At 39.1% G+C, this 230686-nt stretch carries 217 protein-coding genes, 11 tRNA genes, 2 pseudogenes and 1 riboswitch (1 of these 231 running past the window's edge); of the genes and pseudogenes, 110 read left to right on the forward strand and 120 right to left on the reverse strand.

The annotated features are described in order from the left end of the window. The 3 genes from guaB to guaA form a co-directional block, all read left to right on the forward strand. Window positions 1-632, forward strand: the end of a protein-coding gene (gene guaB, locus C3V42_RS02670) for an IMP dehydrogenase (protein ID WP_106013552.1). 835 nt of this gene lie to the left of the window's left edge; the window shows 632 of its 1467 coding nt (coding positions 836-1467); the start codon falls outside the window, past its left edge; the stop codon is at window positions 630-632. 68 nt (window positions 633-700) lie between these two features. Beyond that, the gene (locus tag C3V42_RS02675) at window positions 701-1030 is read left to right on the forward strand and encodes a hypothetical protein (RefSeq protein ID WP_005646998.1); all 330 of its coding nucleotides are present in this window, start codon (window positions 701-703) and stop codon (window positions 1028-1030) included. A gap of 13 nt (window positions 1031-1043) precedes the next feature. Beyond that, window positions 1044-2615: a glutamine-hydrolyzing GMP synthase gene (guaA, locus tag C3V42_RS02680; protein WP_106013553.1), complete on the forward strand. Its 1572-nt coding sequence runs from the start codon at window positions 1044-1046 to the stop codon at window positions 2613-2615. A 41-nt stretch (window positions 2616-2656) separates the two neighbouring features. Here guaA and udp read toward each other — a convergent pair whose 3' ends face one another. Further along, window positions 2657-3415 carry a uridine phosphorylase gene (gene udp / locus C3V42_RS02685; RefSeq protein ID WP_106013554.1) on the reverse strand — a complete coding sequence of 253 codons (759 nt, stop codon included), beginning with the start codon at window positions 3413-3415 and terminating at the stop codon, window positions 2657-2659. 48 nt (window positions 3416-3463) lie between these two features. Continuing rightward, window positions 3464-4030, reverse strand: coding sequence for a DUF5358 domain-containing protein (locus C3V42_RS02690; RefSeq protein ID WP_083071931.1), 567 nt, complete (start codon window positions 4028-4030; stop codon window positions 3464-3466). A 145-nt stretch (window positions 4031-4175) separates the two neighbouring features. Between C3V42_RS02690 and menB the strand changes: the two genes are divergently transcribed. The 11 genes from menB (at window position 4176) to fis (ending at window position 13988) form a co-directional block, all read left to right on the forward strand. After that, entirely contained in the window at window positions 4176-5033 is an 858-nt protein-coding gene (gene menB / locus C3V42_RS02700) for a 1,4-dihydroxy-2-naphthoyl-CoA synthase (RefSeq protein WP_005630980.1), read from the forward strand. Between the two features lie 68 nt (window positions 5034-5101). Next, window positions 5102-6091 (forward strand): o-succinylbenzoate synthase, encoded by a 990-nt coding sequence (gene menC / locus C3V42_RS02705; protein ID WP_164994213.1) that lies wholly within the window; start codon window positions 5102-5104, stop codon window positions 6089-6091. A 56-nt stretch (window positions 6092-6147) separates the two neighbouring features. Then, window positions 6148-6597, forward strand: a complete 450-nt coding sequence (gene aroQ / locus C3V42_RS02710) for a type II 3-dehydroquinate dehydratase (protein WP_065265633.1) — start codon at window positions 6148-6150, stop codon at window positions 6595-6597. 152 nt (window positions 6598-6749) lie between these two features. Beyond that, a complete protein-coding gene (gene accB, locus C3V42_RS02715; protein ID WP_065265632.1) occupies window positions 6750-7217 on the forward strand; it encodes an acetyl-CoA carboxylase biotin carboxyl carrier protein in 468 nt (155 codons plus the stop codon). A gap of 176 nt (window positions 7218-7393) precedes the next feature. Beyond that, the gene (accC, locus tag C3V42_RS02720) at window positions 7394-8740 is read left to right on the forward strand and encodes an acetyl-CoA carboxylase biotin carboxylase subunit (protein WP_065265631.1); all 1347 of its coding nucleotides are present in this window, start codon (window positions 7394-7396) and stop codon (window positions 8738-8740) included. Window positions 8741-8944: 204 nt separating this feature from the next. Further along, window positions 8945-9202, forward strand: coding sequence for a DUF997 family protein (locus C3V42_RS02725; RefSeq protein WP_005634512.1), 258 nt, complete (start codon window positions 8945-8947; stop codon window positions 9200-9202). Then, window positions 9199-10653 carry a sodium/pantothenate symporter gene (panF, locus tag C3V42_RS02730; RefSeq protein WP_065265630.1) on the forward strand — a complete coding sequence of 485 codons (1455 nt, stop codon included), beginning with the start codon at window positions 9199-9201 and terminating at the stop codon, window positions 10651-10653. Before C3V42_RS02725 ends, panF begins: the two co-directional genes overlap by 4 nt. 119 nt (window positions 10654-10772) lie before the next feature. Next, window positions 10773-11645, forward strand: a complete 873-nt coding sequence (locus C3V42_RS02735) for an EamA family transporter (RefSeq protein WP_065265629.1) — start codon at window positions 10773-10775, stop codon at window positions 11643-11645. A gap of 35 nt (window positions 11646-11680) precedes the next feature. Then, window positions 11681-12568, forward strand: coding sequence for a 50S ribosomal protein L11 methyltransferase (prmA, locus tag C3V42_RS02740; RefSeq protein ID WP_106013556.1), 888 nt, complete (start codon window positions 11681-11683; stop codon window positions 12566-12568). Window positions 12569-12714: 146 nt separating this feature from the next. Continuing rightward, window positions 12715-13695 (forward strand): tRNA dihydrouridine synthase DusB, encoded by a 981-nt coding sequence (dusB, locus tag C3V42_RS02745; RefSeq protein WP_065265627.1) that lies wholly within the window; start codon window positions 12715-12717, stop codon window positions 13693-13695. Continuing rightward, a complete protein-coding gene (fis, locus tag C3V42_RS02750) occupies window positions 13689-13988 on the forward strand; it encodes a DNA-binding transcriptional regulator Fis (RefSeq protein WP_009500196.1) in 300 nt (99 codons plus the stop codon). The genes dusB and fis overlap by 7 nt, the downstream gene beginning before the upstream one ends. A 118-nt stretch (window positions 13989-14106) precedes the next feature. Here the strand turns inward: fis and glmS are convergent, their stop codons facing one another. The 13 genes from glmS to C3V42_RS02815 all read right to left on the reverse strand — a co-directional run bounded on the left by glmS (window position 14107) and on the right by C3V42_RS02815 (window position 24790). After that, a complete protein-coding gene (gene glmS / locus C3V42_RS02755) occupies window positions 14107-15939 on the reverse strand; it encodes a glutamine--fructose-6-phosphate transaminase (isomerizing) (protein ID WP_106013557.1) in 1833 nt (610 codons plus the stop codon). 54 nt (window positions 15940-15993) lie between these two features. Further along, entirely contained in the window at window positions 15994-16767 is a 774-nt protein-coding gene (locus C3V42_RS02760; RefSeq protein WP_106013558.1) for a DeoR family transcriptional regulator, read from the reverse strand. Window positions 16768-16893: 126 nt separating this feature from the next. Beyond that, the gene (locus tag C3V42_RS02765) at window positions 16894-17166 is read right to left on the reverse strand and encodes an HU family DNA-binding protein (protein WP_048952927.1); all 273 of its coding nucleotides are present in this window, start codon (window positions 17164-17166) and stop codon (window positions 16894-16896) included. Window positions 17167-17305: 139 nt separating this feature from the next. Further along, a complete protein-coding gene (locus C3V42_RS02770) occupies window positions 17306-17896 on the reverse strand; it encodes a DUF416 family protein (protein WP_106013559.1) in 591 nt (196 codons plus the stop codon). 9 nt (window positions 17897-17905) lie between these two features. After that, window positions 17906-18970, reverse strand: coding sequence for a uroporphyrinogen decarboxylase (gene hemE, locus C3V42_RS02775; protein WP_106013560.1), 1065 nt, complete (start codon window positions 18968-18970; stop codon window positions 17906-17908). After that, window positions 18971-19771, reverse strand: coding sequence for an NAD(+) diphosphatase (gene nudC / locus C3V42_RS02780; RefSeq protein WP_106013561.1), 801 nt, complete (start codon window positions 19769-19771; stop codon window positions 18971-18973). It abuts the gene before it with no gap. 68 nt (window positions 19772-19839) lie between these two features. Beyond that, window positions 19840-20436 carry a Fe-S biogenesis protein NfuA gene (gene nfuA / locus C3V42_RS02785; protein WP_005634545.1) on the reverse strand — a complete coding sequence of 199 codons (597 nt, stop codon included), beginning with the start codon at window positions 20434-20436 and terminating at the stop codon, window positions 19840-19842. Between the two features lie 75 nt (window positions 20437-20511). Next, complete coding sequence (locus C3V42_RS02790) at window positions 20512-21198, reverse strand: ComF family protein (protein ID WP_164994244.1); 687 nt, start codon at window positions 21196-21198, stop codon at window positions 20512-20514. A gap of 12 nt (window positions 21199-21210) precedes the next feature. Next, window positions 21211-22548 (reverse strand): type IV pilus secretin PilQ family protein, encoded by a 1338-nt coding sequence (locus C3V42_RS02795; RefSeq protein WP_065265620.1) that lies wholly within the window; start codon window positions 22546-22548, stop codon window positions 21211-21213. Window positions 22549-22557: 9 nt separating this feature from the next. Continuing rightward, window positions 22558-22971, reverse strand: coding sequence for a pilus assembly protein PilP (locus C3V42_RS02800; RefSeq protein ID WP_048952933.1), 414 nt, complete (start codon window positions 22969-22971; stop codon window positions 22558-22560). Beyond that, window positions 22968-23489, reverse strand: a complete 522-nt coding sequence (gene comC / locus C3V42_RS02805) for a competence protein ComC (protein ID WP_065265619.1) — start codon at window positions 23487-23489, stop codon at window positions 22968-22970. Before comC ends, C3V42_RS02800 begins: the two co-directional genes overlap by 4 nt. After that, the gene (locus C3V42_RS02810) at window positions 23486-23992 is read right to left on the reverse strand and encodes a competence protein B (RefSeq protein WP_065265618.1); all 507 of its coding nucleotides are present in this window, start codon (window positions 23990-23992) and stop codon (window positions 23486-23488) included. The genes comC and C3V42_RS02810 overlap by 4 nt, the downstream gene beginning before the upstream one ends. After that, the gene (locus C3V42_RS02815; protein WP_106013563.1) at window positions 23993-24790 is read right to left on the reverse strand and encodes a competence protein ComA; all 798 of its coding nucleotides are present in this window, start codon (window positions 24788-24790) and stop codon (window positions 23993-23995) included. It abuts the gene before it with no gap. A 98-nt stretch (window positions 24791-24888) separates the two neighbouring features. On the opposite strand from C3V42_RS02815, the gene C3V42_RS02820 reads away from it, so the two are divergent. After that, window positions 24889-27492, forward strand: coding sequence for a penicillin-binding protein 1A (locus C3V42_RS02820; protein ID WP_106013564.1), 2604 nt, complete (start codon window positions 24889-24891; stop codon window positions 27490-27492). Between the two features lie 72 nt (window positions 27493-27564). Then, window positions 27565-28410 carry a 23S rRNA (adenine(2030)-N(6))-methyltransferase RlmJ gene (locus tag C3V42_RS02825; protein ID WP_106013565.1) on the forward strand — a complete coding sequence of 282 codons (846 nt, stop codon included), beginning with the start codon at window positions 27565-27567 and terminating at the stop codon, window positions 28408-28410. Between the two features lie 66 nt (window positions 28411-28476). On the opposite strand, the gene C3V42_RS02830 is transcribed toward C3V42_RS02825, so the two are convergent. Next, window positions 28477-28818: a carboxymuconolactone decarboxylase family protein gene (locus C3V42_RS02830; RefSeq protein WP_005627672.1), complete on the reverse strand. Its 342-nt coding sequence runs from the start codon at window positions 28816-28818 to the stop codon at window positions 28477-28479. A gap of 111 nt (window positions 28819-28929) precedes the next feature. On the opposite strand from C3V42_RS02830, the gene C3V42_RS02835 reads away from it, so the two are divergent. The 3 genes from C3V42_RS02835 (at window position 28930) to C3V42_RS02845 (ending at window position 32921) form a co-directional block, all read left to right on the forward strand. Continuing rightward, window positions 28930-29826, forward strand: a complete 897-nt coding sequence (locus tag C3V42_RS02835) for an AraC family transcriptional regulator (protein WP_106013566.1) — start codon at window positions 28930-28932, stop codon at window positions 29824-29826. A 79-nt stretch (window positions 29827-29905) separates the two neighbouring features. Further along, entirely contained in the window at window positions 29906-31750 is a 1845-nt protein-coding gene (locus C3V42_RS02840) for an ABC transporter ATP-binding protein (RefSeq protein ID WP_106013567.1), read from the forward strand. Window positions 31751-31796: 46 nt separating this feature from the next. Continuing rightward, window positions 31797-32921 (forward strand): cytochrome c peroxidase, encoded by a 1125-nt coding sequence (locus C3V42_RS02845; protein WP_106013568.1) that lies wholly within the window; start codon window positions 31797-31799, stop codon window positions 32919-32921. A 131-nt stretch (window positions 32922-33052) separates the two neighbouring features. Here the strand turns inward: C3V42_RS02845 and serA are convergent, their stop codons facing one another. The 4 genes from serA to lon all read right to left on the reverse strand — a co-directional run bounded on the left by serA (window position 33053) and on the right by lon (window position 38777). Further along, window positions 33053-34285 carry a phosphoglycerate dehydrogenase gene (serA, locus tag C3V42_RS02850; protein WP_106013569.1) on the reverse strand — a complete coding sequence of 411 codons (1233 nt, stop codon included), beginning with the start codon at window positions 34283-34285 and terminating at the stop codon, window positions 33053-33055. A 29-nt stretch (window positions 34286-34314) separates the two neighbouring features. Next, complete coding sequence (rpiA, locus tag C3V42_RS02855; protein ID WP_048952943.1) at window positions 34315-34974, reverse strand: ribose-5-phosphate isomerase RpiA; 660 nt, start codon at window positions 34972-34974, stop codon at window positions 34315-34317. Window positions 34975-35076: 102 nt separating this feature from the next. Next, window positions 35077-36228 (reverse strand): radical SAM family heme chaperone HemW, encoded by a 1152-nt coding sequence (gene hemW / locus C3V42_RS02860; protein WP_106013570.1) that lies wholly within the window; start codon window positions 36226-36228, stop codon window positions 35077-35079. Window positions 36229-36362: 134 nt separating this feature from the next. Further along, window positions 36363-38777, reverse strand: coding sequence for an endopeptidase La (lon, locus tag C3V42_RS02865; protein WP_106013571.1), 2415 nt, complete (start codon window positions 38775-38777; stop codon window positions 36363-36365). A 189-nt stretch (window positions 38778-38966) separates the two neighbouring features. Here lon and C3V42_RS02870 point away from each other — a divergent pair, with 189 nt between their 5' ends. Next, complete coding sequence (locus C3V42_RS02870) at window positions 38967-39842, forward strand: VirK/YbjX family protein (RefSeq protein WP_106013572.1); 876 nt, start codon at window positions 38967-38969, stop codon at window positions 39840-39842. Between the two features lie 48 nt (window positions 39843-39890). On the opposite strand, the gene mazG is transcribed toward C3V42_RS02870, so the two are convergent. Next, window positions 39891-40682, reverse strand: a complete 792-nt coding sequence (mazG, locus tag C3V42_RS02875) for a nucleoside triphosphate pyrophosphohydrolase (RefSeq protein WP_106013573.1) — start codon at window positions 40680-40682, stop codon at window positions 39891-39893. Window positions 40683-40821: 139 nt separating this feature from the next. Here mazG and pyrR point away from each other — a divergent pair, with 139 nt between their 5' ends. The 12 genes from pyrR (at window position 40822) to C3V42_RS02935 (ending at window position 52693) form a co-directional block, all read left to right on the forward strand. Beyond that, window positions 40822-41361 carry a bifunctional pyr operon transcriptional regulator/uracil phosphoribosyltransferase PyrR gene (gene pyrR / locus C3V42_RS02880; protein WP_048952948.1) on the forward strand — a complete coding sequence of 180 codons (540 nt, stop codon included), beginning with the start codon at window positions 40822-40824 and terminating at the stop codon, window positions 41359-41361. A 74-nt stretch (window positions 41362-41435) separates the two neighbouring features. Continuing rightward, a complete protein-coding gene (locus C3V42_RS02885; protein ID WP_106014303.1) occupies window positions 41436-42425 on the forward strand; it encodes a peptidylprolyl isomerase in 990 nt (329 codons plus the stop codon). A 69-nt stretch (window positions 42426-42494) separates the two neighbouring features. After that, window positions 42495-43538, forward strand: a complete 1044-nt coding sequence (gene mltG, locus C3V42_RS02890) for an endolytic transglycosylase MltG (protein ID WP_106013574.1) — start codon at window positions 42495-42497, stop codon at window positions 43536-43538. 16 nt (window positions 43539-43554) lie between these two features. Continuing rightward, on the forward strand, window positions 43555-44187 hold the full coding sequence (tmk, locus tag C3V42_RS02895) for a dTMP kinase (protein WP_164994214.1): 633 nt from the start codon (window positions 43555-43557) through the stop codon (window positions 44185-44187). Further along, window positions 44184-45167, forward strand: a complete 984-nt coding sequence (locus C3V42_RS02900; protein WP_106013576.1) for a DNA polymerase III subunit delta' — start codon at window positions 44184-44186, stop codon at window positions 45165-45167. Before tmk ends, C3V42_RS02900 begins: the two co-directional genes overlap by 4 nt. 54 nt (window positions 45168-45221) lie before the next feature. Then, window positions 45222-46004: a YchF/TatD family DNA exonuclease gene (locus C3V42_RS02905; protein WP_106013577.1), complete on the forward strand. Its 783-nt coding sequence runs from the start codon at window positions 45222-45224 to the stop codon at window positions 46002-46004. A 26-nt stretch (window positions 46005-46030) separates the two neighbouring features. Continuing rightward, window positions 46031-46555, forward strand: coding sequence for a DUF1523 family protein (locus tag C3V42_RS02910; RefSeq protein WP_005626131.1), 525 nt, complete (start codon window positions 46031-46033; stop codon window positions 46553-46555). A gap of 50 nt (window positions 46556-46605) precedes the next feature. After that, a complete protein-coding gene (locus C3V42_RS02915; RefSeq protein WP_005635716.1) occupies window positions 46606-47904 on the forward strand; it encodes a hemolysin family protein in 1299 nt (432 codons plus the stop codon). Window positions 47905-47976: 72 nt separating this feature from the next. After that, complete coding sequence (locus C3V42_RS02920) at window positions 47977-48507, forward strand: hypothetical protein (protein WP_164994215.1); 531 nt, start codon at window positions 47977-47979, stop codon at window positions 48505-48507. A gap of 71 nt (window positions 48508-48578) precedes the next feature. After that, on the forward strand, window positions 48579-50078 hold the full coding sequence (gene fruB, locus C3V42_RS02925) for a fused PTS fructose transporter subunit IIA/HPr protein (protein ID WP_106013579.1): 1500 nt from the start codon (window positions 48579-48581) through the stop codon (window positions 50076-50078). Window position 50079: 1 nt separating this feature from the next. Next, the gene (fruK, locus tag C3V42_RS02930) at window positions 50080-51021 is read left to right on the forward strand and encodes a 1-phosphofructokinase (RefSeq protein WP_106013580.1); all 942 of its coding nucleotides are present in this window, start codon (window positions 50080-50082) and stop codon (window positions 51019-51021) included. Between the two features lies 1 nt (window position 51022). Then, window positions 51023-52693 (forward strand): fructose-specific PTS transporter subunit EIIC, encoded by a 1671-nt coding sequence (locus C3V42_RS02935; protein ID WP_106013581.1) that lies wholly within the window; start codon window positions 51023-51025, stop codon window positions 52691-52693. A gap of 61 nt (window positions 52694-52754) precedes the next feature. On the opposite strand, the gene C3V42_RS02940 is transcribed toward C3V42_RS02935, so the two are convergent. Together C3V42_RS02940 and nadR are read right to left on the reverse strand one after the other, a co-directional pair. Then, window positions 52755-53435: a metallophosphoesterase gene (locus C3V42_RS02940; RefSeq protein WP_046950480.1), complete on the reverse strand. Its 681-nt coding sequence runs from the start codon at window positions 53433-53435 to the stop codon at window positions 52755-52757. After that, complete coding sequence (nadR, locus tag C3V42_RS02945; protein ID WP_106013582.1) at window positions 53432-54655, reverse strand: multifunctional transcriptional regulator/nicotinamide-nucleotide adenylyltransferase/ribosylnicotinamide kinase NadR; 1224 nt, start codon at window positions 54653-54655, stop codon at window positions 53432-53434. The genes C3V42_RS02940 and nadR overlap by 4 nt, the downstream gene beginning before the upstream one ends. Further along, a riboswitch (FMN riboswitch) is annotated at window positions 54650-54827 on the forward strand. It overlaps the preceding gene by 6 nt. Before the next feature lie 88 nt (window positions 54828-54915). On the opposite strand from nadR, the gene ribB reads away from it, so the two are divergent. The 3 genes from ribB to tehA all read left to right on the forward strand — a co-directional run bounded on the left by ribB (window position 54916) and on the right by tehA (window position 57489). Beyond that, a complete protein-coding gene (ribB, locus tag C3V42_RS02950) occupies window positions 54916-55563 on the forward strand; it encodes a 3,4-dihydroxy-2-butanone-4-phosphate synthase (RefSeq protein WP_106013583.1) in 648 nt (215 codons plus the stop codon). Between the two features lie 26 nt (window positions 55564-55589). Then, on the forward strand, window positions 55590-56441 hold the full coding sequence (locus tag C3V42_RS02955) for a glycosyltransferase family 25 protein (RefSeq protein WP_106014304.1): 852 nt from the start codon (window positions 55590-55592) through the stop codon (window positions 56439-56441). 103 nt (window positions 56442-56544) lie between these two features. After that, window positions 56545-57489: a dicarboxylate transporter/tellurite-resistance protein TehA gene (gene tehA / locus C3V42_RS02960; protein ID WP_106013584.1), complete on the forward strand. Its 945-nt coding sequence runs from the start codon at window positions 56545-56547 to the stop codon at window positions 57487-57489. A gap of 62 nt (window positions 57490-57551) precedes the next feature. On the opposite strand, the gene srmB is transcribed toward tehA, so the two are convergent. Next, window positions 57552-58877: an ATP-dependent RNA helicase SrmB gene (srmB, locus tag C3V42_RS02965; protein ID WP_106013585.1), complete on the reverse strand. Its 1326-nt coding sequence runs from the start codon at window positions 58875-58877 to the stop codon at window positions 57552-57554. Between the two features lie 80 nt (window positions 58878-58957). On the opposite strand from srmB, the gene C3V42_RS02970 reads away from it, so the two are divergent. Next, entirely contained in the window at window positions 58958-59656 is a 699-nt protein-coding gene (locus tag C3V42_RS02970) for a tRNA1(Val) (adenine(37)-N6)-methyltransferase (RefSeq protein ID WP_164994216.1), read from the forward strand. Between the two features lie 31 nt (window positions 59657-59687). Here the strand turns inward: C3V42_RS02970 and C3V42_RS02975 are convergent, their stop codons facing one another. Beyond that, complete coding sequence (locus C3V42_RS02975; protein ID WP_106013587.1) at window positions 59688-60743, reverse strand: tRNA/rRNA methyltransferase; 1056 nt, start codon at window positions 60741-60743, stop codon at window positions 59688-59690. Between the two features lie 146 nt (window positions 60744-60889). Between C3V42_RS02975 and pssA the strand changes: the two genes are divergently transcribed. Then, a complete protein-coding gene (gene pssA / locus C3V42_RS02980) occupies window positions 60890-62257 on the forward strand; it encodes a CDP-diacylglycerol--serine O-phosphatidyltransferase (RefSeq protein WP_106013588.1) in 1368 nt (455 codons plus the stop codon). A 99-nt stretch (window positions 62258-62356) separates the two neighbouring features. Here the strand turns inward: pssA and aspA are convergent, their stop codons facing one another. The 6 genes from aspA to plsY form a co-directional block, all read right to left on the reverse strand. Continuing rightward, window positions 62357-63775 (reverse strand): aspartate ammonia-lyase, encoded by a 1419-nt coding sequence (gene aspA / locus C3V42_RS02985; protein ID WP_106013589.1) that lies wholly within the window; start codon window positions 63773-63775, stop codon window positions 62357-62359. Window positions 63776-63930: 155 nt separating this feature from the next. Continuing rightward, window positions 63931-64743 carry an urease accessory protein UreD gene (locus C3V42_RS02990; protein WP_106013590.1) on the reverse strand — a complete coding sequence of 271 codons (813 nt, stop codon included), beginning with the start codon at window positions 64741-64743 and terminating at the stop codon, window positions 63931-63933. A gap of 53 nt (window positions 64744-64796) precedes the next feature. Then, entirely contained in the window at window positions 64797-65432 is a 636-nt protein-coding gene (gene ureG, locus C3V42_RS02995; RefSeq protein WP_106013591.1) for an urease accessory protein UreG, read from the reverse strand. A gap of 47 nt (window positions 65433-65479) precedes the next feature. After that, entirely contained in the window at window positions 65480-66505 is a 1026-nt protein-coding gene (gene murB / locus C3V42_RS03000; protein WP_106013592.1) for a UDP-N-acetylmuramate dehydrogenase, read from the reverse strand. Between the two features lie 87 nt (window positions 66506-66592). Continuing rightward, on the reverse strand, window positions 66593-68296 hold the full coding sequence (gene narQ / locus C3V42_RS03005; protein ID WP_106013593.1) for a nitrate/nitrite two-component system sensor histidine kinase NarQ: 1704 nt from the start codon (window positions 68294-68296) through the stop codon (window positions 66593-66595). Between the two features lie 52 nt (window positions 68297-68348). After that, complete coding sequence (gene plsY / locus C3V42_RS03010; protein ID WP_106013594.1) at window positions 68349-68948, reverse strand: glycerol-3-phosphate 1-O-acyltransferase PlsY; 600 nt, start codon at window positions 68946-68948, stop codon at window positions 68349-68351. 82 nt (window positions 68949-69030) lie between these two features. On the opposite strand from plsY, the gene folB reads away from it, so the two are divergent. Then, window positions 69031-69387, forward strand: coding sequence for a dihydroneopterin aldolase (gene folB, locus C3V42_RS03015; protein WP_065246561.1), 357 nt, complete (start codon window positions 69031-69033; stop codon window positions 69385-69387). Window positions 69388-69474: 87 nt separating this feature from the next. Then, on the forward strand, window positions 69475-70047 hold the full coding sequence (gene sodC, locus C3V42_RS03020) for a superoxide dismutase family protein (RefSeq protein WP_005626862.1): 573 nt from the start codon (window positions 69475-69477) through the stop codon (window positions 70045-70047). A gap of 65 nt (window positions 70048-70112) precedes the next feature. Here sodC and C3V42_RS03025 read toward each other — a convergent pair whose 3' ends face one another. From C3V42_RS03025 to C3V42_RS03035, 3 genes are read right to left on the reverse strand one after another with little or no spacing between them, the layout of a single operon-like run. Continuing rightward, entirely contained in the window at window positions 70113-70391 is a 279-nt protein-coding gene (locus C3V42_RS03025) for a heavy-metal-associated domain-containing protein (protein WP_106013595.1), read from the reverse strand. 8 nt (window positions 70392-70399) lie between these two features. Beyond that, the gene (locus tag C3V42_RS03030) at window positions 70400-70762 is read right to left on the reverse strand and encodes a hypothetical protein (RefSeq protein ID WP_164994217.1); all 363 of its coding nucleotides are present in this window, start codon (window positions 70760-70762) and stop codon (window positions 70400-70402) included. Beyond that, window positions 70737-71846, reverse strand: coding sequence for a transglutaminase family protein (locus tag C3V42_RS03035; protein ID WP_106013596.1), 1110 nt, complete (start codon window positions 71844-71846; stop codon window positions 70737-70739). The genes C3V42_RS03030 and C3V42_RS03035 overlap by 26 nt, the downstream gene beginning before the upstream one ends. A 230-nt stretch (window positions 71847-72076) precedes the next feature. On the opposite strand from C3V42_RS03035, the gene metH reads away from it, so the two are divergent. Together metH and C3V42_RS03045 are read left to right on the forward strand one after the other, a co-directional pair. Beyond that, a complete protein-coding gene (metH, locus tag C3V42_RS03040; protein ID WP_106013597.1) occupies window positions 72077-75769 on the forward strand; it encodes a methionine synthase in 3693 nt (1230 codons plus the stop codon). 119 nt (window positions 75770-75888) lie between these two features. Further along, window positions 75889-76590 carry a DUF4145 domain-containing protein gene (locus C3V42_RS03045; protein WP_106013598.1) on the forward strand — a complete coding sequence of 234 codons (702 nt, stop codon included), beginning with the start codon at window positions 75889-75891 and terminating at the stop codon, window positions 76588-76590. Between the two features lie 249 nt (window positions 76591-76839). On the opposite strand, the gene C3V42_RS03050 is transcribed toward C3V42_RS03045, so the two are convergent. Beyond that, window positions 76840-77568, reverse strand: a complete 729-nt coding sequence (locus tag C3V42_RS03050) for a hypothetical protein (RefSeq protein WP_106013599.1) — start codon at window positions 77566-77568, stop codon at window positions 76840-76842. A gap of 152 nt (window positions 77569-77720) precedes the next feature. Further along, a complete protein-coding gene (locus tag C3V42_RS03055) occupies window positions 77721-78923 on the reverse strand; it encodes an ATP-binding protein (protein WP_106013600.1) in 1203 nt (400 codons plus the stop codon). Window positions 78924-79114: 191 nt separating this feature from the next. Between C3V42_RS03055 and C3V42_RS03060 the strand changes: the two genes are divergently transcribed. Beyond that, window positions 79115-79582, forward strand: a complete 468-nt coding sequence (locus C3V42_RS03060; protein ID WP_106013601.1) for a hypothetical protein — start codon at window positions 79115-79117, stop codon at window positions 79580-79582. 47 nt (window positions 79583-79629) lie between these two features. Here the strand turns inward: C3V42_RS03060 and C3V42_RS03065 are convergent, their stop codons facing one another. The 4 genes from C3V42_RS03065 to C3V42_RS03080 form a co-directional block, all read right to left on the reverse strand. Further along, window positions 79630-80367: an ABC transporter ATP-binding protein gene (locus tag C3V42_RS03065; protein WP_106013602.1), complete on the reverse strand. Its 738-nt coding sequence runs from the start codon at window positions 80365-80367 to the stop codon at window positions 79630-79632. Next, window positions 80367-81344: an iron ABC transporter permease gene (locus tag C3V42_RS03070; protein ID WP_106013603.1), complete on the reverse strand. Its 978-nt coding sequence runs from the start codon at window positions 81342-81344 to the stop codon at window positions 80367-80369. Before C3V42_RS03070 ends, C3V42_RS03065 begins: the two co-directional genes overlap by 1 nt. A 27-nt stretch (window positions 81345-81371) precedes the next feature. Then, window positions 81372-82157, reverse strand: coding sequence for a helical backbone metal receptor (locus tag C3V42_RS03075; RefSeq protein WP_106013604.1), 786 nt, complete (start codon window positions 82155-82157; stop codon window positions 81372-81374). 73 nt (window positions 82158-82230) lie between these two features. Further along, window positions 82231-84153, reverse strand: a complete 1923-nt coding sequence (locus tag C3V42_RS03080; RefSeq protein WP_106013605.1) for a TonB-dependent receptor — start codon at window positions 84151-84153, stop codon at window positions 82231-82233. Window positions 84154-84351: 198 nt separating this feature from the next. On the opposite strand from C3V42_RS03080, the gene glyQ reads away from it, so the two are divergent. The 9 genes from glyQ (at window position 84352) to C3V42_RS03125 (ending at window position 90858) form a co-directional block, all read left to right on the forward strand. Then, window positions 84352-85260: a glycine--tRNA ligase subunit alpha gene (gene glyQ / locus C3V42_RS03085; RefSeq protein WP_106013606.1), complete on the forward strand. Its 909-nt coding sequence runs from the start codon at window positions 84352-84354 to the stop codon at window positions 85258-85260. 57 nt (window positions 85261-85317) lie between these two features. After that, window positions 85318-85578, forward strand: a complete 261-nt coding sequence (locus C3V42_RS03090) for a hypothetical protein (protein ID WP_009500831.1) — start codon at window positions 85318-85320, stop codon at window positions 85576-85578. Window positions 85579-85614: 36 nt separating this feature from the next. After that, window positions 85615-85959: a hypothetical protein gene (locus C3V42_RS03095; RefSeq protein WP_106013607.1), complete on the forward strand. Its 345-nt coding sequence runs from the start codon at window positions 85615-85617 to the stop codon at window positions 85957-85959. After that, window positions 85959-86405 (forward strand): hypothetical protein, encoded by a 447-nt coding sequence (locus tag C3V42_RS03100; protein ID WP_046939701.1) that lies wholly within the window; start codon window positions 85959-85961, stop codon window positions 86403-86405. Before C3V42_RS03095 ends, C3V42_RS03100 begins: the two co-directional genes overlap by 1 nt. A gap of 9 nt (window positions 86406-86414) precedes the next feature. Next, window positions 86415-87680, forward strand: a complete 1266-nt coding sequence (locus C3V42_RS03105; RefSeq protein ID WP_106013608.1) for a histidine-type phosphatase — start codon at window positions 86415-86417, stop codon at window positions 87678-87680. A 5-nt stretch (window positions 87681-87685) separates the two neighbouring features. Continuing rightward, entirely contained in the window at window positions 87686-88051 is a 366-nt protein-coding gene (locus C3V42_RS03110; RefSeq protein ID WP_005709776.1) for an endonuclease domain-containing protein, read from the forward strand. 214 nt (window positions 88052-88265) lie between these two features. Then, window positions 88266-88607 carry a hypothetical protein gene (locus C3V42_RS03115; RefSeq protein WP_106013609.1) on the forward strand — a complete coding sequence of 114 codons (342 nt, stop codon included), beginning with the start codon at window positions 88266-88268 and terminating at the stop codon, window positions 88605-88607. Between the two features lie 21 nt (window positions 88608-88628). Then, window positions 88629-90695, forward strand: a complete 2067-nt coding sequence (glyS, locus tag C3V42_RS03120; protein ID WP_106013610.1) for a glycine--tRNA ligase subunit beta — start codon at window positions 88629-88631, stop codon at window positions 90693-90695. Window positions 90696-90781: 86 nt separating this feature from the next. Then, a tRNA-Ile gene (locus C3V42_RS03125) sits at window positions 90782-90858 on the forward strand. A gap of 372 nt (window positions 90859-91230) precedes the next feature. On the opposite strand, the gene C3V42_RS08690 is transcribed toward C3V42_RS03125, so the two are convergent. The 8 genes and pseudogenes from C3V42_RS08690 to C3V42_RS03160 form a co-directional block, all read right to left on the reverse strand. Beyond that, window positions 91231-91653 (reverse strand): integrase arm-type DNA-binding domain-containing protein, encoded by a 423-nt coding sequence (locus C3V42_RS08690; RefSeq protein WP_252346422.1) that lies wholly within the window; start codon window positions 91651-91653, stop codon window positions 91231-91233. 65 nt (window positions 91654-91718) lie between these two features. Next, window positions 91719-91835 (reverse strand): annotated as a pseudogene (locus C3V42_RS08735) (preprotein translocase); the annotation flags it as partial. Between the two features lie 182 nt (window positions 91836-92017). Beyond that, window positions 92018-92103: transfer RNA gene (locus C3V42_RS03135), tRNA-Leu, on the reverse strand. A gap of 24 nt (window positions 92104-92127) precedes the next feature. Then, window positions 92128-92469, reverse strand: coding sequence for a preprotein translocase subunit SecG (secG, locus tag C3V42_RS03140; protein ID WP_021034373.1), 342 nt, complete (start codon window positions 92467-92469; stop codon window positions 92128-92130). 108 nt (window positions 92470-92577) lie between these two features. Further along, the gene (locus tag C3V42_RS03145; protein ID WP_106013611.1) at window positions 92578-94533 is read right to left on the reverse strand and encodes a DNA topoisomerase III; all 1956 of its coding nucleotides are present in this window, start codon (window positions 94531-94533) and stop codon (window positions 92578-92580) included. Window positions 94534-94548: 15 nt separating this feature from the next. Then, entirely contained in the window at window positions 94549-95151 is a 603-nt protein-coding gene (recR, locus tag C3V42_RS03150) for a recombination mediator RecR (protein ID WP_048952644.1), read from the reverse strand. Window positions 95152-95213: 62 nt separating this feature from the next. Next, complete coding sequence (locus C3V42_RS03155; RefSeq protein WP_005629464.1) at window positions 95214-95543, reverse strand: YbaB/EbfC family nucleoid-associated protein; 330 nt, start codon at window positions 95541-95543, stop codon at window positions 95214-95216. A 274-nt stretch (window positions 95544-95817) separates the two neighbouring features. Next, window positions 95818-97317: a helicase HerA-like C-terminal domain-containing protein gene (locus tag C3V42_RS03160; RefSeq protein WP_048952645.1), complete on the reverse strand. Its 1500-nt coding sequence runs from the start codon at window positions 97315-97317 to the stop codon at window positions 95818-95820. A gap of 129 nt (window positions 97318-97446) precedes the next feature. Here C3V42_RS03160 and C3V42_RS03165 point away from each other — a divergent pair, with 129 nt between their 5' ends. Continuing rightward, entirely contained in the window at window positions 97447-97926 is a 480-nt protein-coding gene (locus C3V42_RS03165) for a YchJ family protein (RefSeq protein ID WP_106013612.1), read from the forward strand. Further along, window positions 97923-98720 (forward strand): virulence factor BrkB family protein, encoded by a 798-nt coding sequence (locus C3V42_RS03170; protein WP_005644271.1) that lies wholly within the window; start codon window positions 97923-97925, stop codon window positions 98718-98720. The genes C3V42_RS03165 and C3V42_RS03170 overlap by 4 nt, the downstream gene beginning before the upstream one ends. Window positions 98721-98760: 40 nt before the next feature. Here C3V42_RS03170 and lpt6 read toward each other — a convergent pair whose 3' ends face one another. The 5 genes from lpt6 to C3V42_RS03195 all read right to left on the reverse strand — a co-directional run bounded on the left by lpt6 (window position 98761) and on the right by C3V42_RS03195 (window position 100994). Further along, window positions 98761-100416, reverse strand: a complete 1656-nt coding sequence (gene lpt6, locus C3V42_RS03175; protein WP_106013613.1) for a phosphoethanolamine transferase Lpt6 — start codon at window positions 100414-100416, stop codon at window positions 98761-98763. Between the two features lie 121 nt (window positions 100417-100537). Beyond that, a tRNA-Val gene (locus C3V42_RS03180) sits at window positions 100538-100613 on the reverse strand. 52 nt (window positions 100614-100665) lie between these two features. Beyond that, a tRNA-Val gene (locus C3V42_RS03185) sits at window positions 100666-100741 on the reverse strand. 58 nt (window positions 100742-100799) lie between these two features. Continuing rightward, window positions 100800-100875: transfer RNA gene (locus tag C3V42_RS03190), tRNA-Val, on the reverse strand. Window positions 100876-100918: 43 nt separating this feature from the next. Then, window positions 100919-100994, reverse strand: a tRNA-Val gene (locus tag C3V42_RS03195). A 170-nt stretch (window positions 100995-101164) separates the two neighbouring features. Here C3V42_RS03195 and gltX point away from each other — a divergent pair. After that, complete coding sequence (gene gltX / locus C3V42_RS03200; RefSeq protein WP_106013614.1) at window positions 101165-102607, forward strand: glutamate--tRNA ligase; 1443 nt, start codon at window positions 101165-101167, stop codon at window positions 102605-102607. 80 nt (window positions 102608-102687) lie between these two features. Next, a tRNA-Ala gene (locus C3V42_RS03205) sits at window positions 102688-102763 on the forward strand. Window positions 102764-102874: 111 nt separating this feature from the next. Here the strand turns inward: C3V42_RS03205 and suhB are convergent. Beyond that, window positions 102875-103678 carry an inositol-1-monophosphatase gene (suhB, locus tag C3V42_RS03210; RefSeq protein ID WP_106013615.1) on the reverse strand — a complete coding sequence of 268 codons (804 nt, stop codon included), beginning with the start codon at window positions 103676-103678 and terminating at the stop codon, window positions 102875-102877. Window positions 103679-103877: 199 nt separating this feature from the next. Here suhB and C3V42_RS03215 point away from each other — a divergent pair, with 199 nt between their 5' ends. The 8 genes from C3V42_RS03215 to degS all read left to right on the forward strand — a co-directional run bounded on the left by C3V42_RS03215 (window position 103878) and on the right by degS (window position 112147). Beyond that, window positions 103878-104396: a type II secretion system protein gene (locus C3V42_RS03215; protein WP_106013616.1), complete on the forward strand. Its 519-nt coding sequence runs from the start codon at window positions 103878-103880 to the stop codon at window positions 104394-104396. Continuing rightward, window positions 104390-105106, forward strand: a complete 717-nt coding sequence (locus tag C3V42_RS03220; RefSeq protein ID WP_106014306.1) for a type II secretion system protein J — start codon at window positions 104390-104392, stop codon at window positions 105104-105106. Before C3V42_RS03215 ends, C3V42_RS03220 begins: the two co-directional genes overlap by 7 nt. Continuing rightward, complete coding sequence (locus tag C3V42_RS03225; RefSeq protein WP_106013617.1) at window positions 105106-105789, forward strand: DUF2572 family protein; 684 nt, start codon at window positions 105106-105108, stop codon at window positions 105787-105789. The genes C3V42_RS03220 and C3V42_RS03225 overlap by 1 nt, the downstream gene beginning before the upstream one ends. Next, complete coding sequence (locus tag C3V42_RS03230) at window positions 105782-106069, forward strand: DUF5374 domain-containing protein (protein WP_164994245.1); 288 nt, start codon at window positions 105782-105784, stop codon at window positions 106067-106069. The genes C3V42_RS03225 and C3V42_RS03230 overlap by 8 nt, the downstream gene beginning before the upstream one ends. 47 nt (window positions 106070-106116) lie before the next feature. Next, window positions 106117-109491 carry an exodeoxyribonuclease V subunit gamma gene (gene recC / locus C3V42_RS03235; RefSeq protein WP_106013619.1) on the forward strand — a complete coding sequence of 1125 codons (3375 nt, stop codon included), beginning with the start codon at window positions 106117-106119 and terminating at the stop codon, window positions 109489-109491. Window positions 109492-109553: 62 nt separating this feature from the next. Beyond that, entirely contained in the window at window positions 109554-110003 is a 450-nt protein-coding gene (nrdR, locus tag C3V42_RS03240) for a transcriptional regulator NrdR (RefSeq protein WP_005627362.1), read from the forward strand. Window positions 110004-110005: 2 nt separating this feature from the next. Further along, the gene (gene ribD / locus C3V42_RS03245) at window positions 110006-111124 is read left to right on the forward strand and encodes a bifunctional diaminohydroxyphosphoribosylaminopyrimidine deaminase/5-amino-6-(5-phosphoribosylamino)uracil reductase RibD (protein ID WP_065265562.1); all 1119 of its coding nucleotides are present in this window, start codon (window positions 110006-110008) and stop codon (window positions 111122-111124) included. Further along, window positions 111125-112147 carry an outer membrane-stress sensor serine endopeptidase DegS gene (gene degS, locus C3V42_RS03250; RefSeq protein WP_065265561.1) on the forward strand — a complete coding sequence of 341 codons (1023 nt, stop codon included), beginning with the start codon at window positions 111125-111127 and terminating at the stop codon, window positions 112145-112147. It abuts the gene before it with no gap. A gap of 58 nt (window positions 112148-112205) precedes the next feature. On the opposite strand, the gene C3V42_RS03255 is transcribed toward degS, so the two are convergent. After that, entirely contained in the window at window positions 112206-113456 is a 1251-nt protein-coding gene (locus C3V42_RS03255) for an O-antigen ligase (RefSeq protein ID WP_106013620.1), read from the reverse strand. 143 nt (window positions 113457-113599) lie between these two features. On the opposite strand from C3V42_RS03255, the gene pepB reads away from it, so the two are divergent. Both pepB and ndk read left to right on the forward strand, forming a co-directional pair. Next, window positions 113600-114904 (forward strand): aminopeptidase PepB, encoded by a 1305-nt coding sequence (pepB, locus tag C3V42_RS03260; protein WP_106013621.1) that lies wholly within the window; start codon window positions 113600-113602, stop codon window positions 114902-114904. Window positions 114905-114914: 10 nt separating this feature from the next. Continuing rightward, window positions 114915-115337 carry a nucleoside-diphosphate kinase gene (ndk, locus tag C3V42_RS03265; protein ID WP_106013622.1) on the forward strand — a complete coding sequence of 141 codons (423 nt, stop codon included), beginning with the start codon at window positions 114915-114917 and terminating at the stop codon, window positions 115335-115337. Between the two features lie 111 nt (window positions 115338-115448). Here ndk and C3V42_RS03270 read toward each other — a convergent pair whose 3' ends face one another. Both C3V42_RS03270 and C3V42_RS03275 read right to left on the reverse strand, forming a co-directional pair. Further along, window positions 115449-115853 carry a DoxX family protein gene (locus tag C3V42_RS03270; protein WP_106013623.1) on the reverse strand — a complete coding sequence of 135 codons (405 nt, stop codon included), beginning with the start codon at window positions 115851-115853 and terminating at the stop codon, window positions 115449-115451. A 111-nt stretch (window positions 115854-115964) separates the two neighbouring features. Then, complete coding sequence (locus C3V42_RS03275) at window positions 115965-117701, reverse strand: protein-disulfide reductase DsbD (RefSeq protein ID WP_106013624.1); 1737 nt, start codon at window positions 117699-117701, stop codon at window positions 115965-115967. Window positions 117702-117893: 192 nt separating this feature from the next. Between C3V42_RS03275 and arcA the strand changes: the two genes are divergently transcribed. Further along, on the forward strand, window positions 117894-118604 hold the full coding sequence (gene arcA, locus C3V42_RS03280) for a two-component system response regulator ArcA (protein WP_048953492.1): 711 nt from the start codon (window positions 117894-117896) through the stop codon (window positions 118602-118604). A gap of 42 nt (window positions 118605-118646) precedes the next feature. Here arcA and ruvX read toward each other — a convergent pair whose 3' ends face one another. The 4 genes from ruvX to fadR all read right to left on the reverse strand — a co-directional run bounded on the left by ruvX (window position 118647) and on the right by fadR (window position 121185). After that, window positions 118647-119069, reverse strand: coding sequence for a Holliday junction resolvase RuvX (ruvX, locus tag C3V42_RS03285; protein ID WP_106013625.1), 423 nt, complete (start codon window positions 119067-119069; stop codon window positions 118647-118649). After that, window positions 119069-119629: a YqgE/AlgH family protein gene (locus C3V42_RS03290; RefSeq protein WP_106013626.1), complete on the reverse strand. Its 561-nt coding sequence runs from the start codon at window positions 119627-119629 to the stop codon at window positions 119069-119071. Before C3V42_RS03290 ends, ruvX begins: the two co-directional genes overlap by 1 nt. Then, complete coding sequence (rsmE, locus tag C3V42_RS03295) at window positions 119626-120363, reverse strand: 16S rRNA (uracil(1498)-N(3))-methyltransferase (RefSeq protein WP_106013627.1); 738 nt, start codon at window positions 120361-120363, stop codon at window positions 119626-119628. The genes C3V42_RS03290 and rsmE overlap by 4 nt, the downstream gene beginning before the upstream one ends. Before the next feature lie 96 nt (window positions 120364-120459). Then, window positions 120460-121185 (reverse strand): fatty acid metabolism transcriptional regulator FadR, encoded by a 726-nt coding sequence (gene fadR / locus C3V42_RS03300; protein WP_106013628.1) that lies wholly within the window; start codon window positions 121183-121185, stop codon window positions 120460-120462. 124 nt (window positions 121186-121309) lie between these two features. Here fadR and nhaB point away from each other — a divergent pair, with 124 nt between their 5' ends. From nhaB to yegQ, 14 genes are all read left to right on the forward strand, one after another. Next, window positions 121310-122854: a Na(+)/H(+) antiporter NhaB gene (gene nhaB / locus C3V42_RS03305; RefSeq protein ID WP_106013629.1), complete on the forward strand. Its 1545-nt coding sequence runs from the start codon at window positions 121310-121312 to the stop codon at window positions 122852-122854. A gap of 9 nt (window positions 122855-122863) precedes the next feature. Continuing rightward, window positions 122864-123397: a disulfide bond formation protein DsbB gene (gene dsbB / locus C3V42_RS03310; protein WP_106013630.1), complete on the forward strand. Its 534-nt coding sequence runs from the start codon at window positions 122864-122866 to the stop codon at window positions 123395-123397. A gap of 147 nt (window positions 123398-123544) precedes the next feature. Further along, window positions 123545-125143, forward strand: coding sequence for a bifunctional phosphoribosylaminoimidazolecarboxamide formyltransferase/IMP cyclohydrolase (purH, locus tag C3V42_RS03315; protein ID WP_106013631.1), 1599 nt, complete (start codon window positions 123545-123547; stop codon window positions 125141-125143). A gap of 105 nt (window positions 125144-125248) precedes the next feature. Further along, the gene (purD, locus tag C3V42_RS03320) at window positions 125249-126538 is read left to right on the forward strand and encodes a phosphoribosylamine--glycine ligase (RefSeq protein ID WP_106013632.1); all 1290 of its coding nucleotides are present in this window, start codon (window positions 125249-125251) and stop codon (window positions 126536-126538) included. Between the two features lie 115 nt (window positions 126539-126653). Continuing rightward, the gene (locus C3V42_RS03325; RefSeq protein ID WP_106013633.1) at window positions 126654-128225 is read left to right on the forward strand and encodes a sulfatase-like hydrolase/transferase; all 1572 of its coding nucleotides are present in this window, start codon (window positions 126654-126656) and stop codon (window positions 128223-128225) included. Window positions 128226-128350: 125 nt separating this feature from the next. Beyond that, window positions 128351-129616 carry a serine hydroxymethyltransferase gene (glyA, locus tag C3V42_RS03330; RefSeq protein WP_106013634.1) on the forward strand — a complete coding sequence of 422 codons (1266 nt, stop codon included), beginning with the start codon at window positions 128351-128353 and terminating at the stop codon, window positions 129614-129616. After that, a complete protein-coding gene (locus C3V42_RS03335) occupies window positions 129613-129909 on the forward strand; it encodes a DUF1294 domain-containing protein (protein ID WP_106013635.1) in 297 nt (98 codons plus the stop codon). The genes glyA and C3V42_RS03335 overlap by 4 nt, the downstream gene beginning before the upstream one ends. Before the next feature lie 107 nt (window positions 129910-130016). After that, window positions 130017-130637 (forward strand): dephospho-CoA kinase, encoded by a 621-nt coding sequence (gene coaE, locus C3V42_RS03340; RefSeq protein WP_106014307.1) that lies wholly within the window; start codon window positions 130017-130019, stop codon window positions 130635-130637. Then, on the forward strand, window positions 130630-130836 hold the full coding sequence (yacG, locus tag C3V42_RS03345) for a DNA gyrase inhibitor YacG (protein WP_106013636.1): 207 nt from the start codon (window positions 130630-130632) through the stop codon (window positions 130834-130836). The genes coaE and yacG overlap by 8 nt, the downstream gene beginning before the upstream one ends. A 116-nt stretch (window positions 130837-130952) precedes the next feature. Then, window positions 130953-132200 (forward strand): ATP-dependent RNA helicase RhlB, encoded by a 1248-nt coding sequence (gene rhlB / locus C3V42_RS03350; RefSeq protein WP_164994218.1) that lies wholly within the window; start codon window positions 130953-130955, stop codon window positions 132198-132200. A gap of 42 nt (window positions 132201-132242) precedes the next feature. Beyond that, window positions 132243-133259: a UDP-glucose 4-epimerase GalE gene (gene galE / locus C3V42_RS03355; protein ID WP_106013638.1), complete on the forward strand. Its 1017-nt coding sequence runs from the start codon at window positions 132243-132245 to the stop codon at window positions 133257-133259. Window positions 133260-133440: 181 nt separating this feature from the next. Beyond that, a complete protein-coding gene (locus tag C3V42_RS03360; RefSeq protein ID WP_164994246.1) occupies window positions 133441-134679 on the forward strand; it encodes an MFS transporter in 1239 nt (412 codons plus the stop codon). A gap of 84 nt (window positions 134680-134763) precedes the next feature. Next, a complete protein-coding gene (adk, locus tag C3V42_RS03365) occupies window positions 134764-135408 on the forward strand; it encodes an adenylate kinase (protein ID WP_048953463.1) in 645 nt (214 codons plus the stop codon). Window positions 135409-135535: 127 nt separating this feature from the next. Beyond that, complete coding sequence (gene yegQ, locus C3V42_RS03370) at window positions 135536-136915, forward strand: tRNA 5-hydroxyuridine modification protein YegQ (RefSeq protein ID WP_106013640.1); 1380 nt, start codon at window positions 135536-135538, stop codon at window positions 136913-136915. 154 nt (window positions 136916-137069) lie between these two features. Here yegQ and C3V42_RS03375 read toward each other — a convergent pair whose 3' ends face one another. Then, entirely contained in the window at window positions 137070-138110 is a 1041-nt protein-coding gene (locus C3V42_RS03375; protein ID WP_106013641.1) for a glycosyltransferase family 9 protein, read from the reverse strand. A gap of 77 nt (window positions 138111-138187) precedes the next feature. Here C3V42_RS03375 and C3V42_RS03380 point away from each other — a divergent pair, with 77 nt between their 5' ends. Both C3V42_RS03380 and rdgB read left to right on the forward strand, forming a co-directional pair. Beyond that, entirely contained in the window at window positions 138188-138922 is a 735-nt protein-coding gene (locus C3V42_RS03380) for a 3-deoxy-D-manno-octulosonic acid kinase (RefSeq protein ID WP_106013642.1), read from the forward strand. 10 nt (window positions 138923-138932) lie between these two features. Further along, on the forward strand, window positions 138933-139526 hold the full coding sequence (gene rdgB / locus C3V42_RS03385; RefSeq protein ID WP_106013643.1) for an RdgB/HAM1 family non-canonical purine NTP pyrophosphatase: 594 nt from the start codon (window positions 138933-138935) through the stop codon (window positions 139524-139526). 66 nt (window positions 139527-139592) lie between these two features. Here rdgB and argH read toward each other — a convergent pair whose 3' ends face one another. The 13 genes from argH to C3V42_RS03450 all read right to left on the reverse strand — a co-directional run bounded on the left by argH (window position 139593) and on the right by C3V42_RS03450 (window position 156426). After that, window positions 139593-140966 carry an argininosuccinate lyase gene (gene argH, locus C3V42_RS03390; protein WP_106013644.1) on the reverse strand — a complete coding sequence of 458 codons (1374 nt, stop codon included), beginning with the start codon at window positions 140964-140966 and terminating at the stop codon, window positions 139593-139595. A 134-nt stretch (window positions 140967-141100) separates the two neighbouring features. Further along, entirely contained in the window at window positions 141101-141988 is an 888-nt protein-coding gene (gene galU / locus C3V42_RS03395; protein WP_106013645.1) for a UTP--glucose-1-phosphate uridylyltransferase GalU, read from the reverse strand. A 23-nt stretch (window positions 141989-142011) separates the two neighbouring features. Beyond that, window positions 142012-142203, reverse strand: coding sequence for a carbon storage regulator CsrA (csrA, locus tag C3V42_RS03400; RefSeq protein WP_005625841.1), 192 nt, complete (start codon window positions 142201-142203; stop codon window positions 142012-142014). A gap of 77 nt (window positions 142204-142280) precedes the next feature. After that, window positions 142281-144905 (reverse strand): alanine--tRNA ligase, encoded by a 2625-nt coding sequence (gene alaS, locus C3V42_RS03405; protein WP_106013646.1) that lies wholly within the window; start codon window positions 144903-144905, stop codon window positions 142281-142283. A 187-nt stretch (window positions 144906-145092) separates the two neighbouring features. Next, the gene (gene uspA, locus C3V42_RS03410) at window positions 145093-145518 is read right to left on the reverse strand and encodes a universal stress protein UspA (protein ID WP_005629483.1); all 426 of its coding nucleotides are present in this window, start codon (window positions 145516-145518) and stop codon (window positions 145093-145095) included. Window positions 145519-145616: 98 nt separating this feature from the next. Then, complete coding sequence (gene pepP, locus C3V42_RS03415) at window positions 145617-146912, reverse strand: Xaa-Pro aminopeptidase (RefSeq protein ID WP_106013647.1); 1296 nt, start codon at window positions 146910-146912, stop codon at window positions 145617-145619. 11 nt (window positions 146913-146923) lie between these two features. Beyond that, complete coding sequence (locus tag C3V42_RS03420) at window positions 146924-147472, reverse strand: YecA family protein (protein WP_106013648.1); 549 nt, start codon at window positions 147470-147472, stop codon at window positions 146924-146926. Window positions 147473-147581: 109 nt separating this feature from the next. Further along, window positions 147582-149225, reverse strand: coding sequence for a chaperonin GroEL (gene groL / locus C3V42_RS03425; RefSeq protein ID WP_106013649.1), 1644 nt, complete (start codon window positions 149223-149225; stop codon window positions 147582-147584). A gap of 22 nt (window positions 149226-149247) precedes the next feature. Continuing rightward, a complete protein-coding gene (locus C3V42_RS03430; protein ID WP_005629492.1) occupies window positions 149248-149538 on the reverse strand; it encodes a co-chaperone GroES in 291 nt (96 codons plus the stop codon). A 132-nt stretch (window positions 149539-149670) separates the two neighbouring features. After that, window positions 149671-150900 carry an MFS transporter gene (locus C3V42_RS03435; protein WP_106013650.1) on the reverse strand — a complete coding sequence of 410 codons (1230 nt, stop codon included), beginning with the start codon at window positions 150898-150900 and terminating at the stop codon, window positions 149671-149673. Beyond that, window positions 150857-152629, reverse strand: a complete 1773-nt coding sequence (locus tag C3V42_RS03440) for an ABC transporter ATP-binding protein (RefSeq protein ID WP_106013651.1) — start codon at window positions 152627-152629, stop codon at window positions 150857-150859. The genes C3V42_RS03435 and C3V42_RS03440 overlap by 44 nt, the downstream gene beginning before the upstream one ends. Before the next feature lie 8 nt (window positions 152630-152637). Next, window positions 152638-154359, reverse strand: coding sequence for an ABC transporter ATP-binding protein (locus C3V42_RS03445; RefSeq protein WP_106013652.1), 1722 nt, complete (start codon window positions 154357-154359; stop codon window positions 152638-152640). Between the two features lie 3 nt (window positions 154360-154362). Further along, entirely contained in the window at window positions 154363-156426 is a 2064-nt protein-coding gene (locus tag C3V42_RS03450) for a TonB-dependent siderophore receptor (protein WP_106013653.1), read from the reverse strand. 170 nt (window positions 156427-156596) lie between these two features. Between C3V42_RS03450 and C3V42_RS03455 the strand changes: the two genes are divergently transcribed. From C3V42_RS03455 to rpoH, 9 genes are all read left to right on the forward strand, one after another. After that, entirely contained in the window at window positions 156597-157175 is a 579-nt protein-coding gene (locus C3V42_RS03455; protein WP_106013654.1) for a TetR/AcrR family transcriptional regulator, read from the forward strand. A gap of 140 nt (window positions 157176-157315) precedes the next feature. After that, window positions 157316-157618, forward strand: coding sequence for an urease subunit gamma (gene ureA, locus C3V42_RS03460; protein ID WP_106013655.1), 303 nt, complete (start codon window positions 157316-157318; stop codon window positions 157616-157618). 22 nt (window positions 157619-157640) lie between these two features. Further along, window positions 157641-157946: an urease subunit beta gene (gene ureB, locus C3V42_RS03465; protein ID WP_106013656.1), complete on the forward strand. Its 306-nt coding sequence runs from the start codon at window positions 157641-157643 to the stop codon at window positions 157944-157946. An 11-nt stretch (window positions 157947-157957) separates the two neighbouring features. Further along, window positions 157958-159676, forward strand: a complete 1719-nt coding sequence (gene ureC, locus C3V42_RS03470; RefSeq protein ID WP_106013657.1) for an urease subunit alpha — start codon at window positions 157958-157960, stop codon at window positions 159674-159676. Between the two features lie 37 nt (window positions 159677-159713). Next, the gene (locus C3V42_RS03475; RefSeq protein WP_106013658.1) at window positions 159714-160334 is read left to right on the forward strand and encodes a glutathione S-transferase; all 621 of its coding nucleotides are present in this window, start codon (window positions 159714-159716) and stop codon (window positions 160332-160334) included. A 248-nt stretch (window positions 160335-160582) separates the two neighbouring features. After that, window positions 160583-161140, forward strand: a complete 558-nt coding sequence (ureE, locus tag C3V42_RS03480; protein ID WP_106013659.1) for an urease accessory protein UreE — start codon at window positions 160583-160585, stop codon at window positions 161138-161140. Beyond that, window positions 161125-161832, forward strand: a complete 708-nt coding sequence (locus tag C3V42_RS03485; protein ID WP_106013660.1) for an urease accessory protein UreF — start codon at window positions 161125-161127, stop codon at window positions 161830-161832. The genes ureE and C3V42_RS03485 overlap by 16 nt, the downstream gene beginning before the upstream one ends. A gap of 30 nt (window positions 161833-161862) precedes the next feature. Next, window positions 161863-162174 (forward strand): DUF2322 family protein, encoded by a 312-nt coding sequence (locus C3V42_RS03490; protein WP_048953432.1) that lies wholly within the window; start codon window positions 161863-161865, stop codon window positions 162172-162174. Window positions 162175-162311: 137 nt separating this feature from the next. Further along, a complete protein-coding gene (gene rpoH / locus C3V42_RS03495; protein ID WP_005626842.1) occupies window positions 162312-163157 on the forward strand; it encodes an RNA polymerase sigma factor RpoH in 846 nt (281 codons plus the stop codon). Window positions 163158-163196: 39 nt separating this feature from the next. Here the strand turns inward: rpoH and dusC are convergent, their stop codons facing one another. The 5 genes from dusC to dauA all read right to left on the reverse strand — a co-directional run bounded on the left by dusC (window position 163197) and on the right by dauA (window position 168268). Then, a complete protein-coding gene (gene dusC, locus C3V42_RS03500) occupies window positions 163197-164129 on the reverse strand; it encodes a tRNA dihydrouridine(16) synthase DusC (protein WP_106013661.1) in 933 nt (310 codons plus the stop codon). After that, window positions 164129-164995, reverse strand: coding sequence for a co-chaperone DjlA (gene djlA, locus C3V42_RS03505; RefSeq protein ID WP_005636320.1), 867 nt, complete (start codon window positions 164993-164995; stop codon window positions 164129-164131). Before djlA ends, dusC begins: the two co-directional genes overlap by 1 nt. A 78-nt stretch (window positions 164996-165073) precedes the next feature. Continuing rightward, complete coding sequence (gene pyrE, locus C3V42_RS03510) at window positions 165074-165715, reverse strand: orotate phosphoribosyltransferase (RefSeq protein ID WP_005644452.1); 642 nt, start codon at window positions 165713-165715, stop codon at window positions 165074-165076. Window positions 165716-165738: 23 nt separating this feature from the next. Further along, on the reverse strand, window positions 165739-166455 hold the full coding sequence (rph, locus tag C3V42_RS03515; protein WP_106013662.1) for a ribonuclease PH: 717 nt from the start codon (window positions 166453-166455) through the stop codon (window positions 165739-165741). 70 nt (window positions 166456-166525) lie between these two features. After that, a complete protein-coding gene (dauA, locus tag C3V42_RS03520; protein ID WP_106013663.1) occupies window positions 166526-168268 on the reverse strand; it encodes a C4-dicarboxylic acid transporter DauA in 1743 nt (580 codons plus the stop codon). Between the two features lie 124 nt (window positions 168269-168392). Between dauA and C3V42_RS03525 the strand changes: the two genes are divergently transcribed. Further along, window positions 168393-168482 (forward strand) — tRNA-Ser (locus C3V42_RS03525). 176 nt (window positions 168483-168658) lie between these two features. Then, on the forward strand, window positions 168659-169882 hold the full coding sequence (locus tag C3V42_RS03530; RefSeq protein ID WP_048953423.1) for an MFS transporter: 1224 nt from the start codon (window positions 168659-168661) through the stop codon (window positions 169880-169882). Window positions 169883-169925: 43 nt separating this feature from the next. Here the strand turns inward: C3V42_RS03530 and rfaC are convergent, their stop codons facing one another. From rfaC to C3V42_RS03555, 5 genes are all read right to left on the reverse strand, one after another. Then, the gene (gene rfaC / locus C3V42_RS03535; RefSeq protein WP_048953421.1) at window positions 169926-170882 is read right to left on the reverse strand and encodes a lipopolysaccharide heptosyltransferase RfaC; all 957 of its coding nucleotides are present in this window, start codon (window positions 170880-170882) and stop codon (window positions 169926-169928) included. After that, window positions 170879-171784, reverse strand: coding sequence for a DMT family transporter (locus tag C3V42_RS03540; protein ID WP_048953420.1), 906 nt, complete (start codon window positions 171782-171784; stop codon window positions 170879-170881). The genes rfaC and C3V42_RS03540 overlap by 4 nt, the downstream gene beginning before the upstream one ends. Continuing rightward, a complete protein-coding gene (gene waaF / locus C3V42_RS03545; RefSeq protein ID WP_048953419.1) occupies window positions 171781-172821 on the reverse strand; it encodes a lipopolysaccharide heptosyltransferase II in 1041 nt (346 codons plus the stop codon). The genes C3V42_RS03540 and waaF overlap by 4 nt, the downstream gene beginning before the upstream one ends. Before the next feature lie 85 nt (window positions 172822-172906). After that, window positions 172907-173833, reverse strand: a complete 927-nt coding sequence (gene rfaD, locus C3V42_RS03550; RefSeq protein ID WP_005626818.1) for an ADP-glyceromanno-heptose 6-epimerase — start codon at window positions 173831-173833, stop codon at window positions 172907-172909. A gap of 52 nt (window positions 173834-173885) precedes the next feature. Then, window positions 173886-174389: a protein disulfide oxidoreductase gene (locus C3V42_RS03555; protein ID WP_048953418.1), complete on the reverse strand. Its 504-nt coding sequence runs from the start codon at window positions 174387-174389 to the stop codon at window positions 173886-173888. A 110-nt stretch (window positions 174390-174499) separates the two neighbouring features. Between C3V42_RS03555 and deoC the strand changes: the two genes are divergently transcribed. Further along, on the forward strand, window positions 174500-175171 hold the full coding sequence (gene deoC / locus C3V42_RS03560; protein WP_048953412.1) for a deoxyribose-phosphate aldolase: 672 nt from the start codon (window positions 174500-174502) through the stop codon (window positions 175169-175171). Window positions 175172-175204: 33 nt separating this feature from the next. Here the strand turns inward: deoC and C3V42_RS03565 are convergent, their stop codons facing one another. The 3 genes from C3V42_RS03565 to gpt all read right to left on the reverse strand — a co-directional run bounded on the left by C3V42_RS03565 (window position 175205) and on the right by gpt (window position 178074). Then, window positions 175205-176734 (reverse strand): YifB family Mg chelatase-like AAA ATPase, encoded by a 1530-nt coding sequence (locus C3V42_RS03565; protein WP_106013664.1) that lies wholly within the window; start codon window positions 176732-176734, stop codon window positions 175205-175207. A 114-nt stretch (window positions 176735-176848) separates the two neighbouring features. Further along, window positions 176849-177466: a ribosome biogenesis GTP-binding protein YihA/YsxC gene (gene yihA / locus C3V42_RS03570; RefSeq protein ID WP_106013665.1), complete on the reverse strand. Its 618-nt coding sequence runs from the start codon at window positions 177464-177466 to the stop codon at window positions 176849-176851. A 140-nt stretch (window positions 177467-177606) separates the two neighbouring features. After that, on the reverse strand, window positions 177607-178074 hold the full coding sequence (gpt, locus tag C3V42_RS03575) for a xanthine phosphoribosyltransferase (RefSeq protein WP_106013666.1): 468 nt from the start codon (window positions 178072-178074) through the stop codon (window positions 177607-177609). A 106-nt stretch (window positions 178075-178180) separates the two neighbouring features. Between gpt and pepD the strand changes: the two genes are divergently transcribed. Further along, on the forward strand, window positions 178181-179638 hold the full coding sequence (gene pepD, locus C3V42_RS03580; protein WP_106013667.1) for a beta-Ala-His dipeptidase: 1458 nt from the start codon (window positions 178181-178183) through the stop codon (window positions 179636-179638). A gap of 131 nt (window positions 179639-179769) precedes the next feature. On the opposite strand, the gene gnd is transcribed toward pepD, so the two are convergent. The 9 genes from gnd to C3V42_RS03625 all read right to left on the reverse strand — a co-directional run bounded on the left by gnd (window position 179770) and on the right by C3V42_RS03625 (window position 188174). Continuing rightward, entirely contained in the window at window positions 179770-181224 is a 1455-nt protein-coding gene (gene gnd, locus C3V42_RS03585) for a decarboxylating NADP(+)-dependent phosphogluconate dehydrogenase (RefSeq protein ID WP_106013668.1), read from the reverse strand. 98 nt (window positions 181225-181322) lie between these two features. Further along, entirely contained in the window at window positions 181323-181655 is a 333-nt protein-coding gene (locus tag C3V42_RS03590) for a n-acetylglutamate synthase (protein WP_106013670.1), read from the reverse strand. 31 nt (window positions 181656-181686) lie between these two features. Further along, window positions 181687-182103 carry a hypothetical protein gene (locus C3V42_RS03595; protein WP_032828078.1) on the reverse strand — a complete coding sequence of 139 codons (417 nt, stop codon included), beginning with the start codon at window positions 182101-182103 and terminating at the stop codon, window positions 181687-181689. Window positions 182104-182129: 26 nt separating this feature from the next. Next, window positions 182130-182522 (reverse strand): GNAT family N-acetyltransferase, encoded by a 393-nt coding sequence (locus C3V42_RS03600; RefSeq protein ID WP_106013672.1) that lies wholly within the window; start codon window positions 182520-182522, stop codon window positions 182130-182132. Window positions 182523-182555: 33 nt separating this feature from the next. Then, complete coding sequence (pgl, locus tag C3V42_RS03605) at window positions 182556-183254, reverse strand: 6-phosphogluconolactonase (protein WP_106013673.1); 699 nt, start codon at window positions 183252-183254, stop codon at window positions 182556-182558. Between the two features lie 88 nt (window positions 183255-183342). Continuing rightward, on the reverse strand, window positions 183343-184827 hold the full coding sequence (gene zwf, locus C3V42_RS03610) for a glucose-6-phosphate dehydrogenase (protein ID WP_106013675.1): 1485 nt from the start codon (window positions 184825-184827) through the stop codon (window positions 183343-183345). A gap of 75 nt (window positions 184828-184902) precedes the next feature. Further along, window positions 184903-185712 carry a 3'(2'),5'-bisphosphate nucleotidase CysQ gene (cysQ, locus tag C3V42_RS03615; RefSeq protein WP_106013677.1) on the reverse strand — a complete coding sequence of 270 codons (810 nt, stop codon included), beginning with the start codon at window positions 185710-185712 and terminating at the stop codon, window positions 184903-184905. 4 nt (window positions 185713-185716) lie between these two features. Continuing rightward, on the reverse strand, window positions 185717-186133 hold the full coding sequence (locus C3V42_RS03620; protein ID WP_106013678.1) for a hypothetical protein: 417 nt from the start codon (window positions 186131-186133) through the stop codon (window positions 185717-185719). A gap of 52 nt (window positions 186134-186185) precedes the next feature. Further along, complete coding sequence (locus C3V42_RS03625) at window positions 186186-188174, reverse strand: oligopeptide transporter, OPT family (protein ID WP_106013680.1); 1989 nt, start codon at window positions 188172-188174, stop codon at window positions 186186-186188. Between the two features lie 206 nt (window positions 188175-188380). On the opposite strand from C3V42_RS03625, the gene hslR reads away from it, so the two are divergent. Beyond that, window positions 188381-188779: a ribosome-associated heat shock protein Hsp15 gene (gene hslR / locus C3V42_RS03630; RefSeq protein ID WP_106013682.1), complete on the forward strand. Its 399-nt coding sequence runs from the start codon at window positions 188381-188383 to the stop codon at window positions 188777-188779. A gap of 55 nt (window positions 188780-188834) precedes the next feature. Here the strand turns inward: hslR and gyrB are convergent, their stop codons facing one another. Next, window positions 188835-191255, reverse strand: a complete 2421-nt coding sequence (gene gyrB / locus C3V42_RS03635; protein ID WP_106013684.1) for a DNA topoisomerase (ATP-hydrolyzing) subunit B — start codon at window positions 191253-191255, stop codon at window positions 188835-188837. Window positions 191256-191379: 124 nt separating this feature from the next. After that, on the reverse strand, window positions 191380-193692 hold the full coding sequence (locus C3V42_RS03640; RefSeq protein ID WP_065265529.1) for a Tex family protein: 2313 nt from the start codon (window positions 193690-193692) through the stop codon (window positions 191380-191382). 107 nt (window positions 193693-193799) lie between these two features. Between C3V42_RS03640 and greB the strand changes: the two genes are divergently transcribed. Together greB and C3V42_RS03650 are read left to right on the forward strand one after the other, a co-directional pair. After that, window positions 193800-194276, forward strand: coding sequence for a transcription elongation factor GreB (gene greB / locus C3V42_RS03645; RefSeq protein ID WP_048953387.1), 477 nt, complete (start codon window positions 193800-193802; stop codon window positions 194274-194276). Window positions 194277-194279: 3 nt separating this feature from the next. Next, on the forward strand, window positions 194280-194969 hold the full coding sequence (locus tag C3V42_RS03650) for an rRNA large subunit pseudouridine synthase E (protein WP_065265527.1): 690 nt from the start codon (window positions 194280-194282) through the stop codon (window positions 194967-194969). A 128-nt stretch (window positions 194970-195097) separates the two neighbouring features. Here C3V42_RS03650 and tuf read toward each other — a convergent pair whose 3' ends face one another. The 4 genes from tuf to rpsL form a co-directional block, all read right to left on the reverse strand. Continuing rightward, window positions 195098-196282 (reverse strand): elongation factor Tu, encoded by a 1185-nt coding sequence (tuf, locus tag C3V42_RS03655; RefSeq protein WP_065265526.1) that lies wholly within the window; start codon window positions 196280-196282, stop codon window positions 195098-195100. 64 nt (window positions 196283-196346) lie between these two features. Continuing rightward, window positions 196347-198449, reverse strand: a complete 2103-nt coding sequence (gene fusA, locus C3V42_RS03660) for an elongation factor G (RefSeq protein WP_009501123.1) — start codon at window positions 198447-198449, stop codon at window positions 196347-196349. A gap of 82 nt (window positions 198450-198531) precedes the next feature. Next, window positions 198532-199002 (reverse strand): 30S ribosomal protein S7, encoded by a 471-nt coding sequence (gene rpsG, locus C3V42_RS03665; protein ID WP_005626581.1) that lies wholly within the window; start codon window positions 199000-199002, stop codon window positions 198532-198534. 157 nt (window positions 199003-199159) lie between these two features. Next, window positions 199160-199534, reverse strand: a complete 375-nt coding sequence (gene rpsL / locus C3V42_RS03670; RefSeq protein WP_005543325.1) for a 30S ribosomal protein S12 — start codon at window positions 199532-199534, stop codon at window positions 199160-199162. Between the two features lie 267 nt (window positions 199535-199801). On the opposite strand from rpsL, the gene C3V42_RS03675 reads away from it, so the two are divergent. Together C3V42_RS03675 and dusA are read left to right on the forward strand one after the other, a co-directional pair. Next, a complete protein-coding gene (locus tag C3V42_RS03675) occupies window positions 199802-201187 on the forward strand; it encodes a chloride channel protein (RefSeq protein WP_106013686.1) in 1386 nt (461 codons plus the stop codon). Window positions 201188-201189: 2 nt separating this feature from the next. Next, window positions 201190-202173 (forward strand): tRNA dihydrouridine(20/20a) synthase DusA, encoded by a 984-nt coding sequence (gene dusA / locus C3V42_RS03680; protein WP_106013687.1) that lies wholly within the window; start codon window positions 201190-201192, stop codon window positions 202171-202173. 53 nt (window positions 202174-202226) lie between these two features. On the opposite strand, the gene C3V42_RS03685 is transcribed toward dusA, so the two are convergent. Together C3V42_RS03685 and trpS are read right to left on the reverse strand one after the other, a co-directional pair. Next, complete coding sequence (locus C3V42_RS03685; protein ID WP_005636074.1) at window positions 202227-202517, reverse strand: YfcZ/YiiS family protein; 291 nt, start codon at window positions 202515-202517, stop codon at window positions 202227-202229. A gap of 22 nt (window positions 202518-202539) precedes the next feature. Then, window positions 202540-203544, reverse strand: coding sequence for a tryptophan--tRNA ligase (gene trpS / locus C3V42_RS03690; RefSeq protein ID WP_106013689.1), 1005 nt, complete (start codon window positions 203542-203544; stop codon window positions 202540-202542). Window positions 203545-203672: 128 nt separating this feature from the next. On the opposite strand from trpS, the gene hflD reads away from it, so the two are divergent. The 5 genes from hflD to glmU all read left to right on the forward strand — a co-directional run bounded on the left by hflD (window position 203673) and on the right by glmU (window position 208401). After that, window positions 203673-204290, forward strand: a complete 618-nt coding sequence (hflD, locus tag C3V42_RS03695; RefSeq protein ID WP_106013690.1) for a high frequency lysogenization protein HflD — start codon at window positions 203673-203675, stop codon at window positions 204288-204290. 22 nt (window positions 204291-204312) lie between these two features. Further along, entirely contained in the window at window positions 204313-205683 is a 1371-nt protein-coding gene (gene purB, locus C3V42_RS03700) for an adenylosuccinate lyase (RefSeq protein WP_106013692.1), read from the forward strand. 271 nt (window positions 205684-205954) lie between these two features. Beyond that, window positions 205955-206446, forward strand: coding sequence for a 50S ribosomal protein L10 (gene rplJ, locus C3V42_RS03705; protein WP_077414192.1), 492 nt, complete (start codon window positions 205955-205957; stop codon window positions 206444-206446). A 54-nt stretch (window positions 206447-206500) separates the two neighbouring features. Next, complete coding sequence (gene rplL, locus C3V42_RS03710; RefSeq protein WP_005626607.1) at window positions 206501-206872, forward strand: 50S ribosomal protein L7/L12; 372 nt, start codon at window positions 206501-206503, stop codon at window positions 206870-206872. A gap of 158 nt (window positions 206873-207030) precedes the next feature. Beyond that, on the forward strand, window positions 207031-208401 hold the full coding sequence (glmU, locus tag C3V42_RS03715; RefSeq protein ID WP_106013694.1) for a bifunctional UDP-N-acetylglucosamine diphosphorylase/glucosamine-1-phosphate N-acetyltransferase GlmU: 1371 nt from the start codon (window positions 207031-207033) through the stop codon (window positions 208399-208401). A gap of 40 nt (window positions 208402-208441) precedes the next feature. Here the strand turns inward: glmU and C3V42_RS03720 are convergent, their stop codons facing one another. The 9 genes from C3V42_RS03720 to C3V42_RS03760 all read right to left on the reverse strand — a co-directional run bounded on the left by C3V42_RS03720 (window position 208442) and on the right by C3V42_RS03760 (window position 216263). Then, the gene (locus C3V42_RS03720; RefSeq protein WP_106013696.1) at window positions 208442-208753 is read right to left on the reverse strand and encodes a DUF5389 family protein; all 312 of its coding nucleotides are present in this window, start codon (window positions 208751-208753) and stop codon (window positions 208442-208444) included. Window positions 208754-208850: 97 nt separating this feature from the next. Next, window positions 208851-208927 (reverse strand) — tRNA-Arg (locus tag C3V42_RS03725). A 56-nt stretch (window positions 208928-208983) separates the two neighbouring features. After that, window positions 208984-209060, reverse strand: a tRNA-Arg gene (locus tag C3V42_RS03730). Between the two features lie 20 nt (window positions 209061-209080). After that, window positions 209081-209175, reverse strand: a tRNA-Ser gene (locus C3V42_RS03735). A gap of 284 nt (window positions 209176-209459) precedes the next feature. Then, window positions 209460-211937 carry a trimethylamine-N-oxide reductase TorA gene (torA, locus tag C3V42_RS03740; RefSeq protein WP_106013698.1) on the reverse strand — a complete coding sequence of 826 codons (2478 nt, stop codon included), beginning with the start codon at window positions 211935-211937 and terminating at the stop codon, window positions 209460-209462. Window positions 211938-211964: 27 nt separating this feature from the next. Further along, entirely contained in the window at window positions 211965-213065 is a 1101-nt protein-coding gene (locus C3V42_RS03745; protein WP_106013700.1) for a NapC/NirT family cytochrome c, read from the reverse strand. A gap of 180 nt (window positions 213066-213245) precedes the next feature. Then, window positions 213246-214187 (reverse strand): alpha/beta hydrolase, encoded by a 942-nt coding sequence (locus C3V42_RS03750; RefSeq protein WP_106013702.1) that lies wholly within the window; start codon window positions 214185-214187, stop codon window positions 213246-213248. 78 nt (window positions 214188-214265) lie between these two features. Then, entirely contained in the window at window positions 214266-215381 is a 1116-nt protein-coding gene (gene asd / locus C3V42_RS03755) for an aspartate-semialdehyde dehydrogenase (RefSeq protein ID WP_106013704.1), read from the reverse strand. 165 nt (window positions 215382-215546) lie between these two features. Next, on the reverse strand, window positions 215547-216263 hold the full coding sequence (locus C3V42_RS03760) for an MgtC/SapB family protein (protein WP_048953346.1): 717 nt from the start codon (window positions 216261-216263) through the stop codon (window positions 215547-215549). Between the two features lie 151 nt (window positions 216264-216414). On the opposite strand from C3V42_RS03760, the gene rimO reads away from it, so the two are divergent. The 3 genes and pseudogenes from rimO to C3V42_RS03775 form a co-directional block, all read left to right on the forward strand. After that, window positions 216415-217752, forward strand: a complete 1338-nt coding sequence (gene rimO, locus C3V42_RS03765; protein ID WP_106013706.1) for a 30S ribosomal protein S12 methylthiotransferase RimO — start codon at window positions 216415-216417, stop codon at window positions 217750-217752. A 240-nt stretch (window positions 217753-217992) separates the two neighbouring features. Continuing rightward, window positions 217993-222036 (forward strand): helix-turn-helix domain-containing protein, encoded by a 4044-nt coding sequence (locus tag C3V42_RS03770; protein WP_050540714.1) that lies wholly within the window; start codon window positions 217993-217995, stop codon window positions 222034-222036. A gap of 231 nt (window positions 222037-222267) precedes the next feature. After that, window positions 222268-222771, forward strand: a pseudogene (locus C3V42_RS03775) (integrase core domain-containing protein); the annotation flags it as partial. Window positions 222772-223077: 306 nt separating this feature from the next. Here C3V42_RS03775 and tnpA read toward each other — a convergent pair. Next, complete coding sequence (tnpA, locus tag C3V42_RS03780) at window positions 223078-223542, reverse strand: IS200/IS605 family transposase (RefSeq protein WP_106013708.1); 465 nt, start codon at window positions 223540-223542, stop codon at window positions 223078-223080. Between the two features lie 195 nt (window positions 223543-223737). Further along, window positions 223738-224316 (reverse strand): NAD(P)H-dependent oxidoreductase, encoded by a 579-nt coding sequence (locus tag C3V42_RS03785; RefSeq protein ID WP_106013709.1) that lies wholly within the window; start codon window positions 224314-224316, stop codon window positions 223738-223740. Window positions 224317-225039: 723 nt separating this feature from the next. Here C3V42_RS03785 and C3V42_RS03795 point away from each other — a divergent pair. Then, the gene (locus tag C3V42_RS03795) at window positions 225040-225921 is read left to right on the forward strand and encodes a pirin family protein (protein WP_106013711.1); all 882 of its coding nucleotides are present in this window, start codon (window positions 225040-225042) and stop codon (window positions 225919-225921) included. A 266-nt stretch (window positions 225922-226187) separates the two neighbouring features. Further along, a complete protein-coding gene (locus C3V42_RS03800; protein WP_276308128.1) occupies window positions 226188-226547 on the forward strand; it encodes a LysR family transcriptional regulator in 360 nt (119 codons plus the stop codon). A gap of 101 nt (window positions 226548-226648) precedes the next feature. On the opposite strand, the gene rep is transcribed toward C3V42_RS03800, so the two are convergent. Genes rep through waaA form a run of 4 tightly spaced genes read right to left on the reverse strand, consistent with a single transcriptional unit; the run spans window position 226649 to window position 230629 of the window. Then, entirely contained in the window at window positions 226649-228748 is a 2100-nt protein-coding gene (rep, locus tag C3V42_RS03805) for a DNA helicase Rep (RefSeq protein ID WP_240610364.1), read from the reverse strand. Beyond that, window positions 228670-228882 (reverse strand): YceK/YidQ family lipoprotein, encoded by a 213-nt coding sequence (locus tag C3V42_RS03810; protein ID WP_005629976.1) that lies wholly within the window; start codon window positions 228880-228882, stop codon window positions 228670-228672. Before C3V42_RS03810 ends, rep begins: the two co-directional genes overlap by 79 nt. After that, entirely contained in the window at window positions 228879-229349 is a 471-nt protein-coding gene (gene coaD / locus C3V42_RS03815; protein ID WP_106013715.1) for a pantetheine-phosphate adenylyltransferase, read from the reverse strand. Before coaD ends, C3V42_RS03810 begins: the two co-directional genes overlap by 4 nt. Continuing rightward, entirely contained in the window at window positions 229346-230629 is a 1284-nt protein-coding gene (gene waaA / locus C3V42_RS03820) for a lipid IV(A) 3-deoxy-D-manno-octulosonic acid transferase (RefSeq protein ID WP_106013717.1), read from the reverse strand. Before waaA ends, coaD begins: the two co-directional genes overlap by 4 nt. Window positions 230630-230686: the final 57 nt, after the last annotated feature.

Below are 230686 nucleotides of genomic sequence, written 5' to 3' on the forward strand. Positions count from 1 at the left end.
TAGCGACTGCTGAAGGTGCTATCGCACTTGCAGACGCAGGCGCAAACGCAGTGAAAGTAGGTATCGGCCCTGGTTCAATTTGTACTACTCGTATCGTAACCGGGGTGGGTGTTCCACAAATCACTGCTATAGCAGATGCAGCAGCAGCATTAAAAGATCGTGGTATTCCAGTTATCGCGGACGGTGGTATCCGTTTCTCAGGTGATATTGCAAAAGCTATCGCTGCAGGCGCAAGCTGTGTAATGGTTGGTTCTATGTTCGCAGGTACAGAAGAGGCTCCAGGTGAAATCGAACTTTACCAAGGTCGTGCATTTAAATCTTATCGTGGTATGGGCTCATTAGGTGCCATGGCGAAAGGCTCTTCAGACCGTTACTTCCAATCGGATAACGCTGCAGACAAACTCGTACCAGAAGGTATCGAAGGCCGTATTCCATACAAAGGTTACTTAAAAGAAATCATCCACCAACAAATGGGTGGCTTACGTTCTTGCATGGGCTTAACTGGCTGCGCGACCATAGAAGAATTACGTACGAAAGCAGAATTCGTTCGCATCAGTGGCGCAGGTATTAAAGAAAGCCATGTTCATGACGTAACCATTACTAAAGAAGCGCCAAACTATCGTATGGGCTAACAATGAATAAAAGAGCGGTTAAATTTGCCCGCTCTTTTGAACTGTTTCAGGCAATAAAAGGAACTATAATGAAGAAATTTATATTACTGATTCCATTTATTCTATCGGCCTGCACATTACTCGGTCCAACTTATACTGGGGAAACAACCGCAGACGATTTACTAAAATATGATACGGCAAGTAACATTAACCTATTTTTTAGAGCAATCCATAATTGTACGCCAAAACAAATTCACACTCAGATAGATGATGTAAAACTAAACAACAAAACTTCCACTGTAGACTTAGTGAATGAAACTTGGACGGTAAAAGGCTGTAATAAGACTGAAACATTTCACATCAAATATATCAGCGATGGACATGGTGGAACTTACATCAATATGACAAAACAAAATTAACATAAGGCAAAAAATGACAAATATTCACAATCACAAAATCCTAATCCTCGACTTTGGTTCACAATATACTCAACTAATTGCTCGTCGTGTACGTGAAATTGGTGTGTACTGCGAACTTTGGGCGTGGGATGTGACTGAAGAACAAATCCGTGAATTTAATCCAGACGGTATCATTCTTTCTGGTGGTCCAGAAAGTACCACTGAAGAAAATAGTCCACGCGCACCTGAATATGTATTTAATGCTGGAGTCCCGATATTAGGCGTTTGCTATGGAATGCAAACTATGGCAATGCAACTTGGAGGCTTAACCGAAACGTCAGAGCACAGAGAGTTCGGCTATGCTTCAGTTTCTCTTAAAAATTCCACCGCACTTTTTGCAAATCTTAATGATAACTTGATAGCAAATGAGCCGACTTTAGATGTTTGGATGAGCCATGGTGATAAGGTCACTCGTTTACCTCAAAACTTCCAAGTTACTGGGACTACTCCAACCTGTCCAATTGCAGCAATGTCTGATGAAAGCCGTCGTTTCTACGGAGTACAATTCCACCCAGAAGTAACCCACACCAAAAAAGGTTTAGAATTATTAACTAATTTTGTCGTGAATATCTGTGGTTGCGAAACCAAATGGACAGCAGAAAACATTATCGAAGATGCCGTTGCTCGTATTAAAGAGCAAGTAGGCGATGACGAAGTTATTTTAGGCTTATCTGGTGGTGTTGATTCCTCTGTTGTTGCACTGTTATTACATAAAGCGATCGGTAAAAAACTACACTGCGTATTCGTGGATAACGGTTTACTCCGCTTACACGAAGGCGATCAAGTAATAGAAATGTTTGGCGATAAATTCGGTTTGAACATCACCCGTGTGGATGCGGAAAGCAGTTTCCTAGGCGAACTTGCAGGCGTATCCGATCCTGAAGCGAAACGTAAAATTATCGGTAAAGTATTCGTTGATGTCTTCGATGATGAATCGAAAAAACTCACTAACGTTAAATGGTTGGCACAAGGTACGATCTACCCTGATGTAATTGAATCTGCAGCAAGCAAAACTGGTAAAGCACATGTGATTAAATCACACCACAACGTAGGTGGTTTACCAGACTATATGAAACTTGGCTTAGTTGAACCATTACGTGAATTGTTTAAAGATGAAGTACGTAAAATCGGTTTAGCATTAGGCTTACCAGCTGAAATGATCAACCGCCACCCATTCCCGGGCCCGGGTTTAGGCGTGCGTGTATTAGGCGAAGTGAAAAAAGAATACTGCGATTTATTACGCCGTGCAGATGCAATCTTTATCGAAGAATTACGCAACAGCGGTTGGTATGAAAAAACCAGCCAGGCCTTCAGCGTATTCTTACCAGTGAAATCTGTAGGTGTAATGGGCGATGGCCGTAAATACGATTGGGTTATCTCCCTACGTGCGGTAGAAACCATCGATTTTATGACCGCACATTGGGCTCATTTGCCTTATGATTTATTAGGCAAAGTGTCTAACCGTATCATCAACGAAGTGAATGGCATTTCTCGCGTGGTGTACGACATCAGCGGAAAACCACCAGCAACGATCGAGTGGGAATAGAACCAGAATAAATAACGCCTTGTAAAACAAGGCGTTATTTTTTAATTTAACAATATTTTCGCTGCATCTATTACCACTGAAACGGCTTTCTCTTCAGTCTCTTTCATTGTCGCTTCATTTGGAATTTCTTGTTGAGTGCGGTTTACAATCACGCCTGCAACCATTCCTGCTCGTAACCCCAATGCGCTACACATGGTAAACAATGTTGACGATTCCATTTCATAGTTCATAACATTCAAATCTTGCCACTGTTTAAGTAGTCCTTGGTAATCACGATATACTTTACCACTATAGGTATCATAACGTTCTTGACCTGGATAGAATGTATCAGATGATGCAGTCACACCTACATAAGGTTCAATCCCTTTTGCTTTCGCTGCATTATAAAGTGCAGTTGTACATTCAAAGTTTGACACAGCCGGATATTCTAACGGTGCAAAATGGCGGCTTGCACCATCTAAGCGAACAGAAGCCGTTGTAATAAGAACATCACCCACATTAATATGTGGTTGAATTGCCCCCGTTGTACCAATCCGTAAGAAAGTGCGAATGCCAAGTTGAGCCAGTTCTTCCACACAAATTGAGGTTGATGGCCCACCAATACCGGTAGAGCATACAACAACAGGTTGCCCATTAAGATAACCTAACCATGAAGTAAATTCACGCGTGCTAGCAAGAAACTCTGGATTATCAAGTTGTTTAGCAATACGCTCACTACGCGCAGGATCGCCGGGGACAATAGCGAGTGTTGCGCCTTTAAGTTGAGATTTTGTAAGATTAAGATGGAATACATCTGACATAGTCGCCTCCTTATTATTTTTATATTGTATGTTTACATGCCAAAAAAATTAAAGCAATAGCATTGAACCCCATTTGATAATATCAAAGAAGAATTTATTTTCATTCGTCGCGATACCATCAGGATTTTTCGGTGTGCCATCTTCATTTTTCTGCACTTCCACCATGCCATTTTTATATTGACCTTTCACGACAGCCAAATCATCGCGCGCTTCATTACGTAATTTTAAACACGCCTGTTCAGTTAAAGGCTCAACATTACCTACTTCAGTACGGAATTTTTTAAACTGATAGCTTGCATAATTCATCGACTTCTCATCACCTTGAATAATCTTCACATATTGCTCGCCAATAATTTTTTCCAATGGATAGAAAAAGACATATTGTGAATGAATATAGCTATCTTCTTTAGAAAAATGCTGTTGCAAAATTCGAGTTAAATTTGGGTAAACGCATTGTTCTGCTTGCTTACTTGCAATCGCCCACTGTTTTGCATCTTGATCGGAAAGTTGGTAATCCGCCCCCGCAAATTCACCTGGGATTGCGGATTGTGAGCTACCAAATATTGAGCAGCCAGACAGCAATGCTGCCATACCTAAGGTTGCAATTAATTTCACATTTGATCCTTATAAAAGTGAGAATGCGCAAAATTCTAGCAATATCTTCACAACAGATAAAGCAGCAAATGAATTTAGTTTTCCTGATCCGAAAAACTTCCGCTATAATGACCACACTTTTTTACGTTAATTAAAAGGAATTCTCATGCAAAATCCAAAAGATGATGTGTTATATGCGCCTGTTGAGTGGGTTGATCACAGCGAAGGCTACAGCGACATTCGCTATCATAAATCTACTGACGGTATTGCCAAAATCACAATTAACCGCCCAGAAGTTCGTAATGCGTTCCGTCCACAAACAGTGAAAGAAATGATCACTGCATTTTCTGATGCACGTTTCGATGAAAACATTGGTGTCATTGTATTAACTGGCGAAGGCGAAAAAGCATTTTGTTCTGGTGGTGACCAAAAAGTGCGTGGAGACTACGGCGGTTACAAAGATGACAGCGGCGTACATCACTTAAATGTATTAGATTTCCAACGCGATATTCGTTCTTGTCCAAAACCGGTCGTGGCAATGGTGGCAGGTTATGCAATTGGTGGCGGCCATGTATTACATATGCTTTGTGACTTAACAATTGCTGCTGAAAATGCCATTTTCGGGCAAACAGGGCCAAAAGTTGGTTCATTCGATGGTGGTTGGGGCGCAAGCTATATGGCTCGTTTAGTGGGTCAGAAAAAAGCGCGTGAAATTTGGTTCTTATGCCGTCAATATAATGCACAAGAAGCATTAGACATGGGCTTAGTCAATACTGTTGTGCCTTACGCTGATCTTGAAAAAGAAACCGTGCGCTGGTGTCGTGAAATGTTACGCAATAGCCCAATCGCGATTCGTTGTTTGAAAGCAGCATTAAATGCGGATTGTGATGGCCAAGCTGGTCTTCAAGAATTGGCGGGTAATGCAACGATGTTGTTCTACATGACTGAAGAAGGTCAAGAAGGTCGCAATGCGTTTAACGAAAAACGCGCCCCAGACTTCAGCAAATTCAGACGTAACCCTTAATTTATCGTTCTAAAGTGCGGTTAAAAATCTTCGTGAATTTTGACCGCACTTTTGTATTGGGAGCAAACATGGCTGAAAAATCATTTAATCTTTACCGTTATTCCATCCCCGTTGATAGCCAACTTATTCTACGTGATCGTTTTTTAAAACGCCGTGAAGGCTTAATCGTAAGAGTGAGTTGCAGCCGAGACGGTTGGGGAGAAATCGCCCCGCTACCTGGTTTTAGCGAAGAAACCTTAGACCAAGCTCAAGAACAAGCAATTGAATGGCTAACGATATGGTGCAATGCAAGCTGCGATGCACCTCGCGTACCATTAGATGGCACCTATTCCTCCGTTGCTTTTGGTATCAGTTGCGCAATGGATGAAATGAAAGGTTATTTACAAGCTGAAGGCAATTATCATACGGCACCACTTTGTTATGGCGATCCAGATGAACTGTACGCTAAACTTGCGAGCATGGAAGGCGAAAAAGTGGCAAAAATGAAAGTGGGCATATACGAAGCCAATCGCGATGGATTAATTGCCGATATGTTTTTAGAGGCCATTCCTGATTTACAATTACGACTAGATGCAAACCGCCATTGGTCATTAGAAAAAGCGTTGCAATTTGCCGCTAAGGTCAAACCTCAACATAGAAAACGTATTCAATTTTTAGAAGAGCCTTGTAAAACACAAGAACTCAGCCGTGAATTTGCAGCGCAAACCGATATTGCGATTGCATGGGATGAATCCGTGCGAGAGCCTAATTTCTGCATAGAAAAAGAACCGCACTTATCGGCTGTCGTAATCAAACCCACTTTAATTGGTTCAATTCAACGTTGTGCTGAACTCATTAACCAAGCACATTCGTTAGGCCTAAAAGCGGTTATTAGTTCAAGTATCGAAAGCAGTTTAGGGCTCTCTCAGCTAGCGCGAATCGCACAACAATACACCCCGAATGTAACGCCAGGCTTAGACACGTTAGATTTGATGGAATATCAAGTGCTACGCGCTTGGCCTGGTTCTAATTTACCTATTGTGGATTTAGAATCTGAATTTATCACTAAAATTATCTGATTCGACCACCCAAAATCGAAAAATCAGTATAATGCGCCACACAAAAAGGATTAAAAATGTCGCAAATACACAGAATTTTGCTGTTAAATGGCCCGAACTTAAATATGTTAGGGGCTCGCGAGCCAAAACATTATGGCAGTATTTCTCTAGCATCCATTGAAGAGAAAATACAAACATTAGCCACTCAGCACAATGTAAAAGTGGAATGTTTTCAAGCCAATAGTGAAGAAAAATTAATTAATAAGATCCACGAAAGTTTTCAGCAAGTCGATTTTATTTTAATTAATCCTGCTGCTTACACCCATACCAGTGTAGCATTGCGCGATGCACTTTTAGCTGTTTCAATTCCTTTTGTGGAGATTCATTTATCCAACGTACATAAACGTGAACCATTTCGTCATCATTCTTATTTTAGCGATGTGGCTGAAGGCGTTATTTGCGGTTTAGGCGCAAAAGGTTACGAGTTTGCCTTTTTATTTGCTATCGATTACCTTGCTAAAAAATAAGAAAATCGAGCATTTTTGGCGAAATTCACAGAATTTTATCGCAAATTTGCAAAATTTAAGGTAATCTTTACAACGCAAAAATAAGTTTATTCATAACCGCACTTTTTCATTTAAAAGTGCGGTTAAAATTTCAATCTTTTTAGGAAGAACGTATGGACATTCGTAAAATCAAAAAATTAATCGAATTAGTAGAAGAATCTGGCATTACTGAATTAGAAGTGCAGGAAGAAGAAGGTACAGTACGTATTAGCCGTGCAGCGCCAGCAGTTACTCCAGCAGCAGTTCAATACGCTGCAGCACCAGTAGTAGCACCAACTCCAGCTGCTACGCCAGCTCAAGCCCCAGCAGCTGCGACACCAGCACCAGCTGCATCTAATGAAGTATCAGGCCATCTTGTACGTTCACCAATGGTAGGAACGTTCTATCGCAGTCCAAGCCCAGAAGCAAAAGCATTCGTTGAAGTGGGTCAATCTGTGAAAGTTGGCGACGCGCTTTGTATCGTTGAAGCAATGAAAATGATGAACCGCATTGAAGCGGACAAAGCTGGTGTAGTAAAAGCAATTCTTATCAACGACGGTGACGCTGTTGAATTCGACGAACCATTAATCGTTATTGAATAATTTCCAATATTTTCGTCGGGCGGACTTTAGTCCGCCTATTTCATATACAAACAATTAGAGCGAATTTATCGTAGGCAATATAAATTGAAATCTGTGCACACCAAATTTTATAGGGAGAACAATATTTCAATAACCTACATAAAAATTCACGTCTATATGACTAAACGGACTCTTTTATGTTAGAAAAAGTTGTGATTGCTAACCGCGGTGAAATTGCACTACGCATTTTACGTGCTTGTAAAGAATTAGGTATTAAAACTGTGGCGGTTCACTCCACTGCCGATCGTGATTTAAAACACGTTTTACTTGCTGATGAAACCGTTTGTATCGGTCCAGCACCTTCCGCAAAAAGTTATTTAAATATTCCAGCTATCATTGCTGCCGCTGAAGTAACAGGCGCAGATGCAATTCATCCAGGATACGGTTTTTTATCTGAAAATGCTGATTTTGCTGAACAAGTTGAACGCTCAGGTTTCACTTTCATCGGCCCAACTGCGGATGTCATCCGTTTAATGGGCGATAAAGTTTCAGCTATTAAAGCGATGAAAAAAGCAGGCGTGCCTTGTGTACCTGGTTCGGATGGCCCTGTAGGTAACGACATTGCTAAAAATAAAGAAATTGCTAAACGTATTGGCTATCCAATCATCATCAAAGCATCCGGCGGTGGTGGCGGCCGAGGAATGCGTGTCGTTCGTGGCGAAGACGCATTAGAAGAATCTATCGCGATGACCAAAGCCGAAGCGAAAGCCGCATTCAACAATGATATGGTCTATATGGAAAAATACTTAGAAAATCCACGTCACGTGGAAATTCAAGTATTAGCAGACACGCATGGCAATGCAGTTTATTTAGCTGAACGTGACTGCTCAATGCAGCGTCGTCACCAAAAAGTTGTAGAAGAAGCGCCAGCTCCAGGTATCACAGAAGAAGTTCGCCGCGATATCGGCTCTCGCTGTGCAAAAGCTTGTGTAGAAATCGGCTATCGCGGAGCAGGTACGTTTGAATTCTTATATGAAAATGGGGAATTCTATTTCATTGAAATGAATACTCGTATTCAAGTGGAACACCCTGTAACTGAAATGATTACAGGTGTAGATTTAGTGAAAGAGCAATTACGCATTGCAGCAGGCTTGCCGATCTCCTTTAAACAAGAGGACATCAAAGTTAAAGGCCATGCAATAGAATGCCGTATTAACGCAGAAGATCCAAAAACATTCTTACCATCTCCAGGCAAAGTAAATCACTTACATTCGCCTGGCGGGTTGGGCGTTCGTTGGGATTCTCATGTTTATGGTGGCTATACAGTACCTCCACATTATGATTCTATGATCGCAAAACTTATCACTTATGGTGATACGCGTGAAGTTGCAATCCGTCGTATGCAAAATGCATTATCTGAAACAATTATTGATGGTATCAAGACCAACATCCCACTTCATGAATTAATTCTTGAAGATGAAAATTTCCAAAAAGGCGGAACCAACATCCACTATTTGGAGAAAAAATTAGGTATGCATGAATAATTAAATTTTAAATGGCTAACAAGTGTTAGCCATTTTCGCATATCCCTAAAACTTATTTAATGATAATAAATACTAGAATCAGCAAAACATTTTGAATTATTCAAAAAAGTTGTAAGATTAGCAAACATAAGGGGCGTATAAAATATATGCCCCTTATACCATTCAAAAATATACTTTCACTTATAAAAATTTTAAGGAAGAAACATGACATTAAAACAACGTTACCAACAAGCGGCCAAGGAAGCTAGTTGGGCATTAGGTCTATCTATTTTATATGTGATAGGTTGGTGCTTATGTGCTTATTTGCCTAAAGAAACTCAAGGGCCGATTGGTTTCCCCCTCTGGTTCGAACTCTCTTGTATTTATTTGCCTATTCTGTTTATTGTAATTGGCCATTGGATTATCAAAATTATTTATCAAGATATCTCTCTTGAAATCAAGGATGAGGAGAATCAAAAATGAATTTAGGTATTATTCTCCCTTTAATTATTTATCTTGCATTTATATTTGGTGCTGCGATTTTCGCTTATGTAAAACGAACCAAAGGCGATTTCCTAACGGAATATTATGTAGGTAATCGCTCGATGACTGGTTTTGTTCTTGCAATGACAACCGCGTCAACTTATGCCAGTGCAAGTTCTTTTGTAGGCGGCCCTGGAGCAGCTTATAAATATGGATTAGGCTGGGTATTACTTGCGATGATTCAAGTCCCAGCAGTGTGGCTTGCATTAGGCGCATTAGGTAAAAAATTCGCGCTATTATCAAGAGAAACCAATGCGTTAACGATTAACGATCTTTTCCTTTATCGTTATAAAAACAAATATTTAGTCTGGCTATCAAGCCTTGCCCTTCTTCTCGCATTTTTTGCGGCCATGACCGTGCAATTTATTGGTGGTGCGCGTTTATTAGAAACAACCATAGGTATTTCTTATACTCAAGCATTGCTCTTATTTGCTTTAACGGTAGGTATCTATACATTTATCGGGGGGTTTCGTGCCGTCGTACTCACGGATACCATTCAAGGTACTGTCATGATTTTAGGTACTATTATTCTCCTTGTAGGAACCATTTATGCGCTCGGTGGGATAGAAAGTGCGGTTAATAAATTAACAGAAATCGATCCTGCGTTAGTCACGCCTTACGGGCCAAATGGAATGTTAGATTTTCAATTTATGGCTTCATTCTGGGTACTCGTCTGTTTCGGGGTCGTTGGTCTTCCACATACTGCTGTTCGATGCATGGCATTTAAAGACAGTAAAGCCTTACATAGAGGGATGCTAATTGGAACAATTGTTCTTTCCATCATTATGTTCGGTATGCACTTAGCCGGTGCGCTTGGTCGTGCAGTTATTCCAAATTTAACGGTATCGGATCAAGTGATTCCAACTTTAATGCTAAAAGTATTACCACCTATTATTGCTGGTATTTTCTTAGCCGCACCGATGTCAGCAATTATGTCCACAATTGATGCGCAACTTATTCAATCTTCTTCTATTTTTGTAAAAGATTTATATCTTTCTACGAAACCTGAAGCGGCAAAAAATGAGAAAAAAGTTAGTTATTTTTCATCTATTATCACGCTGATTTTGACCGCACTTTTAATCTTTGCCGCCCTCAACCCACCAGATATGATTATTTGGTTAAACCTATTTGCCTTTGGTGGACTCGAAGCCGCATTTTTATGGGTGATTGTGCTGGGTATTTACTGGGATAAAGCAAATGCTTATGGTGCGTTAAGCTCAATGATTATCGGCTTGGGAAGTTATATCTTGCTCACTCAACTTGGCATAAAATTATTTAACTTCCATCAAATCGTACCGTCATTAGTATTTGGATTAATTGCATTTTTAGTAGGTAATAAATTGGGCGAACGTCGTATCGAAAAAACTCAATTAAAAGTTACCGCACTTTAAGCATTAATCAATATGATGTCACCTTCTTCTAAATTAGAGGAAGGTGATATTTAATTTTCTCACTTTCAGAAAGTTCTACGCTAAAACACAGAATTGGAACAATTCACAAGGATACATCAATGCTCTATCAAATTCTTGCGCTACTTATTTGGAGCAGTTCATTAATCGTCGGTAAACTCACTTATTCGATGATGGATCCTGTGCTTGTTGTGCAAGTGCGGTTAATTATTGCAATAATTATTGTCATGCCACTTTTTTTACGTCGTTGGAAAAAAATTGATAAACCCATGCGTAAACAGCTTTGGTGGTTGGCATTCTTTAACTATACCGCCGTATTTTTATTGCAATTCATCGGACTAAAATATACATCCGCATCCAGTGCAGTCACCATGATTGGGTTAGAACCGCTGCTCGTTGTATTTGTTGGACATTTCTTCTTTAAAGACAAAGCAAAATGGTTTCACTGGCTATTCGGCGCAATGGCATTTATTGGCGTGGCAATTTTAATCAATGGTGGAAAAAATAATGAAGGCATTGATAACATCAGTTTATTTGGCTGTTTATTAGTGCTAAGTGCTGGGATCATTTTCGCAGCCGTGTTACGTTGGACACAGCGAGTTGTGGCCAAAGTCTCAACGCAAGCTTATACCTCTGTCAGCATTGTACTTGGGACCATCACAACGTTGCCATTTACGCTATTGCTCACAGAAAACTGGCAAATATCATTAAATTCCACAGGTATTGCAGGTTTATTATATCTTGCCATTGGCTGTAGTTGGCTTGCCTATTGGTTATGGAATAAAGGCCTTAATAGTGTGGATGCCAATATCTCCGGTATTTTAGTTGCACTTGAGCCGTTATTCGGCATCTTATTTGCCGTATCATTACTTGGCGAAACGCTATCATTTTCAGCCGCACTTGGTATAACAATCATCATGCTCGCCACACTTGGCTCGACTTTACTGCCGAAAATTTTGAAAAAATCGGTATAATACGCCCCATTTTATGAAATCAAAGGAAAAAACAAATGGCTTGGATTCAAATTCGCCTCAATAGCACCAATGAAAAAGCAGAACAAATGAGTGATTTTTTAGAAGAAATCGGCTCCGTTTCTGTGACTTTTATGGATAGTCAAGATACTCCGATTTTTGAGCCTTTGCCTGGTGAAACTCGTTTATGGGGCAACACCGATGTTATTGCGTTATTTGATGCAGAAACAGATATGGCAGAAATCGTCCGATTATTAAAAGAAGCAAAATACTTAGATAACAATACGGCATACAAAATTGAACAAATAGAAGACAAAGACTGGGAGCGCGAGTGGATGGATAACTTTCACCCAATGCAATTTGGTAAGCGTTTATGGATTTGTCCCAGTTGGCGTGATGTGCCTGATGAAAGCGCCGTCAATGTGATGCTTGACCCAGGCTTAGCGTTTGGTACAGGTACTCATCCTACAACCGCGCTATGTTTAGAATGGCTAGATGGCCTAGATTTAAAAGATAAAACCGTCATTGATTTTGGTTGTGGTTCAGGTATTTTAGCCATTGCTGCATTAAAACTTGGTGCGAAAAGTGCAGTGGGAATTGATATCGATCCACAAGCGATTCTAGCTAGTCGTAATAATGCCGAGCAGAATGGCGTAGCTGATCGCCTACAACTGTTCTTATCTGATGAAAAACCCGCTGATTTAAAAGCAGATGTCATGGTGGCAAATATTCTTGCTGGCCCGCTCAAAGAACTTTACCCAATCATTAGTCAACTTGTTAAACCTAATGGCGATCTTGGTTTATCAGGCATTTTAGAAACTCAAGCTCAATCGGTATGCGATGCCTATGCACAAACATTTGCGTTAGAGCCAGTCGCAGTCAGAGAAGAATGGTGCCGAATTACGGGTAAACTAAAAACGCTTTAATTTCTTTTTGTCAATCAAAAAAAGTGTATTTTTTAAACAAATTTCACTTTGCAAAGTAAGGCAAAATGCGTATTATAGCCAGCCTTGTCGGTCGTCGACCAGTTCGACACTAATTAGATTTAGGCTTGCTAGGAAGGTAACGTAAAATGCGAATCGGTTCATACCAATTAAAAAATCGTGTTTTACTTGCACCAATGGCTGGCATTACCGACCAGCCTTTCCGTCGCCTTTGTGCATATTATGGTGCTGGACTCACATTTTCAGAAATGATGTCCACAAATCCGCAAGTTTGGCATACCGAAAAATCCAAATTGCGCTTGGCACATAGCGAAGATTTAGGTCTCAATGCTGTGCAAATTGCAGGTAGTGACCCACTCGAGATGGCACAAGCCGCTGCCGTCAACGTGGAATATGGCGCTCAAATCATTGACATTAATATGGGGTGCCCCGCCAAAAAAGTAAATCGCAAACTCGCAGGCTCTGCATTGTTGCAATTTCCAGATTTGGTGGAAAAAATCTTGCGGGAAGTAGTGTCCGCCGTCAATGTGCCAGTGACCTTAAAAATTCGTACTGGCTGGGATAAATCTAATCGAAACTGCGTTCAAATCGGCAAAATTGCAGAACAATGTGGCATACAAGCATTAACGGTGCATGGTCGTACACGCGCTTGTCTTTTTGAAGGTGAAGCAGAATATGACAACATCAAAGCCGTTAAACAAGCAATTGCCATACCGGTCATAGCCAATGGTGATATTGATTCTGCTCGGAAAGCAAAATTCGTTCTCGATTATACTGGAGCGGATGCCATTATGATCGGTCGTGCTGCGCTAGGTAACCCTTGGCTATTTCAAGCTGTGGAAAACCTAATTGAGCATGACTCGATAAGCCAAATGCCAAGTTTAAACGAAAAGTGCGGTCAAATTTTGCGTCATATTCAAGAATTACATCAATTCTATGGCGAACAAAAAGGCTATCGCATTGCGCGTAAACACGTGGCTTGGTATTTACAGGGAATTCAACCTGATTCCGTTTTTAAACAGACTTTTAATGCAATTAGTGATCCAAAAGAGCAACTCATTGTATTGGAAGATTTTTTCAATTTAATTTTGGATAAAGAAAAATGTTAGAACAACAACGTAATCCTGCTGAAGCCTTAACGGTATCAGTATTAAATGCGCAATCACAAGTAACCAACAAACCATTACGCGATTCAGTAAAACAAGCATTGCGTAATTATTTAGCGCAATTAGATGGTCAAGATGTGAATGATCTTTACGAATTAGTATTAGCGGAAGTTGAACACCCGATGTTAGATATGATTATGCAATATACTCGTGGTAATCAAACCCGTGCAGCAAATATGCTTGGTATCAACCGTGGTACATTACGTAAAAAACTAAAAAAATACGGTATGGGCTAAGTTATACGTTTTTTTAGATAGGAAAGGGCGAACATTTTTATGTTCGCCCTTTTCATTCAATCAGATAAAGCACAAGCTATAACCTGTGCTTTAAATTTATCTTAAAATCAACCGCACTTTATTCTACGGTGACGGATTTCGCTAAGTTACGAGGTTGATCTACGTCAGTACCTTTAATTAAAGCCACATGATAAGAAAGCAACTGCATTGGGATGGTATAAAAAATCGGTGCAACGATATCATTGACTTTTGGCATCGTGATGATTTTCATTCCTTCACTTGGTGTAAAGCCCGCTTCTTTATCGGCAAATACGTATAATTGACCGCCACGAGCACGAACCTCTTCAATGTTCGATTTTACTTTCTCTAATAATTCATTATTTGGTGCCACAACAATTACTGGCATATCCGCATCAATCAACGCTAATGGACCATGTTTCAATTCTCCAGCCGCATACGCTTCAGCGTGAATATAAGAAATCTCTTTCAATTTCAAAGAGGCCTCTACGGCAATTGGATAAAATGCACCACGACCTAAGAAAAGCGCATGATGTTTTTCAGCAAAATCCTCAGCTAATGCTTCAATTTCTGTATCAAAAGCCAACGCTTTTTCAATTTCAGCAGGTAAAGATTGCATTGCTTTAATAATCTCATGCTCTTTTTCTGCAGAAATATGACCTTTAACTTTACCAAGTGCCGTCACCAACATTAATAACGCAGCGAGCTGTGTCGTAAATGCTTTTGTTGATGCCACTCCAACCTCAACACCGGCACGCGTCATAAATGCAAGATCTGATTCGCGTACTAACGAAGAGCCTGCCACATTACAAATTGTTAATGCCGCCATATAGCCCTTTTCTTTCGCTAAACGAAGTGCAGCTAAAGTATCTGCTGTTTCGCCAGATTGAGAAAGTGTAATCAATAAGCTATTTGGACGTGTAACAAATTTGCGATAACGAAACTCTGATGCAATTTCAACATCACAGCTCACGCCAGCCAAAGATTCAAACCAATAACGTGCCACCATACCTGCATTATAAGATGTACCACAAGCAACAATTTGAATATGCTCAACTTTTTCTAAAATGTCTTTTGCACCATTACCGATTGAATCGACAATCACATTTTCATGATTGAGACGCCCTTCCATTGTATTGATAAGTGCGGTTGGCTGTTCGTAAATTTCTTTCTGCATAAAATGACGGAATTTACCTTTCTCTGCCGCATCATTTTCAAGATTAGATTCGTGAATTTCACGCTCAACTTTATTGCCGTAAGTATCATAAATATCAACTGTACGACGTGTAATTTCTGCAATATCCCCTTCTTCTAAAAAGATAAAACGGCGGGTAACACTTAAAAGTGCAAGTTGATCTGAAGCTAAGAAATTTTCACCAAGGCCTAAACCAATCACTAGCGGACTACCAGAACGGGCCGCAACTAAATGTTCAGGATGGCGACTATCCATTACTACCATACCATATGCGCCCGTGAGTTGTTTTACTGCTTTTTTCACAGCTTCTAAAAGTGAATCCGTGCTACGCATTTCCCATTCGACGAGATGAGCAATCACTTCAGTATCTGTTTGTGATAAAAATATATAACCACGAGATTTTAGTAACTCTCGAAGTTCTTCATGATTTTCAATAATACCATTATGTACTACGGCGAAGGTACCTGACACATGTGGATGAGCATTGGTTTCCGATGGCTCACCATGCGTTGCCCAACGAGTATGCGCAATCCCTGTACCACCAATCAATGGTTTCTCCGATACAGTATCGTCTAAGGCTTTAACTTTACCTAAGCAGCGCACGCGTTGTAATTCATGATTTTCATTTACCACTGCTACGCCTGCAGAATCATAACCACGATATTCTAAACGATGTAAACCATTAATTAAGATTTCCGCTACATCTCGTTGCGCTACCGCGCCGACAATACCACACATAAGCTTTCCTTATTGTTCATTAAATAAAAAATACGTCTAATTTTTAACCGCACTTTATACACAAATTACTTCTACGCCATGAGCTAAAATGGCTTGTTTATCTTGTTCTGATAATCCCGTATCAGTAATAAGCACATCAATTTGTTGCCAAGTTAATTCTAAATTTGGCATTTTCCGACCAATTTTCTGAGATTCCACCATCACAACAACTTCGCGAGAAACTTCCGCCATCACCTGACTTAATCCTACAAGTTCATTAAAAGTCGTAGAACCTCGAGCTAAATCAATGCCATCAGCACCAATAAAAAGTTGGTCAAAATCGTAAGAACGCAGCACCTGTTCAGCTACTTTTCCTTGAAACGATTCCGAACGAGTATCCCAAGTTCCACCAGTCATCAGCAATGTTGGCTCATTTTCTAATGCTCTCAATTCCGTTGCCACGGAAAGAGAATTCGTCATTACAACTAAGCCTTGTTTTAAATTAAGTTGTTTAATCAGAGTCGCCGTAGTACTACCGCTATCTACTATAATGCGGTTGTGATCTCGAATACGTTCAGCGGCAGCTTTCGCTATGACAAACTTTCGCTTCGTAAGTTCATCATTTTCGTTTTCATCCATAATTTCTTTTGGCATTAAAATTGCGCCACCATATTTACGCAATAAAAAACCACTTGTTTCTAGCGCACTTAAGTCTTTCCGAATCGTCACTTCAGATATATCAAAAAGCTGCACTAGTTGATCCACACTCACCTCACCTTGCTCTTGTAAAAGTTGCATAATGGTATGGCGACGTTGTTTAGTATTACGAGGCTGGCTATTTTTTTTCATTAAGCTATCTTTAGACACAAAAGTTTCGGTTCGAAAGTTTATATAAACAATATTGTTTTGTAAAGTAAATTTTTGTCAACAAAAAACCCTGCTCATTGGCAGGGTTTAAAATCATTCAAATATTAATTATTTAATTGCGTCTTTTAATGCTTTACCAGATACGAATGCTGGTACTTTAGATGCGGCGATTTTAATTTCAGCACCAGTTTGTGGGTTACGACCAGTACGCGCTGCGCGTTTATTTACTTTGAATGTACCGAAACCGATTAATTGTACAGGCTCTTCCTTTTTAAGACTTGCTGTGATTGCATCTAAAGTAGCTTCTAATGCAGCCTTAGCTTGTTTTTTATTTAATTCTGCTGCGCTTGCAATCGCATCAATTAGATCTGTTTTGTTCATAAATTTGTACCTTCTGTTAAAAGAAAAATTCTACTATTTAAATACGCCAGCGGGCTTTTACCGCAATAGCTTTGCAAAGGATAATCTAACTTTCAAAGAAATAAAAGAAAGATTTTCATTTTTTGTGACAAATATCACATTATTGATGGAATTCTATACCAATATTAGACATACCTTCAGCTCTAATTTCATTCTTTAAGCCTAAAATTAAAGCAATATCTCGCTTTTCACACTCTTTAAGCAAACGATAAACTTGCCATTGTATATCTAATTCACCTTGGATATCTTCACTTTCTTTCAATTCATGTTCAGTCCAATCTCGTCCTGTTTCAGTTTCTAGCAAACTCGTGATTGTACCTAAAGAAATTTGACTAATTTCAACCGCTCTTTCTAAGGTTTCGCCCGCTATGATGCCGTGTAATATCTCTGAAAGAGATTGACACGCATCTAATGCTGGAATAACCCCAAAACTATTATAATCATTTACATCAGGAATAATTTCTTCTAATTTTTCAAGCTGACTCTCAAAATTGATTTTCGCATCTTTTACGATTAAATATTCCCATACTAGATTAAGTATGTTTTGATAAACCTTTACTTCCATTTCAAGATTATTCATCTGACAGAATAAATTGAAATTAGGTGCCATACGTTCACATAATGCAGCCATAAAAGTAAGATGTTGCCAACTTTCTAAATTCTCCAAACGTTTATGAATTGGATTTCGCATGATATTCTCTTATTTATGATAGATTCTAGAATAATGGTGCACGGCATCTACAAAAACTTTAGGCGCATTTTCTGGTACATCTTGATGAATTCCATGCCCAAGATTAAATACATGACCACTTCCAGTACCAAAATCAGCTAAGATTGACTGAACTTCTTGTTCGATACGCTCTGATGATGCATACAACACGCTTGGATCCATATTACCCTGCAATGCAACTTTATGCCCTACACGTGCTTTAGCATCAGCAAGATTCACTGTCCAATCTAATCCAATCGCATCACATCCGGTATTAGCTATGGCTTCTAACCATAAACCACCACCTTTGGTGAACAATGTGACAGGTACTCGACGACCATCATTCTCACGAATCAATCCATCTACAATTTTATGCATATACTGAAGAGAGAAATCTAAATATTCTCTATGTCCCAACACTCCGCCCCAAGTATCAAAGATCATCACAGCTTGAGCGCCAGCCTTAATTTGAGCATTCAAATAAAGCGTGATGGAATCAGCTAATTTATCGAGTAATAAATGAAGTGTTTTCGAATCAGAATACATCATTTTTTTGATTTTTCCGAAAGTCTTACTTGAGCCACCTTCTACCATATAAGTAGCTAATGTCCAAGGACTACCAGAGAAACCAATAAGAGGGACCTCTCCTTTTAGCTCACCACGAATTGTGCGTACAGCATTCATAACATATTGAAGTTCTTCCTCAGGATCTGGAATAGGTAAATTTTCTACCGCGCTTTTACACTCAATTGGTCGGGCAAATTTAGGACCTTCCCCCGCACCAAAACTTAAACCTAGCCCCATAGCATCTGGAATAGTCAAAATATCAGAAAATAAAATCGCAGCATCTAAATCATAACGACGAAGCGGTTGGAGCGTCACCTCACAAGCTAAGTCAGCATTGCGACAAAGTGACATAAAATCTCCTGCTTGGGCACGCGTCACTTTATATTCAGGCAAATAACGTCCAGCTTGACGCATCATCCAAACAGGGGTGTAATCCACTGATTCACGTAATAAAGCTTTTAAATAACGATCATTTTTTAATACTGACATTTAGATTTCCTTCTGATTATCCTCTGCTCGGCAAAGCTCAAGCGTTGTATGTATAAGTTTATGTGCGATAGTACCTGTTGGCGGTAATTCTGGCAAGGGTTGATCATAAGAAAACCACTGTGCATCATGAATTTCACTTTCCTGCAAAGTAATTTCACCACTCTCATAATCAGCAAGAAAACCGACCATTTGAGAATTCGGAAATGCCCAAGGCTGGCTACCAAAATAACGAATGTTTTTTATCGAAATCCCTGTTTCTTCAAAAACCTCTCTCCGCACTGCTTGTTCAAATGTTTCACCGACCTCTACAAAACCGGCAAGGGTGGTATATATTCCCCCGTTCGGGTGATAATGACGCTTGTGATTAGCAAGCAATATTTCTTTGCCACGTCGAACCGCAACGATAATGGATGGGCAAATCACAGGATAAGTTCGATACCCGCAGTGAGTGCATTGCAGGGCAAGTTCATCTTGAGTTTGTTGTGTTTTATGACCGCACTTTCCACAGAATTTATGGGTTTTCAGAAAATGATTAATTTCCACACCTCGGCTTAATACATGGAATTCATCCTCTGGCAGAGAAAGTAATCCACGCAAACTTACATATTCTCGTTCATCACTTTCTTGCTCAGCCACAAGCCGTAACGGATGATTTTTCCATTCCCCGATTTGCATTGCCTGCAATCCTTCCATTCCAAGGGTTTTAGCCGTACCACAAGGCAACTCATTATTCAGCAAATAAAGATTCGCCCCCTGAGTAAACAACCAATAACCAAAATCATCCGGATTAAGTGTTTTCATTTTTTACTCCATAAAAATAACCGCACTTTCAAAAGTGCGGTTATTATAAATCTTATTTTTACCACTCACTAATAATAAGAGTGCTCTCCACGCTGATGTTCGGTTACGTCTTTTGCACCTTTTAATTCATTCGGGAATAAGCTAATAAGTTGTTTTTCTACGCCATCTTTTAAGGTAACATCCACCATTGAGCAACCATTACAGCCACCACCAAATTGTAAAATTGCGTAACCATCTTCAGTAATTTCAATTAAGGTTATGCGTCCACCATGACTTGCAAGCTGTGGATTAATTTGAGTTTGAATCACGTATTCTACGCGTTCAATTAATGGCGCATCATCCGCCACCTTACGCATTTTGGCATTCGGTGCTTTTAAGGTAAGTTGTGCACCAAGCTCTTCAGTAACATAATCAATTTCTGCTTCTTCTAAGAAAGGCAAGCTCACTTCATCAATAAATGCAGAAAAAGTGTCGTATTTCATTTCAAAATCACTTTCTTCCACGGCATTCGGTGGGCAATAAGATACGCCACATTCCGCGTTAGGGGTACCAGGATTAACGACGAAAATACGAATATTCGTTCCTTCTTCTTGCGTGTCTAAAAGTTTTCTAAAATGCGCTTGTGCGGCATCAGAAATAGCGATTTGCTGGGTTGCTTGTTCCATAATAATGTCCTAAATACTTGAGAGAAAGTATCAGGAATAATACGCCCATCGCGCTTTTTTTTCCAGTGCTTTATATTAAGCACGCGCCAGCCCCCACACTTGGATCTCCTCCACGCCCAATTTTCGCAACAATTTTGAGATTTCATTGAGTGTAGAACCAGTAGTAATTACATCATCCACCAACGCAACACGACGATAAGGAAATTCATTTTTCGAAACAGCAAGAGAAAAGGCATTTTTTAAATTCTGACGACGATCTTTTGCACTCAAACCACGTTGAGTATGGGTGTGTCTCACACGCTTTACGATATTGTTCAAATTAGGAATATCCAGCCAACGACTTAATTGCTGAGATAATAAATCCGCCTGATTATAACCCCGTCGCCACTGACGAAAATGATATAAAGGCACTGGAATGATCGCTTCTGGCAATTTAAGTTGATGTGTTCGTTTAGCATCACGCACCGCAAGATATAAAAGCCGAGCCAAAGTGCGGTCAATCCAAAATTGATTTTGAAATTTAAAACGGTGAATCAATACAGAAAGTGGTTCAACATAATGTCCAATAATGACTATCTTATCCCAACTAGGTTCTTGTTTAAGACAATTACCACAATGTAGCGCATAATATTGCAATTCCGAACCACAATGACCGCAATAAGGAAAAGATTTAATTTGTTTTTGGCAACCTGAACATAGCCCATTTTTTGCAATATGAAGATAGCCACGACAGTGGATACAGCGAAAATTAAAAAAATTCATCATCTAAAAAAGTTATTTTTTACCCGCACTTTTTTGCTTCAAAGCATCTAACGTTTCTCCTGCTTTTAAAATATGCGGCGTCACGAAAATCACTAGCTCACGTTTTTGATGTCGTTCACTTTCTTTACTAAACAATCGTTTAATCCCTGGTATATCGCCAAGTACTGGCACTTTATCTTCGCTTTTTGTGATCGTATCGTGGAACACGCCGCCAAGCACAATGGTTTCCCCATCTTTGGCAAAAACTTGAGTATTAATTTCTTGCTTATCAATAGAAACCACCTCGTTTTGTCCATAAGCGACACGAGAACCTGGGGAATTTTGGCTCACCAATAAATCAAGCAAAATATTGTTATCTTTAGAAATATGTGGTGTCACTTCCAAACCTAGCACTGCCTCACGAAATTCCACAGATTGCGTATCGTTACGAGTATTGCTCACAACATAAGGAATTTCTGTTCCCTGTTTAATACTCGCACTTTTCTTATTCGTGGTTAGTAAGCGAGGACTAGCGATAATTTCTACATTATTTTCACGCTCCAACGCACTCAATTCTAAATCAAGCAATCGCCCATTAATTTTCGCGACTTGTAATGCTATCGAGCCAGCAGGTGTCGTCGTTGTCGCAAAATTTACATTAAGATTATCCGCAATATTTTCAAAGCCATTACCGGCTAAGCTGCCGGCTACACGCGCAGCATTTTCCGTTGGATTAAAAATCCCCCACCGAACGCCAAGTTCTTTCAAACTCTCATCCGTAATTGTCACAATACGAGCTTCAATAGCGATCTGCTCAATAGGTTTATCCATTTCAGAAATTAATTTTTTAATATTTTGCACAGAACGAGGTTCATCCTGAATAACCAGTAAATTACTACGATCATCAAAGGTAATGCTCCCTGCAGGCGAAAGCAACGATCCACTTCCTGTTGTTAAGGATTTCATTAATTCAGAGGCTTTAGCAAAATGGAGTTTTACCGTATGGCTCACTAAGTGCAGTTCATTTGTAGCAAGATTTCCTGCAACTTGACCTTTGCCTGATAGCCCTCCATTCAGATAATAAATACCCTCATCTTTATTCAAAGTAAGCTTCTTACTTTTAGCGATTATTTGTAGCAAACGTGGCATGTCAATATTATCTAATTTCAAAGAAATATTGCCTTCTAGCGTCTCATCCATCACTAAATTGACGTCATGTTGGAAAGCTAATTGCTCCAGAGTTTGAGCTAAAGGCGCTTGCGACAAACGAATAAAAAAACGTTCGTTATCAGTTTTGGGGTTAGCAAAAACGATTAATGGCAACCAAAAATACATTAAAAAACAACCGCACTTTAAAAGATATTTCTTCATAATCTTCCTTTAAAAACTTAATTCTTTCTGTTCAGTGCTATCACATTGCTCACCGAGCTTACGCATAAATTGCACTTTATTTTGATGAATTTTTTCCACTAGATAGCCCTCTTTAGCCACATCAACGCCCTCTAAAACACTGTAAATTTGCAAATCCTGATCCTGCAATAACGCAAAGGCTTTATCTTTAGAAATCACTACGCCTACCAATTTTAAAGCGTTCAAAGGAATTTCAACTGCTTGGCGATTTTCATCCGCTCCACATAGATTATTAGGTACATCTGAGGAAATTATTTCTGTCTGTTCCATTACTGTTTGTGCGTTATCAAACTGAGAACTGTTACGCTGTGTTTTATCGAAAGGATCTTGTCCCCAACTACAATTCATAAAAAATAATATAATCAGGAAAAACCAATGTTTCATTTTGTCTCCTTATCTAGCTGAAAAATAATCTCGGTTTGCAATGGGCTGTCTTCGGGTTTCATAAATTGCAGCCGACTTACAGAAAGCTGTGACGTATTAGCTAAAAGTGCGGTTAAAAATGTCTTCGTTTTTTCAAAATGCCCTGTAAGCTGTAAATGCAAAATGGGCTGTTGCCCCATTTCCCAACGTAAATTCTGAGATAAACCGTTACGCGCAGCTAAACGTTGAATTTGTTTATTCAACGGCATAATTTGTGCAGCCTGTTCTGAAGAAAGTTTTCGGCTTTCCGATTGCTGCTGTAAAGAGGTTAAGATTTTCTGTTGATGCAACAATTCTGATCTTTTCCCTGCTAATTCACTTTCGATTTCATGGAAACGCGAGATCCCCTCAATATAATCTAAAACGGGGCGAAAAATCACCGCACTTAATAACAATAAAAAAGTTAAACCGTGCACACAAAAAGGCTGACTTAGCCATTTTCCAAAAGGTGTAAAAGGATCGTTAAAAAAGGCTTTCACTTTTCCTCTCCTTGTTCCATATCAAAGCGAAAAAACAATGTATGTTGTTCAGGCTGAACTTGACTTAATTTCACATTGGGGAAATGTTGCTTTAAAAATTGATGTACCGACTCAAATTCCATTTGATCTTGCGCTCGACCTTCCAAAATTAAGTTATGGCCATCTTGTTTAAATCGGTTTAATTCGCCTTTCTGAAGAGGCAATTCACTTAATCGTTGCAAACTATTTTGAACTTGCCCATTTGTGAGAGAGTGCAAAACTTCACCAACTTTCACCGCACTACGTAACAGATCAATTTGAGTGGTAGTTTTGTGAAGTTGCTGATTAAGTTGCTCAAAATACTTTTGCTGTGTCTGCAAATTTTGTTTCTGTTGTTCAATCAAATTGCTAAAAGCCAACATTAAATTAATAGCAAGTAAGATAAATAAGGCAACATAAAAAGCTAAACGACGTAAACGCTTTTGATATTGATAAATACGCCAAGGCAATAAATTCATCGACATTTAGCTACTCACTTTTTGTTGATGTAAATCTTTTTGCCACAGCGCATTGCCGAGCGCGATAAAGGGTAAATCTGTTTCTACTCTATGCCAGTGTTCTGGTAATGGTGTATGACTTGAAGGAATTTGATACACAAAAACTTGTTCAAGTTTTCCCTCAAAACGTTCCGTAAATTGCTCATAAAGTACAGTGAGATTTTCATGAGATTGTAAAATTTGCGATTGCTGCGCTCTTTCACAAATCGCCAAACAATAGTCATCTTCTTGAAATAAAAATAAGGTATTTTCTGACCGCACTTGTTCATTCAACAAATATTGAAATGCACGCAAGATGCTATGAGGAACAATATCTAATACATTAATTTTAAATGGCTGAAAATCTTGCAAATAAGTTTGCGCACTTGCTTCTCGAATTGCCGTAATCTCTAAACGAAAACCTTGCTTTAACGGAGTAGAAATATAATCAAACCACAATTCCTCTAAAGGAATAGGCAACTCTTTCTCAATCACAAATTTACATTGTTGATGACATTCTTGTGAATTTAATAGTTGCGGTAACATTAATACTTTCGACCAAGTCAAGTGAGCAGAAATACTTGCCACAAACTGCAAAGGAAAAGTTTTCCCTTGAAATTGTGTTTTTAAATGTCGCAAAAAACGATTTTTTAAATCACTATCATTGATAGAGGCTTGATAACATTGTGGCTGTTCAAGTTCATCAAACCATACAAAATCAAAATTACCTTGTTTACGGTGAATACCAATTTGTAAAGTGCGGTGATTTTTCGAGGAGAATTGCATATTCTTTCCTATTCTTTAAAGTCTGAATCTTTTATACTTAGCAACCAAATCATAGGTCTCTTGACAAGAATATTCATTAACGAAGCGAGAATTTTACGATGCGGATCGCAAAATTAATATTTAGTACCCTATTAACTTTATGTATTTTAGGTTTAGTCGCAGGCGGAATGCTGTATTTCCACCTAAAATCAGAATTGCCCTCAGTAGAAGCATTAAAAACCGTTGAATTACAACAGCCAATGCAGATTTATACGGCCGACGGTAAATTAATTGGTGAAGTGGGTGAGCAACGACGTATTCCAGTGAAATTAGCAGATGTGCCACAACGCTTAATTGATGCATTTTTAGCGACGGAAGATAGCCGCTTTTACGATCATCACGGATTAGACCCTATCGGCATTGCCCGAGCATTGTTTGTTGCAGTGAATAATGGTGGCGCATCACAAGGTGCAAGTACGATCACCCAACAATTAGCACGTAACTTTTTCTTAACCCCAGAAAAAACCATTATTCGTAAAGCTCGTGAAGCCGTGCTTGCCGTAGAAATTGAAAATACCCTCACCAAACAAGAAATCTTAGAACTTTATTTAAACAAAATCTTTTTAGGCTATCGTTCTTATGGTGTTGCAGCTGCTGCACAAACCTATTTCGGTAAATCATTAAATGAATTGACGTTATCGGAAATGGCTATTATCGCAGGCTTACCAAAAGCGCCTTCAACCATGAACCCGCTTTATTCTTTAAAACGTTCAGAAGAACGCCGCAATGTGGTGTTAAGCCGAATGTTGGATGAAAAATACATCAGCAAAGAAGAATATGATGCTGCATTAAAAGAGCCAATCGTCGCGAGTTATCATGGTGCAAAATTTGAATTTCGTGCTGATTATGTCACTGAAATGGTACGCCAAGAAATGGTTCGCCGTTTTGGTGAAGAAAATGCCTACACCAGTGGTTATAAAGTATTTACCACTGTACTTTCAAAAGACCAAGCTGAAGCACAAAAAGCCGTACGTAACAACTTAATTGATTACGATATGCGTCGTGGGTATCGTGGTGGTGCGCCTTTATGGCAAAAAAATGAAGCTACTTGGGATAATGAACGTATTCTAGCGTTTTTACGTAAATTACCAGATTCTAACCCATTTATTCCAGCTGCCGTGGTTGGAATGGCAAAAGGTGGTGCGGATCTATTATTAGCATCAGGTGAAAAAATGACGCTATCCACTAATGGAATGCGTTGGACTGGCAGAAGTAATCCTGTAAAAGTAGGTGAGCAAATTTGGATTCGTCAACGCACTAATGGTGAATGGCAATTAGGGCAAATTCCAGCAGCAAACTCTGCGTTAGTATCTCTTAACTCAGATAATGGCGCGATTGAAGCCATTGTTGGTGGCTTTAGCTATGAACAAAGTAAGTTCAACCGTGCAACACAATCCTTAGTTCAAGTGGGTTCTTCTATTAAACCATTTATTTACGCAGCGGCATTAGAAAAAGGTTTAACACTTTCTAGCGTATTACAAGACAGCCCAATTTCTATTCAAAAACCTGGACAAAAATTGTGGCAACCCAAAAACTCACCTGATCGTTACGATGGCCCAATGCGTTTACGCGTAGGATTAGGTCAATCCAAAAATATGATTGCTATTCGTGCGATCCAAACGGCAGGTATTGATTTTACAGCAGAATTTTTACAGCGTTTTGGCTTTAAACGTGATCAATATTTTGCAAGTGAAGCCTTAGCACTTGGCGCAGCCTCTTTCACACCATTAGAAATGGCTAGAGCTTATGCGGTGTTTGATAATGGCGGTTTCCTCATTGAACCTTATATCATTGAAAAAATTCAAGATAACACGGGTAATGACTTATTTGTTGCAAACCCTAAAATTGCTTGTATTGAATGTAATGATCTCCCTGTGGTTTATGGTGAAACGAAAGATAAAATCAACGGCTTTGCGAATATTCCTTTAGGCGAGAATGCCTTAAAACCATCAGATGACAGTACAAACGGTGAAGAAGTTGATCAACAACCTGAAACTGTGCCTGAATTGCCAGAATTACAGTCAAATGTTACCGCACTTAAGGAAGATGCAATTGATTTAATGGCAGCAGCAAAAAATGCCTCCTCGAAAACAGAATATGCGCCACGTGTCATTAGTGGCGAACTTGCCTTTCTCATTCGTAGTGCCTTAAATACTGCGATTTATGGCGAACAAGGTTTAAGCTGGAAAGGAACCAGCTGGCGTATCGCACAAACCATTAAACGTAACGATATAGGCGGTAAAACAGGTACCACCAATAGTGCAAAAGTGGCTTGGTATGCGGGATTTGGTGCAAACTTAGTCACCACAACTTATGTTGGGTTTGATGACAATAAACGCGAATTAGGTAAAGGTGAAGCGGGTGCGAAAACTGCAATGCCAGCTTGGGTCGCTTATATGAAAACAGCATTGAGCGACAAACCTGAACGTAAATTACCATTACCACCAAAAATTATGGAAAAAAGTATTGATACGATGACTGGTTTGCTCTCTCCATCCGGTGGACGAAAAGAATACTTTATTGTAGGAACTGAACCAACCCGTACATACGTTTCCGAAATGCAAGAGCGTGGTTACTATGTTCCACCAGAATTACAACAACGCTTAAATGGTACTGGAGGAAAAGCGCCAGTGCCAGTTAGCCAGCCAGAAGAACTCTTCTAAAAATGACCGCACTTTAGTGCATAATCAGGCGAGTCAATTGGCTCGCCTTCGTTATTAAACAAAGGATATATTATGCTGAGTTATCGTCACTCATTCCATGCGGGCAATCATGCTGATGTCTTGAAACATATCGTCTTAATGCTCATTTTGGAAAATCTTAAACTCAAAGAAAAAGGCTTTTTTTATTTGGATACGCACTCAGGTGTAGGTCGTTATCGTTTATCCTCAAACGAATCAGAAAAAACGGGGGAATATAAAGAAGGCATTGGACGCTTGTGGGATCAAACAGACTTACCCGAAGATGTTGCTCGTTATGTAAAAATGATCAAAAAACTCAATTATGGTGGCAAAGAACTACGTTATTACGCTGGCTCACCGTTAATTGCCGCGGAATTGTTGCGCCCACAAGATCGCGCACTATTGACAGAGCTTCATCCTAGCGATTATCCAATTCTTCGCAATAATTTTAGTGACTACAAAAATGTCACCGTAAAATGTGACGATGGCTTTCAACAAGTCAAAGCAACGCTACCTCCAAAAGAACGCCGTGGCTTGGTGCTAATCGATCCGCCTTATGAATTAAAAGAAGATTATGATCTTATCGTCAAAGCCATTGAAGAGGGCTATAAACGTTTTGCCACTGGCACTTATGCGATTTGGTATCCCGTTGTATTACGCCAACAAACTAAACGTATTTTTAAGGGCTTAGAAGCAACAGGAATTAGAAAAATTCTAAAAATTGAGCTAGCCGTTCGCCCTGATAGCGATCAACGAGGTATGACGGCAGGCGGTATGGTAGTAATTAATCCACCTTGGACATTAGAAACCCAAATGAAAGAAATTTTACCTTATCTCACAAAAACATTAGTTCCAGAAGGTACAGGAAGCTGGACGGTCGACTGGATTACACCGGAATAGAAAAATGAGCATTACCAGAAGATAACGCTCATTTTAATCAACTTAACTCTATGGAATGACGGGTAATTAACCTTTCTGTACGTTATATGCTTCCAATGCACGTAAAGAATAAGTATAAGCCGCGCCTGCATTTAATGCGATAGACATTGCTAATGCTGCAGCCACTTCAGCTTCGCTTGCGCCAGCTTTTACAGCTTCTTCTGCGTGTACGCTAATGCAGCTTTCGCAACGAGTTGTTACAGCAACTGCTAATGCGATAAGCTCACGAGTTTTAGCGTCAAGCACATTGCCTTCTGCCGCTGCTGCGCCTAATGCTTGGTAAGCTTGTAACATTTTTGGATATTGTTTACCTAACGCACCAAATGATTTTTTAACGTGTGATGTTTCTTCTTTCCAATCTGCAAACATAATGTTCTCCTAAATATATTGAATTAATAACGAACTGGTATGGCAAATTATAGGCAGATTGGATTATGATACTTGCTTATTTATCTCAATTTTTATCGCTAACATCTCATTATGGATTATTTAGATAAACTCACCCATTTAGCACAAGTGCGTGGGGAAATTAATATTCGCTGTGAATTTCAAGGTGAATGGCAAGTCGCCCATCAAGAAAAAGATGCAGGAAAAGGCGTATTCCATCTTATTGAACAAGGCGAATGCTGGCTTACACTCGAACAAAAGCAATTTCATTTAAAGGAAGGTGATATCTTTTTCCTTCCCCAAAATCAACCGCACTTTATGCGTCATTCATCCAACCAAATAAAGGACGCATCATTGAAAAAAAGCTGGCAAGGTGCATTTGAATTGTATCAAGTAGGGCAAGGCACACCAGATTTAAAAATGTTCTGCGGTGCATTTTATTATCAGCAAGATGCTCTCCTCACAGCTTCTATGCCTGAATATTTGCATCTCAATTTATGCGATACACCGATTCATCCTTTGGTTCAACTTTTTCTACAAGAAGCACAAAAAAACGATGCAGGTACGAAATCAGTCGTCGATGCACTTTCGAATGTGCTTTTAATTTATATTTTACGCCATGCGATTCAAGAGAACTTAATTACAGGCGGTGTGCTACTTGCGTTGCAAGACAAGCGATTAAATACGGTGCTAGGTGCGATATTACAACACCCTCAAGAAGATTGGCGAATTGAACAGTTAGCCGATCTTTCTGCAATGTCTCGTGCAAACTTTATTCGTGTTTTTCAGCAACAACTTGGTATGTCGCCAGGGCGTTTTATTACTCAAGTGCGGTTACAATCGGCAGCGTTTTTATTAAAGCAATCCCAACAATCTGTGCTTGCCATTGCTTTAGAGGTAGGATATCAATCGGAAGCGCATTTTAGTAAAGCCTTCAAGAATTACTACCAAATTTCGCCAAGCCAATACAGAAAATCTGCCAGCCTATAAATTGGAGAATTTTTGCGCTATAATCGCCAAGTTTTTTTGAAAGGCAACATCTGTTGCCTTTTCTTTTTAAGGAAAAGATATGTTTAACAAAATTTTTTCGTGGTTTGAAAACCGTTTAAATCCTTATCCAGAAGGTAATCCAACAACACCTAAAAAAGGCTTATTGCGTTTTATTTGGTCTAGCATTGAAGGAATGAAAGGCTGGATTCTCTTACTGACAGTACTAACGGTTGGTACCGGTGTAATGGAAGCCGTATTATTCCAATTTATGGGAACGCTTGTAGATTGGTTAGGGACATTTACGCCTGAGACATTATGGCAAGAAAAAGGCCATTTATTAATTGGCATGGCTGCCCTATTACTTGTTAGTATTGTGTGGGGATTTTTAGCCTCTACCGTACGTTTACAAACCTTACAAGGCGTATTTCCAATGCGATTACGTTGGAATTTCCATCGTTTAATGCTTGGACAAAGTTTGAGTTTTTATCAAGATGAATTTGCCGGCAGAGTGTCTGCCAAAGTAATGCAAACCGCACTTGCTGTTCGTGATACAGTGCTCACACTTGCGGATATGCTTGTATATGTCATCGTATATTTTATTACATCAGGATTAGTTCTCGCAGCATTAGATTCTTGGTTCTTACTGCCATTTATTGCTTGGATTACGATTTTTATTTTTATCCTACGAACCCTCATTCCTAAATTATCAAAAACTGCACAACGACAAGCTGATGCTCGTTCTTTAATGACAGGACGCATTACAGATGCTTATTCCAATATTGCCACAGTAAAATTATTCTCTCATGGTTCGCGTGAGGCCGCTTATGCCAAACGTTCTATGGAAGATTTTATGGTGACGGTACACGCCCAAATGCGCTTAGCCACATCACTGGACACGCTCACCTATTCAGCTAATATTTTACTTACACTGAGCACAGCCGTACTCGGCATTATTTTATGGAAAAATGGTCAAGTTGGCGTGGGTGCAATAGCAACGGCAACGGCAATGGCATTACGCGTAAATGGGCTGTCTCGCTGGATTATGTGGGAATCTGCCCGTTTGTTTGAGAATATCGGAACCGTAAACGACGGAATGAATACTTTAACTAAACCTCACACTATTGTGGATAAACCTCAAGCATCGCCGTTACAAGTGAAACAAGGGGAAATTAAATTTAACGATATTACCTTTGCTTACGATCCGACAAAACCATTACTCAATCATTTCAATCTCACCATCAAACCAGGTGAAAAAGTGGGATTGATCGGTCGTTCTGGTGCAGGAAAATCTACAATTGTGAACTTATTGCTGCGTTTCTATGAAGCACAACAAGGCGCGATTACCATTGATGGGCAAAATGTACTAGATGTGCAACAAGAAAGCCTACGCCGCCAAATTGGTTTAGTGACTCAAGACACTTCGCTGCTACATCGCTCTGTTCGTGACAATATTATTTATGGACGCCCTAATGCCACAGATGAAGAGATGATTTTAGCAGCTGAACGAGCAGAAGCCGCTGATTTCATTCCATTCCTCACTGATGCTCAAGGCAGAAAAGGCTATGATGCCCATGTGGGTGAACGCGGTGTCAAACTTTCAGGTGGTCAGCGTCAGCGCATTGCTATTGCTCGTGTCATGTTAAAAGATGCACCAATTCTATTGTTAGATGAAGCCACAAGCGCGCTGGATTCGGAAGTGGAAGTGGCAATACAAGAAAGTCTCGATAAAATGATGGAAAATAAAACAGTGATTGCCATTGCCCATCGTTTATCCACTATCGCAGCGATGGATCGTCTGATTGTGCTTGATAAAGGACAAATTGTTGAACAAGGTACCCATGCTGAATTACTGGAACAAAATGGACTATATGCAAAACTATGGGCTCACCAAAGCGGTGGATTCTTGAGTGAACATATAGAATAAAACCCAAAGTGCGGTTTGTTTTTACCTATTTTTTATTGGAGTCTAAATGAAAAAATTATTACTTCTTATGTTAATTCTCCCTACTCTATGTCTAGCACAGGGAAAAAAAATCGATCCTATTTTACTCGGTCTTGGAGAAGTTTTCTTTTTTGATAAATCCCTCTCTCATAATAAGACCCAATCCTGCTCCACTTGCCATATGCCAGCAGCAGCCTTTGCTGACTTGCGTCAAAATGACATCGCTCATATGGTCTCTCAAGGAGATGATCCAACAAAATTTGGTAACCGTAACACGCCAACTGCACTTTATGCTAAGTATTCACCTAGCTTCCATTTTGATGAAAAAATTAAAGATTATGTGGGCGGACAATTCTGGGATGGTAGAGCAAAAGATCTTGCAGAACAAGCTGGAGGTCCGCCATTAAACCCTGTAGAAATGGGCATGAAAGATAAAGCAGATGTAGTAAAACGTATTGAAGAAAATCAAGCCGTGAAAGATTACATTACAAAATATTTCGGTGCCGAAATATGGAAAGATAATCAGAAAATATATGCCATTATGGAACAAGCATTAGCTACTTTTGAACATTTAGATTTATTTAACCAATTCAGCTCAAAATACGACCGCACTTTAGCTGGAAAGGATACCCTCACAGAACAAGAATCTTTAGGAAAAGCATTATTTTTTGATAAAGAAAAAACAAATTGCAGTAATTGTCATCAATTACAGACAGACGATCACGAAGAAGAAACTTTCACAAACTATCGTTATTTCAATCTTGGTGTTCCTAAGAATGAAACCTTAATTGCACATAATAAATTAGACAATAACTGGATTGATAATGGCTTGCTTGATAATCCAATGGTAAAAGGGGATGAAAAACAAAAAGGAAAATTCAAAGTGCCCACACTCCGTAATGTCGCAGTTACTGCTCCTTACATGCACAATGGAGTCTTTAAAGAACTTCACACCGTATTATTATTCTTAGATAGCTACAATAACCCTGCACGAAAAATTAATCCAGAAACCGGTAAGCCCTGGGATTTGCCCGAATATGCACCAACTGTAAGCCACGACGCGCTTAAAGGAAAACCATTAACTGATACAGAAATTGATGCACTAGAATCTTTTTTAAAGACCTTAACAGATGCACCTTATGAAAGAAATTAGGAAAACTAGACAATTTTTAATTAAATTGAAGCCATCCTAAAATCTAGGATCTCCTTTAATTAATCTAGCGAGTAAAATTTTCATACTCTACAAATAACCCAACTTATCTTATAAGTTGGGTTATTTTCTAACTAATAAAGTACCCGCGCACGAATTGTGCCATCGATTTCCTTCAATTTTGTCAGTAATGGCGATGCATCATTCGTTTCTACATCCACGACAACATAACCAATTTTGGGGTCAGTTTGCAAATATTGCGCGGCAATATTGAGGTTGGCCTCGACGAAAATTTGGTTCAGTTTGTTCAATATACCAGGACGATTTTCGTGAATATGCAATAAGCGTTTTGTTCCCTCGTGTTCTGGTAAAGATACTTCAGGGAAGTTAACTGAAGACAGCGTTGAACCATTGTCTGAATATTTGACAAATTTGCCTGCCACTTCAAAACCGATATTTTCTTGTGCTTCTGCTGTTGAACCGCCGATATGTGGTGTCAAAATAACATTATCAAATTCGCGTAACGGTGAGACAAATTCCTCGTTAATTGACGCAGGTTCAATTGGGAATACATCAATTGCGGCACCGTGAATTTTCCCGTCTTTTAAGGCTTGAGCAAGAGCATCAATATCTACCACTGTGCCACGCGCAGCATTGATTAAAATGGCACCTTGTTTTAATTGTGCGATACGCTCAGCGTTCATTAAGTTTTTGGTAGATGGCAGCTCTGGCACATGTAATGAAACCACATCGCAAGAACTGAGTAATTCTTCAAGGCTACGAACCTGTTTGGCATTACCGAGCGGAAGTTTATTTTCGATATCGTAGAAATGTACATCCATACCTAATGATTCCGCAATAATACTTAATTGTGAACCAATGTGGCCGTAACCAATAATTCCTAATCTTTTACCCCGCACTTCATGAGATCCCGTCGCTGATTTATTCCAGACGCCACGATGTACTTCGGCATTAGCCTGTGGCACATTGCGCATAAGTAATAAAATCTCGCCTAATACAAGTTCTGCGACGGAACGAGTGTTTGAGAATGGGGCATTAAATACAGGAATTCCACGTGCTTTTGCCGCGTTTAAATCCACTTGGTTGGTGCCAATACAGAAACATCCCACTGCGATTAATTTGGGTGCAGCTTCAATCATTTCTGCCGTTAAATGGGTGCGAGAACGCAAGCCGATAAAGTGTGCATCTTTAATGGCTTCTTTTAATTCATTACCATCTAGTGCTTTTTTATAGTAATCAATATTGGTATAGCCTGCCGCATGGAGCGTATCAAGTGCGCTTTGATGCACACCTTCAAATAATACAAATTTGATTTTTGATTTGTCTAGAGAGACTTTGTTTGTCATGTTTGCTTCCTTATAATTTTTATTATGAATTAGTCAATAATTTTGGCGCCTTCAGGCGTACCGACGATCACAACGTCTGCGCCACGTAACGCGAATATCCCGTTAGTGACGACACCCGCAACGTTGTTTAATTCTTTTTCCATTTCAACTGGATTTAAAATAGTAAAGTTGTGCACATCTAAAATCACATTGCCGTTGTCAGTCACCACTCCTTCACGATATTCCGGTGCGCCACCAAGTGCGGCTAATTTTCTGCCTACTTGTGAACGAGCCATTGAAATAACTTCAACTGGTAATGGGAAGGTCGAACCTAACACATCCACTTGTTTACTCGAATCCACAATACAAATAAATTTTTTCGCTAATGCAGCGACGATTTTTTCACGAGTGAGTGCTGCGCCACCACCTTTAATCATCATTTTTTGTGGATTGATTTCATCTGCACCATCCACATAAATATCTAAGCTAGAGACATCATTTGCATTAAATACTTCGATACCTTGTTTACGTAATAATTCTTCTGATGCTTTTGAAGCCGCTACTGCGCCTTGAATTTTATCTTTGATTGTACCTAAAGCCTCAATAAAGCAGTTCACCGTGGAGCCGCTTCCCACGCCAACAATTGTGTCAGCTTTTACATATTGTAATGCGGCTTGTGCGGCGAGTTTTTTCATTTCTAATTGATTCATTTCTTTTCCTTATTCTAATAAGTAAACGATTGAGTTACTTTATTACGAGAGTATTTAATAAACAAGTGTAATTTTTCAGCAATGAGAGGTTTAACGGATGAGCTACGATTCCGTTAAAAATAATTCCAATAGTTCATTGAGAAATAACTTGCCATGCTCAGTGATTTGCCAAGAATCAGCGTTTTCCACAATATAGTTTTGTTGAATGGCAAAATCAATTTGATTTTTCACCGCACTTTGAGATAAACCTGTGTAATCTTCAAATTCTTGTTTGGGCACCGCTTCTAACAAACGAAAGCGATTCATAAAAAACTCAAAAGGGCGGTCAATTTCTGGCACGTTTTTTTCTTCGTAAAGATATTCGCCACGCAAATAACCTTTCGGGTGCTTGGTTTTAGAAAAGCGGGTAATCTCGCCATTAGGGAAGGTCAGTTTCCCATGTGCGCCACAGCCAATAGCTAAATAATCCCCAAACCGCCAATAATTCAAATTATGTTTACATTGAAAACCCGCTTTTGCGTAAGCCGATGTTTCATATTGCTGGTAGCCTGCCGCGGTTAACAGTTGGTGGCCTTGTTCAAAAATATCCCAAAGCTCATCATCATCTGGCAATTTAGGTGGGCGGTAAGCAAACATCGTATTTGGCTCAATAGTAAGCTGGTACCAAGAAAGGTGAGGAGGAGATAGCTCAATAGCTTGGCGAAGATCATCTAAGGCTTCTTCCAACGTTTGGTTTGGCAAACCGTGCATTAAATCTAAATTGAAACTTTTTAGCCCAGAAACTTTCGCTAAATTGACCGCACTTTTTGCCTCTGCTGCATTATGAATCCGCCCAAGACGCTGTAATTTGTCATCATTAAAGCTTTGTATTCCCATAGAAATTCGCGTAATGCCTGCTGATACATAACCTTTAAAGCGTTCAGCTTCTACCGTACCGGGATTCGCTTCTAATGTGATTTCAATATTATCTTCAAAATCAATCTGCTTTTTTATTTCTTTTAAGAGATACGCAATGCTTTCTGCCGAGAACAAACTTGGCGTACCGCCACCAATAAAAATTGAATGGAGTTTTCGCTGTTGAATAGAATCTTTAAAGCGCTGTAAATCGGCCTGCAGATCTTTCAGAAGATGATGAATATAGTCTTGTTCTGGTATATCGCCTTTTTGTGCGTGCGAATTAAAATCACAATAAGGGCATTTTTGAACGCACCATGGAATGTGTACATAAAGGGAAAGTGGAGGAAGTTTGAGCATGGTGTTATTAACAAGTTTTAAATGTGAGAACAGTTAGAAAAAGTACAAATTAACGTTGTGTAAATATGAAATCTTAACTGACGTAGTGAACGTTGATAAAAAGGGCCTGTTTTCACAAGCCCTAAAACATTCAATTAATTGACCGCTCTTGTTGTCTTATTGGTCGCTTTACGGCGGGGTGATTTTGCCGCTTTAGCTTCAATTTTGACAAATTCAATGCCTTCAGGTGGATTTTCCAACGCAAGACCAAGAACTTCATCAATGGTTTCCACCGCATGAATCGCAAGATTTTGTTTCACGTTTTCTGGAATTTCTTCGAGATCTTTAACGTTCTCTTTTGGAATTAATACAGTTTTAATTCCCCCACGATGTGCGGCAAGAAGTTTTTCTTTTAATCCACCGATTGGTAATACTTTTCCGCGTAAACTGATTTCACCTGTCATGGCTACATCAGCACGTACAGGATTACCTGTTAAACAAGAAACTAATGCAGTACACATTGCAATACCTGCACTCGGGCCATCTTTTGGTGTAGCACCATCTGGCACGTGAATGTGAATATCGCGTTTCTCATGGAATTCAGAATTGATACCCAATTTTTCAGCACGTGCGCGCACAACCGTCATTGCCGCTTGGATAGATTCTTTCATTACATCACCTAACGAGCCGGTAAATGTGAGTTTTCCTTTTCCAACAACGGAGGCGGTTTCAATAGTGAGTAAATCGCCGCCCACTTCTGTCCAAGCTAGGCCTGTCACTTCACCAATGCGGTTTTGTGTGTCGGCTTTGCCAAATTCAAAGCGTTTGACACCAAGATAATCGTGCAGATTATCTGAATTTACCGTGATAGATTTAAGTTTTGGATTTACCAATAAATTTTTCACTGCTTTACGGCAGATTTTTGAAATTTCACGTTCTAATCCACGAACACCCGCTTCACGTGTGTAATAGCGGATAATATCTAAAATTGCACTTTCTTCGACGGTAAGTTCGTCTTTCTTCAAACCATTACGTTCAATTTGTTTCGCTAACAAATGACGCATCGCGATATTAAGTTTTTCATCTTCGGTGTAACCAGAAAGACGAATAACTTCCATACGATCCAATAATGGGCCTGGAATGTTCATAGAGTTTGATGTTGCCACAAACATTACATCAGAAAGATCATAATCCACTTCTAAATAGTGATCGTTAAAGGTGGTGTTTTGCTCGGGATCTAATACTTCAAGCAATGCTGATGCTGGATCACCTCGCATATCGGATGCCATTTTGTCAATTTCATCAAGCAAGAATAATGGATTTTTCACCCCCACTTTTGCCATTTTTTGAATTAATTTACCTGGCAATGCACCAATATAGGTTTTACGGTGACCGCGAATTTCTGCCTCATCGCGAACACCGCCTAATGCCATGCGTACATATTTGCGACCAGTGGCATTAGCAATAGATTGACCAAGAGAAGTTTTACCTACGCCTGGAGGCCCGACTAAACAAAGAATTGGTCCTTTCACTTTGTTTAAACGAGCTTGTACTGCAAGATATTCAAGAATACGTTCTTTCACTCGTTCTAAACCATAGTGATCGGCATCTAATACTTGTTGTGCTTTCAAAATGTCTTTTTTCACTTTAGAACGTTGATGCCAAGGCACTTGGATCATCCATTCAATGTAGCTACGAACAACGGTTGCTTCAGAAGACATGGCTGACATCATTTTGAGTTTTTGTAACTCATTTTCCACTTTATTGCGCACATCTGCTGGCATGCCAGCAGCTTCTACTTTTTGACGAAGTTGTTCAACTTCATCAATCGTATCCTCACTTTCACCATCATCCATTTCTTTACGAATGGCTTTAATTTGCTCGCTTAGATAATAGTTACGCTGGCTTTTCTCCATTTGTTTCTTTACACGACCGCGAATGCGTTTTTCAACTTGAAGAATGTCTGCCTCTGATTCCATCATGCCAAGCAGATATTCTAGTCGGTCTTGTACGTTAGCAAGTTCCAAGACACTTTGTTTATGACGAACACTTACCGGTAAATGAGCCGCCATTGTGTCTGATAAACGATCTGCATCACCAAGACGATGAAGTGCATTTAATACATCTGCAGGGATTTTTTTATTTAAGGTGAGATAATTTTCGAATTCAGAAAGTACCGCTTTTTTCGCAACATCTAACTCTTTTTCATCACCATAAGTGGTTTCGATAGGGGTAATTTTTGCGGAAAAGCACTTTTCGCCATCTTCAAGGCTGTTAATTTTCGCGCGACTTTGACCTTCAACTAGCACTTTCACTGTGCCATCAGGTAGTTTTAGTAACTGAATAATATTAGCAACGGTACCCACATCAAATAAATCTTCAGGGGTCGGCTCTTCCAAATCTGCTTCTCTTTGAGATACCAAAAGAAGTTGTTTATCATCGTTCATCGCCTCTTCCAGGGCATTAATTGATTTCGCACGCCCTACAAAAAGTGGCATCACCATGTAAGGGAAAACGACGACATCGCGTAACGGCAATACGGGCATCGTACGTTGGGTATTCTTCGCCATAATTTATCTCTCTTAATTCTTTCTGATAATTTGGGTAAATATTGGGGTAGGGAAAAAGGAATTCAAGGAAAAGATTATAACAAAATCTGAGTTATAAAGTAGGTTTTAAACAAAAAAGAATTTTGGCAAATGACGTGATAATCGCTAGAATGACTGACAATTTTATTAAATTTCACAAAATATTGAGTTATGTCCACGAAAAATAATTTTATTTTCCCCACTTACGTTCAAATGTATCCTTATTCCAAGGATCGCCCTTTTCTCAAACAAGTGCGGGAAAAATTACGTTATTATGGCTATAAATGGTTGTATCAAAAGCAATGTAGCCAATTAGTGGATTTTCTTAATACAGAAACTCAATGGCAGCCTTTATTTACACAAGATTATTATCGTATAAATACAATTCTTACTACTTTTTGCGATAAACGCTTTTCTGCTTCAGAACGTTTAACGGCGATTACGGAGAATTTACGTTTAGCAGAAGAGAAAATGGGACGTTCGCTTTGCCAACAATTATTGGAACAACAAAATATCGTGTTAACGCAATTAACTGATGATTTGCGTTTATCTTTGAGTATCAACCATATCGATCCCTTTGAAGGGTATTTTTCTATTAACATTCGTAATCAACATGATGAACGAGTATACGATGCTTCTTTCACTTTTTTGAGCCCGAATAAATTGCTTATCGCCTCGATTCAAGGCCCTTCAAGTGACAATGCTCAAGAACTTGTAAAACAGGCTACGAAAGCATTGCACGGTATGCGTCCAATGTTTCTGTTGGTTTATGCGTTTAAAATGCTCGCTGAAAAATGGCAATGTGAGTTAGTGGGCATTCCGCACAAAGCGCAAGGAAAATATCGTCTTTCTGCGCGCAGTAAGATTTTGTTTAATTACGATGAGTTCTGGCAAGAGAATCAAGGGGAATATCGCCATAATTATTGGCAATTACCTTTGGATATTGAACGTAAACAATTAGAAGATATCGCAAGTAAAAAACGTTCTATGTATCGTAAACGTTATGAAATGTTAGACCAAATGGCATTGGATATTCAGCAACTTTAACAAAGAAAGAGCGGTAAAAATGAGAGAAATTTTTACCGCACTTTTCAATTAATTTTCTTGTTTTTTCACTTCATCCCACAACAAATCTAATTCAATAAGTGGCACATCATTAACTTGCTTACCTTGTTGTTGAACCGCTTGCTCTACTGCTCGGAAACGACGTTCAAATTTTAAATTCGCTTTCCGTAATGCATCTTCAGGATCACATTTTAAGTGGCGAGCAAGATTAACAGTTGCGAACAATAAATCGCCGATTTCCTCTTCTACTTTATTTTGTTCAATCGAAGTGCGGTTAATTTCAGTTTGAACTTCTTCTAACTCTTCCCGCACTTTGTCAAATACGGGTGAAATTTCCTCCCAATCAAACCCTACTTTTGAACAACGTTTTTGCAATTTTGCTGCTCGCGTAAGAGAAGGCAAAGCTCGAGGTATATTATCTAAAATAGAGGTTTCTTCATTTTTACCTTGCTTTTCTTTGGCTTTCATTTCGTTCCAACGAGAAAGGGCTTCTGTTTCGTCCCCCGCTTTTGCATCACCAAACACATGAGGATGACGGCGCACAATTTTTTCAGCAACATCTTGCAATACATCGTCAAAAGTAAAGTATTTATCTTCTGTAGCAAGCTGACTGAAGAAAACGACTTGCAACAATAAATCCCCTAATTCTTCGCGTAAATTTGGAATGTCTTTCTTCTCAATCGCTTCGATTACTTCGTAAGTTTCTTCCGTTAAGCAAGGAATCATGGATTCATAATTTTGTTTTAAATCCCAAGGGCATCCGCCATTTGGATTACGCAATTGAGCAATAAGTTGAATAAAATCCTGAATAGAATAATGCATTGTCTCGCCTCCTAATCAATAATCTATCTGTTTAGTAGTATAACGGAACAATAAGAAAAAGGGTGTAAATACAATCGCTTTTTAACTACTTTTTCTTTATACTCTAGCCCCTAGAAAATCTTTTATTAAGCTGGGCAAGATGGAAAAAATTATTATCGATCACGATCGTTTTTCTCGTACAATTTCACGAATTTCCCATGAAATCATTGAAAAACACCAATCTCTCGATAATGTAGTGATTGTTGGAATAAAACGCCGCGGGGCTGAAATTGCCGCATTATTGCAGCATAGAGTAGAAAAATTAAGTGGTAATAAATTACCATCTATGGAACTGGATATTACCTTTTACCGAGACGATCTAACCTTAGTAGATCAAGAGGATAAAATGCCTGTATACAGTGGCTCCTCACAATATTTGAATATTCAAGACAAAACAGTAATTCTTGTCGATGATGTACTTTTTACTGGTCGAACCATTCGAGCAGCAATGGATGCACTCACTGATTTTGGTAGAGCGGCAAAAATTGAGTTAGTCATTTTTATCGATCGTGGACATAGAGAACTACCAATTAGGGCTGACTATGTAGGAAAAAATGTCCCAACAAGTCGCGAGGAATTAGTACAAGTTCGCACTGAAAAATATGATGGTTGCTATGAAGTTGCTATTATTGGGAAATAATTACTGTCACTTGTGAACCTTCTTTAGAACTGATAATCTAAAGAGCATTGTTGATACTTTTTGATAAAACAGAAATGAAAAAATCTACATTTAAATCATTGTTTTTAGCCACTATTAGCGCCATTGTTTTAGCTTCTGTTGTAAAAGCCGAAGAACGTGTTGTAGCAATGGTAAATGGCGTTCCAGTCCTTGAAAGTCAGGTTCAAGCGAATATAGGAAAAAGTGGAGATCGCCAAGTTGCTTTAGATAAAATCATTGATGACATTTTGCTTCATCAAGCAATGCAAGATGTGAAAGCCCCTTCAATTGACCCTAAAGCATTAAATGCAGCTGTAGAGCAACAGCTTAATCATATTGCTGCAGCAAACAATTTAACCTTGGGTCAGTTCGCTATTGCGCTAAGTAATGAAGGTTCCTCACTAAATGAATTTCGCCAACGTATCGCAAAAGATGTCAAAAAAGCCTGGGAAAACCAATTACAAACGATGACCCGCGATGCAATTCGAAATAAAGCAATTCATGAAAGCGTGGATGTTGAACAAGCACGTAGTGAAGCTTGGGCCCTTGGACAAAAAATGTTAGAGGAAGCAAAAGAAAAAGGTTCCGTACAGAAAATAACAGGAAAAGAATATGAAGTTCGTCATATTTTGCTTAAACTAAATCCGATGCTAAATGATGCACAAGCCAAAGCAGAACTTACCAAAATTCGCTCAGATATTCTTGCTGGAAAAATTTCTTTCTCAGATGCAGCGTTAAAATATTCAAAAGATTATTTATCCGGCGCAAATGGCGGCAGTTTAGGTTATGCATTCCCTGAAACTTATGCGCCACAGTTTGCACAAACTGTTGTACAAAGTAAACAAGGAGTAATTTCTGCACCGTTTAAAACAGAGTTTGGCTGGCATATTTTAGAAGTGACAGGAATGCGAGATGGCGATCTTACTGCAGAAGCCTACGCACAAAAAGCCTATGAACATTTAGTAAATTCTCAATTGCAAGATGCAACAAAAGACTGGGTTAAAGCATTGCGTAAAAAAGCAGATATCCAATATTTTAATAAATGATTTAATGTTTAAAAGAAAGGGGCTTAATTGCCCCTTTTGTTGTTTTTTATTTTCTCTTTCTTATAGCTTATGAAGAAATTTTTAATTGCGATTTTACTTTTAATTTTGATTTTAGCGGGCGTGGCTAATTTTGGTTATTACAAAATTACTGAATTTGTAAAAACACCAGTAAATGTGCAGGCAGATCAACTTTTAACTATTGAACGTGGCACAACAGGTTCAAAATTAGCCGCACTTTTTGAGCAAGAAAAGTTAATTGATGATGGGAAATTATTACCTTATTTGCTGAAGTTGAAACCTGAGCTAAATAAAATAAAAGCTGGGACTTATTCTCTTGAGAATGTTAAAACTGTGCAAGATTTACTGGATTTGCTTAATTCAGGTAAGGAAGTGCAATTCAATGTAAAATGGATTGAAGGAAAAACCTTTAAAGATTGGCGAAAAGATCTTGAAAATGCACCGCACTTGGCGCAAACCTTGAAAAATAAGAGTAACGAAGAAATTTTCACATTACTTGATTTGCCAGATGTCGGTCAAAATCTTGAACTAAAAAATGTGGAAGGTTGGCTTTATCCTGATACTTATAACTATACGCCTAAATCGACAGACTTGGAGCTACTGAAGCGCTCAGCAGAGAGAATGAAAAAGGCGTTAAATAAGGCTTGGAACGAGCGTGACGAGGATTTACCTTTAGCGAATCCTTATGAAATGTTGATTTTGGCTTCTATCGTGGAAAAAGAAACGGGCGTGGCTGCTGAACGAGCAAAAGTGGCCTCTGTATTTCTCAACCGCTTAAAAGCAAAAATGAAATTACAAACGGATCCAACCGTAATTTATGGTATGGGTGAGAATTACAGTGGTAATATTCGTAAAAAAGATTTAGAAATGCCAACGCCTTATAATACTTATGTGATTGATGGATTACCACCAACGCCAATTGCTATGCCAAGTGAAAGCTCGTTACAGGCTGTTGCGAACCCTGAAAAAACAGATTTTTATTATTTTGTGGCAGATGGTTCTGGTGGACACAAATTTACCCGAAATTTGAATGAACATAATAAAGCAGTACAAGAATATTTACGTTGGTATCGCAGCCAGAAAAATGCCAAATAAAAGTGCGGAAGAAAATATGAAAGGAAAATTTATTGTCATTGAAGGCTTGGAAGGTGCGGGGAAAAGCTCCGCTCATCAGTCTGTTGTGAGAGTCTTACATGAACTTGGTATTCAAGACGTCGTATTTACACGCGAGCCTGGTGGAACCCCATTAGCAGAGAAATTACGCCATCTAATTAAACATGAAACTGAAGAACCCGTGACTGCGAAAGCAGAGTTATTAATGCTTTATGCGGCACGTATTCAGTTGGTGGATAACGTAATTAAACCTGCTTTAATGCAAGGAAAATGGGTGGTAGGCGATCGCCACGATATGTCATCTCAGGCATATCAAGGTGGTGGACGTCAATTAGACCCGCATTTTATGCTCACCTTGAAAGAAACCGTATTAGGTGATTTTGAGCCTGATCTAACAATTTATTTGGATATAGAACCGAGTGTCGGTTTAGCACGAGCTCGTGGACGAGGTGAATTAGATCGTATTGAGCAAATGGATTTGGATTTTTTCCATCGCACTCGAGCACGCTATTTAGCGTTAGTAAAAGATAATCCAAAAGCAGTGGTGATTAATGCTGAGCCGAGTATTGAACTTGTTCAAGCTGATATCGAAAGCGCGGTAAAAAATTGGTGGAAATCAAACGAAAAATGACCGCACTTTACCCTTGGTTAATGCCAATTTATCATCAAATTGCTCAAACCTTTGACGAAGGTTTGGGGCATCATGCTGTGCTGATTAAAGCTGATTCTGGTTTAGGGGTAGAACGTTTATTTGATGCACTTGCGCAGAAAATAATGTGTGTGGCTCAAGGCGATAAGCCTTGTGGTCAATGCCATTCTTGTCATTTAATGCAGGCCCATAGCCATCCAGATTATCATGAATTAAGCCCTATTGGCGGTAAGAATATTGGCGTTGATCAGGTACGCGACATTAATGACATTGTCGCGCAGCACGCACAACAAAACGGTAATAAAGTGGTGTATGTGCAAGGAGCGGAACGTTTAACGGAAGCGGCTGCCAATGCGTTATTGAAAACATTGGAAGAGCCTCGTACAAATACTTATTTTTTACTTCAGACAGATAGTTCAGCAAGTTTATTAGCAACCATTTATAGTCGATGCCAAGTGTGGAATCTGTCCGTGCCTAATGAACAAATAGCTCTTGATTGGTTGAAATCAGAAAGTGCGGCTGAAAATCAGGAAATTTTGACCGCACTTGCGATGAATCTTGGGCGTCCGCTTTTAGCATTAGAGACGTTACAACAAGGGCTTATTGAACAGCGTAAAAACTTCTTACGTCAATTTTGGGTGTTCTATCGCCGACGTTCACCATTGGAATTGCTTCCGTTGTTTGATAAAGAACGTTATGTTCAGCAAGTGGATTGGATTTTGGCTTTTCTTTCCGATTGTTTAAAACATAAACTTGAAATTGATAGTCATCGACAAGTTGCCGATCTTGGCCGTGGCATAGAACAATTCAGCGATGAGCAAACCGCCCTTGGTTTATTACAAGCAATCAAAATTATGCAAAAAGTGCGGTCAGATTTGCTGACAATTAATGGTGTGAATGTTGAATTGATGCTATTAGATAGCTTGACCAGATTAGTCACAGAAGTATTTGAAACGCAATAAATTGAAAATATATCGTCTATGGCGTTCAAGCCTTAGGCATAAGGAAAAATAATTATGTTCATTGTTGACTCCCACTGCCATTTAGATGCATTGGATTATGAAAATTTACATAAAAACATTGCAGATGTGGTGGAAAAAGCGCGCTCTCGTGATGTGAAGCATTTGCTCGCGATTGGTGTAACATTAAGCCGTTTTGAGCAGGCTTATGACTCTTTACGTGAATTTAATAATGTCTCGCTTGCTTGCGGTGTTCACCCACTGGATTTTGAAGAGGAACCTTATGACGCAGAACGCTTATTGCGTTTAGCACAAGATCCAAAAGTGATTGCTATTGGCGAAATTGGATTAGATTATTATTACAGCGCGGACAATAAAGCGGAGCAACAAGCGGTGTTTGGTAGCCAAATCGATATTGCAAACCAGTTAGATAAGCCTGTAATTATTCATACACGTTCTGCAGGTGATGATACTATTGCAATATTACGCCAACACCATGCTGAGAAGTGCGGTGGTGTTATTCATTGTTTTACGGAAACCATGGAGTTTGCGAAAAAAGCGTTGGATTTAGGTTTTTACATTTCTTGTTCTGGCATTGTCACCTTTAAAAATGCTGAAGCGATTCGTGAGGTTATTCGTTATGTACCAATGGATCGCTTATTAGTAGAAACGGATTCGCCTTATCTTGCGCCAGTGCCTTATCGGGGAAAAGAAAATCAACCGGCTTATACGAGAGAAGTATGTGAATACGTGGCAACTTTAAAGGGCGTTTCTACTGAGGAGTTTGCTAGAATCACTACGCAAAATTTCGAGCGTTTATTTAAAATTCGTGTAGAATAAATGCACAGTTCTGACAAGGGAAAAGTATGCGAAAGTTTTTTAAATATTTCTTATTTATTGTTGTTTTTTTATTCCACGGTTTTATGTTTTCTGTGGTGAATTATGTGTTCCCTCATTATGATGTGACACGTGTTACTGGCGTAGAAGTAAAACGCGTTGATAAAGACGGCCCAATCACAAAATCGAATCCAGCTGATGGCCCAACACGTGATGTGTATTACATCAATACGCAAAATGACGATGGCAAAATTATGGTGTATCGCAATGAAGATACCCGTTGGGGTTTCCCGTTTTACTTCAAATTTGGATCGGCCAATTTACAGGCTGAAGCGCAGGCTTTGGGTAATGACAACAAACTTGTGCAAATTAAATACTATGGTTGGCGTATTACGATGATGGATGAATATCGCAATGCAACCTCAATAAAAGAAATTACTGCTGACGACACGCCAAGTCATCCAATCGTTTCTTGGATTTTCTATGCATTCCTGTTAGCTACTTTATTCTTGTCTATTCAATTTGTTCGTGGCTGGTTTGACAGCGAAGAGTAATATCCTGAACGGCCGCAAAGTGCGGTCGTTTTCTTTCATATTTTTGAGTAATGATTATGGAATTATTTCATACTATTTTGGCGATTATTGCCTTAATTCTAATTAGTGCGGTTGTTTCTTCTGCAGAAATTTCACTGGCGGGTTCGCGTAAATTGAAACTACAAACCCTTGCAAATGAAGGGGATGTGCGTGCGCTTCAAGTGCTTAAATTACAAGAGCATCCTGGTCGTTTTATTACCGTAGTTCAAATTGGTTTGAATATGGTGGCAATTCTTGGAGGGGGAATTGGTGAAAGCGCACTAAGTCCTTATATCGCGGAAATTTTAAGCCGCTCTTTTGTGGGCGATTGGATTGAGCCAACAGCTTCCACAATTGCGTTTGTATTGGTTACTTGTTTCTTTATCTTATTTGCTGATCTTATTCCAAAACGTATTGCTATTACTTATCCGGAAATGGTGGCTTTGCGTGTTGTCGGCATCATGAATTTCAGTATGTTTGTGTTTAAGCCACTTGTATGGTTTTTTGATACGATTGCTAATGTATTTTTCCGCTTATTTCGTATTTCCACTGTGCGTGAAGATGGCATGACGTCTGAAGATATTTTCGCTGTAGTAGAAGCAGGTGCAGAAGCAGGTGTATTGAAAACTCAAGAGCATTATCTCATCGAAAATATTTTCGATATGCAAGCGCGTACAGTGACTTCCACCATGACAACCCGTGAAAATATCGTGTATTTAGACCGCACTTTTTCTCGCCAAGAAGTCATGGATACGCTTTCTCGTGATTCTCATTCTAAAATCGTGATTTGTGACAATAGCCTCGACAAAATCTTAGGTTATGTCGAATCCCATACGTTGCTAACCATGTATTTGCAGAATGAAAATGTGGTGCTGACTGATCCTAAACTACTACGTAAAGCATTATTTGTGCCTGATACGCTTTCTCTTTACGAAGTGTTGGAATTGTTTAAATCTACCGGTGAAGATTTTGCGATTATTGTGAATGAATATGCCCTTGTAGTAGGTATTGTTACGCTAAATGATGTCATGAGTATTGTCATGGGGGAATTGGTTTCTAACGAAGAAGAATATATTGTTAGTCGTGATGAAAATTCGTGGCTTATTGATGGCGCAACGCCATTAGAAGATGTGACACGAGTGTTAGATATTGAATCTTTCCCTGATGAAGAAAATTACGAAACCATCAGTGGCTTTATGATGTATATGCTACGTAAAATTCCGAAAAAAACCGATTCTGTGGTTTACGGAAAATACAAGTTTGAAGTAATTGATACGGAAAACTTTAAAATCGATCAGATTTTGGTGTCTTTAGTAAAAGAGGCGGAATAATTACCGCCCTTTCTTTAATCCCCTTCAGCCAGTATAATGGCGGCGTTTTATTAACTTTAATCAGGTATGACTATGTTTAAAAAAATCTCTGTTTTATTTTTTACGTTAATGTTGGCAGGTTGTTCTTCTTGGTCATCGGTTACCAACTATATTCCATTTATAGGGAACGATAAAAAAGTGATTGATTTAGATAAAGATAAAATCGATCAGAAATCCTATGCAGCAGCTTATGAAGCGACTGTGGCGACATATAAAGGTCGTGTGAATGAAAATTTCTTTGTAGATAATTTTGCAAGTGGTGCGAATGACTGGTATTTAGGCCGTATTTTAGTTCCGGTGAAACAAATTCAGGATAAACTTTATACAGGCGGACATGATTCTGATGTATATGCTTATTATAGCGGCGTGTTACATGCGGAAGCATTGCAAGCGAACCTTAAACGTTTGAACGCAAATTGTTGGGAAAAAGTGGATTCGCAAAGCATGACTCAAGGTATTTATGATGCGATGCGTGATTTGCAAAAAGGCAAAGAGCGCGGTGAAAATGATGAATATATTGCGCAAGGTAGTGAAGCACTGCTGAAAGCCTGTACATCTAAATAATTGTTTTTCAACAAGCTGCTGGTCGATTTATTTCACCAGCAGCTTTATTTTTAAATTATTAAGGAGCAAGAATGTTAGAACTTTCGGAAAGCAACATTCATTTAAATACTAACGCAGCTGATAAACAACAAGCGATTGAAATGGCAGCGTCCGCATTAGTTCAAGCAGACAATGTGGAAAATGGTTACTTACAAGGAATGCTAGCGCGCGAACAGCAAACTTCAACCTTTTTAGGCAATGGTATCGCTATTCCTCATGGCACCTTGGATACTCGTTCGATGGTAAAGAAAACGGGTGTGCAAGTGTTTCAATTTCCTCAAGGCATAGAATGGGGAGAAGGAAATATTGCTTATGTCGTGATTGGTATTGCGGCGCGATCTGATGAGCATTTGTCCTTATTACGTCAACTTACTCACGTTTTGAGTGATGAAGATACCGCAGCGAAATTAGCAAAAATAACGGATGTTACTGAATTTCGTGCGATTTTAATGGGCGAGGCAATTGAGCCATTTGAAATTCCTGCTGCCAATATCAGTGTAGATGTAGATACCCAAAGTTTATTAACTTTAGTCGCGATTAATGCGGGGCAATTACAGGTGCAAAGTGCGGTAGAAAATCGCTTTATTTCCGAGGTGATTAATAATGCGGCATTACCGCTTGGCAAAGGGTTATGGGTAACGGATTCTGTCGTAGGAAATGTGAAAAATGCCTTGGCATTTAGTCGTGCCAAAACGATTTTTAGCCACAATGGCAAAGCCGTAAAAGGCGTGATAACTGTTGCAGCCGTCAGTGATCAAATTAATCCAACTTTAGCGCGTTTATTAGATGACGATGTCCAAACAACCTTGCTCAATGGTAATTCAACAGAAATTTTAACCGCACTTTTGGGTTCAGAGAATGAGGTTGAAACTCAATCTGTAGAAGGTGCCGTTGTGGGAACCTTTACGATTCGTAATGAACATGGTTTACATGCGCGTCCAAGTGCAAATTTGGTTAATGAAGTGAAAAAATTCACTTCGAAAATTACCGTGCAAAATCTTACTCGTGAAAGTGAAGTCGTCAGTGCAAAAAGCTTGATGAAGATTGTTGCGCTTGGTGTAACACAAGGTCATCGTTTACGTTTTGTGGCAGAGGGGGAAGATGCAAAACAAGCTATTAAAGCATTGGGCAAAGCGATTGCCGATGGTTTGGGCGAGAATGTTTCTGCCATGCCGCCATCTGAACCAGATACCATTGAGATTATGGGAGAACAAATTCACGCACCAGCGGTAAGCGAAGATAATAACTTGCCAGCAAATGCTATTGAAGCCGTGTTTGTGATTAAGAACGAACACGGTTTGCACGCTCGCCCAAGTGCAGTATTGGTAAACGAAGTGAAAAAATATAATGCCTCTGTGGCGGTTCAGAATCTTGATCGTAATTCTCAATTAGTGAGTGCTAAAAGCTTGATGAAAATTGTGGCATTAGGCGTGGTAAAAGGGACTCGTTTACGTTTTGTTGCGACGGGCGATGAAGCGCAACAAGCTATTGACGGAATCGGTGCGGTGATTGAATCGGGTTTAGGTGAATAGTATGGCAAGCGTCGTAACAATTACCTTAAATGCCGCCTATGATTTAGTCGGACGTTTAAATCGTATCCAACTTGGTGAAGTAAATACCGTAGAAACCCTTGGCTTATTTCCTGCTGGGAAAGGCATTAATGTTGCAAAAGTACTAAAAGATTTAGGTGTTGATGTTGCAGTAGGTGGTTTTTTGGGCGAGGATAATTCAGCTGATTTCGAGCAAATGTTTAATAAGCATGGTTTGGAAGATAAATTCCACCGAGTTGATGGCAAAACTCGTATCAATGTAAAAATTACCGAAACTGAAGCGGATGTGACAGATTTAAATTTCTTGGGATATCAAATAAACCCACAAGTTTGGCAACAATTTGTGACTGATTCTTTGGCTTATTGTTTAAATTATGACATTGTCGCAGTTTGTGGCAGTTTACCTCGCGGTGTATCTCCTGAATTATTTGCTGATTGGTTGAATCAGCTTCACCAAGCTGGCGTAAAAGTTGTGCTTGATAGTAGCAATGCTGCGCTTACCGCTGGATTAAAAGCGAAACCTTGGCTAGTAAAACCCAATCATCGAGAACTTGAGGCTTGGATTGGTCATCCATTAAATAGTCTTGAAGAAATTATTGCAGCGGCACAGCAACTCAAAGCGGAAGGCATTGAAAACGTGATTATTTCAATGGGAGCAAAAGGTTCTTTATGGATTAATAATGAAGGCGTGCTCAAAGCCGAACCACCAAAATGTGAAAATGTAGTGAGTACCGTTGGGGCAGGGGATTCAATGGTAGCAGGCTTAATTTATGGTTTTGAAAAAAGTTTATCGAAAGCAGAAACCTTAGCTTTTGCTACGGCTGTATCCGCTTCTGCTGTGGCTCAGAGTAACGTCGGTGTGAGTGATTTTAGTTTACTTGACCCAATTTTAGAAAAAGTACAAATAACGATGATTGAAGGATAGTATGAAGTTATTTTTAACCCAATCAGATAATGTAGGCGATGCGAAAGCCTATTTATTACATGAAGTTTTTCGAGCGGCTGCACAAAAAGCGAATGTCTCTATTGTAGAAACACCAGCCGAAGCAGATCTTGTTCTCGTATTTGGTTCTGTATTACCAAATAACTCTGCGTTAGTCGGTAAAAAAGTCTTTATTATCGGCGAAGCTATCGCCATGATCTCTCCTGAAGTCACGCTGGCAAATGCCTTAGCCAATGGGGCAGATTATGTTGCACCGAAAAGTGCGGTGAGTTTTACGGGTATTTCTAGTGTAAAAAATATTGTTGCGGTAACTGCTTGTCCGACAGGCGTTGCGCATACGTTTATGTCAGCCGAAGCGATTGAAACCTATGCGAAAAAACAAGGTTGGAATGTAAAAGTTGAAACCCGTGGTCAAGTTGGAGCTGGTAATGAAATTACTGCAGAAGAAGTCGCGGCGGCTGATTTAGTATTTGTTGCAGCAGATATTGATGTGCCTTTAGATAAATTTAAAGGTAAGCCAATGTACCGCACTTCAACAGGATTAGCCTTGAAGAAAACCGAGCAAGAATTTGATAAAGCATTTAAAGAAGCCAAAATTTTTGATGGTGGAAATAATGCTGGATCAAAAGAAGAAAGCCGTGAGAAAAAAGGTGTGTACAAACACTTAATGACTGGCGTTTCTCATATGTTACCGTTAGTGGTTGCGGGTGGGCTGTTGATCGCGATTTCCTTTATGTTCAGTTTTAATGTAATTGAAAATACAGGAGTTTTACAGGATCTTCCCAATATGTTGATGAATATCGGTAGTGGTGTGGCGTTCAAGTTAATGATTGCCGTGTTTGCCGGTTACGTTGCATTTTCTATCGCGGATCGACCAGGACTTGCAGTTGGTTTGATTGCTGGGATGCTGGCAAGTGAAGCAGGTGCAGGGATTCTTGGCGGTATTATTGCTGGTTTCTTAGCGGGCTATGTGGTGAAAGGGCTGAATGTGATTATTCGATTACCAGCAAGCCTGACTTCATTAAAACCGATTTTAATTTTACCGCTCTTAGGTTCAATAATCGTTGGTTTGACGATGATTTACCTCATCAATCCACCAGTTGCTGAAATTATGAAAGAGCTAAGTAATTGGCTTACTTCAATGGGCGAAGTGAATGCGATTGTTTTAGGCGCAATTATCGGCGCAATGATGTGTATCGATATGGGTGGACCGGTAAATAAAGCAGCATACACCTTTTCTGTTGGATTGATTGCTTCCCAAGTTTATACGCCAATGGCTGCTGCAATGGCCGCAGGTATGGTTCCTCCAATTGGTATGACAGTGGCAACTTGGATTGCTCGCAATAAATTCACAGTTAGCCAACGCGATGCGGGTAAAGCATCATTTGTTCTTGGTTTATGTTTTATTTCTGAAGGTGCATTACCATTTGTGGCAGCAGATCCAATTCGAGTCATTATTAGCTCAGTGATTGGTGGTGCGATGGCGGGTGCGATTTCAATGGGATTAAATATTACATTACAAGCTCCACACGGCGGATTATTTGTCATTCCATTTGTATCTGAGCCATTGAAATATCTTGGAGCAATTGCGATTGGTGCTTTATCAACAGGTGTGGTTTACGCCATTATTAAATCGAAAAACAATGCGGAATAATACCGCACTTTGAATGTAAAAAAGCCGATTCAAGTGAATCGGCTTTTGTTTTGGAAGAGATTTATTTTTCACGATCGTCGATCGTTTGTAGCAAATAATTTCCTTCTGCGTCAGCAAGACTACGAAAACCTACATTCGTGATTTTGTAGGGATACTTTGTTCGATAAGTAAAGTTTTCGTGATGATGCCCGTGGAATACTTGCTTAACCCCCATCTTCATTGCCAAATCATTGATTACTTGGAAACCCATCGGATGTGGTTTAGGGGCTTCGTGGCAAATCAACACATCCGCTTGTTGGTTTTCTAAGATTTCAATATCTGATGGAAAAATTGACGTGCGATGACGCAAAGGCACACCGCCTCGCCAGATTTTCTCTTGTGGGCTATATTGGCAATAATGAATAGGATCAAAAAACATGGGGCGATTTGGCGGCATCCAGATTTGCCCGCGGAATACACCGCCTAACCCAGCAATGCGAGTACCTTGAATATCAACTACGCGATTGTGTAAATTACGTGATTGCCATTCAGAGCCCCAAATCGCATCAAAAGCACTAATTGTTTTGCTATCATGATTTCCATGAATAAACCAAATATCACAATGTTGTGCGAGTTTATCCAGCTCATCTGTTGTCGTAAGCTGTAAATCACCTAAAATTATGAGTGCGACATTCTCCTGTTCTCTCACAAAAGGGTAAATATGATCGTAGCTTCCGTGTGGATCACCGGCAAATAAGATCATTGATGTTTTCCTTTTATAACAAATGGACTATTTTGCAATTCACTGATTTCTTCTTCATTTAACACTTTCTCAATGACTGCTTTAACTTGGTTATAACGATCAAGATAACTTGGCGATTCAATCTCTATATAAGGAACTTTATATTTATCTAACAGTTTTTTGAGTAGTTGTTGAAATTGTTGGCGTTGCTTTTGTGAGCCTAAACTGCGCAAGCCATCATCCACCCATTCAGTATTATTTTTAAGCAAAATAGTGACATCGAATGGATATTCTTTAATCATTGAGTCTAAAAATGGGTGAGCTTTTCCTTCGTATTGAATACAAAACGCTTGCGTGGTGATGAAATCCGTATCTATAAATGCAATTTTATGTGCATGGCGCACTGCGTAATCAATGTATCGTTGATGACCAAGAGCCATTTGCGGATAGTCAGAATATTGCATGGCCTGCTCATTGCCGCCTAGCTTTTCAAATACAAATTCACGTCCATATTCCCATGCAGAAGTGGTATTAAATACAGCTGCTAACTTATTAACCAGTACGCTTTTACCACTGCTTTCTCCACCTAAAATTGCCACCGTTTTGGCAAAGAAAGGACGAACTTCTTTCGGAATAAATTTCCAATATTGGAATGGTGTGGTACGAATTTTTGTGGCGGACACATTAAAGAAAGTGCGGTCAGGATCGACTAACGAAACTTCTAAACCTAAGTATTTCTCGTAAGGTGCTTTATCTTGAGGTTCGCTACTAAATACGATTGAAGGTTCAAAATGTTTTTCATTAAATAGGGTTTTAACCGCTTCACTCCAAGATTGCCAGCCATTTGGATAACTCGGAATACCGTCTTCAACCAAATGATGAATAAAAATCTGATTTTTTTGATATTTGAAAATTTGTTGCATCCAACGCAAACGATCTTGCACGGTTGGCATACGTTTCATTTTACTATCGTAAAACAATTTCAAATCGCGCTCCGTATCACTACACACGATAACGTGTAGTTCATCGACTTTACTGAACGCTTCATAAATCATATTTATATGGCCTGTGTGTACGGGATAAAATTTCCCGAAAATGACACCGACTTTTTTCTCTTTTGCTTTTGACATAATCCGCTCTTGATAGCGTAAGAATTGAGTGCGTTTATTGTAGGCTAAATGAAAATATTTTTCACGTTCTGATTTAGTGCCTAGGTATTTTGCGTTATACTTATCGCGCATTCTCAGGGCAGGGTGAAATTCCCTACCGGTGGTAAAGCCCACGAGCGTTTAAAAGTACGGTCAATTTTTGGCAAATTTTCTCTGCTAAATTGTCCTGATTTTCACTTTTAAAGTCAGCAGATTTGGTGAAATTCCAAAGCCGACAGTAAAGTCTGGATGAAAGAGAATAAAACGAGTTGGGTTCCCAAATCGTTCATTTTATTTGCATTTCTCAGCCCTGATTCTGGTATTTAATTGAAATCTCAAATTAGGAAATTACTATGAATCAGTCAATTTTATCTCCATTCGGCAACACTGCTGAAGAACGCGTAATTAATGCCATTAATGCCTTCAAAAATGGAACTGGCGTATTAGTTTTAGATGATGAAGATCGTGAAAATGAAGGCGATTTAATTTTCCCAGCAGAAACAATCACGCCAGAACAAATGGCAAAATTAATTCGTTATGGAAGTGGTATAGTTTGTTTATGCATTACCGATGAACGTTGCCAACAACTCGATTTACCGCCAATGGTAGAACACAATAATAGCGTAAACAAAACGGCTTTCACTGTGACGATTGAAGCCGCGAAAGGTGTTTCTACAGGCGTATCTGCCGCAGACCGAGTCACAACCATTCAAACTGCGATTGCTGATAACGCAGTTCCAAAAGATTTACATCGTCCCGGTCATGTTTTTCCACTTCGTGCAGCAAATGGTGGCGTACTTACCCGCCGCGGACACACTGAAGCTTCCGTTGATTTAGCTCGTTTAGCAGGATTTAAACATGCAGGTGTGATTTGTGAAATCACGAATGATGACGGCACAATGGCTCGCGCCCCTGAGATTGTAGAATTTGCAAAGAAATTTGGTTATTCTGTGCTTACCATTGAAGATTTAGTTGAGTATCGTTTAGCACATAATATTTAAAATGAAGAAGTGCGGTGAAAATTTCTATGATTTTTCACTGCACTTTTTATCTTATACCATTCCACATTTTATTTATTTGGGTAACTTTTATGCACAGCACAGCACAGCACAGCACAGCACAGCACAATTATGTCATTAGTTTAACTACTGAACAAAAACGCCGAAAACATATTACAGAAGAATTCGGTAAGCAGAATATTCCTTTCGAATTTTTTGATGCTATCACGCCTGAACTTATTGAAGAAACGGCTAAAAAATTCAATATCACCTTTGATCGTTCATCAAAAGCAACTTTGTGTGACGGTGAGATAGCTTGTGCACTAAGCCATATCGTTTTATGGAATTTCGTTTTAGAAAATAATTTAGATTATATTAATATTTTTGAAGATGATATTTATTTGGGGGAAAATGCAAAAGAATTACTTGAAATCGATTACATCCCCAAAGATACCGATATTCTTAAACTAGAAACCTTGTACGGTAAAATTATGCTCGGCAGTATGTATAAAATAAAATGTCAACGAAATATATTTCAATTAAAGTATAAACATACTGGTATGGGCGGGTATACCATCACAGCCAAAGGTGCTCGATATTTATTGAATAAAATCCAAAATAGACAACTTGTTCTAGCAATAGACACGCTTATTTTTGATAAACTCTTAAATCAAAGAGAATATAAAGTTATGCAACTCTATCCCGCTGTCTGTATCCAAGATTTAATTATAAATGGTGAAAGTAAATTTAAGAGTAGCTTACAAGATGGTAGAGAAACCGTTCATGCTAATCAAACCAAAACAACCCCATTAGAAAAAGTGATCAATGAATTGGGGCGAATTAAAAGACGAATATTCGGTAAACCAGTACCATTTAAATAATACTTATTTAATCAAAAATACAATAATTTGAGATTCTAAGCAAAGTGATTACTTAAGATACGAAGTAATATAATAGGAAATTTATTAATACAAGGACTATGTTATGAATTCAACAAAAACATTCCCGCTTCCTACGGGTTATTTCGGTATTCCTCTTGGACTGGCAGCATTATCTCTAGCTTGGTTGCACTTAGAAAATCACTTTCCTGTAGCTCGTACTATAAGTGATGTAGTCGGCATCATAGCAAGTGCAATTTGGATTCTATTTATTCTAATGTACGCCTATAAACTTCGTTATTATAGTGATGAAGTTCGCTCAGAATATCATTGCCCAGTACGTTTTTCTTTCATTGCACTCATTCCTATCACCACAATGCTTATAGGCGATATTACTTATCGCTGGACTCCATGGCTTGCGGAAGTAATGATTTGGCTTGGCACTATTGGTCAATTACTTTTCTCGTCCTTACGCATTAGTGAGCTATGGCAAGGTGGTGTATTTGAACAAAAATCTACTCGCCCACCTTTTTATTTACCTGCTGTTGCAGCCAACTTCACGAGTGCAAGCTCTCTTGCCTTACTTGGCTATCACGATTTAGGGTATTTATTTTTTGGTGCAGGTCTAATAGCATGGATCATTTTTGAACCCGTATTGCTTCAACACCTACGAATTTCATCACTTGAACCACCATTTCGAGCTACGATGGGAATCATTCTTGCTCCAGCGTTTGTAGGGGCTGCTGCATATTTATCTCTAAATAAAGGGGAAATTGATACATTCGTCAAAATTCTTTGGGGATATGGCTTTCTACAACTCTTTTTCTTATTACGGTTATTACCTTGGATTATGGAAAAAGGCTTGAATATTGGATTATGGGGATTCTCATTCGGATTAGCGTCTATGGCAAATAGCTCAATTGCCTTTTTTCACGGCGACGTATTACAAGGTATCTCAATTTTTGCCTTTGTATTCTCTAACCTTATGATTGGCTTACTCGTATTAATGACCATCTACAAATTAGCCAAAGGACAATTTTTCTTAAAATAAAACACAATTAAAAAATAAGGCGTATGTGATGTGAATAAACATACGCCATTTTAATAAAAACATCATTGATAAAATATAGGATTACTCGGCTTACGTCGTTTTCCGATATTTTTCGTATCCTTATGACGTAATTTCACTTTTTTCTTCGTCTCTGTTTTTTTCTTTTCTTCACGTTTTTCTTTAATACGTGCCTTTTGTTTTTTGCTTACAGATTTCACTTCGCCATCTTTTGGTGGCTTAGTGCGAGGTTCTAAACCTTCTAAAATGCGCGCCTTTAAAATTTCCTCAGTATAGCGTTTGATTTTACCCAGTAACTTGTAATCATGGGCTTCGACAAAAGAGACCGCTGTGCCCTTTTTGCCTGCTCGAGCTGTTCGTCCAATTCGATGCAAATAAGTATCCGCACTATACGGCAAATCAAAATTCATAACATGGCTTACATCATCAATATCAATACCACGCGCAGCCACATCCGTTGCAACCAATACCGTCACAATACCTGATTTCAATTTATCAATCGCATTGTTACGTTGAGTTTGTGCCATTTCACCTTCTAAATACGCAGAACGAATACCTCGTTTACGCAATGTTTCAGAAAGTTCACGCGCATCTTCACGACGACGAACAAACACAATTCCACGCGTCACTTCTTCAGTTTCAATAAAACGCGCGAGCAATTTGATTTTGTGTTCATTGCTGTCTGCGTGGTAATACCATTGATTGATTTTTTTTCTTTCTCGACGGCTTGGTTCGGCATCCACCTTAATGGGATCATTCAACAAACGCTCTGCGAAATCGACCAATAACTCCCCTTCCAAGGTTGCAGAAAACAACAAGGTTTGTTTTCTCCAACGGGTTTCAGCCGCGATTTTTTCCGCATCTTGCCCAAACCCCATTTGTAACATTCTATCGGCTTCATCAAAAATCAGCATTTCAACGGAACGGCAATCAAAATTTTCTTCCTTAATATATTGCAATAAACGACCAGGCGTGGCCACCACCAAATCCTGATTGGTATTGAACACATCACCGTGATTTTGATACGCCACGCCACCTGTAATTGTTGCAATATTTAAATGAGTGAACTGCGCTAATTCTTCCGATTGTTCTGCCACTTGCATTGCCAATTCACGTGTTGGCGTTAATACCAAAATACGCGGTGGGCCTGGTTTACGACGCGGATAATCCAATAAATGTTGTAGCGCAGGTAATAAAAAAGCAGCCGTTTTCCCTGTTCCCGTTGGTGCAGAGCCTAATACATCACGCTCTTCCATTGCAGCAGGAATGGCTTCCATTTGAATAGCTGTTGGGCGGGAATAACCTTTTTTCTCAAGCGCCTTTAAAAGCTCAGGAGAAAGATCAAATTGTTCAAATTGGGATAAATTCATTATTGTGCGGTTCTTTGTTAAAATTGGCGCGAATTATACCCGAAAAGCACCTAAAAGTGCGGTCAATTTACGAAAAATTTATGAGCGGATTTACCTTTAAACAATTCCATATCAATCAAGATTCTTGTGCCATGAAAGTCGGCACTGATGGCATTTTGTTAGGTGCTTGGGCTGATGTAAAACATTGTAAAAATATTTTAGATATGGGCAGTGGCACTGGATTATTGGCTTTAATGTTGGCACAACGAACAAAAGAAAACTGCCAAATTCAAGCGGTTGAGTTGGATCCCATTGCAGCAAAACAAGCACAAGAAAACATCAATGATTCTGTGTGGAAAAATCGTATTCAACTTATTCAAACGGATATACAACATTTTTTACAAACCACTGAACAAACCTTTGATTTAATTGTGGCAAATCCACCTTATTTTGAACAAGGCATAGCTTGCAAAAATGAAGAAAGAGAATTGGCTCGTTATACCAAGCAAAGCCACTTAAATTGGTTAGAATGGGCAGCAATGCACTTAGCGGAAAATGGGAAAATAAGTTTTGTCTTACCTTATGATGCGGGGAAAACGCTCATAAAATCCACCGCACTTTTTTGCATCAAACAGACGAATATCATTACTAAAGTGGGAAAAACGCCCCAAAGAATGCTACTTACCTTTGCCAAACAGCCAGAAGTTTTAATGCAAGATCAATTGGTGATTTATGATGCGGATAATCAATACACTGAAGCGTTTATTGAATTGACTAAAGACTTTTATTTGAAATTTTAAAGGGGAAATCATTTTCCCCTTCAATCATACACTATCTAAAATACCACTTTGCTAACAATACACCCGCATTCACTGCAATGTTTAAGCCCGATTTAATTGGACTTGCAAGCGTTAAACGCACTTGTGTGTCTTCTGGAGTCGCTAAACTTTCCGTAGAACTTTCACTTAGCACAAAAACCACTTTATTTTTTAACCGCACTTTATCCAACGGTTCGCCTTGTTTATTGTGCGATACGTGAATAATTTGATAGCCTGATTTACGTAATTGCATTAAAGCTGAATCAATATAATCCGTTTCTAACACACGAATATATTCCGCACCACCTTCTGCTACGCGCATTGAGGCTGCCGAATATAGATTTTCCACATTATCGGCGACAATATTTTTCACGCCAAAATAAGCACAAGTACGCAATACCCCACCAATATTTTGTGCATTATTCACGTTGTCTAATAGCACTAAACAATCCTCTTCACGAGGAATATCCAAATACCCTTGCAACGTGAAAGCACGCGGTTTCTTCACCAATAAGCAAATGCCACCATGATGTTCGGTTCCACTCACTCGAGCTAATTCTTCGCTATCTACAACATGATAAGCCTTCTTGTTTTCGGCTAAATAACTCAATACCTCGCCAATTTTGTGTGACATTTGTACGGTTGCCCACAATCGAACAATACTTCCAGGGCGTTCTGCAAATAAAGCTAAACAGGCATTTTCACCGTAAACCTTCATTTCTTCCGCACGGTTTTTCTTAATTTTTTCAGGCGCACGAGGAGAAAGCGCGCCAGTTTTCTTTTCTTTTGTTTTATAAACCGTACCCGTACTTTTTATCGTCACTTGAACCTTAGGTTGTTCTGCATTTTTATTTGATGGCGCACGAGATAAAGAGAGTTGCGTAATTTTAGTTTCTTTCACTTCTTGTTTATCACGAGAAAAACGAGATTTTTCGTTTCTATTTCCATTAAATTTATCATTAGAGTGCGGTCGATTTTGAGTTGGTTTTTCTCTGTATTTTTCACCTACTGAGCGTTCTTGAAAGGATCTGCCGGCGGATTGAAAAGACGGTTTGCGTTTGTCGTTCATAGGGTTTCCCTGAATAAAAATGAATATTTTTTAGCCAGAAAATGCTAAAATTTGTGAGCATTATAACGAAAAAAAGCCTTTTTTCTATTAATAAGCGCGTGAAATATTGTAAACTAACGCACTAGTCTTTAATCACGAGATGGATTATGTTAATCAATAAAACAAAACGAGCTGAACAAAATTTAAATAATTTGCCATTCCTTGCCTTGCAAGCTGAGCAAATTGAATTTTTGGGTAGCCCGGCTGAATTTAAAACTCAAATTATTGAATTAATCAGAAACGCCAAAAAACGTATTTATGTCACCGCACTTTATTGGCAAAAAGATGAAGCGGGGCAGGAAATCCTTGATGAAATTTATCGCGTGAAGCAAGAAAATCCACACTTGGATGTAAAAATTCTCATAGATTGGCATCGCGCACAACGCAATTTATTAGGTGCGGAAAAATCTGCCACCAATGCAGATTGGTATTGCGAACAACGCCAAACTTATCAGCTACCTGATGATCCGAATATGTTCTTTGGCGTGCCAATTAACACGCGAGAAGTTTTTGGTGTATTGCACGTTAAAGGCTTTATATTTGATGATACGGTGCTGTATAGCGGTGCAAGCATTAATAATGTCTATCTTCATCAATTTGAAAAATATCGTTACGACCGCTATCAAAAAATCACTCATTCAGAATTAGCTGATTCAATGGTGAATTTCATCAATGATTACTTGTTAGATTTCAGTGCAGTTTATCCACTTGATGTGACCAACCGCCCTCGCACCAAAGAGATCCGCGGCAATATTCGCGCTTATCGTAAAGACCTTGCGCAAAATGGTGAATATTCATTAAAAAGTGCGGTGAAATTACCGAATGTTTTAAGCGTATCGCCGCTGTTTGGCTTAGGCGCATCGGACAACGAATTAAATCAAGTGATTGAAGATTTATTCTTGCAAGTACAAGAAAAATTGGTGATTTGTACGCCATACTTTAATTTCCCACGCACATTGCAACATAAAATAGCAACGTTATTGGAAAACGGTAAACGAGTAGAAATTATTGTTGGCGATAAAGTCGCAAACGATTTTTATATTCCACCAGAACAACCATTCAAAATGGCGGGGGCGTTACCTTATCTTTATGAAAGTAATCTTCGCCGTTTCTGTGAAAAATTTGAGACTCAAATTGAAAATGGTCAACTTGTGGTGCGTTTGTGGCGTGATGGCGATAATACCTACCACTTAAAAGGTGTATGGGTAGATGATCGTTATATTTTACTGACGGGCAATAATCTTAACCCTCGAGCATGGCGTTTGGATGCAGAAAATGGCTTATTAATTTATGATCCACAACAACAGCTTTTAGCCCAAGTGGAAAAAGAGCAAAACCAAATTCGCCAACATACAAAAGTATTAAAACATTACACTGAATTAGAAGAATTGAATCAATACCCAGAACCAGTGCAAAAACTTTTGAAAAAATTTGCACGAATTAGAGCGGATAAATTGGTGAAAATGATTCTTTAGGTTATATTTTTAAAAAATAAGGGAACGTTAAGTTCCCTTTATCATATTTGCTAATCACCGAGCTTTAATGACTTAAATGCCAGATGATTTAGTTCAAGATTATTTATTTAATTTTGCTTTGTAAGTTGGGTTCATTAAGTTTTCTACAGAAAGAATGTCATCTAATTGTTCTTCTGTTAATAAACCTTTTTCTAACACAACTTCACGTACGCCTTTGCCTGTTTGCGCACAGATTTTACCCACTAAGTCTCCGTTGTGGTGACCGATAAATGGATTTAAGTAAGTCACGATACCGATTGAATTAAACACGTAGTTTTCACAAATTTCTTTGTTTACAGTGATGCCATCCACACATTTATCGCGTAAGTTCACACAAGCATTCGTTAAGATATCAATAGATTCGAACATTGCTTGACCAATCACTGGTTCCATTACGTTTAATTGTAATTGACCTGCTTCAGATGCGAAGGTCACAGTGGTATCGTTACCAATTACTTTAAAGCATACTTGGTTCACCACTTCAGGAACAACTGGGTTTACTTTTGCTGGCATGATAGAAGAGCCCGCTTGTAATTCAGGTAAGTTAATTTCTTTAATACCAGCTCGTGGGCCAGAAGAAAGTAAACGTAAGTCATTACATACTTTAGAAAGTTTCACTGCGGTACGTTTTAATGCTCCGTGAACCATTACATAAGCACCACAGTCAGATGTTGCTTCGATTAAGTTTTCTGCCGGTACGCAAGCTAATCCGGTTACCTCAGCAAGGTGTTTTACAACTAGTTCTGTATAGCCTTGTGGCGTATTTAAACCTGTACCGATCGCTGTTGCACCAAGATTTACTTCAAGGAGTAAACTTGCTGTACGTTTTAAGTTACGCACTTCTTCTTCAAGTAATACCGCGAAAGCTTTGAATTCTTGACCAACAGTCATTGGCACAGCATCTTGCAATTGAGTACGACCCATTTTTAAGATGTTCGCAAACTCTTTTGCTTTATTATCAAAACCGTCGTGTAAATATTGAATTTTATCTATCAATTTTAAGATACTGTTATACACTGCAATACGGAAACCAGTAGGATACGCATCATTGGTTGATTGGCTTGCATTAACGTGGTCCATCGGGTTAATCACGTTATATTCGCCTTTTTTATGACCAATTTTTTCGAGCGCAAGGTTAGCAACCACTTCATTGGTATTCATATTGACAGAAGTACCTGCACCACCTTGATATACGTCTGATGGGAATTGATCCAAGCATTTTCCAGTGGTAAGAATTTCATCACAAGCAGCCACTATCGCTTTTGCAATATCACTTGGAATTGCACCTAGTTCACCATTGGCTAAAGCAGTTGCTTTTTTCACCATTACCATGCCACGTACAAACTCAGGCACGTCAGAAATAGTTACGTTAGAAATATTGAAATTTTCTACCGCTCTTAATGTATGAATACCCCAGTACGCTTCTGCTGGTACATCACGTTCGCCGAGTAAATCTACTTCTTTTCTAAATTGAGTCATTTGAATCACCTTTTCTGGTTAGTTAATTTGACGCCATTATAGAAATTTTAAGGAGAAAAAACTTGACCAAGATCACATTTTCAAGAAATGCTCTCAAGACATATTTTCATTTTTCGGATTAGTTTTTTTAGGGGAAAATAAGTTTTCTATCAATCTTACGCAGCTTTTAAATGCTCACCAATTTTCTCAAACAGTTTCTGAATTTGCTCTGCCCTATGCCCTAACACACGCACTATCACCCCACCTTCATTCAACTGAGATATACCAAGAAGTAAGGATTTATCCGTTTCTTGCTGTTGAAGCTGTTGTACTATCTGCTTAATTTCTCTAGATATTTTTTGTAAGTTAATGTAAACCAATGATCCCTGATGTGAAAAACCTTCCATTTGGCTTAACGCTGTTAAATTCATTTTAGCCGGTAACCACTGAATACAATCTAACATCAGCGGTTTAACTTTCCCATTTTCTTGCACAAGCTGAACTTTTAAATGAGAAGAAAATTGGCGAAATTCAAAACGTTCATCATTTGCCACTCTCCCAATAGCTACAATTTCACCATAAATTAGCGTACTCTCAGGTTGAATATTGATTAACGTTTTTTGCTTAAGAGCAGAATTCTTATGCAAAACCAACGGATGAGGTAAATAAAATAAACGACTTTTCTCGGCAAGTTGAATCAATGTATTTTGCTCGGCAAAATCATCCTCATTCATTGCCTGAACTCGAGTAAATGCCTGCGTATTTAAAGAAAGTGCGGTAGATTTTTCGAGCGTTATTTGAATATCAACTCGATCCCCTGCTAATAACCCTGGCGAAGAAGACATTTGCATTGCGCTAAGTCCATTTTCCCAAGAATCGGCATAAGCAGATAACGTCATTACTTTAAAAGGTGGCGTCACAAAGTATTCATTAAGTTGAGTTTTGCCGTTTGAGGAAAGTTTGGTTGAAAGTTTGAGGGTACTATTCATAATCTTTTCAATTTGTAAAAAACTCCCCTCTTTAAAGGAGAGGGGATGATTCTTTATCTTACTAATGCCTTAGGTTCTTCTACGTTCTTCAACAACGCATATTTTTCAATCCAACCAATCACGCCATCTAAATTTTCTTTCTTCATCAAGTTGGTAAAGATAAATGGTTGACCGTTACGCATACGGCGAGCATCGCGCTCCATAATGCTTAAATCCGCGCCAACAAATGGTGCAAGATCTGTTTTATTAATGACTAACAAATCTGAACGAGTGATACCTGGTCCACCTTTGCGAGGAATTTTTTCACCTTGTGCCACGTCAATCACGAAAATTGTCACGTCTGCTAAATCAGGGCTAAAAGTTGCCGATAAGTTATCACCGCCTGATTCGATAAAGACAATTTCCACATCAGGAAAACGCGCCACCATTTCATCGACCGCTTCTAAATTCATTGAGGCATCTTCACGAATTGCCGTATGTGGGCAACCACCTGTCTCTACGCCCATAATTCTCTCTGGCGGAAGTAAACTATTTTTCGTTAAAAATTCCGCATCTTCTTGGGTGTAAATATCGTTAGTAATTACTGCCACGCTATATTTACTCGCCATTTCGCGAGTGAGTTTTTCAATTAAGGCCGTTTTGCCCGCTCCAACAGGGCCTGCCACACCAATTTTAATGTAGTTACGCATAATGTTCCTGATTTGATTAATATGTCTTGAAATAAAATTAATGATTGTTAACGAATTACTGAAACAGAATCAACCTCCCCTTCAGCACCTATAAAACGGACTTCTGGCTGTAAACATACACCAAATTTAATTTCCACAGTATGACGCACATGACGAGCTAGATTTGCCACATCTTCACCAGTAGCTCCGCCCTTATTAATCAACACCAGTGCTTGTTTTTCATGTACTGCTGCTCCACCAATTTGATAACCTTTTAATTGACATTGATCGATTAACCATCCAGCAGCAAGTTTGACTGAGCCATCAGGTTGTGGAAAGTGCGGTAAATTTTCGTGATATTTTTTGATTTCCGCAAAATGCTCTGCACTCACTACGGGATTTTTAAAGAAACTTCCTGCATTACCAAATTCATCTGGGTTAGGCAATTTACTTTGACGAATTTGACATATTTCATCAAAAATTTGTTTTGCCGTAACTTTCAGAGAATCAAACTCAGTTAAAGAGCCATATTTTAGCACTGGCTGCCAGTTTTTGTTTAATTTCAATCCTATCGCAGTGATCACATAGCCAGACTGATAATGGTGTTTAAAGATACTGTCTCGATAACCGAATTCACATTCTTCAACTGTTAATCGAAATATTTCATGAGTACTTAAATTTAACACCTCTACATAATGGCATATATCTTTAAATTCTACGCCATAAGCACCAATATTTTGGATCGGTGCTGAGCCTGCGCAACCTGGAATGAGTGCAAGATTTTCCAAACCATAGATACCTTCATTTACACTCCATTCCACCAAATGATGCCAATTTTCGCCACCATTTACATGAAGATAATGAAAGTCAGTATCTTGTGTATGTGTAATCCCCATTAATCGATTAAGCACAACAATACCACTGAAGTCTGCTAAAAATAGCATATTGCTTCCTTGACCAAGGAAAAGTATGGGGAGATTCATTGCTTTTGCATGATCCCAAGCTTCTTGCAATTGTGCCACACTATGCGCATCAATAATTTCATGGGCTTGAACAGAAATATGAAAAGTATGAAAAGGTTGTAAATTTTGCATTTAAAATACCATTTTAGGATGCACTTATGCTTTGCTACTCGTGCATGAATTATCAAAAGTGTATGAATTTTTAAATTCACTCTACGTTTAAACTAGGGTATGAGGTAAAGTAATTTTTACCTGAGTCCCCCCCTCTTCTCGACGTCGAATATCTAATTCTGCATTCAATTGACGACAACGTTCTGTCATAATATTCAAACCATAATGTCCTTCGGGCTCTTCAAGATTAAGAATACCGATGCCATTATCTAGCACAGAAATTTCATACTCCCCCTCAGGGTTAATCAGGGCATGAATTTCAATGGCAGAACCTTTAGAATGTTTTATCGCATTTGTTGTTGCTTCACGTACGATTTGCAACACATGTACTAACTGCTGAGGATTTAAACTTTGTGAAGGCAAATGACTATTCACACTCATTTTCATACTAGTTTGAGCACGTAAAGAATCAATCACTTGCTCCAAAGCCAGTTGTAAGTTAGCTTCTTGAATCGTTAATCGGAATGTTGCTAAAAGTTCACGCAATTGTGCATAACCACCTGAAAGTGCTTGTTCAAAATCAGCAATAATCCCCAAGCTTTTTTCTCTTGCGTGTGGTTCTTCTTTCCTTAAATTATGTTTAAGCAACGTAAGTTGAATTTGCAGAAACGATAATACTTGAGCTAAAGAATCATGCAGTTCTCTTGCAATAATAGAACGTTCTTCCATCAACAAAAGCTGTTCTTGCTGACGCAAACTTTTATGGAAGTACAAAGCTCGTGCAAGCATTTGTGCCAAATTCTGCATCATTCTAGGGTCGGGACAAGGCAATCCTGATTGCCAAGAAAGTACACCTAAATCTTCATTATCTACCGATAGCACTTCAAGTTGTAAAGCCCGATGAGAATCCTGCTCTCCAAAAGCAATATTCCAATGCTCCGCCCCCATAACTTCTATTTTAATATATTGCAAATGCTCACTCACACGTATGAGATCTAATACTTGGCTTAAAATTTTATCATTAATGGAATTCGCATTAAGAATCTGTGAACTTTGATAAAGGTTTGTCAAAGAGCGGTTGGTTTGGCGTAATTTTTGTGTTTTTTCATTTACGGCATCTTCTAAACGAGAATAAAGTTGACCTAATTCCATCGACATTTGTGTAAAAACATGTGCCAATGTGCCCAATTCATTCTGTTTTGTTGTATCTAATGAAATATGATTAAACTGACGCATCTGCACTTGCATACTTGCTTTTGTCATTAGCTCTAAAGGTTTCACTACCTCACGATGAGTGTACCAAATCAAATAGGAAACCATGACCAAAATTAATAACATAGCCAAACAAAGTACAAATACGCCAAGGATCCATTTTTGCTCACTAAAACGCTGTAATTCAAACACAAAACGATCAACATCTGCGACATAATCCGTTAATTGTTCGCTATAACTTTTTACATTTTTCTGTTGGGCATATTTTTCCATTAATGCCCAACGCTGTAAAATGGTATGGTAGGATTGTTTGACTGCATCTGGAGTAAAAAATTGACGTTGAATTTCTAATAATGCAGATGAATGGAGACTAATATTATAATGCCGTAAATTAGCCTCGACTGTTGAGGGTTGAGATTGCATTTCATAGAGCAACCGATAGCTTTGCATGCGCAATGAACCTGAAATATTGATCGCTTCAGCATCATACTTATTGCTACTCATAATTGCTAAACTTAGTGAGCTAATAACACCAGAAACAATAAGGATAATAAATAAATATTTAGCAATACGTGTAGAAACAGAATGTTTAGTATGCACAGAAACTCCAATGAAATAACATCAATTTATAGATAAAAGTGCGGTTATTTTCTTACTTCTTTTTTAGTTGACTCCAAACTTTATCTTCCTGACCTCGCCATAAACGTTGAATATTATCGTGATGACGATAAATCAATAAACAACAAACTAAAGCAACAGGGAAAGTAAATTCAGGTTTAAACCACCATACATAAAAAGGCACAAGCAATGCCGCAAGTACGGCACTTAATGATGCATAACGACTAACAAGAAAGATCAATATCCACGTTCCAAACATTGAACCCGCAACAGCCCATGAAATAGGTGCTATCGCACCAAATGCAGTCGGTACACCTTTTCCTCCCTTAAATTGAAAGAACAGTGGGAAAATATGGCCTAAACATGCAGCTAAAGCAACCATACCTAATTCAAATTGAGTTAAACCTAAATAATAACCAGCCCATACGGGGAGCATCCCCTTTAAAAGATCAAGGATTAATACAATTAATGCAGCCCAATAATTACCAATACGAAATACATTTGTTACATCTGGGGTACATGAGCCATTTTGACGAGGATCAGGCAAGCCTGCAACGCGACAAATTAGAATAGCACTGGAAATAGAGCCTAAAAGATAGGCACAAAGCATATAAGAAAGGGCGAAAAGGCTCATTTTGTACTCCAGCAAGAAAAATTATTCGTTATTCTACCCAAAGTTGATAGCATACGCCTACAATAATTTTAGAGGAAATCTTATGGATCGTGTTTTTATTGAAGAATTGACTGTTTTTGCACAAATCGGTGTATATGATTGGGAACAGCAAATTAAGCAAAAACTTGTGTTTGATTTGGAAATGGCTTGGGATTGTAAACAAGCTGCGGAAACGGATGATGTTGCATATTGTTTGAATTATGCTGAAGTAAGCCAAGTGATAATTGATTATGTGGAAAGTAAACCTTTCTTGTTGATTGAGCGAGTGGCTTATGAAGTGGCAGATTTACTTGAGTCGCGTTATCAACTTCAAGGATTAAAAATTAAACTGAGTAAACCGAAAGCTGTTGCGCAAGCTCGAAATGTTGGCGTATTGATTGTACGTGGATGTTTAAAATAATGTAAAATTTTCGTAAAAACTTGTCGGCTTTTTAAACGAAATTGACTAAAATAGTCATGAGTTTTTACTGCAATAAAGGAGATTGCAATGAATATGAAAACCTTATTAGCACTAGCGGTTAGTGCGGTATGTTCAGTTGGTGTTGCGCAAGCACATGAGCATAATCATGATCACAATATGGCACCAAAAGGTGCTTCTATTGAAGTGAAAGTGCAACAACTTGATCCAGTAAATGGTAACAAAGATGTGGGTACAGTGACTATTACTGAATCTAACTATGGTCTTGTGTTTACCCCTAATTTACAAGGATTAAGCGAAGGCTTACATGGTTTCCACATCCATGAAAACCCAAGCTGTGAGCCAAAAGAAAAAGAGGGTAAATTGACTGCTGGTTTAGGCGCAGGCGGTCACTGGGATCCTAAAGGTGCAAAACAACACGGTTACCCATGGCAAGATGATGCACACTTAGGTGATTTACCTGCATTAACTGTATTACATGATGGTACAGCGACTAACCCTGTTTTAGCACCACGTCTTAAACATTTAGATGATGTTCGCGGTCACTCTATTATGATCCATGCTGGTGGTGATAATCACTCCGATCATCCAGCTCCACTTGGCGGTGGCGGCCCACGTATGGCATGTGGCGTGATTAAATAATTCGATTGTTCGAAACGAAAAGTGCGGTGAATTTTCACCGCACTTTTTTGTTAGATATTTAGCGTTTAATTCACGACTTCAGCAGTATATTTCAGCTTATGAATCGCATCGAATAATTGCTGGTTTGTGACTTTGGGATCTTCCACAACCGTCACTAAACCATCTTTAATAGATGCTTTTGTTGAAATTACGCCATCAATATTTCGTAACTCTTTATTCACTAAGTAAGCGCAAAGCTGGCAATTCATTTCTTTTACTTTTAGCATAATTTGTTTGGTTTCATTCGCATGAGCGAAAGAAATTGCAAACAACGAAAGCAAAAGTGCGATACATAATTTCTTCATTTTTATTCCTAATTAGCTAATTCTAAAATCCAAGGCAAAATTGTTGGATAGGTTAAGAAAAAAATCATCACGATAAATACAATCCAATATAAAATGATGAGTTTTTTACGGGAAATATATTTGCTACAAATGATTTTTTTGGAAAACATCAACAGCCAAAATCCATAGGCAAAGGCACATAATGAAATAATGAGCATTGGAATACGCAAATAATCATATTCGCCTAAGCCAATCAACCAAGTAGATGATACGCCGAACACTAAATAGATTAATGGTGCGATGCAGCACAAAGTTGATGCCACCGCGGCGCTAAGTGCGGTGGCTATGGCAACCCAAAAGGATTTATTAGAGTTTTTTAGAGACGTAGTCATATTTAAATTCTTTTGGATCAAAGGAATTTAACGGATCGCCACCTACTTCTGCATATGGATAGCCGAAGTTATTGATTGGAGCCAGTTCTGGTTGTGGATATAAATCGAAGTCACGAGCATGATTAAATCCGACCCAGTTTGCTTCCCAGTTACCAAACAAATATTTTGCTACGGCTTGTGTATCTTTATCTTCAACAGATTTTTTCTCTGCTAAGCGCATTTTGGCAACGTCTGCGGAATCAACTGGTACCCATCCAAACCCTGCAAGGTAGAATTCAGCTCGACAGTGTTGGCCACCACTTACGTTTGCGATTCCATGTTCATTCGCACTACCGAAAGCACCTTTGGAATATTTGCCCATTTTCTCTGCCGCACCTAAGCGAATACCAAAAATTTCACGAGCTGGGATGCCTGCCGCACGAGCAAGTGCCACAAATACAGAATTAATATCGGTACATTTACCTTTTAATACGCCAGTGGTAAGAATTTTTTCTACATCGCCGTCGCCACAACCTAATACAGAATTATCACGTTCCATATTTTTTACGATCCAATGGTGAATAAGTTCTGCTTTTTTCAATGGATTCGTTTCTTTACCTACGATTTTGTCAGCAAATTCTTTCACTATGCCATCAGTTTTAATGTGTTGAGTAGCTTTTAAGTACTCTTGTACATCCACGGAATACTGAATATCTTTTGGCGGAGTATAATTCTCTAAAGCACCTTTCACCATTGGCTCACGGTCTTTTGTTTCAATGACCATAGTGACTTTTAAATCACGTTTTTGTGCATCTTTATCCCAAGTGGCAAACAAGGTTTTCGCACCGTATTTATTGTTTTCTGTTACATAGGCATTCATGTAATTACCTTCAAAGTGAATTGATTTCACCTGTTGGTATTCCCCATTAAATGGCAATGGAACCCATAAATTGGTTTGTCCTTGCGAGCCTTTTGGCACAACTAAATCATAGGTTTGCGTGAATTCGTAAAGATGGGTGTCTGTATTGTAGTTTGGAATATTGGTGTTTGCATGAGCTAACGAGCCACATGCAGAAAGCACCGCAACTGCGATAAGTTTCTTCATGAAGAGATCCTCTAGTTAATAATAGTTAAACTTAACATATTAGATAAACTAATACGCTACTATGCTAACGGATTTTTGAGCAATAATTCAACCGTTTTGCGTAAACTTTTTATTTTTCCTATATAAAAAATATTTTATTTTCCAACCGCACTTTCCTTCTAACATTTGACACCCCTAGCCCTTACACCTATTATTCCCTCGTTATTTATTAAGATTTACGGAACAAAATAATGATGGTGAATAAAACCGCTCAACTTAAACAAGCTCTAGAAAATCGTATTCTCATTTTAGATGGTGCGATGGGGACGATGATCCAAAAATACAAACTTACTGAGGCTGATTTTAGAGGCGAGCGTTTTAAAGAAAGTGAGGTTGATTTACGTGGCAATAATGACTTGCTCACCTTAACCCAACCCCTGTTAATTTCCGCTATTCATGAGAAATATTTGGCAGCGGGTGCAGATATTATTGAAACCAATACTTTTAGTTCAACGACGATTGCTCAAGCGGATTACGACTTGCAATCTATCGCTTATGAACTCAATTTTGTTGGCGCAAAATTAGCTCGTTCGGCAGCAGATAAATATAGTACGCCAGAAAAACCTCGCTTTATCGCCGGCGTGTTAGGCCCAACAAACCGTACTGCTTCCATTTCACCCGATGTAAATGATCCCGGTTTCCGCAATGTTACTTTTATGGAGTTGGTGGATGCTTATGCCCAAGCAACAAAAGGCTTAATCGAAGGTGGTGCGGATTTAATTATGATCGAAACCATTTTTGACACGCTTAACGCTAAAGCGGCAGTTTTTGCCATTGAAAGTGTATTCGAAGAATTAGGCGTAGAATTGCCAATCATGATTTCCGGCACCATTACCGATGCTTCAGGGCGTACCCTTTCAGGGCAGACAACCGAGGCTTTCTATAACTCCCTCCGTCACGCAAAACCGCTCACTTTCGGTTTGAACTGTGCTTTAGGTCCAAAAGAATTACGTCAATATGTGGAACAGCTTTCAAAAATCAGTGAAACCTATGTTTCTGTGCATCCGAACGCGGGCTTGCCGAATGCTTTTGGTGGTTATGATTTAGAGGCAGAAGAGATGGCTGCTCATTTAAAAGAGTGGGCAGAAAGTGGCTTTGTGAACATTATCGGCGGTTGTTGCGGCACTACACCGGAACATATTAAAGCCTTTGCTGAAGCGGTAGAAAATATCCCGCCACGCAAATTGCCACAAATTAAAACCGCCATGCGTTTATCGGGTTTAGAACCACTCAACATTGATGATGAAAGCCTATTTGTGAACGTGGGCGAGCGTAATAATGTGACAGGTTCGGCAAAATTCAAACGCTTAATTAAAGAAGACAAATTTGCCGAAGCCATTGAAATTGCCATCAACCAAGTGGAAAACGGCGCACAAGTGATCGACGTGAACATGGACGAAGCCTTGCTTGACGGCAAAAAATGCATGACCCGTTTCCTCAATATTATGGCAACCGAGCCTGATGCAGCAAAAGTGCCGGTGATGATCGACTCCTCCAAATGGGAAGTGATTGAAGCAGGCTTGCAATCGGTGCAAGGTAAACCAATTGTGAACTCTATTTCCTTAAAAGAAGGCGAGGAAAAATTTATTCATCAGGCTAAATTGGTGCGTAAATACGGCGCGGCCGTTGTGGTGATGGCATTTGATGAAGTGGGGCAAGCCGATACCGAAGAGCGTAAAGTGGAAATCTGTACCCGTGCCTATAACATCTTAGTCGAGCAAGTTGGCTTCCCGCCGGAAGATATTATTTTCGACCCGAATATTTTCGCCATCGGCACCGGGATTGAAGAACACAATAACTACGGCGTGGATTTCATTAATGCCACGGGTCGTATTAAACGCTCTTTACCGCATGCGAAAATTTCGGGCGGTGTGTCAAACGTGTCCTTCTCCTTCCGTGGCAACAACGTAATGCGTGAAGCTATTCACGCAGTATTCCTCTATCACGCCATCAAACAAGGCATGGACATGGGGATCGTGAATGCGGGGCAACTTGCCATTTATGATGATCTTGATCCTGAATTGCGTAATGTAATCGAAGATGCCGTATTAAACCGTACACCGGATGGTACAGAACGTTTACTGGATATTGCGGAAAAATATCGCAACCAAGGTAACGACGAAAGTGCGGTGGATTCTGTGGCCGAATGGCGTACGTGGCCGGTGGAAGAGCGCTTGAAACATGCCCTCGTGAAAGGCATTACCACGCACATCATCGAAGACACCGAAGAAGCCCGCCAAAAATTGCCAACACCGTTAGAGGTGATCGAAGGCCCACTCATGGCGGGCATGGATGTGGTGGGCGATTTGTTTGGCGACGGCAAAATGTTTCTGCCGCAAGTGGTAAAATCCGCACGAGTGATGAAACAATCCGTGGCGTATTTAGAGCCGTTTATTAACGCGACCAAACAAAAAGGCTCCAGCAACGGCAAAGTGGTGATCGCCACCGTGAAAGGTGACGTGCATGACATTGGCAAAAACATCGTGAGCGTGGTGTTGCAATGTAATAACTTTGAAGTGATTGATTTAGGCGTGATGGTGCCGGCGGACAAGATCATTCAAACGGCGATTGATGAAAAAGCGGATATTATCGGCTTGAGCGGTTTGATTACGCCATCTTTAGACGAAATGGAATACTTCCTCGGCGAAATGACACGTTTAGGTTTGGATTTGCCTGTCTTGATTGGCGGTGCAACGACCTCCAAAGAACATACCGCCATTAAACTTTATCCAAAATACAAGCAACATGGTGTGTTCTATACCTCGAACGCATCTCGTGCGGTAACGGTGTGTGCCACGTTGATGAACCCGGAAGGGCGTGCGGCATTGTGGGAACAATTCAAGAAAGATTATGAGAAAATTCAGCAATCTTTCTCTAACCGTAAACCACTGCGTAAACAGCTTAGCATTGAAGAAGCACGAGCAAACCGCTTTGATGGCTTTAGTGGTGAATGGGCAGATTATGTGCCGCCAACACCAAAACAAACCAGCATTGTGGAATTTAAAAACGTACCAATTGCCGAGCTGCGCAAATTTATCGACTGGTCGCCATTCTTCCGTATTTGGGGATTAATGGGTGGCTATCCGGATGCCTTTGATTATCCTGAGGGTGGAGAAGAAGCCCGTCGTGTATGGAATGATGCACAAGTCGTTTTAGATGAATTAGAGCAAAACCACAAACTAAACCCAAGCGGTATTTTAGGTATTTTTCCTGCGGAACGTGTGGGCGATGATGTGGTGCTATTTTCTGATGAAGAACGCACACAAACCATTGGCACCGCTTACGGCTTACGCCAACAAACGGAACGTGGCAAAAACAGCAAGAGCCCATTTAACTTCTGCTTAAGCGACTTTATTGCTGATCGCAAAAGCGGTAAAAAAGACTGGTTCGGTATGTTTGCCGTCTGTGCGGGTATTGAAGAAATGGAATTAGTGGAAGGCTATAAAGCAGCGGGCGACGACTACAACGCTATCTTACTACAAGCAGTGGGCGACCGCTTAGCGGAAGCCATGGCAGAATACCTGCACTTTGAGCTCCGCACCCGCATTTGGGGCTACACGCAAGAGGAATTCGACAACCAAGGGTTAATCAATGAAAACTATGTCGGCATCCGCCCTGCTCCGGGCTATCCAAGCTGCCCGGAACATACCGAAAAAACCTTGATTTGGGATTTATTAGAAGTAGAACAACGCATAGGCATGAAACTCACCGAAAGCTACGCCATGTGGCCGGCTGCTTCTGTCTGCGGTTGGTACTTCACCCATCCGGCAAGTAACTATTTCACACTTGGTCGCATTGATGAAGATCAAGCTAAAGATTATGCCAAACGTAAAGGTTGGGATGAGAGGGAGATGATGAAGTGGTTGGGTGTGGCGATGAAGTAGGTAAAATATAGGATGGACTAACGCTACTCAATATGTTGAATTTTAATAATTTCACAAATTTATTTGTAAAGCTTATATTTACCTTATCATCAAATAATATTTGATTATTGGAGAATTACATGATTACCTTTAAATATAATTGCCCTCATTGTGGAACTGAAAATAGTGGGTTTGAAGTAAGAACTTATTATGAAAATAAAAAATATCGTAATGAATCAATATTTTCTATATTAGCAACTTGTAATACCTGTGATCGCAGCATGATTTCAGATATAAAACTTAATAATGGCTATGATTATGGACACACGACCATTAGTGAATTTAGAGCTAAATTAGATAGTTCTACTAATTATAATCTAGGGGAAGCATATACTGGATATATAAAATTTCAACCTAATAATCAACTTAAGGCAGAAATCCCAGAAAATTTACCTGATCGTGTCATTGATGAACTCAAGACCGCGGAAGAATTATATATGCAAGTTAAAGCTAAGCCTAATTTTATTAAAGTATCTGGTAATGCATACCGAACTACACTAGAACGAGCACTATGTGAGTTAGCTGAAAATGATTCTCGAGCTAGATTAGACAAACGAATTGAAAATCTTTTTAAAAATGGAAAACTTACAGAGGATCTTAAAAATTTCGCATTGCATATTCGCTCTTTAAGCGCAGATGCTTCACATACTTATAATGAGTTTTCTTTAGATGAATTGAATGAACTTCGAATATTCACTCAATTATTCTTGCGTTATACCTTTACATTACCAGCAATGATCCCAGATGATTCAAAAGAAAATGTAACCGAAAATACAAATTAGTAACTTCTCTCCCCCTTGATGGCGCAAGCGTCTTCGCTTGTGCCTATCAACTAAAAGTGCGGTCAGAAAATCCAACGGATTTTGAACATTGACTCTGCCAACGGTTAAAATACAATTTGCAATGTTTATTAAATAGCACCAGTGTGGACGCTGGCGGTATCTTTCGTGGCGATAAAGTAGAAACTCATCGAAAATTAGTCACACGATGTATCACAGAGTGGAATTTATTCCACTCTAATCCAGCTTTACTTAAGAATAGTATAAATATAAACTGCTTAAGACAAACAGAATAACCGCTATACCTACAAGAGGCTTTTTGGGAAAAAGTTTATCTATCATTTTTGATAATTGAATAATACTTTTGAATATTAAAAAAATGAAAATAAATATAGGGAAAGTAATCAACCAAATTAATATATAATAAACCAAGATAATTGCCATTATGGAAAGTGTATACATTAGTGCAATTTTTACTTTATATAAACTATCATTTTGATCTATTATACTTGTGAGTTTAAACTGCCCTTTTATTATATCATCTAATATAAGAAGGTTGTTTGAACTCATGATGTAGTCTAAGAATAGTATAACTATAGGTGTAAGTACAAATAAAATTAGCTCTTTATGAATTAATTTATTAACTTCAATCTTATGATTTAATACCCAAGATATAGATAACCATACATAAAATGAACCTAGTAGTAAGTAAAGAAGAAAGCTTAGATCTTTTACAAGATTATGGTATATATTAGATATGAACAGAAATATTGTAAATGTAAATAACGTAATAATTTTTGCGAGCTTACTCAATTTGATTAGTAAGTCCCTTACCAATGAATCTTTAATAAAATCATTAAAGCTCTTATATTTATCTTCGATATTATGAACTACTTTCGCTAGAGTGGCATTTTGTAAAATTAATTCACCAGCCAAATACAAACAAGTTAAAATAGAAATAAACACACATATATGTTTCATTTTTTGTCCTTTTATTATAACCCCAATTTCACTAAAAAATACTTCAAAAACTGACTGCACTTTATTTAATTTCCAAGGCACACATTAGGAAACTCGCATCGCATAAGCTTTAAACACAAAAAATTGCGGTAAAAATTTTCAACGTTTTGGATTTATTGCAGCAACCAATCCACCACATAAATCACTTCAATCCCATCAATCTCTGTTTGTTCGTAATATTTTCCCGTAATTAAGATCTTTTTATAATTATTTTTAATATGCAAAAGATTATCTGTTTCGTGGGTATTTTCAGGGATTTCAAAGGCGACTTGCACATATAAAATCTCATCGGCTTTTCGGGCAATAAAATCAATTTCTTTGCTGTCGAGTTTACCCACATCAATGGTATAACCTCGTCTAAGCAATTCAATAAAGACGATATTTTCTAAGCGATTGGCATAATTCGCACCTTTTTTGCCGATGGCGTGTCGCCTTAACCCGTTATCCACAATAAAATATTTCGCATTGGTTTTTAAATAGCCTTTTCCGCGAATATCATATTGTTTTGCTTTATAGAAAAGGAAAGCATTTTCTAACAAATCAAGATATTTGCTGATCGTATGGTTTGAGGTGGGAACACGTTCTGACGTGAGCGTGTTGCTAATTTTGCTCGGATTCACCAATTGCCCTACGTTATCCGCCAAAAAGAGAATCACGCTTTTAAGAATATGGGTATCTTTCACGCCAGCGCGATGAGCAATGTCATTCAGCACAATGGAATCAAAAATACCAGATAAAATCGTTTCTTTTAAAGGTTCATCAGCAATAGCAACACTAGGAAAACCGCCATATTTTTCATATTCTGAATAGAGTTTATCCACCAATCTTGATTGGCTATCCACATTTTTGGCGTGCAAAAATTCTTTGAAAGAAAGCGGGTAAATTTTGATTTCTACATACCGACCGCTTAACAAGGTTGCAAGCTCACCGGAAAGCAAGTTGGCATTGGAACCTGTAATCACGATATCGGTGTTAAAACTCACACGAAGCGCATTGACGATTTTTTGCCAACCTTCTACAAACTGAATTTCATCAATCAGAAAGTAAGTTTTCTCTTGAGAGGAGAGCATTTTTTCTTGAATAAGCTGTTGGAAATCTTGAGCGTCTTTCACCCATTGATATTCAAAAGATTCAAAATTGAGATAAAGAATGTTTTCGGAAGCAATGCCTTGTTGTTGAAGGTAATCACGGTATTGCATGAGTAGCACTGATTTACCAGAACGACGAACACCCGAGATCACTTTGATAAAATCGGTATCTTTAAATTGAATTAGTTGCTGTAAATAATTTTCACGAGAGATCATTGTTTTACTCATTAGAAGTTAATTTCATATTTGTAAAAAGTTTACAAAATTTGGAAGTTAATTTCCATATTTTATTTTTTTGCGTGTATTTGGAATTACATTCCCAGTTTTTGTTGCGGTTTTTTAGTCTCATTCCAATCCCTTGCACAATCCCCAATTTCCGCTATCATACGCGCTTTCTTATTTCTCGGAATTTTGTATTTATGAATAAATTAAAGATGGCGTTGTTTGTGGGTGTCCTTGTGAGTTTATTTGCTTGTACCACAACACATCAGCCGAAGAAAACGGTTAAATCTCGATTTTTAAAGAATAATATTAGTCAAAATGAGTTAAATAATTCTGTTAATTACAAGCCATATCATTATCGTTGTAGTAATAAAGAAACTGGGGGAATTTCTCATTTAACGACTTATTTCCCTCTGTCGCGTGAAAGCCGTATGAAAGATAACTTCGGGTTTTATTTCCAGCTAGATAATGGCAAGGCGGTGCCTTTTGATCATTCATACACGCTGACACTGAATGCGCGCGGTACAAAATTTGAAGTGGTTTATCGTTCGTATGATCCGATTCAAGGAAGTTATGTGGATTTAATCGCGCGATCTCAAAGTTCAATTTACTACAAGAATCAACAAGGCAAGCAAGTTCCTTGGTTGATTTGTAAGGGCGGTTGATTTTTCTCGAAAATAACTTTTACTTTCACCGAAATGAGAAATTGGAATTAGTTTTCCAATTTCTCTATTCCATAAATCTCTCTTCTTTCTACATCAAATTTCACGCTTATATCAAAGGCTTTTGCAAGATTCGCTGAATTTAGCACCGCTTGTGTTTTGCCTGTCGCAATGATTTTGCCTTTGTCGAGCAAAATCACTTCATCACAGTATTTATATGCAAGGGATAAATGATGGATCGCTACAACGCAAGTATGCTGTGGCGTGAGCGATTTTAATTGTTCCATCATATCTATTTGATAATAGGGATCGAGTGGTGCGATTGGTTCATCGGCAAGCAATAGCGGCGCATTTTTGATACAACAACGAGCAAGTTGTACACGGGCTTTTTCTCCGCCTGATAGTTTCTGAAAGGATTTATTAAGCAAATGTGCTATCGAAAATTTTTGTGAAATCTCTGTGATTTTTGACCGCTCTTTTACTGAGGATAATGGTGAATTTAAGCCAAGAGCAATGACATCATAAACCGATAAATCCCAATGGATATTGGTATCTTGCGCCAGATAAGCGAGTTGCTGGCTTTTTTCAGCTGTACTCATTTTGCTTAACGGGCTGTTTCCAAAATAAATTTCACCTTTTGCAATAGGTAAAATTCCTGCAATTGTTTTGAGCAAAGTTGATTTGCCTGCACCGTTTGCGCCCATAATGCCGAGCAGTTTTCCTTTAGGAAGTGTGCAGCTGATGTTGTTTAAGCCATAAGGCTGAGAAAGGTTTTCGATTCTAATCATTATCTTGCTAACTTGCGTTGCTCCGTAATTAAAATCCAAATTAAGCAAGGTGCGCCAATGATTGCGATGAGAGTGCCAATATAAATATGTGAGAAGATTGGAATATATTGCACGCAAAGATCCGCAATAAGTAGCAATAATGCGCCAAGTAATGCACTGGTAATGTAAAGTTGCGAAGGGCGTTTTTTTAGCAGAAGGCGAGCAAAGTGCGGTGCGATTAAGCCAATAAAACCGATAGTGCCTGTTTGCGGAATCGTAGCACCAACTAATAATGCAACACCAAAGGTCGTGATGAAAAAGCTACGTTTAGGATTCACGCCCATTGTGCTCGCGGTTTCTTCACCGAAGGTGAGCAAGTCAATATAGCGGCGTTCTCGATATAAACAGAACAATCCCAATAATGCGATTGGAAGTGAAATAAGTAGTGTATCAAGTTTTGCCCACACAAGAGAACCTTGTAGCCAGCGGTAGAGTTCAGCTAACGCCCATGGGCTTTCTGCGTTCGAAAGTAGCAATGCGACGGCAGCCGAGAGCAACATATTGACGGCTAAACCACTTAAAATCATCGCCGTTGTGCCATGATTTTTAGCGATTAAATAAACCAATAAAAAACTAGATAATGCTCCAGCTACACCGCCAATAAGCAACAGACTTAAGGGTACGGAAAAATAGTAAAGCAAAAAGACACTGGTAGTGGTTGCACCGGCACTACTTCCCAACAAGCCAGGGCTTGCCAGTGGATTTTGAAATATTCCCTGCATTGCATTGCCCGCTAAAGCAAGACTTGCACCAGTTAAAATGGCTAATCCGATGCGCGGTAGGCGAATATCAAGGAATACGAGCGAGCGCATATCCGTGAGCACACCATCGGCATTTTTGAGATGAGCAAAATCGCCGAGCTGATGATAAATTGCAAACCCGCTAATTAACAGCAACGCTAAGAAAAGTGCGGTATTTAATTTTAGTGTTTTAGTCAATGAACAATTTCCTATGTAATTCAAATATCATTTTAACTGTTGATAAATCTTTTCCGCCCCTTGCCACACGCCGTGATCAAAGCAATAAGTATATTTCATTGGAATACGAAAGTGCGGTCGATTTTTAAAAAGATTTTGCAAAAGCGGATGTTTAAGTAGTTCCGCTTGTTCGTTATAACTTTGTTGGTCGCTGATTTCAATCAACACGTTGGGTTCAGCTCGTAACACTTTTTCAAGAGAAAAATTTTGTGCCGTAAGTGGTGTTTTTAGCGGGGTTAAGCCTAGCAAGTTAAGTAAAGTGGGATACTGTGGCGTATAAGTTTCTACAATGCCTGTATCTGAAAGTATTAATGTGTCAGTGAGTGATAGATTGAGCCGAGAATCTTGTAATTTAAGTTTATCGATTAAAGATTTCGCATGCGTTTCGTTACCCGTAAGTTTGCCCAAGTGCAATATTAGCCCAAATAATTCTTCTGCCGTTTGTGGCGTGTCATTAATTGGTTCAATTTTTGCCCCGAGTTTTTTCAAATCTGCCACAAGTTGTGGATAAAAGGTTTCATTGATAAGAAACGTTTTATCGAGATAGGGCAATAATGTGGTGAGTTGTGGCTCAAGTGTTGGCTTATCCACATTGAGTTTATCCAACATCATCAAGGGATTTTTAGAATAAGGAGACTGTGCTGCAATTTGCTCAGGGCGCGCAATTTCCGACAAAAGACGATCGCTACAAAGCGTGAGCGAGACAAATTGCTCCGACGCATGCGAAGTCAATGGCAAGAAAAGTGCGGTTAAAATTAAACGAGTTTTTTGCATATAGATAATGATACGCTACGCCATCAAGAATGTAAAAAGGCGTGCTAAGCACGCCCTTATATGTGGATAATAATTAGAACGATCCTTTCAACCCAACGTAAACATTACGTCCTTCTTGGCCATAGCCAAGTACGTTTTCATATTTTTTATTGAATACGTTGTTAAGATTTGCATAAATCGTCAAACTATCCGCCACTTTATAGTTCACGCCTAAGTTTGCCAAGGTGTAAGATGGCAATTTCACTTTATGCGTGCTGTAGGTCGGTGAATAGTAGGTATCCATGCGTTTGCCTGTGTAAGATACATTTACATCCGCACCTAATTTTTCTGTGATTTGGTATGCTAAGCCCGCGTTCGCCAAATGTTTTGGACGACGTGCTAATTCAACACCTTTACTGTCTCGGGTTTGAGTGTAGGTGTAGTTTGCATAAGTAGTTAATGTGTCGGTAATTTTGCCGTTATAAGCTACTTCAATGCCTTTAACTTTACTAATACCTTCAAGGTTTATCGCTTGGCTTGCATAAGTAGTAAAATTGATCACTTTACTGCTAATTGCGTTTTTCACGTTACGAGCGAAATAAGTTACATCAAAGCTGTGACGCTCATCATTGGTTTCAAATAAGAAGCCAACATCGCCCCCTAAACTTTTCTCAGGTTGTAAATTCGGGTTGCCGATATAGCGCGCGTTGTAACCGTAATATTCAGTAATCGTCGGGTTTTGAATCGCTGAACCGAAACTTGCGTGTGCTTTCACGTTATTGTGTAAACGGTAAGCGCCTGCGATACGGCCAGTCCATGAGTTTTCGTATTCAGAGCTGTCAGTGTAACGGCCGCTAATATTTAAGTTGTGATCCGCATCGTGTAATAGACGATATTCAGCTGCTAAGCTTTTCTCAACAAGCTTCTTATTGCCAGCATTGTTGAAATAAGACGAGTTAAAATCTGTTTTTTGATAGTCAGTTAAGAAGCTTAAACCTTGTGTGAGAGTGCCTTCACGATCAAAATTGACGTCTAATTGATAGTTTGCATTGAGTTTTTTCGCATCGTAAGCCGATGTGTATCCAACGGTATCACTGTCAGTTTTGATATGACTTACACCCACTTTGTGTTTAAGCAATTCATCATCGTTACCCAAGAAACCACTTAATTTGAATAAGGTTTCACGTGTGCGGGTGTAGTGGCCTTTTTCATCCGTTGCGCTGTTATCAAAGTTAGCGGTTTGGCTGCTGTGAGAGGTTAATAAATCAAAACCTTTTTGGTTATCGTCATAGCCGAAACGAAGAGAAGCATTATCACGGTGGAATTTGTCGCGTTCGGTTGAACCACCAGTACTCACTGCTGTGCCATCTTGCGCAGTGTAGTTAAAGCGGTTTTTGCTGAGTGCTGAAATGCCTTTGGTATGGTGGCTGTCACCGTGTAAAGCATAATAGAAACCGTTGTTTGAACCTGAAAGGGTTAATGAACCATCTACCGTACGATTAGAGCCTGTGCCAAAATCGTAATCGACATTGAAGGTTTTGCCTTTTTCTAGGCCTTTCTTCGTGGTGATATAAATTACACCACCCATGGCATCACTTCCCCAAAGGGCAGATTGTTCGCCACGTAATACTTCGATGCGGTCAATGTTACTTAATGCTAAGCCACCGAAATCAAAGCCATAACCAGAAACAGGATTCACTTTCACACCATCAATAATGACTGCGGTGTGGTTTGCATCTGCACCACGTAAAAATACGTTGGTCAATGTGCCACGACCACCAGAGGCGCTCACAGCTAGGCTTGGCACAGTTTTTAATACATCACTCACATAAGTCGCATTACGCTCTGCAAAATCTTTTTCTGTTAATACGGTAACAGACGACGCTGTTTGATGAAGGCTAATAGGGGTTGCGGATGCTGAATACACATTGATCGGTTCAAGCTCGGTTTTGGTTTCAGCTTGTACAAAAGCCGATGCACTCAATAAAAGTGCGGTAGTAATTAAGTTAGTTTTCATTAAGTTGGTTCCTCTTTTTAAAAAGTGCGCTATTTTGGCACAATAGACATTCATTTCCTAGTTGAGAATTTTCATTTACTTTAAAAATTTTGTTCATTTTGTAAAAAAATTCGTTTTTTGACCGCACTTTTTCACCTTTATCCGCCTTGCGCTTTAAAGTATAATGCGGGCATTTTTAATCACATTAGATCAACGATTATGAGCACAAAATTTAACGTAAAAACATTCCAGGGTATGATTTTAGCCCTGCAAGAATATTGGGCAAACCAAGGCTGCACCATTGTTCAGCCGTTTGATATGGAAGTGGGCGCAGGTACCTCTCACCCAATGACCGCATTACGCGCATTAGGCCCAGAGCCGATGGCATTTGCTTATGTGCAACCTTCACGTCGTCCAACGGATGGTCGCTATGGCGAAAACCCAAACCGTTTACAGCATTACTACCAATTTCAAGTGGTAATCAAACCTTCTCCAGATAATATTCAAGAACTTTATTTAGGCTCGCTTGAAATGCTTGGCTTCGATCCGACCAAAAACGACATTCGTTTCGTAGAAGATAACTGGGAAAACCCAACTTTAGGTGCATGGGGCTTGGGCTGGGAAGTATGGTTAAACGGCATGGAAGTGACTCAATTTACCTATTTCCAACAAGTGGGCGGCTTAGAATGTAAACCTGTAACGGGTGAGGTGACTTACGGTTTAGAGCGTTTGGCCATGTACATTCAAGGCGTAGATTCTGTGTATGACTTAGTTTGGTCTGACGGCCCGCTTGGCAAAACCACTTACGGTGATGTGTTCCATCAAAACGAAGTGGAACAATCAACTTACAACTTTGAATATGCCGATACCGATTTCTTATTCTACTGCTTCGATCAATACGAAAAAGAGGCACAAGAGTTATTAGCCTTAGAAAAACCGTTACCATTGCCAGCTTATGAGCGTATTTTGAAAGCGGCACACAGCTTTAACTTGTTAGATGCACGTAAAGCAATTTCGGTAACCGAACGCCAGCGCTATATTTTACGCATTCGTGCCTTAACTAAAGGCGTGGCGGAAGCCTATTATGCAAGCCGTGAAGCCTTAGGTTTCCCTGGTTGTAAAAAATAAGGCTTAAACAAATTCACAAAAGTGCGGTGAAATTTGACCGCACTTTAGGAGAGCAAAATGAGCAAACCCATTCTTTTTTATGCAGAAACATGCCCAGATACCGCGCCATTTGTTGCGGAGTTGGATCGCTTAGGCGTGGATTACGATGAAGTAGAAATTATGACTTCATTACCTAATCTCAAACAATTCATTCGTTTACGCGATAGTAATGCAGAATTTGATAACTCGAAAGCAAATGGCTATTTAGGTATTCCTGCGTTGTTATTACTAAATGGCGATGTTGTTTTAGATGAATCCAAATTAAAAGAGATTTTCTAAAGTGATAAAAAAACGTTAGCTCTTGCAACTTCAGCGATGATTTTGACCGCTTGTAGCAATGCGCAACCACAAGCTGAAATGCCAACTGTGGGCGGTGAAACAGATGCTCACGGTTGCTTACCAAGTGCGGGACAGTCTTATTCTTATTTGAAAAAAGCCTGTGTACAAGTGTTTGATGTGGCGGATATTAAGCTAGACGATCCTGCGAATAAAACCCAAGCGGTTTATGGCATTCTTTCGGAAGATAAGCAACAGGTTGAAGTGTTTGCGTCTGATTTTCCAGAAAATACGATTTTAGATGTGGTAAAAGGCGGCTATATCTCAAAAGATGGTAAAGTGCGTTTAATGAAAACCAAGACAAGTTGGAAGATTCGTAAGTAATGAAGAAAGTCAGTTTTTTACAATTTTTATTTAAAATTGGCGATGACTATTTAATGTTTCTACGAAATTTAACGCCTGCAGTGTTATTTTTATCACTGGCATTATTTATGTTTTCTGAGCTGGATTGGGTACATTGGGGGTGGAGTGATGTACCAGTGCTGTTTTTATGCCTCGCTTCTGGATTTATTGCACTCAGCGTCATGGCAATAAATACTGTCGCTTTTGTACGCGAGATGCTGAAAACCTTAAGAACACTAAGCGGAGAGAGCGAACTTGATGAAAATATTGGTACGCTCGCATTATTTAAAATGCTCTGGGTGGAGAGCAACAGTAAACAACTAATCTTTTTTGCGGTAGTCAATATTGTTGCAGTATTTATGGTGTTAGTTTACGGCACCAAATATGCCTTGAATTTTTATAGCTCAATTTCAACACTAAATGATTAGGTATCGAATATGAAAAAAATAACCCTAAAATTCACCGCACTTTTGCTTGGCTCAGCTTTAGCTAGTAGTGCGTTGGCAACAGAAAATGGCTCAAATTCCTCAAGTTCTGATTATGAATTAGAGAAAGTATTGATTTTTAGCCGACATGGGTTGCGTTCACCAGTGGAAAAAGATCCGCAAGAAATGGCGAAATATTCCCCTTATGAATGGGCGAAATGGGATGTGCCATCAGGTTATCTCACGGCAAAAGGTACAGTATTAGAAACCTACTTCGGACAATATTTAGGTCAATGGCTTGCGGATAAAGGGTTATTAACGACAGAACGTTGTGCATCGGGCGAAGGTATTTTCGCTTATGCGAATGGTGTGCAACGCACCATTGCAACAGGGCAAGCGATTGTTTCTGGCGCATTTGCCGGCTGTAATGTTCAACTGCAACATCACGGTAAAATTGGTTCAGAAAAAGATCCGATTTTTAAAACGCAAGCGCATAATCCAAGCAAAGCCTTGATTGAATCTGCAAAAAATAACGTTGATTTAACCGCTTTACAGCAAAAATTAGCGCCAAATTATACGCTATTGAGTGAAATCATCGATTATAAAAATTCACCAAACTGCTTACAAAAAGGCGAGTGTGATTTAGGTGGAAAAGTCGGTGAATACAGTATTAAAGACGGCAAGTCAGTCAAAATTACTGGCTCTATCAGCAAAGGAAAGAAAATTGTCAGTGCATTATTGCTCGCGCATTATGTGGGTAAGCCTGCTTCAGAAATCGCAAACGGCCGTGTGGATAGCCAAGAAAAATGGCGTGCGATTAACGAAATTAAAAACGAATATTACCGCACTTTATTTAAAAATAACGAAGCGTTAGCACAAAATGTCTCATATCCGTTGTTAGCATTTATTCAGCAACAGCTAAACAGTGAAAACAAAATTAACTTATTGGTTGGACACGATTCTAATATCGTCGCTCTGCTGGCAGCACTAGGTGTTGAACCTTATGAATTGAATGATTCATTGGAAAATATCCCAATCGGTGGCAAGTTACTATTTGAAGTGTGGAAACACAAACCAAGTGGCAAACTCAAATTTAAGTTGGATTATGTTTATCAAACCACTGAACAGCTGATTAATATCACTCCATTAAGTTTAGCGACACCACCAAACCAAACAGCATTAACCCTCAAAGGCTGTGAAAAAGATGAACATGGTTTTTGTGATTATGAGCGTTTTCAACAGGTGTTAAGGGAGAGTATTAAAAACGGTAAGAAATAGTTTTCATGCAACCTTATGAAAAATACTTAAAAGAGAATTCGCAGAAATTGCGAGTAGATCAAACGGATGCGGAAAGAAAATTATGGCAACGCATCAATCGAGATCAATTATTAGGATTTCGATTTAATCGACAAAAGCCACTTTTAAGTTATATCGTTGATTTTTATTGTGCGAAAGCAAAGCTGATTATCGAATTGGACGGTAGTCAGCACTATGAGCCTGATTATCAGGAAAAAGACGCATTGCGAGATGCAGAATTAAATTCACTGGGTTTTACGGTAATGCGGTTTAGCAATGATGAAGTCATACGTGAAATTGAAGCGGTAGTCGAGCAGATTTATTTGTTTTTGGAGAATGTAAGGGCTGATTGAGTATGAGGTTGGATTAACCTCTGCCAAATCTCCCCTCCCCCTCTTTGCTAAAGAGGGGGAATTCTTGAGTAAATTGATAGTAACTGACTTATTTACATTTTAATTTCAATAAAGATTAAATTATTTGCCTTCAAAAAAATGTTAAAGTAAAACATAAATATTTAACTCTACAAAGATCCAATCCCCTCTTTAGCAAAGAGGGGTTAGGGGAGATTTGGCAGAAGTGAAGAACGGAGAACGTAAGGTGGATTTTCTAGGTATTCCTATACCTTTTATACTATTCTTTTTAATATTTATTTTTGTAATTTATAAATTAGGAAAGAAAAATTCAGAATTTATAAAATATACGAAAGAAAATACGTTTGAGAAATACAAAAGTAAATATCCACATTTAGTGCAAAATGGTAGGGTTGAATGTAATCAATGTGGTTCCAAAGATATCGGAATTATACAAAGATTTACCCCACATGCGGGCGAGCATGATAAGCCAGTAGCGATAGCTCATGTATGTCAAACTTGTGGTCATACTTTATATTATTCGAAATTTGATAAATAGTTTTTAGATAAGAGAAACAAAATGACAACCCAAAACTTCCTAGTAGAAATCGGCACAGAAGAGCTGCCACCAAAAGCTCTCAAAGCATTAGCAACCTCTTTTGCAGATAACGTTGAGGCGGAATTAAACCAAGCGGGCTTATCATTCGACAAAATTGAATGGTTTGCGGCGCCGCGTCGTTTGGCGGTGAAGGTGTTGAACTTAGCCACACAGCAACCGAGCAAAGAAATCGAAAAACGCGGACCTGCAGTGTCAGCCGCCTTTGATGCGGAAGGTAAACCAACCAAAGCGGCTGAAGGCTGGGCGCGTGGTTGTGGTATTACCGTTGATCAAGCAGAACGCATCGCAACTGATAAAGGTGAATGGCTTGTTCATCGTGCAAAAATTGAAGGTCAGCCGACTAAAAACTTACTGAACGACATTGTGGCAAATGCATTAGCAAAATTGCCAATTCCAAAACCAATGCGTTGGGCAGATAAAACCGTGCAATTTATCCGTCCAGTTCACACTGTGACTATGTTATTGGGTGGTGAGTTAATTGAAGGCGAAATTTTAGGTGTGGCAAGCGCTCGTACCATTCGCGGACACCGTTTCTTAGGTGAGAAAGAATTTGAAATTCAACATGCAGACCAATATCCGCAATTATTGCGTGAAAAAGGTTCTGTGGTAGCGGACTTCAATGAGCGTAAAGCAGAAATTTTGGCAAAATCTCAAGCAAAAGCAACCGCACTTGGCGGCGTGGCTGATATTGAAGAAAGCTTGCTTGAAGAAGTGACCTCGTTGGTGGAATATCCAAACGTTTTAGCGGCGAAATTTGAAGAACGCTTCTTAGCAGTGCCTGCGGAAGCATTGGTTTATACCATGAAAGGTGACCAAAAATATTTCCCGATTTATGATAAAGACGGCAAATTATTACCGCACTTTATTTTCGTATCGAACATCAACCCAGAAGATCCAACCGCGATTATCGAAGGTAATGAAAAAGTGGTTCGTCCACGTTTAACCGATGCGGAATTCTTCTTCAAAACCGACTTAAAACAAAAACTGGTTGATCGTTTACCACGTTTAGAAACTGTGTTGTTCCAACAACAACTCGGTACATTGAAAGATAAAACTGACCGTATAGAACAACTTGCAGGCGAAATTGCAAAACAAATCGGTGCAGATGAAGCGAAAGCAAAACGTGCGGGTTTACTGTCAAAATGTGACTTGATGACCAACATGGTATTTGAATTCACTGATACGCAAGGTGTAATGGGGATGCACTATGCCCGTCATGACGGTGAAGATGAAGAAGTGGCAGTGGCGTTAAACGAACAGTATATGCCACGCTTTGCCGGTGATGAATTACCAAAATCTCTAGTGGCAAGTGCGGTCGCTTTAGCCGATAAATTTGACACCTTAACGGGTATCTTCGGTATCGGCCAAGCACCAAAAGGTAGTGCGGATCCATTTGCATTGCGTCGTGCGGCATTAGGTGCGTTACGTATTATCGTAGAGAAAAATTTACCACTTGATTTAGAAGATTTAGTGAAAAAATCAGCCGCACTTTTCGGCGATAAACTTACCAATCAAAATGTGGTCGCCGATGTGGTGGACTTCATGCTTGGTCGTTTCCGTGCATGGTATCAAGATAAAGGTATTGCAGTGGATGTAATTCAAGCGGTATTGGCGCGTCGTCCAACTCGCCCTGCTGATTTTGATGCGCGCGTGCGTGCAGTATCACATTTCCGTACTTTAGATTCAGCAGAAGCGTTAGCAGCAGCAAATAAACGTGTAAGTAATATCTTAGCCAAAGCAGATGCAGCAATCGGCGAGATCAATTTGACCGCTTGCGTAGAGCCAGCAGAAAAAGCCCTTGCAGAAGCGGTACTTGCATTACGCACTGAAGTTCAACCGCTTATCGCTCAAGGTGATTATACGGCGGTATTAGATAAATTAGCGAACTTACGTGCACCAGTAGATAGCTTCTTTGATAACGTGATGGTAAATGCTGAAGATCCAGCATTACGCCAAAATCGCTTAGCGATTTTAAATACGTTACAAGGGTTATTCTTACAAGTAGCTGATATTTCAGTGCTTCAATAATGCTAAAAAGGGATGATTGATTTTTCATCAATCATCCGTTCTTTTATAGACTTCAAGTGATTATTTCTCTATAATCACCGCACTTTCCCCCCTTAGCTCAGTCGGTTAGAGCAGGCGACTCATAATCGCTTGGTCGCTGGTTCAAGTCCGGCAGGGGGGACCAACTCAAATTTTCTCGTCTTATTTATTCTTTTCATCTTCATCCGATAATGACCTTATAAATACTGACCCTTACCAAGTTTTATTTTTTCTACTCTGGCGTTCTCCTATTAACTTCTACGTTTACAACCATATTTTTTAGTTATATGCTTAGTTATTCTTATACTTTTAACTCAATATTTTTGCTCACCGTGAGACTTATAGATTTAGGAATTTTAGGCGTTTTTTGTAACCACGAAATTTAAACAATGATGAGATTATAAGGCTTGGTTAAAAAATAGTTATAAAATATATGGTTATAAATACTTGAAGCAATTGAATTACACTTGTAAAAACTGTGATAAAGCTTTGTAAAAAACGGAAAAAACACGATTAGTTATCGCTGGTTTTGTTTAGTCAAATTATGCCCTATATAATTTCTTTTTAGTGCATGATCCATAATTGCACCGACAAGCTGGTGGATTTTTTTGAGCGTGTTACTTCTATCTGCTATTTTTTCATAAATGCTAACTAACTCTTTTACTTTTATTTCTGATACATGCTTATCACCAATATAAGGGAAGATATGATTTTTCAATCGTTCCCAATTCTTTTCTCGTGTTTCTGGATTTTTAGCTTTTTCTTTGTAAATACCATTAAAGTAACTTTCTGCAACAGAACGGAAAGTATCTTTTAAGCGGTTTTCATATTCTTGCTGGATGCGGATTTTTTCTTCTTGTGGATCGATACCTTTAGCAAGTAACGCACGATATTCTTCACGTTTAGCACGAGCATCTGATAATTGGATTTGGGGATACATTCCAAGGCCACCATTTGTTCTTTTTTTGTGACTGGATGATAGTAGTTAAATAGCCAAATTTTAGATCCGTTTGGCTTAACTCCTAGAATAAGACCGTTACCATCAGATAATGGATATTCTTTTTCTTTTGGCTTTGCTTTTCTGATTTCTGTATCTGTTAAAGGTTTTTTGGTTCTAGACATAAGATTTCTTCCCTAACGCAGTAATACAAGATAATAGATACTAAGTCAGTGTTACTAATAGTGTTACTAAAAACAGCGATTAAAGACGATTAGATATGATGAGGGAAAGTGCTGTAAACCCTTGTGAAACCTGGATAAAACAAAACCCCGCGATTAGTTTCGCGGGGCTTTGTTTAGTCAAATGGTGCTCTGGGCGAGACTTGAACTCGCACGACCTGTGGTCACTACCCCCTCAAGATAGCGTGTCTACCAATTCCACCACCAGAGCGCTAATTTTTATGCTAATCCTATTTTATTGTGGGATGTCGCTATTTTTATTTTCTTTCGCTGGAGCTGTTTGTTGTTGCTGAACTTGCTCTGCAGCTTGTGATAAATCGTCAAAAGCACCTTTTTGAATATTGCCTTTATGTGAATTCATGTTACCTAAAACAAGAGCAATAACAAAAAATGCGGTTGCTAAAATCGCGCTAGTACGTGTTAAAAAGTTACCTGCACCAGCAGAGCCAAACATTGTACCTGATGCGCCACCACCAAAAGATGCGCCAGCATTCGCTCCTTTACCTTGTTGAACGAGAATAAACCCGATCAAGGCAATCGCGACAACAACATAAATAAATAAAAGAACTTGATACATTTTTTCTCTCTAATTTGCAATTTCGCAAGAAAACTGGTCGTGAATGTTATAGAAAATTCAATTTTCTCGCAAGTGCTTTGCATAAAAAAAATATTAATTGGTTTAACTTTAATCAGTTCGATTGTTTGATTTACTCGATTTTTTTACCACATTTTTAGGTTTTGTTCTATCGGATTTAATCATTTTAATGCGGCTTAATTGTCTTAATGCATTAAGATCTACAAAACGGACTAAATCAGGCAACATTTGATTCAAGTTATGCATAAATTGCTGATAGGTTGCTTGTTTTTGACTAATGTCTGTGAGTTGTGATTCCCAATGGGCCGTCATATCTGGTTGGGTGGCAATATCGGGTAATGCTTGAATTAAAATTCTTCCAGTTTCAGTGCTATGAATATTTCGCCCTTTTTTCGTTAAAAAACCGCGTTTAAAAAGTAATTCAATGATACCAGCACGAGTAGCTTCTGTACCCAATCCATCTGTTTCTCTCAGGATTTTTTTGAGATCTTTATCCTGTACAAATCGCGCAATGCCCGTCATTGCTGAAAGCAAGGTTGCATCTGTGAAAGGCTTTGGTGGCTGAGTTTTTTTACTCATCACCTCTCCGCGTTCACAATGCAAAATTTGTCCTTTCTTTACTATTGGTAATAAGGGTTCTTGATTTTCTGTGTCGTCTTCTTTGCCTAATAATTCTTTCCACCCAGCCGTTTGTAAATTTCGCGCTTGGGCTATAAAAGTACCGCCGGCAATATTTAATGTGATTTTGCTTTTACGATATTCTGCGTCAGGACAAAATTGCATTAAATATTGGCGAGCGATAAGGCTGTAAATATTACGTTCTTCTTGTGTTAGGTTTATTGGACGATTTTTAGCCGTTGGAATGATTGCATGGTGAGCTTCTACTTTTTTATCATTCCAACAGCGATTTCGCTGTTCAGTTGAAATGACATTGGGTAAGACTTGATAAGCTTCACAAAGGGTTGAAATTGCATTTAATACGTTATGGCGTTCTGCAAAATGTTCTTCGGGCAAATAGCGACAATCAGAACGCGGATAAGTAATCAAACGATGAGTTTCATATAGGCGTTGGCACGTATCTAATACGGCTTGAGCGGACATGCCGAATCGCTTTGCTGCATCAATTTGTAACGCAGAAAGAGAATAAGGTAAGGGGGCCGTTTCTTTTTCACGAACGTCTTTATATTCGGTTACTTCCGCAGGTTGATTTGTAATACGTTTTACAACGTTTTCTGCTAAGCCTTTAGAAAGCACTCTGCCATCATCATCTTGATAATCTTCACAAGCTTTGCTAGGTTGCCATAAGGCACTGAAAAGTGCGGTTGATTTCTCCTGAGTTTTTTCTTCTTTACTATTTGGATTAATCCAAGCTAGCACTTCAAAAAAGTCTTTGGGTTGGAAATGTTCAATTTCCAAATCTCGACGTACAATTAAACCCAGCACAGGGGTTTGCACTCGACCAACCGAAAGCACGCCATCATAGCCAGTTTGTCGGCCACGAATGGTATAGGCTCTTGTCATATTAATGCCATAAAGCCAATCGGCGCGGGCTCGTGCGAGTGCAGATGTGGCAAGAGGAATAAAGTTACGGTTTGGTTGTAATTTTTTAACCGCTTTTTCTACCGCACTTGGATTTAGGTCGCTAATCAAGCAGCGTAAAATTTTATCGCGTTTTTCGGCAGATAAATTGGCATAGCTGAACACTTCATCTACAAGTAATTGTCCTTCTCTATCAGGATCTCCTGCATTAACAAGTGTATCGGCTTGATGGATTAGTTTTTCCACCACAGAAAGTTGTTTTTTTACTTCTTTTCGCGGTAAAAGTTGCCATTTTTCAGGAATGATAGGGAGATGTTCTAAACGCCATTGTTTGAATTTAGGATCATAGGCATCAGGTTCTGCTTGCTCGAGCAAATGCCCTACGCACCAAGTTACCACATCATTATCGCCACATTTAATAAAACCATCCCCACGTTGATGGGGTTTGGGGAGCACATCAGCAATAGCGCGAGCTAAGCTTGGTTTTTCGGCGATAAATAAACGCATAATAGTATGAGAAGATTAGTCGATTTGACGACGACCTAGAAAAGAGTGAGTCAGTGTTGTACCGTCCACAGTTTCCAGTTCACCACCTACAGGAATTCCATGAGCGATACGACTCACTTTGATATTGTGCTGGCGGCACATTTCAGCGATGTAGTTTGCTGTTGCATCGCCTTCCACTGTTGGGTTTGTTGCAAGAATCACCTCGTGGAAAGATTCTTCTACTAAACGTTTTTGCAGTAAATCTAAGCCAATTTCACGAGGACCAATACCATCAAGTGGTGATAAGTGCCCCATTAAGACAAAATAACGTCCCGAAAATTGTCCCGTTTGCTCAATAGCTTGAATATCTGCGGGCATTTCAACGACACAAAGCAAACCTGAATTTTGACGGCGAGAGTTATTGCAAATGTTGCAAGTGTCTTCTTCCGTAAAGTCTCGACATTGTGAACAATGGCCAATTTTAGACATGGCTTCTGTGAGTGCTCGAGCTAAATTCATTCCACCGCTACGATTACGTTGTAAAAGATGATAAGCCATACGTTGCGCAGATTTAGGTCCTACGCCAGGAAGACAACGTAAGTTCTCAATAAGGTGTTCCAAAAGTGGGCTGCTTTGCATAGTGATTTAATGAGAGGTAAATGAGAGATGACGCGTGAATCGTATATTCACGCGCCTAATAATTAAAACGGAAATTTCATCCCTGGAGGCAATGGCATTCCAGCAGTAACCGATGCCATTTTTTCTTTTTGTAATTCTTCTGCACGACGTACCGCATCGTTAAAAGCGGCCGCGATTAAATCTTCTAACATTTCTTTATCGTCTTCCATTAAAGACGGATCAATGTCAATGCGACGGCAGTTATGTGCACCATTAATTGTGATTTTCACTAAACCTGCACCAGATTCACCCGTTACTTCTAGTTGCGCGATTTCTTCCTGCATTTTTTGCATTTTTTCTTGCATTTGTTGGGCTTGTTTCATTAAGCCGCCTAAACCGCCTTTTCCAAACATAATGTTATCCTTTATTAAGTCAAAAATTGACTGCATTCTAGCGAAAAAATTAATTCTTGGGAACAAAGAAATTAATACATGACGCTTGTGAAATCAGTGAAAATTTTAATATTTATCACATTGAATCATAAAGATGATGGTAATAAAAAATCTAATAAAATATAGAACCGAGAGAAAGCGAGGATTTCAAATACTTAATCAATTATCTTTTATTTAAAGTAATTTAGATATGCATCTTCTAAACGGAAACCCTCACATTTCATTTATCATCAACCTATTTTTTCAATGCCCCCATTATTCCTCTCATAATTTGCTTAGTAATTTGATTTCGAATATTTCGCCCAACTGATTTTGCTACACTGTTAACAATCTGCTCAGTTGGCGATAATTTTTCACCGCGCTTTTGCGTACCAAAAATCATTCGACTCAAACTACCTAAGAAGCCGTTTTCTTCTTCCGCTTGGGCTTGCTCTGCTTGTTTTTGTTGTACCGCAGCTAAATCCGCTTGAGCAGTTAATACTTCAAAGGCTGATTCGTTATCTACATATTCTTTATAATACGCATAAAGATCATCATCTTTCACCCAAACATTACGTTCATCTGTCGTTAATGGTAAAAGCTGACTTTTTGGCGGATAGATATAGGCAATTTCAACTGGCGTAGGCATGCCTTTTTCATCTAAAAATGATACCAATGCTTGTCCCACTCCAAGGGTTGAAATAGTCTCAACGACATTCACTGAAGGGTTTGCTCGGAAAGTTTCTGCAGCTGATTTTACAGCTTTTTGATCGCGTGGAGTAAATGCACGGAGAGCGTGTTGAACACGATTACCTAACTGCCCTAATACGGTATCTGGCAAATCAAGAGGGTTCTGCGTGACAAAATAGATTCCCACACCTTTAGAACGAATCAAACGCACAACTTGTTCTACTTTTTCTACTAATACGCTCGGTGCACCATCAAACAATAAGTGTGCTTCATCAAAAAACATAATAAATTTAGGTTTATCAGGATCACCCACTTCTGGCAGTTGTTCAAAGAGTTCCGCCATCAACCATAATAGAAATGCACTATACATTCTTGGGGAATTAATCAATTTTTCAGAATTGAGTACATTAATCACCCCTCGCCCATCGCGAGTTTGCATCCAATCATCTAGGTTCAATGCTGGCTCACCAAATAAATTTGCAGCACCTTCATTTTCAAGTGTAAGTAGTGCTCGTTGGATTGCACCAACACTTGCGGTCGAAACGTTGCCATACTCAACTTGGAAGGTTTTCGCATTCTCTGCAACATATTTCAGCATTGCACGAAGATCTTTTAAATCAATGAGCAATAAACCTTTATCATCTGCCACACGAAATACCAGGTTTAATAATCCTTCTTGCGTAGCATTGAGATTCAATAAACGAGAAAGCAACAACGGGCCCATTTCAGAAATAGTTGTTCGCAGAGGAATGCCCGTTTGGCCAAAAACATCCCAAAAAGAAACAGGATAGCCATTGAGATAACTATCATTGCCTAACCCGAACTGCTCAATTCGTTCCGCAATTTTGCCCTGAAATTGACCGCCCTTTACTAAGCCAGAAAGATCGCCTTTTACGTCTACTAAAAATACCGGTACCCCATCATCACTGAAGGCTTCTGCCATTTTACGTAATGTGACAGTTTTACCCGTACCTGTTGCGCCAGCAATAAGGCCATGGCGGTTAGCCATTTTGGCCGTGATGCCTAGGATTTTACCTTGTTCTGTGCGAGAGAGATCGTATTGCATAAATGAATTTTCCCTTTATTTTTTATTATATGTAAATGATAAGTAAAAAATGCAATGTGGTCAAAAAGTTAAACATTTTTCAGTTATAATTCAAATTAAATCTCTTTTATACCACTTCAGGACACTAAAATGTCAGAAAATTTTACCGCACCTTCATTGTGTTTTTGCCGTTCTGGCAAAGAGTACAAACATTGCTGTGCGCCCTTTCATTTACACACTGCCGTCCCAGAAACGGCAGAACAACTCATGCGTTCACGTTATACAGCTTACGTTTTAAAAAATATACCTTATATTGTTGCAACAACTGTGCCAAGCCAACAAACTTTATTAGAGACTCATCTATTGCAAGAATGGGCTGACAATACTACATGGCTAGGATTAGAAATCCTAAAAACAGAAAACCTCACAAAAACTCAAAGTGCGGTGGAATTTAAAGCGATTTTTCAAGGCGAAGAGGGAGAACTAGCCCATCAAGAACGGTCAATTTTTGTAAAAATTGAAAACCGTTGGTATTTTGTGGATCCGACCGTATCCTTGCCTACAATGAAACAACCTTGTGTATGTGGTTCTGGTAAAAAATTTAAACATTGCTGTGGGGAATTTTTATGATTTCATTGAAACAATTTAGCCAGCTCTTTTGGAAACGTTTTTCAGAAAATAAACTCAACCAAGCTGCTGGCGCACTAACTTACAGCACGATGCTTGCTATCGTGCCAATGGTGATGGTGATTTTTTCTATATTCTCTGCCTTTCCTGTATTCAATGAAGTCACTGGGGAATTGAAAGAAATGATTTTCACCAATTTTGCGCCATCGGCAAGTGATATGGTGGGCGAATATATCGATCAATTCGTATCAAACTCAAAGAAAATGAGTGCGGTGGGAATTGTAAGTTTAATTGCCGTTGCCTTGATGCTAATTAATAACATCGACCGAACCCTCAACAGCATTTGGCATGATACCAGTATTCGTCCTATTTTTACCTCTTTCGCGATTTACTGGATGATTCTGACTTTTGGGCCTCTCGTTATAGGTACAAGTATAGGGATTAGCTCTTATATAAAAGTGGTGTTTGAACAATCAGAAACGCTTTCACTCGGTGTGAAATTGCTCAGTTTACTCCCGTTCTTTTTCACATGGTTTATTTTCACATTAATTTATACCATCGTGCCAAATAAGAAAGTGGATATAAGATATTCTGCTTGTGGTGCACTTATTGCCGCTATTTTCTTTACACTCGGTAAACAAGCCTTTACTTGGTACATCACCACATTCCCTTCTTATCAACTAATCTATGGCGCAATGGCAACATTGCCGATTATGCTATTGTGGATTCAGATTAGCTGGCTAGTTGTGTTGGTCGGAGCGCAATTATCTGAAGTTTTAGGTGAGTTAAAAGAATAAAATAAAAGACCGATTATCAACATCGGTCTTTTTTATGTAGCTATTTTGCAATCTTTAAGGTTTGATAAAGGTAATGACGATAGTCATTCACAAATGCAGGATTAGGAGAATCTTCCAATTTTCCGTGACTTAGTTTACACATTGCCATATTTGCTTTCATAAATTCATCTTCTGCTGATAATCCAGCTACATTCATCAAGACGCCTCCGGCAAAAGCGAGATCTAAAAAATGTTGTTCTTGCTTAAATTGACTCGCACAATTACTTCTTACAACAAATTGTGTCACATAATCAGGCTGTACATAATCCCCTTTCTTCGGAGGGATAACATTATCAAATGCTACTTGGTGATCACCGAAATACCCTAGAACAAAAGGCTTTTTACGTTCATGTAAATAGTTATTCATTCCTTCAATCGCATCATTCAAGGCGACAATACGTTGAGTATAGTCATTCAATGCAGAAATACTTTTAGCCCCTAAATTAGGCATTTGAAGATTAAATGTATTTTCCATGCCCAATTCATATGGACCATGTTCACGCATAGTCAATACATAAACAAACATCGGCTGATCTACATTTTCTAACGCAGGATGCTGTTTTTCCAAAATCATTCGGGCGTACTTCATCATTTCTTCACTACTAATATCCCAAAGATTTTTACTGATAGGCGCAGGATAACCAAGATCTTGCGGCTGTAACATCAAATCAAAACCGAAATGATCATAAGCGGATTTCGCATTGTAATTACCTTTTGTAAAAGGCGACAAGGCAACACAAAAATATCCTTGTGCTTTTAGATTTTTCACTAAGCCTGATTGCAAGTGCGGTACAACAGAATAAAAAACACCACTTGCTAACGCGGCAAAATCAGTCGAAGGCACACCGGCTAAAAAAGCAAATTCTGATTTCCACGTTGCGCCAGCAAAAGTATGTACACGCAACGGAGAAGCAAATACCGTATCATTTTGGGGTTCAAACATGGAAAGTGGTGGAATAGATTGCTGACTAAAAGCAAATTGATGAGGGTTCAGCGTGGATTCCATTAATGTCACTACAATATCGGGTTTTGTTTCAGATACCTTGTTTGTATCAGATGAAAGTGCGGTCATTTTTTCAATAAAATTTTGGCTATTGCCATCAAAACTTGGCACCTTGAAAAAAATACCGCGGCAAGACATTGGTAAATTTAAAAACACATCACGACCATCATCGGGCAAAGAATCTAACCAAACTTGCACCGCACTTGGCTTTTTAGAATAATGCCACATCAAGCTAAAGCTAACGATAAACAATAACGCTCCAATGTTGTGACCTAATAGTCCTAAAGACTCGACATCATTAAAACCAAACATCGCATAACCTAATAACGCAAGTAGCCCAATAACGCCAAATAACGCACCTTTATAATGAATTAAGGTTTCCCAATTTCGCCAATCCACTACAAGAAAGAAATCTGAAATTAACAAAGGCTGTTTGTAATAATGAATTTTTAAACGGTGAAATAACATCAGTACCACAAAAAGCACGGATGAAAAATTTAAAGCACGTTGCCATTGGCCAGAAACCATAAGCATCCCGCCAAATAAAAAAGTAAAAAGCGTAATAGCAAAGAAATAAGTCCAACGATAATGAGAGTTTACAATAAAAATCACTGCCGCAATCGTGAATAAAGCTAAGAAAATATAAGCGATCATGAATTTTCCCTATGATGCATAACAGACTAAAATGAGACATGACAATGTCTGCGCACTTTATCACGTAAACGTAATAGATTGAACGGGAAAAGAAAATTATTTAGATAATTTGAAAATAAAGTGGTGGGCGATACCGGTCTCGAACCAGTGACCCCCTCCTTGTAAGGGAGGTGCTCTCCCAACTGAGCTAATCGCCCGATAATATTAAGGTAAAACCCTAAATTTTCGGTTTATTTAAACACTTTTAAGTGGTGGGCGATACCGGTCTCGAACCAGTGACCCCCTCCTTGTAAGGGAGGTGCTCTCCCAACTGAGCTAATCGCCCACTAGAAAGCGTTTAAATACAACGGGAAAGTTTGAGCGGAAAGGACACTTTAGAAAAGTGGTGGGCGATACCGGTCTCGAACCAGTGACCCCCTCCTTGTAAGGGAGGTGCTCTCCCAACTGAGCTAATCGCCCGCTAGGTCAAACTTAGTAACATTAAGAACACTTTTTAGAGAAGTGGTGGGCGATACCGGTCTCGAACCAGTGACCCCCTCCTTGTAAGGGAGGTGCTCTCCCAACTGAGCTAATCGCCCTTAATGTTGTGGGTTGGCATTATAGGGAGAATGCATTTTCAGTCAATACCTTTTTACTAAATTTTGTTTAATTGTCGTAAAAATAAGCATAAAATCCGCTTTTTTATTTAGAAGTCAAACAAGTCGTAGTAGAATGACGACTAATATTTTATTGAAGATAGGTTATAAAAATGAAACTAGATGCTCCTTTTAATTTAGATCCAAATGTAAAAGTGCGTACACGTTTTGCTCCTAGTCCTACAGGTTATTTACATGTAGGTGGCGCACGTACTGCACTTTATTCTTGGTTATACGCAAAACATAATAACGGCGAATTTGTATTACGAATTGAAGACACGGATTTAGAGCGTTCAACACCAGAAGCAACTGCTGCAATTATTGAAGGAATGGAATGGTTAAATCTTCCTTGGGAACATGGTCCTTATTACCAAACTAAACGCTTTGATCGTTACAACCAAGTGATCGATGAAATGATTGAACAAGGCTTAGCATATCGTTGTTATTGTACTAAAGATCGCTTAGAAGAACTTCGTCATACTCAAGAACAAAATAAAGAAAAACCACGTTATGACCGTCACTGCTTACACGATCACAACCATTCACCTGATGAACCCCACGTTGTACGTTTTAAAAATCCAACTGAAGGCTCAGTCGTATTTGATGATGCCGTGCGTGGCCGTATTGAAATCAGTAACAGTGAGCTTGATGATCTTATTATTCGTCGTACAGACGGTTCACCAACTTATAACTTCTGCGTAGTTGTGGATGACTGGGACATGGGTATCACTCATGTAGTACGTGGTGAAGATCATATCAACAACACGCCACGTCAAATCAATATTTTAAAAGCGATTGGTGCTCCAATTCCAACCTATGCGCACGTTTCCATGATTAATGGAGATGATGGTCAAAAATTATCTAAACGACATGGTGCAGTGAGCGTAATGCAATATCGTGATGATGGCTACTTACCAGAAGCTTTAATCAACTATCTTGTGCGTTTAGGTTGGGGACATGGCGACCAAGAAATTTTCAGTCGCGAAGAAATGATCAACTATTTCGAATTAGATCACGTCAGCAAATCAGCTAGCGCATTTAATACTGAAAAATTACAGTGGTTAAATCAACATTATATCCGTGAATTACCGCCAGAATACGTGGCTAAACACCTTGAATGGCATTACAAGGATCAAGGTATTGATACAAGCAATGGTCCAGCATTAACGGAAATAGTCACCATGCTTGCGGAACGTTGCAAAACTTTAAAAGAAATGGCTAGTTCAAGCCGCTACTTCTTTGAAGAATTTGAAACCTTTGATGAAGCCGCAGCAAAAAAACATTTCAAAGGCAATGCGGCTGAAGCGCTTGCAAAAGTGAAAGAAAAATTAACCGCACTTTCTAGCTGGGATTTACATTCTACTCACGAAGCAATTGAGCAAACGGCTGCTGAGCTAGAAGTCGGCATGGGTAAAGTTGGTATGCCATTACGTGTCGCTGTGACAGGTTCTGGTCAATCGCCATCAATGGATGTTACCCTAGTCGGTATCGGCAGAGATCGCGTACTTGCGCGTATTCAGCGCGCTATTGATTTTATTAATGCACAAAACGCTTAATATTTAATCGGATAACAAACGTATAATAAAATCGTATTGACAGCCACATAGTCAAATTTTATCATGTCGCTGTCTTTTATGGGGATATAGCTCAGTTGGGAGAGCGCTTGAATGGCATTCAAGAGGTCGTCGGTTCGATCCCGATTATCTCCACCAAATTAATAAAGCAAGGTAAATCACCTTGCTTTTTTTATCTCAGAATTTTTACATTCCAAACTTTAAAGGGTAAAAATAGCACCATTATTAAAGGCGCTATTTATAAAACAATTAACCGTTAAAACTCTCACCTAAACACAGTCTAATTTTATTCAACATTTCTTTTAATACTCTCGCTGGTGCTGCAATAATATTACCGCTGCGTAAGTAGCCGTTACCAGCATCAAAATCACAGACTAAGCCACCTGCTTCACGCACGATTAAATCGCCAGCAGCACAATCCCATGCTTTTAAGCCCATTTCAAAATAACCATCAATACGGTTTGACGCCACATAGCATAAATCCAATGCTGCAGAACCAGTACGACGGAAATCCGCAGCATCTTCAATTAAGGCATTCATCATTGCAAATTGAGTTGGCATTAATTTTGGTTGTTTGAATGGGAAACCAGTAGCTAAAATTGAACCTTGAATTTCACGTTTACTATCTACACGTAAACGTACTTCATTTAATTTTGCACCTTCACCACGCACAGCGGTAAATAATTCATTGCGGATAGGATCGTAAACAATCCCGACTTCAGTGCGGTTTTTTACACGAATTGCGATAGACACGGCAAAATGAGGAAGCCCTGTCATAAAATTGCGGGTACCATCTAGTGGATCAATCACCCATTGCACATCACTATCTTTGCCTTCAAGCGCGCCCGTTTCTTCACTGATGATGGTGTGGTCAGGATAAGATTTACGAATAATTTCAATGATTTCTGCTTCTGCCGCTTTATCAACGTTTGTCACATAATCATTAATACCTTTTTGTGTGCTTTCGATAGCATCACGGCGTTCATAATTTTTAGCAATCACATTGCCCGCTTTTCGTGCCGCACGAATTGCGATATTTAACATTGGATTCATATTTCCACCAGATTTTAAAGAACAGAAAAATTCCGCGCCATTATAGCGAGATTTGCCAAAATAACCAGTTGAAAATCATAAAACAATGGTTTTTATAGGTATTCAGGAAAAGTTTACGATACAGATCGCAAAAATAGCATGAAGTGATTTTTCCATTAATTATTTGCCATTAAAGTGCGGTAGAAAATTGGAGCGTTTTATGCAGAAAGGTGTGACATTAGTGGAATTATTGATTGGGTTAGCAATTATCAGCATTGCGCTGAGTTTTGCCGTACCATTATGGCAAACAGATTCACCTAAAACGATTTTAGCCAAAGAGCAACATCGCCTGTATTTATTTCTACGCCAAATTCAGGCTCGGGCAGAAAATTCATCGGAAGTGTGGTTTTTACTTATCAATCGTAATCTTGCGACACAACAATGGTGCTTAACAGCACAAGTAAAAAACGATCAAACGTGTGATTGTTTAAACCCAACAAACTGCCCGAAAGAGACCTATGCTCATTTTTACTATCCTTATTTTCCTAAAAAAACGATGATTCAAAGCCATTATATTTATCCCAAAGAAATCACGAGGTTTTATGGTGCTCGTAATACTAGTGTTACTCGTTGCTTTATTTTGCAAGCGGAAAATGAACGTACATTATTTTCATTTTTCAATGTTGGCAGCATTCGTTTGAAAACCAATCAAGCGGCTAGTGCATGCAATCAATCATGAAAACATTATTAAAAGGGCAAACCCTATTAGCACTGATGATTTCTCTGGTGTTATCGTCTTTATTATTGCTAAGCATTTCGCATTTTTATGTGCAAATTCAAACTCAAAATCAACAGATATTATTGCATTTAAAACTACAAGCAGAATTACAACGAACATTACAGCTCATCGGTAAAGATCTTCGGCGATTGGGATTTAGAGCATTAAATACAAAAGGAACAGAAAGCAATTTATCTTTATTTGAATTAGATGAAGAAGGCACTGCTATTTTCATTAGTCAAGAAGATAATGCCCCACTTAATAGCTGTGTGTTGTTCTTTTATGATTTAAATAAAAATGGATGTATTGGCAAAGATTCACCAAAAACCTGTATGAAAAATGGGAAAAATACATCCAAAAACAGTACAGAGGAATTATTCGGTTATAAAGTGAGTAACAAAATGATAAAAACCAAACTGACTTATCAAAGTGTTATTCCAACTAATTGCACAGCAGAAACTTGTAAACGTGCTTTTCAACAATCGGCTTGCAACGCTGGAGGCGGTTGGACTGATTTATTAGACAATAATGAATACGAAGTCACTAGCCTACAATTTAATTGGTTAATTGAAGGCAAAGGATTAGAAATCAAGCTAAAAGGAAATTTAAAACAAACCCCAAACATCAGTTATGAAACATCCCTTGTCGTTTCGCTCTGGAATCAAAAATAATGGCTACACACAAAGGCATTATCACGCTGACTATTCTGATTTTTATTTCAGGTTTATTAACCGTAATCTTATTGTTGGATGACAGTCATTTAAGTTTTTTTCGTGCACAACAAAATCAACGAAAACACTATGTGGAAAGAACATTACAACTGCAAAAAATGACAGAGGAGAAAAAACAAACTGCCTGCCTTGATTTACCGTTAAATAATAATGAAAGTGTAAAGCAAATCAGCATCACGCTTGATGGCGCCACAGATGCAATTCAATATTTTATTTGGTGTGAAAAAATGAGCCTATTTAAAAAATCGCCCACAAAAGGCGATAATCAGGGTGCATTGAAAGATTTTATTCACATAGAAAAACTAACGGATTTTCGACCGCACTTTTCTTCCCCACCCAAAATGTTAAACGCGAATAAAACACCTAAACTTTATTGGTTTTCAGATTCTCAAGCGGAAGTTGAAATTAATGGCACTGTGTCTGCTGTATTAATTGCAGAGGGAGATTTAAAACTAACAGGCAAAGGACGGATTAGTGGCGCAGTACTCACCAATGGGCATTTAACTTTAGATGGGGTGACTTTAGCCTATGGAAAATCTGTCGTCACAGCCTTAGTGCAACAATATAGTAAGTGGCAATTGGCAGAAAAAAGTTGGAGTGATTTTAATGTTCCAGATGAATAAAGGCATGTCGCTCACTACCCTATTATTTTCTTTGGCTTTATTTAGCGTTTTATTTATTGCTTTCAATCAATGGACGGCAAGCCAAAGAAAAAGTGCGGTGAAAACTTATCAAGATTTTCAGGCGATACAGGTTGCGGAGAATCAAGCTCAACACCAATTTTTAGGGTTACCTTGTGAACAATTAATACAACAAAATGGCTTAACTTTTCTCGTTCAATGTGAAAACGAACGCGTCATTGTACGCTATCCGATGGGTGAAATTTCGATAAAAACTAAGTAGAATGGCCTTGTCTTTTTCTAGATTAAATCATCAAAAGGTCGCCAATTGTGTTCATTGTTTATTATTCCAATCAACTCGAAAAACAAAAAGAAATCCTTTCTTCCTTATTCAAATCTTTACCGCCAGAAGATCCTTTTCAGCAAGATATTATCTTGGTGCAAAGCCCAGGTATGGCGCAATGGCTGCAAATTGAATTAGCGAAAGAAACAGGCATTTCAGCGAACCTAAAATTTCCTATGCCAGCAAGTTTTATTTGGCAACTTTATGCTCAGAACTTACCTGCAACGGCATTGGAAAACCCTTTTGATAAAGATTCAATGACATGGCGTTTAATGCGATTAATCCCGACTTTTCTCGAGAAAGAAAGTTTTTCACCTTTACGCAATTATTTAGCGTCCTCGCCACATTCTGAACAATACAAACTTTATCAACTCAGCAGCAAAATTGCCGATTTATTTGACCAATATTTAGTTTATCGACCAGAATGGATTTTAGCTTGGGAAAAAGGCGAAGATGAACAAATCACCGCTCAAATACAAAAACAACAACCTAACCTAAACACAACTTTGTTTGCGCAAATTCAAGGCAATACAAAATGGCAAGGTGAGTTATGGCATGCATTGGTCGTCGATGTTAAATCAGATGTTGGTGATGCCACACATCGAGCGGCTTTGCATAATCAGTTCTTAGCCTTGCTTGCCGATAAGAAAGCACCGAAAAAATTACCTTCACGCATATTTATTTTTGGTATTCCAGCACTTCCAACTGCTTATCTCAATATTTTGCAAGCGATGTCATCAGAAGTGGATATTCATTTATTTTTTAATAATCCATGCCAAGAGTATTGGGGAGATATTAGAGATTTACGCCTTGATTATTTGCGTTCTCGCAAGCGTTATCAATTCAATAAACAAGATAAAAATCAACCGCTGTTTTCCGAGGATCAACTTTCTCAACTAGAAAACGCTCAGTTTGATGTCACTTATCAAAAAGAAAACCTTCAAGTAGGCAATCCGTTACTGGCTGCTTGGGGAAAAATGGGGCGAGATTTTCTTTACACCTTGGTGCGAGATGAAGAACATATTCCAACTTATCCCGTCAATGCTTATCAAGAAATTAAATCGAACAGTTTGCTTGGGCAATTGCAGTCTCAAATTCTGCATTTAGAAAATAAACCGCTAAATATCGCAAAAAATGACCGTACTTTAACCCTACATTCTTGCCACAGTGCTATGCGTGAAGTGGAAATATTGCACGATTATTTATTAGATTTATTTAATCAAGATCCTAACCTTACGCCAAAAGATGTGGTTGTTATGGTGGCAGATATAAACCAATATACACCTTATATTCAGGCAGTTTTCGGGCAAAAAAATGGGGATGCGCCACAAATTCCATTTTCACTTTCGGATAATAAACTTTCAGAAAGTGATGTGTTGGTATCAAGTTACTTAACTTTATTGCGCTTAAAAGAAAGCAATTTTAGTGCAGAGGACGTCTTAGCGTTGCTGGATATTCCTGCGATGCGAGAACGATTTAATATTTCTCTTGCTGATTTGCCATTAGTGCGAGAATGGGTGGCGGATTCAGGGATTCGTTTCGGTTTGCAAAAAAATCAAGATGGTATCAATTTCAATTCTTGGCAGGCAGGATTAGAACGAATGATGTTAGGTTATGCGATGCGTGAAGAACACGGTATTTGGCAAGATAGCCTAGGGTTAAACAGCAGCTATGGCTTAAAGGGTGAACTTGCTGGAAATTTATCTCACTTTTTCACCGCACTTTCAGCGTTGCATGAAACGCTGCAACAAGCACATTCCATCGAAAAATGGCAAGAAATTTTAACCGCGCTTTTATCAGATTTCTTCGTGCAAAATGAAGACACAAGCGACACGATTTTCTATATTCAAGAGAAAATTAATGAATTAGCTGAGCATCTAAAAACTCTCCATTTTACTGAAGAATTGCAAGCAGACGTGATTGCCGATGTCATCACAATGAAATTGGAAGATGCGCCAAATAGCCTCAAATTCCTTGCAGGAAAAGTAAACTTCTGCACCTTATTACCAATGCGTTCAGTGCCATTCAAGGTAGTTTGTTTACTTGGAATGAATGATGCGGATTACCCTAGAACACAAACACCAAACAGTTTTGATTTAATGCAATATCACCATCAAAAAGGCGACCGTGTTCGCCGTGATGATGATCGCTATTTGTTCTTAGAAGCCTTATTGGCAGCACGTGATTATTGCTATATCAGCTATGTTGGCCGTTCCATTACAGATAATCAACCGAAAGAACCTTCTGTATTGGTAAGTCAACTCGTGGATTATATTAATCAAGGTCAAAGCGAAAATACCCTTACGGTGATTGAGCATCCCATGACGGCATTTAGCCCAGATAATTTCAAATATAACGAGAAATTTACCCGCTCTTTTGCGACAAAATGGTTGCCAATAGCACAATTTGACGCAACAGCTAGCAATTCAGAATTTGCCGTCACTATGACAGAAAACCCAGAAAAAATAGAAGAAATTGAACTGGATCGTTTAGTCAGCTTTGTGGAAAATCCAGTGAAATTTTTCTTTGAAAAACAACTCGGTGTCTATTTCCGTGATGAAGATGATCGTATTGCCGACAGTGAAAATTTCACCTTAAGTGGATTCGATAATTACGCGCTCAATAATGACTTAATCTACCTTGATGAACAAAATTTTTCTGATTATTTTAGACAAGCAGAAGTAAAAGGCGTGTTACCTCGAGCCGAATTTGGAAAAGTTTATGCTGAAAATATTCGAGACAATGTTTTGGAATTTAAAAAGAAAATAGCGGATCTTGGTGAAGCCAAACATGCTTCCGTCGATTTCAATTTATCCGTAAATTGGCACAATGAAAATCAAGAAATTCGTCTATTTGGTTATATGGAGCCTTTATTTGGCGATGATTCACAGGTGATTCAATGGCATTTTGCGAAATACAAAGATCGCTATTGTATCCGTCCTTGGATTTATTATTTGATTCAATGTGTTACACAAGAAAATGCGGTACCACCAAAATTAATTACGCAAGATCAAGTTATCGAATTACCGCCTATTGAGCGCAAAACCGCTCTCGCTCAATTAGAAACTTACGTAAAAGATTATTTACAAAGTCAAATAGAAATCCAATTGGTGCCAACGGTAAGAAATGTGAATGATTTTATTGTGGACGATGAAAGTGCGGTAGATTTTGACAATATTTCTACAAAACTTCAGGAACTGGGCGAAGACAGCAATTACGGCGCTCAAGCAGATCCATATTGGTCACGCGTATTGGCGCAAACCTCAAGATTTGAACAAACTGGAAATATCGAAAAATTATTAAAACAAACAAAAGATTGGTTTGGCTTATTATTCGTACAAAAGAAGACAAGAAAGGCATAAAGCTAATCGTCAAAGAACCGATTTTTTGCTAAGATAACGGCCCTTTTTACGGAGAATTGTCTATGCGCTGTCCATTTTGTTTTACAGAAGAAACCAAGGTAATTGATAGCCGTTTGGTATCGGATGGCTATCAAGTTCGTCGCCGTCGTGAGTGCGGTCATTGTCATGAGCGTTTTACTACCTTTGAAACAGCCGAATTAATCGTACCAAAAATTATTAAAACTGACGGCACTCGAGAACCGTTCAATGAAGATAAATTACGCAGTGGTATTCAGCACGCCTTAGAAAAACGCCCTGTAAGTGCGGATGATGTTGAACAAGCAATTAACCATATAATTTTTCAATTACGCGCGACGGGTGAACGTGAAGTACCAAGTAAACTGGTTGGAAAACTCGCGATGAATGAGTTAAAAAAACTCGATAAAGTGGCTTATATTCGTTTTGCATCGGTCTATTTGAGTTTCGATAATATTAATCAATTCACCAAAGAAATTGAGAGCTTAAAGGATTAACCATGAGCGAATTTTCTGCACAAGATCGCAAATTTATGCAACGCGCCTTGGATTTAGCCGCCAAAGGTCAATATACCACTACACCGAACCCATCGGTAGGATGCGTATTGGTAAAAAATGGTGAAATTGTGGGGGAAGGCTTTCATTTTAAAGCGGGGCAACCTCATGCTGAACGCGTTGCCTTAGCCCAAGCTGGCGAAAATGCCAAAGGAGCAACCGCTTACGTCACCTTAGAGCCCTGCTCTCATTATGGTCGCACTCCGCCTTGTGCATTAGGATTAATCGAGGCTGGCGTAGTGAAAGTCATTGCAGCTATGCAAGATCCGAATCCTCAAGTCGCAGGGAAAGGTTTGAAAATGTTATCTGATGCAGGCATCGAAAGTGCGGTGAATTTATTAAACGATCAAGCGGAAAAAATAAATAAAGGCTTTTTAAAACGAATGCGTCAAGGTATGCCTTTTGTTCAACTCAAACTTGCAATGAGTTTAGATGGACGAACAGCAATGGCAAGTGGAGAAAGTAAATGGATTACGGGCCCTGATGCTCGTTCTGACGTACAAAAAATGCGTGCAAAATCATCCGCACTTTTATCTACTTCTGCGACAGTAATTGCAGATGATCCAAGCCTTAATGTACGCTGGGACGAATTTCCTGAAAATCTTAAAACAAAATATAAAAAAGAAGATCTTCGCCAGCCTGTACGAGTCATTTTAGATTCACAACATCGCATTCAGCCGACTCATAAACTTTTTTTAACGCATTCTCCCGTTTGGTTAGTTTCTAATGAACCGCGAGATTTAGCAGGCTTTCCTGATTTCTGCGAACAAATTATTCTTCCAAAAGAAAATTTACTAAAAGAATTAATGCGAGAACTGGGAAGACGCCAAATAAATACCCTTTGGGTAGAAGCTGGAGCAAATTTAGCGGGTAGTTTAATTGATGCGAAATTAGTAGATGAATTGATTATTTACGTTGCGCCCAAATTACTTGGCGACAATGCTCGTGGTCTATGCCAATTACCGAATTTAACTAAACTTGCTGATGCACCATTATGGCAACTCAATGAATTAGAACAAATCGGTGACGATATAAAATTAACTTACACACCGAAAGGAATCTAAATGCTTAAAAAACTTTTCCATTCCGCACTTTGGGGCTTGGCTGCTGCGGGCGTGATTTTGTTTGCTGTTCCAAGACTGAATAACAGCAATATCTTCACTTCAGACGATATTGTATCGTTCAAAAATGCGGTGCGTATTGCCTCTCCAGCAGTAGTGAATGTTTATAACCGCTCTTTTTCTTCCGCCAGCATTAATGATAATGATCAGCTACAAGTAAATAACTTAGGTTCTGGCGTAATTATGAGTAAAGATGGCTATATTCTGACGAATAAACACGTTATCCAAAATGCGGATCAAATTGTAGTAGCATTGCAAAACGGAAATATTTTTGAAGCTAGTCTTGTTGGTTCAGATAATCTCACCGATCTCGCTGTTCTAAAAATTCGTGCAAATAATCTTTCAACCATTCCACAAAATTCAGCTCGTCAAGCTCACGTTGGTGATGTGGTATTAGCAATCGGTAATCCCTATAACTTAGGGCAAAGCGTGTCTCAAGGTATTATTAGCGCAGTGGGACGTAATGCCGTAGGTGATTCTGTTGGCAGACAAAACTTCATCCAAACCGATGCTTCAATTAACCGAGGCAACTCAGGTGGTGCATTAATTAATTCTGCAGGGGAATTGGTTGGAATCAGCACCCTTAGTATTGGGAAAACCGCTAATGAAATAGCAGAAGGACTAAATTTTGCCATTCCAATGGATATTGCAAATGATGTTTTACAGAAAATCATTCGAGATGGGCGTGTTATCCGAGGTTATTTTGGTGTGCAAAGCGACATCAGTTCAAGTAGTGAAGAAGGCATAGTCATCACTGGAGTAAGCCCGAATAGCCCAGCAGCAAAAGCAGGAATTCAATTAGGTGATGTCATTTTGAAATTAAATAATCAAGAAGGCATTTCAGCCCGAGAAATGATGCAAATTATCGCAAATACAAAACCTAATTCAAAAGTTCTCGTCACCATTCTACGATTAGGCAAAATCTTACAACTTCCTGTTGTCATTGAAGAATTTCCAGTAAATTAATAAAAAAGTAGCGTTCTTAATCATGGAACTGACTTTCTATTTTTAACTCTTTCTCTTTTTAATAGGAAGAAGAACGAGAAGATCTAATTAAACTATAAAAAATAATACAAACGAAGAAATAAAATAACGATCCCGAATTATGCGCAAGAAATGACTGGCTCATAAAATAGAATAAATGGGATAATAGATGCATAATACCTAAAATTGCGACACATTTTATTTCTAAATTTTGTTGTTTACAATTTTTCATAAAATAAATAAAAGGTACAAATAATATAACTATCAATCCTATAAAACCTAATAATCCCCGTTTAACCCAAGATTCTAAAAATTGATTATGCAAGCTATTAAACTGCAAGGTCGTTTTCGCCATACTACCTGATTCTATCTGTTTATTTCTGAATAGTTCATAGCCTCTGCGCCCATGACCAAAGATAGGCGATTCTTTAATAGCTACAAATGCATTCTCCCACATGTCAAATCTAGCCCCTAATGATGTACTTTTATCATTTTTTTCTAGATATAACTTAATATCAGACTCAGCAGCGTAATAACGCTGCGTCATATTAAATTTAGGGTTCATTACAAGAAGAATAAAAGATCCACCCATAATAGCAAAAAAAGTTATTATCAGTTTCTTACTAAGAAATTGGCGATATAGTAATAAAAGAATAATCAGTATAATTGGAAATCCTACCCAGCCACCACGAGCACCAGATAATGCGCTTGTACTCATTGCAAGGATAACTCCAGCCAATCCTATTAATACAGATTTATAATATTGTTTTATGAAAAAATGTATCGTAATCACTAAACTAAATGTCGCTAATGAAATGGCTATATCCCCAACCTGAATATGCATAATTTCAGGAAAAGGTTTATCATATCCCAAATAAAATTTCTGAAATAATGCCACGCCCCCTGTTATAATTGCCCCCGTCGGAATAGCATACAAGATCGTATCAATCTTTAATGGGAAATGTCGAAATAAAATGAATAAAGGAATGAATAATAAAACTCGACTTGGGTTATCAATTTCTCTAAAACTATCCTGATTAATAAAAACAGAAAGTAAAAAACTAATAAGATAATATAATAAGGAAAATATGAAAATTTTATCTATTTTAGATAATTCATCATGTATCTCTGATTTTATAAAATAAATAATAACATAAATAACACTAACAGCACCTAAAGTTATGGGAACATAGCTATATCCCTTCTTGAATATCAAAACCGTTGTAAAAAATAGCCCAACAAATACATTAATACAAAAAGTAATATATTTTTTATGAAAAAATGAAGTCATCGCAACGTCAACCTAATTACTAAGATGAGCTATTTTACCTGAATTTATTCATAAATACTCCCAAAATCAGACTATTACTTTATGAAATCAAGAATAAAACTGGTATAGTGTTCTCCCTCATTTTCTTTTATCTGGAGGACAAAGTGGAAATTATACTTTCATACCAACAAGCTAATGCTGTTTGGGGGGAAAAAACAATTCTCAGTTTTAACGATAAACAAGCGACTATTCATTTACAAAACAATGAAAAAACAGACCGTACTTTAATACAACAGGCTGCACGTAAGTTACGTAACATAGGCATTCAAGAAGTTGAGCTTTTAGGTGATAATTGGGCATTAGAATCTTGCTGGGCATTTTACCAAGGCTTTTATACCGCAAAACAAGATTATTCAATTGAATTTCCTCATCTTGATGACGAACCACAAGATGAACTGTTAGCACGTATTGAATGCAGTGATTTTGTACGTGAAATCATTAATGAACCAGCACAAAACTTAACGCCGGTAAAATTGGCCGAGCATGCAGCCGAATTTATCTTAAATCAATCAGATATTTATAATAAAAAAAGTGCGGTAAGTTTCCAGATCGTTTCAGGAGAAGAACTTGAACAACAAGGATATCATGGTATCTGGACAGTTGGTAAGGGGTCAGCAAATCCCCCAGCTATGTTACAACTTGATTTTAACCCAACAAATGATCCTAATGCGCCAATATTAGCCTGTTTAGTTGGGAAAGGAATTACTTTTGACAGTGGTGGTTATAGCCTAAAGCCAAGTGATGGAATGAGTACTATGCGTACCGACATGGGGGGAGCAGCATTATTAACTGGTGCTTTAGGATTAGCAATTACACGAGGGTTAAATCAACGTGTAAAACTTTACTTATGTTGTGCCGAAAACCTAGTGAGTAGTCATGCCTTTAAATTGGGAGATATTATCACTTATAGAAATGGCATTACCGCTGAAGTATTAAATACAGATGCTGAAGGCCGTCTTGTCCTAGCGGATGGGTTAATTGAAGCTGATAATCAGCACCCCAAATTTATTGTTGACTGTGCAACATTAACGGGAGCGGCAAAAGTTGCATTAGGTAATGATTATCATGCAGCACTTTCAATGGATGAGAGCTTAGTAGCAGCGCTATTCCAGTCTGCTCAAGATGAAAATGAACCCTTCTGGCGTTTACCGTTTGAAGATTTCCATCGTTCACAAATCAGCTCATCATTTGCAGACATTGCTAATATTGGTAGTGTCCCGGTTGGAGCAGGTGCAAGCACCGCAACGGCTTTTCTCTCTTATTTTATAAAAAATTATCAGAAAAACTGGCTACACATTGATTGTGCAGCAACTTATCGTAAATCAGGTAGCGATTTATGGGGGGTGGGTGCTACAGGTATTGGTATACAAACACTTGCAAATTTATTATTGTTAAAATCAGAAGAATAAGGATTTACTTATGACGGAAAGAACACTTTCTATTATTAAACCTGATGCAGTTAATCGCCATCTTATAGGTGCTATTTTGGCACGTTTTGAACAAGCTGGTTTTAAGATCATTGCCACAAAGGTGCTACATTTAACACGTGAGCAAGCTGAAGGTTTCTATGCTGAACATCAAGGGAAAGTATTTTTTGAACCACTTATTAATTATATGATATCAGCACCAATTTTAGTTTCTGTATTAGAAAAAGAAAATGCAATTAAAGATTACCGCACTTTAATTGGCAATACGAATCCAGAAACAGCAGAAGAAGGTACAATTCGTAAAGACTTTGCGTTAAGTCAACGCGAAAATTCAGTTCACGGTTCTGATAGCCTAGAAAGTGCTAAACGTGAAATAGCCTATTTCTTTGTTGATTCAGAAATCTATACCTATTGACATATTTATATTATCTCTAACAACAAAGCACCTAGATACATATCTAGGTGCTTTATTAAAAAAAAGCCCACTTTATGTGGGCAAAATAAGGATTAAAATTATAAAACTAAACTACTTTCTATAAAGTCTGTTATCTAATGATAAAGCGCCCGCACCAGAAAAAACAAAGTACAAAAATATAACAGAATAAAGTAACGCGAGCTCACCGCCATTTGCAATTGGGAATAATAAATTCTCTTTTCCAGCCACATGCATAAAGAAATACGCAAAAGCCATTTGACCAGATAAAACAAACGCAGCTGGGCGCGTAAATAATCCTAAAATTAATAAGATTGAGCCGACAATTTCAATCACGCCACCTACAATCATCATTGAGTCGCCGACTGGACCATTTCCACCCGTCATAGAAATTGGAAACTCCCAAAATTTTGCTGTGCCATGTAAGATAAACATGTAAGCAGCAGTGATACGTAATAGAGCTAATACATAAGGGCGATATTTTTCAAGATTGTTCATTTACTTTCCTTTTGTTTAAAGATGAATTAAAACGGCACCATATTAATCTTTAACGGATAGTTAAACAATAATTAAAATTGAAAAATACTTTTTACCAAAAGAAAAAAATAACTAAAGTAGCTTTTCAATCCAATTAGAAAAAGAATCGGCATCCATAAAGCCCGTTACTCTACTTCCTTGAATCTCATTATTTTGCTTATCAAAAAATAAAATTGTGGGTAATCCCATCACATTAAAACGTTCCATTAATGCTTTATTTTCTGGGCTATTCTTTGTCATATTCACTTGTAACAACAAGATATTTTGAAATTGCTGTTGCACTTTTGGATCTGAAAAAGTCAGCTTTTCAAATTCTTTGCAAGCCACACACCAATCCGCGTATAAATCCAACATCGCGATTGAATGGGAATTTTCCGCTAAAGTGCGGTCAAGTTCTTCAATATTTTTAATTTGCTTAAACTTAACCTGAGAAACAGGCTTATTTTCTACCGCACTTTGTGTTGTAGTTTGAGTTTGCCAAATCCAATTTTGCAAAGGTTGTACAGAAACCATAGCCAAAGCAAAACTAATAATTTTAATGGCATAGCCAAAACCACTCTTAGGCATCTGCAACGCAAACCAAATAAAGAATGCTGTCGCTAATCCAGCCCATAAGCGCGGCTCCCATGCTTCAGGCAAAATACGAGAAAGTAAAAACACAGGTAACGCTAACATAACAAAGCCGAATGTTTGTTTCACTGTGTTCATCCACTCACCTGATTTTGGCAAAATTTTATTACCAAACAATGTGATTAACATCAGCGGCACGCCCATACCAAGTGCGAGTAAATAAAGGGTTGCTGCTCCAGTGAATAAATCACCACTTTGCGCCACATAAAGTAAAGCGCCAGAAAGTGGTGCAGATGTGCAAGGTGATGCTACAAGCCCAGCAATCATTCCCATCGCAAAGGAACCGCCAAAAGCACCCGAGGTTTGTTTTTGGCTCCATGTATTCAATTTATTTTGTAAGCTATTTGGCAATTGAATAGTAAATAAGCCAAACATTGAAAGGGCAAGAACAACAAATAAAATAGAAAGCCCAATCATTACATAAGGATGTTGCAAGGCGATTTGAAACGGCAAACCGATAGCCGCCACTGCTAACCCTAACAAGGTGTAAGTCAGTGCCATGCCTTGAACATAAAGAAAAGCTAAACTAAACGCTCGCATCATATTTGGGCGTTGTTGCTGACCGATAACAATGGCAGAAAGCAACGGTAACATTGGCAATACGCAAGGCGTAAAAGCAAGCCCTACGCCTAATAAAAAGAAGCCCCAAATTGCCCATTTGCTATGAAATAAGCTATCAGCCAAACGATCTTGCTCTGATAAAAGCACTGGTTCTTCCGTATTATTTTCTATAGCTTTAGCATTAGAAATAACAAGATCACCAAGCCGTAAAACTTTACTTTCTGGTGGATAACAAAAACCTTCTGTACAACCTTGATAAGATATTTCCACTTTATCATCAGCATGGGAAAAATCACCGATAAAAGTGCCATCTATGGGTTGGGTAAAGACACTCACTTCACCAAAATAAGGATCCTGATGTCGTTCTGATTGTTGTAGAAAACGAGCTACCAACAATTTTGATTTATCAACAAATTTACCACTGATTTTATCTTGATAAAGATAATATCCTTTCACGATATCCCAATGAATCTGGAGTTGGGTTTTATCCGGAGATAATGTAGCAGAAAATGCAAATGCATCATCTACATTTAAAAATGATTGTTTTTTATCAAACAATCCTGCATTAGCTACAAATGTGGTGAAAATAAATATAAAAAAAAGAATAAATTTTTTCATAAAATAAACTAGAAAAGGGGAAATTTGCCTAAAATTTTAACATAAAGAAATTTGAAAGCCTAAAACTATGATGTAGATCACAAAAACAAAACCTAATGAAAAATCAGAGCATTTTTCTGTTGTTACAACAATGTTACATCGTTAGAATGATAACTACGATAGCATACGCCAAAATAAGTATAAGGATGGAAAATGGCTACCCCAAAAATTCTCATTGTTGAAGATGAAATCGTGACCCGTAATACGCTTAAAGGGATTTTTGAAGCTGAGGGGTATGATGTTCTTGAGGCTCAAGATGGCGCAGAAATGCATCATATTCTTGCACACTACACGATTAATCTTGTGGTAATGGATATTAACTTACCTGGAAAAAATGGTTTATTACTTGCCCGTGAATTGCGTGAAAATATTAATTTACCACTTATATTTTTAACGGGACGAGATAATGAAGTTGATAAAATTTTAGGATTAGAAATAGGCGCAGACGATTACTTAACCAAACCATTTAATCCCCGCGAACTTACTATTCGGGCTCGTAACTTACTACACCGAACTCTGCCTCACCAAGAAAAAGAAAATACATCGGGAAAAGAATTTTATCGCTTCAATGGTTGGGTATTAGATTTAAATAGCCATAATCTCATTACCCCAGAAAACCAAGAACTAAAATTGCCACGCAGTGAATTTCGCGCAATGCTTTATTTCTGTGAAAACCCAGGTAAGTTGCTAACTCGAGAAGAACTTCTGCGTAAAATGACAGGTAGAGCATTTAAACCACAAGATCGCACTGTAGATGTTACAATTCGCCGAATTAGGAAACATTTTGAGGAATATTCAAATACCGATGAGATCATCATGACAGTGCATGGAGAAGGATATCGATTTTGCGGTAATATAGAATAATGTCAAAGGTTATTATTCATTTCTTAAGATGAATAATAGCCTTTACCGAACCGAATAACCCTCAAACCAACTTTCTAAAATCAAGCAAGCAGAAATACCATCGACCTTATCCTTTTTAAGTGATCTGAAACCACCACGTTCAAATATCTCACTACGCGCTTCCATTGTTGTCAGACGTTCATCTTGTAACTCAACAGTAATACCAAAACGCCCATGCAACCGGTTAGCAAATTTTTTCGCTCGTAGAGTTAAGTCTTGAATGGTACCATCCATATTAAGTGGCAAACCAACAACAAGTACATCAGGCTTCCATTCCTTTAGACAGTTTTCAATAGCGCTCCAATTAGGGATCCCATCCTGTGCTTTAAATGCTGGAAGTGCTTGAGCCGTTCCAGTTATACTTTGTCCAACCGCGCAACCAATACTTTTTGTACCAAAATCAAAGGCAAGTACAGTGATCCCCATTAACTATGCCCCACTTGAGCCATCACAAAATTATGAGGATGAATACCAAGAGATTGATTGGCCACTATATAGCGTTCTTCATAAGGTGTATCAAACAAAATTTGTTCACTAGCTGGTGCAACTAACCAGGCATTATCAATAATTTCTTTTTCTAACTGCCCTGCAGACCAACTTGCACATCCTAGCGCAACTAAATATTTTTCTGGAGCGAATGTAGACCCAAAGGTTTCTACAACATCAGCAGATGTTGTCATAGAAAGTGTATCAGTAACCTTGTAAGTATGTTGAAAATGATTAAGTGTATTTTTATGTAAAATAAAACCACGCTCTGAATGTATCGGACCGCCAGCAACGACCATTTCATTACCAAAAGCGCGGTCATTTTTCATCATAAAATTAAGCTTTAAATAAAGTTCTGCAATACTTAAATCCGTGGGCTGATTGATTACTAATCCCATAGAACCTTGTTCGTTATGTTCACACATAAACACCACAGTTCGATTAAAATAATCATCTAAATGAGGCATTGCGATGAGAAACTTCCCTTGCAGTTCCATCATTCTCCTAAATCTCCAAAATAAATTTGTAATGCACTGATCGCTGCTAGTGAAGCAGTCTCGGTACGTAATACACGCTTTCCTAATAAAATTTCAGTAAAACCTTTCTGTTGTGTTTGCACTATTTCTTGTTCTGATAACCCGCCTTCTGAACCAATTAACAAACGTACCCCATCTTTTGGAATCATTGGTAACGTTTTTATACTATGTTGTGCTCTAGGATGTAGATTTAATTTAATCGCCCCATCATCTTCTGCACACCAATCCTGTAATTTCATTAGAGGACGAATTTCTGGCACCACATTACGACCACATTGTTCACAAGCAGCAATGACAATTTTTTGCCACTGTTGAATTTTTTTATCCATCCGTTCGCCATCTAACTTCACGCCACAACGTTCAGACCACAGTGGCGTAATCACATTTACTCCCAATTCCACAGATTTTTGAATGGTGAATTCCATCCGTTCACCTCGTGAAATAACTTGACCTAAATGGATTTTTAAATTGGATTCTTTATCAGAAAGTTCTCTCCCTAAGATATTAACTTTTACCGATTTCTTATTGGATTCTGTGATTATTGCTGGATAAATATGGTTTGAACCATCAAAAAGTTCAAGTTGCTCACCTTCTACCATTCTCAATACACGACCAACATGATTGGCAGCATCTTCAGAAAGTTGACATTGCGTTTGATATTCTAGTGATTCAGGGTGATAGATTCTAGGTATGCGCATAGTATTCTAAAATGTTAATAGGAGACGGGAATAATATCTTTCACATGAAAAATAAATTTACACGTGGGCTATTTTAAGCCTCTCATTCCCTATAAATTAATCAGATAGATTTTGAGGTAACCGCTCTAAAATAGCATGCCAGTAAGTGATAGAGCGAACATTATGTTTACGAATACAATCTACTACAGCATCAGCGTTACCTACCTGACAAATTTGCTGCATTTCTAAGTAGAATTGTTTAGTAAGTTCTCTGTGCTTTTCCTCTTTAAAGAAGAGTAAACCAATTCGTTGATAAACGCCCTTTAAACTATTGAATACTAATCGATAAAAAGGCTTATTAGCTACCACAGTAAATTGACGAAACAAAGTATAGTCAAATTCCGTGTAATCTTGAGCAGTATTCTCCAATTGCTCTAGTGATGCAAAAAGTGCGGCAGACTGCACTGGAGAATTTTTAACAGCTTCATAAATATAAAATTCAGACATTTTACTACGTAAAGATAGCATATTATCAATAATCATTGGTGCTGAATGCATATCCAAACTAATCAATGTCTCAATAATATTTGGTCCGGCCGTATCCCAAATATTATTCACTTTCGTCGGTTTACCATGCTGAATTGTTAACCAGCCATCTCTAGCCAAACGTTGCAACACTTCACGTAATGTTGTACGAGTTACCCCTATTTTATCAGCAAGATCTCGTTCTGAAGGCAAATTACTCCCTGCGGGAAAAATATCCTGCCAAATACTTTTTACAATATACTCTTCAGCCAAAGCCGCAGGACTTTGCGCTTTTAAAATGTCATTATCGTTTTGCATTACACTTAAAAATCAGATAAAAATAAAAAAAGATGCAATTTTATGAAAAAATAGCTAGTTTTTATTATCCTTTAAAGACGGATATATTACAATGTCAGCATGATAAAAAATAATGGAGTCCCCTATGACAAACATTCAAGCTTTTATGAAAAACTTTCTTGGTTCAAGTCCGGATTGGTATAAACTTGCCATTGTTGCTTTTCTCATTATTAATCCGATTATTTTCTTTTTCATCAGCCCTTTCCTAGCGGGCTGGCTATTGGTCGCTGAATTTATTTTCACGTTAGGCATGGCATTGAAATGCTACCCCCTTCAACCCGGTGGTTTATTAACTATTGAAGCTATTATTATAGGCATGACAAACGTAGAGCATGTAAAAGCTGAGATTATGTCTAATTTTGAAGTAATTTTACTATTAATGTTTATGGTTGCGGGTATTTTCTTTATGAAGCAATTACTGCTTTATGTATTTACTAAATTACTCGTTAAAATTCGCTCTAAAATTGCACTTTCTCTCGCATTTTGCTTTAGCGCAGCCTTTTTATCCGCTTTTCTTGACGCATTGACCGTAGTTGCGGTCATTATTAGTGTCGCAATGGGATTTTATGGGGTATACCATAAAGTCGCATCAGGAAATGGTTTAATGGATGCGGTGGATATTTCTGATGATGCTAAAATTGATGATCAACATCATGAAACCTTAGAAAAATTTCGAGCTTTCTTACGTAGTTTAATGATGCATGCTGGCGTCGGAACCGCACTTGGTGGTGTGATGACAATGGTGGGTGAACCACAAAACTTAATCATTGCAGAACAAGCCAAATGGAACTTTATCGAATTTTTCTTCCGCATGGCACCAGTTACTGTTCCAGTATTTATCTGTGGATTGCTCACTTGCTTCTTAGTCGAAAAATTCAAATTATTCGGTTATGGTGAAAAATTACCTGAAGATGTGTGGAAAATCTTGTCAGATTTAGACCGCACTAATTCAGAAAAAATGTCTAAACAAGACAAAATCAAATTAGGTGTTCAAACGTTAATCGCGATTTGGTTAATTCTTGGATTGGCGTTCCACCTTGCGGCGGTAGGCTTAATTGGTTTAAGTATCATCATTTTTGCTACAGCATTCACAGGTGTAACTGACGAACACACTATCGGTAAAGCATTCCAAGAGTCTTTGCCATTTACAGCCCTACTTGTTGTCTTCTTTTCTGTGGTTGCTGTAATTATTGATCAAAAACTATTCGCACCTATTATTCATTTTGTACTTGCTTCTGAAGAAAATACTCAGCTTGCTCTCTTCTATATCTTTAATGGATTGTTATCTTCTATCTCTGATAACGTATTTGTCGCAACAGTTTATATTAACGAAGCAAAATCTGCATTAGCGAATGGCGTAATTTTACCTCATCAATTTGAATTGCTTTCTGTGGCAATCAATACTGGAACAAACTTACCATCAGTCGCAACACCAAATGGACAAGCTGCATTCTTATTCTTATTGACTTCATCCCTTGCCCCATTAATTCGCCTTTCTTACGGAAGAATGGTTTATATGGCTTTGCCTTATACTGTTGTTATGTCGCTTGTAGGTTTATTTGCTATCGAATTTATTTTACCTGCAACTACAGATTGGTTGGCAAGCTTAGGTTTAATTTTGCCGATTTAAGGAGACAGAATGCTCACATTATTAAAACAATTTTCTGAAAAACGTTCCGCATGGTTTTTGCTAGCTTTATCAAGTTTAGCCTTGGAATCTACCGCACTTTATTTCCAATATGGAATGGGGTTACAGCCTTGTGTGCTTTGCGTATATGAACGTTTAGCGATAATTGGCTTATTTATTGCGGGCATTATTGGCCTTCTCGCACCCAAATCATTTATTGTGAGATTAATCGCCTTGATACTCGGATTATTTAGTAGTATTAAAGGCCTTTTGGTATCACTGCGCCATTTGGATCTACAAATGAATCCAGCCCCCTGGAAACAGTGCGAGTTTATCCCTAACTTTCCAGAAACCTTACCATTTCATCAATGGTTCCCAGCTATTTTTAATCCTACAGGCTCTTGTAATGAAAGCCAATGGTCATTCTTAAATTTAACCATGGTTCAGTGGCTCGTATTTATTTTTGTTGTATACATTGCAATACTCACAATATTATTTATTTCTCAAATACAAAAAAGTCGTAAACAAAGACGGCTATTTAACTAAAAACAATGCCATTTGAAAAAATCAAATGGCATTTTTCTTTATTACATATTCTCATTTTATGATCAGTAAAATCTTTCTATATTTACGCAAACGTTTGCGCTATAATTCACTCCGCTTATTTTTAACCATTTAATGAAGGAAAATGTAATGACAGATCGTCCAATTCGTCAGGCTTTACTCAGTGTTTCGGATAAAACCGGTATCGTAGAATTTGCTCAAGGCTTAGTACAGCGTGGTGTAAAACTACTTTCCACAGGCGGTACCGCAAAATTGTTGGAGCAACATGGTTTGCCAGTGACTGAAGTGTCTGATTATACGGGGTTCCCTGAAATGATGGACGGTCGCGTGAAAACCTTACACCCAAAAGTGCACGGCGGGATTTTAGGTCGTCGTGGTACAGATGATGCCATCATGCAGCAACATGGTATTGAAGGCATTGATATGGTCATCGTGAATTTATATCCATTTGCAGCCACCGTGGCTAAGCCAAACTGCACGTTAGAAGATGCCGTGGAAAATATTGATATCGGCGGCCCGACGATGGTACGTTCCGCCGCGAAAAACCATAAAGATGTGGCGATTGTCGTGAACAATCAGGATTTTGATGCAATTCTTGCCGAAATGGATCAACATCAAAACAGCTTAACTCTTGAAACCCGTTTTGATCTTGCCATCAAAGCATTTGAACACACCGCGCAATACGATTCCATGATCGCCAACTATTTCGGTCAATTGGTGAAACCTTATCATGTTGCTTCTGAAGAAGATGCGGAGGCGAAGTGTGGTCAATTCCCACGGACTTTAAACCTTAACTTCGTGCGTAAACAAACCATGCGTTACGGCGAAAACTCTCATCAAAATGCGGCCTTCTATGTTGATTTGAATGTTAAAGAATCGAGCGTGGCTACCGCTAATCAACTCCAAGGTAAAGCCTTGTCTTACAATAATATTGTAGACACCGATGCAGCCCTTGAATGCGTGAAAGAATTTGATGAGCCGGCTTGCGTGATCGTCAAACATGCTAATCCATGCGGTGTGGCTTTAGGTAAAGATATTTTAGAAGCCTACAACCGCGCTTACCAAACCGATCCAACTTCTGCATTTGGCGGAATTATTGCTTTCAACCGTGAATTAGATGAAAAAACCGCGAATGAAATTGTAGAACGCCAATTCGTTGAAGTGATTATTGCACCAAAAGTTTCTGATGAAGCGCAAGAAGTCGTGAAACGTAAAAAAAATGTTCGTTTGCTTGAATGTGCTGAATGGACATCTCGTTCTGAACGTTTAGATTTCAAACGTGTAAACGGCGGTTTATTAGTACAAGATGCAGATTTAGGCATGGTTGGTTTGGATGATTTAAAAGTGGTGAGCAAACGTCAACCAACTGAACAAGAATTAAAAGACTTATTATTCTGCTGGAAAGTGGCGAAATTCGTGAAATCTAATGCGATTGTTTACGCCAAAGATAACCAAACCATTGGTATTGGCGCAGGCCAAATGAGTCGCGTATATTCTGCGAAGATTGCGGGTATTAAAGCGCAAGATGAAGGTTTGGAAGTGGCCGGTTGTGTGATGGCATCCGACGCGTTCTTCCCATTCCGTGATGGCATTGATGCGGCGGCGAAAGTAGGCATTCAATGTGTGATTCATCCGGGCGGCTCAATGCGTGATCAGGAAGTGATTGATGCAGCAGATGAACATAATATGGTGATGGTGTTGACTGGAATGCGTCATTTTAGACATTAATTTATGTCGTCACTTCGCTCAATGAACGACTTACTTTTTTACCTATTCCTCCCCCTATCTTTGCTAAAGAGGGGATTAAATTCAAAAAGACACAAGGACTACAACATGAACATCCTCATCATCGGAAACGGCGGTCGTGAACACGCTCTGGCTTGGAAAGCGGCGCAATCTCCATTAGCGGATAAAATTTTTGTTGCACCGGGCAATGCCGGGACGGCGTTAGAAAAAAAAGTCGAGAACGTGAGTATCGCCGCAACGGATGTTCCTGCGTTGGTTAAATTTGCCCAAGATAACCATATTGGTTTAACGATCGTGGGGCCTGAAGCACCGCTTGTGATTGGCGTGGTGGATGCGTTTCGTGCAGTTGGTTTAAACATTTTCGGACCAACGCAAGCGGCGGCGCAATTGGAAGGTTCCAAAGCCTTTACCAAAGATTTTTTAGCGCGTCATAAAATCCCAACAGCGGAATATCAAAACTTCACCGAAGTAGAGCCTGCATTGGCGTACTTGCGTGAAAAAGGTGCGCCAATTGTTGTAAAAGCGGATGGTTTAGCGGCGGGCAAAGGTGTAATCGTTGCAATGACATTGCAAGAAGCTGAAGACGCTGTACGTGATATGCTTTCCGGCAATGCTTTTGGTGAAGCTGGTAGTCGAGTAGTCATTGAAGAATTTTTAGATGGCGAAGAGGCGAGTTTTATTGTCATGGTGGACGGCAAAAATGTCGAACCTATGGCGACCAGCCAAGACCATAAACGTGTGGGCGAAAAAGATACAGGCTTAAACACCGGCGGCATGGGGGCTTATTCTCCTGCGCCAGTGGTGACAACAGAAATTCATGATCGCATTATGCGAGAAGTGATTTATCCAACAGTCAATGGCATGGTAGCGGAAGGCAATGTTTATACCGGTTTCTTGTATGCCGGTTTGATGATCATGCCAAATGGACAGCCGAAAGTGATCGAATTCAACTGTCGTTTCGGTGATCCGGAAACGCAACCGATTATGCTACGTTTGGAATCGGATTTGGTGGAGCTTTGTCTTAAGGCTTGTGATGGCAAATTGGACGAACTGAAATCACAATGGAACCCGAAGGCTTCTTTAGGCATCGTATTGGCAGCAGAAGGTTATCCGGGGGATTATCGCAAAGGCGATGAAATCAGCGGTTTGCCTCAAAGTGCGGTCGAAAATGAGAAAGTTTTCTTGGCGGGCGTAGAAGCGAAAGCAGGCAAGTTAGTCACGAACGGCGGTCGTGTACTTTGTGTGACTGCATTAGGCGAAAGCGTATTTGAAGCACAACAGAAAGCATTAAAATTGGCTGAACAAATTCAATGGACAGGGCGTTTTTATCGTCGAGATATTGGTTACAGAGCTGTGGAACGAGAACACGCAAAATAGTCAGAGAATTTGCTAGGTCTAATAGAGAAATAATATTATATAGCAAGTGTAATTTATCTATTTTTTGTAATACACTAGAACAGTTTTCTTATCACTTTATGGAACCATATCATTCATGCGACAATTTTTTATCACATTATTATACTCCTCAATTCTACTTTCCTTAGAAATAATTTATCGCAAATTATTTAATATACCTAGCATTGAAAAATATATTGAAAGCTATATTTTCAATTATTTATTTGTCACCTTGTTTCTTTACTCAAAATATAAATTTACAAAAATACTAGTCAGTACTTTATTTGCAATAAGCATTTTATTTAATAATGTACATTATGCCCTGTACCAATATTGGATCGGACCTGTTAGTTACTTGCTTGCATTTAAAGAAATCAATGAAGTAACAAATGCAGGCATAACGATGGTAGATAAATTTATTTTTCCATTTTTATTTGGGGTATTTGAAATTTTATTTTTTCTAAGCTTAAGTTTTATAAAGAAAAAAGAATATAAATTCTCTTGGTTATTTGACTTTATTTTTTACATTGCAATGATATATGTTTTTGTTCGAGCATACACAACAAAATCTCACGAACGCTTCATTTCACCTAATACAACCTATTCAAGACTAAAGTCTAATTATTTTTCTTTTGGATATTTTGCAGGAAGATTATTACCATATGAGATACTCTCATTGTCAGACACCGCTATCTACTTGAAAAGTAAACCTGAAAAGACGAATAAGCCTAAAATTAAGAATATTATTTTAATAATGGGAGAAAGTGCATCAGCAAGCCATTTTAGTGTATTTGGATATGATAGAAACACCTCTCCATTTCTAAATTTGTTAAAAAATGAAAAAGGAGCAATTGTTGGAAAAACTTATTCAGGAGGTTTATTTACAGCAATATCCTTACCAATGTTTTTTAATTCTATTCCTTATCCAAATGGAATGCAGCAAATAGCTAAAGGTGATACAAATTTATTTAATTTAGCAAAAGATCAAGGATTCCAAACATTTTTTTACTCAGCTCAAGCTAGGGACGACATGCATATGATCAATTTTTTAGGTGGTGCCTGGATTAATGATATTCGTTTTCCAGATAATGAAGGCTATTCTTTAAGAGACTCAATGCCTGATAATAAATTACTTCCTGCTTTTAAAAATATTAATTTAGATAATGGTTATCATTTTATTGTTTTACATCATAGAGGAAGTCACATTCCCTATGGGGCATTATTAGATGAGAAAGAGAAGGTGTTTGGAAAAAATAACGCCACAGATAATTATGATAATACTATTCTAAATACTGATAACTTTATCTCTGAGGTTTACCATTACTTATCTAGTAAAACCTCTAAAGATTGGATCATTGCTTATACATCTGATCATGGTCAATATGTAAAAGGTGACACTTATAAACAAGGTACATTTGATGAAGATAATTATATTGTTCCATTAGTTCTATATAGCCCAAATGAAGAAATACAAAAAACGGTGTTAGATAGCTTCTCATCATGTAAAGTTTCATTTCATAATCAGTTATCTAGCCTTCTTATTAATATAATGGGATATAACTATCCAGTTAGTACTTGTGATAAAGGAGTAGTTAATGGAAATATTCTTACCGGTGATGCAGGATACCTTAAAATAGAATCTAATGGTAAACAAGAATATATCCATTAAATTATGACTTTCTATGATGAATTAATTTCATTTAAGTGATGAAAATTTAGGAATGAAATTTTAATTAAGTTTTTATCCATAAACAGTTAAACTATCTGCCATAAATTACACAACAGGAGAACACAATGTTTACTAGAAATATGACTATCGCTGATTACGATCCCGTATTGTGGCAAGCGATTCAAGATGAAAATCGTCGTCAAGAAGAGCATATCGAACTAATTGCATCTGAAAACTATGCTAGTCCGCGCGTGATGGAAGCTCAAGGTTCACAATTCACTAATAAATACGCTGAAGGCTATCCAGGTAAACGTTATTACGGTGGTTGTGAGTATGCAGACATTGTGGAACAGTTAGCAATTGACCGTGCGAAAGAATTATTTGGTGCTGATTACGTGAATGTTCAACCGCACTCTGGCTCACAAGCAAACTCTGCAGTGTATGGTGCATTGATTAATGCGGGCGATACTATTTTAGGTATGGATTTGGCTCACGGTGGGCACTTAACTCATGGTGCAAAAGTAAGTTTCTCTGGCAAGATTTATAACTCTGTGCTTTATGGAATTACTGCGGATGGCTTAATTGATTATGAAGATGTTCGTCAAAAAGCATTAGAATGTAAACCAAAACTTATCGTTGCGGGTTTCTCGGCTTATTCACAGGTTGTGGATTGGGCGAAAATGCGTGAAATCGCAGATGAAGTTGGTGCGTATCTATTTGTGGATATGGCCCATGTAGCAGGATTAATTGCAGCGGGTTTATATCCAAATCCACTACCGCATGCACATGTTGTTACAACAACAACCCATAAAACATTGGGCGGTCCGCGTGGTGGTTTAATTCTTTCATCTTGTGGTGATGAAGATATCTACAAAAAATTACAATCATCTGTATTCCCTGCAAATCAAGGTGGCCCATTAGTTCATATTATTGCGGCAAAAGCAGTTTGCTTTAAAGAAGCATTAGAGCCTCAATATAAAGAATACCAAGCAAATGTGTTGAGAAATGCAAAAGCAATGGTTGAAGTATTTAAACAACGTGGTTATGACGTTGTTTCAAATGGTACTGAAAACCACTTGTTCTTAGTAAGTTTCATCAAACAAGGATTAACAGGTAAAGCAGCTGATGCAGCTTTAGGTAAAGCAAATATTACCGTGAATAAAAATGCTGTGCCAAACGATCCGCAAAAACCATTTGTTACTTCAGGTATTCGTGTAGGTACACCATCTGTGACTCGCCGTGGTTTCAATGAAAATGATGTGCGTGAATTAGCTGGCTGGATGTGTGATGTTTTAGATGCTTTAGGCAAAGAAAATGAAGAACAAGTGATTGCTGAAACTAAAGAAAAAGTATTAGCAATTTGTAAACGTCTTCCAGTTTATCCGAAATGATTTATTTTCTTTCGTTGATTATATGGTTAGCGGCGATCAATATCGCCGCTTATTTTTTTATGTGGAGAGATAAAATTCGGGTCGTGCGTAACGAGTGGAGAATTCCTGAAAAAACATTTTTCCTTCTAAGCCTTTTAGGTGGTTTTATGGGAATACATTTAGCTATGAACCATTTTCGTCATAAAACGCTGCATTTTAGTTTTAAATTTATTGTTGTCATTAGCGCATTTCTTTGGGTTGTTGTTTTTCCATGGTTATATTTTTCTTTTATGTTTCAATATGTAAAGGCATGATAATGTAGATAAACTAATTTGTTATGGTTCACTAACTATTGGCTTGGAGAACTGATTTTTACTAGCGTTATTTTGTATAATATTGGAAATTTTTTATGGGAAATCATATGACTTATATTGTTGGCTTAACTGGTGGCATTGGTAGTGGTAAAACAACGATTGCTAATTTATTTGCCGATCTTGGGGTACCTCTAGTGGATGCGGATGTGGTTGCTAGAGAAGTCGTTGCGAAAGGTTCCCCTTTATTGTCAAAAATTGTTGGACATTTTGGTGCTCAAATTTTAACGGAACAAGGCGAGCTTAATCGTGCGGCTTTACGAGAGCGAGTGTTTAACCATGATGAAGATAAATTGTGGTTAAATAATCTTTTACATCCCGCTATTCGTGAACGAATGAAACAACAATTAGCTGAACAAACTGCGCCTTACACATTATTTGTCGTCCCTTTATTAATAGAAAATAAATTGACCGCACTTTGTGATCGTATTTTGGTGGTGGATGTGAGTCCACAAACTCAACTTGCTCGTTCAGCTCAACGAGATAACAATAATTTTGAGCAAATTCAACGAATTATGAATTCTCAAGTTTCTCAACAAGAGCGTTTAAAGTTGGCGGATGATGTGATTAACAATGATGCTGAACTGGCCCAAAACTTACCGCACTTGCAACAAAAGGTGCTAGAATTGCACCAGTTTTATTTACAACAAGCGGAACATAAAAATGTCTGACGAAATTATTGAAGTACCTTGTCCGATTTGCCAAAAATCTGTGCCTTGGACAAATGAAAGTACTTTTCGACCTTTTTGTAGCAAACGTTGCCAGTTAATCGATCTTGGCGCATGGGCGGCTGAAGAAAAAGCGATTCCAAGTGATACTGCTGATTTTGCAATGGATCCAAATGTGAGTGACGAATGGAGCATTAAATAGAAATTAACCGATAGGAAACCCTATCGGTTAATTTTTATAAGTGCGGTCCTTTTTTGAGGATTTTCCTTAAGCATGCTATGCTAAACCTAATTTTATTATTCTAAAATGTGATTTTTATGCAACAAGATTATTTAAGCCAGCAACGATTCTCCGATCTTCCTCTAGATCCGATTGTACGAGATGCTTTGGCAAAAAAAGGCTTTGATTTTTGTACCCCAATTCAGGCTTTATCCTTGCCTATCAGTTTAAATGGACGAGATGTCGCAGGACAAGCTCAAACTGGTACAGGCAAGACAATGGCTTTTTTAACGGCTACTTTTCACCATCTTTTAACTCTCCAAGATCCTAATCTTGAATATCCTCACCCAAGAGCTTTGATTTTAGCACCTACTCGAGAATTAGCGGTGCAGATTAGTAATGACGCAGAATTTCTTGCAAAAGCGAGTGGATTAAAGACCGTACTTGCCTATGGTGGCGATGGTTATGATAAACAATTACAAGCGATTGAGCGTGGCGTAGATATTTTGATTGGTACGACGGGACGAGTCATTGATTATGTGAAACAAGGCATAATTGGTTTAGATGAAATCCAAGTTGTTGTGCTAGATGAAGCGGATCGAATGTTTGATCTTGGGTTTATCCGTGATATTCGTTATTTATTGCGTAAATGCCCCGCTCCGCAAGCTCGTTTAACGATGTTATTTTCAGCGACACTTTCTTATAAAGTGCGTGAATTAGCATTCGAGGATATGAATGACCCTGAATATATTGAAATTGAACCAGAACAAAAGACTGGTCATCGCATTAAAGAAGAACTTTTTTATCCATCTAATCAGGATAAAATGGCACTTCTCTTAACCTTAATGGAAGATGAATGGCCTGAGCGCTGTATTGTGTTTGCGAATACGAAACATCGTTGTGAAGAAATTTGGGGTTATTTGGCGGCTGATGGGCATCGTGTCGGCTTACTGACTGGCGATGTAGCACAGAAAAAACGTTTATCGTTATTAAAACAATTTACTGACGGTGATTTAGATATTTTAGTAGCAACAGATGTGGCTGCTCGTGGCTTGCATATTTCTGATGTGACTCATGTTTTCAATTATGATTTACCCGATGATCGAGAAGATTATGTTCACCGAATCGGCCGTACTGGACGAGCAGGGGAAAGTGGAGTTTCGATTAGTTTTGCTTGCGAAGAATATGCGATGAATTTACCAGCAATTGAAGAATATATTGGCCATTCTATCCCAGTGAGCCAATATGAAACAGAAGCCTTGCTTGAACTGCCGAAACCGTATCGGTTAAAACGTGCAGTACCACCGCAAGGGCATACAAGACATCGTTCTTATCACACAAAATAGTGATATAATTTTTTAGTCTCAATAATTAATAAGGAAATCATTATGGCCATTTTAGTGACAGGTGGTGCCGGTTATATCGGTTCTCACACGGTTGTAGAATTATTAAATGCTGGCAAAGAGGTGGTGGTATTAGATAATCTTTGCAATTCATCGCCAAAATCCCTTGAGCGCGTAAAACAAATTACAGGCAAAGAAACAAAGTTTTATGAAGGTGATATTTTAGATCGTGCTTTGTTACAAAAAATCTTTGCTGAAAATAAGATTAGCTCTGTTATTCACTTTGCAGGGTTAAAAGCCGTAGGGGAAAGTGTTCAAAAGCCGACAGAATATTACATGAACAATGTCGCTGGCACCCTTGTATTAATTCAAGAAATGAAAAAAGCAGGTGTTTGGAACTTTGTATTTAGTTCATCTGCAACGGTTTACGGTGATCCAAAAATTATTCCAATTACAGAGGATTGTGAAGTCGGCGGTACAACCAACCCTTACGGTACATCTAAATATATGGTTGAGCAGATTTTACGCGATACAGTAAAAGCGGAACCAAAATTTAGCATGACCATCTTGCGTTATTTTAATCCAGTTGGGGCGCATGAAAGTGGCTTAATTGGTGAAGATCCAAATGGTATTCCAAATAATTTATTACCTTATATTAGTCAAGTTGCCATCGGTAAATTAGCACAACTTTCTGTATTTGGTAGTGATTACGACACTCATGATGGAACAGGCGTCCGTGATTATATTCATGTGGTTGATTTGGCAGTGGGGCATTTAAAAGCGCTTCAACGTCATGAAAATGATGCTGGTTTACATATTTATAACCTTGGTACAGGCCATGGTTATTCCGTATTAGATATGGTAAAAGCTTTTGAAAAAGCCAACGATATTACAATTGCATATAAACTTGTAGAGCGCCGTCCTGGTGATATTGCGACATGCTATTCTGATCCTAGTTTAGCTGCAAAAGAGCTTGGTTGGGTAGCTGAACGTGGTCTTGAAAAAATGATGCAAGATACATGGAACTGGCAGAAAAATAATCCAAAAGGGTACAGAGATTAATATTCTCTAATATTTGTTTTTCTTTTTTAGGAAGAAGAAGCTAAACATTGGGGGATGTGATTAAAAATCCCCCTAATTTTTGCACTTATCCTTTAATTGAAAGGCAAAGTTTCTAAAATACAACCAAAATTAACCGCACTTTATGTCAAATTCCCTTTCTTCCCAAATTTTTACACGCAAGATGTTGATTTGCGTATTCACAGGTTTTAATTCTGGTTTGCCATTATTTGTGTTATTGCAGATGTTGCCTGTTTGGCTGACGGATAAGCATCTTTCAATTGAGCTTATTGGTGCGGTAACTGGTGTGATGTTGCCTTATGGATTGAAATTTTTGTGGGCTCCTTTATTGGATCGTTATTTCCCAAGTTTTTTAGGGCGTCGTCGTAGCTGGATGCTGCTTTCACAAGTGGCATTATTGATTTTACTTTACATAATTAGCCTGTTTGATCCGCTCACACAACTGAGTACGGTTGCAAATATTGCGTTGCTTATCGCCTTTTTTTCAGCCACACAAGATATCGTGTTAGACGCTTATCGTCGTGAGATTTTGAGTGATTATGAATTAGGTTTGGGAAACACTATTCATATTAATGCTTATCGAATTGCGGGATTAATTCCCGGTGGATTATCGCTATATTTGGCGGCGATTTATCCTTGGGAAACAGTCTTTTTATGGACCGCACTTTGTATGTTAGCGGGCATCTTCATGACATTATTTTTAGCAAAAGAGCCAAAAATAGACGTGCAGCAAACTAATCAGTCGTTCTATCAAGCATTTTGGATTCCATTACAAGAATTTTTTCAGCGTAAGGGCATCATTCAGGCTATCGGTTTTTTACTGTTTTTGTTTTTGTATAAGTTCGGGGATTCTTTTGCCACAACGCTACAAACCAAATTTATTTATGATATGGGATTTAGCAAAGAGGATATAGCGATTGTTGTAAAAAGTACCGCACTTTGGTCAAGCATTTTATCTGGACTTGCTGGTGGTGTGATAATGCTAAAACTGGGTATTAACCGTGCATTGTGGCTATTTGGGCTTGTACAGATGGTGACAATTGGTGGGTTTATTTGGTTGGCAGCTTTCGGACATTTTGATGTTATTACATCAGCCGAGTTATGGAAACTAGGTGTTGTAATTGCAGCAGAATATATCGGTGTTGGGCTTGGCACCGCGGCTTTTGTGGCTTTTATGGCGCGTGAGAGTAATCCGCTTTATACCGCAACACAGCTTGCACTTTTTACAAGCCTTTCAGCTTTGCCAAGTAAAGTTTTAGGTATGCTTTCTGGTTATGTTGTGGGAGCGGTAGGGTATTATCAGTATTTTTGGTTTTGTTTATTTTTAGCGATTCCTGGCATGCTTTGTTTATTTTGGGTAGCGCCTTGGAATCAAGAAAATAATACGGCCAATTCACTATAAAAGTACGGTAAAAATTATAAAAAATTTGACCGCACTATGCTTTATCAGTATCTTAATCACGTTTTTTATTAATGGAGATTTTTTATGAAAATTATTCTTTTAGGTGCACCGGGCGCAGGTAAAGGCACTCAAGCACAATTTATTATGAATAAATTTGGTATCCCGCAAATTTCAACTGGCGATATGTTCCGCGCTGCAATCAAAGCAGGGACTGAACTTGGCAAACAAGCTAAAGCATTAATGGATGAAGGTAAATTAGTACCAGATGAATTAACCGTTGCCCTTGTAAAAGATCGTATTGCTCAACCTGACTGCGCAAATGGTTTCTTGTTAGATGGTTTCCCTCGTACTATTCCACAAGCGGATGCATTGAAAGATTCAGGCGTTAAAATTGACTTTGTTTTAGAATTCGATGTGCCAGACGAAGTGATTGTTGAACGTATGAGCGGCCGTCGTGTACACCAAGCATCTGGTCGTTCTTACCACATCGTTTATAATCCACCAAAAGTGGAAGGTAAAGATGATGTGACAGGTGAAGATTTAATTATTCGTGCAGATGATAAACCAGAAACTGTATTAGATCGTTTAGCCGTATATCATAAACAAACCAGCCCATTAATTGATTATTACCAAGCCGAAGCGAAAGCGGGTAATACTCAATATTTCCGTTTAGATGGTACACAAAAAGTGGAAGAAGTTAGCCAAGAGTTAAATAAAATTCTAAGCTAAAATTAACCGCACTTTTTGATATCGAGAAGTGCGGAATATTCCTTAACATGTCTAAAATCCCTAGTTTTATCTTTTAATGATTTACCTCGTGTAAATTCCTGACTTGAAATCAGATAGAGAACATATCATGACATCCTCATTCAAACCAGAATTACTTTCCCCTGCCGGCTCTCTCAAAAATATGCGCTATGCTTTTGCCTATGGTGCAGATGCCGTTTATGCAGGCCAACCACGTTACAGCTTACGTGTACGTAACAATGAATTTAATCATGCCAATTTAAAAATCGGGATCGATGAAGCCCATGCACTTGGCAAAAAATTCTATGTGGTGGTGAATATTGCGCCGCATAACTCCAAACTCAAAACCTTTATCAAAGATTTACAACCTGTGATCGACATGGGCCCTGATGCCTTAATTATGTCTGACCCAGGCTTAATCATGTTGGTGCGTGAAAACTTCCCGGATATTGATATTCACCTTTCTGTACAAGCTAATGCGGTAAACTGGGCAACGGTAAAATTCTGGAAACAAATGGGGTTAACCCGTGTGATTTTATCGCGCGAACTTTCAATAGATGAAATTGCCGAAATTCGCCAACACGTGCCCGATATCGAACTTGAAATTTTCGTACACGGTGCGTTGTGCATGGCGTATTCCGGTCGTTGTTTGCTTTCTGGCTATATCAACAAGCGCGATCCAAACCAAGGCACTTGCACGAATGCTTGCCGTTGGGAATACAAAATGGAAGAAGGTACTACCGATGAAGTAGGCAACATCGTGCCGAAAATCGCTCCTGCCCAACAAATCAAAGTAAAAAATGTGGCGCCAACCTTAGGTGAAGGTGCGGTAACAGATAAAGTTTTCCTTTATACCGAATCACAAAAACCAGATGAGCAAATGACCGCTTTTGAAGATGAGCACGGCACCTATTTTATGAACTCAAAAGATCTGCGTGCAGTACAACACGTTGAAAAATTGACCGCACTTGGTGTGCATTCTTTAAAAATCGAAGGTCGTACTAAATCATTCTATTATTGCGCAAGAACCGCTCAAGTTTACCGCAAAGCCATTGATGATGCGGCAGCAGGAAAACCATTTGATGAAAGCTTAATGGATACCTTGGAATCCCTTGCTCATCGTGGTTATACCGAAGGATTCTTACGTCGTCATACGCACGATGAATACCAAAATTACGAATACGGTTATTCTATTTCTGATCGTCAACAGTTTATCGGTGAATTTACTGGTAAACGTAACGAACAAGGTATGGCTGAAGTGGCGGTAAAGAACAAATTCTTACTTGGTGATGAAGTGGAAATGATGACCCCTCAGGGGAATATCAATTTCAAAATTGAAAAAATGCTAAATCGTAAAAATGAAGCGGTTGATGCAGCACTAGGTGATGGGCATTTTGTGTTCTTAGACGTACCACAAGATATCAACTTAGACTACGCCTTATTAATGCGTAATTTAGTCAATAGCAATACAAGAAATCCACATAATTAAATGACAAAAAATCATTTGTTAAAAAAATGTTGCATTTTTGTATTTTATTATTATAATACGCCACATACCTGATTTGTTAATTCAACAACTCATAGTATGACTCCAAATATTTTTGCCCTTTCAGCTTTTGAAAGGGCTTTTTTTATCCTTGAATTTAAAGCCCTAACTTATTCATTTCTTTAATTACAGAGTCCACTTGAATCTGTGCCATTAAATCTTTTCCTTTTAGTTTTGTTACCCAAGGTAATAGAGAAGATGGTTTTCCAAATTCTTTTTGTGCATTCTCTTCATAAACAGAAACGACATTAGACAAATTATGATAAGGGCCCGTACGTAATGGGTTGTGATAAGCATATAAACCAATAACAGGCGTATTTTGAGCCGTTGCAATATGTGCTGGGCCAGAATCAGGCGATAAAACTAAATCTACTTGAGAAATTAAGGCAGAAAGTTGCTTCAAGTTAGTTTTACCTGAAGCATTAGTTGGTTTAAAGTCACAAAGTGCTATGATTTTTTCAACCATTTCTAATTCACGCTTTGAGGGGGAACTACAAAAAATAACATGAATATTACGTTTATTTGCAATATTGGCAACCTCAGCATAACGTTCAATGAGCCAATCTTTTTCTACTTTACTAGAGCAAGGAGAAATCAGTAAATTTTTACGTGAAGGATCAATAAATTGATATGCATATTCACTTTCCTGGGGAGAAATTTCAAGTTTCCAGGTTAATTTAGCTTTTGGCACACCAATATATTCAGCAAAAGCCATGAAACCATCTAAGACATGAGATGAATCAGGATCATTTACTTGACGATTAACAAATAACCATTGCCCCTCTCGTGATCGTTTTTTACCAAACCCAATTTTATATTTAGCTTTAATTCCTAAGGAAATAATAGAAGCACGAAATGCAGTTTGCATATTTAACAAGGCATCAAAGTGTTGATTCTTTAACGTTTTCCATAATGAGAAAAGACCTTTCCAACCGGTTTTCTTATCATAAGGAATCAGAGTAATATTAGGAATCCCCTCTAATAAGCCGAATTCTGTTTTACCTACAACCCAAGTAATTTGGGTTTGAGGATAATAAGCCTGAATATGTTGTATGACAGCAAGGGCATGACAAACATCTCCTACAGCAGAAAGGCGGAGAATACAAAGTGATTTGGGAGCACGAGTGAAAAGTGACATTTGCAATCCTTTCTCATTTAATTTGGATGTATTTTAAAGTAGAATAAGGACATTTTCTATCATCCAATTCCACTAACATGCACTCATTCCAACAGGGTAATGAATATTTTATCTTCAGTTTTGACCGCACTTTTAACAATAAAAGTAACGTCTTTAAACCTGAATTCTGGCAAACTCAAAAAAGAATTATTGGGACTGCAAAAGGCCGAGGCACAACTTATTTTCTACAAACAGAAGATTATCTAGGCGTAAACTGCGCACTGAGACATTATTATCGAGGTGGATTATGGGGAAAATTCAACAAAGATCGTTATTATTTCTCCTCTCTCAAGAAGACCCGTAGTTTTGCCGAGTTTTATTTACTACAACACTTATATGAAGCAGGGCTCCCCGTTCCTAAACCTATTGCTGCACGAGTTCAAAAGGGAAAATTTGGGATCTGCTACCAAGCGGATATTTTGACAGAAAAAATTGAAAATGCTCAGGATTTATCCCTACTATTACAGGCAACCCCTTTACCAAAAGAAATCTGGACTCAAATAGGAAAATTAATTCGTCAATTGCATGATCAGCAGGTTTGCCATACAGATTTAAATGTACATAACATTCTCGTTCAACAAATAAAAAATAGAAAACAATGTTGGTTATTAGATTTCGATAAGTGCACTGTAAGATCGGGAGATAGTTGGAAAACAGATAACTTGAATCGATTACACCGCTCTTTTACAAAAGAAATTAAAAGAATAAAGATTCAATTTACAAAACAAAATTGGGCAGATTTAATCGAAGCCTATAATCAACCTCAAGAATAAAGGATAAGCCATGAAACAAAAAATCGTACTTGCTACAGGTAACCAAGGTAAAGTGAAGGAAATGTCTGATGTATTAGCCAATCTTGGATTTGAAGTGATCGCACAAAGCGATTTAGGCATTAATAGCCCCGAAGAAACAGGCTTAACCTTTGTAGAAAATGCACTATTAAAAGCACGCTATGCGTCAGAAAAATCAGGGTTACCCGCTATCGCAGATGATTCAGGTCTAGTTGTTTATGCACTCAATGGGGCTCCAGGGTTATATTCTGCGCGATACGCTGGAGAGGATAGTAACGATGAAAAGAATCGCAAAAAATTATTAACCGAACTCTCTCATGTCACAAAAGAAAATCGACAAGCAAAATTTGTGAGCTGTATCGTTTATCTAAAACACCCAAATGATCCGTCACCAATCATCGCTGAAGGTGAATGCCATGGTCTCATTGAGTTTGAAGAAAAAGGTAAAAATGGTTTTGGTTACGATAATTTATTTTTCAGCCCAGAAAAAAATTGCACGTTCGGTGAACTGGATACAATCGAGAAAAAGAGAATCTCACATAGATCACGCGCACTTAATATATTAAAAAATAAATTAGAAAATTAATATTTATAGGCACTCAAAAACGGTCAGAAATATAAAATAATTTCTGACCGCACTTTAACGTTATAATTAAGCTAAACGTATTTTCGCTTCTGCAATCGCTTCAGCAACTCTTAATGGCGATACACCGCCTTTTGCACAACGTTTGTCTAAGCAAGATTGGAGCGAAAGAATCTCGTAAACATCATCTCCCACTACTTCACTAAATTGGCGGAATTCAGGGATAGTAAGATCTTCTAATCCTTTGCCTTTCTCGATTGCATAAACAACCGTTTCACCCACGATATGATGGGAATCTCGGAAAGGTACGCCCTTAGAGACTAAATAATCCGCTAATTCAGTTGCGTTTGAATAGCCTTTTAACGCGGCTTCACGAGTACGTTCAACATTTACTTTCAATTCATCTAATACGAACGTTGCCATGTCCACACAGTTTTGCCAAGTATCTAAGGCATCAAAAATACCTTCTTTGTCTTCTTGCATATCTTTGTTATACGCAAGTGGCAGGCCTTTTAAGGTGACTAGCATACCTGTTAATGAGCCAATCACCCTGCCGGCTTTGCCTCGAATTAACTCACATGCATCAGGATTTTTCTTTTGTGGCATTAATGATGAGCCGGAAGTCACGCGATCAGATAGCTCGACGAAATTTACCTCTCCGCTATTAAAGATAATCATATCTTCAGCAAAGCGGGAAAGATGCGCCATACTGAGGGATGCGATGGAAAGCAACTCTACGATATGATCGCGATCAGAGACGCTATCTAAGCTATTTCTAGTCGCGAAAGCAAAACTAAGATCGTGCGCAAGTGAATCACGATCTACGGCATAAGCCGTACCAGCCAGCGCACCACTACCAAGTGGACAGGTATTCATTCGATTATACGCATCTGTTAAACGTGAATAGTCGCGGTCGAACATTTCCACATATGCCATACACCAATGCGCAAAAGTGATTGGTTGAGCTCGTTGTAAATGGGTATAGCCAGGCATTACTGCTTGTTGTGTGTTTTCTGCGGTTTGAACTAAGTGGCGTTGCAAATTACGTACTGATTCTTGTAATTCAACCACACGTTGTTTGCACCATAGTTTTATATCTACTGCCACTTGATCGTTGCGGCTACGGCCAGTATGTAATTTTTTACCAAGGTTGCCTACTTTATCGATTAGCTTACTTTCAACCCAACTATGAATATCTTCAGCATCATCTTGTAAAATTGCTTGCGGATTTGACCGCACTTCAATAAGTAATTCATTGAGTGCTTGCTCAAGTTGATGCTGTTCTTCGATAGTTAATACATTGACTTTCACCAAGGCTTTGGACCAACCAATCGAGCCTTGAATATCCTGTTCAGCCAAACGATAATCAAAACGTAACGAGTCATTAAAATCTTTAAAACGTTTATCCGCTGCCTGCGTAAAACGCCCACCCCAAAGTGCCATAATCCTTCCTTTTTATTTTAATTAATTATTCTATTATTGTGCATATTTATGCATAAAGCAATATTCTATATTAATAATAAAACAAAAATGGACAAAATCTTTTATTTTGTCCATTTTATCTGTATTAGAGCTATTTATAGTGTTTTTGCTAAATTTTTGATAAATGTTTTGAATTCTTTACCTAATTTTTCGTGACGAATACCGTATTCTACGAAAGCTTCCATATAGCCAATTTTATCACCACAGTCGAATGTTTCACCTGCCATATGGAATGCTTCAACAGTTTCTTTTTCAATGAGCATATCAATCGCATCGGTTAATTGGATTTCATCACCAACACCGATTGGCGTCTTTTCCAACAAGTCCCAAATTGCGGCTGAGAAAACGTAACGACCCACTACAGCAAGGTTTGATGGCGCATCTTCAATAGAGGGTTTTTCAACAATGCTATTAATTTTTGCACTTTCACCGCCATTAAGATTTGCACCACCACAATCTGCAACACCATAGCTACTAACATTTTCTTGTGGAACAGGCGTTACCATAATTTGGCTTGCTCCAGTTTCATTAAAGCGTTTAATCATTGCAGAAAGATTTTCTTTTTTCTGGTCTGCACTGAAATCAGCTAACAATACATCAGGTAATACAACAGCAAAAGGCTCATTACCAACTACTGGACGACCACAAAGAACAGCATGACCTAAGCCCTTAGCGTTACCTTGACGAACGTGCATAATAGTTACATCTTTTGGACAGATAGAACGAACTTCTTCTAGAAGTTGACGCTTAACACGTTTTTCTAGCATTGTTTCTAGTTCAAAAGAGGTATCAAAATGGTTTTCGATAGCATTTTTTGATGAATGCGTGACAAGCACAATTTCTTTTATGCCAGCTGCAACACATTCATTTACCACGTATTGAATCAATGGCTTATCAACCAAAGTGAGCATTTCCTTCGGAATTGCCTTCGTGGCAGGCAACATACGTGTACCAAGACCGGCTACAGGAATAATTGCTTTCATAATATAAAATCCATTATTTACGATTATGATGAACTGTCTAATTGTTCATCTTTCATCTGTTTAATTCGTTGGTAAATTTCTTCTCGGTGAACGGATACTTCTTTAGGCGCTTCTACACCGAGTTTAACTTGGTTTCCACGTACACTCAAAATCGTGATAGAAATATCATTTCCAATAAGTACACTTTCGCCAACTTTACGAGTCAAGATTAACATCTTTTATCTCCTTAGTTTGCATTTATTAGATATCCCTATCAATCAAGGAAGGTTGGCATCCCACCAACCGGCTTGTACTACAGATTTTTGTTTAACCAGTCCTGTGCCACTTTAACTGCTTGTGCCACATTTTCTGGTTGGGAGCCTCCTGCCATTGCCATATCCGGACGACCACCGCCTTTACCCCCGACCTGTTGAGCCATTAAATTAACAAGCTCACCAGCTTTTACTTTGGTAGTTAAATCGTTTGTTACACCAACGACAAGGTTGACTTTTTCATCTAAGATCGATGCGAATGCGATTACGCCTGAGCCGAGTTGATTTTTTAAATCATCGACCATCACACGTAATGATTTTGTTTCTATGCCATCCAATTGTTGTGCGATAACAGAAACACCGTTGATTTTCACCGCACTTTTCACAAAATCAGAACCAGCCTGCATTGCGGCTTTTTCTTTTAGACCTTGTAATTCTTTTTCCACTTTCTTCGCTTTGTCTTGAAGTTGTTGGATTTTTTCTACTAAGGTATTTACATCTGATTTGAATAAGTCTGCGCTTTGGAGCAGAATGCGTTGTTGATTATGTAACCATTCAATCGCATTTTCACCAGTTACAGCTTCAATACGACGAACGCCTGCCGCCACTGCACTTTCAGTAATAATTTTAAATAGACCGATATCCCCCGTGCGTTTTGCGTGAATACCACCACAAAGCTCAATTGAGAAATCGCCCATGGTTAATACGCGAACGTTATCACCATATTTCTCGCCAAAGAGTGCCATTGCCCCTTTAGCTTTTGCTGAATCAATATCCATAATATCCGTTTGCACAGGGAAGTTAGCACGGATTTTTTGGTTTACTAATGTTTCAATTTTAGTTAACTGTTCTTTTGTAATTGCTTCTGGTTGAGCAAAGTCAAAACGCAAGGCTTTATCTGAAACAAGTGATCCTTTTTGCACAACATGTTGACCTAAAACTTGACGTAAGGCCGCGTGCAATAAGTGTGTTGCTGAGTGGTTGAGTGACGTGTAATGACGACGTTCCGCATCCACAATAGCATTCACTGTTTGCCCAACTTTCAAACTTCCTTGCGTTAATTCTCCAATGTGTCCAAATACTTGCCCATATTTTTGGGTATCTTTAACATTAAAGGTCACGCCTTGTGCGCTTAAATATCCGCTATCGCCAATCTGACCACCTGATTCTGCATAAAACGGCGTATTTTCTAAAATAACGACCGCACTTTGACCCGCTTCGATACTTTCTACTGACTTACCATCATAGAAAAGTGCGGTGATTTTTGCTTGAGATTCGACTTCAGTATAGCCTTCAAACTTGGTTTCACCATCCACGCGAATAATGCTGTTGTAGTCTACGCCAAACTGGCTCGCTGCTTGAGCACGAGTACGTTGTGCTTCCATTTCTCGGTCAAACGCTTGTTCATCAATAGTGATATTGCGCTCACGACATACATCAGCCGTTAAATCTAATGGGAAACCGTAGGTATCATAAAGTTTGAATGCCACTTCACCTGAAAGAACGCCATCTTTCACTTGAGCAAGGGCTTCATCTAATAAGCTCAAGCCACGTTCTAGAGTGCGAGCGAATTGTTCTTCTTCTAAACGTAATAGTTTTTCAACATTTACTTGTTTTGCTTTTACGTCTTTGCCTGCTTCTGCCATTACTTCAATTAGAGTTGGCACGAGTTTATAGAAAAAGGCTTCTTTGGCACCTAATAAGTGACCGTGACGAACTGCGCGACGAATAATACGACGTAAGACATAACCGCGGCCTTCGTTTGATGGAATAACGCCATCAGCGATTAAATATGCACAAGAACGAATATGGTCAGCAATAACACGTAATGATTTATTACTTAAATCTGTTGTGCCAACAACTTCAGCCGTTTTTGCGATTAATGTTTTGAAAATATCAATCTCGTAGTTTGAGTTCACATGTTGCAATACAGCAGAAATACGCTCTAAGCCCATACCTGTATCAACTGATGGGCGTGGTAATTTTTCCATTGTGCCGTCGGCTAAACGGTTGAATTGCATGAACACAACGTTCCAGATTTCAATATAACGGTCGCCATCTTCTTCTGGTGAGCCTGGAGGTCCGCCCCAAATATGATCACCGTGATCGTAGAAAATTTCAGTACAAGGACCGCAAGGACCCGTGTCGCCCATTGCCCAGAAGTTGTCTGATGCGTAAGGTGCGCCTTTATTGTCACCAATGCGAATAATGCGTTCAGCAGGAACACCGACTTCTTTATTCCAGATGTTGTAGGCTTCGTCATCGGTTTCATACACGGTTACCCATAGTTTTTCTTTAGGTAAACCAAGCCATTGTGGGGATGTTAAATATTCCCAAGCAAAATTAATCGCATCGTGTTTAAAGTAATCACCAAAACTGAAGTTACCGAGCATTTCAAAGAAAGTATGATGACGCGCGGTATAACCAACATTTTCTAAATCGTTATGTTTACCACCAGCACGCACACAACGTTGCGCAGTCGTCGCTCTAGAATAAGGGCGTTTATCCATTCCAAGGAACACATCCTTAAATTGGTTCATCCCAGCGTTCGTGAAAAGCAAAGTCGGATCATTTTCCGGCACAAGTGAGCTACTCTCAACTACTTGGTGGCCTTTGCTATGGAAAAAATCAAGGAATGATTGTCTTATTTCTGCTGTTGTTTTCATTAAAAAGAATCCTTGTTACCCATAATAAAAATAAAAACTAAATCGTCCTATTTTTGCATATTTTTGAAATTTATAAAAAGGCTTTTTGCCAAAACCCCAAAATAAAACCGCACTTCACGACGCTATTTGAGAAGTGCGGTTAAAATTTAAGTTATTTCAGATTATTCAAAAAACAATTTCTTGTTAATTATTCATCTCTAAGCGGAACAACCAACATATCAATTTTAATCGTATTCATCACTTGACGTGTTGAAGACATTAACTTACTCCAAAAATCTTGGTGATGTCCTGTCACTAATAAATCTACATCATATTGTTCGATGGCATCACTTAGAACTTGTCCTAAATCACCACTGCCACTCAATTTTTCTGAAATTGGATAATCCGCACTTTCAGCTAAATCTAATAAGGCTTTTTGCGTTTCCGTGGAAATTCTGTCTTGCATTGAAGACATATTCACATCAATCAACCCAGTATAAAGATCCGAGAAGTTCACATCAACGTGGATGATAGAAAGTTTTGCTTCATGGCGTTTTGCAACCCCAACCGCTTTTTTAAGTAAAACTGGACTCTCTTCAGAAAGATCTACTGCCACTAAAACGTGTTTGTACATAATCGACTCCTTAACTGATTGGTTCGGCTCTTAACTGGTTCTAATGCTAACATTTTGAGCAATAAAAAACTGTGTGCTAGATCACAATTTAAACATTTTTATGAAAAATTCATTAAATTTTCAATGTCTGCAATTTCTTTAGGGGCCGCTGCGGTTAGGATTTTATTACCATATTCAGTCATGAGTAAATTATCCTCAATGCGAACGCCAATGCCCTTGTATTGCTCTGGCACATCAGCATCTTCTGCAATATAAATACCAGGCTCAACGGTAATCACCATACCGATTTCGAGTATCCGTTGCTTATCTTGGCCATAGCTACCCACATCATGCACATCTAAACCTAGCCAGTGCCCTAATCCATGCATATAAAATTGGCGATAAGCTTGTTGTTCAATGAGTGTATCGACATTACCTTTTAAGATGCCTAAATCCACTAATCCTTGGGTTTTAATACGAATGACTTCGTCATTGGCTTGCTTAATGGAATTACCAGGTACAAGCAATTCAATCGCACGTTTTTGTGCTTTTAAAACTAACTCGTAAATTTCACGTTGAGGCTGAGTAAATTTTCCATTTACAGGAAAAGTGCGGGTAATATCGCCTGCATACATGGCAAACTCACAGCCAGCGTCAATGAGCACTAAATCTCCATCATTGAGTGGGCGATCATTTTCTGTGTAATGCAAAATACAGGCATTATTTCCCCCAGCAACAATGGAATTGTAAGAAGGAAATCTTGCGCAATGGCGATTAAATTCATGCAAAATATCGCTTTCAATTTCATATTCAAAGCGATTTGGGCGTGTCGCTCGCATCGCTTTAATATGCCCAAGTGCCGTAATTTGTCCCGCTTGTTGCATTAATCGGATTTCATTAGGCGATTTTATAAGGCGCATTTCGCTGAGCATTGTTCGCCAATCTAAAATCTCGCTAAAATTTACCGCACTTTCTGCCACTAATTTATCACCCCAAGTATGAATTTCTGGCACATAGTAAAGTGCGGTCAAATTTTTCAGTATTTTTGGTAGTACGGTAGCTAACTCTTCAATAGAATAGGCTTCATTTACATTAAGTTGTTGTGGTGCATGCTCAACACCTAATCGGCGACCATTCCACGTTTCAAGTAACGGATCGCGTGGACGGAGAAAAATAATGGCTTTTTCTGCTTGTTCTGTTTTCAGTAATAACAGTGCTGCATTCGGCTCATTAAAGCCTGTTAAATACCAAAAATAGCTATCTTGACGGAAAGGATAGGAACAATCATTATTACGGCGTTTTTCGATTTCAGAAAAAAGCAATAATGCCGAATTAGGTTGCATCTGAGCAAATATTCGTGTGCGGCGTTCCCCAAATTCTTCTTTAGGCAATTCAGCCATATAAGCCAATTCCATCCTAGATCTCCTTAATGTAATACAGGTTTGCTCTCTATTTCTCCTTCGTTGAAATGAGAATAGAATAACATAGCAATGGTGCGAACATATTCAATGATTTCTTCTAGTGCTTCCGCTAGTTCTTCTTCGTTATCGTCTTCATCATAACCAAGTTGGCAAATATCTTGTAAGTCATCTACGGCTTCGCCAATTTCGCCTTTTTCTTTTGCTAATTCAGGTTGTGCTAAGCCAAGACCAAGTAAGAATTGGTTTGCCCAGTCAGATAAGCTATCCGCTTGCGCAAAGACATTTTCATCTTTGGTTAAACCAAGTTCAAAGGTAAATCCTTCAACATCTGATAAGGTTTGACTAATTTTTTCATAAAGTTCTGTAACGGGTTGAACTAATGCTGTTGGGTAAGCGTGATTATCATTGCTGAATTGATATAAGAGCGGTAGCCAACTTTGATCTTTTAAGCCACCACAAAGTAAACCGCTTAAAAAACCATGTAGTTCTGTTGCATTAAAGCCGATTCCAGCTGATTTAAGTTGTTGGTTAAGGTCAGAATGAGAAATGAGCATAATAGATGTCCTGAGTAAATTTGAAATTAGTGTAAACCTTTGTAAATAAAAAAGCGATCGCTTTTCCTTGTAGAAAAACGACCGCACTTTTTACCTGATGATGAGCGAATTACATCATTCCGCCCATGCCACCCATACCGCCCATGCCAGCGCCTAGGTCAGCTTTTTCATCTTTTGGAAGCTCGGTTACCATACATTCAGTGGTAATCATTAAGCCTGCTACAGATGCCGCGAATTGCAACGCAGAACGAGTTACTTTAGTTGGATCTAAGATACCCATTTCGATCATATCGCCGTATTGTTCTGTACCTGCGTTATAACCAAAGTTTCCTTCGCCATTTTTAACCGCACTTGCCACAACAGATGCTTCTTCACCCGCGTTAGTGACAATTTGACGTAAAGGTGCTTCCATCGCACGTAATGCAAGTTTGATACCCACATTTTGTTCTTCATTGTCACCTTTTAGGCTTGCCGCAACTTTCGCTGCTGCGCGAACTAATGCAACGCCACCACCCGCAACGATACCTTCTTCAACCGCTGCGCGAGTTGCATGTAATGCATCATCCACACGGTCTTTTTTCTCTTTCATTTCAACTTCAGTTGCTGCTCCTACTTTGATTACTGCCACACCGCCAGCAAGTTTAGCCACGCGCTCTTGAAGTTTTTCTTTGTCGTAGTCAGAAGTTGATTCTTCAATTTGTTGACGAATTTGCGCTACGCGACCTTTGATTTGTGCTTCATCACCCACACCATCGATAATCGTGGTGTTGTCTTTGTTGATTACAACACGTTTTGCTTGACCTAAATCTTCTAATGTCGCTTTTTCAAGTTCCATACCGATTTCTTCAGAAATCACAGTACCTGCAGTTAAGATCGCAATATCTTGTAACATTGCTTTACGACGATCACCAAAACCAGGTGCTTTCACTGCTGCCACTTTCACGATACCACGCATGGTGTTCACTACTAAGGTTGCAAGTGCTTCACCTTCGATATCCTCAGCAATAATTAATAATGGTTTACCCGCTTTTGCCACACCTTCTAATACTGGAAGTAATTCACGAATATTTGATACTTTTTTATCTACTAAAAGAATGTACGGGTTATCTAATTCAACAGTTGCTGTTTCTGGTTTGTTGATGAAATAAGGTGATAAGTAACCACGATCGAATTGCATCCCTTCCACAACCGCTAATTCATCGTCAAGACCTGTACCATCTTCTACGGTAATCACGCCTTCTTTACCCACTTTTTCCATTGCTTGAGCAATTAATTGGCCCACGATGCTGTCTGAGTTAGCAGAAATTGTCCCTACTTGCTCAATTTCTTTAGAGGTTTCGCAAGGTTTAGATAAATTTTTAAGCTCAGAAACAACCGCACTTACCGCTTTATCAATACCACGTTTTAAATCCATTGGATTCATACCCGCAGCCACAGCTTTTAAGCCTTCATTTACGATAGCTTGAGCAAGAACTGTTGCGGTCGTTGTACCGTCACCTGCTGCATCATTGGCTTTAGAGGCAACCTCTTTCACCATTTGTGCACCCATGTTTTCAAATTTATCTTCTAATTCAATTTCACGTGCAACAGATACACCATCTTTAGTGATGGTTGGTGCGCCAAATGATTTATCTAAAATGACATTACGACCTTTAGGGCCAAGGGTCACTTTTACTGCATCAGCTAATACATTCACGCCTTTAAGCATTTTTACGCGTGCATCGTTACCAAATTTTACGTCTTTTGCTGCCATTTTCTTTTTTCCTTAATTTAAATTATTCCACAATCGCCAAAATATCGTTTTCAGAAATGATTAACACTTCTTCACCATCGATTTTTTCACTTTTCACGCCATAACCATCATTGAAAATGACTGTATCGCCAACTTTTACATCTAAAGGTTGAACGGTGCCATTTTCCAAAATACGACCTTTACCCACTGCTAATACTTTCGCTCGGGTTGATTTAGTCGCTGCTGAACCTGTTAATACGATACCGCCAGCTGAACGGGTTTCGACTTCTTCACGTTTAATAATTACACGATCGTGTAAAGGACGAATATTCATGATTAATTTCCTTCTTAAAGAATTTGTAAAGCATCTCTTATATAGGGAACGATTTCTAACTTTCAAGTGTGATAAATTAAAAATTTTGCACTTACTTATTGAAATCTAAATACGGGCTATTCATCATTACATTTACTTTTCTTTTGAGCATATAAAGAAACACTCTATTCCAGCAGCCACAAACGTTGCAATAATATAAACTGCTAAATAACCAAAAGTACCTGCAATTCGGATAGAGATAAATCCAGCTAAATAGGCTCCTAAAAGCGCGATAGAAAATTGTAACGCACTGTCCAGCGTAGCGTATGTTTTAGTTGATTTGTCCATAATCATGGCGAGTAAGCAAGGCACAAGTAATGCGTAAGTAATACTTAATAATAAGATTGGTACAGCAATAAGATAAGGAAAATCCGTGCCGACATATTCAAATAAAATAAATAAGAAGAAGGCAAAGATTTGGCTAAATAATATCCATTGGGTGACGGAAGCCCGAGAATATTTTTTGAGTAATAGACCGCTGAGTGGAGCAAAAGCGATAGCACAAAGGGGTTCGAATACGGCAAGTAATAACCCAATGTGTTGGCTGCTCCAGCCCAATGCATTTAGACGTGGAATGAAACTACTGACCACCATGCCGCTGGGAATAAACACAAATAACAATAAAATCAACCAATGAAATGAGATGTGCGGTTGTTGCCAAAAGTGGAAAAAGCGTGTGAATAAAAAACGCAATGGAGGATTTTGCGGTTCAGTGGCAACTGTAGGTTCGGAATATAGGCTGATTTGTAGAATCAACAGTAGCGCAAAAACACTGATTAAATCCACCGCACTTTGCCAGCCGTAATGATGATAAATCAGTAACACCAAACCGCCGCCAAGCATTTTACCCAGGCGTCCTGCGATCACTTGAATGACGCCGCCAAAGCCACGTTGCTCAAAAGGCAGGATGGCACACGTCAGCCCCAACGCCGCACAACCAAAAAATAGACTGCTTAGGTTCAATAGCACACACGCCACCATAAGCAGTGCAAAATCTTGTTGCGGTTGGATGAAATGCAATATAAATAAGGCAATAAAAATGATTAGCGAGGAAAGGCATAGCCAGCCTCGAAATTGCCCGATACGTTTGAGACGATAGCGTTCAATTAACGGCGAAACGATGAATTTCGCTATTTCCATTCCACCAAGCAAATAGAACCAACTAAGCTGTTTAAGATCAAACCCCATTTCTTTTAACATGGTGATGAGCGCAATCATATAAAACGCTACTACGCAGAATTTAAAACCGGCAGTCGTGGCAAGGATCGCCCAATCCTGTTTAGTGAGTGATGTTGCCTTGTTGGCATTGCCAAAATGCTGCATAACGTCCTTTTTGTTCTAAGAGTGTTTGATGCGTGCCTTGTTCGGCAATGCTGCCGTTTTCCAACACATAAATGCAATGCGCGCCCACAATGGTGGAAAGTCGGTGAGCGATAATCAACACGGTTTTGTCTTTAACCAGCTGATCCAGCGCTTTTTGTACTGCCAGCTCATTGCGGGTATCCAACGATGCTGTCGGTTCATCTAAAATGAGAATCGGTGCGTCTTTTAAAATCGCGCGGGCAATAGCAAGTCGTTGCTTTTCGCCGCCGGAAAAATTACTTCCAATTTCATTAACTTGCGTTTGATACCCTTGTGGTAATGCTTGAATAAAATCATGGCATTGGGCAAGTTTACAGGCGTGAATCACCTCTTCATCGGTGGCATTGAGTTTTGCCATTCGGATGTTATTTAATACACTGTCTTGGAATAAATACACGTCTTGAAACACCACGGAAATTAAGCGCATGAGCTGTTCTTGGCTAACATCCCGAATATCGATACCACCGATCGTAATTCGCCCTGATTGCGGATCAGCATAACGCAACAACAAGCGAAGTAATGTTGTTTTACCACAACCGCTGGTGCCCACAAAAGCATTGAGGCTGTTAGGTTTTATGTCTAAATTAATGTCGTTTAGGATGGTTTTTTCAGCATTATAACCAAAGCGGACATGCTCATAGCAAATGCGATAATCTGTGGGTAATCTGCTGCCATGATTTTCCGCCAATTCAGGCAATGCCATCAGTTTTTCAAATTTTTCACAGCTAATCACAAAAATTTCTAAGAGTGAAGACATTTGCACAAAGAAGTTCAATACATCTGAAATTCGCGCAATTAAAATCAGCACCGTGGCTAACAATACCCAATGGGCGCTACCGGAAATCACCCAAAATGTACCAACAATTAATACCGCAATAAGACTTAATTGAATGCTTGAGGTAATAATCAAATTCGGACGTTCGCCTTTTTTAGTACCAATGCATTGAATGTTGGCGACATCTTCAATCACACGGTTGAAAATATGTTGTTTGTTTTCAGTTTGCCCTGTTGATTTCAGAATTTCCAGACCTTGCACAAACTCAATGGTTTCGCCTTTAAGTCGCTGATTAGCTTCTGCCAAAATACTAAATCCACGACGGAAAGCTTTTCTCCGCCATAAATAAAGTGGCACGATAAGCGGAAAAATAATGAAGATCATCAGCCCAAAGCGGTAATCAAAGAAACAAAGACAAAGGGCGGCAGACACCGGTGTTACGATGCCATAAATTAGAATACTGATTAAACTGAATGCGTAATTCGTAGCTTCATTAATACTTTGGATGGCAACGGAACTGAGTTCGCCTGCACGAAATCCACTGAGGACGGCAAGAGATACGCGGCGAAGTTTTTCGCCCAGTTGACGTCTTAATTGATATGTCGCCAAAAATGAATCGCCTTTGGTGTCATAATATTCCGCCCAAATGCGGAAAAGGAGGCTGGCGACTAAAAGCACGCCACATAAAACACTCCAAAAAATGACCGCACTTTGCCCTGCCTCGGTTTGTTCTAATGACAAAAGCAGCGGATACAGTAAGCCGATAGCCACGCCGAATAAAATTGCAGACAGCGCCGCAAAAGCAAGACAGCGTAAGAATGCGCTTTGTTGCTGTTGGGCGGCGGCAAATAAGGCGTGATAAGTTTGCCATAGGCTTTTTACACGTTGAGTTTCGGGATTAAAGTAAGATTGCATAACATTCTCTAATGTATCGTCCAAGATTTTGCCTGTTGATATTCCGCCCAAAGGGTTTGATAGGCGACGTTGGTTTGCAACAAGGCTTGGTGATTGCTTTGAGCAATGATTTCGCCGTTCTCTAAATAAATAATTTGATCGGCTTGGGTAATGCTAGACAGGCGATGCGCCACCATGATCACCGTTTTATTTTGCATCAGCGCATGAAATGCCTGCATTAAATCCGCCTCGTTTTTCGCATCGGAAAAAGCCGTGGGTTCGTCTAGCAATAAAATCGGGCGATTTTGTAAAAAGGCGCGGGCTATACTGATACGTTGCTTTTGTCCACCTGACAATAATTGTCCGCGCTCACCCACTTTCGTTTGATATTGCTCCGGCAAGGTCATAATAAAGTCGTGAATACGGGCTTGTTTGGCGGCATTGATAATCGCTTTCTCTGTCACATTTTCTATGCCGTAGGCGATGTTTTCGGCAATAGAGCAAGAAAATAAGAAATTATCCTGAAATACGACCGAACAATATTTCATAAGTTGATCCTGTTCCATATGACGAATATCCGCACCACCTAAGGTGATTTTTCCGCTATCGACATCCCAAAAACGCAATAGCAAATTGAGCAAGGTGGTTTTGCCTGAGCCTGAAGTGCCAATAATGGCAGTAAAACTATTTTGCGGCACTCTGAAGTTAATATTTTTCAGCGTCGCGTCGGCATCATAGCTGAAATTAACCTGTTCAAATTGAACAGCATACCCCTTCGGCGTTTGTAACGGCAAAAGTGCGGTGGCATTTTCTAACGTTTTTATTTCGTTAATGCGTTCAATGGCGGCACGGGAGCGTTCTAACAAATGAAACAGCCCCATGTAAGGATGCATGGTTTCAATTAACCCAGCGGCTAACACTAAAAAGGCAAAAAAGCCAAAGGTGGAAAGCAGTGCAAGCGAATGTAAATACACGCCTAATACGATCAAAAACAACATGATCGGCATCGGCGTAAAGAGTGAACGGGCAAGACGTGTTGGGGCGCCCACTTTGGCTAAAAAAGCGAAGATGACCTGATTAAAATTTTCCAATGCGGTGCTAAAACGACTGTATGAACTTTGTCCCGCATCAAAGGTACGAATCGTGCTCATGCCTTGAATATATTCAATAATCGCGCTATTGATTCGGCTCACGGCAGCACCATAATCACGATAATTCAACCGACTTTTTTGCATTAAGCGTTGCAGAATCGTAAACAACACGACAAGGAAAATCACCACAGCCAATGCCATTTGCCAATTTAACCAAAACAATGCTGCCAACACGAAAATCGGTGTGGAATAAGCCTCCGCTTTAAGGGGAGGTGCATCGGCAACAAAGGTGTGCAATTCGTTTACGTCATCGCACAGCACTTTGGTTAAACCGCCTGAACCGATTTCATTGACTTTGCCTAACGATAATTGACTGATTTTTTTCGCAAGCTGTTGGCGTAGCATTTTTTCCAATTCAAAAGCCGCATAATGAGATTTGTCGTGCGCTTTAATTTTGCAGGTGTAATACAAAATGGACGTGGCAAGCAGCGCGAAAATCTGCCAATAAGGAAACGTAAGAGATTGGCTGACGGTGAACACAATGTGGATCATCAAAAGCCAAATCCCAATTTTTAAGCCTTGCGCGAAGGTTGCCAACCACATTGAGGCGCGTAATTGCGCAGCAACAGGTTGGCAAATTTGTTGGTGTTGCTGACTCATTGCTTAAAATCTTAACTCAGTAGAAAGCCCAATTTGACGTTCCGGCTGACGGGTAATGTCGCCAGAGCGCGGTACGAGCAAGATATCTTTGCGTGAGTTAAGCACATTGTCGGCATAAAGCGTGATTCTGGCATGCTTAAAGTCGTACGCTAAATAAACATCAAGTTGGTCATAATGCCCTACTTTACCATTGGCTGAGTTGTCGGCAGTGGAATAATAACTACTGTTGTAGCTGTAATTGGTGCCAATTTCTAGGTGGTCAAGAAGACGATAATTGGCCCCTACTTTTCCACTAAAACTTGGTGCGCGAGCGAGTTTATTTCCTTCAATGCCGCTGTTTGGATAACTTTTGATATCGGTTTTTAACATCCCGATGCCCGCATTGAGTGCCAGTTTCTCAGTGGCCTGCCATTCGGTATTGATTTCCGCACCATAGGTAATGACTTTATCGGCATTGCGGATCACGATGGAATTTGGACCAAGGGTGAACGGTAACTGCATGTCTTTGTAGTCGTTATAGAATAGGTTGCTGTTAATGCGTAGGCGTTTATCTGCGGATGTCCAACGATGATAAAGTTCGTAGTTCCAGACATATTCCGCGTCATATTCATAGCTGGTGTACGGCACACCGAAAGTCACACCGGCACCGCCCGGATTATAACCTTTGCCTACTTTAAAGCCTAAGCGTTGAGCATCGTTAATTTTCCATGCAATGTCTGCTTTTGGCAGGAAGACATTGTATTTTTTATCTCGGTTGATGGAAAACATCGCACTTTTGCCTTTACGCTGATGATGTTCCTGTTCATAGCGAGCAGAAAGCGTCAATTCAAACGGAATATCAGGTGTAAAGGTAATTTCACTAAAGGCCGCCTTGGTTTTCGTTTTATCATTAAAATTTGTCGTAATCGGCGTGCGAGCAATGCGTCCATTAAGCATCGTAACACTTTCATCTTGTTTCGCATTAAAATAGAACAAACCGAATAAACCACGGTATTTTTCGCTTTCGTATTTTACAATGGGTTCAATTTGGAATTCATTGCCATCAACGCGAGCCGGAACACCTCGACGATTTGGCGGCAATGCGGTGTTGAATGGCGAAGTCGTTTTTCTATCGTGAATAAAGTGGGTGTAAACCAATTTATTTTCCCATTTCCAATGTTCTGAGAGTTGATAGCCAATGTCCCAAATAGTGCTGGCAGAGCGCGTTTGGAATACCGGGCGTTCCGGCGTGTAACGTGGTGAATTAGGTTGTAATTCCGTTTCACTTTGTGGTGCTCTTGCGTTTAAATGATTGAATGTTAAACGGCTATAGAGATCCGGCAGGGCAGACGGTGTCCACAGTAATTTGGCGCGGGTGTTAGTGGCTTTAAACCAACGTGGGTTACCAACGGGATCATAATGCGGTAAATCCACAGCAGTTTCTCGTTGTTGATGATCTACGCTTAAACGAAACGCTAATTCGTCTTTCACCACAGGGCCTGAAATCAGGGCTGCTGTTTGCGTTAATCGATGATTTCCCATATTCAATTTCGCTGCGCCTTCCCATTCTTGCGTTGGGTCATTGCTGGTCATGACCACCGCACCGGCAATGGCGTTACGCCCTTGGGCATAGCTTTGCGCCCCACGATAAATTTCCACCTGTTTCATATCCCAGAGAGATTTTGTGCCAAACGCTAGTTCATTATAGCTAGAAGTTCTACCGTCAATTTGCATATTTAAACGTGGACGTGAACCGGCAAAAAATGCTACCGCACCGATCGCCGGACCAGAACCGTCAACGCCACGCACAGTAGGTAAGTCATTGCCCAAGCCGGTGTCTAAAATATTCACATCGCGTTTTAATAATTGGGTCGCAGACAGTAAATTGGGTTCTCGTTTGAGTTGTTCGGCGGTTACCACGGAGGTGCTTGAACTGGTAGAGGATTGACTACGCTCGAATTTTTCACCAGTCACAGTGATTTCATCTAGTACTGTAGTCTGCTTACTTTCTTCAGCATGAGTAGAAAAAGAATAGGCACTCATCAGGCAAAGGCTAATGAGGCTGAGTCGTGGGGATAACTTGTTCATGGAGTCTCCTAGGCTTTATCTTGGTTTAAAGTTTACACTTTTTAAATTAATTAACTAATAATGTAAACCTAACACAATTATAATACGAAAGTAAATAAGAATTTTTCTCAAATTTAATATTTGACAATTAAAGGCTTTCGGCTATGTTATTGAGCCTTAAGGAGTGAACCATGAAAAAAGATATTTTTTTGAAACAGGTTGCCACTGAACTGTTTTATCAACAAGGCTGGAGATTAACCTCTGTTGCAGAAATTTGTCGGGTGGCAGGGGTGAGTCGAGTGACGTTTTATAAATATTTTCCCACCAAGCAAGATTTAGTGAAAAGTATTTTTGAAGAACAAAAAAACAATATGCGTCAGGAGTTTGACAGGCTGTTAGCCACAAAGGCAGATTTAGCCACGGTGATCCAGCAGATTTTGACGATGCAACAAGAGTCCATGGCCACGCTATACTCCGCTGCTGTATTACATGACTTAAACCATGATCAAGATGAAACCTTACAGGCCTTTTTTAGGCAAATGGCACAGGAAAAATACCACTATATGCACTATTTCTTTAGTACGCTACAACAACGTAAAAGCGTACGTAATGATTTTCCTGTGATTTTAATTGATGTATTAATTCAAAAAATGGATGAAATGATTCATTCTTCCGTCTTACAACAGCATTATTCAGGAAAAGAACAACAACTCTTTAAAGATGTATTACAGCTTTTTTTGCATGGACTCACTTATCAATATGCCCCCTAATAAAAATATTATTTCTACGCATCATATATCTAAACTATTTGCTACTTTATTCTACGTTTCTATTAAAATTCTTTTCTTATTTATCTATTTTTACGTAAAATCCAACAACCTATCAAAAATTTGAAATAAAGGACAACAATATGCATTTAACCTCTAGAGAACAAGAGAAACTAATACTCTTTTTAGCCGGTGAGTTGGCGGCAAAACGCAAAGCACGTGGCGTTAAATTAAATTATCCAGAAACTATTGCTTATATTGCGAGCCATTTACAAGAGGCGGCAAGAGACGGAATGAGTGTAGCGGAAGTGATGCAATATGGTTCAACGCTTTTAACCGTTGATGATGTCATGGAGGGTGTAGCCGAAATGGTTCATGAAGTTCAGATTGAAGCCACTTTCCCAGATGGTACAAAGCTTGTTACCGTGCATAATCCGATTAGATAAAAAATAGAAGGATTTAAATACTATGATCCCAGGCGAATACCAATTAGCTGAAGGCGATATTCTCGCTAATGTCGGCAGAAAAACAGTGATAATTGAAGTAACCAATTCAGGCGACCGTCCAATTCAAGTTGGCTCTCATTACCATTTTTTTGAAACTAATAACGCTCTTAAATTTGACCGCACTTTAGCGCGCGGAATGCGCTTAAATGTTCCATCTGGCAACGCAGTACGTTTTGAACCAGGTGAAGTGAAATCAGTAGAATTAGTCGCTTTTGGTGGTTCACAAACCATTTACGGCTTCCATAATCAAATTGATGGCAAATTATAAGGTAGGGCAGAATGGCATTAACAATTTCAAGAGCACAATATGTAGCAACTTATGGCCCAACCGTTGGCGATAAAGTCCGTTTAGGCGATACCAATTTATGGGCAACTATTGAACAAGATTTATTGACCAAAGGCGATGAGTGTAAATTTGGCGGTGGAAAAAGTGTGCGTGATGGCATGGCACAAAGCGGTACTGCAACTCGTGACAATCCAAATGTATTGGATTTTGTGATTACCAACGTGATGATTATTGATGCCAAATTAGGCATTATCAAAGCTGACATTGGTATTCGCGATGGGCGTATTGTGGGCATTGGACAAGCAGGCAACCCTGACACCATGGATAACGTCACGCCAAATATGATTATTGGTGCTAGCACAGAAGTACATAACGGTGCACATTTAATTGCGACCGCTGGCGGTATCGATACCCATATTCACTTTATTTGCCCTCAACAAGCACAACATGCCATTGAAAGTGGAGTTACTACCTTAATTGGTGGTGGAACAGGCCCGGCTGATGGTACACACGCAACGACTTGTACGCCAGGTGCTTGGTATATGGAACGTATGTTCCAAGCGGCAGAAGCTTTACCAGTCAACGTGGGCTTTTTCGGTAAAGGAAACTGTTCAACCTTAGATCCGCTACGTGAACAAATTGAAGCGGGTGCATTAGGTTTAAAAATCCACGAAGACTGGGGTGCAACGCTAGCAGTGATTGATTCAGCATTAAAAGTGGCTGATGAAATGGATATTCAAGTGGCGATTCACACCGACACACTGAACGAAAGTGGCTTCTTAGAAGATACGATGAAAGCGATTGACGGACGTGTAATTCATACCTTCCATACTGAAGGTGCGGGGGGCGGTCATGCACCTGACATCATTAAAGCAGCGATGTATCCAAACGTATTACCCGCTTCAACCAACCCGACTCGTCCGTTTACGAAAAACACCATTGATGAACATTTGGATATGTTGATGGTTTGCCATCACTTGGATAAACGTGTACCAGAAGACGTAGCTTTTGCCGATAGCCGTATCCGTCCTGAAACTATTGCAGCGGAAGACATCTTGCACGATATGGGTCTCTTCTCGATTATGAGTTCAGACTCTCAAGCAATGGGACGTATTGGCGAAGTCGTTATTCGTACTTGGCAAACCGCAGATAAAATGAAAATGCAACGTGGTGAGCTAGGCAATGAAGGAAACGATAACTTCCGCATTAAACGCTACATTGCGAAATACACCATCAATCCAGCAATTGCTCATGGTATTGCGGATCATATCGGTTCATTAGAAGTGGGCAAAATTGCGGACATCGTGTTATGGAAACCGATGTTCTTTGGCGTAAAACCCGAAGTCGTGATTAAAAAAGGCTTTATTAGCTACGCCAAAATGGGGGACCCTAATGCCTCAATTCCAACGCCGCAACCTGTATTCTACCGCCCAATGTACGGTGCACAAGGCTTAGCAACGGCACAAACTGCAGTATTCTTCGTTTCACAAGCCGCTGAAAAAGCCGATATTCGTGCTAAATTCGGTTTACATAAAGAAACCATTGCCGTGAAAGGCTGCCGCAGCGTGGGTAAAAAAGATCTCATTCACAACAATGCAACACCTGAAATTACGGTGGATCCAGAACGCTATGAAGTGCGTGTAGATGGTGAGCTCATTACTTGCGAACCTGTAGATACGGTGCCATTGGGACAACGATATTTTATGTTCTAAGCAGAAAAGAGCGGTCAAATTTTAAGGAGAATTTACAATGAAACTTTGGTACTCCACCACCAGCCCGTATGTGCGTAAAGTGCTGGTAACGTTGAAATATCAACAACTCTTAGACAAAACAGAACTGATTAAAATTGGTTCATCATTTGATGCAAGCTCTCCGCATAATCAGGCAAATCCTCTGGGTAGAGTGCCAGCATTAGAACGTAATTGTGGTAATTGGCTTTATGGCAGTTTGCTCATTTGCGAATATCTCGACCAAAAAGGCAAGGTAGAGCCTAAACTCATTCCAGAAAGTGGCAAGCCTCGTTGGGCTGTGCTCGCCTTACATAACTTAGCAGATGGCATTATGGAAAACACCGTGCCGATGATGGCTGAAAAAATGCTTCTCCCTGAAAGTGAATGGTGGACTGCTCGCCATCAACAATTAACCGAACGTAATCGTCAAAGTTTTACAAGACTTGAGCAAGATTTAAAACCGTTTGGCACGGAATTAAACATTGGTACGCTAACGGCGGTTGCAGTCATTGATTGGTTCTTGTTTAGAGCAGAAAAAATTGGATTCGATCTTGCAAAAGAATTTCCAAATTTAACCGCTTGGGCGGCAGAGATGAATGAAAAATATGAGGTTTTAAGCGAGACGACGCCGACTTTGTAACCATTTTTTGCGTCACGAAACTAGTCTAAATAATCTAATTTCTCCGTATTTTCTTCTGCCAAATCTCCCCCCCCCTCTTTGCTAAAGAGGGGCAAAACGAGTGAGATTTTATATCATTGTTTTACTTTGATATGGTAAATATAAATTAGTCAGATGACAGCAAATTTATAGAGAAAATCCCCTCTTTAGCAAAGAGGGGGGGGGAGATTTGGCAGCCTTAATTAGCGAAGAAAATAAGTAATACAAAAATGAAAATCCTCAACCCCATTTTGCCTATTATGGATACCATTTTAGGCGATTTAACTAGCCTCCAAACTGAAGGCAAGATTACACATCAAACCATTGAACTCGTGTCATTGCAGTGGTATGAAAGCGAACGGAATATTTTGCGTAAAACCACAAATACGGGGCGCGAAGTTGCCTTTCGTTTGCTAAAAGAAGGGCAACGTTTAAAACACAATGATGTGATGTTTATCAGTGATGAGTTGGCGATTGTGATCGAAATCTTGCCAAGCGAAGTGATAGTGCTTTCGCCGAAAACTTTGCCTGAAATGGCTCGAGCTTGTTATGAGATCGGTAATAAACATTCACCGCTCTTTTTAGATGGCGATGAAGTCACGTTGCCTTACGATAAACCGATGTTTGAATGGTTACAAGCGGCTGGATTTCATCCTCAAAAAGCGGAACGCCGTTTAAGCCAAGCGTTGAGGGCAAATTCTGCACAAGGGCACGGGCATTCACATAGCCATTCGCACGATCATCACGGTTATCATCATCACGGAGATGGAAATTGGCACAAACATTAAACCGCTCTTTAACGGATTTAGGTGCGTTGTTGCACTTGGTCGATCCCACCTTGCCGATTGGTGGATTTAATCACTCCAACGGCTTGGAAACCTTCGTTCAGCAAGATGTGGTGGAAAGCAAAACGACCCTTGAAGAGTATGTGCAAACCCAGCTTTTACAAAACTGGATTTACAACGACGGGGCGTATCTTTCCCTTGCCTTCGATGCAATGAATGAGGGTAATTTTGACTGCTTGTGTGAGCTGGATTGGCAACTTTCCGCGACTAAAGTGGCACGTGAAAGCCGAGAAGGGAGCTTCAAACTCGGCGTACGCTTGCTGAAAATTTTTATTCGCTACGAAACACATACATTGCTCACTGCTTACCAACAAGCGATTGTCGAAAAACGCGTGCAGGGCTATTTCCCAATAGTATTTGCAATGGTTGCTCAAACAATGGGGTTAACCAAAGCCGATACGCTCTATGCTTTTTATTACAACGCAGCAGTCGGTGCGATCACTAACGGTGTGAAGCTAATTCCCCTCAGCCAAATGGATGGGCAAGATATTCTGTTTGACTTGCGTGGCTCGCTTGTGCAAGCAGTGGAATTAAGCCTGGAACCCGATGAAGAATGGCTTGGTGCAGCAACGCTGGCGAATGATATTCGAGCTATCCAGCATGAAACGCTTTATACCCGACTCTATATGTCGTAATAATATTGAAAACAGTTAAGGAAAAGCAAAATGAGCTTTAAAGAAATTTTAGAAACCTTACCCACAATCGATCATTTAACTGGTTTAAATGTGACAGATGGTAAAACGATTATCCACAACATTCCAGCCATACCCGGTAAATTAGGTTCTCTTCGCCTTTATAATGCATTGGCTGAAAAATTTAACGGGAAATTAAACCGCACTTCCGCACAACAAGGTGTTGAATGGTTTGCAGAACACGTAGAAGATGCTAAAGCGAATCCAGGCAAGCATCCGAACATTGATTTACTATTTAAAGTCATTAATGAAAATCTTAATTTAACCCTGATTCCACTTTGCTAATTAATCAGAATTATTTAGAATAATTGAACTTTTGATTGATAAAACCTGTCTTATTAACAAATTGGTTTAATAAGATAGCTTATTGTGCTATAACTAGGTTCATTGATTGGCAAAAGCCAAAATAAAGAAGGGAAACGATGGATAAAGAAACACAAATGATGTTAGTTCCTCAAGGCAGTATCGAAGGTTATATTCGTGCGGCAAATGAATATCCGATGCTGACTGCAGAGGAAGAAAAGGAATTGGCAGAACGTTTGTATTATCACGAGGATTTAGATGCCGCGAAAAAACTCATTTTGTCGCATCTTCGTTTCGTGATCCATGTTGCACGTGGCTATTCTGGCTATGGTTTGCCACAAGCTGACCTAATCCAAGAAGGCAATATCGGCTTAATGAAAGCGGTTAAACGTTTTAACCCTGAAGTTGGTGTACGTTTGGTGTCATTCGCTGTGCATTGGATTAAAGCTGAGATCCACGAATATGTTCTTCGTAACTGGCGTATCGTAAAAGTCGCAACCACGAAAGCTCAACGTAAATTATTTTTCAACCTACGAAAAACTAAACAACGTTTAGGTTGGTTTAACGAAAATGAAGTTGATATCGTGGCAAATGAATTGGGTGTTTCCAAAGAAGATGTGATCGAAATGGAATCGCGTATGAGCGGTGCGGATGTAGGTTTTGATTTACCCACTGATGATGCAGAAACAGAGACTTATTCTCCAGCCCTTTATTTGGAAGATAAAAGTTCCAATTTCGCAGCAGAGCTTGAAAATGAAAACTTTGAAAGCCAAGCAACCGAGCAATTAGGTGCGGCGCTACAAAGTCTAGATGCGCGTAGTCAGGATATTATCAAAGCTCGTTGGCTAGATGATAACAAAGCAACATTACACGACTTAGCGGCAAAATATAATGTCTCAGCGGAACGTATCCGTCAATTAGAAACCAATGCACTGAAAAAATTAAAAAGTGCGGTGAGTTTTTAAATAATTTAAAAAAAGAAAACCTGCTGATTAGCAGGTTTTTTATTTATCATTTAAACGTAATTTCAAATCTTCAGCAGTTTGGCAAGTCTTAATCTTATCAAACACTTGGTTCGCCTCATCATATTCCTTATTCAAATAACGTAACCATTGTTTAATTCGTGCCACATGGTAAAAACCACTGTCATATTCATTTTCGACGTTAGCATATTTGTTCAAGATTTTTTGAATCTCACACCAAGGCATTTTTTCTGCATTTGATTTCAGAACATGGCTTAAATTCGGAATATTCAACGCGCCTCGTCCCACCATTAAATCCTGACAACTTGTTTGAGATAGGCAATCTTGCCCATCTTGCCAATGCCAAATTTCTCCGTTAGCAATAACTGGAATGGATAAACGCTCTCGGACTTCACCAATTTTTTTCCAATTAATTCGATCTGCACGATAACCATCGGCTTTTGTGCGTCCATGAACTGTAATTTCGGTTGCACCGCCTTGCTCTACCGCATCTGCGATTTCAAAAGCTTGTGAAATATCATCCCAGCCTAACCGCACTTTTACACTAACAGGAAACTCATTGGGCACTGCTTGACGTAAGGCTTGAGTTGCACGATAAATCAATTCAGGCTGTTTCAATAATGCCGCACCGCCATTGCTACCATTCACAGTTTTAGAGGGACAACCACAATTTAAATCAATGCCATGAGAACCAAGATCGATCGCACGAATCGCATTTTCAGCAAGGCATTCTGGATGATGCCCGAGCAACTGCACTCGCACTGGTGTGCCAGAGGAAGTAAAGCCCTTATTTTTTAATTCAGGGCATAAACGATAAAATACTTTTTCAGGGAGAAGTTGATCAACTACGCGGACAAATTCTGTTATACATAAATCGTAGTCATTCACTTCGGTGAGGAGTTGACGTACAAAGGGATCAAGAACCCCTTGCATAGGCGCAAGAATAACACGCACTATTTCCAGCCTTTTGCTTTACAAATTAAATCGTAAGCAGCTTGAATCTGTTGAGTTTTTTCTTTTGCCATTTCCATCATTTCTGGAGGTAAACCTTTCGCCACGAGTTTATCTGGATGGTGTTCATTCATTAAACGACGATAAGCGCGCTTAACCGTGTTTTGCTCGTCGGACTCAGTCACACCCAATACTTTATAGGCATCATTTAAAGTCGGGCCTGAAGCGTGTTGGTAACCACCACTATTTTGTTGCTGATATTGGTAGCCACCTTGATAGGCACCTTGTTGATATTGCTGATAGAAACCGCCTTGAGTAAAAGCTCGAGCAGCCATTTCCATCGCAATCATTTGTTCAAATTGCATACGAGAAAGACCAAGTTCTTCAGCAATTACATAAAGCACTTCTTTCTCATTTTCGTGAAGTTCTGAATCGGCAAAAGCCGCTTGAACTTGCACTTGTAAGAACATTCGTAATAAATCAGCACGTTGCCCACAACCAATGCGAAATTCACGGATAACCTGGCGAATTGGGAAATCAGATTCTTTACCGCGACGAAACGCATCCTGAGCTAATTTACGCCCCGCATCATCCAATTTAAGCTGAATCATTAATTGATTAGCTAATTGAATATCTTCTTCTGTTACACGCCCTTTCGATTTACTTAAATGGCCTAGCACCGCAAAGGTGGTTTGCATAAACAAGTCTTGACGCGTTGTTTTCTTTTTAAAGAAACTGGAACTTACCGAACCAAGCTCATACAATTTTTTATCTGCGATGGAACCTAAAATGAGCCCTGCAATCGCACCAAAAAATCCACCAACTTTCCAACCTAAAAATACGCCTATAATTTTTCCAATAAATCCCATTCTTTCCCCTGTTAAGTCAAAGTGCGGTTATTTTTATAATGTTATTTATAATGATGACAAAAATTTATTTCTCAAGTTTTATACGCCAAATTCAGCACGATAAGCACGCATTTCTGGCAAATGGCTACTGTATCGCGGATCTTGTTCGATAAATTGCATCAAATCATCTAAATCAATGATTGACAGCACTTGGCATTGATAATCACGTTCTACTTCTTGAATTGCTGAAAGCTCGCCTTTTCCTCGTTCTTTACGGTTTAAGGCGATTAATACTGCCGCAAGCTCTGCCTTATTTGCACTGATTAATTCCATAGATTCACGGATCGCAGTACCAGCCGTAATCACGTCATCCACAAGCAAAATTTTTCCTTGTAATGGGCTACCAATTAAATTACCGCCCTCTCCGTGATCTTTCACTTCTTTGCGATTAAAACACACAGGTTTATCAATACCATAACGATTAAATAGCGCCACCGAAACTGAAGTGCCAATTGGAATACCTTTGTAAGCGGGGCCAAAAACAACATCAAAATCTACCGCACTTGCCTGAATTGCCGCAGCATAAAACTCGCCTAAACGCGCTAAATCTGCCCCCGTATTGAACAAACCCGCATTGAAGAAATATGGACTTTTACGCCCCGATTTCAAAGTAAACTCTCCGAATTTCAATACATTTCTACTTAAAGCAAATTCGATAAAATCGCGTTTATATTGTTCCATTTTTTAATCCCTATAAACTATGTTTATAAGCCTAGCGCTTCTCGTTGAGCAATAAAAATTTGATTACAGCCTTGTTTCGCTAAATCTAATAATGTTAATAATTCTTCATGGCTAAATGGCTCACCTTCTGCAGTGCCTTGCACCTCAATCATTCGACCATCTTCCATCATCACAACATTCATATCGGTTTCCGCGGCAGAATCTTCCACGTATTCCAAATCACAAACAGCTTGACCATCAACAATCCCTACAGAAATTGCCGAAACTAAACCTTTAATTGGGTTAGTTTTTAACGTGCCATTCTCAATTAAACCATTGATCGCATCATATAATGCGACAGCAGCACCGGTGATAGAAGCTGTTCGAGTACCACCATCCGCTTGAATAACATCGCAATCTAAAGTAATCGCACGCTCACCAAGCGCTTTAAGATCCACCATCGCGCGCAAAGAGCGGGCAATTAAACGTTGAATTTCCATTGTGCGTCCACCTTGTTTACCTTTAGCTGCCTCACGTTGCATGCGACTATGTGTTGAACGTGGCAACATTCCATATTCAGCCGTGACCCAACCTTGCCCTTGTCCTTTTAAGAAACGCGGAACAGCATCTTCCACTGTTGCAGTACAAAGCACTTTGGTATCACCAAATTCAACAAGCACAGAACCTTCAGCATGCTTGGTGTAGTTACGGGTAATTTTAATTTGGCGGGGTTGATTATTTTCTCGATTATTTGGACGCATAATTATTCCTTGATATGGTTTAGAACGATGTAATAAAAAAGCGCACTATTCTAGCACGCTTTAGTTTTCATTATTGGGTAGTTTTTTCAAAGTCACGAATTTTATGGAAAGTTTCGTTTAAATCTGCCGCAAAATTAATTTTTTGAATATCTGGCGAAGAATTAGATTTAACTAACATTCTCAACGGTTGGAATTGCATATTGCACAAGTAAAGTTGTTGATGCGGCAACATGTGCTGAACAAATCGAGTAAGCGCATGAATTCCACCAGCATCAAGCACTGTAACGGCATCACATTGCAGCACAATATGTCGGATTTCATGATCAGTATGAACCGTTCTATCATGCAAATCCGCAAATAATTTATCCGCCGCGGCAAAGAAAAGCGGACCGCTAATTCGGTAAACCAAAACATCATCTAAATCTTCAGGCGCATTGTGTTCAATGGCTTTTGTCATCTCAGCAATCGTCCGAATAAACAAGAGGCTTGCAAGCAACACTCCGACACTAATCGCAATCACCATATCAAATAATACAGTTAAAATAAGACAAGTGAGCAACACCGCCATTTCATTTTTGCCTGAACGGCGAGCAAGGTGAATAATGTCGTACACACTCGCCATATTCCACGCCACCACTAACAACAAAGCAGCCATCGATGACAAAGGCAAATAAGAAAGGGCTTGCGAAAACAAAAGTAAAGCGAATAAAACAAGTATTGCGTGTACGACACTCGATATTGGCGATACCGCCCCTGATTTCACATTAGCCGCAGAACGAGCAATCGCAGCTGTTGCCGTAATCCCACCAAAAAACGGAGAAATTAGATTCCCTAAGCCTTGCGCTAATAACTCGTTATTAGAGTGATGTTTAGTATCTGTCATATTATCTAAAATCACGGCACAAAGAAGTGATTCAATTGCGCCCAATACTGCCATTGAAAAAGCAGCAGGTAACAAAGCTTGTAAGCTATTAAAATCCCAATGAATTAATTGACCTTGTGCATCAGGAATATTCCACGGAAGAGAAAAATCTGGCAATACATTAGGAATCCCATGACCAATGGAACCATCAGGCAAAGTATATTGGAATGCAGATCCAATCGTCGCCACCTCAAAACCAAAATGCTGTAATGCTATAGATAAAATTGTACCAATAATCACAGCAGGTAGGTGCCCTGGCACTGCCAAACGCAATTTATGCCATTGAGTCAGGACTAATAGGGTTACCACACCAACCGCTGCATTCGCCCAATTTATCGTAGGAAGTGCGGTAAAAATTGTTTGGATTTTTTCAAGATAATGCGCCGGCATTTTTTCTATGGAAAGACCCAAAAAATCCTTAATTTGCAAAGTACCAATAGTAATGCCGATCCCACAAGTAAAACCTAAGGTGACGGGCAAAGGAATATATTCAATTAAACGCCCTAAACGAAATAACGCCATCAAAACCAAAATGAGACCCGAAAGCAATGTCGCCATCAAAAGACCACTTAGCCCAAATTGTTGAGTAACAGGGTACAGAATCACAACAAAAGCGGCTGTAGGGCCAGATATATTAAAACGAGAACCACCAGTCAGCGCGATAACGATACCCGCAATAATTGCCGTATAAAGACCATGTTGTGGCGGCACACCACTCGCAATAGCCAAAGCCATGGAAAGCGGAATCGCAATCACCCCCACGGTCAACCCTGAAATAATGTCGCGAATCAGCGATTTTTTCGAATAACCTAAACGGAAAGAATCTTTCAGCGCGCTAAAGGGTTTTACGGCTAAAAAAACATTTTTAGAAAATAACGCTTTAATATGCATAAAAAAACTACAAACGATAAATAAAGTGCGGTTATTCTAGCGAAACTTTTAAAAGTTTTTTATGTTCTAGCGCAAAAAACTTGACTAAACTGGAGCAAATCTTTATAGTTTGCGCACCTTTTACGGTGAGATGTCCGAGTGGTTGAAGGAGCACGCCTGGAAAGCGTGTATGTGGGAAACTGCATCAAGGGTTCGAATCCCTTTCTCACCGCCATCCTAATTTAATCCCCTTATTTTTCTCCTTTCCTTCTTATTCAAAATCAATTTTTTATTCTTCTTTTCGTATTCTGTTCATTGAATTTTTTCATCAATGCAGTAAACTAGCCACCGATTTTTAATCACCCTTCTTTTCACTTTAAATGTTACCCGCGAGTAACAAAAGGACACATCATGACAAACAAAGTAAACAGTTATGGCTGGAAAGCCTTAATTGGCTCTGCCGTCGGCTATGCAATGGACGGTTTCGATCTTCTCATTTTAGGTTTCATGCTTAGTGCAATTTCCGCAGACTTAAATCTAACACCCGCACAAGGTGGATCTCTTGTAACTTGGACTCTGATTGGTGCCGTATTTGGCGGCATTTTATTTGGTGCATTAAGCGATAAATACGGTCGTGTACGCGTACTTACTTGGACCATTCTTCTCTTTGCGGTGTTTACTGGTTTATGTGCGATTGCACAAGGTTATTGGGACTTACTAATTTATCGCACAATTGCTGGCATTGGCTTAGGCGGTGAATTTGGAATTGGGATGGCTCTAGCAGCGGAAGCATGGCCTGCACGTCACCGAGCTAAAGCTGCATCTTATGTTGCATTAGGTTGGCAAGCTGGTGTGTTAGGTGCCGCATTGCTTACACCATTATTGCTCCCGCATATTGGTTGGCGTGGAATGTTCTTGGTGGGTATCTTCCCTGCATTTGTCGCTTGGTTCTTACGTTCTCATCTGCACGAACCTGAAATTTTCACTCAAAAACAAACCGCACTTTCAACGCAATCCAGCTTTACTGATAAATTACGTTCATTTCAGCTTCTGATTAAAGACAAATCCACGAGCAAAATTAGTCTTGGTATCGTTGTACTTACCTCCGTACAAAACTTCGGTTATTACGGTATTATGATTTGGTTACCTAATTTCTTATCAAAACAACTGGGATTCAGCTTAACTAAATCTGGACTTTGGACAGCCGTTACCGTCTGTGGCATGATGGCTGGCATTTGGATTTTCGGACAACTCGCTGACCGCATCGGACGCAAACCAAGTTTCTTACTTTTCCAATTAGGCGCAGTGATAAGTATTGTGGTTTACTCACAACTTACCGATCCTGACATCATGCTTCTTGCTGGGGCATTTTTAGGTATGTTTGTGAACGGAATGATGGGCGGTTACGGTGCATTAATGGCAGAAGCCTACCCAACAGAAGCTCGAGCAACCGCACAAAACGTACTTTTCAATATTGGTCGTGCCGTAGGGGGATTTGGACCTGTGGTTGTGGGCGCAGTTGTACTCGCCTACTCTTTCCAAACGGCCATCGCCCTACTTGCGATTATCTACGTAATTGATATGTTAGCGACAATTTTCTTAATCCCTGAATTAAAAGGTAAAGCCTTAGACTAAGAAAATATAAAAGATAAAAATGCTCGCCAAATGCGAGCATTTTTTATGAAATAAAAGTAAGCAATTGTGAGGATACTTGTTCAGCTGAAATCTCTTTCATTGAATTAGCCGATAAGTAATGCTGATTTTTACCATAACAACCAATCAATTTAGGATCCGTTGAGCCATAAAGCGTAATATTGGGCTTATCCAAAGCGGCAGTTAAATGCGCCAATCCTGTATCCACCGACACGATAGCTTGCGCATTTGCAAGCTGTTTTGCAAGCTCCGTTAAAGTTAACTTAGGCAACACGATCACATTAGAATGACCTTGAGCCAAACGCTCTGCTCGCGCTTTTTCTAGTTCATTTCCCCAAGGCAAGCGAATTTCGTAATCAGAAAGTGCGGTAATTTTTTCAATCAATTTTTGCCATTCTGATTCTTCCCAATGCTTATCTGCCCGAGTTGTAGAATGAATGAATACCACATAGTTTTGTTCTGAAGTTTGATGAAGAAAATGGCGAGCAATACCATAATCGCCCTGAACTTGAGGCAATTCATAACCTAAACTTTGAGCAAAAAGCTGACGAATTCGTTCCACCGCATGCTGTTGATAAGAAATGGCATATTTTTTATCGTAGAAAAAAGATGCTAACGGCTCTCGGATACTTTGACGATCATAGCCATGTTTCACGCCTTGAGCGAAACGAGTTGCAAATAATGCACTTTTAATGAGCCCTTGTGCATCAATTACCGCATCATAGTTTTCAGCCTGCAACAAAGTGCGGTAATTTTTCCACTCATTTCTTGTTTGAATGGAAAAAGGTGATTTACGCCAACGACGCAAAGCAATAGGAATCACTCGATTTACGGCAGAATGCCAACGTGGAATTTCTGCAAAGTTTTCTTCCACCACCCAATCAATGCTTAAATTTGGTATCGCCCTTTGTGCATCAGTCAATGCTGGCAAAGTATGAATCACATCCCCCATAGAGGAAGTTTTAATCACACATACTTTCATTTAATTAACCTTCTTCCCCAATGCATAATTCCAAGTCCAGATACGGCTAAAATGCCCCCAATAATTAAGGAGAAATCCACTTGTTCATTCAACCAAACGGCGGAGAATAAAATGCCTAAAATCGGCACAAGAATAATATAGGCCGAGGCATTGCCCGCCCCTAAGTGTTTCACACCATCAAAATACCATGCATAAGCCAATACCGTTGAGCCAAATGCAAGACCAAGTAAACTAAACCATTGCGATCCATTTAATTGAAATACGGTTGCCAAATCTTCCGCACTTTCCGTCCATAATGCTGCCAACGTCAGCATGAAAAAACCAAAAGTAGAAGAAATCGTGGTAGCGGTGAGAGAATCAATTCCGATTAATACTTTACGAGCCAATAAAGTATAAGCAACCCAGCAAACTAAAGCACAAAGCAATAACATTTGACCGAATCCAAAATTTTGTAAGAGGTTAGTTGGATTCCCTTTTGTCATGGCTAACAAAGAACCGCTAATGGCAATAATCATCCCTAAAACAACCCAGCGATTCCATTTTTCTTTAAATAATAAAATAGCAAAAAACATCGTAAAGACGGGATTAGAGGCAACGACCATCGTTCCTTGCCCTGCTGGAACATATTTCAAACCCCAAATAAAGAAAGTCGAATAACCAAAGATCCCAAGCAAAGCCGTTAACAATAACCCTACCCATTGATTAGGTCGCAGTTGTTTAGCATATTTGAAACGATTCGCCGCATATAGCCAAATAATGAGTGGAATAATGGCGAAAAAAAAGCGCGCGCTTGAAGCAACAAATGTCGACATAGCTTGGGCAACCACTCGTCCCCAAGGCCAAGAGGCGCCCCATAAAATCACCATTCCAATTAATTGTAAATGTATACGTAGAGGGTTCATTTTGCTAATAATGCCTCTAATTTTTCTAATGCCATTTCCGGCGTAATATCAATCAAACTTTGATGATACCCCCCCTCTTTGTCGCCTTTACGGACTTTAATCAATCCACCTTCAATTAAACGAATAATCGTTGCTTTATCCGAAAGTGGCGGCGTATATTGCGGGCTAGTTGGTCCATAAAGTGCAATCAATGGACGATTTACGGCTGCCGCAATATGCATTAAACCACTGTCATTTGTCACGACTGCCGTACAATTTGCAATTAAATCCACTGCTTCATTTAAATTGGTTTTTCCTGCTAAATTGACACAAAACTCACGCAACTCTTCTGGCAGCGCTTGACGAATTTCTTCGCCCACTAGTTCATCTTTAGCAGAACCAAATAGCTCCACCGCATAGCCTTGGGTAATTAACATTTCTGCTAATTTTGCATAATGATAATGTGGCCAACGTTTTGCTGGGCCAAATTCAGCTCCAGGACAGAAACCGATAATCGGACTTTCGCCTAAAAGTGCGGTTTGTTTTTCAAATTTTTTTAAGGTTTCAGCTTGTTGCGCTGGCTCAACCGTCAAATAGGGTTTCAAGATAGGAATATCATCAGCTTTTGGTACAGCATCTTTTTCAAAAGCCAATGCAACATAACGCTGCACCATCATTGGATAATCTTTTTTATTGGCTCGTAAATCATTCAATAAAATATAACGGCTTTCGCCTTTCCAACCACGACGATGAGCAATTTTTGCGAAGAAAGGAACAAACGCCGATTTCAATGAATTAGGCAAAATAATCGCCATATCATATTGTTCACGCAAAGATTTCCCTAAACGATAACGCGTTCCCAATTCAAAGGCCCCGTGCCCTAGTGGCATTTCAATCGCCTTACGCACCGCTGGCATACGCGCAAGCAAAGGCTTACACCAATTCGGTGCCATCACATCAATATTGCAGTTTGGATATTGAATTTTCAGTTGCTGGTACAAACTGTGCGACATCATCATATCGCCAACCCAAGAAGGGCCAATAATTAGAATATTCATTTTCTGTCTTTCAGATAAAAGTGCGGTCAAAAATACCGAGATTTTTAACCGCACTCTGTTGATGGGAAGTAGGCAAACCTACGGTTTATTTTCTATTCAACCACGCCATATATTCAGCCACGCCTTCCGCAACTGTTTTGAATGATTTATCGTAGCCTGTTGAACGAAGTTTAGTTAAATCTGCTTGCGTATATTCTTGATAGCGAGATTTCAAATGCTCTGGGAATGGAATGGTTTCAATCTCGCCTTTACCGTGGAATTTCACTACCGCATCAGCCACCGCACGGAAACTTTCTGCATTTCCTGTACCAAGGTTGTAAATACCTGAAATACCATTTTGCCAGCACCAAATATTCACTGCAGCTACATCACCCACATAAACAAAATCACGGCGGAAGTGTTCGCTGCCTGCAAATAATTTTGGATTTTCGCCTTTTAAGATTTGGTTATTCAAGTGGAATGCTACGCTAGCCATAGAACCTTTATGATTTTCACGCGGCCCGTAAACATTGAAATAACGGAAACCACATACTGGCGATTTTGCTTCTGGCAAAATGTTGCGTACATATTGGTCGAATAAGAATTTAGAATAGCCATAAACATTTAACGGACCTTCAAATTCACGTTCTTCACGGAATACCTTGGTGTCTCCATAAGTTGCTGCACTTGAGGCATAAAAGAAAGGAATTTCGCGATCAAGGCAATAATGCAACAACTCTTTAGAATATTCGTAGTTGTTGTGCATAATGTATTTGCCATCCCATTCCGTAGTCGCAGAACATGCCCCCTCGTGGAATACTGCATCAATATCGCCAAATTCGTCGCCCGCAATAATAGAAGCAATGAAATCTTCTTTATCGCAATAATCTGCAATATCTAAATCAACTAAATTGGCAAATTTTGTGCCATCTTTTAAGTTATCTACCACTAAAATATCTTTGCGCCCTAAATCATTTAATGCTTTGACAATATTGCTGCCAATAAAACCTGCGCCACCTGTTACGATAATCATAATTCTGTCCTCTTTAAAATAAGTCTGCGTATTGTAATAGATTTTCTACCGCTTAGCCAAAAAACTCTGCGAAAAACAACCGCACTTTTAATCCCCAATAACTCGTGAGGCCTGTCGTAACAAGATCCATTTTGCCTTTACTCAACAGCACAATTGTGGGCGTTACATTAATTTGCCATCGTTCTGCAAATTCCCCTTTAGGATCGTTAACCGTAGTGAAGTGGTAGTCATTTTTACTTAAATAATCATTTACGTCCGCCTCATTACCTGAACGTAACGCCACCGATACAACTTGATAGCCTTCTTTCGCTAAAGAATTAATTGCTGGCGAAGTATAGCGACAATAACCACACCAAGTTCCCCAAAAATAAAGCAGCGTCGCTTTATTTTGATCAAGACTTTCAAGAGAGAACGTATTCCCTTGAAGATCTTGTAACGTGATTTTATTTATTTCCTCTGGTACCACAGGGCGACGAACAAAATCCAGTATGCTACTCATCACAATAAAAGTTAAAAAGAGGGATAATCCATTCTTAAGTAGTTTTTTAATCTTCATTTTCTTTATTCCTTATCGCATTGAGATGATTGTAATCAAGCATAAAACCACAGTCAAAAATAAGGGATTTTTGCTACAATAGGTAAAACATAAATAAAAGGAGGAAAATAATGACACCGAATCAACTTGCTCAATATATCGATCACACCGCACTGACCGCAGAAAAAAATGAACAAGATATTTTGACACTCTGTCATGAAGCGATTGAACACGGATTTTATTCTGTATGTATCAATTCTGGTTATATTCCACTCGCTAAAGAAAAACTTACAGGATCAAATGTAAAAATTTGCACCGTAGTTGGCTTCCCTTTGGGTGCTAATTTAACCTCTGTCAAAGTATTTGAAACACAAGAATCCATTAAATCAGGTGCAAATGAAATTGATATGGTGATTAATGTAGGTTGGATAAAATCGCAAAAATGGAATGCCGTAAAACAGGATATTCAAGCTGTATTTGATGCTTGTAATGGCACGCCATTAAAAGTAATTTTAGAAACTTGTTTGCTCACTAAAGATGAGATAGTGAAAGCCTGTGAAATTTGTAAAGAAATCGGTGTGGCTTTTGTTAAAACATCAACAGGTTTCAATAAAGGCGGTGCGACTGTAGAAGATGTTGCATTGATGAAACAAACAGTCGGCAATATTGGTGTTAAAGCATCAGGTGGTGTGCGTGATACTGAAACTGCACTTGCAATGATTAAAGCGGGTGCGACTCGCATTGGTGCAAGCGCTGGCATTGCAATTATTAGCGGAACGCAAGATACCCAAAGCACTTACTAATCCTTTCACGCGTGGTATCCTCACCACGCGTTTTTACATATTCGATAATTTCTGTAGCAAACGATCCATAGCTCGATATCCCAAAGCTTCCGCTAAGTGCGGTTGAGAAATTTGTTGTTCTCCTTGTAGATCGGCAATGGTTCGAGAAACTTTCAGAATACGATGGTAAGCCCGAACAGAAAGCCCTAGTTTATTCAGCGCATTTTCAAGGAAAAAGGCATCTTTATCACTTAACTTGCAATCACGTTCAATCTCTTTACTGTTCAAATAAGCGTTAATTTTCCCCGATCTTTCCATTTGAATCTCACGCACTTTTAACACTTTTTCTCGTACTTGTGCGCTGGTTTCGCCACGATCGCCGGTATTTTGTAAGCTGCCTTGTGGCAATAAAGGCACTTCAATAGACAAATCAAAACGATCTAAAAATGGCCCTGAAAGTCGATTTAAATAACGCATAATTTGCTGGGGTGAAGTGCGGTTATGTGTTCCGGTATAATGGCCTGTGGGACTTGGATTCATCGCTGCCACCAATTGAAAACGAGCTGGAAATTGGATTTTGGCATTAGCACGAGAAATAATAATCTCACCACTTTCCAAAGGCTGACGTAGTGCATCTAACACCTTTCGCTCAAATTCTGGAAGTTCATCAAGAAAAAGCACACCATTTGTTGCTAAGGATATTTCACCAGGTTTTGGGATCGTCCCGCCTCCAACTAAAGCAGGCATTGATGCACTATGGTGCGGTGAGCGAAAAGGACGTTGTTTCCAATTATGAAAATTTAGCTCATTTTGAACTAAACTCGTTACAGATGCCGTTTCTATCGCTTCTAAATCAGTCATTTCAGGTAAAAGCCCTGTCAATCGGCTAGCTAACATGGTTTTCCCTGTGCCAGGAGGACCAAGAAAGAGCAAGTTATGCTGACCAGCGGCGGCAATGGTCAATGCTCGTTTGGCATGCTGTTGACCAATAATATCCGTTAAATCTAATGTATTTTTACCCGAAAAATTTACCGCACTTTCTTTCACAATTTCAGTGGCAAGGGGTAATTTTTCCTGACCGTTGAGAAATTGCACCACATCTAAAAGCGTTTGCGCAAAATAAGTATTTTGATCAGAAACAAGCGAGGCTTCATTGGCATTTTGTTTCGCGATAATTAACTCTCGCTTTGACTTTTGCGCTGCAAGAATAGCAGGAATCACACCATGTACACCACGCAATTGCCCCGTCAGAGCAAGCTCAGCCACAAATTCAAATTGTTTTAAACGGCTCGCATCAAGCTGATCCGATGCGGCTAAAATCCCGATGGCAATAGGCAAATCAAATCGTCCACCTTCTTTCGGTAAATCCGCAGGTGCGAGATTCACTGTGATACGCTTGGCTGGATATTTAAATTGTGCATTCATCAACGCACTACGCACCCGATCTTGTGCCTCTTTCACCGTTTTTTCTGGCAAACCAACAAGCGTAAATCCAGGTTTTCCGTTGCTTAAATGCACCTCAATAGTGACAAGCGGTGCCTGCACCCCCATAGAGGCACGACTGTAAACAATAGCAAGGGACATGATAATCCTTAAAGTGCGGTAAAAATGGAGATAGTTTTTGCACTATAAAAAAAGCACATAATGAAATCATTCATCATGTGCTTTTCTTGCGATCTAGATCGCAAAATTTATATTTTATTCCGCAAAAAGTGGCGAAAACCAAAAATCTAATTTCGCTGCAAGTTTATCAATACCAATTTTATTTTGTGCAGAAAAGGCTTCTACTTGAATGTCACCTTGGAATGGAAGAATCGCTTCGCGCACTATTTTCACTTGTTTACTACGTGCACTTTGGCTCAATTTATCGGCTTTAGTAAGCAATAAAAGTACGGGTAAATCTGCTGAAACCGCCCATTCAATCATTTGTTGGTCAAGATCTTTAAGCGGATGGCGAATATCCATCAGCACAACCAATCCCGCCAAACATTCTCGTTTTTGCAAATATTCGCCTAAGGATTTTTGCCATTGGATTTTCATTTGCTCTGGTACGGCTGCATAACCATAACCTGGTAAATCCACCAATTTACAATTTGGTTCCACTTCAAATAAGTTGATTAGTTGGGTACGCCCCGGCGTTTTTGAGGTGCGGGCTAAGCTTTTTTGATTAGTTAATGCATTAAGTGCAGTTGATTTTCCTGCATTTGAACGTCCCGCAAACGCAATTTCAATGCCCGTATCTTCAGGAATAGAACGAATATTCGGCGCACTCGTTAAAAAGTGAGTTTTATGATAATTAAGTTTAATTTCAGACATAAGGATTCCTTTTAAAATTGCGCTTAGAATAGCATAAATAATCCTGTTTCCGAAATGACACGGATTAACTCAAAAGGCAAATTAAGAGATAAAAAAATGCGAAATCAAAGGGATTTCGCATTTAAATCTAAAGAATAAACTTATTTTCTTGCAAAAGGCGGGACAAACATTAATCCTAAATCCCAAGGCTGTTCAATCCAAGTATTTTGAGGAATATCAATCACATAATCATCAACTAGTTCTGCCCCTGCTGGTTTTGCAAATACTGTCACAAATTTTGCATTTGGATACATTTCACGGATTGCACGTGCCGTATTACCTGTATCAACTAGATCATCAACTATGATAAAACCTTCTCCGCCATTTGGTACCTGTGCAGCGTGAAGAACCTGCAATTCACCTTGATTATTGTGGTCATGATAACTTGCAATACAAACGGTTTCTACGTGGCGAATGCTTAACTCGCGAGCTAATACAGCAGCAGGGAATAAACCACCGCGACTCACGGCAATAATACCTTTCCATTGGGATGCTGGAAGTAAACGCTCTGATAATTTACGAGCATGCATTTGGAACATATCCCAAGTCACCACATATTTTTCACTCATTTTAATACCCTAAATTTTGTCAATAAATAAAAATTGCGTAAGGATAACCTGAAATAGCATTTTATGCTATTATTTCCTCAAAATTTTTCGATAAAAAGGAGAAACTATGTCTGAAATTACAACACTTCAACCCGAATTGCTATGGAAATGGTTCGATCAAATTTGTACAATACCACATCCATCTCATCACGAAGATACACTTGCAAACTTTATTGTTAACTGGGCAAAAGAAAAGCATTTTTTTGCAGAACGTGACGAGGCGGGTAATGTATTAATTCGCAAACCAGCAACAGTAGGTATGGAAAATCGCACACCTGTTGTATTGCAAGCCCACTTGGATATGGTGCCTCAGGCCAATGAAGGTAATCCACATGATTTCACTAAAGATCCGATTCGTCCTTATATTGATGGCGATTGGGTAAAAGCAAAAGGGACAACGCTTGGTTCCGATAATGGTATTGGTTTAGCATCTACATTAGCCGTACTTGAAAGCGATAATATCGCACATCCACCACTTGAAGTCCTTCTTACCATGACAGAAGAAACAGGAATGGACGGTGCATTACACCTCCGTCGTAATTGGCTACAATCGGACATTCTTATCAATACTGACACTGAAGAAGTCGGAGAAATTTATATCGGTTGCGCCGGAGGGATTAATGCCAATTTATCAATACCAATTCAATGGGAAAACAACACTTTTGAACAATCAATTCAACTCATATTGAAAGGTTTGCGCGGTGGACATTCAGGTTGCGATATTCATACTGGACGAGCTAATGCAATCAAAGTTATGGCTCGCGTATTAGCGAAACTTCCACAAAACACTTCTCCTTTCCAGCTTGCAGAAATTCGTGGTGGTTCAATTCGAAACGCTATTCCTAGAGAAGCTGTTGCGATTCTAGTTTTCAATGGCGAACCTCATGCTTTTGAAAGTGAGATAGAAAAACTAAACATTTTATTAAAAGAAGAATTATTCATTGCTGAACCTAACCTTAAGCTTTTCTTAGAATCAGCGGAAAAACCACAATCTATCTTTACCTTAGAATCAACAGAAAAAGTCATTCATTTATTAAACGCGTTACCTAACGGCGTCATTCGTAATAGCGATGTAATCAAAAATGTTGTCGAAAGTTCACTCAGCATCGGGGTATTAAAGACTGAAGAGCGCAGTGTGAAGGGGACTATTTTAATACGTTCATTAATTGAAAGCGGTAAAGATTATGTAACAGAATTATTAACCTCTGTTGCCAACCTTGCGGGTGCGAAAACTGAATTTTCAGCACCATATCCAGGTTGGAAACCAGTCAATGATTCCTCCATATTAAATCTTACTCAAAAACATTATGCTGCAGTGTTAGGCAAACAACCTGATATTAAAGTCATTCATGCGGGTTTGGAATGTGGATTACTCAAAGAGCATTATCCTAATATCGAAATGATTTCTCTAGGACCAACTATTCGTAATGCGCATTCACCAGATGAGAAAGTACAGATTTCTACTGTCACAACCTACTGGAATGTATTAGTAAATGTATTAGCTGATATACCAATTAAAGCTTAATAAATAATAAAAAGCGATGGAATTTCAATATTTTTATCGCCTTTTTAAATATCTCAAAATAAACAAAAAAGAGATAAAAAATACCGCACTTTAATATCTCAAAGTGCGGTAATTTTTATCAATGTTTTTAACTACACATCATAAGTGGTAGAGGCTGTATTACCACCACGACCTGTCCAGTTGGTGTGGAAGAATTCACCACGTGGTTTATCTGTACGCTCATAAGTATGTGCGCCGAAGTAGTCTCGTTGTGCTTGCAATAAGTTTGCAGGTAAACGTGCTGAAGTATAACCATCTAAGAAGGTGATTGCAGACGCCATACAAGGCATTGGAATACCCACTTCGATAGATTTTGCCACCACTTTACGCCAGTCACTTAATGCGTTTTCTAAAATACCTTTGAAGTAACTATCTGAACCTAAGAAGATTAAATCTGGATTTGCTTCATATGCATCACGAATATTGCCTAAGAAACGGCTGCGAATGATACAACCTTCACGCCATAATAACGCCGTTGCACCATAGTTAATATCCCAACCAAATTGTTCAGAGGCTTCACGAATCAGCATAAAGCCTTGTGCGTAAGAAATGATTTTTGACGCCAATAATGCTTTACGCACTGCTTCAATCCAAACTTTTTTGTCACCTTCAACTGGAACAACTGTTTTATTGAATAATTGATTTGCTGCAACACGTTGATCTTTAAATGAAGATACGCAACGAGCAAAGACGGATTCAGTGATTAAGGTTAATGGAATACCGAAATCTAATGCATTGATACCCGTCCATTTACCTGTTCCTTTTTGGCCTGCGGTATCTAAGATTTTTTCAACTAATGGTTCACCATCCGCATCTTTATAACCAAGAATATCGGTGGTGATATCAATTAAATAGCTATCAAGTTCAGTTTTTTTCCATTCTGCGAAGATCGCTTGCATTTCTTCATAGCTTAAGCCTAAACCTTCTTTTAAGAATTGGTACGCTTCACAGATTAATTGCATATCGCCATATTCGATACCATTGTGAACCATTTTCACAAAGTGGCCAGCGCCTTCACCGCCAACCCAGTCACAGCAAGGCTCACCTTGTTCTGTTTTTGCTGAGATTGCTTGGAAGATTGGCTTAACATATGGCCATGCTTCGTGGTTACCACCCGGCATGATAGAAGGTCCATGACGCGCACCTTCTTCACCACCTGAAACACCCGAACCAATAAAGCGAATGCCTTTTTCAGCCAATGCTTTTACACGACGGTTGGTATCTGGATAGTTTGAGTTACCGCCATCAATAATGATGTCGCCTTCTTCTAAGTGTGGTAGTAATGCCTCAATGAATTGATCCACTACCTCACCTGCGCGTACCATTAACATTACTTTACGTGGTTTTTCTAATTTAGAAGCTAAATCTTCTAACGAGTATGCACCGATAATATTCGTGCCTTTTGCCGCACCTTGTAAAAATTCATCCACTTTTGACGTGGTACGGTTATATGCCACGACTTTAAAGCCATGATCATTCATATTTAAAATAAGGTTTTGCCCCATTACGGCTAAGCCGATAACACCGATGTCGCCTTTTACTGACATTTTTTTCTCCTGTTTGTGAGGTACGGATGCACCTATCATTTAGTATTTATTGTAAAGTATAAGAAGCTTGTTTCAGATATTCTATAGCAAAACTTCTTTTAAATTTCTCTAATTAAAGAGCTGCCTTGCTCTAACGTGTCTAGCCACTGCCATTTTTCATGACCGATGAGTTTGCTTTCTTCTAAAGAAAATGTTGTACAGCAACGCCCCAAACGATTTTCTAGAGATTGATTTAAATGTTGATACGTAAATTCAATTTGAGTATCGTTAATCCACTTCCCAATTAAAAAGCCTTTTAAAATTTCACCGCCACCATATTCGGCCCAAATCATGTTGCCTTGTTGGTGATAATGAAATTCTGTTTGACTACTGACCTCACCATTTGCGGTGTTTTCAACAGCAACAAATTTTTTATTATCTAAATTCAACATTAAGTCACTCCGCATCTGATGTATCTATCTCTTATTTTTGCATAATGTAATGCATTTCTACATTTTTCGCTTTTGCGGCTTTTTCTAGATCTGCCTTATCACTTTCACTATCTCCAACAAGGTATAAAGATACATCCTTACCGACCTTTTCTGCATTATTTAGTCCATACATAGCAACTGCTTTATTCACAGATTGACTGTTCCCTGCAATTCCAATGTGTAAATTATCTGTAGCTAAAAGAGATACGAGTCGTTTTCCTGAAGTACCACCTGCGGTTCTAATCGTTGCTACAAGCATTCCATTTGAAACTGGATTTCCTGCTTCTGGAACTTGAAGCATTACTGAGCGATTATCTTTTGGCATTTGTGCCGCTAACTGATCTAAAGATGGACCAGATGAACAAGCAAATAACAAAGTTGAAGTAAGTAGTACAAACAGTTTTTTCATTTTTGTCACCATATCATTCTAATAAATTAACTTTTCGTCCATGCACTCATATGTTGAGTAAATCCAATATGCGGATAATAATCCACGGCTTGCGGAGCCGATAAAAGCACAATTTTAGCTTGTGGATGTAACGCCTGTTTGGTGTGTTCAATTAACTGCAAGCCGATACCTTGTTTTTGATATTGTTCATCAACCGCTAAATCAGATAAATAACAGCAGTAGGCAAAATCTGTCACGGAACGTGCCACACCCACTAATCGTTCACCATCCCAAGCGGTGATTAATAAATCCGCATGGTGCAACATTGCTGCGACACGCTTTTCATCCTCTAACGGACGGCGGGCACCTAATGTTGTTTTATTTAGCAATCCAATAAATTGTTTAACTGAAATCGGTTCATTCACTTTGTAGTCTATCATTTTGCAAGCCTGTGATATTTGATACTCAACTTGTTATAGCAATTTCGCCGCCGCTTTATCCAAATACCATTCCGTCACGCCGTTTTTCGCCTGAATTTTGGCAGCAGGATAAGGCAGATTTTCTGCAGGAGTCGTTTGGATTTCTTTTAAAATATCTGCTTTGCTTTCACCTGTGACTAAATAGGTAATGCGTTTGGCTTGTTCGATGAGTTTGGCTGTTTTAGAAATGCGAATTTGGCCGCTTTCAGGATGTTTTGCAATGACAGCTAGGTTTTCATCATCAAAATTGGTTTGATGTGGGAAGAGAGAAGCAGTATGACCATCTGTCCCCATGCCTAAAATAATCCAATCAAAAACACCGTTTGGAATGACCGCACTTAATTCTTCTTTGAAACGTTTTAGCTCAAAGTGCGGTTCATTTTCGCCACAAATTCTGTGAATGTTTTCCGTTGGAATTTGAATATGATCGAATAAAAGTTTTTGCACTTCACCATAGTTGCTTTCAGGATCAGATGGCAGAACCATACGATCATCTCCCCACCAAAAATGCAGATTTTTCCAGTTAATTTGTTCTGCATAAGGTGATTTTGCTAGGGTTTTAAATAGCAACTTAGGCGTTGAACCACCAGAAAGGGAAATATGTACAGGGTGATTTAATTGACTATAAATCACAAATTCTTGGGCAATTTTATCGACTGCGTGTTGAGCCGTTGGGAAACTGATATAGTTCATTGATTTTCCGTAGGGTAGGCTTTAGCCCACAATTTATTATGTTCGATATTACGAGAGGTGGGCTAAAGCCCACCCTACATTAGATGAATTAAACTTTTTTCTTCATTAAACCTGTCGGTTTACGCCAAACCTTGCCTTGTTTTGCGATTAATTTATCGGCTGCCACAGGGCCCCAAGTGCCCGCTTCATATTCGTGAATACGACCACCATTAGCTTTGTAATCTAAAATCGGTTGCACAAATTTCCATGCAGCATGCACAGCATCAGTACGCGCAAACAAGGTTGCATCGCCTTTCATCGCATCTAACAATAAGCGTTCATAAGCGGTTAATACTTGTGCGCCTGCTAAATCTGCATAACGGAAATCCATTGATACTTCTTTCGCTTCAAAACCTGCGCCTGGTTTTTTCAAACCAAAACGCATTGAAATCGCTTCATCTGGTTGAATACGAATAATCAATTTATTCTCTGGTGCATTTTGGCTGAATACAGGATGTGGCGTAGTTTTAAAATGGATCACAATTTCAGTCACACGAGCTGGTAAACGTTTACCCGTACGAACATAGAACGGCACACCAGCCCAACGCCAGTTTTCAATTTCACAACGTAATGCGATATAGGTTTCAGTGTGAGAATCTGCCGGTACGCCTTTTTCTTCTAAATAACCGTTTTCCATTTTGCCGTTAATTTCAGCCGCAGTGTATTGACCTAAAACGAGATTATGCTCCATATCTTCAGCAGTTAATGGACGCAAACTATGCATCACTTTTGCTACTTCATCACGCATTGAATTCGCATTAATAATCGCTGGCGGCTCCATTGCCACCATCGCTAATACTTGCAATAAATGGTTTTGGAACATATCTCGCATTGCGCCAGAACCATCGTAATAGCCACCGCGTTCTTCCACACCAATAGATTCTGCACCAGTAATTTCTACATAATCAATGAAATTACGGTTCCAAAGCGGTTCAAACCAACCATTTGAGAAACGTAATACGAGCAAGTTTTGAACTGTTTCTTTACCTAAATAATGGTCGATACGATAAATTTGGTGTTCTTCAAAGAAACGGTGGATTTGTACGTCTAACGCTTGCGCTGTTTTTTCATCGTAACCAAAAGGCTTTTCAACAATAATACGCTTCCAGCCATATTCTTCCGTATTTAAACCATGTTCAGCCAAACACTCAGGAATCACGCCATAAAGACTTGGAGGAGTGGACATATAATAAAGGGTGTTACCACAAGTTTTATATTTATCATGAAGATTATCTAAGCGTGGAACAAGTTTTCCATAATCTTGAGCATCAGATGTATTCACTGCCTGGTAATAAAGATGAGAACAGAAAGCATCTAAAGTGTCAGGTGTTGTTTCTTCATTGTTAATTAAAGCCTCACGCATTTTTTCGCGGAAAGTTTCATCATTTAACTCAGAGCGAGCAACACCTAGAACGGAAAAGTTTTCACTCAAACGCCCGATTTTATAGAGATTATAAAGGGCTGGAATGAGTTTACGGTGAGTTAAGTCACCAGACGCGCCAAAGATGACGATACAGTTATTATCAGTTTGCATAATTATTCCTTATAAGATTCCGAGTAATATCGGAAAATAATGCCGTATTCTAGAGAAAAAAACCAATCGAACCAATCAATTAAATTGAAAGATAGAACGCCAATCGAACGATTGATCGCCCACCATGACAAAATGCGGATTAATCAAGGTTTCACGTTGGTTATAGGTTAAAGGCTCAAAATGAGAGTCAAAAATAGCACCGTGAGTTTCACCCAGTAACACTTCAGCGCCCGCGGTATCCCATTCGCCTGTTCGTCCTAAACGAACATAACAATCTACTGCACCTTCAGCCACTAAACCGCTTTTTAAGCTACTTGACCCCACCACAACAAATTCACTAGGAAAATCCTTCGGTAAAATCGACCTCACTTTTTCTTGTGAAGTGGTTGCACCTACCGCAATTCGTAAAGGGCGGTCAAAGTTCATCGTGGTTTTAGTGAGTTTTTTTACCTGATCCAGTTGTTTTTTAAATGCGCCGAAATCACGCATTGCATAATAAGTTGTCGATAAAATTGGTGCATGAATAATGCTTAATACGGGCTTATTTTTACGAACTAAGGTTATCAACACAGAAAATTGATCGGTACGATTAATGAATTGTTGTGTGCCATCAAGAGGATCAATCAACCAATATTCTTTCCAATTTTTACGTTCTTCAAAGGAAATATGGCAATTTTCTTCCGAAAGAACAGGGACATTAGGGAAAAGTGCGGTTAATTTTTCTGTTAAAAATTGGCTCACAAAAAGATCCGCTTCTGTCACAGGCGTGTTGTCTTCTTTCAATTCAACATGAACCTGTTTTTGATAAAACTGTTGCAAATGCTTACCCGCTTGATAAGCAATCAGCAATACCTGGTTAAGTAAATGTTCGTTTAACGTCAGCATAAAATTATTCTCTTGTTTTTGGCAGCAACCACGGCATCACAAATAGAGCATAAAATACCATTCCGCATGTGCTTATTAACCCGAGGGATAATCCCCCTTTGGTCAACCATCCCCAAAAGGAAGTTTCTTGTTCGCCGAGCAATAACAAATAAAAATAAGATGCCATATTGCAGTAAACAAATGAAATGATAGATGAAACTAATACAATCGAAGCAATGTTATAACGTGTGTAACGGAATTTTACAGCTAAAAGTGCGGTTAAAAATGCGGGGATTGTGGCAAGAAGAAATGCTGTGAGAGCATAGCTAGAAAAAGGAACGATAACGCCACTTGAATCATCATCGAACCAAATCAAAAGTGCGGTGACGATGACCTGTAAAATTAGAGGGAAAAAAATAAGTGTTTTTAAGTAAGATTTCATAATAAAAAATAGGCTATCCAAAAGGTAGCCTATTCTAAAATAAATTTAAGGATTAATCAGATTTTTTCGCACGTAATACGCGAGATGCAAAAATCACAATGCCCACGATAAATACGATTAAACCTAACCACTCGCCAATAGTATCCCAGTTTTCAAGATTTAAGGATAATGGCGCTTCAGAACCACCGGTAGTAACAGAAGCCGCAATAATGAATGCTAAAATCACCCCCATTAAGCTTTCACCTACGATTAAACCTGCAGAGAAAAGGGTACCGAAACGTTCTGCTTTAGCTGACACTTCTTTGTTACCAAGTTTTGCAATATGACGAGTCATGATCCACGCTAAGAATGCACCGACAATCACAGGCATATTAATTGATGGTGGTAAGTAAATACCAATCCCCACGGCAATAACTGGCAAGCCAAAGACTTTGTTGCTGACTTTTTTCAAGAATGCATCAATCGTAATTAACACAGCCCCCAAAACCACACCAGTTAAAATGTAAGTCCATTCCAATTTATTGGTAAAAATACCTTGAGAAATGGTGGTCATTAATGTTGCTTGTGGTGCAGATAGGGCTTGTGAAGGATCCATATCTGGACGTGGCAACGCACCGCTGAAACCATACGCGTGATATAAGATTTCTAATACTGGCGCGATAACAAGTGCACCGACAAAGCAGCCAATAATTAATGCTACTTGTTGACGCCAAGGTGTCGCATCTACTAATAAACCGGTTTTTAAATCTTGCAAGTTATCATTAGAAATCGTTGCGGTGGTTAAGACAATTGACGCTGTAAAGAGTGTAAGTGCGGTCAAAAATTTCTGACCATCTACGGTTTCAAATAAGCCAGATGCATTACCGATTGACACCAATACCAATGAAATCACGATAACAGAAATAATCCCGATACCAGAAATTGGGCTTGAAGATGACCCCACTAAACCCGCCATATAACCAGAAGCTGCTGCCACAAAGAAGCCGATAAATACCGCTAAGAAAGTACAAACTACCACTAATAAAATGGAAAGCTCAGGTGAAATCGGTGCAGCCGCGATAAAGTGGTGTAATGAAATAACAATTAACACAACTGTCGCGATTAAGATATAAATCATTGTTTTTGGAGAAAGGTCGATATCAACGCGATGCTCAGATTCAGCCTGTCCACCTTTCAACATACGGAAAGAATGTACCATCCCTTCAATCATTGGTTTCATTAAAATCAGCAATGTCCAAATCGCTGCGATACCAATCGTACCCACACCAATAAAGCGTACTTTCGTTTTCCAAACCACCATAGCAGCATCAATTAAGCTTGCGTCTGCTGCGATATCACCTGACATCGTGAAATATGGCACAGCCACACCCCAAGTCAAAATAACACCGATTAACATCGCAATACCGCCTACGATACCAATTAAATAACCCGCACCAAGCAAGGCAAGCGAAAATCCCATTGGTAATTGGAAAGCCGCTTTACCAGTTTGAATCCAAGCGCTTGCACCATCAGCCATCACGCGTAAACCGTTAGTTAAAAATGCAACTAATCCCGCTAAAACACCACCGTAAGCAATATCTTTCACACCGCTGTCGCCATCTGCATGATTACCTGCTTTTAAGATTTCTGCAGCAGCTACACCTTCAGGATAAGGTAAATCACTGTTTACCACCATCGCACGGCGTAATGGAATAGTGAATAACACGCCCAATGTACCACCCGCAGCACAAATCAACATAGTTTGCCAGAATGGGAAGTCTTGCCAGTAACCCATCATTAATAAGCCTGGTAAGACGAAGATCACAGAAGAAAGTGTCCCCGCTGAAGATGCTTGTGTTTGCACCATGTTATTTTCAAGAATACTAGAATCTTTGAAAAATTTGAGTACCGCCATAGAAATGACAGCCGCCGGAATAGATGACGCAAATGTCATCCCCACTTTTAGACCGAGATACACATTGGATGCAGTGAAAATCACTGTAATCAATGCGCCGAGGATGATCCCTCGAAAGGTCAATTCTTTTAAGTTTTCGTTATGCATATGTTACATCCTTAAGTAAAAAAAAGAGAACACTTTAAAAATCGCAAAAAACGCATATTTTTTCAAGTACTTTTAATCTTAATTTTATTCAATTAGAAAATATTTAAATTAAGCGGTATTTCTCTTTCCTAATTTAATAAAAATGCAATAAATAAGATTTGTGATACTATCTTATTCAATAATAACGTAATCCCAAAGGTAAATTCATGACTAGCAAAGAAGGTGTCCGCTTAGATAAATGGTTATGGGCAGCACGTTTTTACAAAACTCGTACTATCGCCAAAACCATGATTGATGGGGGAAAAATACACTATAATGGACAAAGTGCTAAAGTTAGTAAAATTGTAGAACTAGGGGCATTAATAAAATTACGCCAAGGGAATGAAGAAAAAGAAGTTGAAGTACTTGCATTAAGTGATCAACGTCGTGGCGCACCTGATGCACAATTACTTTACCGAGAAACTGAAACAAGCCTAAAAAAACGTGAAGAAATAGCATGGGCTCGTAAAAATAATGCATTATCTATGCCCCATCCTAATCGTCACCCAAATAAACAAGAAAGACGTAATTTACTAAAATTTAAACACCAAGATCACTTTGAATAAAAAAATAACCGCACTTAATCTTACAAGCATGGTTATTTTTCTTACTATATTTCGATTAAATATCTAAATTTGCTCTTAACGCATTCAGCTCAATGAACTCACGGCGTGGCTCAACTTCATCTCCCATTAAGGTCGTGAAGAGTTGATCCGCTGCAACAGCATCCTTAATAGAAACTTTCAACATACGACGTGAATTTGGATCCATTGTAGTTTCCCAAAGTTGATCTGCGTTCATTTCACCAAGTCCTTTATAACGTTGAACTTCAAGGCCTTTACGAGATTCTTTTACCAGCCATTCAACGGCTTGTTCAAAGCTACGCACTGGTTGTACTTTTTCACCACGAGTAACATAAGCGCCTTCTTCCAATAAACCATTGAGTTGTTTATTAAGAGAAACAATTTTCGCGTATTCATTGCCGTGAACAAAATCAAAATTTAAGAAATAATCGGTATCAATACCGTGTTTACGAACCGTAATCACCGCTTCATATACTTGGCGTTCCGCGTTAAATTGTGTACGCACTGAATATTGATGTGCTTCTGTTTCTTTTGCAGTCAGTTGTTCAACAAAAGATTTACCCCAATTTTCCACCGCACTTTCGTCTTTCATCATTTCAACAGAAATTGGCGACTGATAAATTAATCCTTGCAACACAGGAGTTGGATAGTGGCGACTTAAACGACTGATAAGTTTTTGTACGCTGTTATATTCTGCCACCAATTTCTCAAATACAAGAGCATTCATTGCTGGTGCATTTGCGCTGATATGTAATTCTGCGCCATCTAACGCAAGCGTTAATTCATATTGCTCCATTTCATCCGCATCTTTAATGTAGCGTTCTTGTTTTCCTTTTTTCACTTTGTAAAGTGGCGGCTGAGCAATGTAAACATAACCACGTTCAATAAGCTCAGGCATTTGACGATAGAAAAACGTTAAAAGCAACGTACGAATGTGAGAACCATCCACATCAGCATCAGTCATGATAATGATATGATGATAGCGTAATTTATCTGGGTTATATTCATCACGACCAATACCGCAACCTAAGGCAGTAATCAATGTTCCCACCTCTTGGGAAGACAACATTTTGTCAAAACGTGCTTTTTCTACGTTTAAGATTTTACCTTTCAATGGCAAAATTGCTTGAGTTTTACGATCGCGACCAACTTTTGCAGAACCACCTGCGGAGTCCCCCTCCACCAAGTAAAGTTCAGAAAGTGCAGGATCTTTTTCTTGGCAGTCTGCAAGTTTACCTGGTAAACCTGCAATATCTAACGCCCCTTTACGACGCGTCATTTCACGAGCTTTACGTGCTGCTTCGCGCGCACGAGCGGCCATAATAATTTGATTTACAATGATTTTTGCATCTGCCGGATTTTCCAATAAATATTCCTGCATTTTTTCATTCATCGCAGATTCCACCGCACTTTTAACTTCTGAAGACACGAGTTTGTCTTTCGTTTGCGATGAGAATTTTGGATCAGGCACTTTAACTGAAATAATCGCAACTAAACCTTCACGCGCATCATCGCCTGAAGTCGCCACTTTTTCTTTTTTCAGCATACCCTCGTTTTCCATATAGCTATTTAAACTACGGGTTAAAGCCCCACGGAAACCTGCTAAGTGAGTACCGCCATCACGTTGAGGAATGTTATTGGTGAAGCAATACACGTTTTCATTTACACCATCATTCCACTGCAAGGCAACTTCTACACCGATACCATCTTTCTCAGCGGTAAAATAAAATGGTTTTGGATGAATTGGGTTTTTATTTTTATTCAAATATTCGACAAATGCTTGAATACCGCCTTCGTAATGGAAATGATCTTCAGAGCCATCACGTTTATCGATTAAACGAATAGATACGCCTGAGTTCAAGAAAGAAAGCTCACGTAAGCGTTTTGCTAAGATTTTGTAATCAAAGGTTGTGATAGCAAAAATATCTGAGCTTGGCCAGAAACGAACCGTTGTCCCCGTTGCCTCTGTGTCACCAATCACTGTTAATGGCGCTTGTGGCTCACCTAAATGATAGAATTGCTCATGAACGTGACCTTGACGACGAATGGTTAACTGTAATTTATCAGAAAGCGCATTCACCACTGATACACCTACACCGTGTAAACCGCCCGATACTTTATAAGAGTTATCGTCAAATTTACCGCCAGCGTGAAGCACGGTCATGATAACTTCTGCTGCAGAAACGCCTTCTTCAGGGTGAATATCCACAGGAATACCACGCCCATCATCTTGTACCGATACAGAATTATCATCATGAATTGTCACGATAATATCGGAACAATGGCCAGCGAGGGCTTCATCAATGGCATTATCCACCACTTCAAATACCATATGGTGCAAACCAGTACCATCATCAGTATCACCGATATACATACCTGGACGTTTACGCACCGCATCAAGGCCTTTTAATACTTTAATGCTCGATGCACCATAGTTATCATTGGTCGTTTCTGACATAATTTATCTCATTCTTTTGTAAATAAAAATTGGGTGGGATTATAGCAAAAAATCGCCGTTTTGGCGATGCTTTTCGGGAAAGGAAAGATATAAAAAAGGGCGAATAATCTCGCCCTATAACTTGTTATTTTTTCCAATTTTTTAGCGCATCAGCAAAGGCATTGCCCATCGCATTATTACCTCTTGAACTACGCTCCTCTCGCTGCGTATTTCCACGAGGTCTTGCAGATAAAGTACGGTCAGATTTGCTATCATTTTTGACCGCACTTTCATCTAATCGCATCGTTAACGCAATACGTTTACGCGGCACATCTACTTCCAACACTTTTACTTTTACGATATCACCAGTTTTCACCACTTGATGTGGATCTTCGACGAATTTATCGCTTAATGATGAAATATGTACTAAACCGTCTTGGTGAACACCGATATCCACAAATGCGCCGAAGTTGGTCACATTGGTCACCGTACCTTCTAAAATCATACCTGGTTTTAAATCGGTGATTTCTTCCACACCTTCTGCGAATACAGCCGTTTTGAACTCGCCGCGTGGATCGCGACCCGGTTTTTCCAATTCTTTAAAAATATCTTGAACCGTTGGTAAACCAAATTGCTCATCAATGAATTGTTTAGCGTCAAGTTGATGCACCACACCAGCGTTACCCATTAAATCTTGGATAGATTGCGCGGTGGCTTGCAAGATTTTTTCGACAACAGGATAAGCTTCTGGGTGAACACCTGAAGCATCAAGTGGATTTTTCCCGTCTGCAATACGCATAAAGCCCGCACATTGCTCAAAGGCTTTTGGCCCTAAACGTGGCACTTTTTTCAATTCTGCACGACTTTCAAAACGACCATTTTCATCACGGTATTCCACAATGTTTTGCGCTAAGGTTTTCGTCATCCCTGCCACGCGAGCAAGTAATGGTGCAGATGCCGTATTCAAATCCACACCTACTGCGTTTACACAGTCTTCCACCACCGCATCGAGTTTACGCGCAAGTTGGGTTTGATTTACATCGTGCTGATATTGCCCCACACCAATGGCTTTCGGTTCGATTTTCACTAATTCTGCCAATGGATCTTGTAAACGACGGGCGATAGAGACCGCACCACGCAAAGATACATCTAAATTCGGAAATTCATTTGCGGCAAATTCAGAAGCAGAATAAACGGATGCGCCCGCTTCGCTCACTACAACGGTTTGAGGTTTATTTTCTTTGATTTCTTTAATCACTTCTTTCGCAAAACGTTCTGTTTCACGAGAAGCTGTACCATTACCAATGGCAATTAACTCTACGTTATGTTTGCGGATTAAGCTGAAAATCGCCACTTGCGCTTCAGCTTCACGCCCCGTGTGTGGATAAATGGTGGTGGTATCTAATAATTTACCTGTGTTATCCACCACTGCGACTTTAACCCCCGTACGTAAGCCTGGGTCCAAGCCCATGGTGCTCTTCGCGCCAGCGGGTGCCGCCATTAAAAGTGCGGTCAGATTTCGAGCGAAAACATCAATAGCTTCTTCCTCCGCTTTTTCACGTAAACTTGCCATTAATTCCGTTTCTAAATGCAACGACACTTTGATTTTCCATGTCCACGCAATCACTTGCTCACGCCATTTATCCGCAGGATGACCTGTAAAACGTACATCTAAATAATCACGAATAATTTCTTCACAATAACTTTGGCGACTTCCCTCTTCCGCATCAGGATCAGCATTTAAGCTTAATTGTAAAATGCCCTCATTACGTCCACGGAACATCGCTAATGCACGGTGAGAAGGCGCATTTTTCAATAATTCTTGGTGGTCGAAATAATCTTGGAATTTTGCGCCGTCCGTTTCTTTGCCTTCGATCACTTTGGATACGATAACCGCATTTTTTGCTAAATAATCACGGACTTTCGCTAATAAACCTGCATCTTCAGCAAAACGCTCCATTAAAATATAGCGTGCACCATCAAGGGCTACTTTGGTGTCTGTCACGCCTTTATCAGCATCAACAAAGGAAAGTGCGGTTGATTCTGGATCATTTTTCGGCTCGTTCCAAAGTAAATCAGCCAATGGCTCAAGACCAGCTTCAATGGCAATTTGGCCTTTGGTGCGACGTTTTGGTTTATATGGTAAATACAAATCTTCTAATTCAGTTTTGCTTTGTGTCGCATGGATTTTATCGCGCAATTCAGCGGTCAATTTCCCTTGCTCTTCAATGGATTTCAAAATGGTTTGACGACGTTCTTCTAATTCACGCAAATAAATTAAACGGGTTTCAAAATGACGAAGTTGGGTGTCATCTAGACCACCTGTGGCTTCTTTACGATAACGAGCGATAAATGGAATGGTGTTGCCATCATCTAATAATTGAATGGCAGCGAGGATTTGTTGGGGTTGAACGGTTAATTCTGCCGCAATAATTTGGCTAATTTGTTGATTTAACATTGTCATACTTCTTTGTTATGAAAAGATTCGAGAAAAAACGGGGATAGAATACTGGTTTTAGGCTGTTGGCTCAAATATAATTCGAAAAACTTTCTTTTATTTTTATTATGGCAAAATCAAATTATATTACCCGTCAAGGCTGGAATGAGCTTGATCAAGAACTCAAGTTTTTGTGGAAAGAAGAACGTCCCAAAGTTACCCAAGCTGTTTCAGATGCCGCTGCTCTTGGTGACCGCAGTGAGAATGCAGAATATATTTACGGAAAACGTCGTTTACGTGAAATTGATCGTCGAGTACGTTTTCTTTCTAAACGACTAGAAGTGCTACAAATAGTAGATTACAGCCCTAAACAAGAAGGTAAAGTGTTTTTTGGTGCGTGGGTTGAGCTAGAAAATGAAGAGGGAGAAGTGAAGCAATATCGCCTAGTCGGTTGTGATGAATTCGATCCTGCTAAAAACTGGATCTCCATTGATTCTCCTGTTGCGCGTGCTTTAATCGGTAAAAGCGTTGACGATGAAATCCATGTAAAAACGCCCTCTGGCAAAATAATTCTCTATGTGAACCGAATTTGGTATGAGAAATAAGCAATGAAAAAACATTCATCATCTTTCTCTTTAAATAAGATCAAACAAAATTCGAATAATTTTCACCGCACTTTCAAGCAAAAGTCAAAGTTTAAACTCATCTCACTAAAAGAAACGAAAGTTATCGTATTTAATAAACCCTTTGACGTGCTTACTCAATTTACTGATGAGCAAGGTCGTCGCACATTAAAAGATTTTATTTCTATTCCAAATGTTTATGCAGCAGGACGATTAGATAGAGATAGTGAGGGATTATTGATTCTAACTAACAATGGCGAACTACAACATCGCTTAGCAGATCCTCAATTTAAAACAGAAAAAACTTATTGGGTACAAATTGAAGGAATACCCGAAGAAAAAACTTTAGATCAACTTAGAAAAGGCGTAAAACTTAAAGATGGCATAACTAGCCCAGCCAAAGTATGCCATATCTCCGAACCTAACCTATGGGAACGAAATCCGCCCATCCGAGATCGTAAAAATATTCCAACAAGTTGGCTAGAAATAAAAATCAGTGAAGGGCGTAATCGTCAAGTTCGTAGAATGACCGCCCATATTGGTTTCCCTACTTTACGGCTAATAAGAGTAAATATCGGCGATTTATCCATAAATAATTTAAAAAATGGTGCATTTAGATCATTGTCATTAGATGAAATAAAAGACCTATTTAATCAATTAAAGATAAGATACTAATCCGATAAATATAACTTGATAACTATAAATATTATAGAGATATATCTAATATCTCATAAACAAAAAGTGCGATGAAAACTCACCGCACTTTTCTCTTACTTGTCTCTTAGACTATTTCGCTACATCTATTATTTGATGATTTTCGCTACAACGCCCGCACCAACTGTACGACCACCTTCACGGATTGCGAAACGTAAACCTTGGTCCATCGCAATTGGGTGGATTAAGCTTACTGTCATTTTGATGTTATCGCCTGGCATTACCATTTCCACGCCTTCTGGTAATTCGATAGTACCAGTTACGTCAGTTGTACGGAAATAGAATTGTGGACGGTAACCTTTGAAGAATGGAGTATGACGACCACCTTCTTCTTTTGATAATACGTACACTTCTGATTCGAAGTCAGTGTGTGGTGTGATTGAACCTGGTTTAGCTAGTACTTGACCACGTTCGATTTCTTCACGTTTGGTACCACGTAATAATGCACCGATGTTTTCACCTGCACGACCTTCGTCAAGTAATTTACGGAACATTTCAACACCCGTTACAGTAGTTTTCGCAGTTGGTTTGATACCTACGATTTCTACTTCATCACCAGTACGGATGATACCACGTTCTACACGACCTGTTACTACTGTACCACGACCTGAGATTGAGAACACGTCTTCGATTGGAAGAAGGAACGGTTGGTCAATCGCACGTTCTGGTTCTGGGATGTAAGTATCTAAGTGGTTTGCTAATTCAAGGATTTTTTCTTCCCATTCTGCTACGCCATTTAATGCTTGTAATGCAGAACCACGTACGATTGGCGTATCGTCACCTGGGAAGTCATATTGAGAAAGAAGTTCACGAACTTCCATTTCTACTAATTCTAATAACTCTTCATCATCTACCATGTCGCATTTGTTTAAGAATACGATGATGTATGGAACACCTACTTGGCGACCTAATAAGATGTGCTCACGAGTTTGTGGCATTGGACCATCAGTTGCTGCTACTACTAAGATAGCACCATCCATTTGTGCCGCACCAGTAATCATGTTTTTAACATAGTCGGCGTGTCCCGGACAGTCAACGTGTGCGTAGTGACGAGTTGCTGTATCGTACTCAACGTGTGAAGTGTTGATGGTGATACCACGCGCTTTTTCTTCTGGCGCGTTATCGATTTGGTCAAATGCGCGAGCCGCACCACCGTAGTGTTTAGATAATACGGTTGTGATTGCTGCTGTTAAAGTTGTTTTACCGTGGTCAACGTGGCCGATTGTACCCACGTTTACGTGCGGTTTTGTACGTTCAAATTTTTCTTTAGACATTGCTAATGTTTCCTAAGAAGTGCGGTATAAAACACTCATGTTTTACACCGCTGGTTTACAAAAATTATTTTTTACGCGCTTCAATTACTGCAGCTGCAACACTTGTTGGAGCTTCAGCATATTTTAACGGTTCCATTGAGTAAGATGCACGACCTTGAGTTTGTGAACGTAAGTCTGTTGCATAGCCGAACATTTCTGAAAGTGGAACTTCAGCATCGATCTTAACAACGAACTCATTCGCTTCTTGACCGTTCACCATAGCACGACGACGGCTTAAGTCACCAATTACATCACCAACATATTCAGGTGGAGTTTCAACTTCAACTTTCATAATCGGCTCAAGTAATACTGGGTTTGCTTTTGCGAATGCTGCTTTAAATGCTAAAGATGCAGCAAGTTTAAACGCTAACTCAGATGAGTCCACATCATGGTATGAACCGAAGTGTAAACGTACACCAAGATCAACTACTGGGTAGCCCGCTAATGGACCAGATTTAAGCTGTTCTTGGATACCTTTATCAACCGCAGGAATGTATTCACCAGGGATTACACCACCTTTGATTTCATTTACGAATTCGTAACCTGGGCCTTCTGGATCTAATGGATATAAGTCAATAACAACGTGACCATATTGACCGCGACCACCAGATTGTTTTGCATGTTTACCTTCTACATCATTAACACGAGTGCGGATAGTTTCACGATAAGATACTTGTGGTTTACCGATGTTAGCTTCTACTTTAAACTCACGTTTCATACGGTCAACGATGATATCTAAGTGTAATTCACCCATACCAGAAATAATGGTTTCGCCAGATTCTTCATCAGTGTGAACACGGAATGAAGGGTCTTCTTGTGCTAAACGGCCTAATGCTAAGCCCATTTTTTCTTGGTCAGCTTTAGTTTTTGGTTCTACCGCAACAGAGATTACTGGCTCAGGGAATTCCATACGCTCAAGGATGATTGGTGCTTCAATTGCACATAATGTATCACCAGTAGTTACATCTTTTAAGCCGATAGCAGCTGCAATGTCACCTGCACGAACTTCTTTAATTTCTTCACGTTTATTAGCGTGCATCTGTACGATACGACCAAAACGTTCACGTTTTTGACGTACAGAGTTTAATACTGTGTCACCAGAATTAATAACACCAGAATATACACGGAAGAAGGTTAAGTTACCTACGAACGGGTCAGTTGCAATTTTAAATGCTAATGAAGAGAATGGTTCTTCATCACTTGCATGACGTTCGCCTTCAGTTTCATCAAGGTTGATACCTTTGATCGCTGGAATATCAGTTGGTGCCGGTAAGTATTCAACAACGGCATCTAGCATAGCTTGAACACCTTTGTTTTTGAACGCAGAACCACAAGTTACTAAGATGATTTCGTTTGCTAATACACGTTGACGTAATGCAAGTTTGATTTCTTCTTCAGAAAGATCTTCACCGCCAAGGTATTTTTCCATTAATTCTTCAGATGCTTCAGCCGCTGCTTCTACAAGGTTTTGACGCCATTCTTCACAGTCTGCTTGCATATTTGCAGGCACATCTTCATAGGTAAATGTCATACCTTGATCTGCTTCATTCCAGTTAATCGCTTTCATTTTGATCAAGTCAACAACACCGGTGAAGTTATCTTCTGCACCAATTGGAAGTTGAAGAGGAACTGCGTTAGCACCTAAACGAGTTTTCAATTGCTCAACTACGCGTAAGAAATTTGCACCAGTACGGTCCATCTTGTTTACGAACGCAATACGTGGCACTTGATATTTGTTAGCTTGACGCCATACAGTTTCAGATTGTGGTTGAACACCACCAACCGCACAGTAAACCATTACCGCACCATCAAGAACACGCATAGAACGTTCTACTTCAACAGTAAAGTCTACGTGTCCTGGAGTATCGATAACATTGATGCGGTGTTGTTGGAACTGTTGTGACATACCAGACCAGAATGCAGTTGTTGCCGCAGAGGTAATGGTAATACCACGCTCTTGTTCTTGTTCCATCCAGTCCATCGTTGCTGCACCATCGTGCACTTCGCCGATTTTGTGGCTAACACCAGTATAGAATAAGATACGCTCAGTAGTCGTGGTTTTACCCGCATCAATATGCGCACTGATACCGATATTACGATATCTTTCAATAGGGGTTGTACGAGCCATTATTATAACCTTGTTTATTTAATATCAGTTTATATAAGGGTAAGGCTTCATCAATGATGAAGCCCTTTAAATTCAAAACTTATTACCAACGGTAGTGAGCAAATGCTTTGTTAGCTTCAGCCATGCGGTGAACATCTTCACGTTTTTTCACTGCTGCACCTTTATTATCTGAAGCATCAGATAATTCGTTTGCAAGGCGTAAAGCCATTGATTTATCACCACGTTTACGTGCTGCTTCAACGATCCAACGCATACCTAATGCGTTACGACGTACAGGACGCACTTCAACTGGTACTTGGTAAGTAGAACCACCAACACGGCGAGATTTAACCTCAACAGTTGGACGTACGTTTTCAAGTGCAACTTCAAACGCTTCTAAAGGCTCTTTACCTGTGCGTTGTGCTAAAGTTTCTAAAGCACCATAAACGATTGATTCAGCAACGGATTTTTTACCGTCTACCATGATTACATTAATAAATTTTGCAAGTAACTCTGAACCGAACTTCGGATCTGGAAGAATCTTGCGTGCTTCAACACTACGACGACGTGGCATTGCGAATTTCTCCGTATTTTAATCTTCAGGATATCCAAAACCCATCAGCAATATTTCTCTTTGAGAAAATTTGCAGCGCAAAGCGCTTTTTGACTGGAGTTTATGGTTTAAATTGTTTTGCTAATTTAGACGTTTGGCCTTACTTAACGGAGAACCATTAAGCTTTAGGGCGTTTAACGCCGTATTTAGAACGACCTTGTTTACGATCTTTAACGCCTGCGCAGTCTAATGCACCGCGTACTGTGTGGTAACGCACACCCGGTAAGTCTTTAACACGACCACCACGGATTAATACAACACTGTGCTCTTGAAGGTTGTGACCTTCACCACCGATATAAGAAGTTACTTCAAAACCGTTAGTTAAGCGGATACGACATACTTTACGTAACGCTGAGTTTGGTTTTTTAGGAGTTGTAGTATATACACGAGTACATACACCACGTTTCTGCGGGCAAGCCTCTAATGCAGGAACGTTGCTTTTTACAACCTTTTTCACACGCGGTTTGCGTACTAGCTGGTTGATAGTTGCCATTAAAAAAGCTCCAGTTTAAATGTTATTCAATAATAGAATGTTGTTCAAGAAATCTACTTCCATAGAAATAGACAGCGAATTTTAATCGTTATGAGGTTTGTTGTCAATAATTAAACAGAGCCCAAGATCCACGAAAGGATCTTTAGATGCGTACAAAAAACGCTTCCAAAATTCACCGCACTTTTTTATTCAAAATGCCAAACCAATTGCCCCAGCGAAATGACAGTTTTATAATTTCTACTTAATTAGTATTAAATTACAATCATTATGTTACGCTCGCTCAAATTCCACTTACACTATTTCTTCCATAAAAAGCTACGCCAAACACACAGAATTTCCCACAAAAGTTTAGAATTTATCTGCCTAATTATAGGTGCGACATTTGTCTCACTTTTTTCATTTGGCTTTGCTAAATTATCCGATCTTGGTCTAGAACTAAACGCTCACTGGTCGTCTAAATATCCTATTGCAGTTTGGTTTGTGTTACCCCTAGGCATGGCTTGCCTAACTTGGTTTACGAAAAAATATACTCCCTATGTTGGAGGAAGCGGTATTCCGCAAGTCATTGCATCAATTAATCTTCCTCATAGTAGCTATAAAACCAAATTAGTTGAATTCAGACAAACTATTTGGAAAATTCCTCTTACCTTTCTAGCGATGCTTATCGGTGCATCGGTTGGGCGTGAGGGACCATCAGTACAAGTTGGTGCGGCTGTCATGCTTGCGTGGGGAAATTATTGTAGAAAACATAATTTAGCGTTTAAAGGATTAAGCACCAATGAATTACTTGCGACAGGTGCGGCGGGGGGACTTGCTGCTGCCTTTAATGCACCTTTGGCTGGAGTGATATTTGCGATTGAAGAACTTGGACGTGGAGTAATGTTACGTTGGGAACGACGCGTATTGATGGGGGTATTAGCTGCTGGTTTTATTCTTGTCGCGATTCAAGGAAACAGCCCTTATTTTCCAAGTTATCAAGGGGCAACATCTGTTTCTTATCTCTATCTTTGGCTTGCAATTTGTGGGGTGGTTTGTGGCATTCTAGGTGGCATATTCGGACGATTATTAGCAAAAGGTCTCGCTGGATTATCGCCTGAAAAATGGCGTGGTTGGGTTCGCCAACATCCTATTTATATTGCTTTATTATTGGGTTTAGTGCTTGCCGTACTTGGCAGTTACACTCACGGACAAACCTATGGCACTGGCTATGAGGTTGTTGCACGCGCCTTAGAAGGGCAAGCTATAGAGCCTGAAATTGGTATCCTTAAACTTTTGGCAACGGCGACCACTTATTGGAATGGTATTGCCGGTGGTATCTTTACCCCATCACTGACAACGGGAGCAGGCATTGGCGCAATGCTTTGGGATCTCAGTGGCGGTATGGTTGATCAACGTTTTTTGGTGATTTTATGTATGGCAGCGTTTCTAGCTGGAGGCACACAATCTCCTGTTACAGCCAGTGTTGTTGTGATGGAAATGACAGGCGCACAACCCGTTCTCATTTGGCTCTTGATTTCCAGCATTATTGCATCCATAATCTCGCGCCAATTTAGCCCAAAACCATTTTACCACTTTGCTGCAGGCCGTTTTCGCCAGCAAATGCAAGCTCGCCAAGCCGAAGAATTACGCAGCAAAACCGAACAAGAGAAATAAAAATGCCTCAAAATCTACCGCACTTTTACCGCGGCCGTTTTTCTGTTGCGCCAATGTTAGATTGGACAACACGCCATTGTCGTTATTTTCATCGCCAATTTTCAAAGCATGCCTTACTTTACACTGAAATGGTCACCGCACCTGCGATTATCCATGCCAAATACGATCACTTGGATTTTGATTTACAAGAAAATCCCGTTGCGTTACAGCTGGGAGGAAGCGATCCTGAGCAACTCAAACATTGTGCAAAACTTGCTGAGGAACGAGGCTATCACGAAATTAATCTTAATGTAGGATGCCCTTCTGATCGCGTACAAAATGGAATGTTTGGGGCTTGCTTAATGGCGAAAGCAGATTTGGTGGCAGACTGTGTGGAACAAATGCAAAGTGCGGTCAAAATTCCAGTCACGGTGAAAACCCGTATTGGAATTGATGAATTAGACAGCTATGAATTTTTATGTGATTTTATTGAGAAGGTTCAAGGAAAAGGTTGCCAAGAGTTTATTATCCACGCACGAAAAGCTTGGCTTTCTGGGTTAAGTCCTAAAGAAAATCGAGAAATTCCTCCATTAGATTATACTAGAGTGTATCAACTAAAACGTGATTTTCCACATCTAACTATCGCAATTAATGGCGGCATAAAAACCATTGAAGAAATGAAGCAACATTTGCAATATGTGGACGGCGTGATGGTTGGGCGAGAGGCCTATCAAAATCCAAGTTTACTTGGGCAAATTGACCAAGCCTTATTTGATCCTAACGCACCAATTGTTATCGCTCATGAAGCGGTACAATCAATGCTTCCTTATATTGAACAACAACTTAGCCAAGGCATACACCTTAATCATATCGTCCGTCATATGTTAGGCGCATTCCAAAATTGCAAAGGTGCTCGTCAATGGCGACGCTATTTAAGCGAAAATGCATTTAAACAAGGTGCGGGAATTGAAGTGGTTGAAACCGCCTTAAGCTTTGTAGAAAGCTAATCCTAAAAACAAAATAAGCCGCAAAAGTTCGGCTTATTTTTCAGCTGTTTTTCTTACGCAATACGCATTTGAAAAATCACCAATTCAGCTTGACAACAGAAAGTGAAATCTGCCTTTAATAAATAACCATCATCCACTTTTGTAATTTCAGATTGAATTTCACAAGGTTCACTTTCTACATCACGCGCTTTCTGGGTAAAAAATGCGAGCGCTTCTTGAGCTTGTTCTTCACTGTCATAAATATATTCAATAACCTGACTACAATCACGATTATCGAAAAGTGATTTCATATCAAATGTGTTACAACCTACACATTCAATCGGTTTTTCAGTTTGAATCGCCATAATATTATCCCTTTTATTCAGATTATTTTGCAGCAACAAACCCTACTGCTTCATACACTTTCGCCAAGGTTTCTTGCGCTTTTGCACGAGCTTTTTCCGCACCTTGTCGTAAGATATTATCTAATAAAGCTTCATCATTACGATATTGATGGAAACGTTCTTGTAAACCAGCAAGTAAAGTTGATACTTCATCCGCTACTGCTGTTTTTAAATGTCCGTACATTTTACCTTCAAATTCTTTTTCAAGCTCAGCAATTGGCTTATCCGTAACCGCAGAAAGAATATCTAAAAGATTGGATACCCCCGCTTTATTTTGCACATCATAACGAACAACAGGCGGCTCATCTGAATCTGTTACGGCACGTTTAATTTTCTTTGCCACAGATTTTGGATCTTCCAAAAGTGTCACTACATTGTTGCGGTTATCATCTGATTTTGACATTTTCTTTTCAGGATCTTGCAATGACATAATACGCGCACCTGCTTTTCCAATGAAAATTTCAGGAATGGTGAAAATATTGCCATAAAGCGCATTAAAGCGGTTTGCAATATCACGCGTAATTTCTAAGTGTTGTTTTTGGTCATCACCAACAGGCACGCTTTTTGCTTGATAAAGTAAAATATCCGCCGCCATTAACACAGGATAATCAAACAAACCCACGTTAATATTTTCTGCGTAACGCGCTGATTTATCTTTGAATTGCGTCATTCGGCTCATTTCACCGAAATAAGTGTAGCAGTTTAACACCCAGCCTAATTGCGTGTGTTCTGGAACGTGAGATTGAACAAAAATAGTACTTTTATTTGGATCAATTCCACACGCCAAATAAAGTGCAAGTACATCAAGTGTTGCTTTGCGAAGGGCAACAGGATCTTGACGCACAGTGATCGCATGTAAATCAACTACGCAGAAAATACATTCATAATCTTCTTGCATTTTTACCCAGTTGCGCAACGCGCCTAAATAATTTCCGATAGTTAATTCACCAGAAGGCTGCACGCCACTAAAAACAATTGGTTTTGCCATAATCAATCCTTAATACCTTAAAACTATTCGCACATCATACCAGAAACTCTAGGCTTTTTTAATGTTCGAGTTCAAAAGCTAGGTTAAAAATGCTATATTTAACGGAAACGTTTTCCTAATATTTTCTAATGAAAAACTACCACGATATTGTTCTTGCCCTTGCTGGCGTGTGCCAATCAGCAAAATTGGTTCATCAACTTGCAACAGAAAGTCGAGCAGATTCAGATACATTTTTAACCGCACTTAATAGCCTTTTCATTACCCAACCACAACGAATCGAAGATGTTTTTGGTGGCGAAGTTCGTCATTTAAAATTAGGTCTAGAAACCTTAATTCATCAGCTCAACGCGCAAGGCGATCAAAATTTAACTCGCTATTGGTTAAGCCTTTTGGCATTAGAAGGAAAATTATCAAAAAATCCCGATGCTAAACAAACATTAGGCAATCGAATTTCTCGCCTAAAAGAACAGGAAATTCATTACGCTCGCGATAGTGAAACAATGCTATCTATTATAGCAAATATTTACAGCGACGTTATTAGCCCATTGGGCAAAAAAATTCACATCCTAGGCTCGCCTGATTATTTGCGACAAGAACTCGTGCAAAATAAAATTCGTGCAGTTTTACTTGCAGGCATTCGCTCTGCCGTGCTGTGGAAACAAATGGGTGGAACAAAATGGCAAATTTTATTTTTCCGCAGAAAATTACTTGCCACCGCAAAACAGATTTATTCTTCTATTTATTAATACAATTCTGGAGCAAACATTTATGCAACTCTCTACACTGACCGCACTTTCCCCTCTTGATGGTCGTTATCAAGATAAAGTAACTCCATTACGCGCTATTTTTAGCGAATTCGGGTTAATGAAATTCCGTGTAGCTGTGGAAGTTCGTTGGTTACAAAAATTAGCTTCAACGGCAGAAATTACCGAAATACCGCCATTTTCTACGCAAGCAAATGCTTTTTTAGATGGAATTGTGGCTAATTTTAATGAGACAGATGCTGCGCGTATTAAAGAAATTGAACGCACAACCAATCACGATGTGAAAGCCGTTGAGTATTTTCTGAAAGAGAAAATTCAAAATGAAGTGGAACTAATGAACGTTTCCGAATTTATTCATTTCGCTTGCACCTCAGAAGATGTTAACAACCTCTCTCACGCATTAATGTTAAGCACCGCTCGTGACGAAGTGATTTTACCAGAATGGAAAAAACTGATTGATGAAATCACTCGTCTTGCAGAAGAATATAAAACGATTCCATTACTTTCTCGCACACATGGCCAACCAGCTTCACCAAGCACAGTGGGCAAAGAAATGGCGAATGTCGTTTACCGTCTAAAACGTCAATTTAAACAACTCCAAAACGCGGAAATCTTAGGTAAAATCAATGGCGCGGTAGGTAACTACAATGCGCATTTATCGGCATATCCTAATATTAATTGGCATAAATTCAGCGAAGAATTTGTCACTTCATTAGGTATTCAATGGAATCCTTATACCACGCAAATTGAGCCGCACGATTACATCGCTGAATTTTTTGATGCTGTAGTACGCTTTAATACCATTATCATTGATTTTGATCGGGATTTATGGGGGTACATTGCATTAAATCACTTCAAACAACGAACTATTGCAGGCGAAATTGGTTCTTCTACCATGCCACATAAAGTCAATCCAATTGATTTTGAAAACTCAGAGGGCAATCTGGGATTAGCCAATGCAGTGATGACCCACTTAGGTCAAAAGTTACCAATTTCTCGCTGGCAGCGTGACTTAACAGATTCAACCGTATTACGTAATTTAGGCGTAGGATTAGGTTATTGTTTGATCGCTTATGCCTCAACACGCAAAGGCATCAGTAAACTTGAAGTAAATCAACCGCACTTATTAGAAGAACTCAATCAAAACTGGGAAGTTTTGGCCGAACCAATTCAAACCGTAATGCGTCGCTATGGAATAGAAAAACCTTACGAAAAATTAAAAGAATTAACGCGAGGTAAACGAGTGACAGAACAGGCTATGCGTGAATTTATTGATAAGTTGGATATTCCACAAGAAGAAAAATTACGTTTACAAAAATTAACACCCGCTACTTATATTGGGGCTGCAGTGGAATTAGTAGAGAAACTATCATAGGAATTTGGTTCTTTTTCCAACAATATTCTTTACAAGAACATAGCTTTTCTCTATAATCTTGCGCCTGTGTTAGTCAATCTAACAAATTTCTGGTTGGTGCTTGACCTATTCAAGCCCCATCCAAGACCGTAGGGGAGTAATCTTAATTATCCTACGTAGATGGTGAACAGAATAAGAATTTTTCTTGCTTCTGGGCGCCGAAGTCATCCTAGTCTTAGGATTAGGTAAATTAATTCCGAGTAATCGGAGTGTATTCAGGAGCTAAAAGCCAATGGCATTAAATCTTCAAGACAAACAAGCAATTGTTGCTGAAGTAAATGAAGCAGCCAAAGGTGCACTTTCAGCAGTAATCGCGGATTCTCGCGGTGTAACTGTTGATAAAATGACTGAATTACGTAAATCAGCACGTGAAGCTGGCGTTACAATGCGTGTAGTTCGTAATACTTTATTACGTCGCGCAGTTGAAGGCACAGATTACGAATGCTTAAAAGATACGTTTGTAGGTCCAACACTTATCGCGTTCTCTAACGAACACCCGGGCGCAGCTGCTCGCTTGTTCAAAGAGTTTGCTAAAGCAAACGATAAGTTTGAAATTAAAGGTGCAGCCTTTGAAGGTAAAATCCAAGATGTTGAATTCTTGGCAACATTACCAACTTACGAAGAAGCGATTGCACGTTTAATGGGCACAATGAAAGAAGCTGCAGCAGGCAAACTTGCTCGCACCTTCGCGGCATTACGCGACAAATTACAAGAAGCAGCTTAATCATTAAGCGTTTCTTACTTCATCTAACTTTATTTATTTTAGGAATTGATTGTTATGTCATTAACTAACGAACAAATCATTGAAGCGATTGCTTCAAAAACTGTAACTGAAATCGTTGAATTAATCGCAGCGATGGAAGAAAAATTCGGTGTTTCAGCAGCGGCAGCAGTAGCAGCAGCTCCAGCAGCAGGCGGTGCAGCGGCAGCAGAAGAAAAAACTGAATTTGACGTAATTCTTGCAGCAGCTGGTGCTAACAAAGTAGCAGTAATCAAAGCAGTACGTGGTGCAACTGGTTTAGGCTTAAAAGAAGCTAAAGATTTAGTTGAATCTGCTCCAGCAGCATTAAAAGAAGGTGTTTCTAAAGAAGAAGCTGAAGCACTTAAGAAAGAATTAGAAGAAGCTGGTGCACAAGTAGAAGTTAAATAATTTCTCTTTTAACCACTTTAAAATTCGGAAAACCGATGGGAAACCATCGGTTTTTTCCTATCTAAAAAGCCACAACTTCCTTAATTTAAAAACTTATCATCTTCTCCTTTCTACGATAAAATATCTCCCATTATTATTGATAAATAAAGAGAAAATCTATGACTACAAAAGCATTAAGTGCGGTAATTTTAGCAGCCGGAAAAGGAACGCGCATGTATTCCGATTTACCCAAAGTACTACATACAATAGCTGGTAAACCAATGGTAAAACATGTAATTGATACTGCGCATCAATTAGGCGCAGAAAATATTCATTTAATCTATGGCCACGGTGGGGACTTAATGCGTAGCCATCTTGCAAATGAACAAGTAAATTGGGTATTACAAACAGAACAACTTGGTACTGCACATGCAGTTCAACAAGCGGCACCTTTCTTTAAGGATAACGAAAATATTGTTGTACTTTACGGCGATGCTCCATTAATAACTAAAGAAACATTAGAAAAGTTAATTAAAGCAAAACCAGAAAATGGCATTGCATTGCTTACCGTAAATTTAGATAACCCAACAGGCTATGGGAGAATTATCCGTGAAAATGGCAATGTTGTAGCAATTGTAGAACAAAAAGATGCAAATGCTGATCAACTAAATATTAAAGAAGTAAATACTGGCGTTATGGTATCCGATGGTGCAAGTTTCAAAAAATGGTTAGCTCGTGTAGGCAATAATAATGCTCAAGGCGAATATTACTTAACGGATCTTATTGCTCTCGCAAACCAGGATAATTGCCAAGTTGTTGCGGTACAAGCAACAGATGTCATGGAAGTTGAAGGTGCAAATAATCGCTTACAATTAGCCGCACTTGAACGTTATTTCCAAAATAAACAAGCCTCCAAATTATTGCTTGAAGGCGTAATGATCTACGATCCCGCTCGCTTTGACCTGCGTGGAACATTAGAACATGGGAAAGATGTGGAGATCGACATTAACGTTATTATCGAAGGTAGTGTTAAACTCAGCGATCGCGTAAAAATTGGCGCAGGTTGCGTATTAAAAAATGTTGTTATTGGCAATGATGTAGAAATAAAACCCTATTCTGTGCTAGAAGATTCTGTGGTGGGAGAAAAAGCCGCAATTGGTCCATTTTCTCGTTTACGCCCAGGTGCAGAACTCGCAGCTGAAACGCATGTCGGTAACTTTGTAGAAATAAAAAAATCTACCGTTGGTAAAGGTTCTAAAGTAAATCATCTAACCTATGTTGGCGATTCAGAAATCGGCTCAAATTGTAATATTGGTGCGGGTGTCATCACCTGTAACTACGATGGCGCAAATAAATTTAAAACGATCATCGGTGATAATGTATTTGTGGGATCTGATACACAATTAGTCGCGCCAGTGAAAGTCGCAAATGGCGCAACTATTGGCGCCGGTACAACAATTACACGCGATGTAGGTGAAAATGAATTAGTGATTACACGAGTTCCTCAACGCCATATTCAAGATTGGCAACGACCAACAAAGAAAAAATAAAATAGCATAAAAAAATCCTACGTTTTATTGTAGGATTTTTTTATAAACCGATTTTACAAATCGTAATTAAAGCTATATAAAAAATGATCGCACTTAATACCAATAATTTAAAAGCCAATTTTGGCTTTCTCTGGTGTAGGCGATATAAAATTCGAGCTACCGCCGCAAGAATAATAGGATAAATCCAAAAAAATATTGAGAATAAATTAACTTGCCAAGTTTCCAAGCTAGGATTTTTATCAAATGTAGTGGAAAGCAACAGAGCCATCGGACATAACAATACAGGGGCACAAAAAACAGCTAATCCCCAATAAAATAAACTAAAGCTACGAGGCAAAGATTGTCTTGTCATAATTTAAAATTTTACAAATAAAAGATAATATACAATATAACAAATACTGTGATTATTAGAAAGTAAGTGGAAATCTATAGACTTGAATAAAATGAAATGGCGCACCCGAAAGGATTCGAACCTTTGACCGCTCGGTTCGTAGCCGAGTACTCTATCCAGCTGAGCTACGGGTGCGTAGATGATGCTTTAATTATTCATAACCACTTTAATAAGATAGAGCCGTTTAAAAATGGCGCACCCGAGAGGATTCGAACCTCTGACCGCTCGGTTCGTAGCCGAGTACTCTATCCAGCTGAGCTACGGGTGCAGAATAAATAAAACAAACAATGGCGGTGAGAGAGGGATTCGAACCCTCGATGGAGCTTTTTAACCCCATACTCCCTTAGCAGGGGAGCGCCTTCAGCCTGCTCGGCCATCTCACCACAATCGGTGTGAGCGGTATAATACGTTTTTTAGAAAATATGTCAAACCATTTTTTGAAAAACATACCTGTTTGAATATTTTATCTACACATTAAATATATTATTGAATAAAAATCTACTCATCATTCAAAAATACTAAAATCTTAGATATTGTTTCCCGTCTCAATTCCTCTTGCTCAAATAACACCTCATGTTTAGCGTTTAATGCTATTACTTTCCCCTTCGTTCCACTACTAAAAATAAAAACCGCACTTTTTAAAGTGCGGTTTATATTTTTAATAGTTTTACGCCACCTGTTTAGGTTGTTTAAATACCGTAACTTCTGGTGCTACACCTGTAAATTTCTCAATCTGAACGATACAAGTATTTGGTGAATTGCCTTGTGCCAATTTAGATGTACCTTCATCTCGAGTTAACACATTTGCACAACCATTTTTACATAATGGTTTTTCACCTTTACCAAGTTCATGTGGGTCATACCATGCGCCCTCATGTAGAGCAATGGTACCTTTGATGATATTTTCTGTTACAACAGCACCTGCAAGCACTTGTCCACGTTTGCTATGAATGCGAACAACATCACCTTCCTTAATTCCACGTGCAACCGCATCTTCAGGGTGAATCATCACTGGTTCACGATCATTTACTGCGTATTTTTGACGTAATGAAGTATGCGCTAATTGGCTATGTAAGCGATAATAAGGATGTGGTGTCACTAAAGCTAATGGATATTCTTCCGTCACATTACCCGCAAACTCTTCAGGCTCCATCCAACTAGGATGACCTTTACAATCGTTATAATTCATCTTCTCAACAACATCAGAGAAAATTTCAATTTTACCTGACGGTGTGCCGAGAGGATTAAGCAATGGATCTTCACGGAATTCACCATAACGCACCCATTTCTTCGCAGCTTCACCCACCTCAAAACTTAATGGTTTATTTTCTGCCCAGAATTTGTCAAAACGTGGCATTGCTACACGGTTTGCACGTGCGGCACTAAAGGCTGCATTATAGAATTCTTCCAACCACTCCATTTCAGTTTTACCTTCTGTGTATTGTTCTTCCACACCGGCACGTTTAGCAAGCTCAACGAAAATATCGTAGTCATTTTTCGCTTCAAATTGTGGGGGAACCACTTGTTTCATTGGATAAACACTCATCATGGAGTAGTCGCCAGCCATGGTTAAGTCATTACGTTCATAACTCGTCGTAGCTGGTAACACAATATCTGCCATACGTGCAGTTGGCGTCCAGTTCACCTCATTGACAATCACCACATCAGGTTTCTGGAAAGCTTTCACTAAGGTATTGGTATCTTGATGGTGAACAAATGGGTTACCGCCAGCCCAATATACTGCTTTGATATCAGGGTAAGTAATTTCAGTACCGTTATAATGAATTTTTTTGCCAGGATTGAGCAACACATCTGAAATACGCGCCAATGGGAAAGCTGATTTAGACGTATCATCTAACCATGTTTTTGCACCTGCTTTGCCTGATGGACTTGCGGTAATGGAGCCGATAATACCACCAGTCGCCGTTGGCACCCCACCATTTGAATAGTGATAACTTAAACCGAAACCACCACCCGGCAAGCCAATTTGTCCTAACATAGAAGCTAGCGTTACTAACATCCAGTGGGTTTGTTCGCCATGGCGTTGACGTTGCATACCCCAGCCACCCATTAACATGGTACGTTTGCTAGAGAAATCGGCTGCAAGTTGCTTAATTGTTTCTGCCGGTACACCACAAATTTTTGCCGCCCATTCTGCTGTTTTTGGTTGGCCATCGGTTTTACCTAATAAATATTCTTCAAATTTAGCGTAACCCGATGTGTATTTTTTCAAGAAATCTTTATCGTGCTTGCCTTGTTCAACTAAAGTATGCGCAATACCAAGCATTAATGGCACATCCGTTGCGGTATTCACCGGAATCCATTCTGCATTCAGCATTTGGCAAGTTTCGCTTTTTTGTGGGTCGATACAAATAATGCGTTTTCCACTCGCTTGGAATTTTTTGAAATATTCAATCCCTTTTTGGTCGGTGGACATCCAAGCAATACGCATGGTTGTAAGTGGATTTGCTGACCAAAGCACAATGATATCGCTGTTTTCTAGCACAGACTCCCAGCTGGTTTGTTGTTCATATACCTCAATAGTACCAAGCACATGTGGCATAATTACTTGCGCAGCCCCCGTAGAGTAATCCCCTTTGTGGCCCACAAAACCACCTGTAGCGTTCATGTAGCGCTGTAATAATGTACGAGAAGCATGTAATGAACCACAGCTAAACCAACCATAAGAACCGGCAAAAATACCTGTTTGCCCATGTTCGTCACGTACACGTTTAAGTTGATTGTGTACCAAATCTAACGCTTCATCCCAAGAAACACGCACCCATTCATCACGACCACGCATTGTGGTATCGCTTTTTCCTGGATTAGCTAAAAAGCCTTTGCGTACCATTGGATATTTCACGCGGGCTTCGCTATACAATTGATCGGCAACAACTGTTTGCAACTCGTTCGGCACTGCAGGCTCAATAGCAGGACCAGATTTCACGACCTTACCATCTTGTACAACAACCCCAAGAGATCCCCAGTGAGCGGCAGTCACTACCGTTTTCATTTCAGCTTCTTTTGCTACCGCACTTTTTGATACAATGCCCACCATACCACCGGAAAGAGCACTACCAGCCACGCCCAAAGATGTTTTTTTCAGAAAATCACGACGTTGTTCGTTTACGTTATTCTTTTTCATTTCAGCCTCGTTTTAGATACTCAGTAATTATTGTTTTGCCATATCTTTGGCATTGCGTTGCAGATAAATAGTTAATGCACGTACTTCATCTTTGTTCATTGATGTACGGTCTTTCATAGAATTCACCACACCAATCCATTGGTTAGCCGTGTAATGTTCTGAACTAATTGCCGCATGACAACTACTACATTGAGTTTGATTTAACTGACTACCGTATTGATTAAGTGCGGTTAAATCTGATGTCATTTTTTCTTTAGCTACATTCACCGTAACACTGATTTCTTTCCAATCTGAATCTGTTACTGCATCATGAACTGTTTTTAATACTTGAACATGAGTACGTGCATCTTCGTCCATTAAAGCAAGCGTGATACGTTTACCTAATTCTTGATACACAACTGCTTCAGCCCCTACTTGTTGCCAGCCATGTAAAATACCTTGAATTTGATTACCATCCACTTTCCATTGCATTAATTCAGCATAAGGCATTAAGCGAACCTCATTTCCTTTAGCATTGGTCGCTTTTACCATTTCAGTAGCAAAAATCGCTGAACCATCAGAGATAGATCCACCTTTTGCTTCAGAGGATTTTTGTACATTTTGATCACCGTGTACCTCAGGGAGGAAATGCACAATTCCCTTGTGACAATCAATACAAGTTTGACCGTTTGTTTGCGCCTCCGTATGAGTTTGCTTAGCTAACTTAGTTTGTTTTGAAAGTTCCATTGCATCAAAACTATGGCAAGAACGACAAGTTTCAGAATCGTTAGCCTTCATTTCATCCCATACAATTTGAGCAAGTTCCGCTCTGTGTGCTTCATATTTTTCTTTATTATCGATTTTTCCTTGAGCCTCATACCACAAATCTTTCAATGCCATAAATTTAGCTTTCACATAATGCCAGCCTTCTTTTGGAATATGACAATCTGAACATTGTGCTCTAACCCCTTTTGCATTAGCAAAGTGGCTAGAGCCTTCCCATTCTGCTTTTGGATAACTCATTGAATGGCAACTTTCACAAAACTCTGGTGTACTGGTTTTATGCATAACCCACTGTGTTCCCCACAATGCCACAGCGCCGACACCAACCAAGCAAAGTGCGGTCACGATTTTCTTCATTTTTGACATAGACACTCCAACTATACAAACAACAAAAATAACTATAAATAAGTATTATTGATTGTAGGGATATAGTAAGAAAGAAACTATGATCTTGCTCAATAAAAGACTAAACACTCATAAGATAAAAATAAAAAAACATTATATAAATCAATATATAATGTTTTATATTCCATCTAATTAGGGACTTTAAGAATGAAGAAATTGATTCACGCGTTCAAGCACAGCTTTTCTCACGTTATCCTTTTCAAAAAGGATTTCATGTTTTGCTTGAGGTACAAGCATGGATTCTACATTCGGAAAAAGTGCGGTTAATTTTTCAAGATTTTTGTTATCTACTATTTTTTCTTTTTCGGCTTGTAAAATTAGGGTTGGAATTTCAATCTTAGGAATAACTTTCGGCAAGCGTTTAATTACATTTAAACACAAATGTACCCAACGGAACGTTGGTCCGCCAAGATGAATTGCTGGATTCTTACGGTTTACACGATTCATCCATTTCATTCTGGTTTTACAGAAACTTAGTTCATTGTATTCCAAGTGGGCTTGTTGATAAGGCCCTTTACCAAAAACATAACGCTTGCCTTGCCCTAACATATTCATCAGGGCAATAATCAATTCATCTCTAATGGGGTGTTTTAAAGGAATGCCGTAAAAAGGCGAAGAAAACACGGCTTTATTAATGCGATGATCACAATTTGCCAAATAATACGTTGCAATCAATGCCCCCATCGAATGAGCAAGCAAATGCTGCGTGGAATAATTGAAAAGTGCGGTCACTTTTTTGATAATTTTCTCCATATCATCAACATAGAAACGAAATTCATCTAAATGCCCTTTTTCAGAATCCTTCAGTAAATGGGTTGAATAGCCTTGACCTCGGTGATCAAATAGCAACACATCATAGCCTTGATGATAAAAATCATAAGCGGGCTCTGACCATTTCAACATATTTTCAGCACGACCATTCACTAAAATCATCAATTTTCTATCCGCACTTTTTACGTGGACTAAATGACAATAAGCGATTTGAACATTATTTTTGCCAGTGAAATATTGCGTTGGAAATTGATTGAAAAAAGGTAACAGTTCGGTAAAGGCAAATTGAGTAAAGTTGGATTCTCGATTCATAAGTTTTTAGATGAGATACATCAACGCATACAAAAGAAAGAAAAAGTGCGTGAGATTTTACTTCACGCACTCTACCAATTATGCTACCAATTGTTTTAAGATACGGCGAACTGGCTCTGCTGCCCCCCATAATAATTGGTCGCCCACAGTAAAGGCAGCCAAATATTCAGGGCCCATAGCCAATTTACGTAAACGACCCACTGGCACGCTTAATGTACCTGTTACTTTCGCTGGGGTTAATTCACGTAATGTGGTTTCTTTGTCGTTTGGAATCACTTTCACCCATTCATTATGTGATGCAATAATTTGTTCGATTTCTTCTAATGGTAAGTCTTTTTTCAGTTTGATGGTGAATGCTTGGCTGTGGCAACGTAATGCACCAATACGCACACATAAACCATCAACAGGAATTGGATTGTCACTTAAACCTAAGATTTTGTTGGTTTCTGCATAGCCTTTCCATTCTTCTTTAGTTTGTCCTGTTTCTGGAAGAAGTTTGTCAATCCAAGGAATTAAGCTACCGCCCAATGCCGCGCCAAAGTTATCAGTTGGGAAGCTATCAGAACGCATTTCTGCAGTCACTTTACGTTCAATATCTAAAATAGATGAAGCAGGATCTTTTAATTCACTTGAAACCGCTTGTTCTAATAATCCCATTTGTGAAAGTAATTCACGCATATTTTTTGCGCCCGCACCTGAAGCCGCTTGGTAAGTTGCGACAGATACCCATTCCACTAAATCTTTTTCAAATAAACCACCGATAGCCATTAACATTAAGCTCACTGTACAGTTACCACCTACGAAAGTTTTAATGCCTTTTTTCAAGCCTTCAGAAATCACGTGTTGGTTTACTGGATCAAGCACGATAATTGCATCATCTTTCATACGTAGTGCAGAAGCGGCATCAACCCAATACCCGTCCCAACCTGTTGCTTTTAATTTTGGATAAACTTCATTGGTATAGTCACCACCTTGGCAAGTCACGATAATGTCTAATTTTTTCAGTTCTTCAATATCGAATGCATTTTTAAGTTCGCCTGCATCCTTGCCACCAAATACAGGTGCTTTTTGACCTGCTTGTGAAGTCGTAAAAAATACGGGATTAAGATTCGCAAAATCATTTTCCTGCGACATACGATCCATTAATACGGAACCCACCATTCCGCGCCAGCCGATAAAGCCTACATTTTTCATTGTTGTTTCCTTAGTTTGTTGTGTTTGAATAGAATTATTAATTACAAGATAGCGTTATCAAAATCAAGTATTTTTCATGGAAATTTACATTTTGCGACAGAAATTAAATAAGAAATAAAAAAGAGCGGTCAATTTAAAAGAAAATTTAACTTGACCGCTCTTTTTCTAGTTATCTACTTCGACACTTATCACACCTTCTTCCGCTTTCAACAATGCATACGCATCTTTCAACATTGTGGAATCAATGGAAAAACAGCGAATTTGTAACCGTACCTCACCACTACTTTGATCTTTCACCTGTATATGTTCAATACGATACTGATTGTTTACTAACAATTGGGTGACTTTTCCAATACTTTCCGCACTATTAACAAGAATATTGAATTTTGTCCGACGACGTTGTGATTTACGATGTACCCAACGTTGAACCAACGGACTTAATCGAATAGACACCAAAATCATCACCGTTGCGATGACCGCATCGAATACGAAACCCGCCCCAGCAGCAATACCGATCCCCGCAGAAGCCCAAATAATCGCCGCAGTGGTTAAACCTGAAATCGCATCATTTTTCTTATGCAAAATCACACCTGCACCTAAAAAACCGATGCCGCTAATCACTTGAGCCGCAAGGCGCATCGGATCCGTACGAATATTTTCTGAAACTTGCGCATAATGCTCTGCGGCTTGAATCGAAACAATCGTTAGCACACAAGTAGTGACGGCAATAATGGCGCAAGTTTTCACGCCCACAGGTTTGCGCTTAAGCTCACGCTCTAAGCCAATAACACTACCAAGCACCATCGCCAATAGCATTTTGCTAAAAATAATTAAGTGATAAGGATCGAAAAGTGCGGTTAAAAGTAAAGATGAATTTTCCATAATGATAAAAATGAGTCCAACATACTCGTCTATTCTACATCACTTAGCTTAAAATCTTTACCCTTCCAAGCCTTTAATTTATCGCCTTTCTTGCGAAAATTGAGTAGAATCTTGCGTTTGAAATTTTATAGAGCGAAAAACGGTTATTTTTATGCAAAATTCAACCCCAAGCATTGGCTTTGTAAGCCTTGGTTGCCCAAAAAACTTAGTAGATTCTGAACGAATCTTAACGGAACTACGCACCGATGGTTATAACATTGTGCCAAGCTATGAAAATGTTGATTTAGTGATTGTGAACACTTGTGGCTTTATTGATAGCGCAGTGCAGGAATCACTCGAAGCGATTGGCGAAGCATTAGAAGAAAATGGACGCGTCATTGTAACTGGCTGTTTGGGGGCAAAAGAAGACCAAATTCGTGAAGTGCATCCTAAAGTTTTGGAAGTCAGTGGCCCACATAGTTATGAAACAGTGATGGCTCAAGTTCACAAATACGTGCCAAAACCGACACATAGCCCTTACACCAGCTTAGTACCAAAACAAGGCGTGAAACTGACACCAAAACATTATGCCTATTTGAAAATCTCTGAAGGCTGTGATCACCGTTGTACGTTCTGTATTATTCCATCTATGCGTGGTGATTTAGAAAGCCGTTCTATTACACAAGTTTTGGACGAAGCAAAACGTTTAGCCGAAGCTGGTGTAAAAGAATTGCTTGTAGTATCACAAGATACTTCCGCTTATTCAATGGATTTAAAACGCCAAGAGGGCGGTGTAAAAACTGCTTTCTGGAATGGCATGCCAATTAAAAATGATTTAATGACGCTTTGTAAACAGCTTGGCAAACTTGGAATTTGGGTTCGCTTACATTATGTGTATCCCTATCCGCATGTGGATGATTTAATTCCATTAATGGCTGATGGTACGCTATTGCCGTATTTAGACATTCCATTACAACACGCCAGCCCGAAAATCTTAAAAGCAATGAAAAGACCGGGCAGTATTGACCGCACTTTAGAACGCATTAAACAATGGCGTGAAATTTGCCCAGATTTAACATTACGTTCCACCTTTATTGTAGGTTTCCCAGGTGAAACAGAAGAAGATTTCCAATTATTGCTCGATTTCTTAAAAGAAGCCCAGCTTGATCGCGTAGGCTGTTTCAAATTCAGCCCAGTTGAAGGTGCACCTGCAACAGAGATGGCTGACCAAGTACCAGAAGATGTGAAAGAAGAACGTTTCCATCGTTTCATGCAATTACAACAGGAAATTTCTGCAAACCGTTTAAAACAAAAAATCGGTAAAACCCTTGATGTATTAGTAGATGAAATTGACAAAGAAGGAATTATTGGCCGCTCCAAAGCTGATGCCCCTGAAGTGGATGGGTTAGTTTATGTCGATAATTTAAGCGGAATCAATGTCAAAGTCGGTGATGTGATTAAAGTAACCATCACAAATTCTGATGAATATGATTTGTGGGGAAGTTGTTAAATTAACTGTTATAAGCTAAATATTTAAAGGCCGCTTTCAAATCTCCTACTTTTTAACCTCGCCGCTCATTATTATTTGAAACAAGCGAATATAGTGAAGAAAAAGTCAAGCATATGCTTGACTTTTTAATTCCCTAGAGCCAATCTGTATTGTGTAACGCTACACAGCATTGACATATCGTTAGTGTTACAAAATATACGCAGAAATGCATTTGATAAACCCTTAAATAAGGAACTAGAGATGATTGTAAAACATCCTGGCTTAAGAATCAAAGAAGAGTTATTACCTAAAGGAATGACGGTAACAGAAGCTGCAAAATTGCTAGCAATTGGTCGACCTGCACTATCTAATTTTTTGAATGGTAAAGCAATGTTGTCACCTAAAATGGCTCAGCGGTTATCAAAGACCTTTAACTTCCCATTAGATCAATTAATGCAATGGCAGGCTGATTATAAAGATGCTCTAATTCAACAAACTGAAGCTCCCGCAACTCATATTTATGCTCCTCCTTTTTTAGATATAAAAGCAAATGATATTGAAAATTGGGTCAATACTTGCGAAATTTCATCAAGATCACGTTTATCTGTTTTTTTGAGAACACTGATCCACTCAACGAGCGAAAAAATAACTCAAATTGATTTTCCTGGAAATGATGATTCGCAACGACCTGGCTGGGATGGTTGGGTTGAGTCAAATGAGGCAACTCCATGGATTCCTGATGGCAATTCAGGCTGGGAATTTGGTGTTAATAAAGATATTAAGGCCAAAGCTGATGATGATTTTGATAAAAGCCTTAAGGCTCACCTTTCAGATTCTTCAAATATAACGTTTATTTTTGTAACACCTCGTCGTTGGTCTGGAAAAAATAAATGGATTCAGCAAAAGAAAGCTCTTAATAAATGGAAAGATGTCAGAGCATATGATGCAAGCGATCTTGAACAGTGGCTAGCTCAGTCATTACCAGCACAAAGCTGGCTGGCAAATGAAGCAAAATTGCCTACACAAAATGTAGATTCCTTAGATAGTGTATGGCAAGAATGGGCAAATGTGTGTAATCCAAGTTTAAATACATCTTTCTTCAACAAATTAATTAAAGTATATGAAGAACAGATTTTGGATTATTTATCCAAACCACCTCAAAAACCTTTTTACATTGCAGCTGATTCTAAAATCGAAGCAATGGCATTTTTGTCCGCCCTGTTCTTAGATAAAAAATTTATTTCTTATAGAGATAATTGTCTAGTATTTAAAGAAGAGAATGTCCTTCCTCGTCTTGCTCAAGGCTCTAAGAGTTTTATTGCAATCACTGATAATAAAAACGTCGAAAAAGAGCTAGCTCAATATTCGCAGCAGATTCATGCCTTTGTTGTTTATCCCAAAAATACTCTAATACAAAATTTTGATCTAAAAATTGAAATATTAGATTCGGTAACATTTATTCATTCGTTAGAAAAAATGGGTTGCTCTTATGATGAAGCACAAGCGTTGGCAAAAAAATCTGGTTATTCATTAACTGTCCTGCGACGTCAACTGTCAAAGAATGAGGCTGTTAATAAGCCAGAATGGGTAGACTGCTATAATCAAGTTCTTATTCCATTTCTATTTGCTGGGGTATGGGATAGTTCTAATCAATATGATATTTCGATTTTAGAAGATTTATCAAATGATTTATCGTATGAATATTTAGAGAAAGATCTTCAAGCAACTTTACTTCTTAATGATTCTCCTGTTTGGGCGTTAAGTTCGCATAGAGGAGTAGTATCAAAAATAGATTTGTTATTTGCTATTGCACCCTATATTACTAAAGTAGATTTAGAGCACTTCTTTAAGATAGCTACGTTAGTTTTAGGAGAAGATGACCCTGCTTTAGATTTACCAGAAGATCAGCAGTGGCAAGCCAATATATACGATAAAAAGCGACAGTATTCTAAATACTTAAGAAATAGTATAGGGGAGATGCTTATTTTATTGGCTGTTCATGGTAATGAATTATTTAAAAGTAGATTAGCTTTTAATTGTGAGGAAGCAGTAAATAAACTTGTGGAAGAATTATTCTCTCCGCTTAACTTAAGAGTATTACTAGCACAATCATCTGATTTCTCAGTGTATGCAGAAGCGAGCCCAAAAGTATTTTTAAGTATTATAGAAAACGATTTGAAAACTGATAAGCAATTCTTAGAGCTGATGCAACCAGTTTCTACTAATATTTTTTCTTCACCTAAGTATACTGATTTATTGTGGGCATTGGAGAAGTTAGCTTGGGATAAGTCAACGGTTGCTAGAGTTGTAAAAATTTTAGCTCAATTAAGCCAAAAAGAAATTAATGATAATTATAGAAATAAACCTTTTTCATCCTTATTAGGCATTTTCAGATCTTGGTGTCCTGACACAAGTATTAAGACGCAGGAACGTATTCAATTATTAAAAGAGTTAGTTAGAAAATTTCCAGATATCGGTTGGCGAATTTGTATTAGCCAATTTCCAGGCTCACTTCCCCAAACAGCATTTCCGGCTAGTAAATGTATTTGGAGGAATAATTGCGGACCAAATATAGTAACCAAGAAAGACGTTTATGATTTCTGCAATGCAGCAGTAGAAATAGCATTAACTTGGGCAAGTTATACATTTGAACAATTACTTGATTTGGTCGGCCATATTTATGGTTTAACAACTGAGCAGCAAGATAAGATTTGGCTTCTCATTGAAGATTGGGCATTAAACCAAGCTACAGAATCTGAGAAAATTATCATGCGAGAAAAGCTTCGCACGACTGTTTTATCCAAAAGAGCTAAAAGGCATTCTAATAGAATTACGTTTACGGAGTTGGGAGAGCAGGTATATGTAACATTAGAACCAAAAGAATTAATAGATAAACATTTTTGGTTATTTGCTTCTCATTGGGTTGATGACTCTGCTGATGAGGTAGAAGATTATCAAAATATGAATTTTGAAGAAAGAGAAGAAATTATTAGGCAAAAGCGTGTTATTGCGTTAAAAGAAATTCTACAAGAAAAAGGACTTTCAGGAATTCTAGAATTATCTTTAAAAGGAGATTGCGCAAGTACGATAGGTTTTCTTCTAAGACGTTTTGTATTTTCATCAGATGAGGAGTCAGTACAATTAATTAAATTGGCTCTGGAGTCTTTTAAAAAAGACACTCAAATTAATTATAAGAACATTATTCGGGGATTATTATCCGAAAGTAATGATAATATCTCTTTATTTGAATCTCTTTCTGTGTGTTTGGATGATTCTGATAAAGTACAGGTATACTTGCAGTCTCCTTTTGGCTCACAGGTATGGCGCTTGGTTGATTCTCTAGATGAAAATTACCAACAAGCGTATTGGGGGGAAATAGTTCCATCTTATTGTCAGAATGAAGATGAAGCAGAAGAAGCGGTAAAATATTTGTTGTTAGCCGATAGGCCTCAAACTGCTTTCTTATATATTGATTTAATTCTCAAAAAAATATCCCCTAAAGTGATTTTTGATATTTTATCAGCAATGCTTTTACCTACATCAATAGATGAAAATAATCCACCCGATCGTTATCGATTAGGAGAGGCGTTTTCTCAAATTTCTGAGTATAAAATGTTGAGCTTAGAACAAAAGGCGAGTTTAGAATTTGCTTATATAGAGGTTTTAGCACCTTGTGGGTTGAAAAGTGAAAATTGTTCAACTAAAAGTTTGGAAAGATATTTGGAAGAACATCCTGAATTCTTCGTTCAACTTATTTCAGAGCTTCCTAAAAGAGATGATGGAAAGGATGACAGAGATAAAAATACAAATAAGAAAGAATTTAGGGTTAAGTGTTTCGATGCTTTAGGGGCTTTAAGCCATATACCTGGCGAAGATAATTCAGGAAAAATTAATACCGAAAAGCTTGAAGAATGGGTAAAACAAGTAATTAGCCTTGCCGAAAATAATGGTTGTAGAAATATCGCAGAATATTATATTGGTAAATTATTAGGTCATTGTCAAAATGGAGAAGATGGGATTTGGCCTTGTGAAGGAGTACGTGATTTAGTTGAAGATATACATTCTAAAAATATGATTGAAGGAATGTATATAGAAAAACGTAATAGCAGCGGAGTTACAAGCCGTTCATTTGGTGATGGAGGTGCTCAAGAATGGAGAATAGTCGAACAATATCAAGATTGGAGTAGACAATTAGCTATTACTCATCCGTTTGTGGCTGATGAGTTGCTTGGTCTGTTGGCTAAGTCTTATCAAAATGAAGCTGAAATGTGGGATAATGAGCATCGATTAGATATGCATTTATAAAATATAATGCCCATAATTTGTAGAAGATCAGACTTAATCTGATAAATCACAATAAAAAGTGAGAGTTTCCCCCGTTTAGAATATGAGTGTCAAAATCAATCTAAACAAAAAAGGAAACTCTCATGTTTTATTACTTGCAACACTCTCATTAAACACAAGACCTGTTTACTTAATTTGGCTGAAGAGTTAGGTAACATCTCACAAGCCTGTAAAATTATGGGCATGAGTCATGATACCTTCTATGTAGGCAATCTCAAATGCGTAGGTAGCATTTACCAACAAACCTTTATCGATACTTATAGTAAAGTGGCATTTGCAAAACTTTACACAATGAAGACTGCAATTACTGCCACAAATATGCCCAATGACGAGGCCCCTCTTTGAAGGCCAAGAATTACCTATGTTACGCATTTTAACTGACCGTGATAGTAAATATCGTGGAAAAATGGGAAATCACGATGATGAGCTTTATTTAGCGATTAACGATATTGAACACTCAAAAAAACGAAGGTCAAACACCCGAAAAACAATGGCATCTGCTAGCGTTTCCACAAAATGATTTTGCAGGAGTCTTATCAAGTTGCCTTTAGAAAGAAAATTTATAAGGATTTAGAGACATTACAAACAGGCTTAGAGGAATGGATATTTTATTATAACCATCATCGAACCTATCAAGGTAAAATATGTTGTGGAAGAACACCGATGGAAACATTATGTTATGAGCAACGTATTTAGGCAGAAAAGAATCTAAGCTTAAATTAAGATGACGGGCACGAGTTTTTAAACGGGAGACTGTCAGATTGTATTTGATCTTCTAAAGTTTAGTTTTTTGCAAATCTTCCCAGAGACTTGACCACTTGTTTTATCTAAACTCAGTCTATTCATCTTCCCCTCCCTATCAGAAAGTTTGATAAGCGTTTGAAATAACAATCCGCACGTAAAACGTGCGGTTTTTAGCCTCCCCTATAAGGGCCTATACTTCACAAGCCCCTCAAGGGGCTTGTTGTGAGAACTGACAACCGCATCTAATTATTTCCTTGGTTACCCCTTAAAGGGATCAACATGTTCTTTCGTTGATAAATTATCTTGAACCATATCTTCTTTTTCTTGGTTTCTTATATAATCCTCTACCACTTTTGTATTTAACCCTACTGTGCTTACAAAAAATCCTTTCGCCCAGAAATGCCTATTTCCATATCTATATTTTAAGTTCGCGTGTCTTTCAAAAATCATCAGTGCTGACTTCCCCTTCAGATAGCCCATAAAACCTGATACTGATATTTTAGGTGGGATTTTTAAGAGCATATGGATATGGTCTAGCATTGCATGCGCTTCTATTATCTCCACATTTTTATAGTCACATAGCTGCCTCAATATTTGACCTATATCTGCTCTTAACTTCCCATAAATTGCTTTTCTTCTGTACTTCGGGATAAATACAATGTGATACTTACAGTTCCATTTTGTGTGTGATAGACTTGAATCGTCACTGGTTTTACTTACCATGATAATCCTCCTATATGTTGAATTTTGGTTGTCAGCCTTGTTCATTATATAGCGAGGATTTTTTCTGTTCATCGCTTAAGCTATTTGGCTCCATACGCATAGCGTATGGTTTTTATAGCCAGACTTTCGTCTGGCTATAATAAAAAAGGTGAGCAAAAATGCCCACCTTCTAAACGAATATTTCTCTATTATCAATTAGCCAAACACTTTTTCCAAATGTTCTTGGTAGTCTGATAAGTATTGTTCTACTTGTGGATTTTTAATTACATCGTTACATAAGAATGTCGGCAGACGGCTCAAGCCGATGAACTCATTGAGTTTGTGGAAAGGCATGTACAAAGCATCGACACCTTTGCCTTCGAAGAAGTCGCCTTCACGAGTGAAAGCTTCAATCGGAGCATTCCAAGTAAGCGAAAGCATGTGTTTTTTGCCTTGCAACAAGCCACCTGTGCCATAGCCTTCAGTCGGATTGACACGATGGCGGCCATCACTTTGATAAAGCTTGCCGTGTCCAGTGGTGAATACTTCGTCTATGTATTTTTTCACTGTCCAAGGTTCGTGCATCCACCAGCCTGGCATCTGCCAAATCACAGCATCCATCCACAAGAATTTTTCAACTTCTTCTTCAACATTATAGCCAGCATCAATCACGGTTTCTTTTACATTGTGTCCAAGTGCGGTCAAAACTTCTTTCGCTTTTTTGTGAAGTGTGTGGTTTAACTCACCATGCGAATGCCCAAAATTTTTACCACCATCTAATAATAAAATATTCATCTTTTTGCTCCTAAATAAATAATTCAAAAAATGGGGCTGTAATTATGCCTTTTTACTGCATCTTTTAAAAGTGCATTCGCTTACACGCTATTTACAGACCATAAAGGGAAATTTCTGGCACCTATCATTAGAATTCATTATTTTTCACCAAACAAGCCTTTTCAATCAGATCCCTGATCCAGCGATAGGCAGGATCTTTATGTATCCTTTCGTGCCAAATCAATGTTTTGGTGAATCCTTGAATTTTAATAGGTGGTTCAAAGCGTTTGAGATTGTTTAAATGAGCTAACGTTTCATTCCACTATATTTATTCTGAAACTCAAAGATTGTTCGCTAACCATATGGCACAAAGCATTCAGAATAGTAAAACCCGTAGCCTATGACTTTGTACTAGTCGTAGCTTTACAGGAAATCTTGAGACAAGCTCATTACATCAAGAGCTGTTTGAGTTGCGCTAGATAAATCTAATGTGCAAGTATTGAGATTTTAAGTCTTAGAAAATAAATGCCGTTTGAAGATCAGATGTCAGGCAGTGTTCTTTTTAGAAACGGCTTTATAAAATCTAAAAATTTATGAATTTTATCCTATCTCTCATGCCTTCACAATTATTTCCTTTTAGGAAAATATTATTTAATTAAAGCATTATTTATTTCTTATTTCTGAACCATATAATACTCGTATTGGCAGAACGATAGGTTCTACAAATTAACAAAGGAGTTTTATATGAAAAAAGTTGCAAATGTTTTTACCGCCCCAGCAAAACATTGGGTAGGAAATGGCTTTCATGTCGCCTCGATGTTTAGTTATAACGATAAAGATAAAAATCTCGATCCATTTCTTTTAATGGATTACAACGAACCCAAATTTTTCCAAGGTGGTCGTCGCGATGATTCTGCATTTGATTTACGTGGTGTCGGTGAACATCCGCACCGAGGTTTTGAAACGGTGACTATTGCTTATCAAGGTGAAGTGTCACATCGGGATTCACATGGCGGTGGTGGTACGATTGGTACGGGTGATGTTCAGTGGATGACTGCTGGTTCTGGCGTGATGCATGAGGAAATGCACTCTGAAAAATTTGCTAAAGAAGGCGGTTTGTTCGAGATGGTACAGCTATGGGTCAATTTGCCGGCAAAAGATAAAATGACAACGCCTAAATATCAAGCAATTAAATCTGAAAATATTCCGGTCGTGGCATTACCGAATAATGCAGGTTCAGTCAGAGTTATCGCTGGTGAATTGCTCGATGTGAAAGGCCCTGCAGATACATTTAGCTCAATTAATATGTGGGATACAACAATGAATGCGAATGCTGCCTATATGTTCAGCGTGCCAGCAAGTCATAATGTGATTATCCTTGTATTAGATGGCACAATCCAAGTGAATGGCAATGCAATTGCTCGACGTGGTGAATTGGTGACCTTTGAGCGTGGTACTGCCGATGTGTTGATTGAATCCAACAATACTGCAAAATTATTGATTCTCACTGGGGAACCTCTCAATGAGCCTGTTGTAGGATATGGCCCATTTGTTATGAATAGTCGAGAAGAAATCCTTCAAGCTATCCACGATGTGCAATCAGGTAAATTTGGAAACTTAACCTAAAATAAAGCCACTCGAGAGAATGGCTTTGAAATTTATAAATGATGTTTTATTACTTTCATTTAGAACGGAATATTGTCATCAAACGCGTCTATTGGTGTCTAAGCTTGTGGTACTGGTGCAGATTATGCAGATGCATAATCACTCCCGATAGCGCAAGCGTCCTCGCTTGTACCATTACAATCTATTGTAATTTCGGAGTTAGCAAAATCCCGAGGCAAGCTAACGAATAAAGATTACAGGAAAATATAGTAATATTTGGTGATAAAGTGATCACCTGTTTAAGTTCTCCATTTTCTTCTAATGATAAAAAAGTGCGGTCACAAAATCGAAAGGATAATGGCAGTTTCAGCCGTGCAGCTAAGCAGCTAGCGATGGCAAATTCTGCTGTAAGCTGTGTGGTGAAAAGGCTAGAAGAAAAATTAAGCGTAAACCTAATCAACCGTACCACAAGGCGTACTACGCGTAGATTCTTCCATGCCGATGGTGTTGCATCTGGTATTTCCCTACTTTCTAATCACATCACCGATAAAACACGCCCTTTCAACGCTATTTATTACAGCGATAAAGCCGTCAATCTTCGCCTACGTGTGTTTTTAGACTTTTTAGTAGAAGAGCTAAGGGGATAATTAAAATTCATAAGCATCGAATTTTAACGTCAATTTGCAAAAATACTTTAAAACCTGACCGCACTTTTCCCCTCTTGTCTTTTCATTCCAAGCCAGATTTTCTAGCCTCCTTTCAAAATCGCCCTCAATCTATCAAGTTGGTTTTGTGTTTTTTCTTGTTTTTGCTCGGTGGTGAGTTTTGGTTTATCACGTTCCCATAGTACATCGTCATTGGGTAACTCAGATAAAAATCGGCTCGGTTCTGGGCGAACTAATTCACCATATTGACGGCGCTCACGGCATAAGGAAAAAGTGAGTTCTTTTTGCGCTCTTGTGATACCCACATAGGCCAAGCGGCGTTCTTCTTCCACGTTGTCTTCATCAATGCTGGTTTGGTGGGGCAAAATGCCTTCTTCCATACCGATCAAATAAACATAAGGAAATTCCAATCCTTTAGATGCGTGTAATGTCATCAGTTGAACTTGATCGCTCTCGTCATCGTCTTCGCCTCGCTCCAACATATCGCGTAATGTCAAACGGGTTACTACTTGATTAAGGTTCATTGGTTCATTGGTTTCATCGCCTTTTAACATATCCGCAACCCAATCAAATAGCGTGGCGACATTCTTACTTTGCATTTCTGCCGCTTTAGGGCTTGTCGCGTATTCGTACAAATATTCTTCATAATGAATCGCGGATAACATAGAACGTACCGCCCGTTCAGGTTCAGAACGTTGAATTTCATCATTAAGTTCTACAATCCAACGGCCAAATTTTTGCAATGAATCATAGGCTTTCGGTGTAATGCGTTGAATAAGTTCAAACTCAAAAATAGCCTCAAACAAACTGATGTGTTTTTCTTGAGCCAACTCTCCAAGTTTTTGTAATGTTGCAGTGCCAATTTCACGTTTCGGTGTATTCACAATACGCAGAAATGCGGCATCATCATCTTGATTTACCACCAAGCGCAAATACGCCATCATATCTTTAATTTCTGCACGGGAGAAAAAAGAAGTACCGCCCGAAATTTTGTAAGGAATACGGTTTTGCATCAGTACTTTTTCGAGTAATCGGGATTGATGATTGCCTCGATACAAAATCGCGTAATCTTTATATTTGGTTTTCCGGCTAAAACGATGGGCGATTAGCTCGGCGACAATCCGCTCGGCTTCGTGTTCTTCATTTTTTGCTTCGATAACAAGCAATTTTTCCCCTTCACCAATGGTTGAAAAGAGTTTCTTATCAAATACGTGCTCATTGTTATCAATCAAAATATTGGCGCAATGCAAAATACGCTGGGTTGAACGGTAGTTTTGCTCTAGCTTAATCACATTCAAACGAGGGAAATCATCACGTAAACGCACCATATTTTCTGGTCGTGCGCCACGCCACGAATAAATAGATTGGTCATCATCGCCCACCACAGTGAAACAAGCACGATCACCCACTAAAAGTTTAATCAGTTCATATTGACTGGTATTGGTATCTTGATATTCATCCACCAACAAATAACGAATTTTTGCCTGCCATTTTGACCGCACCTCTTCATTTTGCTTAAACAACAACGTCGGCAGCATAATCAAATCATCAAAATCAAGGGCATTGTAGGCTCGAATTTGTGTGGCGTAACGCTCATAACATTTTGCGAAAGTTTGATATTTTGCATCACGCGCCAACGCAAACGCCTGTTTTGGCGAAATCAAATCGTTCTTCCAGTTAGAAATCACTGAAATTAACTCACGCAATAAATCCTTATCTTCTTTTAACACATCAGCGGTTAACTCTTTTAACAACGCAAATTGATCATGCTCATCAAACAAGGTCATATTCGATTTAAAGCCAAGCGCTTTATATTCACGTTTAATAATGTCAAAACCGAGCGTATGAAAAGTGGAAACAAGCAAGCCTTTGGATTGTTCTTTGCCAATGGAATGGGCCACTCGCTCTTTCATCTCACGTGCAGCTTTGTTGGTGAAAGTCACTGCAGCAATTTGTTTCGGAGAATAACCGCACTTTTCAATTAAATGGGCAATTTTATTAATGATTACGCGAGTTTTGCCTGAGCCAGCGCCAGCAAGCACAAGACAAGGGCCTGTCACATATTCAACGGCTTGTTGTTGTTGAGGATTGAGTTTCATAAGAATTATTGGGCCCACGCATAGGGCAGTAATACGGTGTCTAATAAAAATGAGAGGGGCAAATCTAAGATTGGTAATCCCCATTGTTGAGCCATTTCAAGATCATAAGCCGCCCCTGCATAGGCGGTATATTTTTCTGTTGGATCGATAAGTTTGACCACGGAACCACAACCAGACAAAACGATAAGTGCGGTTAAAAAAATAAAGGTTTTTATCATCGTGCTTTTAACGCATTGAATACCGGCTCAGGAACTAGCTCAGCGACATCTCCGCCATGCAAATAAATTTCACGCACAATGGTGGAAGAAACAAACGCCCATTTTTCTGCGGGTGGGAAAAACAAACTATCTACGCCTTTTGTGAGTAAATGATTAAGGGCAGCTAATTGAAGTTCATATTCAAAATCTGTTGTCGTGCGTACGCCGCGAATAATGGCGGAAATATTGCGCTGTTTAATTACATTGGCCAATAAATCAGAAAAGCCAAAAACCTCCACATTGGATAAATGCGCAACAGATTGACAAACAAGCTCCACGCGTTCATCCAAAGAAAATAGTGGTTTTTTGCTTGGGCTATTCGCCACCGCCACTAAAACACGAGGAAAAATCACCGCACTTCTTTCAATAATGTCTAAATGACCGTTCGTAATCGGGTCGAAAGTACCGGGGTAAATCACGCTCGTCATACATTGCGCTCCAAATAAGGTTTTAATAAATCTAACAAACGCTGTAATGCCCCTCGGTTTTCCATCAGCACCTCATAGCCAGCATTGCCTAAACGTTCACTCACTTCTTTTGAATTTAATAAGGCTTCTACCGCACGTTCTAAGGCATCTGCGGTTGAATTAACTTCCAACACACCTTGTACCTCCACCAGCATTCGAAATATCTCGGGGAAGTTAAAAGTATGCTTGCCGGTAATCACTGGCATTTTAAACGCAAGAGGTTCAAGCGGATTGTGTCCACCATGTTTCACAAGGCTTCCACCCACAAAAGCAATATCTGAAACACCATACATCAACATCAGTTCGCCCATGCTATCGCCTAAAATCACTTGGGTGTTTTCATTTGGTAACTCACTTGTCGAACGGCGAATAAATTGGAATTTTTCCTTTTTAAGTAAATCAGCCACCACATTAAAACGCTCTGGATGGCGCGGAACGAGCAATAACAATAAATTTGGATATTTTTCCAATAATTGGCGATGTGCTTGTAAGATAATTTTCTCTTCGCCTTCATGGGTACTCGCCGCAACCCAAATCGGACGATTTTTTACCCAAAGTGCTCGTAAAGAATCAATTTTTTCACGTAACTCATCCGTGATGGAGAGATCATATTTAATATTGCCCGTCACCTTCAATTTATCTTTGCGATAACCTAAATCCAAATAACGATTGCTACTAATGTGGTCTTGAGGTGCAATTAAATCAATTTGTGAAAACATATTTTGCAAATGCGGTTTAATTTTTCCATAACGGCGCGCTGAACGAGCAGACAAGCGTGCATTTGCCACCACAAAAGGAATGTCTAGGCGATAAAATTGTTGAATTAAATTTGGCCAAAGTTCGGTTTCAATCACAATACAAAGTTTTGGTTGAACAAAGTCAATAAAACGATTAATGGCGCAAGGTATATCGTAAGGCAAATAACAATGGAAAACGCTATCACCAAAAGCCGCTTTGACACGCTCAGACCCCGTAGGGGTGACTGTAGTGAAAGTAATAGGTAAGTGCGGGTAATTTTGTTGGAGTTTTTGCACAAGTGGCGTAGCAGCAATAACCTCGCCCACTGATGCCGCATGAATAACGATACCACCAGCCTTGGGCGGTGTCAGTGAGGTATAAAAACCATAACGCTCACCAAGCCTTTTTCGGTAATTCGGTGCCTTAAATCCACGTAGCCACATAAAGAGCAGCACCAACGGTTGAATCAGATACATCAAGCTCGTATAAAAAAAACGCCACATAAATGAAATTCGGTTATACTTGAAAAAATTTCGGCTAGTATAGCAAAAAAAGGATTG

This window comes from Haemophilus sp. oral taxon 036 (genome assembly GCF_002998595.1).
GTDB lineage: Bacteria > Pseudomonadota > Gammaproteobacteria > Enterobacterales > Pasteurellaceae > Haemophilus > Haemophilus haemolyticus_K.

Excerpts from the sequence above, each read along its gene's own strand:
- C3V42_RS02675 (WP_005646998.1), top strand. The coding sequence starts at position 701 with ATGAAGAAATTTATATTACTGATTCCATTTATTCTATCGGCCTGCACA.
- guaA (WP_106013553.1), top strand. The coding sequence starts at position 1,044 with ATGACAAATATTCACAATCACAAAATCCTAATCCTCGACTTTGGTTCA.
- udp (WP_106013554.1), bottom strand. The coding sequence starts at position 3,415 with ATGTCAGATGTATTCCATCTTAATCTTACAAAATCTCAACTTAAAGGC.
- menB (WP_005630980.1), top strand. The coding sequence starts at position 4,176 with ATGCAAAATCCAAAAGATGATGTGTTATATGCGCCTGTTGAGTGGGTT.
- menC (WP_164994213.1), top strand. The coding sequence starts at position 5,102 with ATGGCTGAAAAATCATTTAATCTTTACCGTTATTCCATCCCCGTTGAT.
- aroQ (WP_065265633.1), top strand. The coding sequence starts at position 6,148 with ATGTCGCAAATACACAGAATTTTGCTGTTAAATGGCCCGAACTTAAAT.
- accB (WP_065265632.1), top strand. The coding sequence starts at position 6,750 with ATGGACATTCGTAAAATCAAAAAATTAATCGAATTAGTAGAAGAATCT.
- accC (WP_065265631.1), top strand. The coding sequence starts at position 7,394 with ATGTTAGAAAAAGTTGTGATTGCTAACCGCGGTGAAATTGCACTACGC.
- C3V42_RS02725 (WP_005634512.1), top strand. The coding sequence starts at position 8,945 with ATGACATTAAAACAACGTTACCAACAAGCGGCCAAGGAAGCTAGTTGG.
- panF (WP_065265630.1), top strand. The coding sequence starts at position 9,199 with ATGAATTTAGGTATTATTCTCCCTTTAATTATTTATCTTGCATTTATA.
- C3V42_RS02735 (WP_065265629.1), top strand. The coding sequence starts at position 10,773 with ATGCTCTATCAAATTCTTGCGCTACTTATTTGGAGCAGTTCATTAATC.
- prmA (WP_106013556.1), top strand. The coding sequence starts at position 11,681 with ATGGCTTGGATTCAAATTCGCCTCAATAGCACCAATGAAAAAGCAGAA.
- dusB (WP_065265627.1), top strand. The coding sequence starts at position 12,715 with ATGCGAATCGGTTCATACCAATTAAAAAATCGTGTTTTACTTGCACCA.
- fis (WP_009500196.1), top strand. The coding sequence starts at position 13,689 with ATGTTAGAACAACAACGTAATCCTGCTGAAGCCTTAACGGTATCAGTA.
- glmS (WP_106013557.1), bottom strand. The coding sequence starts at position 15,939 with ATGTGTGGTATTGTCGGCGCGGTAGCGCAACGAGATGTAGCGGAAATC.
- C3V42_RS02760 (WP_106013558.1), bottom strand. The coding sequence starts at position 16,767 with ATGAAAAAAAATAGCCAGCCTCGTAATACTAAACAACGTCGCCATACC.
- C3V42_RS02765 (WP_048952927.1), bottom strand. The coding sequence starts at position 17,166 with ATGAACAAAACAGATCTAATTGATGCGATTGCAAGCGCAGCAGAATTA.
- C3V42_RS02770 (WP_106013559.1), bottom strand. The coding sequence starts at position 17,896 with ATGCGAAATCCAATTCATAAACGTTTGGAGAATTTAGAAAGTTGGCAA.
- hemE (WP_106013560.1), bottom strand. The coding sequence starts at position 18,970 with ATGTCAGTATTAAAAAATGATCGTTATTTAAAAGCTTTATTACGTGAA.
- nudC (WP_106013561.1), bottom strand. The coding sequence starts at position 19,771 with ATGAAAACACTTAATCCGGATGATTTTGGTTATTGGTTGTTTACTCAG.
- nfuA (WP_005634545.1), bottom strand. The coding sequence starts at position 20,436 with ATGGAACAAGCAACCCAGCAAATCGCTATTTCTGATGCCGCACAAGCG.
- C3V42_RS02790 (WP_164994244.1), bottom strand. The coding sequence starts at position 21,198 with ATGAATTTTTTTAATTTTCGCTGTATCCACTGTCGTGGCTATCTTCAT.
- C3V42_RS02795 (WP_065265620.1), bottom strand. The coding sequence starts at position 22,548 with ATGAAGAAATATCTTTTAAAGTGCGGTTGTTTTTTAATGTATTTTTGG.
- C3V42_RS02800 (WP_048952933.1), bottom strand. The coding sequence starts at position 22,971 with ATGAAACATTGGTTTTTCCTGATTATATTATTTTTTATGAATTGTAGT.
- C3V42_RS02810 (WP_065265618.1), bottom strand. The coding sequence starts at position 23,992 with ATGTCGATGAATTTATTGCCTTGGCGTATTTATCAATATCAAAAGCGT.
- C3V42_RS02815 (WP_106013563.1), bottom strand. The coding sequence starts at position 24,790 with ATGCAATTCTCCTCGAAAAATCACCGCACTTTACAAATTGGTATTCAC.
- C3V42_RS02820 (WP_106013564.1), top strand. The coding sequence starts at position 24,889 with ATGCGGATCGCAAAATTAATATTTAGTACCCTATTAACTTTATGTATT.
- C3V42_RS02825 (WP_106013565.1), top strand. The coding sequence starts at position 27,565 with ATGCTGAGTTATCGTCACTCATTCCATGCGGGCAATCATGCTGATGTC.
- C3V42_RS02830 (WP_005627672.1), bottom strand. The coding sequence starts at position 28,818 with ATGTTTGCAGATTGGAAAGAAGAAACATCACACGTTAAAAAATCATTT.
- C3V42_RS02835 (WP_106013566.1), top strand. The coding sequence starts at position 28,930 with ATGGATTATTTAGATAAACTCACCCATTTAGCACAAGTGCGTGGGGAA.
- C3V42_RS02840 (WP_106013567.1), top strand. The coding sequence starts at position 29,906 with ATGTTTAACAAAATTTTTTCGTGGTTTGAAAACCGTTTAAATCCTTAT.
- C3V42_RS02845 (WP_106013568.1), top strand. The coding sequence starts at position 31,797 with ATGAAAAAATTATTACTTCTTATGTTAATTCTCCCTACTCTATGTCTA.
- serA (WP_106013569.1), bottom strand. The coding sequence starts at position 34,285 with ATGACAAACAAAGTCTCTCTAGACAAATCAAAAATCAAATTTGTATTA.
- rpiA (WP_048952943.1), bottom strand. The coding sequence starts at position 34,974 with ATGAATCAATTAGAAATGAAAAAACTCGCCGCACAAGCCGCATTACAA.
- hemW (WP_106013570.1), bottom strand. The coding sequence starts at position 36,228 with ATGCTCAAACTTCCTCCACTTTCCCTTTATGTACACATTCCATGGTGC.
- lon (WP_106013571.1), bottom strand. The coding sequence starts at position 38,777 with ATGGCGAAGAATACCCAACGTACGATGCCCGTATTGCCGTTACGCGAT.
- C3V42_RS02870 (WP_106013572.1), top strand. The coding sequence starts at position 38,967 with ATGTCCACGAAAAATAATTTTATTTTCCCCACTTACGTTCAAATGTAT.
- mazG (WP_106013573.1), bottom strand. The coding sequence starts at position 40,682 with ATGCATTATTCTATTCAGGATTTTATTCAACTTATTGCTCAATTGCGT.
- pyrR (WP_048952948.1), top strand. The coding sequence starts at position 40,822 with ATGGAAAAAATTATTATCGATCACGATCGTTTTTCTCGTACAATTTCA.
- C3V42_RS02885 (WP_106014303.1), top strand. The coding sequence starts at position 41,436 with ATGAAAAAATCTACATTTAAATCATTGTTTTTAGCCACTATTAGCGCC.
- mltG (WP_106013574.1), top strand. The coding sequence starts at position 42,495 with ATGAAGAAATTTTTAATTGCGATTTTACTTTTAATTTTGATTTTAGCG.
- tmk (WP_164994214.1), top strand. The coding sequence starts at position 43,555 with ATGAAAGGAAAATTTATTGTCATTGAAGGCTTGGAAGGTGCGGGGAAA.
- C3V42_RS02900 (WP_106013576.1), top strand. The coding sequence starts at position 44,184 with ATGACCGCACTTTACCCTTGGTTAATGCCAATTTATCATCAAATTGCT.
- C3V42_RS02905 (WP_106013577.1), top strand. The coding sequence starts at position 45,222 with ATGTTCATTGTTGACTCCCACTGCCATTTAGATGCATTGGATTATGAA.
- C3V42_RS02910 (WP_005626131.1), top strand. The coding sequence starts at position 46,031 with ATGCGAAAGTTTTTTAAATATTTCTTATTTATTGTTGTTTTTTTATTC.
- C3V42_RS02915 (WP_005635716.1), top strand. The coding sequence starts at position 46,606 with ATGATTATGGAATTATTTCATACTATTTTGGCGATTATTGCCTTAATT.
- C3V42_RS02920 (WP_164994215.1), top strand. The coding sequence starts at position 47,977 with ATGTTTAAAAAAATCTCTGTTTTATTTTTTACGTTAATGTTGGCAGGT.
- fruB (WP_106013579.1), top strand. The coding sequence starts at position 48,579 with ATGTTAGAACTTTCGGAAAGCAACATTCATTTAAATACTAACGCAGCT.
- fruK (WP_106013580.1), top strand. The coding sequence starts at position 50,080 with ATGGCAAGCGTCGTAACAATTACCTTAAATGCCGCCTATGATTTAGTC.
- C3V42_RS02935 (WP_106013581.1), top strand. The coding sequence starts at position 51,023 with ATGAAGTTATTTTTAACCCAATCAGATAATGTAGGCGATGCGAAAGCC.
- C3V42_RS02940 (WP_046950480.1), bottom strand. The coding sequence starts at position 53,435 with ATGATCTTATTTGCCGGTGATCCACACGGAAGCTACGATCATATTTAC.
- nadR (WP_106013582.1), bottom strand. The coding sequence starts at position 54,655 with ATGCGCGATAAGTATAACGCAAAATACCTAGGCACTAAATCAGAACGT.
- ribB (WP_106013583.1), top strand. The coding sequence starts at position 54,916 with ATGAATCAGTCAATTTTATCTCCATTCGGCAACACTGCTGAAGAACGC.
- C3V42_RS02955 (WP_106014304.1), top strand. The coding sequence starts at position 55,590 with ATGATTTTTCACTGCACTTTTTATCTTATACCATTCCACATTTTATTT.
- tehA (WP_106013584.1), top strand. The coding sequence starts at position 56,545 with ATGAATTCAACAAAAACATTCCCGCTTCCTACGGGTTATTTCGGTATT.
- srmB (WP_106013585.1), bottom strand. The coding sequence starts at position 58,877 with ATGAATTTATCCCAATTTGAACAATTTGATCTTTCTCCTGAGCTTTTA.
- C3V42_RS02970 (WP_164994216.1), top strand. The coding sequence starts at position 58,958 with ATGAGCGGATTTACCTTTAAACAATTCCATATCAATCAAGATTCTTGT.
- C3V42_RS02975 (WP_106013587.1), bottom strand. The coding sequence starts at position 60,743 with ATGAACGACAAACGCAAACCGTCTTTTCAATCCGCCGGCAGATCCTTT.
- pssA (WP_106013588.1), top strand. The coding sequence starts at position 60,890 with ATGTTAATCAATAAAACAAAACGAGCTGAACAAAATTTAAATAATTTG.
- aspA (WP_106013589.1), bottom strand. The coding sequence starts at position 63,775 with ATGACTCAATTTAGAAAAGAAGTAGATTTACTCGGCGAACGTGATGTA.
- C3V42_RS02990 (WP_106013590.1), bottom strand. The coding sequence starts at position 64,743 with ATGAATAGTACCCTCAAACTTTCAACCAAACTTTCCTCAAACGGCAAA.
- ureG (WP_106013591.1), bottom strand. The coding sequence starts at position 65,432 with ATGCGTAACTACATTAAAATTGGTGTGGCAGGCCCTGTTGGAGCGGGC.
- murB (WP_106013592.1), bottom strand. The coding sequence starts at position 66,505 with ATGCAAAATTTACAACCTTTTCATACTTTTCATATTTCTGTTCAAGCC.
- plsY (WP_106013594.1), bottom strand. The coding sequence starts at position 68,948 with ATGAGCCTTTTCGCCCTTTCTTATATGCTTTGTGCCTATCTTTTAGGC.
- folB (WP_065246561.1), top strand. The coding sequence starts at position 69,031 with ATGGATCGTGTTTTTATTGAAGAATTGACTGTTTTTGCACAAATCGGT.
- sodC (WP_005626862.1), top strand. The coding sequence starts at position 69,475 with ATGAATATGAAAACCTTATTAGCACTAGCGGTTAGTGCGGTATGTTCA.
- C3V42_RS03025 (WP_106013595.1), bottom strand. The coding sequence starts at position 70,391 with ATGAAGAAATTATGTATCGCACTTTTGCTTTCGTTGTTTGCAATTTCT.
- C3V42_RS03030 (WP_164994217.1), bottom strand. The coding sequence starts at position 70,762 with ATGACTACGTCTCTAAAAAACTCTAATAAATCCTTTTGGGTTGCCATA.
- C3V42_RS03035 (WP_106013596.1), bottom strand. The coding sequence starts at position 71,846 with ATGAAGAAACTTATCGCAGTTGCGGTGCTTTCTGCATGTGGCTCGTTA.
- metH (WP_106013597.1), top strand. The coding sequence starts at position 72,077 with ATGATGGTGAATAAAACCGCTCAACTTAAACAAGCTCTAGAAAATCGT.
- C3V42_RS03045 (WP_106013598.1), top strand. The coding sequence starts at position 75,889 with ATGATTACCTTTAAATATAATTGCCCTCATTGTGGAACTGAAAATAGT.
- C3V42_RS03050 (WP_106013599.1), bottom strand. The coding sequence starts at position 77,568 with ATGAAACATATATGTGTGTTTATTTCTATTTTAACTTGTTTGTATTTG.
- C3V42_RS03055 (WP_106013600.1), bottom strand. The coding sequence starts at position 78,923 with ATGAGTAAAACAATGATCTCTCGTGAAAATTATTTACAGCAACTAATT.
- C3V42_RS03060 (WP_106013601.1), top strand. The coding sequence starts at position 79,115 with ATGAATAAATTAAAGATGGCGTTGTTTGTGGGTGTCCTTGTGAGTTTA.
- C3V42_RS03065 (WP_106013602.1), bottom strand. The coding sequence starts at position 80,367 with ATGATTAGAATCGAAAACCTTTCTCAGCCTTATGGCTTAAACAACATC.
- C3V42_RS03075 (WP_106013604.1), bottom strand. The coding sequence starts at position 82,157 with ATGCAAAAAACTCGTTTAATTTTAACCGCACTTTTCTTGCCATTGACT.
- C3V42_RS03080 (WP_106013605.1), bottom strand. The coding sequence starts at position 84,153 with ATGAAAACTAACTTAATTACTACCGCACTTTTATTGAGTGCATCGGCT.
- glyQ (WP_106013606.1), top strand. The coding sequence starts at position 84,352 with ATGAGCACAAAATTTAACGTAAAAACATTCCAGGGTATGATTTTAGCC.
- C3V42_RS03090 (WP_009500831.1), top strand. The coding sequence starts at position 85,318 with ATGAGCAAACCCATTCTTTTTTATGCAGAAACATGCCCAGATACCGCG.
- C3V42_RS03095 (WP_106013607.1), top strand. The coding sequence starts at position 85,615 with ATGATTTTGACCGCTTGTAGCAATGCGCAACCACAAGCTGAAATGCCA.
- C3V42_RS03100 (WP_046939701.1), top strand. The coding sequence starts at position 85,959 with ATGAAGAAAGTCAGTTTTTTACAATTTTTATTTAAAATTGGCGATGAC.
- C3V42_RS03105 (WP_106013608.1), top strand. The coding sequence starts at position 86,415 with ATGAAAAAAATAACCCTAAAATTCACCGCACTTTTGCTTGGCTCAGCT.
- C3V42_RS03110 (WP_005709776.1), top strand. The coding sequence starts at position 87,686 with ATGCAACCTTATGAAAAATACTTAAAAGAGAATTCGCAGAAATTGCGA.
- glyS (WP_106013610.1), top strand. The coding sequence starts at position 88,629 with ATGACAACCCAAAACTTCCTAGTAGAAATCGGCACAGAAGAGCTGCCA.
- C3V42_RS08690 (WP_252346422.1), bottom strand. The coding sequence starts at position 91,653 with ATGTATCCCCAAATCCAATTATCAGATGCTCGTGCTAAACGTGAAGAA.
- secG (WP_021034373.1), bottom strand. The coding sequence starts at position 92,469 with ATGTATCAAGTTCTTTTATTTATTTATGTTGTTGTCGCGATTGCCTTG.
- C3V42_RS03145 (WP_106013611.1), bottom strand. The coding sequence starts at position 94,533 with ATGCGTTTATTTATCGCCGAAAAACCAAGCTTAGCTCGCGCTATTGCT.
- recR (WP_048952644.1), bottom strand. The coding sequence starts at position 95,151 with ATGCAAAGCAGCCCACTTTTGGAACACCTTATTGAGAACTTACGTTGT.
- C3V42_RS03155 (WP_005629464.1), bottom strand. The coding sequence starts at position 95,543 with ATGTTTGGAAAAGGCGGTTTAGGCGGCTTAATGAAACAAGCCCAACAA.
- C3V42_RS03160 (WP_048952645.1), bottom strand. The coding sequence starts at position 97,317 with ATGCAATACGATCTCTCTCGCACAGAACAAGGTAAAATCCTAGGCATC.
- C3V42_RS03165 (WP_106013612.1), top strand. The coding sequence starts at position 97,447 with ATGTCAGAAAATTTTACCGCACCTTCATTGTGTTTTTGCCGTTCTGGC.
- C3V42_RS03170 (WP_005644271.1), top strand. The coding sequence starts at position 97,923 with ATGATTTCATTGAAACAATTTAGCCAGCTCTTTTGGAAACGTTTTTCA.
- lpt6 (WP_106013613.1), bottom strand. The coding sequence starts at position 100,416 with ATGATCGCTTATATTTTCTTAGCTTTATTCACGATTGCGGCAGTGATT.
- gltX (WP_106013614.1), top strand. The coding sequence starts at position 101,165 with ATGAAACTAGATGCTCCTTTTAATTTAGATCCAAATGTAAAAGTGCGT.
- suhB (WP_106013615.1), bottom strand. The coding sequence starts at position 103,678 with ATGAATCCAATGTTAAATATCGCAATTCGTGCGGCACGAAAAGCGGGC.
- C3V42_RS03215 (WP_106013616.1), top strand. The coding sequence starts at position 103,878 with ATGCAGAAAGGTGTGACATTAGTGGAATTATTGATTGGGTTAGCAATT.
- C3V42_RS03225 (WP_106013617.1), top strand. The coding sequence starts at position 105,106 with ATGGCTACACACAAAGGCATTATCACGCTGACTATTCTGATTTTTATT.
- C3V42_RS03230 (WP_164994245.1), top strand. The coding sequence starts at position 105,782 with ATGAATAAAGGCATGTCGCTCACTACCCTATTATTTTCTTTGGCTTTA.
- nrdR (WP_005627362.1), top strand. The coding sequence starts at position 109,554 with ATGCGCTGTCCATTTTGTTTTACAGAAGAAACCAAGGTAATTGATAGC.
- ribD (WP_065265562.1), top strand. The coding sequence starts at position 110,006 with ATGAGCGAATTTTCTGCACAAGATCGCAAATTTATGCAACGCGCCTTG.
- degS (WP_065265561.1), top strand. The coding sequence starts at position 111,125 with ATGCTTAAAAAACTTTTCCATTCCGCACTTTGGGGCTTGGCTGCTGCG.
- C3V42_RS03255 (WP_106013620.1), bottom strand. The coding sequence starts at position 113,456 with ATGACTTCATTTTTTCATAAAAAATATATTACTTTTTGTATTAATGTA.
- ndk (WP_106013622.1), top strand. The coding sequence starts at position 114,915 with ATGACGGAAAGAACACTTTCTATTATTAAACCTGATGCAGTTAATCGC.
- C3V42_RS03270 (WP_106013623.1), bottom strand. The coding sequence starts at position 115,853 with ATGAACAATCTTGAAAAATATCGCCCTTATGTATTAGCTCTATTACGT.
- C3V42_RS03275 (WP_106013624.1), bottom strand. The coding sequence starts at position 117,701 with ATGAAAAAATTTATTCTTTTTTTTATATTTATTTTCACCACATTTGTA.
- arcA (WP_048953492.1), top strand. The coding sequence starts at position 117,894 with ATGGCTACCCCAAAAATTCTCATTGTTGAAGATGAAATCGTGACCCGT.
- ruvX (WP_106013625.1), bottom strand. The coding sequence starts at position 119,069 with ATGGGGATCACTGTACTTGCCTTTGATTTTGGTACAAAAAGTATTGGT.
- C3V42_RS03290 (WP_106013626.1), bottom strand. The coding sequence starts at position 119,629 with ATGATGGAACTGCAAGGGAAGTTTCTCATCGCAATGCCTCATTTAGAT.
- rsmE (WP_106013627.1), bottom strand. The coding sequence starts at position 120,363 with ATGCGCATACCTAGAATCTATCACCCTGAATCACTAGAATATCAAACG.
- fadR (WP_106013628.1), bottom strand. The coding sequence starts at position 121,185 with ATGCAAAACGATAATGACATTTTAAAAGCGCAAAGTCCTGCGGCTTTG.
- nhaB (WP_106013629.1), top strand. The coding sequence starts at position 121,310 with ATGACAAACATTCAAGCTTTTATGAAAAACTTTCTTGGTTCAAGTCCG.
- dsbB (WP_106013630.1), top strand. The coding sequence starts at position 122,864 with ATGCTCACATTATTAAAACAATTTTCTGAAAAACGTTCCGCATGGTTT.
- purH (WP_106013631.1), top strand. The coding sequence starts at position 123,545 with ATGACAGATCGTCCAATTCGTCAGGCTTTACTCAGTGTTTCGGATAAA.
- purD (WP_106013632.1), top strand. The coding sequence starts at position 125,249 with ATGAACATCCTCATCATCGGAAACGGCGGTCGTGAACACGCTCTGGCT.
- C3V42_RS03325 (WP_106013633.1), top strand. The coding sequence starts at position 126,654 with ATGCGACAATTTTTTATCACATTATTATACTCCTCAATTCTACTTTCC.
- glyA (WP_106013634.1), top strand. The coding sequence starts at position 128,351 with ATGTTTACTAGAAATATGACTATCGCTGATTACGATCCCGTATTGTGG.
- C3V42_RS03335 (WP_106013635.1), top strand. The coding sequence starts at position 129,613 with ATGATTTATTTTCTTTCGTTGATTATATGGTTAGCGGCGATCAATATC.
- coaE (WP_106014307.1), top strand. The coding sequence starts at position 130,017 with ATGACTTATATTGTTGGCTTAACTGGTGGCATTGGTAGTGGTAAAACA.
- yacG (WP_106013636.1), top strand. The coding sequence starts at position 130,630 with ATGTCTGACGAAATTATTGAAGTACCTTGTCCGATTTGCCAAAAATCT.
- rhlB (WP_164994218.1), top strand. The coding sequence starts at position 130,953 with ATGCAACAAGATTATTTAAGCCAGCAACGATTCTCCGATCTTCCTCTA.
- galE (WP_106013638.1), top strand. The coding sequence starts at position 132,243 with ATGGCCATTTTAGTGACAGGTGGTGCCGGTTATATCGGTTCTCACACG.
- C3V42_RS03360 (WP_164994246.1), top strand. The coding sequence starts at position 133,441 with ATGTTGATTTGCGTATTCACAGGTTTTAATTCTGGTTTGCCATTATTT.
- adk (WP_048953463.1), top strand. The coding sequence starts at position 134,764 with ATGAAAATTATTCTTTTAGGTGCACCGGGCGCAGGTAAAGGCACTCAA.
- yegQ (WP_106013640.1), top strand. The coding sequence starts at position 135,536 with ATGACATCCTCATTCAAACCAGAATTACTTTCCCCTGCCGGCTCTCTC.
- C3V42_RS03375 (WP_106013641.1), bottom strand. The coding sequence starts at position 138,110 with ATGTCACTTTTCACTCGTGCTCCCAAATCACTTTGTATTCTCCGCCTT.
- C3V42_RS03380 (WP_106013642.1), top strand. The coding sequence starts at position 138,188 with ATGCACTCATTCCAACAGGGTAATGAATATTTTATCTTCAGTTTTGAC.
- rdgB (WP_106013643.1), top strand. The coding sequence starts at position 138,933 with ATGAAACAAAAAATCGTACTTGCTACAGGTAACCAAGGTAAAGTGAAG.
- argH (WP_106013644.1), bottom strand. The coding sequence starts at position 140,966 with ATGGCACTTTGGGGTGGGCGTTTTACGCAGGCAGCGGATAAACGTTTT.
- galU (WP_106013645.1), bottom strand. The coding sequence starts at position 141,988 with ATGAAAGCAATTATTCCTGTAGCCGGTCTTGGTACACGTATGTTGCCT.
- csrA (WP_005625841.1), bottom strand. The coding sequence starts at position 142,203 with ATGTTAATCTTGACTCGTAAAGTTGGCGAAAGTGTACTTATTGGAAAT.
- alaS (WP_106013646.1), bottom strand. The coding sequence starts at position 144,905 with ATGAAAACAACAGCAGAAATAAGACAATCATTCCTTGATTTTTTCCAT.
- uspA (WP_005629483.1), bottom strand. The coding sequence starts at position 145,518 with ATGTACAAACACGTTTTAGTGGCAGTAGATCTTTCTGAAGAGAGTCCA.
- pepP (WP_106013647.1), bottom strand. The coding sequence starts at position 146,912 with ATGGAATTGGCTTATATGGCTGAATTGCCTAAAGAAGAATTTGGGGAA.
- C3V42_RS03420 (WP_106013648.1), bottom strand. The coding sequence starts at position 147,472 with ATGCTCATTTCTCATTCTGACCTTAACCAACAACTTAAATCAGCTGGA.
- groL (WP_106013649.1), bottom strand. The coding sequence starts at position 149,225 with ATGGCAGCAAAAGACGTAAAATTTGGTAACGATGCACGCGTAAAAATG.
- C3V42_RS03430 (WP_005629492.1), bottom strand. The coding sequence starts at position 149,538 with ATGAATATTCGTCCTTTACACGATCGTGTAATTATTAAACGTGAAGAA.
- C3V42_RS03435 (WP_106013650.1), bottom strand. The coding sequence starts at position 150,900 with ATGCAGCATTTTGGCAATGCCAACAAGGCAACATCACTCACTAAACAG.
- C3V42_RS03440 (WP_106013651.1), bottom strand. The coding sequence starts at position 152,629 with ATGCAATCTTACTTTAATCCCGAAACTCAACGTGTAAAAAGCCTATGG.
- C3V42_RS03445 (WP_106013652.1), bottom strand. The coding sequence starts at position 154,359 with ATGAGTCAGCAACACCAACAAATTTGCCAACCTGTTGCTGCGCAATTA.
- C3V42_RS03450 (WP_106013653.1), bottom strand. The coding sequence starts at position 156,426 with ATGAACAAGTTATCCCCACGACTCAGCCTCATTAGCCTTTGCCTGATG.
- C3V42_RS03455 (WP_106013654.1), top strand. The coding sequence starts at position 156,597 with ATGAAAAAAGATATTTTTTTGAAACAGGTTGCCACTGAACTGTTTTAT.
- ureA (WP_106013655.1), top strand. The coding sequence starts at position 157,316 with ATGCATTTAACCTCTAGAGAACAAGAGAAACTAATACTCTTTTTAGCC.
- ureB (WP_106013656.1), top strand. The coding sequence starts at position 157,641 with ATGATCCCAGGCGAATACCAATTAGCTGAAGGCGATATTCTCGCTAAT.
- ureC (WP_106013657.1), top strand. The coding sequence starts at position 157,958 with ATGGCATTAACAATTTCAAGAGCACAATATGTAGCAACTTATGGCCCA.
- C3V42_RS03475 (WP_106013658.1), top strand. The coding sequence starts at position 159,714 with ATGAAACTTTGGTACTCCACCACCAGCCCGTATGTGCGTAAAGTGCTG.
- ureE (WP_106013659.1), top strand. The coding sequence starts at position 160,583 with ATGAAAATCCTCAACCCCATTTTGCCTATTATGGATACCATTTTAGGC.
- C3V42_RS03490 (WP_048953432.1), top strand. The coding sequence starts at position 161,863 with ATGAGCTTTAAAGAAATTTTAGAAACCTTACCCACAATCGATCATTTA.
- rpoH (WP_005626842.1), top strand. The coding sequence starts at position 162,312 with ATGGATAAAGAAACACAAATGATGTTAGTTCCTCAAGGCAGTATCGAA.
- djlA (WP_005636320.1), bottom strand. The coding sequence starts at position 164,995 with ATGGGATTTATTGGAAAAATTATAGGCGTATTTTTAGGTTGGAAAGTT.
- pyrE (WP_005644452.1), bottom strand. The coding sequence starts at position 165,715 with ATGGAACAATATAAACGCGATTTTATCGAATTTGCTTTAAGTAGAAAT.
- rph (WP_106013662.1), bottom strand. The coding sequence starts at position 166,455 with ATGCGTCCAAATAATCGAGAAAATAATCAACCCCGCCAAATTAAAATT.
- dauA (WP_106013663.1), bottom strand. The coding sequence starts at position 168,268 with ATGCATATTAAAGCGTTATTTTCTAAAAATGTTTTTTTAGCCGTAAAA.
- C3V42_RS03530 (WP_048953423.1), top strand. The coding sequence starts at position 168,659 with ATGACAAACAAAGTAAACAGTTATGGCTGGAAAGCCTTAATTGGCTCT.
- rfaC (WP_048953421.1), bottom strand. The coding sequence starts at position 170,882 with ATGAAAGTATGTGTGATTAAAACTTCCTCTATGGGGGATGTGATTCAT.
- C3V42_RS03540 (WP_048953420.1), bottom strand. The coding sequence starts at position 171,784 with ATGAACCCTCTACGTATACATTTACAATTAATTGGAATGGTGATTTTA.
- waaF (WP_048953419.1), bottom strand. The coding sequence starts at position 172,821 with ATGAATATTCTAATTATTGGCCCTTCTTGGGTTGGCGATATGATGATG.
- rfaD (WP_005626818.1), bottom strand. The coding sequence starts at position 173,833 with ATGATTATCGTAACAGGTGGCGCAGGTTTTATTGGCAGCAATATTGTC.
- C3V42_RS03555 (WP_048953418.1), bottom strand. The coding sequence starts at position 174,389 with ATGAAGATTAAAAAACTACTTAAGAATGGATTATCCCTCTTTTTAACT.
- deoC (WP_048953412.1), top strand. The coding sequence starts at position 174,500 with ATGACACCGAATCAACTTGCTCAATATATCGATCACACCGCACTGACC.
- C3V42_RS03565 (WP_106013664.1), bottom strand. The coding sequence starts at position 176,734 with ATGTCCCTTGCTATTGTTTACAGTCGTGCCTCTATGGGGGTGCAGGCA.
- yihA (WP_106013665.1), bottom strand. The coding sequence starts at position 177,466 with ATGTCTGAAATTAAACTTAATTATCATAAAACTCACTTTTTAACGAGT.
- gpt (WP_106013666.1), bottom strand. The coding sequence starts at position 178,074 with ATGAGTGAAAAATATGTGGTGACTTGGGATATGTTCCAAATGCATGCT.
- pepD (WP_106013667.1), top strand. The coding sequence starts at position 178,181 with ATGTCTGAAATTACAACACTTCAACCCGAATTGCTATGGAAATGGTTC.
- gnd (WP_106013668.1), bottom strand. The coding sequence starts at position 181,224 with ATGTCAGTAAAAGGCGACATCGGTGTTATCGGCTTAGCCGTAATGGGG.
- C3V42_RS03590 (WP_106013670.1), bottom strand. The coding sequence starts at position 181,655 with ATGTTGAATTTAGATAATAAAAAATTTGTTGCTGTTGAAAACACCGCA.
- C3V42_RS03595 (WP_032828078.1), bottom strand. The coding sequence starts at position 182,103 with ATGAAAAAACTGTTTGTACTACTTACTTCAACTTTGTTATTTGCTTGT.
- C3V42_RS03600 (WP_106013672.1), bottom strand. The coding sequence starts at position 182,522 with ATGATAGACTACAAAGTGAATGAACCGATTTCAGTTAAACAATTTATT.
- pgl (WP_106013673.1), bottom strand. The coding sequence starts at position 183,254 with ATGAACTATATCAGTTTCCCAACGGCTCAACACGCAGTCGATAAAATT.
- zwf (WP_106013675.1), bottom strand. The coding sequence starts at position 184,827 with ATGCAAACTGATAATAACTGTATCGTCATCTTTGGCGCGTCTGGTGAC.
- cysQ (WP_106013677.1), bottom strand. The coding sequence starts at position 185,712 with ATGCTGACGTTAAACGAACATTTACTTAACCAGGTATTGCTGATTGCT.
- C3V42_RS03620 (WP_106013678.1), bottom strand. The coding sequence starts at position 186,133 with ATGAAATCTTACTTAAAAACACTTATTTTTTTCCCTCTAATTTTACAG.
- C3V42_RS03625 (WP_106013680.1), bottom strand. The coding sequence starts at position 188,174 with ATGCATAACGAAAACTTAAAAGAATTGACCTTTCGAGGGATCATCCTC.
- hslR (WP_106013682.1), top strand. The coding sequence starts at position 188,381 with ATGACTAGCAAAGAAGGTGTCCGCTTAGATAAATGGTTATGGGCAGCA.
- gyrB (WP_106013684.1), bottom strand. The coding sequence starts at position 191,255 with ATGTCAGAAACGACCAATGATAACTATGGTGCATCGAGCATTAAAGTA.
- C3V42_RS03640 (WP_065265529.1), bottom strand. The coding sequence starts at position 193,692 with ATGTTAAATCAACAAATTAGCCAAATTATTGCGGCAGAATTAACCGTT.
- greB (WP_048953387.1), top strand. The coding sequence starts at position 193,800 with ATGGCAAAATCAAATTATATTACCCGTCAAGGCTGGAATGAGCTTGAT.
- C3V42_RS03650 (WP_065265527.1), top strand. The coding sequence starts at position 194,280 with ATGAAAAAACATTCATCATCTTTCTCTTTAAATAAGATCAAACAAAAT.
- tuf (WP_065265526.1), bottom strand. The coding sequence starts at position 196,282 with ATGTCTAAAGAAAAATTTGAACGTACAAAACCGCACGTAAACGTGGGT.
- fusA (WP_009501123.1), bottom strand. The coding sequence starts at position 198,449 with ATGGCTCGTACAACCCCTATTGAAAGATATCGTAATATCGGTATCAGT.
- rpsG (WP_005626581.1), bottom strand. The coding sequence starts at position 199,002 with ATGCCACGTCGTCGTAGTGTTGAAGCACGCAAGATTCTTCCAGATCCG.
- rpsL (WP_005543325.1), bottom strand. The coding sequence starts at position 199,534 with ATGGCAACTATCAACCAGCTAGTACGCAAACCGCGTGTGAAAAAGGTT.
- C3V42_RS03675 (WP_106013686.1), top strand. The coding sequence starts at position 199,802 with ATGTTACGCTCGCTCAAATTCCACTTACACTATTTCTTCCATAAAAAG.
- dusA (WP_106013687.1), top strand. The coding sequence starts at position 201,190 with ATGCCTCAAAATCTACCGCACTTTTACCGCGGCCGTTTTTCTGTTGCG.
- C3V42_RS03685 (WP_005636074.1), bottom strand. The coding sequence starts at position 202,517 with ATGGCGATTCAAACTGAAAAACCGATTGAATGTGTAGGTTGTAACACA.
- trpS (WP_106013689.1), bottom strand. The coding sequence starts at position 203,544 with ATGGCAAAACCAATTGTTTTTAGTGGCGTGCAGCCTTCTGGTGAATTA.
- hflD (WP_106013690.1), top strand. The coding sequence starts at position 203,673 with ATGAAAAACTACCACGATATTGTTCTTGCCCTTGCTGGCGTGTGCCAA.
- purB (WP_106013692.1), top strand. The coding sequence starts at position 204,313 with ATGCAACTCTCTACACTGACCGCACTTTCCCCTCTTGATGGTCGTTAT.
- rplJ (WP_077414192.1), top strand. The coding sequence starts at position 205,955 with ATGGCATTAAATCTTCAAGACAAACAAGCAATTGTTGCTGAAGTAAAT.
- rplL (WP_005626607.1), top strand. The coding sequence starts at position 206,501 with ATGTCATTAACTAACGAACAAATCATTGAAGCGATTGCTTCAAAAACT.
- glmU (WP_106013694.1), top strand. The coding sequence starts at position 207,031 with ATGACTACAAAAGCATTAAGTGCGGTAATTTTAGCAGCCGGAAAAGGA.
- C3V42_RS03720 (WP_106013696.1), bottom strand. The coding sequence starts at position 208,753 with ATGACAAGACAATCTTTGCCTCGTAGCTTTAGTTTATTTTATTGGGGA.
- torA (WP_106013698.1), bottom strand. The coding sequence starts at position 211,937 with ATGAAAAAGAATAACGTAAACGAACAACGTCGTGATTTTCTGAAAAAA.
- C3V42_RS03745 (WP_106013700.1), bottom strand. The coding sequence starts at position 213,065 with ATGTCAAAAATGAAGAAAATCGTGACCGCACTTTGCTTGGTTGGTGTC.
- C3V42_RS03750 (WP_106013702.1), bottom strand. The coding sequence starts at position 214,187 with ATGAATCGAGAATCCAACTTTACTCAATTTGCCTTTACCGAACTGTTA.
- asd (WP_106013704.1), bottom strand. The coding sequence starts at position 215,381 with ATGAAAAATGTAGGCTTTATCGGCTGGCGCGGAATGGTGGGTTCCGTA.
- C3V42_RS03760 (WP_048953346.1), bottom strand. The coding sequence starts at position 216,263 with ATGGAAAATTCATCTTTACTTTTAACCGCACTTTTCGATCCTTATCAC.
- rimO (WP_106013706.1), top strand. The coding sequence starts at position 216,415 with ATGCAAAATTCAACCCCAAGCATTGGCTTTGTAAGCCTTGGTTGCCCA.
- C3V42_RS03770 (WP_050540714.1), top strand. The coding sequence starts at position 217,993 with ATGATTGTAAAACATCCTGGCTTAAGAATCAAAGAAGAGTTATTACCT.
- tnpA (WP_106013708.1), bottom strand. The coding sequence starts at position 223,542 with ATGGTAAGTAAAACCAGTGACGATTCAAGTCTATCACACACAAAATGG.
- C3V42_RS03785 (WP_106013709.1), bottom strand. The coding sequence starts at position 224,316 with ATGAATATTTTATTATTAGATGGTGGTAAAAATTTTGGGCATTCGCAT.
- C3V42_RS03795 (WP_106013711.1), top strand. The coding sequence starts at position 225,040 with ATGAAAAAAGTTGCAAATGTTTTTACCGCCCCAGCAAAACATTGGGTA.
- rep (WP_240610364.1), bottom strand. The coding sequence starts at position 228,748 with ATGGGGATTACCAATCTTAGATTTGCCCCTCTCATTTTTATTAGACAC.
- C3V42_RS03810 (WP_005629976.1), bottom strand. The coding sequence starts at position 228,882 with ATGATAAAAACCTTTATTTTTTTAACCGCACTTATCGTTTTGTCTGGT.
- coaD (WP_106013715.1), bottom strand. The coding sequence starts at position 229,349 with ATGACGAGCGTGATTTACCCCGGTACTTTCGACCCGATTACGAACGGT.
- waaA (WP_106013717.1), bottom strand. The coding sequence starts at position 230,629 with ATGTGGCGTTTTTTTTATACGAGCTTGATGTATCTGATTCAACCGTTG.